Source organism: Phytopseudomonas flavescens (assembly GCF_900100535.1).
In the GTDB taxonomy this organism is placed as follows: Bacteria; Pseudomonadota; Gammaproteobacteria; order Pseudomonadales; family Pseudomonadaceae; genus Aquipseudomonas; species Aquipseudomonas flavescens.
The window spans coordinates 1-207,737 of sequence record NZ_FNDG01000009.1; the positions used below are offsets into that span (position 1 = coordinate 1).

Here is a 207,737-nt window from a genome sequence, read left to right on the forward strand (position 1 = left end):
ACAACTGGCACCGACCTCACGCCAGCCTAGGCTACCTACCACCCATCAGTCGCGCGCCACTTCCACTGAACAACGTACTGGGTTTACACATCTAGACGTTGAAGCGGAAGTGCATCACGTCGCCGTCCTTGACGATGTATTCCTTGCCCTCCAGGCGCCATTTGCCCGCTTCCTTGGCGCCGGCCTCGCCCTTGAACTGGATGAAGTCGTCATAGGCGACGACTTCGGCGCGGATGAAGCCTTTCTCGAAATCGGTATGGATCGCGGCAGCGGACTGCGGCGCGGTGGCTCCGACCTTGACGGTCCAGGCACGCACTTCCTTAACGCCGGCAGTGAAGTAGGTCTGCAGGTTGAGGAGCGAGTAACCGGCGCGGATCACGCGGTTCAGGCCGGGTTCGGTCATGCCCATGGTCTCGAGGAACATCTGCATTTCCTCAAGATCGTCCAGCTCGGCGATTTCCGCCTCGATCTTGTTGCACACCGGCACCACGATGGCGCCTTCGGCGTCGGCGATGGCCTGTACCACGTCGAGCAGCGGGTTGTCCTCGAAGCCGTCTTCGGCGACGTTGGCGATGTACATCACCGGCTTGGTGGTCAGCAGGTGGAAGGTCTTGGCCAGGCGTTTCTCGTCATCACCCAGGCTTTTCAGCAGGCTGCGGGCCGGCTTGGCCTCGATGAAGTGGGGGATGAGTTTTTCCAGCAGCGCTTTCTGCGCCACGGCTTCCTTGTCGCCGCCCTTGGCAGTGCGGGTGACGCGCTGCAGTTGCTTCTCGCAGCTGTCGAGGTCGGCCATGATCAGTTCGAGGTCGATGATCTCGATGTCGCGTTTGGGGTCGACGCTGTTGGCGACGTGGATGACGTTGTCGTCCTCGAAGCAACGCACCACGTGGGCGATGGCGTCGGTCTCGCGGATGTTGGCGAGGAACTTGTTGCCCAGGCCTTCACCCTTGGACGCCCCCGCGACCAGGCCGGCGATGTCGACGAACTCCATGGTGGTAGGCAGCACGCGTTCGGGCTTGACGATTTCCGCCAGCGCCTCGAGGCGTGGGTCGGGCATCGGTACGATGCCGCTGTTCGGCTCGATGGTGCAGAACGGGAAGTTCTCGGCCGCGATGCCGGATTTGGTGAGGGCATTGAACAGGGTGGACTTGCCGACGTTGGGTAGGCCGACGATGCCGCAGTTGAATCCCATGGTGTGTCCCTCGCGCCAACGGCGTTAGATAGAGGTTAAAGAGTGGCTTTCTGGCTGTGCAGCTTGCGCATCGCTACCGTCCAGTCACCGGCGAGCATTTCCGGGAGGACGTCGAGGGCGAAGCCGATGCTGGTATCCAGCAGTTCCTGCTCGCCACGCGGTGCGCGGCCCAGCACGAAGTTGGAAACCAGGCTGGCGTGCCCGGGGTGGCCGATGCCAAGCCGCAGGCGGTGGAAATTATTCTGGTTGCCGAGCTGCGCGATGATGTCACGCAGCCCGTTGTGCCCGCCGTGCCCGCCACCCTGTTTGAGTTTGGCGACGCCGGGGGGCATGTCGAGTTCGTCGTGGGCCACCAGGATTTCTTCGGGATTGATTTTGAAGAAATTCGCCAACGCCGCCACGGACTGGCCGCTGCGGTTCATGAAGGTGGTGGGGATGAGCAGGCGAACGTCGTGACCCTGATGGGCGAATTTGCCCACCAGGCCGAAATACTTGCGATCGACACTGAGGCTCACGCGCAGGCGCTCTGCCAGGTGTTCGACGAAAAGGGCCCCTGCATTATGCCGGGTCTGGTCGTATTCCGGGCCCGGGTTACCCAGGCCAACGATCAGTTGTACGGCAGTCATGCAGGAGCCCTTTCTTGAAGCGCAGCCACAGCGCAGCTGTGGACTCGCCAATTACTCGGCGGTGCTTTCGCCTTCGCCTTCACCTTCGCTGTCTTCTACACGAACGCGCGGCAGGTGGATGCTGGCAACCGGCAGATCGCTGCCGTGGGCCAGGGCAACCAGCTCAACGCCTTTCGGCAGCTTGATGTCCGACAGGTGAACGGTCTGATCCACTTCGACCTTGGCGATGTCGACTTCGAGGAATTCCGGCAGGTCTTTCGGCAGGCAGGAAACTTCGACTTCGTTCAGGGCGTGCAGGACTTCACCGCCGCCTTGCTTGACGCCAACCGAGGTGGCTTCGTTGATGAAGTGCAGCGGTACGTGCGCGGTCAGTTTCTGGCCAGCGATCACGCGGATGAAGTCGGCGTGCAGAACGAAGCCTTTGGACGGGTGACGTTGCAGGGCTTTGATCAGGACGTTTTCTTTCTTGCCATCGACGGTCAGGTTCAGCACGTGGCTGAATGCCGCTTCGTTTTCCAGCAGCTTGGCGAAATCCTTGGCAACCAGGCTGATGGACAGAGGGGCTTTCTCGCCACCGTAAACCACGGCAGGCACCAGGGCGGCGTTACGACGCAGGCGGCGGCTCGCACCTTTCCCCAGGTCGGAACGCGCTTCGGCATTCAGGGTAAATTCAGCAGTCATTTCACTTCTCCAGAATAACCAAACCGCCCGTTACGCTTGCGACCAGCGACGGGGCGGTTCAGTGGTATGCCTGGCCAAATGGCCAGGCGTCTTTTTACCAGCGGTATTCCGGGTTAGCGGAACATCGCGCTGATAGATTCTTCATTGCTGATGCGGCGTACCGCCTCAGCGACAACCGGCGCGATGTCCAGTTGGCGAATGCGCGAACAGGATTGCGCGGCAGCGGACAGCGGGATGGTGTTGGTCACCACCAGTTCGTCCAGTACCGAGTTCTCGATGTTCTCGATGGCACGGCCCGACAGCACCGGGTGAGTCGCATAGGCGAATACCTTGGCGGCGCCGTGTTCCTTAAGAGCCTTGGCCGCGTGGCACAGGGTGCCGGCGGTGTCGACCATGTCGTCGACCAGGATGCAGGTGCGGCCTTCCACGTCACCGATGATGTGCATCACTTCGGAGTGGTTGGCTTTCTCACGACGCTTGTCGATGATCGCCAGATCCACACCCAGGGACTTGGCCACGGCACGCGCACGTACCACGCCGCCGATATCCGGGGAGACGATCATCAGGTTGTCGAAACGCTGGTCTTCGATATCGTCCACCAGTACTGGCGAGCCGTAGATGTTATCGACCGGGATATCGAAGAAGCCTTGAATCTGATCCGCGTGCAGGTCGACGGTGAGGACACGGTCGATGCCGACTACGGTCAACATGTCGGCCACCACTTTGGCGCTGATTGCCACACGGGCGGAACGCGGACGGCGATCCTGGCGGGCATAGCCGAAGTAGGGGATGACAGCGGTGATTCGAGTGGCTGAGGAGCGGCGGAAGGCATCGGCCATCACCACCAGTTCCATCAGGTTGTCATTGGTTGGCGCGCACGTCGGCTGAATCAGGAAGACGTCCTTACCGCGGACGTTTTCGTTGATTTCGATCATGATTTCGCCGTCGGAGAACTTTCCGACAGAGGCATCGCCGAGGGGGATGTGCAACTGACGAACGATACGTCGCGCCAGATCGGGGTTGGCATTCCCCGTAAAGACCATCATCTTGGACACGCGCAGTACCTGTCGGCTGAGGGTAACCTGGATGAGTATAAAAATGGCAGGGGCGGCTGGATTCGAACCAACGCATGCCAGGATCAAAACCTGGTGCCTTACCGCTTGGCGACGCCCCTGTATCGTGTGTGACGCAATGCTGCTCGATTCGGTGTTACGAGCCACCCTTGGGTGGTTATGGCAGGGGCGGCTGGATTCGAACCAACGCATGCCAGGATCAAAACCTGGTGCCTTACCGCTTGGCGACGCCCCTGTAACGTATAACCGATGCTACGCATTCACTTCCCGGCCAGTTCCTGCAGCTTGCGGTGCAATATCGAGACATTGGCACCTTGCGCAACAAAACGTGGCAGTGTGGCTGGAAGTTGGCGGGCGACTTTATCAGCATCGTCCTTGTTTGGGAAGCTCCCAAACACACAAGCTCCAGTGCCGGTCAATCTTGTCGGAACGAATTTGTTCAGCAAGATCAGTGCGTTACGAACAGCTGGGTAACGCCTCTCGACGACCGGCAGGCAATCATTACGACCGCCCCCCTCAAGAAGGCTGCGAACTTTAATGGGCGGCGTATCGCGTGTCAACTCAGGGTCGGAGAAAACTTCTGCTGTACTGACAAGCACTTGCGGCACGGCAACGAGAAACCAGGGTTCCGGCAGCTGCACTGGCGTGAGTTTCTCGCCCACGCCTTCGGCGAAGGCCGCACGGCCGCGCACGAATACCGGTACGTCGGCGCCCAGGCTCAGGGCCAGGGCGGCCAGGCGATCTTCGCTCCAGCCCAGCTTCCAGAGGTGGGCGAGACCCAGCAGGGTGGTGGCGGCATCCGAACTGCCGCCACCGATGCCGCCGCCCATGGGCAGCCGTTTGTCCAGCCAGATATCCGCTCCCAGGCGCGTGCCGCTCTGTTCCTGCAACTGCCGCGCAGCCCGTACGATCAGGTTGCCGTCGTGGGGCACGCCTGCAATCTCGGTGTGCAGGCGAATAACGCCATCGTCGCGCAGGCTGAAGCCGAGCTGGTCACCGTGGTCGAGGAACTGGAACAGGGTCTGCAGCTCGTGATAACCGTCTTCACGGCGGCCGAGAATGTGCAGCATCAGGTTGAGCTTGGCCGGCGCCGGCAGGATCAGCTCGGCGTGTGCAGGAATGGCGTGGGTCGTCATTGGGCAATGGCTGGCGAGAGGGGGATGAGAGATTAGCGCAAGCTACGGTTGCGGCCAAATACCGCACCCAACCGTAGGAGCCGGCTTCATCGCGCGATACGGGAATGCATCGCGCGCTGATGGATGGGAAGGGTTACCGGCCGAGTTGACGCGGTTGCCAGTCCTTGATCACCAGGGTGACCTGGATGTCGTGACCTTCCAGACGCAGGCGCTCGGGCAGCCAGTAGCCGTTCTGCTCGGCATAGCGCGTGTAGCTCACTTCCCAGCCATCCTGGCTGAGCTGCGCCAGGCGGCTGTCACTGTCCAGGGTCAGGCGGCTCTTGCTGTCCGGGGCGGGCAAGCCACGGATCCACCAGAGCAGGTGGGAGACCGGCAGGTTCAGGCCGAGTTGCTGCTGCAGCAGTTCTTCCGGCGATCCTGCCTGGTAACGGCCCTGGTTGGCGACTTCCAGTTGGACGTCACCCGGCCGCCCGGTGAGGCGTGCCGCGCCGCGTCCGAGCGGGCCGGAAAGGCGAATGTCGGCGTAGTCCTGGCGCTGCAGCCAGAACAATGTGCCGCTGCCCGAGTCGCGTGGTGCACGGATGCCGACCTTGCCGTTGATCTGCCAGCCGTCCAGGGTGCCGATCTGCTGCTTGTGCGCCTGCCAGCGCGCCGGGTCGCCCTGACCCTGTTCCACGGCTTCGCGGGTGGACAGGCCGGAGCAGCCGGCGAGCAGGGTGACCAGGGCGAGTGCGAGTAGGGGGCGGAACTGCATCAAGGCCTCTCTGATCCGGTCAGGCGCAGCACGGTGCTGCGCAGGATTTCGCTGTCGGGCTGTTCCTTCAGTGCATCGCGCCAGATTTGCCTGGCCTCGCGCTGCTTGTTTCGAGCCCACAGCGCTTCGCCAAGGTGGGCGGCGACTTCGTGATCCGGGAAGCGCTCGAACGCCTGGCGCAGCAGTTTTTCCGCTTCGGCCAGGTTGCCCAGGCGGAAGTTGGCCCAGCCCAGGCTGTCGAGGATCGCCGGGTCCTCGGGGTTGAGGTCGTGAGCCTGCTGGATCAGTTCCAGGCCTTCCTGATGGCGATCCGTGCGGTCGACCAGGGTGTAGCCGAGGGCGTTGAGCGCCATGGCGTTGTCCGGCTCGCGGTCGAGGATGGTGCGCAGGTCCTGCTCCAGCTGCTTCAGGTCGTTACGCGGCTCGGCGAGCATGGCGCGGGTGTACAGCAGGTTGATATCGCCGGGGTACTGCGCGAGCGCTTGCTGGATCAGCGCCCAGGCCTTGGCCGGCTGGTTCTGCTTGGACAACGATTCGGCTTCGATCAGGTACAGCTGCAGCGCGTAGTCCGGCTGGTTGTCACGGGCCTCGGCCAGGTGCCTGGAGGCTTCGACACCGCGGCCGTTGGCGACCAGCAGGTCGGTCATGCGCACGCGGGCCGGTAGGTAATCGTTGCCGCCACCGACCATGGAGTAGGCGAGCAGGGCCTCATCCACTTCGCCCAGTGCTTCATGGGCGCGCCCCAGGTTGTATTGGGCCGGGTCGACATGGGCGTCGCGCTCGACCAGTTCCTGCAGGTAGACGATGGCTTCGCGCCAGGCCTCCGCCTCCAGGCAGACCAGCGCCAGGGAGAAGCGCAGGTCGTCATCTTCAGGAAATTGCTGCAGCAGCGCGGAGAATTCGCTGCGGGCTTCGTCCATGCGGCCCAGCTCGACCAACTGGCGGGCGTAGGTCAGGCGCAGACGCTTGTCGCCGGGTGTCTGCTCCATGCCCTTCTCGAGCAGTGGCAAAGCCTCTTCGCCACGCCCGAGGCTCTGCAGCAGGCGTGCGCGCAACAACAGTGGCGCCGCCTGGTCATGCTTGGCGTCGCTGTTTTCGAGCAATTTCAGCGCTTCTTCGGGACGGTCGTCTTGCTGCAGGAGCAGGGCCTTGCCGAACAGCAACTGTCCGTCGTTGGGGTATTTACCCAGCAGGCGGTCGAAACTCTGCAGCAGGCCGGCGCGGGTGTCCGGATCGGTGTCCGCCGCCGACAGGGCGAGGAAGTCGAAATGGGTGTTGCCCTGGCGCTGCAGTACCCGCTCCATGTAGGCCATGGATTCGTCGTAGCGACCGGCGCGTGCCAACTGCACGGCAGCTGCGCGCTGAGCGTCCACGTTGGCGGGCGCATTCCTGGCCCATACCAAGGATGTGTCCAACGCTTCCTCATCGGCCCCCAGGTATTCGGCGATCCGGAAGCCGCGCTCGGCAACACCGGGGTCCTGGGTCGAATTGGCCTGCTGCACGTAATTGCCCAAGGCGATATCGAAGCGGTTGCGCTGTCCTGCCAGCTCGGCGGTGAGCAGGGCCAGCAGGGTTTCCTGGCTGAACGAGCCGTACACCTGAGGCGCCTCGGCCGGTGCTTCGTTGCCCGCTTCTTCCACGGGCACGTTGCCGTCCGGAGTGGACGGCGCAAAAGACTGGCAACCACCCAAGAAGGCAAGGGCGGTCAGCAACGCGATGGGTCTATTCATAGAGAAAATGCGACTAACCTGCGGTTTTGGCCATCATGACACAAGCCATCGGGCAAGCCCATGGGCAGGCCGTGTGTCCTGGCGATGTGACCTTGGACTGTGGAACCCTGGCAGTGTTGCATCGGATGCTCGGTGCCCCAGCACGGCCGGGCATTGCCGTTGCAACCGCGACCATAGCGGGTGGGGAAGGGCGGATCATCGGCGGCTGTGTGGCGGTCGGGTGACGCCATGTGGACAAGGTGGCTGAGTAATTATCATTGCCTGCGATCAAGCCTCGCTATCGTGTCCATGCGGTGGGCAGTGGTTGTCCTGCCTCGAGCGAAGTAGGACAATTGCCGGCTTCCGCCACCTTGTCAGCGACGTGCATGGCCTTTATCGCCCTCGGTATCAACCACAAGACCGCTTCGGTGGATGTCCGCGAGCGCGTGGCTTTTACCCCGGAGCAACTGGTGGAGGCATTGCAACTGCTGTGCCGGCACACGCCAAGTCGAGAGGCGGCGATCCTGTCGACCTGCAACCGCAGCGAGCTGTACCTGGAGCAGGACGGCCCAGGTGTCGATGCGGTGCTTGGCTGGTTGGCCGATTATCACCATTTGAGCGTCGAAGAGCTGCGCGCCTGCGCTTATGTCCACGAAGACGATGCGGCAGTTCGTCACATGATGCGCGTGGCGTCCGGCCTCGATTCCATGGTGTTGGGCGAGCCGCAGATTCTCGGCCAGATGAAGTCCGCCTTCGCCGTCGCCCGAGAGGCCGGGACCCTGGGGCCGCTGCTCGGGCGCCTGTTCCAGGCCACGTTCAGCACTGCCAAGCAGGTGCGCACCGATACCGCCATCGGTGAGAACCCGGTGTCGGTGGCGTTCGCCGCCGTGAGCCTGGCCAAGCAGATCTTCGCCGACCTGCATCGCAGCCAGGCGCTGCTGATCGGCGCGGGGGAGACCATCAGCCTGGTCGCCCGTCACCTTCATGATCAAGGGATCAAGCGAATCGTCGTGGCCAATCGTACTCTCGAACGTGCCAGCAGCCTGGCCGAGCAGTTCGGCGCACACGCCGTGCTGCTTTCCGATATTCCCCAGGAGTTGGCGCACAGCGATATCGTCATCAGTTCCACGGCCAGCCAGTTGCCGATTCTTGGCAAGGGGGCGGTCGAAAGTGCCCTGAAGCAGCGCAAGCACAAGCCGATCTTCATGGTCGACATCGCGGTGCCGCGGGACATCGAACCCCAGGTCGGTGAGCTGGACGATGTCTACCTGTACACCGTCGACGATCTGCACGAAGTCATCGAAGAGAACCTCAAGAGTCGCCAGGGCGCTGCCCAGGCCGCCGAGGAACTGGTCGCCGTCGGCGCCGACGATTTCATGTTGCGCCTGCGCGAACTGGCCGCGGTGGATGTGCTGCGCGCCTACCGGCAGCAGGCCGAGCGCCTGCGTGACGATGAACTGGCCCGTGCCCAGCGCATGCTCGCCAATGGTGCCGCCGCCGAGGAAGTGCTGGCGCAATTGGCCCGGGGGCTGACCAACAAACTGCTGCACGCGCCCAGCGTGCAACTGAAAAAATTCTCCGCCGATGGGCGCGCCGACGCCCTTGGCGTGGCCCAGGAACTCTTCGCCCTCGAAGACGGCGCGTCGTCCGGCTTGGTCAAATAAATAGAAGGCATGCAATGAAAGCTTCGCTGATCAATAAACTCGACGTGTTGCAGGATCGTTTCGAAGAAGTCACGGCGCTGCTCGGCGATGCCGAAGTGATCGGCAACCAGAACCAGTTCCGCGCCTATTCCAGGGAATACGCCGAGATCGAACCGGTGATCGTAGCGTTCCGCGAGTTTCGCAGGGTGCAGGCCGACCTCGAGGGCGCCCAGGCGCTGCTCAAGGACAGCGATCCGGACATGCGTGAAATGGCCGAGGAGGAAGTCGATACCGCCAAGGCTCGCCTTCTCGAGCTGGAAGGCAGCCTGCAGCGCATGCTGCTGCCCAAGGATCCCAACGACGGCCGCAACGTGTTCCTCGAAGTGCGTGCCGGTACCGGTGGCGACGAGGCGGCGATCTTCTCCGGCGACCTGTTCCGCATGTACTCGCGCTACGCCGAGAAGCAGGGTTGGCGCATCGAGGTCCTGTCGGCCAACGAAGGCGAGCATGGCGGCTTCAAGGAAGTGATCGCCCGGGTCGAGGGCGACAATGTGTTCGCCAAGCTCAAGTTCGAATCCGGCGCGCACCGTGTGCAGCGCGTCCCGGAAACCGAGTCCCAGGGCCGCATCCATACCTCGGCCTGCACCGTGGCGGTGCTGCCCGAGCCGGACGAGCAGATGGCCATCGAGATCAACCCGGCCGATCTGCGCATCGACACCTACCGCTCTTCGGGGGCCGGTGGTCAGCACGTCAACACTACCGATTCGGCGATCCGCATCACCCACATTCCCACCGGTACCGTGGTCGAGTGCCAGGAAGAGCGTTCGCAGCACAAGAACCGCGCCAAGGCCATGGCCTGGCTGTCGGCCAAGCTCAAGGACCAGCAGGACGCCGCCGCCCACAAGGAAATTTCCGATACCCGCAAGCTGTTGGTCGGTTCCGGTGACCGATCCGAGCGCATCCGTACCTACAATTTCCCCCAGGGCCGAGTCACCGATCACCGCATCAACCTGACTCTGTATTCGCTGAACGACGTGATCGCCGGTGGCGTCGACGCGGTGATCGAACCGCTGCTCGCCGAATACCAGGCCGACCAGTTGGCCGCGCTGGGCGATTGAGCCCTGGCCGTGTTAAGGAAGGATGTCGTGGACGGTGCGTACGTGATCGATACATTTCCTGCAGGAGCCGGCTTGCCGGCGATCACCGTGCGAACGGTATCGCTGGCAAGCAAGCGTCCAAGAACGGCGGTGTGTCATGGCTTCCATTGAGTCTCTATTGAACGCCGTTGAACTGCCGGACTCGCCCAGCGCCCGGGTGGATGCCGAGCTGTTGCTGGCCCACGCCCTTGGCAAGCCGCGCAGCTACCTGCGCACCTGGGCGGATCGTGAGGTCGAGGACGACGCAGCGGCGCGATTCGCGGTCAGCCTGGTACGCCGACGTGACGGCGAGCCGGTGGCTTACATTCTCGGCCGGCAGGGCTTCTGGAGCCTGGATCTGGAGGTCGCGCCGCATACCCTGATCCCCCGTCCTGACACCGAATTGCTGGTGGAAACCACGCTGGCGCTATTGTCTGGCGGCCCGGCGCGAGTGCTCGACCTGGGTACCGGCACTGGTGCCATCGCCCTGGCCCTGGCCAGCGAGCGCCCGGCCTGGCAGGTGACTGGGGTCGATCGGGTCGACGCCGCGGTGTCCCTGGCTGAAAGCAATCGGGCGCGCCTGGGCCTGGACAACGCTGCCTTTTTTTCGAGCCACTGGTTCGAAGGGCTGAGCGGCGAGCGCTATGCCGTGATCGTCAGCAACCCGCCCTATATCGCCCGTGACGACCGTCATCTGGGCGAGGGCGATGTGCGTTTCGAACCGAGCAGCGCCTTGGTATCGGGCGTCGATGGGCTTGACGATATCCGTCTGCTCATCGAGCAGGCGCCGGCGCATCTGCTGGCTCCCGGCTGGTTGCTGCTCGAACATGGCTTCGATCAGGCCGAGGCCGTGCGTGCGTTGCTGAGCCAGCGCGGTTTCGTCGAGGTCCACAGCCGCCGCGACCTGGCCAATCATGAACGCATCAGCCTGGGGCGGTGGCCGCATGAATGAACAGTTGACTGACGAAGAATTGCTGCGCTACAGCCGGCAGATCCTCTTGGCGCAGATCGATATCGACGGCCAGCTGCGGCTCAAGGGCAGCCGCGTGCTGATCGTCGGTCTCGGAGGGCTCGGCTCCCCGGTGGCGCTGTACCTGGCGGCTGCCGGGGTCGGTGAGCTGCACCTGGCGGATTTCGACAGCGTCGAGCTGAGCAACCTGCAGCGGCAAATCGCCCACGATACCGCGAGCATCGGCCAGAGCAAGGTGGATTCGGCGCTGGCGCGGCTGGCGGCGATCAACCCCGGCATCCGGCTATGCGCCCACCGCCAGGCGCTGGATGCGGACTCCCTGGCCGCAGCGGTGACGGCGGTCGATCTGGTGCTCGACTGCTCGGACAATTTCGCCACCCGCGAGGCGGTCAACGCGGCCTGTGTCGACGCCCGCAGGCCGCTGGTCAGTGGCGCTGCGATCCGCCTGGAAGGGCAGTTGTCGGTGTTCGACCCGCGACGTGCCGACAGCCCCTGTTATCACTGCCTGTACGGCCATGGCAGCGAAGCCGAGCTGACCTGCAGTGAAGCCGGCGTGGCAGGCCCGCTGGTCGGCCTGGTCGGCAGCCTGCAGGCTCTCGAAGCCCTCAAGCTGCTGGCCGGTTTCGGTGAGCCGCTGGTGGGGCGGTTGCTGCTGATCGATGCCTTCGGCTCGCGCTTCCGCGAGCTGCGGGTCAAGCGCGATCCGGGGTGTACGGTCTGTGCGGGCAATGCCCATGCGTGAGGCACCGATTGGGGTGTTCGATTCCGGCGTCGGTGGACTCACTGTATTGCGCGAGATCCGTACCCTGCTGCCCCGCGAGTCGTTGCTGTATGTCGCCGATAGCGGTCATGTGCCCTACGGCGAGAAGAGCGCCGACTACATTCGCGAGCGCTGCCGGGCCATCGCCGGGTTCCTCCTCGCCCGTGGTGCCAAGGCGCTGGTGCTGGCCTGCAATACCGCCACCGTGGCCAGTGTGGCCGAGCTGCGCGGGCTTTATCCACAATTACCCATCGTGGCCATGGAGCCTGCGGTGAAACCGGCTGCCGCGGCGACCCGCTCTGGCGTGGTCGGTGTGCTGGCGACCACCGGTACCCTGAAAAGCGCGCGTTTCGCCGCGCTGCTCGACCAGTTCGCCAGCGATGTCCGGGTGGTCACCCAGCCGTGCCCGGGCTTGGTGGAGTTGATCGAAGCCGGCGACCTGGAGGATCCGCGACTGCATGAACGGCTGCGCGGCTATGTCGACCCGTTGCTCGCCGAGGGCTGCGATACGCTGATTCTCGGCTGTACCCACTATCCCTTTCTCAAGCCGTTGCTGAGCCGCTGGCTCGACCCCTCGATCAGCCTGATCGACACTGGCGCGGCGGTGGCCCGGCAATTGCAAAGGTTGCTCGGCGAACGCGGCTTGCTGGCCGTCGGGCCGCCAGCGCCTGAGCGCTTCTGGTGCAGCGGTGATCCATCCAGCATGCAGGGCATCATGCCGGTGCTGTGGGGCCATGCTGCCCAGGTCAGTCGTTTTCCCTGAGGCATGCACCGCGCCTGGTTTGCGGCGCCGCCATTGGCCAATGGCCAGTAAATTTTTCTAGAACGAATGGAACTTATCCAGCGTCTGTAACTATAGTTTTCCCGCGCCTCACTTAAAACAATCCGTGATCGCTATAAAAGGGTGTTTCCAATGAAGAAGCTGGTTGGCTTGGCCGCTGCAGTTGCGTTGTCCCTTGGCTCGGTAACAGCGGCTCAGGCCGCAGGTCTGACCTTTTCCGTGGGGCAGTCCGGTGACTCCACCATGGTCTACCGTCTCGGTGCTCAGTTCGATTTCAACAGCCGCTGGTTCGAAAGCAGTGTCGGCCACCTGGGGGGCTACTGGGATGCCGGCTACACCTACTGGGAAGGCGACGACACCGCCACCAACCATAGCGTGTCCTTCGCGCCGGTATTCGTTTACGAGTTCGCCGGACAGAACGTCAAACCCTACCTGGAAGCGGGTATCGGTGTGGCGGCGTTCTCCAACACCCAGCTCGAGTCCAACGACCTGGGCTCATCGTTCCAGTTCGAAGACCGCATCGGCGCCGGCCTGCGTTTCGCTGGTGGCCATGAAATCGGTATTCGTGCGATTCATTATTCCAATGCCGGTATCAAGAAGCCCAACGATGGCGTCGAATCTTATGCCGTGCATTATCGGTTGAATTTCTAAGCGGGTTTCTCGCACTACTTGAACCGGGCTTCGCACCCGGTTTCTTCGAGCCTGTTCACGATCTTTCGACGAGACTCCACGCGCAATGGCAGCAAAAAGGGGCGAAAGCGGCCATTTGTAGTGTGGACCGGGGCGCGTAGCCGACGCTTCACCTACGCGGCCCGACCCGTCCACCGCTCTGCGATCGCGATGGTGGATGAAAAGAGCGTCAGCTACGCGCCCCTATCCACCCTACGGCTGCTTCCGCCATTTGCCGCCGATCTGCAGGAATACGGGTTTCGGTTTGCCAAGTGCACAGGATCGTGAACACGCTCTTATGCCCGCAGCAAATTCACGGCCAGCTGGTTGAGGTGCTGTCAGCGGTAGATGCTGGAAATGCCGCGACGCTCTTCCAGGCACTCGGGGGCCCCCAGTTCGAATTCGCGGCAGATCAGCGGGCGCACCGAATAGATGGTGCAGCGCATGGTGTCCCGATCCAATGCCGCGCACCAGCCGTCGTCCAGCCGGCGCATCACCTCGCCGCCCCAGTCATCGTTGTCGATGAAGCGCCTTGGCACGCCGGTGTCGGTGATCAGCATGACTTCCAGTTGGCAACAGCAGGCCGCGCAGGTGCTGCAGCTGACTTCGCTGCTTTCCGTGATCTGCTGGTGGGGGATATGGTGGCTGGCGCTCATCGGCGCATTCTACGCCAGTTAGCGCCGCGCCGAGTGGCTGTCTGCGGCATACAGCCGGGCGAAGCCCTGCAGCACCGGCAATGCCACGGCCCAGATCAGGGCCAGCAGGAACAGGGTGGTGCCGTTGCCATGGGCAAAGTCCACCTGGTTGAGGGCGGCAGCCAGGTAATAATGCAGCGGCCCAGCACAGGCGCCCAGCAGGCTGGCCCGCCACCAGGGGCGTGCCGTCCAGGCCAGGCAGTGGCACAGGGTGCTGCCGAGCAGCAGCCAGGTGAGCGCCAGCCACACCGGAATCAGCTGGCGGGGTTCGCCGAAATCGAACAGGCCGAACTGCAGCAGGAAGCTGTCCACGGCGCTGCCGAACAGCAGCACGCTGGCCAGCAGTCTGCCCTCGCGCTGCCAACTGCCGATGTACAGCAGGTGCACCAGCATGATCGCGGCCACCAGCCACAACCAGGGGCCATCGCCGACCACACAGGCGAACCAGCCGATGACCAGCAACAGGGCGTTGAGCAGAGTTTTCGGCACCGGAGCGTCCGTTAGCAGCTGTGGCCCGTCGCCGATGGCGGCGGTAACCGTGCGGGAAAGCTGATGGTGCCCGTGCCGGAGGCTCTGCTGCAACTGCCCGGGGTGGTTTCACCGTTGGCCAGCGGCGTGGGCACCGCGGCGGGCTGGGGGTCAGGTCAGCTGGTTGGCCGATGGCAGGTTCTTGAACGCGTCCAGAGCGCGCTGGCGGCTGTCCTTGAGGTCGACGACGGGCAATGGGTAGTCCGATCCGCTGCCGAACAGGCTGCCCCGTCCCTTGTGGCCGGCATGCGGGTCATGTATCGCCTTGTCGCCGAGTGCACTCAGTTCCGGCAGCCAGTGACGGATGAAACGGCCTTGCGGATCGAAGCGCTGGGACTGGCTGACCGGGTTGAAGAGGCGGAAGTAAGGCACCGAATCGGTGCCGGTCGAGGCGCTCCACTGCCAGCCACCGTTATTGGCAGCCAGGTCTCCGTCGATCAGGTGGCGCATGAAGAATCGCTCGCCTTCGCGCCAGTCGATCAGCAGGTTCTTGCTCAGGAACATCGCCACCACCATGCGCAGGCGGTTGTGCATCCAGCCGGTTTCCAGCAGCTGACGTATCGCCGCGTCGATGATCGGGATGCCGGTACGCCCTTGCTGCCAGGCCTGCAGATCCTTGTTGGCGTTACGCCACGGCAGGGCTTCGGTTTCCGGGCGGAAGGCGCGGTGCATGGACACCCGTGGGTAACCGACCAGGATGTGGTTGTAGAATTCCCGCCAGATCAGCTCGTTGACCCAGGTGACGGCGCCCTGGTTGCCGCTCTCGAACTCGCCCTGATTGATGTTCAGCGCCGTGTGCAGGCACTGACGCGGCGATACCACGCCCGCCGCCAGGTAGGCGGACAGCTGGCTGGTGCCGGGGCACGCGGGGAAGTCACGGTTGTCGTGATAGTCCTCGATCCGTTCATCGGCGAAGCGCTGCAGCCGCTCGCGGGCGGCCTGTTCGCCGGCGGGCCAGGCGTCGCGTAGCGCCTGGCTCGGCGTTTCGAAGCCGGGAACGTTGCCGGGCACCTGGTCGGCGTCGATCTTCAGCCTGGCCTGCGCCTTTGGCAATGCCACCAGAGGCGGCAAGGCGCTGTGCAGGCGCTGGTAACAGACACCGCGGAACTGGCTGTAGACCTTGAAGTAGGTGTCCGTGCGGGTCAGCACGCTGCCGGGCTTGAACAGCAGGCGGTCCAGGTGGCGCTGGACGTCGATATCGAGGTTCGCCATGGCGGCGGCCACGTCGCGGTCGCGCCGGCTTTCATTGACCGCGTACTCCTCGTTGAAGTGCAGTGCCGTTGCGCCCAGCTCCCTGGCCAGCTTGCCGAGAACCTTGGGTGCCGCGTCCCATTCGACGGCTTGGCGAATCAGTAGCGGCACGTTGAGGCGCTGCAGTTGCACGCTCAGTTCAGCCAGGTTGCGCAGCCAGAAGTCCACCTTGCAGGGGGCATCGTCGTGCCGATGCCACTGGCCGGGGCTGAGCAGAAACACGGCGACCGTCGGCCCGGCCTGCATGGCGGCAGCCAGTGCGGTGTTATCGGTGATGCGCAGGTCGGTTCGAAACCACATCAGTTGCAACATGAGTCGTCCTATTCGAGCAAGTGGCGATCGGCGAGCGTTTGCAGCGCAGCGAGGGGGCCGGCGGTGAAAACGATGTCGGCGCCGCTGGCGGCATTGGCGGGCAGCGGCACGGTGCCTGACGGCTCATCGAAACCGACCAGCAGGCAGGGAATGCCATGGTCAGCGAGCCATTGCCGGGGCGAAGGCTCCTTGCCGGAGGTGTTTTCCGTCTCGCAGAACAGCAGCAGGGCGCGGGGTTGCCGGCGGGCGATGGCCAGCGGCAGTTCATTCGGTGGAATCGGCCCGTCGAAGGCATCTACCGGGCAGCCGGCAGTGCCGATCAGCCAGGCACACAGCCATAGCTGTGGTGACATTGGCAGTGGGCCCAGATTGATCAGCAGCAGGGGCTTACCGGTGTGCTGCCGGTTGTCATGGTAAACGCGGGCGCCAAGCTTGCTGCGTAACCAGCTGTACAGGAACAGCCGCTCGGTCGTCGCCCCTGGGCGTTGCGGCCAGCGCCTCTCCAGAGTGTCCAGCAGCGGCAGAAGCAGGTGCTGGCAGAGAATCTGCGGTGGGTAGAGTGCCAGTTCGGCATTGAAACGTTCGTCCAGTTGGCGCTCGTCGAGCAGGTGGATGGCGTGGCACAGGCGCTCGCGCTTTTCCTGCCATTGCGAGGACTGCTCGGCGGGCAGCGGCTGGTCGACGCGCAGCAGCCCCTTGACCTGGCCAACCGACACCCCGCGGTTGAGCCAGCCGAGCACCGCCTTGATGGTCTGTACGTGCTCCGCGGAATACAGGCGGTGGCCCTTGGCGGTGCGGTGCGGAACGATCAGGCCGTAACGCCGTTCCCAGGCGCGCAGGGTGACCGGGTTCACACCCGTCAGACTGGCCACCTCGCGGATCGGCAGGTAGCCGTCGACGAACGCTTCCCGGCCAGGGTCGGCGCCCCCTGTAGCATCCCTTGGCTGATTCATAGGGCATTGCGCAGGCTGAGGTTTTCCGGGTGCGGCTGCAGGTAGACCTGCTGCGCGATGTAGCTGTCGGGGTGCTGGCGGAAGTGGTGTTTGAGCAGCGTCAGTGGTACCACCAGGGGCACGATACCGTGCCGGTATTGGCCGATGAGCTGCTGCATTTCCTGTTTTTCTGCAGAACTCAGGGAGCCTTTCAGGTAGCCGATCAGGTGCTGCAGCACGTTGGCGTGGGTACCGCGAGTGGCGCAGCGTTTCAGGGCCGTCATCAGTTCGCCGAAATAGTGTTCGGCCAGGTCGTGCAAGTCGCGTCCGGAAAGGTCGCCGAGCAAGCGGCCGAGGCGCTTGTAGCGCAGTGGATCGGTGGCCATCAGCAGGTATTTATGGCGGGCATGGAACTCGATCAGCTTGCCGCGGCTCAGGCCCGACTGGCACAGCGCCTGCCACTGCGCATAGGTGAACACTCGGGTCAGGAAGTTTTCACGCAGCACCGGGTCGTTGAGCCGGCCATCTTCCTCGATCGGCAGATTCGGGTGGCGCTGGCACAGCACGCTGGTGTAGAGACCGCGACCTTTCGGCTCGCTGGGGTGGCCGTTGTCCTGGTAGACCTTGACGCGCTCCAGGCCGCAGGACGGCGACTGCTGCATGACGATGTAGCCGCTGATGGGGGGCAGCTCGGCCGCCACCTGCTCGCCGTAGGCGGTCAAGGCCTCGGTGTGATCCTGCCCGGGGTGCACCGTGCCGACGGCCCGCGGTGCCGCCGGATCGCCGACCAGGCGGATCGGCTCGCGAGGCGTGCCCAGTCCGATGGCGACCTCGGGGCAGAAGGGCACGAATTCGAAATGGTCGCTCAACTGATCCAGGCACAGTCGCGAGGCCTTGTGCCCGCCGTTGTAGCGCACTTCGGCGCCGAGCAGGCAGGCGCTGACGCCGAGCGTGGGTTTCTGCTGATGGAGCGGGCTGGCTGGCATGGCGCACCTTCGATGATGTTCTTGTACAAGAATTTATTTTTGTACAAGTTTCATCTCATCTTAAGCGCGATCTTGTACAAGTCAAATGCTCTGTACAGCATCCGGCCGCAGGCCGGATGACCTGCAGCGTTTCACTGCCAGCCCATCTTCCAGTTTTCGGCATTCTGCAGAGCGCGCCAGTCGATGCGCTGGGCACGCTTGCTGAGTACCGCTTGCAGCTCCACTTCCAGTACCGTGCCTTCTTCGTCGCAGAACAGTTCGGTGACGATAAAGTGCTTTTCGCGGTTCTGCGGCGTGGCTGCCGTCCACTTGGACAACAGCAGCTTGCGCGGGGTGAGGCGATGCTTGGCGGTGTTCACTGGTTGTGCGCGATCAGTTTACGGGCTGCTTCCTGGCCGCTGAGCCAGGCGCCTTCGACCCGACCGGACAGGCACCAGTCGCCGCAGGCATACAAGCCCAGGTCGGCATCGGCGAGCGCCCCCAGTTGATGGGCCGCCGTCGGCCGCGCGTACAACCAGCGGTGGGCCATGCTGAACACCGGTGCCGGTACGGCGCAGCCGATCATTTCCGCGAAGGCGCCATGCAGTTGCTCGATCACCTGCTCCTTGGACAGGTCCAGATGCTGGCGGCTCCAGCGGCTACTGGCGTGCAGGATCCAGGTGTCCAGCGTGGCATCGCGGCCCGGTTTGCTGCGGTTGCGCGCCGTCCAGTCGAGTACCTCGTCCTGCACGAAACAGCCCTCGAGTGGCGTCTTCAGGGGGGCTTCGAAGGCCAGTGCCACGCCCCAGGTCGGCTCCATGCTCACGCCTGCGACCGTGCCGGCGAGCTTGGGCGCCGCTGCCAGCAGCGCGCTGGCCTGGGGAGCGGGCGTGGCGACGATGACATGGCTGAACGGCCCGTGGCTTTCGCCATCCGCATCGAGCAGGTGCCAATACTGTTCGCCGCGAAACACCTCGGCGATACGGCAGGAAAACCGTACAGGCAAGGCGCCGAGCATGGCGCGGGTGATGGCGCTCATTCGTGGTTTGCCAACCCAGCGTACTTGTTCGTCGGCCGATGGGCTGAGTGTACCGTTGGCATAGTGGTAGAGACTGGGCGTCCATTCTTCGACCCAGCCGCGGGCCTGCCACTGCTGCACGGCCGCGGCGAAGCGCCGGTCGCGGGCGGTGAAGTACTGCGCGCCAAGATCCAGGGCGCCGGCTTCGCTACGCTTGCTGGCCATGCGGCCGCCGCTGCCGCGGCTCTTGTCGAACAATTGCACCGGGTAACCCGCGGCATGCAGGGCTTCGGCCGCGGACAGGCCGGCGATACCGGTGCCGATGATGGCGATGGGGGGTGTAGGGGTCATGTCTACCTCACGTGCTGTCGGGCTGTCGCAACGGCATGGCGACAGCCCGCTTGTTCCCAGGCTACGCCTTGGACATATCTCATACAATGTACAATTGATGTATAAGCTTATGTCCCTGTTGGCCAGTGCCTGCAGCCAGGGCATCTATCCTTGAGAATAGGCGCGGGCGCCAATAGTTTCCCCGTTTCTGTCGGCAGCTTGCCTCGCCGAGGTCGAAGGCCTGTCAGCGACCTGCCCGCCACGTGGAAATCCGCAGCACCCATAGCGAGGAACCTGCCATGCATATCCTGATCACCGGCGGTACCGGCCTGATTGGCCGCAGGCTTTGTCATCACTGGGCCGAGCAGGGGCACCAACTGACGGTGTGGAGTCGTCGCCCGGCGCGTGTCGCAGCGCTCTGTGGTACTCGCGTCCGGGGTATCGGGCGCCTGGAGGATCTGGGTGACGCTCCGCTGGATGCCGTGGTCAACCTGGCCGGCGCTCCTGTCGCCGACCGTCCCTGGAGCAAGGCCCGCAAGCAACTGCTGTGGGAAAGCCGCATCCAGCTGACCGAGCGCCTGCTGGCCTGGCTGCAAACCCGTGAGCAGAAACCGGCGGTGCTGTTGTCGGGCTCGGCGGTGGGCTGGTATGGCGACAGTGGCGAACACGTCGTCGACGAGCAGGCACCGCCTGGCGCGGATTTCGCCGCGCAATTGTGCGTGGCCTGGGAAGACACCGCACAGCAGGCCGAGGCCCTGGGAATTCGCGTGATCCTGGTGCGTACCGGGCTGGTGCTGGCGAAGGAGGGCGGCATGCTCAAGCGCATGCTGACTCCATTCCGCCTCGGGCTGGGCGGCCGCATCGGCGGCGGACGCCAGTGGATGCCGTGGATTCATATCGCCGACCAAATCGCCCTGATTGATTTTCTCTTGCAGCAGGAGCAGGCGCGCGGTCCCTATAATGCCTGCTCGCCGCACCCGGTGCGCAACGGCGAATTCGCCCACGAGCTCGGCCATGCCGTGCACCGGCCCGCCATATTGCCGCTACCGGCCTTTGCGTTGCGCGCCGGCCTGGGCGAAATGTCGTTGCTGCTGCTGGGCGGACAGCATGCCCTGCCGGTGAGGGCGCAGGAGGCCGGCTTCGAATTCCGTTTCACTCATCTGGACGTGGCTCTGGTGGATTTGCTGAGCCTTCATTAACAGGATGACATTGCATGACCAATCACGCCTTACTGCTGGTCAATCTCGGCTCCCCGGCCTCTACCGACGTCGCGGACGTCAGGAGTTATCTCAACCAGTTCCTGATGGATCCCTATGTGGTCGATCTGCCCTGGCCGCTGAGGCGCCTGCTGGTGTCGCTGATTCTGATCCGCCGCCCGGCGCAGTCGGCCCATGCCTACGCGTCGATCTGGTGGCCGGAGGGCTCGCCGCTGATCGTGCTCAGCAAGCGTTTGCAGGAGGCGATGAAAAGCCAATGGACCCAGGGGCCGGTGGAACTGGCCATGCGCTACGGCGAGCCCTCGCTGGAAAGCGTGCTGACCCGTCTCGCCAGCCAGGGCATCGAGCAGGTCACCCTGGCGCCGCTGTATCCGCAGTTTGCCGACAGCACCACCACCACCGTTATCGAAGAAGCCAGGCGAGTGGTGCGTGAGTGCAAGCTGCCGATCCGTTTCGCCATCCTGCAGCCGTTCTTCGACGACCCCGACTACCTCGACGCCCTGGCCGAAAGCGCGCGCCCATACCTGCATGAGGATTTCGATCACCTGCTGTTGAGCTTCCACGGGTTGCCGGAGCGACACATTCGCAAGCTGGTAAAGGGCCTCGACCCGAAGCACGACCTGCGCCGCCCTGACAGCGTGGGGGTCAGCGACGCGGTGCTGGCGCGCTGTTACCGCAGCCAGTGCCAGCGCACCGCCGAGGCATTCGCCGCGCGCGTGGGTTTGCGGCCCGAGCAGTGGTCGGTGTCGTTCCAGTCGCGGCTGGGCAAGGACAAGTGGATCGAGCCCTATACCGAAGCGCGCCTCGACGAGCTGGCTGCGCGAGGTGTGAAGAAACTGCTGGTGATGTGCCCGGCCTTCGTTGCCGACTGCATCGAGACCCTGGAAGAGATCGGTGATCGCGGCCGTGAGCAGTTCGTCGAGGCGGGGGGCGAGAGCCTGCAACTGATCCCTTGCCTGAACGACGACCCGGGCTGGGCGGCGGCGCTCAAGAGGCTTTGCGAGCGGGCGCCGCAGAGCGTGGGGTAAGACCGCGCGCCCGGCTGCTGGAGCCGGGCACGATGGTTTTGATCGCTTAAATGTCCGGTGCGTCGTCCGCGCTCTTCTTCTTCCAGCCGTCGTTGCCCGGCAGGATCAGGTTCAGGGCGATGGCGACGATGGCGCACAGGGCGATGCCCTTGAGGCCGAAGTCGTCCGGGCCGTCGCCGGTGCCGATCAGCACGCCGCCGATACCGAACACCAGGGTCACCGAGACGATCACCAGGTTGCGTGCCTCGCTGAGGTCGACGCCATGGCGGATCAGGGTGTTCATGCCCACGGCGGCGATGGAGCCGAACAGCAGGCAGAGAATACCGCCCATCACCGGTACCGGAATGCTCTGCAGGATGGCGCCGAACTTGCCGATGAAGGCCAGGGTGATGGCGAAGATCGCCGCCCAGGTCATGATCTTCGGGTTGTAGGCCTTGGTCAGCATTACCGCGCCGGTGACTTCCGCGTAGGTGGTGTTGGGCGGGCCGCCGAACAGGCCGGCTGCCGAGGTGGCCAGGCCGTCACCGAGCAGGGTGCGGTGCAGGCCCGGTTTCTTCAGATAGTTCTTGCCGGTGACGCTGCCCACGGCGATCACGCCGCCGATGTGCTCGATGGCCGGCGCCAGGGCTACCGGCACGATGAACAGGATCGCCTGCCAGTTGAAGGCCGGCGCAGTGAACGCCGGCACTGCCAACCAAGGGGCGCTGGCCACGTGGCCGAGGTCGAGGGCGCCGAAGTAGAGCGATAGCGCGAAGCCCACCAGGATGCCGGAAATGATCGGCACCAGGCGGAAGATGCCGCGACCGAATACGGCGACGATCAGGGTGGTGAGCAGGGTTGGCATGGAGATCCACATCGCCGTGCTGTAAGGCAGCAGTACGCTGCCGTCACCGGCTTTGCCCATGGCCATGTTGGCGGCGATCGGTGCCATGGCCAGGCCGATGGAAATGATCACCGGGCCGATCACCACCGGCGGCAGCAGGCGGTCGATGAAGCCGGTGCCCTTGATCTTCACGGCCAGGCCGAGAAAGGTGTAGACGAAACCCGCCGCGACCACGCCGCCCATGGTTTCCGCCAGGCCGAACTGGCCCTTGGCGAGGATGATCGGGGTGATGAACGCGAAGCTCGACGCCAGGAATACCGGAACCTGGCGACCGGTGACGATCTGGAACAGCAGGGTGCCCAGGCCGGCGGTGAACAGCGCCACGTTGGGGTCGAGGCCGGTGATCAGCGGCATCAGCACCAGGGCGCCGAAGGCCACGAAGAGCATCTGCGCGCCGGACAGCACCTGACGCCACAACGGATCGTTGAATTCGTCGTGCATCGATCAGGCGTCCTTCTGCTTGGTGCCGAAGATCTTGTCGCCGGCATCACCCAGCCCGGGGATGATGTAGCCGTGCTCGTTGAGACGCTGGTCGATGGAGGCGGTGTAGATCTTCACGTCCGGGTGGGCTTCGTTGACCGCCTCGATGCCCTCGGGGGCGGCGACCAGCACCATGGCGCGGATTTCCTTGCAGCCGGCCTTCTTCAGCAGGTCGATGGTGGCGACCATCGAGGCGCCGGTGGCCAGCATCGGGTCGATGATCATCGCCAGGCGCTCGTTGATTTCCGGCACCAGCTTCTCCAGGTAGGTGTGCGCCTGCAGGGTTTCCTCGTTACGTGCCACGCCGACGGCACTGACCTTGGCTCCCGGGATCAGGCTGAGCACGCCGTCGAGCATGCCGATGCCGGCCCGCAGGATCGGCACCACGGTGATCTTCTTGCCGGAAATCTTCTCGACCTGCACGGGACCTGCCCAGCCCGCGATTTCGTAGTTTTCCAGCGGCAGATCCTTGGTCGCCTCGTAAGTGAGCAGAGCGCCCACTTCCTGGGCCAGTTCACGGAAATTCTTGGTACTGATATCCGCGCGGCGCATGAGACCGATCTTGTGGCGAATCAGCGGATGGCGGATTTCGAGGACTGGCATTGCGGGGTCTCCGGCAAAAATGGGCAAAAAACACGCTAGATTAAAGCATTGCGCCAGGGGATGGGCGCTGTGCAGGTGGAACTTTTTCCGGCCGCCCTCGCAGGCCACCGCCCAGGCGGTACCAAGCAGGGTTCGCGACGATAGGGGATCCGGCAGCAACCGGCATGCCATTGGTCGAGGACGTTGCCTGATGCTTGCGCGGCAGTCGTCGGATGCGTAACGTTGCCGCCTTTTTCCGAACCGGTAATCAGCTTGTGCGCCGGGGCCAGCCATACAATGCGAGCGGCGTTCGGCAGAAGCAGAGCTGCACCTGAACGTCGCCGCCAACGAGGACCCGCTATGCCCGCCGATCTCGCCCATATTCGCCAGGTAATGGCCGAAGCCGACTGCCTGTACAGCAACGCTGAGGTGGAAGCCGCCATCGAGCGCGTCGCCATCGCCATCAACGCCGATCTGGCCGAGCGCAACCCGGTGGTGTTCTGCGTGATGAATGGCGGGCTGATCTTCTCCGGCAAGTTGCTGACCAGGCTGAATTTCCCGCTGGAGGCGTCTTACCTGCATGCCAGCCGCTACCGCAACCAGACCAGCGGCGGCGAGCTGTTCTGGAAGGCCAAACCCGAAGTCTCCTTCATCGACCGTGATGTGCTGATCATCGACGACATCCTCGACGAGGGGCACACTCTGGGGGCGATCATCGATTTCTGTCACCACGCTGGCGCCAGGGCGGTGCACACCGCCGTGCTGGTCGACAAGGACCACGACCGCAAGGCGCGCCCCGATCTCAAGGCCGACTACGTGGGCCTGACGTGCGTCGACCGCTACGTCTTCGGCTATGGCATGGACTACAAGGGCTACTGGCGTAATGCACCGGGGATCTATGCGGTGAAGGGACTCTAAGCAGGCTGTGTGAAAACTACTACGCTCGGTCATGCGGCGTTAAAAACCGGCTGGAATGCCAGCCCAGTCAAAATGCTCATTTACAACGCGTAAACTGCGCTTTTGACTTACTTCGTTCGCCCTGCGGGCCAGCCTTCGGCTGTTACTCCGCTGCGCTACGTTTCGCCGGTTTGCGGGGGCGCCCAGCCCTTGCCTGACCTTCGCTCGCTACGTTTTCACACGGCCTGTAAGCCCCCGCTTATTCGCTGGAGCCTGATCGCCAGCTCTCGCAGATCGCCCGGGCACGGGGCAGATCCCGGGCATAGCTGAGGCAGCCATGGGCATTCTGCAGGCCGGCACGGCGCAGCTTCAGGCGCAGCGACGGTGAGGCGCCGCTGACGATCAGGGAAATACCGTGTTTGCGGTACTCCAGCACGACGCTGTGCAGCGCCGCGAGCGCCGTCATGTCGAGCATCGGCACGGCGCTGAGGTCGAGAATCACCACCTGAATATGCGGGTCGAGGCGGCGCAGGGCGCCGAGCGTGCGCTCTGCGGCGCCGAAGAACAACGGGCCGCGAATGGCCAGCGCCTGCACGTGCTCAGGCAGGTCATTGAGGGCCTGGTGGCTGTGCCGTGGCAGGCTGTGGGTGTCGGTCAGTTCACTCATGCGCTTGATGAACAGCCCGGCGGCCAGCAACAGGCCGACGCCCACCGCCAGCACCATGTCGAACAGTACCGTGAGCAGCAGGCAGGTCAGCAGCACCAGCACATCGCTGCGGGGGGCGATGCGCAGGGTGTGCGCCACATGGTGGGCTTCGCTCATGTTCCAGGCGACGATCAGCAGCAGGGCGGCCAGGGCGGCCATCGGCAGGTAGCTGAACAGCGGCGCGAGAAACAGGATGGCGGCCAGTACCACGGCGGCGTGGATGACGGCCGCCAGCGGCGAACGCGCTCCGGCCCTGACGTTGGCCGCGCTGCGGGCGATGGCGGCGGTCGCGGTGATACCGCCGAACAGGGGCGCGACCAGGTTGCCGAGGCCCTGGCCGAGCAACTCGGCGTTGGGGTCGTGCTTGCTGCCGGTCATGCCATCGGCGACCACGGCGCAGAGCAGCGATTCGATGGCTCCGAGCATGGCGATGGCGAAGGCCGGGGCCAGCAACTGGCGAATCAACTCGAAGGACAGGTGCAGGGGGTGGCCATCGGCGCCAGGCAATTGCCAGGGCCAGGCGAAGGTCGGCAGAAAGGGTGGGATGCCAGGGTAACTGACGCCCTCGACGCTGTAGCTGAAACGCTCCCCCAGCGTCGCCACCGGTAGGCCGACCCGTTCCAGCAGCAGACCCAGCAGCGCGCCGATCGCCAGCGCCGCCAGGTGCCCGGGAACGCGCGGTACCAGTCGTGGCCACAGCAGCAGGACGCCAAGACAGACCAGCGCCACCAGGCTGTCGCCCGGGCGGATGCCGGGCAGGGCCTGGAACAGCGCCTGCAACTGCTCCACGTAGTGGCCTGGCGGCCCGGCCAGTTGCAGACCGAGCAGGTCCTTGACCTGCAGGGTGGCGATGACGATACCGATACCCGCGGTGAAACCGAGGGTAACCGGGTAGGGAACGAATTCGATCAGGCGACCGGCCTTGAGCAGCCCCAGAGCGATCAGTATCAACCCGGCCAGCATGGTGCACAGCAGCAGGCCACCGATACCGAACTGCTGGGTGATCGGCAGCAGAATCACCACGAAGGCGGCGGTGGGGCCGGAGATATTGAAGCGCGAGCCGCCGCACAGGGCGATCAGCGGGGCAGCGACCAGTACGGTGTAGAGCCCCTGTTGCGGCGCCACGCCGACGGCGATCGCCAGGGCCATGGCCAGGGGGATGGCGATGATACCCACGGTGAGGCCGGCGCCCAGGTCGCCACGCAGGCTGGCCCAGGAATAATCGTGCAGGCTCTGGCGACAAGCGGCGAACAGGGTGGGCATCGTGGCGTTTCCTAGGCTCTGTTGACGTTGCGCCGCCAGTATAGGAGCGGGCAGCGCAAACCGGTACTGGCTTGCAGGCAGTCGGCCCGGGCGCAGCGATGCCTGGTTCACGCCTGTGCTCTCGGGAGAGCGGCAGGCCCGAGGCGATTGGCCTGGCAGGCCGGCGAGCTGCGTTGAGCGCTTGCCACGCCGGGGTTACACTGCCGCCCCCGTGTGGTCTGGTTTGCTGGAGTGAGCGATGCGTAAAGACAAGAAGCAGGTGATTGGCGATGAGGTGAGCGACGAGCAGATCAAGCTGTTTCTCGCGGTGGAACCGGCGGATGCCACACCGCCCTCGCTGCACAAACTGGTCAAGGCCTACCGCGGCCTGCGTGACCACGACTTCGAGCGTTTCGTCGGCTTCTTCGTCGAAGCCGGCTACGACCTGAATGCCAAGGATGCCGACGGCAATGACTTCGTCGCCCTGATCAGGGATCAGCGTCAGTCCGAGCCTTACATCCAGGCGATCGAAGCCGCACGCGGCTGATCGCATCCGGGTGACGGTGTCCTGCCGTCGCCCGTTCCGATCGACTGGCGGCTAATCGCCGCGTTTGCTGTCGATCCTGTTCAGGCGGTTGCCCTCGAAACGCAGAAAGTAGTTCATGCCGTTGCGCGGGCCGTAATTCCATTCCTCTATCTGCACTTCATGGGTGAAGCCGTAGCTGTCGGTCTGGTCCTTGTAACCGATGAACGCACGGTTGTTCGGTTCGCCGCATTTGGACTGGACTTCGGCGGTGCTGTCGCCGGTGCTCGCCAGCGCGCTGCCGCAGCGCCAGGTCGAGGCGTTGGCGATGCCGGCCAGCAGCATCAGCAGGGTGCAGGAGATCAGTGTCTTTATCATCGTCATTGCCGGCGTTTGCGCTCGATGCGCGTCAGCCGGTTGCCCTCGAAGGTCAGGATGGTGAACATGCCGTTGCTGGGCTCGTAGGCCCATTCCTCGACGTTCGTTTCACGTCGGTTGTAGGCGCCGAGCGTGTAGCCGACCGGATCGCGGAAGGCAGGCTCGCCACATTTGTGCATCACTTCGAAGGTCCGGTCACCAAGGTTCACCAGCTTGCTGCCGCAGCGCAGGGTATCGGCCTGGCTCAGTAGCGGGGTGGCGCATAGCGCCAGCATCAGACCCAGTCGTTTCATGTCGTCACTCGCTGCCCAGGTGTAGGGGGGTGGCCACCCGGCCATCGCTGGCAGCGTCGCCGATGCTGACGTCGAGCAGGTAGATGCGTGCGTCCGCCAGCTTGCCGCTATCGACCAGATAGGCCTTGATCGCTGCGGCACGGTCCTGGGCCAGCTGGCGCAATAGGCCCCGGCTGTCGCTCCAGGACTCCAGTACGGCATCGCGCAGGCGCAAGGTACGCTCGTCACTGTCGAGCTCGGCCCACTCGGCTGGCGGCTGCTGTTTCAGGCGTGCGCGGTAGATGCCCTCCAGCAGTGGCGCCTTCTCGCCGTCGGGGACTACCAGTAGCTCGGCGCTGGCCGGTACCTGATCACCGCGGCGCTGCATGATGCGATACAGATAATCCTGATACTCGCGCTCCAGGCGCTGCGCAGCCATCAACGGGCCGTCGCTGCTCTGTGCGCTGGCGCCTTCGACTTCCAGGCGCAGGGTCGGACGCTCCTGCAGGGCCCTGGCGAGCACGTCCAGCGACTGTTTCGCCTGGCTGTCCAGCTCGTCGCTGCCGGCGGCGAAGACCACCGTGCTCAGGTCCATGTCGGCGCCGCCACTGACCAGCCCGCCGATGAACTTGAACGGCGCCTGGGCGGCGCGCAGCACCAGGTTGCGCAGGGTCTGCCAGACGATCGGCATGACGCTGAACTGCGGGTTGTTGAGATCACCCTGCAGTGGCAATTCGATGGAAATCCGCCCCTGGGTGTCCTTGAGCAGGGCTACCGCCAGGCGGATCGGCAGGTTCACCGCATCCGGGCTGTCGACCTTCTCACCGAGCTGCAGTTGCTCGACCAGTACCTTGTTCTCGGCGTTCAGCTTGCCGTCATTGATGCGGTAGTGCAGGTCCAGATTCAGGCGGCCCTTGCGGATGCGGTAGCCGGCGAATTTGCCGGAGTAGGGCGTCAGGGTGGTCAGTTCGACCTGCTTGAACTGGGTGGCGATATCCAGGCTCTGCATCGGGTCGAAAGGCGTCAGGCTGCCTTTGATGCTGACGGGGGCGTAGCGGTCGACCTTGCCGCTGATATCCACGGGCGCCGGTTTGCTGCTGGTGCTGTCGAGGGTGCCGATGCGGCCATTGAGCTGCTGCACGGCGGTGGCGAAATTGGGCCTGAGGCTGAAGTCGGCGAAGTTGGCCGAGCCGTCCTTCAGGCTGACCTCGCCGATACGGATCGCCATCGGCTTCTCGGCGGCGGCCGAGGACTGCGCCTGGGCGGCATTGCCGGCGGGCTGCTTGATGATCAGGTCATTGACGTTGGTGGTCAGGTCTTCGTTGATGATGAAGCGTGCATAGGGCTGCTCCAGATCGACCCGTGCGATGTCCAGGCGCTCGCCATGGCGATAGTCGACGCCGCCCAGGTCCAGTTGCTTCCAGCGCAGCAGGTCGCGGCCCTTGAGGGTGTCGAGAGTGTGCAACTGGGTGATCTGGGCGGTGCCCTGAACACGCAGAGCCAGAGGTTCGGTTGCCGTGAGCTCGACGCCAAGATCGCTGCTCAGCAGGCCGCTGCGCAGTTCCAGGTGCACGAAGGGGCTGATGTAGGCCTGTGCCACACGCAGGTCGATATTGCGGGTGGCGACCTTCAGGTTGGCGGTGGTCGGGCTCAGTTGCACCTGGCCCTCGGCCTGCAGCTTGCCCTGTTTGCCGACCCCGGTATCGAGCTTGAGCGCGAAGGGCGAGGTGCCGAGGCTGTCGAAGTTCTGCATGTCCAGATCGAGCGGGCCCAGCTCCACGGCGACTGCTTCGTTCGGCACACGGTCGACGAGGTGCGCGTGGTAGTCGCGCAGTTGCACGTCCTTGACCTGCACCTGCCAGGGCTTGGCGGGTTGCTTGGCGGCTGGCTGTGCCTCGTTGCCGGCAGTGGCAGTGGCAGTGGCTTCGGGCTTCGGTGCATCTGCCACAGGCGCCGGCGTGGCGGCTTGCTGCGGTTTGCCGGCCAGAAGTTTCTGCCAGTCGAGTTCGCCATCGGCCTCGCGGGCCGCCCAGGCTTCCAGTTTCTGCCCGCGTACCTTGCCGATCACCACCTGCTGCTTGGCCAGGTCCAGAGAGGTTTCGCTGACTTCGAGGGAATCCAGTTTCACCAGCGGCTTGCCGTCCGGCGCCTGCATGGCGAATGGCGCTACCTTGATGCGAGCGTCGCTGAGCAGCAGCTCGGTGCCGTCACGCAGGTTCAACCGGTAGTCGGTGGACAGGCTCACGACGCCTTTCTCCAGTACCAGCGGAACGGCGTCACGCACGTAGGGCCAGAACGCCTTCATCGGCTCGTCGGTGATCTTCAGGGTGCCGCTTGAGCTGATCGGGCTCAGGCTCAGCTCGCCGCTCCAGTCGATACGGCCGCCAGCCGGGCCGGTGGCCACCAGGGTCATCTCGGCGTTGTCATCGGGCAGGGTGCTGAGGTTGCGCAGCTCGAGATTGAGGTCATCGTAATGGATGTCGATCGGCTCCTGCGGACGCAGGTCCTGGAAGTGCAGATTGCCGCCCAGCAGTTCGATGCGGTCGATGCGCAGGGGGAACGGCTCGCTGGCTTCTTCCGGCTGTTTCTCGCTGGCCGGCAGCTCGAACAGTTGCGCCAGGTTGAGGGTGCCATCCCTGTCGAAACGCACTTCGGTGTGAGGCTTGACCAGCTTGACGTCGGCCAGGTGCAGGGCGCCGCTCCACAGACTGTCCAACTGCAGGTTCACGGCCAGGTGCTCGAAAGCGACCTGTTCCTTGCCGGGCGCCCCCAGGTGCAGCCCCCAGAGGTCCAGCTCGAGGGTAAAGGGATTGAGCTGTAGCCGATCCAGCCGTGCAGGCTCGGTCGCGTAGTGCTCCAACTGCTGATTGGCGATGCGCAGGGCGATGCCGGGCAGGATGAGGAAACCGATCAGGCTGTACAGGCCAATGGCAATCAGCAGAGCGGTGGCGGCGCGTCGCAATCCTTTGTGCATGGTCTTGCTTCATCTTCCTGGCGAGAGTGCCTTGGATTATGGCATGAGCCCTGGGTTCCGCGGCACGCCGCGCGGGCTCAAAAATGCAGGACGAGGGTTTTCAGCGGCGGGTTGCCATCGGTGGAGGGGAAGTCCGCGGCGGGTAGCAGTTGTTCATGCTCGCGCACCGGGCGCCCCAGTTTGCTGGCGCAGCGCAGCACCTGCTCGCGCCAATCGGCCATCGGCACTTTCGCCAGATTGTTGCAGCACACCAGGCTGCCATGCTCGGCAGTGGCGAGAATCGCCGGTTTCAGCAGGCTCTGGTAATCGCGCAGCAGGTCGACCGTGCCGAAGGCGCTCTTGGCCCAGGCTGGCGGGTCGAGAAACACCAGATCGAACGGGCGCTGCTCGAGGCGTGGGTAACTCGGCAGCTTCTGGCCGCGGCGCGCGGCGATGGGCAAGCCGGCCCACTGGCGGATCGCCGGGAAGTAGTCCGACTGGACGAACTGCATGGCCGGCAACTGCGGGTTGAGCGCGCCATTTTCGCGACCGACCGCGAGGTTGCCCTCGGCGAAGTCGAGATTGACCACTTCCCGTGCGCCGCCCGCCGCGGCATTGAGGCCGACACCGCAGGTGTAGGCGAACAGGTTGAGCACGCTTTTCCCGGCGCTGTGGCGCTGAATCCAGCCACGGGCATTGCGCAGGTCGAGGAACAGCAGCGGATCCTGGCCCGCATGGCGGCCTCGCACGCGGTAATCGAGGCCCCATTCCCGACCCACCTGATCGGCCAGGGCTTCGTCGCTGGCGCTGTAGACGGGGTCGCTGCGATCGACACGGGAGTTACCGCCGGAACGGTCGTTGTAGACCAGCAGCGTGTGCAGCCCGAGGGTTTCATTGACCTGCTCGTGCAGCGCCAGCAATTGGTCGCGGGTCAGCGTCTGGTGAAAGCTCTGCACCATCAACTGCTGGCCATAACGGTCGACGGTCAGGCCGCCGGCGCCCTCCTGGCTGCCGTGGAACAGGCGATAGCAATCGGTCTGCTGTGCGTGCAGCTCGGCGATCAGGGCGTGGCGATTGGCAAGCGCGGTGCGCACTGCCTGGTCGAGAGACGGCATGTGCGGCGACTCTGTGAATGGGAAAGTGCGCAGTTTATCACCCTCGATAGGGCGGCAGGCCCATGCGTATCCGCGACTTGTGCAGCGAGCCGCTGCGTACCGCCCAGCGGATGATCGGTGCGATGGCATGCACGCCGCTGCGAGTCAGGCGGCTGCGCAGCGGTGTCATGCGCTGGTCGAGCATGCTCTGCGCCCAGCCCGGTAACAGGTCGATACCGGCTTGCAGGAACAGCTGGCCAACGGGGGCTGCCAGCCTGCTGGGTGCCGGTGCGCTGAGCAGGATACGCAGGATCTCCCGGGAGCGCTCGTCGCACAGTAACTGGCCACGCATGCGCTCGAGATAGTCCGCTATCTGTGCGCGGTTGCGTGGTACCTCGCAGGCGCCCAGGCGCTCGGCGACCAGGGCGATTTCTGCGTAGTAGCGATCCTGATCGGCTTCGCTCATGCGTGGATTCAGGTAGCGCAGGTGCGCCTGCAGGAAGCTGTACACCTCGGCCACATGCACCCAGGTGAGCAGATGCGGGTCACTGGCGGCATAGGGGCGGCCGTCCGGCGCGGTACCGACCACGTGCAAATGAATGCGTTTGACCTTGTCGATCAGCCAGTCGGCGTCGTCGCGGCTGGCGAAGGTGGTGCCGGAAACAAACTGGCCGGTGCGGCGCAGGCGACCCAGCAGGTCCTGGCGAAAATTGGAATGATCCCAGACGCCAGACAGGGCGAGGGGATGCAGGGCCTGCAGCAGCAGGGCGCTGACTCCGCCAATGAGCATGCTGGTGAAGTCGCCATGGATACGCCAGCACACCGATTCCGGGCCGAACAGGCCGGGGTCGCCCTTGGGATTCTCGAAGTCGATCTGCCCCAGCGCGATGCCGCTGAGGCTGAGTACCTGGCTTTCTATACGACGGCGGATGACTTCCATGGCGCGAGGTTAATGTGCCCCGTTGCGTGCCACAAGTCAGCGGACGGCTTGAGATCGTCCCAGGGAGCCTGCGTCAGGTGTTGAGCCGCTCGGCCACCAGGCTGTCGACCACGGCCGGGTCGGCCAGGGTCGAGGTATCGCCCAGGCTGTCCAGTTCGTTGCAGGCGATCTTGCGCAGGATGCGGCGCATGATCTTGCCGGAGCGGGTCTTCGGCAGGCCCGGCGCCCACTGGATCAGCTCCGGTTTGGCGAAGCTGCCGATTTCCTTGCCGACCAGGCTGAGCAGCTCCTGCTTCAAGGCCTCGCTCGGCTCGATGCCGTTCATGGTGGTGACGAAGGCGTAGATGCCCTGGCCCTTGACGTCATGGGGGTAGCCGACCACAGCCGCTTCGGCCACGGCGTCGTGCAGCACCAGCGCGCTTTCCACCTCGGCGGTGCCGATACGGTGGCCGGAGACGTTGATCACGTCGTCGATACGCCCGGTGATCCACCAGTAACCGTCCTCGTCGCGGCGTGCGCCGTCGCCACTGAAGTAGTAACCGGGGTAGGCGGTGAAGTAGGTCTCGAGCATGCGCTGGTGATCGCCGTAGATGCTACGAATCTGGCTTGGCCAACTGGCCTTGATGGCCAGTACGCCGGCACCGGGTCCGTCGATTTCCTTGCCTTGCTCGTCCAGCAGCACCGGTTGCACGCCGAAGAATGGGCGGGTCGCCGAGCCAGGCTTTAGGTCGGTGGCGCCGGGCAGTGGGGTGATCATGATGGCGCCGGTCTCGGTCTGCCACCAGGTGTCGACGATGGGGCAGCGCTGTTCACCGACCACGTTGAAGTACCACTCCCAGGCTTCCGGGTTGATCGGCTCGCCGACGCTGCCGAGCAGGCGCAGACTGCTGCGCGAGGTTTTCTTCACCGGTGCTTCGCCTTCGCGCATCAGCGCGCGCAGAGCCGTCGGCGCGGTGTAGAAAATGTTCACCTGGTGCTTGTCGATCACCTGCCAGAACCGCGAGGTGTCGGGGTGGTTGGGCACGCCCTCGAAGATCAGGCTGGTGGCGCCATTGGCCAGCGGGCCGTAGACGATGTAGCTGTGCCCGGTGACCCAGCCGACATCCGCGGTGCACCAGTAGATGTCGCCATCGTGATAGTCGAACACGTACTTGTGGGTCATCGCCGCCTGCAGCAGGTAGCCGGCGCTGCTGTGCAGCACGCCCTTGGGTTTGCCGGTGCTGCCGGAGGTGTAGAGGATGAACAGCGGGTCTTCGGCGTCCATGGGCTCGGCGGGGCAGTCGGCGGCCACCTGCTGCACGGCCTCGTGGTACCAGCGATCGCGCTTTTCGTCCCACTCGACCGGGTTGTGGGTGCGCTCGACCACCAGCACGGTGGACACCTTGGGGCAGTTCTTCAGGGCCTTGTCGACATTGCCCTTGAGGGGGATGAACTTGCCGCCGCGCACGGCCTCGTCGGCGGTGATCACGGTGCGGCAGTCGGCATCGAGGATTCTGTCGCGCAGGGCATCCGGCGAGAAGCCGCCGAACACCACGGAGTGCACGGCGCCGATACGGGTGCAGGCGAGCATCGCGTAGGCCGCCTGCGCAATCATCGGCATGTAGATGCACACGCGGTCGCCTTTCTTCACGCCGCATTGCCTGAGCACGTTGGCCAGGCGGCAGACCTGCTCGTGCAGTTGCCGGTAGGTGATGCTGGCTGCTTCCCCGGGGTCGTCGCCTTCCCAGATCAGCGCCACCTGATCGCCACGTTCGGCCAGGTGACGGTCGATGCAGTTGTAGCTGATGTTCAGCCGCCCGCCGGAAAACCAGCGAATGTCGCCGTTGCCCAGGCTGCCGCTGAACACCTCATCCCAGGGTTCGAACCAGTCGAGAAAGGTTTTGGCCTGCTCGCCCCAGAACGTCCGGGGATCGTCGACCGACTGGCGGTAGAGGCGCTGGTAGGCGGCCTCGTCGAGGTGGGCACGCTGGCGTGTTTCGTCGCTGACGGGGTGGCGGCTGATCGTGAACATGGCGGATTACCCTTGTTGTTATAGGAGCTGAGCAGGGCACGTCTACAAACGCCCTCGGCTTTGGCTTGCGGCGTCGTTCCACTTCCTGCAGCGATACCGCCGTGCCTCGTCATCGCTGCGTCGAGGGCCGCTCCGTGGGCGAGTCCAGGCCAGGTGCCTCCCTCGAACCGCTCCTGTGCAGCACCTGAAGGGCACCTCTAGAAACTACCTGCGTTGTCATCGCAACGTTAAAAACAGGCTCGAATGCGAGTCCAATCATGCTCATTTACAACTGGTAAACTCCGCTTTCTCGCCTGTTTTTGCCTCGCGCTGACTGCCTCGCCTACGTTGTTAGAGGTGCCCTGAAGTCGCAGGCTTTTGACTCACTCGCTTCGCCGTGCCGGCCCGCTTTCGGCTGTTACTGCGCGGCGCGAGGTTCCGCCTGTCTTGCGGGGCGCCATCGGCCGTGTGTCGATGGCCTCGCCCGGGCAGGGAGAGACTCGACAGACCTAAGGTTAGCAGCCTGGTTTTGTTGGTCGAATCGGACGGGCAGCAGGAGTGTTGCAACCTATCGCGGGCGCTGGCCGCGATGGGTTGCGCCCGCCGGCGTCAACCGCGATGGCGGCCACGGAAGTAGTTGATCAACCCCTGGGTGGAGCCGTCTTCGGCATGGCTTTGCTCGCTGCCGACCATGCGCGAATAGACACCCTTGCCCAACTCCTTGCCGAGTTCCACGCCCCACTGGTCGAAGGCGTTGATGCCCCAGATGGCGCTCTGGGCGAAGACCTTGTGCTCGTACAGGGCCACCAGCGCGCCGAGGCGGCGGGGGCTGATGCGCTCCAGCACCAGGGTGTTGCTCGGACGGTTGCCGGGGATCACCTTGTGCGGTGCCAGGCGCTGCACCTCGTCCTCGTCCATGCCCTTGGCGCGCAGTTCATCCTCGGCTTCCTCGCGGGACTTGCCGAGCATCAGCGCCTGGCTCTGCGACAGGCAGTTGGCGTACAGCCACTGGTGGTGGTCGGCGACCGGGTTGTAGCTGACCACCGGAACGATGAAGTCCGCCGGGATCAGCTGGGTGCCCTGGTGCAGCAGCTGGTGATAGGCGTGCTGGCCATTACAGCCCACGCCGCCCCAGATCACTGGGCCGGTCGCGCCGCTGACCGGGCTACCGTCCTGGCGCACGCTCTTGCCGTTGGACTCCATGTCGAGTTGCTGCAGGTGCCGGGTGATGTTGCGCAGGTAATGGTCGTACGGCAGGATCGCCTGGCTCTGGGCGTCCCAGAAATTGCCGTACCAGATACCCAGCAAGGCCAGCAGGACCGGCATGTTCTGCTCGAAGGGCGCGGTCTTGAAGTGCACATCCATGCTGTAGGCCCCGGCCAGCAGCTCCTTGAAGTTGGACATGCCGATGGACAGGGCGATCGGCAGGCCGATGGCCGACCACAGCGAGTAACGCCCACCGACCCAGTCCCACATCGGGAAGATGTTCTCTTCGCGGATACCGAACGCCACCGCGGCTTCGCGGTTGCTCGACACGGCGATGAAATGACGATACAGCTCGGCCTCGGAGCCGCCCTGAGCCAGGTACCAGCCGCGAGCGGCCTGGGCGTTCTTGAGGGTTTCCAGAGTGCCGAAGGACTTCGACGAAACGATGAACAGGGTGGTTTCGGCCTGCAGCTTGGCCGACAGCTCGTGGAATTCGCTGCCGTCGATATTGGCCAGGTAGTGGCAGCGCACGCCGCGCTGGGCGAAGGGCAGCAGCGCCTCGGAAACCAGTTGCGGGCCGAGGAACGAGCCGCCGATGCCGATGTTCACCACATCGGTGATGGGTTTTTCGGTGTAACCGCGCCACAGGCCGTTGTGGATGCGCCCGACCAGCTCGGTCATCTGCTGCAGTACCCGCTGCACCTGGGGCATCACGTCGACGCCGTCGACCAGCACCTTGTCGCCGAGCGGCCGGCGCAGTGCGGTATGCAGCGCCGGGCGACCCTCCGAGGCATTGAGCTTCTCGCCGTCGAACATGGCGCGGATCGACTGCTCCAGACCGGCTTCGCGGGCCAGCGCCATCAACAGCGAGAGGGTCTCGTCACTGGCCAGGTTCTTCGAATAGTCGAGAAACAGGCCGCAACTGCTCAGGGAAAACTGCTCGAAACGCTGCGGGTTGCCAGCGAAGGCGTCGCGCATGCTGAAGTGCTGCATGGCCTGGCGATGCTGCTGCAACGCCTGCCAGGTCGGGAGGGCGAGAACATCGAGCGGCTGTTGGTAATATGCCATGGGGCTTCCTTGTTGGGGCATCGGGTTGGGCAGACTTCAGCGAGGGTGGTACCTACCAAAAAGCCCGGATGATTGTCCGGGCTTTCGAGTGTATCCGGGTTTTCAGGCCCGGTGGAGGTGGCCGTCAGTAGCCCTGATCGAGGGTGAAGCTCAGGTTGTCGATCAGCCGGGTATCACCCAGATAGGCGGCCACCAGCACGACCAGCTCGCGGTCGCCCGGGCTGAGCTGGCGCAGGTCCTGCGCCTCGCGTACTTCCAGGTAGTCGGCGCGCAGGCCGGCATCGGCATGCTGGCGCTGCGCCTGGGCGATCAGGGCTGGCAGGTCGCGTTCGCCAGCCTGGATGGCCTGGGCGATGTGTTGCAGCGAGCGGTAGAGGACGGTGGCGGTCTCGCGCTGCTCATCGCTCAGGTAACCGTTGCGCGACGACAGGGCCAGGCCGCTCTCGGTGCGCACGGTGGGTTCGCCGATGATCTGGATCGGCATGTTGAGGTCGCGCACCAGGGTGCGGATCACCGCCAGTTGCTGGAAGTCCTTCTGGCCGAAAACCGCCAGATCGGGCTGCACCATGTTGAACAGTTTGGTGACCACGGTGGCGACGCCCTCGAAGTGGCCAGGGCGGCTGGCACCGCAAAGCCCCTCGGACACGCCCGGCACGCTGATGCGGGTCTGCTCGCCCATGCCGCCGGGGTACATCTCGAGGGCGTCCGGGTGGAACAGCAGATGGCAGCCAGCGTCGACCAGGCGCTGCTGGTCGGCCTGGAGGGTGCGCGGGTACTTGTCGAGATCCTCGGAGGGCCCGAACTGCATCGGGTTGACGAAGATGCTGGCAACCACGAAGTCGCTACGTTGCGCGGCCTTTTCCACCAGTGCGGCGTGGCCGGCGTGCAGGTTGCCCATGGTCGGCACCAGGCCGATCTGCTTGCCTTCGGCACGGGCCTGGGCAACCGCAGTGCGCAGCTCGCGCACGGTCTTCACGGTGTTCATGCGGAGAATCCGTGTTCGGCGGCCGGGAAGCTGACGTCCTTCACGGCCTTCACATAGGCCGCGATGGCGTCTTCGATACTGGCCTGGCCGTCCATGAAGTTCTTCACGAACTTGGCCATGCGGCCCGTCAGGGACACCCCGAGCATGTCGTGCAGCACCAGCACCTGGCCGTCGGTCTGTGGACCGGCGCCAATGCCGATGACCGGTATCTTCACGGTGCGGCTGATCTCGCCCGCCAGGTCGACCGGCACGCACTCGAGCAGCAGCATCGCCGCACCGGCCTGCTCCAGGGCGATGGCGTCGGCGACCATCTGCCGGGCCTGTGCCTCCTGACGGCCCTGCACCTTGTAGCCGCCGAGAATATTCACGGTTTGCGGGGTCAGGCCCATGTGTGCGCACACCGGCACGCCACGTTCAGCCAGGCGTGTGATGGATTCGGCCAGCCAGGCGGTGCCTTCGATCTTGACCATATGCGCACCCGCCTGCATCAAGGCGCCGGCATTTTGCAGGGCTTGATCCACGGTGGCGTATGCCATGAAGGGCAGGTCGGCTACGATCAGCGCACCGCGGTTGCCACGTTTGACGCTGGCCGTGTGGTAGGCCATGTCGTTGACGCTGACCGGCAGCGTACTGTCATGTCCCTGCAGCACCATTCCAAGGGAGTCCCCGATCAGCAGCACTTCCACGCCTGCCAGCGAGCTGACCTTGGCGAAGGTGGCGTCGTAGCAGGTCAGCATGGTGATCTTTTCGCCCTTCTGCTTGAGCGCTTGCAGGGTGGTCAGGGTTACATCAGGCATGAACGTATCCTCACTCGGAACCTGTGCGGGCCTGTTGAATTCAGGCTCTCGTGGAGCAGGTTCTTGCTGGCATTCAAGAGGCAACCAGGCCGCCTCGATTCGGCCTGTCTGGCGGCCCTTCTTGCCCCGGCACGGGGCAATGGGTGGCTATAGTCCCGATGGCGAGGGGGCAAGTCAATCGAATGTGTTACCGCGTTGTTACGTCGTTACCGCCAGCGGCATAACCACCCGCTTCAGGGCGTCAGGCGTTCCAGGCCCTCGAAGGGGCAGGCCGCCAGCAGCGCGCCGAGGGAGCGGCCATCGGGCAATTCCAGGCCGGCAGCGATTTCCGCCAGTGGGTAGAGCACGAAGGCCCGGGCGTGCATGTGGTAATGCGGGACGCGCAGTCGTGGCTCGTCGATCAGGCGCTCGCCGAACAGCAGGATATCCAGGTCGAGCGTACGCGGGCCCCAGCGTGCGTGACGTTCGCGGCCCTGACCCTGTTCGATGGCCTGCAGCGCATCGAGCAGCTGCAACGGCTGCAGAGCGGTCTCCAGGGCCGCCACGGCATTGGTGTAGCGCGGCTGGCCGGGCAGCAGCGAATCGCTGACATAGAAGGAGGAAACTGCCGCGAGGCGGGTGCCTGGCAGTTGCTCGAGCGCGGCGAGCGCCTGGCGCAACTGTTCGGCGGGTTCGGCGAGGTTGCTGCCCAGGCCGATATGGACACGTTCCATGCTTACTCGGCTGCGCCGCCGCCCTGAGGGCTACGCTTGCGCTTGCCGCCGCCACTGCGGCGACGCTTGCGGGGAGCGCCAGGTGCGTCGTCCTTGCTGGACAGGTTGCGGATCATCACCCGCCGGTCGCTGTCGCTGGCGTCCTGATAATCCGTCCACCAGTCGCCGAGGCCGTCGGTTTCCTCGCCAGCGCTCTCGCGCAGCAGCAGGAAGTCGTAACCGGCGCGGAAGCGAGGGTTGTCCAGCAGCAGGTCGGCGCGCTTGCCGCTGCGACGGGGCAGGCGCTCCTGCATGTCCCAGATTTCGCGGATCGGCAGAGTGAAACGCTTGGGCACGGCGATGCGCTGGCACTGTTCGGCGATCAGTTCGTGAGCCGCTTCCTGCATGGCCGGGATCGCCGGCATGCCACGTTCCTGGAGGCGGATTACCCGCGCCGGCAGGGCTGGCCAGAGTAGGGCGGCGAACAGGAAGGCGGGCGTCACCGGCTTGCCCTGATGGATGCGCAGGTCGGTGCTGTCCAGGGCGTTGCGGATCAGCGTGTCGGTGTACTCCGGGTTCTGTCTCAGCGCCGCAGCACTGGCCGGGAACAGTTGGCCGAACAGGCCGTAGTCCACCAGCAGGTCATAGGTGTAGATGGCGTAGCCGCTGAGAAACAGCTTGAGCACTTCGTCGAACAGGCGAGCGGCGGGAATGCCCGCCAGCAGAGGGGCCAGGTCGAAGATGGGGTCGGCACTGTGCTTCTCGATGTCGAAGTCCAGCTTGGCGGCGAAGCGCACGGCACGCAGCATGCGCACCGGATCCTCCTGATAACGCTGCGTGGGGTTGCCGATCAGCCGCACCAGGTTGTTGCGGATGTCGTGCATGCCATTGGCGTAGTCGAGAATCCGCTCGGATACCGGATCGTAGTACAGCGCATTGATGGTGAAGTCGCGCCGCTGGGCGTCGTCTTCCAGTGTCCCGTAGACGTTGTCGCGCAGGATGCGGCCACTCTCGTTGCGCGAGGACTGGTTACTGTCTTCTTCCTCTTCACCTTGCGGGTGGTTGGCGCGGAAGGTCGCGGTTTCGATAATCTCGCGGCCGAAGTGCACATGGACCAGCTTGAAGCGGCGGCCGATCACCCGGGCGTTACGGAATTCGCCCCTGACCTGTTCCGGGGTGGCGCTGGTGGCGACGTCGAAGTCCTTGGGTTCGATGCCCAGCAGCAGATCACGCACGCAGCCACCGACCAGATAGGCCTCGTAGCCTGCGTTCTGCAGACGCTCTACCACGCTGATAGCGTAGCGGCTGATCTGTCCGCGCTGGATCGGGTGCTGGTTGTTGTTCAGCACGTGCGGCGTGCTGTGAGGCTGGTGAGCGCGGCGCAGCGGCGAACGGAAGGACTTGAACAGCTTTTTCAGCATGGAGGGCACTGTATGACGAAATGAACGGCCAGAATAATGTAAAGGCGCAGAAATAGCGCGAATTCTAGCATTGAGTCGGGGATGGGTGTAAGCGGGGGCTGGAAGGGCAGGCCGAGGCACGAGTTACAGGGGGAGCCGAAGCTCCCCCACAAATGTTGCAACACGTTTTTCTTGTTATACGGGCTTGTTGCTCTTATTCGATCACCCGTTCCGGGTTCCATGTCGTCCGGAAAACCTCCCGTCATCGGGAGCAAGAGCAAACGGATTACTTTGGATGCTGACGCGACCTCGGGTCTTCGACCCAACCAGAACCGGTACCGCCTATCGACAGTTTTATTGTTCTCTATCTGGTTACGGGGCAAGGCCCCATGAGGAAATCCTCTCCAAAAGAATCAGTTAGCTGCGTCTCCTGCCGTCTTGTTCTTATTGTGCTGGAGTCGTCTCGTCTTATTTTTATTGTCGTGGGCCATGCTTGTTATTGTTGTTGTGCAAGAGATAAAGCATGCGTCGTGCCAGTTTTAATTTTTCCTTTTAAAACATGGGGTTGGTTTTTTGTGCTTTTGCCGAGGCAAAAAAAGCCGGGATTCCGTTACCGTAAACCCCGGCATTGTTACGTCCTTTCGTGGTGCCGGTAACACCCGTGCTAGAGCCTCTGCACGGTTACCGGGCGGGTCATTCGCTGGCCACGCTGGATTTGCGTCGTGGAATGCCCAGCCGCTGGCGACGTTCCCACAGGCACTTGCGGCTGATTCCCAGCTTGCGGGCCAGTTCGGTCTCGGTCATGTGATCCTGGTGCTCGAGCACGAAGTGCTGGAAATAGTCTTCCAGCGACAGGTCCTCGCTGGGGTCCTGGCTGGTGGTGTTGACCGATGCACTGTGGGGCAACAGCCCAATGAAGGCATCGTTGCCGAGCTCTTCGAGTTCGATGTCGATACCCAGCAGGTCAGCGTTGATGGTGCTGCCGTCGCAGAGAATTACCGAGCGCTCGATGGCGTTCTCCAGTTCCCGCACGTTACCCGGCCAGCTGTAATGGTGGATGGCCTGCTCCGCGTCCGGGCCGAAATGCAGGTCGGTGCGCCCCATGCGGGTGGACTGGCGCAGCAGGAAGGCGCGGGCGATTTCCAGCACGTCGCTGCCGCGCTCGCGCAATGGCGGCAGTTTCAAGGCGATGACGTGCAGCCGGTAATAGAGGTCTTCGCGGAACTGGCCAGTTTTCGACAGGGTTTTCAGGTCGCGGTGAGTCGCCGCGATCAGGCGTACGTCGACCTTCTGCGACTGTACCGAGCCAACCCGGCGGATCTCGCCTTCCTGCAGCACCCGCAGTAGGCGGGCCTGGGCTTCCAGCGGCAGTTCGCCGATTTCATCGAGGAACAGGGTGCCACCGTCGGCGGCTTCCACCAGGCCGGCGCGGCTGGCGCTGGCGCCGGTGAACGCGCCTTTTTCATGGCCGAACAGTTCGGACTCGATCAACGTTTCCGGGATCGCTGCGCAGTTGACCGAAATCAGCGGTGCCTTGGCGCGTTTCGACAGGTTGTGCAGGGCGCGAGCGACCAGCTCCTTGCCGGTACCGGACTCGCCCTGCACCAGTACATTGGAGTCGGTAGGGGCAACCTTTCGGATCTTGCTGTACAGCTCCAGCATGGCAGGACTGGAGCCGATGATGCCGATTTCGCTCTGGGTGCCCTTGTCGGCCTTTTCCGCTGCGCGTGCAGTGGCCGGTGCGCCGCCTGGCTGGCCTTGCGTCGCCTGGCGGTCACGCAGGATGCGCGCCACGGCTTGCAGCATCTCGTCATGATCGAAGGGCTTGGCGATGTAATCCACGGCGCCCATTTTCATCGAGTCGACCGCCGAGCGCAGGCTCGCATAGCTGGTCATGATCAGCACCGGAGCGCCCTGGGCCAGTTTGATCAGCTCGGTACCCGGTGCGCCTGGCAGGCGCAGGTCACTGACCACCAGATCGAACCCCGGAATGTCGAAGCGCTCCTGAGCTTCCTGCACCGAACCGGCCTCGCTGACCTGGTACTGGTTGCGTTCGAGCAGGCGACGCAGGGCGGAGCGGATGATGGTTTCATCTTCGACGATCAGGATATGAGGCATTTAATCGAATTCTCTCGACGTTCTCGGAACCTGCTTCCACGGTGCCTGCGGCCAAGCCGGGCCACGGTGCAGCCGGGAGTGCGGTTCTCTGGTGTTTAGGTTGCCAGTGGCAGTGCCTCGATATGCCGCGGCAGCGTTACCCTGATGCGGGTGCCACGTCGCTGCTCGGGGTCGATCGGGCTGTCGATTGTTATCTGGCCATAATGCTCTTCCACGATGGAATAGACCAGCGCGAGGCCGAGTCCGGTTCCCTTGCCGGGATCCTTGGTGGTGAAGAACGGCTCGAACAGCCGATCCATCACGCCTTTGGGAATCCCGCTGCCTTCATCCTCTACGATCAGGTCGACGGTGTGCTCCGACGCTTCGCTGCGCACGCGGATGGCACCCCCGGCCGGCGAGGCGTCACGGGCATTGCTCAGCAGGTTGATCAGTACCTGGGCCAGGCGCTGGGCATCGCCGTCCGCCCAGTGTTCCGGTTTGCACAGGTTGTAGAATTGCACGTCCACGCTGCGTCGGTTAAGCGCCAGCAGACCGATGGCTTCCTGGGCGATTTCAGCCAGGCACACCGGTTCGTCCGCCCGTTGATGGTTACCGGAATGGGCGAAGTTCATCAGCGAGTGGACGATGCGCGTGACCCGCCTGGTCTGTTCGAGGATCTGCCCGCTGATCTCGGTCAGCTCGGCATCGCCTTCACGTTCTTCGCGCAGGTTCTGCGCCAGGCAGTCGATGCCGGTGATCGGGTTGCCGATTTCGTGGGCCACCCCGGCGGCCAGGCGGCCGATACTGGCCAGGCGCTCGGAGTGCACCAGTTTGTCTTCGAGCATCTGGGTTTCGGTCAGGTCCTCGACCAGCAGGACCAGGCCGCTGTTGCCGGGAGCCAGCGGTTCGTCGATGGCCGCCTTGTGCAGGTTGAGCCAGCGGGTCTGGCCGTCGAGGGCGAGACGCTGCTTGTGCAGGTGCTCGTCGGGGGTTTCGATGAAGCGTTGCAGCAGGCCGCGCCAGGGCTCGGCAAGGGTCGACAGGCGTGAGCCGACGATGCGCTGTGCGGGGATTTCGGTGAGCTCTTCCATGGCCCTGTTCCACATCAGGATCTCGTGATCCTTGGCCAGGGAGCAGACACCCATGGGCAGTTCCTGCAGGGTCTGGCGATGATAGCGGCGCAGGGCGTCGAGTTCGGCGGCGAGGCCGGTGAGGCGCGAGTGGTAATCCTCCAGGCGACTCTCGATGAAGTGGATATCCTCGGTCACGTAGCTTTCGCTGCCGGACTTGTAAGGCAGGAAGGATTCGACGATGTCCTGGGCCACGCTCGGGCCCATCAGCCCCGACAGGTTGGCTTCCAGGCGGTCGCGCAGGCGGCGCAGCGCATAGGGGCGGCTCTCGTCGAACGGCAGGTGCAGGTCGCGCAGCGCCTGCTCGACCTCACGCTGCGCGGTCTTGGCACCCAGCGGCTTGGCCAGCTGGGTGGCGAACTCCTGGGGCGACAGCGCCAGCAGTTCACGGCGCTGTGGGCGACGCACGTTATCCACGGCGCAGGCTTCTGCCGCGCTGTCCTCTTCCGGGCTCGAGTTGGTGAACACCGAAACCAGGGTGAACACCAGCACGTTGGTCGCCAGCGAGGCAATGGCCGCCAGGTGCCAACTGCTGTCATCCAGCACGTAGACCAGATCCAGAACCGGCACGTAGAGGCCGGGCAGGGTGCCCAGCAGCGGCATCAGCATGCTGACCGCCCACACGCCGATACCGGCCAGCAGGCCGGCGATGAAGCCGCGGCGATTGGCGGTCGGCCAGTACAGCACCGAGAGCACGCCGGGCAGGAACTGCAGGGTGGCGACGAAGGACACGATGCCCAGGTTGGCCAGGTCCTGCTGCGCGTCGAGCAGGTTATAGAAAGCGTAACTGGCGAAGATGATGGCGACGATCAGGGCGCGGCGCGTCCATTTCAGCCAGCGGTAGATGTTGCCTTCGGCCGGTGGCTGGTAGAGCGGCAGCACCACGTGGTTGAGCAGCATGCCCGACAGCGCCAGGGTGGTGACGATGATCAGCCCGCTGGAGGCGGACAGGCCGCCGATGTAGGCGATCAGCGCCAGGGTCGGGCTGTCCACGGCGATACCCAGGCCGAGGGTGAAGTATTCCGGGCTGGTGGTCGAGCCGAGGCGCAGGCTGGCCCAGAGAATCAGTGGCACGGCCAGGCTCATCAGCAGCAGGAACAGCGGCAGACCCCAGCTGGCACTGACCAGTGCGCGTGGGTTGAGGTTCTCGGTGAAGGTCATGTGGTACATGTGCGGCATGACGATGGCCGAAGCGAAGAACACCAGCAGAAGGGTGCGCCACGGCCCTTCCTGCAGCGGCGTGTGCAGACTGGCCAGGGCCGCCTGGTTGAGCACCAGCCACTGTTCCAGCTCACGCGGGCCATCGAATACCGCGTACAGCGCATAGAGGCCGATGGCGCCCATGGCCAGCAGCTTGACCACCGACTCGAAGGCGATGGCGAACACCAGCCCCTCGTGCTTTTCCCGGGTGGCCAGGTGGCGGGCGCCGAACAGGATGGTGACTAGGATGAACAGCACGCAGAAGGCCAGCGCGACCTGTGGCTGCACCGGCTGGCGGGTGAGGATGCCGATGGCGTCGGTGACCGCCTGGATCTGCAGGGCCAGCAGCGGCAGCACGGCGACCAGCATGCACAGGGTGCTCAGCGCACCGGCCCAGGTGCTGCGAAAGCGAAAGGCGAACAGATCGGCCAGGGACGACAACTGATAGGTGCGGGTGATGCGCAGGATCGGGTAGAGCAGCACCGGTGCGAGCAGGAACGCCCCGGTCACGCCCAGGTAGCTGGCCAGGAAACCGTAGCCGTACTGGTAGGCCAGGCCGACGGTGCCATAGAAGGCCCAGGCACTGGCGTATACGCCCAGCGACAGGGTATAGGTCAGCGGGTGACGAATCAGCCGGCGCGGAATCAGGCCGCGATCGGCGCACCAGGCGACGCTGAATAACACGAACAGGTAGGCGGCGCTGACCGCCATCAACCCGCTGAGACTAAAGCTCGTTGGCATCACGTTGGCTCTGCGGGGAGAGGGGAATAGCGGTCAGCGGGCAGCCCACCAGCCTGTCGTCGTTGATCTGCCCTGGGCTGGCGCTGCGGATGAAGGCAGGCGTGCTCACTGGCATGTCAAAGTTCGTCCGCATCGCGCTGGCTCTGCAGGATGAAGGTCACGACGATGAGGATCAGCCACAGCATGTAGGGCCGGTACCAGGCGCCGTCGGGGTCGATCCACCAGTCCATGATGGCGGGCGAGAACAGGTAGATGCCCACTACCAGGATCAGAACCAATCGATAGATATACATGCCGCTTCTCGCTACTGGGTGTGCCGATGGTAACGGAAGCGCACTGCACTGGCTAAGGTGCTGTTATGGTGCGTGGTGTTCGGCGTGGGGCGTGGCGTGCCCCATGTCAGGGCCATGTGTTCGCCCCGCCGTTCGCCGCGCCGCCACAGGCATACGCTGGCACAAGTCTTGCGCCGTTATGTCCATCGCCCAGGCTTCCAGGAGGCCCGCCGTGTCGATTCATGTCGCGTTGCACCACGTTACCCATTACCGCTACGACCGTGCCATCAATCTGGGGCCACAGATCATCCGCCTGCGCCCGGCTCCCCACAGTCGCACGCGGATCCTCTCCTATTCGCTGAGCGTCGAGCCGGGCGAGCACTTCATCAACTGGCAGCAGGACCCCCAGGGCAACTACCTGGCGCGCCTGGTGTTCCCGGAAAAAACCCGCGAGTTGCGCGTCGAAGTCGACCTGGTCGCCGAGATGGCGGTATTCAACCCGTTCGACTTCTTCCTCGAGCCCTATGCCGAGCAGATCCCCCTGACCTACACCGCAGGCGAGCAGCGCGAGCTGGCGCCCTATCTGGTCAAGCTGCCCGGCGAGGCGCGCTTCAACGACTACCTGGCGAACATCGACCGTACGCCAAAGGCCAGCGTGGATTTCCTGGTCGCCCTGAATCAGCGTCTGGCCGCCGATATCGATTACCTGATCCGCATGGAGCCGGGCGTGCAGACGCCCGAGCAGACCCTGGCCAATGCCTCGGGCTCGTGCCGTGATTCATCCTGGCTGCTGGTCCAGCTGTTCCGTCACCTGGGCCTGGCCGCACGTTTCGTGTCCGGCTACCTGATCCAGCTCAGTGCCGACGTCAAATCCCTGGACGGCCCGTCGGGGACCGAGGTGGATTTCACCGACCTGCACGCCTGGTGCGAGGTGTACCTGCCAGGTGCCGGCTGGATCGGCCTCGACCCCACCAGCGGGCTGTTCGCCGGCGAGGGCCACATTCCCCTGGCCTGCAGCCCGGAGCCATCGTCGGCAGCGCCGATCAGTGGGGCGGTGGATGACTGCGAAAGCGAGTTCAGCCATGAGATGCGCGTGGAGCGTATCTGGGAAGCGCCGCGGGTCACCAAGCCTTACAGCGACAACCAGTGGCGTGACATCGTCGACCTGGGCCGCCGCGTCGACGAAGACCTGCAGGCCGCCGACGTGCGCCTGACCATGGGCGGCGAACCGACGTTCGTCGCCCTCGATTACCCGGATGACGCCGAATGGAACACCGCGGCCTTGGGGCCGAACAAACGCCGACTGGCCACGGACCTGTTCCTGCGCCTGCGCGAGCATTACGCGCCCGCCGCCCTGGTGCATTTCGGGCAGGGCAAGTGGTACCCGGGCGAGCAGTTGCCGCGCTGGTCGCTGAATGCCTTCTGGCGCCGTGACGGCCAGCCGGTCTGGCACAACGCCGAGCTGCTGGCCGACGAAGGGCGCGACTATGGCGCCGATGCAGACACGGCCGCGCGCTTTCTCGCCCACCTGGCCGAGCGCCTGGGTGTCGACGCTGCCCACAGCTTCCCTGCTTTCGAAGACGGCCTCTACTACCTGTGGCGTGAGGGGCGTTTGCCCGACAACGTCTCCCCCGAAGATGCCCGCCTGGCCGACCCGCTGGAGCGCGAGCGCCTGCGCCGGGTATTCGAGCAGGGCTTCGACCGGGTCATCGGTCATGTCCTGCCGCTGGCCCGCGACAGCCGACGCGCGGGCTGGCGCAGTGGTTCCTGGTACCTGCGCGATGAGTATTGCCGCCTGGTACCCGGGGATTCGGCCCTGGGCTATCGCCTGCCGCTGGATTCGCTGCCCTGGGTGAAAGCCGAGGAATACCCGTACGTGACCCCTGCGGATCCGTCTCAGGTGTTCGCGCCGCTGCCCGGCGCCGCCGAGCTGCAGCACCAGGCGCGCGGCGTATGGAATGGCAGCCGCGGCAACGCGCCAGGCAAACCCAAGCGCGGTCAGTCGGCAGCCGATGTGGTGCGCACGGCCTTGTGTGCCGAGCCCCGCGATGGCCGGTTGTACCTGTTCATGCCGCCGTTGAGCGACCTCGAGGACTACCTGGAGCTGGTTGCCGCGATCGAGGAGACCGCCGCCGAGCTGGATTGCCCGGTGCTGCTCGAAGGCTATGAGCCGCCGAATGACCCGCGGCTGCAATTCTTCCGGGTGACCCCGGATCCTGGCGTGATCGAGGTGAACATTCACCCGGCGGCCAGTTGGGACGAACTGGTCGAGCGCACCGAGTTCCTCTACGAGCAGGCGCGTCAGTGCCGCCTGAGCAGCGAGAAGTTCATGATCGACGGCCGCCACACCGGAACCGGGGGTGGCAACCACTTCGTCCTCGGTGGCGCCACGCCGGCGGATTCGCCCTTCCTGCGCCGCCCCGACCTGCTGCGCAGCCTGATCAGCTACTGGCACAACCACCCGTCGCTTTCCTATCTGTTCTCCGGGTTGTTCATCGGCCCGACCTCTCAGGCGCCGCGGGTCGACGAAGCCCGTAACGACGCGCTCTACGAGCTGGAAATCGCCTTCGCGCAGATGCCCGAGCCCGGTCGCGAGTGCCCGCCCTGGCTGGTCGACCGCCTGCTGCGCAACCTGTTGGTCGATGTCACCGGCAATACCCACCGTGCCGAGTTCTGCATCGACAAGCTGTATTCCCCGGATTCGGCCTCCGGTCGCCTGGGCCTGCTCGAGTTGCGCGCCTTCGAGATGCCACCCCATGCGCAGATGAGTCTGGCCCAGCAACTGTTGCTGCGGGCGCTGATCGCGCGGTTCTGGAAGGAGCCCTATCGGCCTGCGCGTCTGGTGCGCTGGGGCACCGAACTGCACGACCGGTTTTTGCTGTCGCACTTCGTCGAGCAGGATTTCGCCGATGTGCTGCAGGAGCTGACCACCTTCGGTTATCGCCTGCGTGCCGACTGGTTCGCCGCGCATTTCGAATTTCGCTTCCCCAAGGCCGGCGACTTCAACGTCAGGGGCATCGATCTGGAACTGCGTCAGGCGCTGGAGCCTTGGCACGTGCTCGGCGAGGAGGGCGCGGTGGGCGGTACGGTGCGTTATGTCGACTCGTCCCTCGAACGGATGCAGGTCAAGGTCAATGGCCTGACCCCGGATCGTTACGTGCTGACCTGCAATGGCGTGCCGGTGCCCTTGCACGCCACCGGCAGAGCCGGCGAGTTCGTTGCCGGGGTGCGCTTCCGTGCCTGGCAGCCCGCAGCCTGCCTGCAACCGACCATCGGCGTGCATGCGCCGTTGATCTTCGACCTGGTGGACACCTGGATGAACCGCTCCATCGGTGGATGCCAGTATCATGTCGCCCATCCGGGCGGGCGCAACTATGACAGCCTGCCGGTGAACGCCTATGAGGCGGAAAGCCGACGCCTGGCTCGCTTCTTCCGCCTGGGCCACAGCCCGGGGAAACGCGCGGCGCTGGCACCGAGCCGCAACCATGAGCTGCCGATGACCCTGGACCTGCGCCGCCTCTGACGGCGCGGGTTATGCTCTTATTGCAATCCCACGACAAGATATCACCGAGACATCGATGGCTGACCTGCTCGCCGATTATCCGCCCAACGATGGGGGCTACGATGAACTGCTCGACGCCAGCGGGCAGGTTCGCCCGCACTGGCGCAGGCTGCTGGCCCACCTGCAACGCAGCCGCCCTGCGCAGTTGCAGCAGCGCCAGGCCATGCTGACCCGACAGATCCAGGAAAACGGCGTTACCTATAACGTCTACGCCGATCCCGATGGCGCGGACCGACCCTGGGAACTGGATCTGCTGCCCAACCTGATTCCTGCCGCCGAGTGGCAGACCATCGCCGCCGGGGTGGCGCAGCGTGCCGTGCTGCTCGACAGGGTGCTGGCCGATCTCTACGGCCCGCAGCAGTTGCTGGCCGACGGCCTGCTGCCGCCGGAACTGGTCTTCGGCCACGAGAATTTCCTCTGGCCGTGCCAGGGGCTGCAGCCACCGGGCGGCACCTTCCTGCATGTGTACGCCGTGGACCTGGCCCGTGCCCCCGATGGCCGCTGGTGGGTGACGGCGGATCGTACCCAGGCGCCTTCCGGTGCCGGTTATGCACTGGAAAACCGGCAGATCGTTTCCCGTGCCTTCCCGGAGCTGTACCGTGACCTCGGCGTGCAATACCTGTCGGGGTTCTTCCGTACCCTGCAGGACACCCTGGCGCGCCAGGCCCCGGCCGATGGCGAAACGCCGCTGGTGGTGGTGCTGACCCCCGGGCGTTTCAACGAGAGCTACTTCGAACACCTCTACCTGGCACGCCAGCTGGGCTATCCACTGGTCGAAGGCAGCGACCTGACCGTGCGCGACGCCACCCTCTATCTCAAGACCCTCGCCGGGTTGCGCCGCGTGCATGCGGTGCTGCGCCGTCTCGACGATGACTTCTGCGACCCCCTGGAGCTGCGTACCGACTCCGCGCTGGGTGTGCCCGGCCTGCTGGAGGCGGTGCGTCAGGGGCGGGTACTGGTGGCCAACGCGCTGGGCAGCGGAGTGCTCGAGGCGCCTGGGCTACCGGGCTTCCTGCCGGCGATCAGCGAGAAGCTGCTGGGTGAGCCGTTGCTGCTGCCGAGCGTCGCCAGTTGGTGGTGCGGCGAGGCACCGGTACTGGAGCAAGCCCTGGAAAAACTGCCGGAGCTGCTGATCCGTCCGAGTTTTCCCTCGCAGAGTTTCACCCCGGTGTTCGGCCATGACCTGGATGCCGCGCAGCGTGCCGAACTGGCCGCACGCCTGCGTCTGCGCCCCTATGCCTACGTCGCCCAGGCGCTGGCACAATTGTCCCAGGCGCCGGTCTGGCACGCGGAAGAGGGCACGCTGCAGCCCCGAGCCATCGGCATGCGCGTGTTCGCCGTGGCCAGTGCCGAGGGTTATCGGGTGATGGCGGGCGGCCTGACCCGGGTGGCCGCGGAAGCGGATGCCGAAGTGGTGTCCATGCAGCGTGGGGGGGCCAGCAAGGACACCTGGGTGCTCGGCGAGCGCCACGGACCGGGTGAACCCTGGCAGGGCATGCGCCCGCTGGGCGCCGCCGATCTGGTGCGCAGCGACCCCTACCTGCCGTCGCGGGTGGTAGAAAACCTGTTCTGGTTCGGCCGCTACAGCGAGCGCTGCGAAGACAGCGCGCGGCTGTTGCGCATCATGCTCGGTCGTTACGTCGATGACGATGACGATCCACAGGCCCTGGACGCTGCGCTGGACCTGGGCGAAAGCCTCGGCCTGCTGCCAGATGAGGAGCACGGCGCACTGGATGCCCGGCTGCTGGAGGCGGTGCTCGGTGCCGAATGGCCGGCCAGCCTGCGCACCAACCTGCAACGTCTGCAATGGACCGCGGGCAGCGTGCGCGGCAAGCTGTCCCAGGCCAACTGGCAGGCGCTGGTAGAGCTGCAGCGTGACGCGCAGAACCTGGAGGCCCGTGGCGGCGATTTCGGCCAGTTGCTGGACTTCCTCAACCGCCTGCTGATGTCCCTGGCGGCGCTCTCCGGTTTCGCCCTGGACGACATGACCCGTGACGACGGCTGGCGCTTTCTGATGATCGGCCGCTGCATCGAGCGCCTGCAGTTCCTCTGCGACAGCGTCGGCGGCTTCCTGCGCGGCAGCGCGCCCGACGATCAGTCGGCGCTGCAATGGCTGCTGGAGCTGGGTAACAGCAGCATCACCTACCGCACCCGCTACATGGCGTCGGCACAGCTGATTCCGGTACTCGACCTGCTCCTGCTCGATGAGCAGAACCCCCATGCGGTGCTGTTCCAGGTGCGTACATTGCTGCGCTCGCTGGACAGCCTGGCCGAGCGCTTCCACTTGCCCGAGGCGCCGGCGCTGGCGCAGCTCGAGCGGCAGTTGAGCGCTGTCGATCTGCGCAGCCTGGAAAACCCGTTGTTCGGTGCCCGCGGTATTCGCGCGGTACTCGATGGCCTGGCCGACCTGCTCGAGGCCATCGGCCAGGCGTCCGGCAAGGCGTCGGACCAGCTGGCCCTGCGCTTTTTCGTGCACGTTGCCGCCAGCCAGGGGACCCGCTCGTCATGAGTGCACGTTATCAGGTGCTGCACGACACCCATTATCGCTACGCCTCGCCGGTGTCCCTGGCCCAGCAACTGGCCCACCTTTGGCCACGCGACTGCCCCTGGCAACGCTGTGAAGAGCGCCATCTGCAGATCACACCGCAGCCCTGCCTGCGTCACGACAGCCTCGATGTATTCGGCAATCCGCTGACCCGCCTGGTCTTCGAGCGCCCCCACGACGCCCTGAAGGTCTGTGCCAGGCTGAACGTCGAGGTGCTGCCACGGGCTTACCTCGATCTGCAGGATTCGCCATCCTGGGAGTCCGCCCGCGAAGCCCTGGGCTACCACGGTCGGTCCTGGGAGCCAGCACTGCTGGATGCCACGCGCTACCGTTTTCAGTCACCCTATGTGCGCCTGAAGCGCGCCTTCAGCCTGTTCGCCGACGATTGCTTCCTGCCCGAGCAGCCGCTGCTGCTCTCGGTGCGCGCGCTGATGCAGAAGATCTTCGACGAGTTCACCTTCGACGCCGAAGCCACCCAGGTGGCGACGCCGCTGCTCAAGGTGCTCGAGGAGCGCCGCGGGGTCTGTCAGGACTTCGCCCACCTGATGCTCGCCTGCCTGCGTTCCCGGGGCCTGGCGGCGCGCTACGTCAGCGGCTACCTGCTCACCCAGCCGCCTCCCGGCCAGCCGCGGCTGATCGGTGCCGATGCCTCGCATGCCTGGGTGTCGGTGTATTGCCCGCGCAACGGCTGGGTGGACTTCGACCCGACCAACAACATCCTGCCGGCGCTGGAGCACATCACCCTGGCCTGGGGCCGGGACTTTTCCGATGTTTCCCCGTTGCGCGGGGTGATTCTCGGTGGGGGTGACCACGATCCCGAGGTGCAGGTGACGGTGATGCCCATCGAGACGGCATGAACAATGCGGAAGGCGTGGTATCAGCCGACTATCACGCGTATCACGGCAATCAGCTGGAAGGCGCAGAAGAAACCCAGGGCGACGCGCATCGGCTTCGACAGGTTGCTGCCCAGGCTTTCCCGCAATGGCTGGAGCATGAAGCGGGGCGTCAGTGCCAGGCCAACCACCAGCGACACCACGGCGAACATCGAAAAGAACTCGCTGCTCATGGGTGGTACGCCGGTCGTGAAGCCATACAGCAGGCAACCGACGGCCACGGCGAAGAAAGCCCCTGAAATCAGGCGCTCCTTGGCTGTCCAGGAGGAAAAATTCACAGGCATGTGCTCCACAGGCGAAATCGATGGGGCGCAGTATAAGGAATGGTGCGTGTCCAGGGCAGCCGCCAGAAACAAACAACTGTCACCTGCAGCCTGCGATTGAGCCCAGCGAAACCCGGGGCATGATCTGCCGGGCATCGCTGCGCTCCATCCGCGCAGCCAGAATGGCTGTTACAGCACGCCGGCCTTTTTCCAGGCCAGGTAGCGGTTGACCAGCTCGGGGCCGAGTTCGCCCGGCCGGGCGTCGAGCACCGGGACGTTGTGGGCGGCCAGGCGCTCGTGCAGGGTGTTGCGGGCGTTGAGGTAGTCCACGGCGCCGCAGTAGTTCAAGGCCGACTCGTAGTCATGCACCTGGGTATGCCGCAGGCTGTCGAGCACTTCCTCGCGCAGGCTGGCGATCAGCACCCGGTGCCTGCGCTCCAGGCGTTTCACCGCCCCCAGCAACTCCTCGTCATCTTCGTCGCGCAGGTTGCTGATCAGCACCACCAGGGCCCGCCTGCCCTGGCGGCCGAGCAGGCTATCGGCTGCGGCGGCGTAGTCGGCCGGGCGCTGGGTGCTCTGCAGGTCGTAGACGGCGTTGAGTAGCACATTGACCTGAGCCTGGCCCTTGACCGGCGCCAGGTAGCGGTTTTGCTCGCCGGCGAAGGTCATCAGGCCCACCGCATCGCCCTGGCGCAGGGCCACGTAGCCGAGCAGCAGGCTGGCGTTGAGCGCATGGTCGAAATGCGACAGCTCGCCGTCCTGGCTGCGCATGCGGCGGCCGCAGTCGATCAGAAACAGGATCTGCTGGTCACGTTCGTCCTGATACTCACGGGCGATGGGCGTGCGCTTGCGCGCCGTGGCCTTCCAGTCGATCTGGCGCAGCGTGTCGCCATCGCGGAATTCGCGCAGTTGATGAAATTCCTGGCCGAGGCCGCGCCGCTGCTGCTGGCGCACGCCCAACTGGGCGACCCAGTCGTCCACGGCCATCAGTTGCGCGCCGTACAGGCGGGCGAAATCCGGGTAGACGCGCGCTTCGTCGCGCACGTCCAGGCGGCGCCGCGCCTGCCACAGATGCAACGGGCTGGGCAGGCTGACCTCGCAGCGCGCAAAGACGAAATGACCCCGCAGCAACGGACGCACCCGGTAGCTGAAGGTGGTCTGTTCGCCCGGGCGCAGCTCGACCCGCTGCGGCAGATGCTCGACAGCCATGTCCTGGGGGACATGGTCGAATACCTGGACGTGCAGGGCACGCGGGTAGGTGTGATGGACGGTCAGTCGCACGTCGCTCCAGCGACCCAGCGGCAGGTTGCCCGGCAGGTGCCGCTGTACACGTGGCGATGCTCGGCGGTGCAGGCGCAGGGCGTCGATCAGTGCGGCGCCCGTGAGCACCAGCAAGGCGCCCCACCACAGCGCGAGGAGACGCCCCGGCACGGCAACGGACAGGGCATCCAGCGCGCCGAGCACGATGGCGATCGCCAGCAGCCCGGCCAGCAGGCTCAGCAGCAGGGAGGAAGGCTTCATGCCGGGCTATCCAGGATCGAAGCGTTCATAGACGGGGCGCGTGAACCTGATCGAGCAATTGCAGCAGAACCTGATCGATGGACAGCCCCTCGATATCCAGCTCCGGCGACAGGCGCACGCGATGGTGCAACACGGCCAGGGCGCAGCCCTTGATGTCATCGGGCAGCACGAAGTCGCCGCCACGCAGCAGGGCACGGGCGCGCCCACCGCGCACCAGCGCGATGGACGCGCGGGGCCCGGCGCCGATGGCCAGGCCCGGCCAGCTGCGGGTCGCACGGGCGAGGCGCACGGCGTAATCGAGCACCTGCTCGTCCAGCGGCAGATCGCCGGCGATCCTCTGCATGATCAGTACGTCCTTGGCTTGCAGCAGTGTGCGCAAGGGCGTGACCTCGAGCATGTCGGCCTTGGTCGAGCGGGTCACCTGACGGACCATGCTGAGCTCTTCGTCCTGCTCGGGATAATCCATGTGCAGCTTGAGCATGAAACGGTCGAGTTCGGCTTCCGGCAGCGGGTAGGTGCCTTCCTGTTCGATGGGGTTCTGGGTGGCCAGCACCATGAACGGCAGCGGCACCGCCAGCGCGCGGCCTTCCAGGGTCACCTGGCGCTCCTGCATGACTTCCAGCAGGGCTGCCTGGGTCTTGGCCGGGGCGCGGTTGATCTCGTCGGCGAGCAGCAGGTTGGTGAAGATCGGCCCCTTGCGCAGCTTGAACTGTTCGCTCTGCAGGTCGTACACGGCATGGCCGGTGATGTCGCTGGGCATCAGGTCGGGCGTGAACTGGATACGTGCGAACTCGCCGCCGAAGCAGCGGGCCAGGGCGCGCACCAGCAGGGTCTTGCCCAGGCCGGGCACGCCTTCGAGCAGCACATGGCCACCGGCGATCAGCGCGGTGAGCACATCATCGATCACCGCCGTCTGGCCGATCACCGCCTTCTGTAGCTCCAGGCGCAGGGCCTGGGCCAACTGGCTGGCACGCTGGCGCTGCTGGGCGATATTGCTGGTGGCCGGCACGGCGGCCGTATCGGCCGCTTCGCTGGTCGGACTGCTCGGCTGATCGGGCGTGTATTCGCTCATAGGGCATTCCTGAGTGTTTGCAGGTGGGCGACCTGGCGGGTGAAGTCGCTGGCGGAAAGGCGTTGCTTGCTCAGCGGGCGCATGGCCTGGCTGATGGCCGTAGACGGTTGGCGGCTGAGGCGGCCGAGTATCTGCCACTGATCGGCGACGCCCAGGCGCTCGAAGCCGGGGTGACGGCGACGGGCGCGGCGCAGTATGTCCTGCTGCAGGTTGTCCAGCAGGCGCTGCTGGCCAGCATGGCGGAGCAGGAAGTCGGCTGCACCGCGCAGGTGTTCCTGCAATTGCCGGCGGCTCGCCGGTTGCGCTTGCAACAGCGGGCCGCGACGCTGGCCGGCGTGCCAGAGGCCCAGTAGCAGCAGGAGGCCGAGGGCCAGCAGGGCCGGAGCGAAGTGGCGTTGCAGGAGGGTCAGCAGGTTGTCGCGGTCGGCGTTGTAGACCAGGGTGACGGCACTGTCCTGGGTGAGGTACCAGAGCAGCCAGGCGTTGTCGTAATCGGCCAGGTTGGCGTTCTGCCAGATCCAGGCGTCGGTGACGATGCTGATCAGCCCATCGCCGCGGTAGATCTGCAGCAGGTGCGTGGCTTCGCCGCTGTTGGCCCAGACATGGGCCAGGTTATTGGCGTCGTAGAGGTGGAAATCGGTATCGAAATCGACATAGGCCGGCGCCTGCTCGTTCTCCAGGTACAGTTTGGTCAGCTGCGGATAGGCATCCGTCGGTTTTTCTCCGCTTTGCTCGCTGGCTGGCTCCGGGGTTTCTTCGTCGGCAGCGCTGTCCGCTTCTTCCTCGTCTTCGTCGAGTTTCTCGACCGGGTATTGCTGCACGCCCAGGGCATCGAGCAGCAGGTCGCCGCTCTGGCCTTTTTCCTCATCCCACATGCGCTCGGCGATGAACAGCAGGTGACCACCCTGTGCCGCCCATTGCAGCAGGCGCTGGCTTTGGCGTGGCGTCAGGTTGCTGCGGTTACCGAGCAACACCAGGGTATGGCCACGGCTGGGCAATGTGGCCAGGCCGGCGAGATTGTCGGCACGCGCCACCTCCAGGCCCTGTTTGCGCAGGAAATGCTCGGCGGCCATATAGGGGTTGGCGCGTGCCTGTGGTGAGGGGCCGTGGCTCACTTCCTCCTGGTAGGGCTCGGCACGGCCCAGTAAATAGCTGCCGAGCAGGCCTAGGCCCAGTACCAGCAAAGCACCGATGACGAAACGTGCGGTGCGATTCATGGCCGGCCACCGTGTTCGATCAGGCGTCGCCAGTCATTGCACAGCGCGGCGCGCGCCTCCGCCGGTGGTGGGCGGTGGCCATAGGCTAGGTTCTGCCAGTGACGGGTCAGGGTCTGGCTGAAGTTGCTGAGTTCCGGGTCGTCGAGGCCGTCGACCAGGGGCAGCACTTCAGCTTCGGTATGGGAACTCTTGAGTGGCAACCTGTGGTCATGAAGCAGGCGGCTGAGCAGGGCGCGGTAGAGCAGGCCGAGGGCCGCCCGTGGGTCGTCCTGCCAGAGCCGTTCGGCGCTGCCGGCGACATCGTCCGGCAGGCTCTGTGGCTGCACTTCCAGGCCGAACAGCTGGTCCGGCAACCGATCCGTTTCCGGGGGGCGCAGCCGTACTCGCCCTGCGAAGGCGCTCAGCCATTCGCGGTAGCGCCACAGCACCAGGCCGATGATGCCGATCAGCAACGCCCACAGCAGGGCTTCGAAGAACAGCGCGATGCCTTTCAGTGCGCTCCAGTTCTCGAACATCTCCAGCAGGTTTTCCAGCGCCTTGCGGGTGTCCTGCGAGGACGCCTGTTCATCGGCCTGGTCGTCGTCGCCAAAGCGCCAGCGGGTGACCGTCTCGCGGTTCTCGAAGGGCGGCTGGTCGAGGATCGTCAGCACCGATTGGCGGGAGGCTTCGCTGCTCAGCGGTTGCGCAAGCAGCCGTGCCGCCTGGGGGCCATTGGGGTCTTCGGTGGGCAGTGGGCAGGCGTGCGGCGTGTCTGCCAGCGCAGGCGTCGGCACCTGCGCCAGCAGCAGCCCGCAGCCCATCAGCAGCGCATAGGCAACACCGGTCAGGCGCTGGCGCAGGCGGCGGAAGGCCAGTTCGATATCCCAGCCCTCCAGCGCGGTGCGGCGGTTCAGGTACAGGCTGAAGCCGCAGGCGACGTAGATCGGTTCCCAGACAATCAGCAGCAGCACGTAGGCCAGGTTGGAGAGGTGCTCCAGCCAGAACCACTCACTGGTATCGGCATTGATCAGGCTCTGCCAGTCCCATTCGGTGGACACCTGGGTGGGGATCAGCAGGTAGCCCAGGCTGCCCAGCCCTATCCACAAGGCCATTTCGAGGTGCACGCCAACCAGGGTCAGCCAGGTCGCGGCACCGGCATCGCGTTGCGCCAGCACGTTGAGTCGCTGCGCCCGCGCCTTGCCCTTGAGGCCTTCGAGCTGCAGCACCGGGAGGTCGAAGCTGCGAGTCGGGCTGAAGCGTCGCCAGGTGAGGCTGGCCAGCAACTGCGGCTTGAGCAGGCCGGGCAACGCCTTGAGCGCCTGCTTGAAGGTCGGCGTATCGGCAAACAGCGCGCGGGACAGGATGTACAGCGGTAGCCGTTCGAAAGCCGGCTTCAACCACCAGAAAACCAATAAGGCCCAACTGGGGTACTGCCACAGCAGCGCACAGAGCAGGGCAAAGACCGGCAGGGTGACGGCCGCCCAACTGGCCATCAGCAGGCCGCGGTGGCGGCCGGCCATGAGCACGCCGAGATCGACGGCTTCCCAGGGTGTGCGTGGGCGGATCGCCACGCTGGCGTCAGTCAGGCGCATGTCGTCCCCTGCCGGCCAGGCACAGGTAAGCCAGGACCAGCGTCCAGAGCCCGGCGCCCACCCAGTATTTGCTATGGGGCGTGGTGAAGGTCATGGATGACCAGTAGGCCTCGATGAAGGCTGCGATCAGCAGGAACAGGGCCGCCCCGCCCAGCAGCCGTACTGCGCGCGTGGCGGCCAGACGCAGTGCTTCGCCACGGCGCAGGCGCCCGGGAGCCAGCAGTGCCCAGCCGAGCTTGAGGCCCGCGGCGCCGGCCAGGGCGATGGCGGTCAGCTCGAAGGCGCCATGACCGATCACGAACGACCAGAAGGTTTCGCCGTAGCCCAGTTGCGTCAGGTAACCGGCCACGGCGCCGATCAGCAGTCCGTTGAACAGCAGGAAGAACAGGCTGCCGACGCCGAACAGCAGACCGCTGGCGAAGGTCTGAAAGGCGATGCCGATGTTGTTCATGATGTAGTAACCGAACATCATCCAGTCATCGCCGGAGTCGCGCTCGCCGAAGCGTCCCAGACGCGAGGTATCAGGGTCGTACATGCTCTCCATCTCGCTGACCCGGCCGGGGTCCATGAGGCTGTAGATGAGGTCGGGAAACAGGTAGACGAGGGTGCCCATGACGGCCAGGCTGCCGAAAAACAGCAGGCTGGCGATCATTACCAGGCGCCATTCCTCACGCACCAGGCGCGGAAAACCGGCCAGCACGAAGCCGATCAGTTGCGGGCCTATGGCGCTGCGATGACGATAGAACTGTTGATGGCCCCGCAACGCCAGTTGCTGCAGCTCATCGATCAGGTGGTTGCTGTAGCCGCGCTCCCTGGCCAGGGCGAGATGCTGGCACAGGCGGCGGTAGTCGGCAGCGAAGGTACGGCTTTTCTCCCCATCGGCTTTGCCTGCCTCCAGTCGACCAAGCTGCTCGCTGAAGGCCTGCCACTGTGGCTGGTGCCTGGATTCGAAAAGACTCTGCTTCATGTCGGCCCCAGCAGGCTGCGGGCGATGCCGTTGATTCTGCCTTCCGCCTGTTCGGCATTCACCTGCAGGGGCTCGGCGAGGATGGCCGCCAGCTCGGCGCGCCGCGCGGTCGACAGGCCTTCGCCGCGCTCGGCGAAAGCCAGTATGGCGCGCTGCTCGGCGAAATCGAGAGGGAAGGGTGCAGGCGTTGCGTCGGCCTCCGGCAGGTTGGGGCGCTTGACGGGCTGATCGCGATAGACCACCAGAGTACCTGCGGCAATGTCGCCAAGGCGCTTGAAGGCGCGATTGCTCAGGCAACTGATGATGCCCAGGGTGTAGGCGAAAGGCAGCAGGTCGACGACGCGCAGCAGGTTGCGCGTCAGGGAGGCCGGCCAGCCGATCGGCGTGCCATCGTCATGCACCACCCGCAGGCCGAGTAATTGCTTGCCCGGCGAGCGGCCCTGGTTGAGTACTTCGAACAGCACCATGTACCACCAGGTCACCAGGAACAGCACGAGGGTGGCGATGCCCATGCCGAGCTGGCCGAACAGGCCGAACGTCAGGTAGACGGCCGCGAGCATCGTGCCGCGGATCAGCAGGTCGATGGTGAAAGCCAGCGCGCGTGGTACCAGGCCTGCAGGGCGCAAGGCCAGGTCGATGCCTTCCGGAGTCTCTACCTGATAGCGCGTGTCCAGCACCGTGTGCTGTTGTCGAAGGGCCGGGGGAGGGGAGGAAGGCGGCATCGTCACGTCATATGAGCAAAGCCCGATGCTAGCCAGCAGCGAGGCAGGAAGCAACCTGGCCGCGAGACCGCGGCCAGGTGAGGAGGCGCCTAGGGTGCGACGGGCAGCACGCCGAAGATGGTGCGATACAGCACGCCGATGGACATGACGAACAGCGGTATGGTCCAGATCAGGCCGATGAACAGCGGAATGGCGCTGATGGCGAGGATCAGGCCAAGCAGCAGGAACAGGCCGAACACCTTGAACCAGTGCTGCGTGATGGCCTTGCGCGATGCTTCCATGGCTTGCCAGGGCGACAGGCCACGCTCGACCACCAGGGGGATGGCCAGCATGTAGGCCACCGCGAGGTAGAGGCCCGGAATCACCAGCAGGATCATGCCCAAGTAGATGAACAGCATCATCAGCAGGGCGATGACCAGCAACGGTACGATGCGCCCGAAATGGCTGAAGATTTCATTGAAGCCATAGGGTTGCCCAGCGGCACGGCGAATGCCGACCATGTTCAGGCCGGCAATGAACGGGTAGGACACTGCGGAGGCGAGGATGGTCGTCACCATCTGCGCGATGATGATCAGCGCAATGTTGTCGCTTAACACCGTGAAGATGCCGAGTACGGCACCGATGATGAACGTGGCGACGAACATCACCACGTAGAAGGCCAGGAAGCCGCCGATGATGATGCCCTTGGTGCCCTTGGTCAGCTGCCAGGCTTCGCTGATCAGCGCGCCAATGCTGAAATCATAGCCGCGGCTGAGCGCCTGTTCGATGCTCGGCGTCTGCGCGTCACCGGGAGTTTGCTGCAGTTCGCTGGTGGGAACGGCGTAGGGGTTTGTGGAGAGCGTGTCACTCATGGTTCATCCTTGGCGAGCGCAAGTAAGATTGTTTCGTAATGTTAAAGGTGTGGCGTCAACTGGACAAGGGCCTGCCCCCTGCATTCGCTCGGCGTGTGCGGCCGATCAACCTTTGCAAGGCGTGTCGCCGTTTGTGATCGGCGACTGACAGACCCTAAACTGGGTCACCCATTGCCCACAGGAGCCCCCCGTGTCTTCGAGCCTGTTCTGGTACGACTACGAAACCACCGGCATCGATCCGCGCCGCGATCGACCCTTGCAGGTTGCGGGCATCCGCACCGACGAGCAGCTCAACGAAATCGAAGCGCCGGTCAATCTCTACTGCCGGCCCAGTGACGACATCCTGCCACACCCGGCTGCCTGCCTGATTACCGGTATCGGTCCCGAGCGGCTGGCTCGCGAAGGGGTGAGCGAAGCCGAATTCATGACGCGCGTGCATGCCGAACTGGCCCGCCCCGGCACCTGTGGCGTGGGCTACAACAGTCTGCGTTTCGATGACGAGGTGACGCGCTACAGCCTGTATCGCAACTTCTTCGATCCCTATGCACGAGAATGGCAGGGCGGCAACAGCCGTTGGGATCTCATCGACATGCTGCGAACCGCCTATGCACTGCGCCCGGAGGGGATCGAGTGGCCGCAGGATGAGACGGGCGTCAGCCTCAAGCTGGAGCGGCTGACCGCTGCCAACGGCATCGAGCATGGCCAGGCGCACGACGCGTTGTCCGACGTGCGTGCGACCATCGCCCTGGCGCGCCTGATGCGCCAGCGTCAGCCGAAGCTCTACGACTACCTCTATGAGCTGCGTGGCAAGCAGCGGGTGCTCGACCAGATACGCCTGTTGCAGCCCATGGTGCATGTCTCCGGGCGCTTCTCGGGGGCGCGTCACTATCTTGGCATCGTGCTGCCACTGGCCTGGCACCCTCGTAATCGCAACGCACTGATCGTCTGCGACCTGCATCTCGATGCCACGCCGTTGCTGGACGAAGAGGGCGCAGCACTGCGTCGCCGCCTTTACAGCCGACGTGACCAACTGGCCGAGGGTGAACTGCCAGTGCCGCTCAAGCTCATCCATATCAACCGTTGTCCGGTGGTTGCACCCTTGAGTGTGCTGCGCCCGGAAGACTGCCAGCGGCTGCAACTGGACAAAGCCGATTACTCGTCTCGTGCACAGCGCCTGATCGACGGTCAGCCGCAGTGGCAGGACAAATTGCCACAGGTATACGAAGAGGACAGTTTTGCCGCTGTCAGTGACCCGGAACAACAGCTATATGACGGTTTTATCGGCGATCGTGACCGCCGACTGTGCGAGCAGGTACGCACCAGCGAGCCACAGCAGTTGGCCACGCAGCGCTGGCCATTCGATGATCAACGGCTACCCGAACTGCTGTTTCGTTATCGCGCTCGCAACTTTCCAGGCACCCTGAATGCTGAAGAGCAGGCGCGCTGGGAAACGTTGTGTCGGCAACGCCTCAGTCTGCCCGAATGGGGGGCGCCCAATACATTGGCAAGTTTCGAGGCGGACATGGCGCAATACCTGACTACCGCGACAGATACTCAACGGGCGATACTGAGGGCATGGAGCGCTCATGCGCAGCAGTTGCGCGAGCGCTACGCGCTGTAAGTCAATTGGCCATCAGTGCGATATAACGAGCGCGCTGGCGGAGGAGTTGCTGCTGGCTGCAACAGGCCGAGTTGGTTTTTCGATGCGGGTGATCGGGATATAACAGCGCCCATAAAAAACGCCAGCGATGCTGGCGTTCTTCATGGCCTCACAGCCCCGACCTGGTATCAGCCGAGCAGGGTCGCCCAACCCTCGACGACGTCGGCGCCCCACTTGGCTTTCCACTCTTTCAGCGTCTTGTGATTGCCACCTTTGGTTTCGATGACTTCGCCGGTATTCGGATTCTTGTACTGCTTAACTTTGCGTGCACGCTTGCTGCCAATCGGTGCCGCCTTGGCATTGCGCTGAGCCTTGCTGGCTTTGGCATCCGGATCCAGAAGCGCGATGATGTCGCGCAGCGATTTCTGGTATTCGCCCATCAGGGTGCGCAGCTTGCCTTCGAACTCCAGTTCTTTCTTCAGTTTGTCATCTTGCGACAGATTCTTCAGGCGCTCCTGCAGTTCTTTGATGTTTTCTTCGAGGGTACGGTATTCGGTGATCAAGGACATGTGTTTACCTTTAATGCAGGGAGTGGTGACCAAGTGTTGCTTATGGTAGACACCGGTTAATTATAAGTAAACCGGTTTGTAGTGAAGAGACGTTCATGTTGAAAAGAAGTTGCAAGCGCTAACAGCAAAAGACCGTGTTATTGGCATTTGAAAACATACGGAATCAATCTGCTCCCGCCCGCGGGTGAGCCGCTTGTTAGCTGGCGTTTGCGGTATTGCATCGCGCTTTTCCGGTGAGCGGACGCCGGTCGCTCAGTCCGGCTACTGCAGTTTTTCGTTAGTCTGGCTAAAATGCGCGCCTTCGCTATTTCTCTGGAGTTGTTCATGCGCACTTTTCGGCTGGTCATTGCCTGCCCTGACCGTACCGGCATCGTGGCCAAGGTCAGTAACTTTCTGGCCACCTACAATGGCTGGATCACCGAGGCCAGCCACCATTCGGACACGCAGAGTGGCTGGTTTTTCATGCGCCATGAAATCCGTGCCGATTCGCTGCCCTTCGACCTGGATGGTTTCAATCAGGCGTTTTCGCCCATCGCCCGGGAATTCTCCATGGAGTGGCGGATCACCGATTCGGCACAGAAGAAACGCGTGGTACTGATGGCCAGCCGTGAGTCCCACTGCCTGGCAGACCTGCTGCACCGCTGGCACAGCAATGAACTCGATTGCGATATCCCCTGCGTGATCTCCAACCATGATGACCTGCGCAGCATGGTCGAATGGCACGGCATTGCGTTCATCCACGTGCCGGTGGACGCGCAGAACAAGCAACCGGCCTTCGACGAGGTCTCGCGCCTAGTCGCGGAGCATCGTGCCGATGCCATCGTGCTGGCCCGCTACATGCAGATCCTGCCGCCCAAGTTGTGCCAGGACTATGCCCAGCGCGTGATCAACATCCACCACAGCTTCCTGCCGTCCTTCGTCGGGGCCAAGCCTTACCATCAGGCCTCGCTGCGAGGCGTCAAGCTGATCGGCGCCACGTCCCACTACGTGACCGAGGAGCTGGATGCCGGCCCGATCATCGAACAGGACGTGGTGCGTGTCAGCCACCGCGAGAGCATCGAAGAAATGGTGCGCCTCGGCAAGGACGTGGAAAAGATGGTGTTGTCCCGCGGTCTGCGCTATCACTTGGAAGACCGGGTCTTGGTGCACAACAACAAGACCGTTGTGTTCGACTGATCCAGTCGACCCGATGCTCGAATAAGGGAGCCCGCGCTCATGCTCAAGTCCGTCAAAGTGCGTGATTACATGACCCGTCACGTGGTCACCTTCCAGGCCGACACCGACCTGTTCACGGCCATCAACAGATTGCTTGAACAGCGTATTTCCGGCGCGCCGGTGGTCGACGACCACGAGCGCCTGGTCGGCCTGCTGTCGGAGGGCGACTGCCTGCGCGGCATTCTTCAGGGGGCCTATTACGAGTCGACCGGCGGCACTATCGGCTCCTACATGACCACCAACGTCGAGACCACCTCACCGGAAGCCGACATCATCGAGGTGGCCGAGCGTTTCCTGAAGGGGCGGCGCCGACGTTTCCCGGTCGTCGAGGGGGGCAAGCTGGTCGGTCAGATCAGCCGCCACGATGTGCTGCTGGCGATGAAGGAGTTCGCCCAGCATGAACAGGGCCATCCCAGGGGCTGATCCCGATGAGTGACGATGAAGCCCACGCACCCGGCACGGCAACACCCCCTCCCACCGTGGGAGAGGGGTGCGTGCGGCGTTACGACCCGCAGGCGTTGAGCGAAGAGGATGGCGCCGAGTTCACGGGCGCCGAGGCGTTGTGGCAGCGCCTGCAGCGTGAGCGCGACGCTACGCCGGACAGGTAGCGGGTCGAATATCCACCAGGAAGGGTGCCAATGGCGCCCTTTCTGGTTTTCTGCGCGATCAGATACGGAAGCTGCCGACCAGATGGGTCAGACGAGCCGCCTGTTGCTCCAGGTCCGCGCAGGCCCGCAGGGTGGCCTGGAGGTTTTCCAGGCCTTCCTGATTGAGGGTGTTGATTTCCGTGATGTCCATGTTCAACGCCTCGATCACCGAGGTCTGCTCTTCGGTGGCGGTCGCCACCGACTGGTTCATGCCATCGATCTCGCCGATGCGCACGGTGACGCTGCCCAGGCGGTCGCCGGCCTGGTTGGCGACCGCCACGCTTTGCTCGCTGTAATGCTGGCTCTCGGTCATGGTGGTGACCGACTCCCGGGAGCCGACCTGCAGCTCTTCGATCATCTTCTCGATTTCCTGCGCCGACTCCTGGGTGCGGTGGGCGAGGTTGCGCACCTCGTCGGCGACCACGGCGAAGCCCCGCCCCGCCTCACCGGCGCGGGCGGCTTCGATGGCGGCGTTGAGGGCGAGCAGGTTGGTCTGCTGGGAGATGCTCTTGATCACCTCGAGGATCTGCCCGATGTCCACGGTCTTGCCGTTGAGCATCTCGATCTTGGCGCGGGCGTCGATTACCTTGCTCGACAGCTCGGTCATGGATTTGATCGCCTGCTGCACCACCTTGCCGCCATCCTCGGCTTGCAGGCGCGCGTCCGAGGCCTGATTGGAAGCGTCCGCGGCATTGCGGGCGATTTCCTGAGCGGCGGCGCCGAGCTGGTTGATCGCTGCGGCGACGCTGTTGGTACGGCTGGCCTGTTCGTCCGAGTTGACGATGGACGAGTTGGACGCGTTGACCACCAGCTTGGCGACCTCGTTGACCTGGGCAGTGGCCGAGGACACCTCGCGAATGGACGCGTGGATACGTTCGACGAAACGATTGAACGAATTGGCCAGGGCGCCGAATTCGTCGTTGGACTGGATGGCCAGGCGTTTGGTCAGGTCGCCTTCACCACGGGCGATGTCTTCCATGGCCTTGCCCATGGTGGTCAGCGGCCGCATCAGGACGCGGATCAGCACGCCGAGCAGGGCGATGATCAGTGCCACGGCAACCAGCGTGGCGATGGCCGCGGACAGGCGGAATTCATTCAGCTCGGCGTAGGCCAGGTTCTTGTCGATGGAGAGCCCCACGTACCACTGCACATCGGGCAGGCCCTTGACCGGGGCGAAGGTCAGCAGCCGATCCTGGCCATCCTGCTCGACCTCGGTCAGTTTGCTGTCGAGGCCGATGCTGGTGTTGGGATAGAGGTCGCGCAGGTTCTTCATTACCAGGTCGGCTTGGTGATGAACCAGTACGGTACCGTCCTTGCTGACCAGGAAGGCGTAACCCAGATCACCGAGCTCGATGGCGTTGATGATCTTGACCAACGTATCCAGGCTGACATCGCCGCCGGCAATGCCGAACGGCTTGCCGTCTGCGCCACGCACCGGTGCGATTGGCGAGATCACCAGCGAGTTGGTGATCTGGTCGACATAGGGGGCGGTGAGAATCGTGCGGTTGGCCTTGGCGGTGTCCTGGTACCAGGGGCGTGTGCGTGGGTCGTAGCCGGCCGCCATCTGCGTGGGCGGGCTGGACAGGAAGCGCCCGTTGTCCTGCAGGCCGATATAGGTGGAGAGAAAGGCGTTCTTGTACACGGGGCGGGAAATGACGTCCTGCAGGTTGCCGGCGGCGATCGCCAGCTCCAGGTTCTGCGCCAGGCTCTCGACCAGCAGGATGCGCCCCGACAACCAGCTTTCGATATTGCCTGCCGCGGCATCGCTGGCCTGGCTCAGGTTGCTCTGAAGCGTCTCCTCGATACTGTTACGCTGGCGGCTGTCGTTGTAGAGGCTGAACAGGGCGAAGGCGACCGTGACCACCAGGGTGGCGGCCAGCAGGATCTTGTGGCTGAACTGCAGGTTTCTCGTCATGGCATCTTGCGTCCGGAGGTGTCTGGAATCAGTCTTTGCGAGGCGGCCGAAAACGGCGCGCAACGGCTTGGAAGGGTGTACGGCGCTGCGACCTGTTTCGGCAGCAGCCTGGCAAAGCTTTAGGGTTCGTAGAGGCTTGCGCCCGACTGCGCCGCGACGTTCGGCGGCTTGCATGAGCCCGCGAGAAACGCGTGAGCGCGGCAAAACCGGCCCGGCCAGTGGTGGCGCGGCAGTCCCAACAGATCCTATTACAAGGAGATGGCATTATGCCTGTGAGTGCACAAATCGTTCTGGGCGCTGGCGACGCTGGCCAGGCAGTGGGCCAGTCATTGCATCTTGCCAACCGCCATGGCCTCATCGCGGGGGCCACCGGAACCGGCAAGACCGTGACGCTGCAGCGCCTGATCGAGAGCTTCAGCGAGGCCGGCGTGGCGGTCTTCGCCGCCGATGTGAAGGGAGATCTGTGTGGCCTGGGCGCCGCCGGCGCGCCTCAGGGCAAGGTTGCCGAGCGCATCGCCAGCATGCCCTGGCTGGCGCACAGCCCGACAGCCTATCCGCTCAGCCTGTGGGATGTGTATGGGCAAAGCGGCCATCCGCTGCGCACTACCCTGAGCGAAATGGGCCCGCTTCTGCTCGGTGCGCTGCTGGAACTCACCGACAGCCAGCAGGCGGCGCTGTATGCCGCGTTCAAGGTGGCCGACCGCGAAGGCCTGCTGCTGCTCGACCTGAAGGATCTCAAGGCCCTGCTGACCCATCTGAAGGAGCAGCCGCAGGTGCTGGGGGCCGACAGCGCACTGTTCACCAATGCCTCAGCCCAGGCCCTGTTACGGCGCCTGGCCAGCCTCGAACAGCAGGGCGGTGAGGCGCTGTTCGGCGAGCCGGCGCTGCAACTCGCAGACATCCTGCAGCCGGATCGTGATGGCCGCGGGCGCATTCACCTGCTCGATGCCAGCCGCCTGGTGCACGAAGCGCCAAAGGTCTATGCGACCTTTCTGCTCTGGCTGCTGGCAGAACTCTTCGAGCAACTACCCGAGCGCGGGGATGCGGATAAACCAATCCTGGCGCTGTTTTTCGACGAGGCCCATCTGCTTTTCGCCGGCACGCCAAAGGCCCTGCAGGCGCGGCTGGAGCAGGTGGTGCGGCTGATCCGTTCGAAGGGCGTGGGCGTGTATTTCGTCACCCAGTCGCCGGGGGATCTGCCGGACGCTGTCCTGGCGCAGCTCGGCCTGCGTATCCAGCACGGCTTGCGGGCCTTCACCACCCGGGAGCAGAAGGCGCTGCGGGCGGTGGCCGATGGCTTCCGGCCCAACCCGGCGTTCGATTGCCTGGCGGTGCTGACCGAGCTGGGGATCGGCGAAGCCCTGGTGGGCACCCTGGAAGACAAGGGCACGCCGGCGATGGTGCAGCGTGTTGCCATCGCCCCGCCGCAATCGCGTATCGGGCCGTTGCAAGCAGGTGAGCGCGATGGCCTGATTCGCCAATCGCCGCTGGCCGGTCGCTACGACAAGGCGTTCGACCGGGAGTCGGCCTACGAGATCCTCACCGCGCGAGCGACCCAGGCGAGCGAGCACGTGCAAGCGGGCGAGGCACCACCTTCCACGGTCAGCGTGGCCGGCGAGTTCCTCGGCGGGTTGGCCGGGCAGGCAATGAAAAGCGCCATGCGCCAGGTCGCCAATCAACTCGGTCGGCAACTGGTTCGCGGTGTGCTGGGGTCTTTGCTGGGCGGCAAGCCCACGTCGAAACGACGCTGAACACTGCACCGTCGGCGGCGTGCCAGTGCGTGCCCGCCGGCATCGGCCAGTTGGTCAGGCGCTTTCGATTCTGGCTTCTTCCTTGCTGGACAAGTCCTTCTCGATCTTCTCGATTTCTTTATCGAATGCCTGATCGAGCAGGCTGGCTCGCTTGCGCCACGGCTTGCGCTCCGGATCCGGTTGGGCGGCGTAAGTGATGACCTCTCCGCCGTATACATCCTTGTAACGCTGCGCCTGGCGCTCGAGTTCGTCGCGCAGTTCGTCTTTCGTCACGATAGTACCCATGGTTTTTGATAGGAGGCGGGCGACAACGTAAGACCAGGCGGTCTCACTGATACGGTCGCCACGTCGGTTCGAAGCGTTTACTCCCGGCAAAGTTCCGGCAACTGACGTCCAGTGCAGCTGGAAATCCCCGAGGGTGGCGGCCGATTATCGTCAAAGTACACCGAAAGTCCAGCACCGTTACCGGATGTTGCGATCCGCGCTGAACGCGCGGTACTGCAGGCTGAACGCCAGGCTGTGGCTCTCTCCCCTGTGTAGCAGCACTAGCCCGGGCTTGCCTGGCATATGGTGGGCATCCACCGGGTGGCTGACCGGCTCGAAGCAGAAGAAGGGCAAGCGCTCAGGGCAGAACAACAGGTACAGGTCACTGCCTTCGGCGCTGATCTCGAGGCTGTAGCCGGCGTCGGGCTGGAGGATCCGCGCCTGGCCGTTCCAGTCCGTGAAGGCGTTGTCGGTGTGCTGCACCGGAAGATCACGCTCTTGGTTGAAGTCCCAGTGCTCGGGCAGTTCGCTCAGTTGCGTTGGCAGGCTGTTCGCGTCGCAATTCCAGACCTGCCCCGCACTGGCTTGCAGGCGGGTAGCCGGCGTGCGTGGGAAGTACGGATGCAGGCCCAGGCCATGCCACACCGGGGTGTCGGCCATGTGGGTGACCTGCAGGCGAATGTCCAGGCGCCCATCGTGCAGGCGAATCCGCTGCTCTGCGACATAGGCGAAGGGGGTCTGGCTGTCGAGGCGTAGCAGGGCCGAATCGTCGCTGTGCTCGATCACCTGCCAGGCCTGCTGCCAGGCGCTGCCATGGATCGGCAGCGCCGAGTTGTCGGCATTGGCCGCCAGCGCGAGCCAGCCTTGCGGGTTGTCGAAGCCGCCACCGGTGATGCGGTTCGACCAGGGGGCCAGGGGGTAGCAGCCGAGCCTACGGGCACTGCCGGCCTGCAAGGCTTGCTGGTCTGCATGACGCAGCAAGGGTTGGCCACTGTCCTTGATCGTCCAGTTGGCGATGCTGCCGCCGGTTTGTGGCGCCAAGGTCAGGCGGGTGAGGCGATCCTGCAGGTGCAAGGTGTCGAGCGGCATGGTGGGGTACCTGTGCAGTTAAGCAGTCATGTGCCGGAGATAAACGAACCACGTGTCATCATACAACTGCCTGATATATGATGCAGTTCGGCCACCCAGACGATAACGATTGCTATGGAAAATCAGAACACGCCGCCACGTGCTCGCCGCAAGCACCGCAGCCTGGCCCAGGAGCTGGTCGCAGAGCTGTCTCAGCGCATTCGCGATGGGCTGATCAAGCGTGGCGACAAGTTGCCGACCGAGTCGGCGATCATGGAAGAGCAGGGCGTCAGCCGCACCGTGGTGCGTGAAGCGCTGTCGCGGTTGCAGGCTTCCGGCCTGGTGGAAACCCGCCATGGCATCGGCACCTTCGTTCTGGACACGCCCAACCCCGGCGGCTTTCGCATCGACCCGGCGACCATCGTCACCCTGCGTGAAGTGCTGGCCGTGCTCGAGCTGCGCATCAGCCTGGAAGTCGAGTCGGCTGGCCTGGCTGCGCAACGACGGACGCCCGAACAGCTGGCGTCGATGCGCCAGGCTCTGGATGCGCTGAACGAAGGCGCGGCCCACGAAAGCGATGCGGTGTCGTCCGATTTCCAGTTTCACCTGCAGGTCGCCAACGCCACCGGCAATCGCTACTTCAGCGATATCATGAGCCATCTGGGTACCAGCATCATTCCGCGCACGCGGCTGAACTCGGCGCGTATCGCCCATGACGACCATGCCCACTACATGGCGCGCCTGGAGCGCGAGCACGAGCAGATCTTCGAGGCCATCGCCCGCCAGGACTCCGACGCCGCACGTGCCGCCATGCGCCTGCACCTGACCAACAGCCGCGAGCGGCTGCGTCAGGCCCACGAGGCCGCTGAAGTGGTCGTCAAGCAGGCCTGAGCCCTGCAAGGCAGAAACGGGCGGGCGATCCGGCCCGTTTCCAACGCCGCAGTGCCGACGCGCAGCTGATCGTATATGGATGCTCAGGCATCCTTGCGATAGGTCAGCAGAACGATCCCCGCCAGCACGATCGCCCCGCCGATCATCTGCATACCGCTCAAGACCTGATCCAGCAGCAGCCAGCCGAACAGCAGGGTGGCGATGGGCTCCATGTTCATCACCGGTGCGTTCTTGGCCATGTTCAGGCGCGGCACGCTGACGAACAGCATGCAGAAGGCGATGCCGTAAAGCAGCACCAGGGCGCCCAGCGCTATCCAGCCGGTCTCGTTGCCCGGCAGGTTCATGCCGCCAGGGATCAGGTCGGCGCTGCCCGCCAGCGCCATGCTGCTGAACACGATCATCAGCGTCAGCATGCTGCGCACCGAGCCGCGCAGGCTCGACAGCTTGTGGTCGGTGATCCACAGCGCGCAGGCGAATACGCAGGCGGCGAGGAACGACACGCTGACTCCGACCACCCATTCCGGGCCGGCCGGCTCGCTGGCGCTCAGGCGTGCGGGAAGATCCAGGGCGAACACCAGACCAAGCAGGATCAGGCCCATGAGCATCACCGTGCGGCGCGTCGGTGCCGAGCCGCCCAGCGCCCAGGTGAGCAGGGCGAGCAGGATCGGAAAGGTATTGCCGACCAGCAACGCGAGCGCCACCGGAATGCGCGCCACGGCCGAGTACAGGCAGATGCTCTGGGTGGCGATCAGCAGGCCCAGCAGCAGTTGCCAGCGCCAGGCACCCGGTGGCATCTGCAGCGCCTGGCGTTGCCAGAGGACGATGCCCAGCAGCACCAGCATGGTGACACCGGAGCGGCACAGGATCGCCAGCAGCAGGCCGGTGTGGTTGTCGAAAGCGATGCGCGCGGCGATGTGGTTGCCGGCGAAGGAGCACGCCAGCAGGGCCAGCAACAGCACGGCGATATGGCGGGGAAACAGGGCAGGGGACGTCATGTCAGCAATTTCCGTATCGTGTTCAGCCTGGAGCGCCTGACGGTTTGGTGGCCGTTCTCGCCGCGCTAAAAAAAACGGCGGGTCGCGTATGCACGCGACCCGCCGCGGGTGTATCGGTATCAGAGTACGACGCTAGGCAGCCACAGCGAAATGGCCGGGATGTAGGTCACGGCCATCAGCACCATGAACAGTGCAGCGTAGAACGGCAGCAGTGCCTTGACGGTGTTTTCGATGGTGACCTTGCCGATCGCCGCGCCAACGAACAGCACCGCACCCACCGGTGGCGTTATCAGCCCGATACCCAGGTTGACCAGCATGATCATGCCGAAGTGCACCGGGTCGACACCGATCGACAGCACCACCGGCAACAGGATCGGGGTGAGGATCAGGATCAGCGGCGCCATGTCCATCACCGTGCCCAGGGCCAGCAACATGAAGTTGATGCACATCAGAATCACGTAGCGGTTGTCGGAGATGGTCATGAACGCGGAGGTGATCTTCGACGGGATCTGCATCAGCGTCATGATGTAGCCGAAGCTGGCGGCGAAGGCGATCAGGATCATCACGATGGAGATGGTACGTACCGTGCGATGCATCAGCTTGGGCAGGTCACGCCACTTGTAGTCGCGGTAGATGAACAGGGTGACGAAGAACGCCCACAGCACCGCGATGGCCGCCGACTCGGTGGCGGTGAAGATGCCGGAGATGATGCCGCCGAGGATGATCACCATGGTGAACAGGCCCCAGATGGCATCCATGCAGATCTTCAGTGCCTGCTTGAGCGGGATGACGTCGCCTTTCGGGTAGTTGCGCTTCTTGGCGAAGAACATGCACAGACCCATCATCACGGCGCTGAGCAGCAGACCCGGGCCGATGCCGGCGATGAACAGCGAGGCGATGGAGACGGTGCCGCCAGCGGCCAGCGAGTAGATCACCGAGTTGTGGCTCGGCGGCGTCAGCAGCGCCTGTACCGAGCCACTCACCGTTACGGCGGTGGCGTACTCGCGGGGGTAACCGTTGCGCTCCATCTCCGGGATCATCACCGAGCCGACCGAAGCGGTATCCGCCAGGGCCGAGCCGGAGATGGCGCCGAAAAAGGTCGAGGCCATGATGTTGACCAGCGACAGGCCGCCTCGCACGAAACCTACCAGTACGCCAGCGAAAGCCACCAGGCGTCGGGACATGCCGCCTTCCGCCATGATCGCACCGGCGAGTACGAAGAACGGAATGGCCAGCAGGGAGAACTTGCTGATGCCGCCGGTGACGGAAATCATCACCGCGTGCAGCGGGATGTCGATCCACCAGGCGCCGATCAGCGCGGACAGACCCAGGGCGTAGGCCACCGGCATACGCAGCAGGATCAACAGGACGAAACTGCCAAGCAGGATGAGCGCGTCCATTTACACGGCCTCCTTGCTGTCTTCGACCTGCTCGTAGTCGCTCACGCGTCGGCCACTCTGATTGCCGAACAGCAGCCTTTCGAGGATGAACACCAGGGTCACCAAGCCACCGATTGGAATAGGGGAGTAGGCGATGCCCACGCGCACCGAGGTCAGCGAGGCGAGGAACTGGTTCCAGGTCGCCATGCACAGCTTGACGCCCCAGACGAGCATGAACAGGCACACCGTGGCCATCAGCAGTTCCACCAGCAGAGTGATTGCGCCATGCCAGGCGCTCGGCAGGCGATCGGTCAGGGAGGTCACGGCCATGTGCGCCCCGGCGCGATAACTGGCCGCAGCGCCGACGAAGGTGAACAGTGCCATCAGCAAAATGGCCACGGGCTCTGGCCAACTGGAGCCGGCACCGAGTACGTAGCGGGCGAAGATGCCCCAGGGAATGATCAGGGCCATCACCAGGATGGACAGCCCCGCCACCCAGATGCAGGTCATGTACAGGGCGTCACAGGCGCGCAGGAATGTATTCTTCATGAGGCTTCACCACAGCGCGGCGGCGCAGGACGCACCGCCACGGCATTCGTCGGAGTGATCGGTTTACTTGACGGCTTCGATGCGTTCGATCAGCTCGGCGTAAGGGGCGCCATATTTCTCGCGGACCGGGGCTGTGGCGTCATAGAAGGGCTTGGTGTCGACCTCGATGAACTCGACGCCGGCCGCTTTCAGTTTCTCGACGCTGGCTGCGCTCTTGGCGTCCCACAGCTTGCGCTCTTCGAGCTGCGCCTCCCTGGCGAACTTCTTGACCAGCTCCTGCTGCTCCGGGGTCAGTTTCTCCCAGGCGGTCTTGGACATCATCAACGGCTCCGGGAGGATCAGGTGATGGGTCTGGGTGTAGTACTTGGCCGACTGAAAGTGGTTGTGCTCGAGCAGGGTGGGCGGGTTGTTCTCGGCACCATCGATCACGCCGGTCTGCAGGGCGCTGAAGATTTCACCGGTGTCCATGGCGATGCCGTTGGCACCCATGGCGTTGAGGGTGTCGATGAACAGCGGGTTGCCGATCACGCGGATCTTCATGCCCTTGAGGTCTTCGATCCTGCGAACCGGCTTCTTGGTGTAGATGCTGCGGCTGCCGCCATCCATCCACGCCAGGCCGACCATGTTGAATTCGGAAGCGGTGATCTTGTCGAGGATCTCCTGGCCGATCTCGCCGTCGATGACCTTGCGCATGTGGTCGACGTCGCGGAACACGAACGGCATGTTGAACACGTTGGTATCCGGTACCACCGGGCCCACCGAGCCAAGGCTCACACGAGTCACTTGCACCGCGCCGATCTGGGTCTGTTCGATCACTTCCTTTTCCGAACCCAGGACGCCGCCGGCGAACATGCGGTACTTGATTTCGCCGTTGGTGGCTTCCTCGAGTTTCTTGCCGAGGTTTTCCATGGCCACCACGGTCGGGTAACCGGCGGGATGGATTTCAGCCATCTTCAGGGTGGTCGCGGCCTGGGCCAGGCTCGACAGGCCGATGGCCAGCGGGAGTGCGGCGATGAGCAACGTGCGCGTGAGGTTCATGTGAAACTCCATATTGTTTTTGTTGGTGTGCTGCGTGATGAAGCGCCAGAGGCCGGTAGAGCAGGGATTCCCCGGAGGGTGGTGATCAGGGCTGCAACGGTGTTTCTTCGAGGCCACCGACGCCTGGCTGCAGGGCGAAAACGCCACCGGCCAGAGGTTGATCGTCCAGGTTGCCGCCCGGGCGAATCGAGGTGACGTACAGGGTGTCCAGGTTGGCGCCGCCGAAGGCGCACATGGTCGGCTTCTTCACCGGCACGTGCAGTGAGCGATCGAGGCGACCGGCTGGGGTGAAGCGATGGATCAGGCCGGCATCGTTACCGCAGATCCAGTAGCAGCCTTCTGCATCCACGGCAGCGCCATCGGGGCGGCCGGGGTAGTCGTTCATGTCGACGAACAGGCGTCGGTTGTGCGGCGTGCCGCTGTCGATGTCGTAATCGAACGCCCAGATGAGCTGCGCCGAAGGGTGCGAGTCGGACAGGTAGAGGGTGCGGCCATCCGGGCTGAAGCCCAGGCCGTTGGGTACGATCAGGTCATCGAGCAGCACAGGGAGAGCGCTCTGGCCGGCGCCATCATAGCGGTACAGCGCGCCGACATTGGCGCCAGCGGCCATGTCCATGAGCATGCTGCCCGCCCAGAACCGCCCCTGGCGGTCACAGCGGCCGTCGTTGAAACGCATGCCCTCGCGGGCATGGCTGACGTCGACCAGGCGTTCACCGTGCAGTCGACCATCGTCACCGGCCGTCAGTTGGAAGATGCCGCTCTGCATGCCGGCGATCCAGCTGCCATCCGTGCGTCGGGCGATGCAGGCGAGCATCTCGTCCGCCTCCCAGCTGTGCGTGCTGGCATCGGCCAGGTTCCAGCGGTACAGGCGCTTGTTGGGGATGTCGACCCAGTAAAGGGCCTGATCCTGCACGCTCCACACCGGGCTTTCACCCGTGGCGTTGCGTGCATCGAAAATCAGTTCGGCTTGCTTGGACATGTTCGACTTCTTGTTATTGTTATCGAGGGTGCGAGGTGTCAGTCGTCGCCGAACGGGCCGGCTGCCGTGAAGGCGCCGCCGTGATAGAGCGCATTCGGGTCGTCTGCCGCCACCGGCGGCTGGGCCTCGATCTTGTCGCGGAATCTTTCCGAGCTGTCCCTGGGCGCGTAGCCCAGGTGGGCGGCCTTGCTGTTGTCCCACCAGACGACCTTGTTGGCCGAGGCGCCGTACACGACCGTGTGGCCGACATTCGGCGTGGTCAGGCCACGCTCGATCAGTTGCACCAGGTCGTCGTAGCTCAGCCAGGTGCTCATCATGCGGCGGTTCAACGGCTCGGTGAACGAGGAGCCGATACGAATGCTGACGGTCTCGATACCGTAGCGGTCGAAATAGAAGCTGGCCATGTCCTCGCCGTAGGACTTCGACAGGCCGTAGTAACCATCCGGACGGCGCGCAGCGTTGGCGTCGATGATGTCGGTCTGTTTGTGGAAGCCGATGACATGGTTGGAGCTGGCGAATATCACCCGTTTGACGCCGTGGCGACGCGCCGCTTCATAGATGTGGAACACGCCGCTGATGTTCGGGCCGAGGATTTCCTCGAACGGACGTTCCACCGACACCCCGCCGAAGTGCAGGATCGCATCGACACCTTCGACCAACTGATGCACCGCCTGCTTGTCGGCCAGGTCGCAGACCTGAATCTCGATGTGCTCACCTTCGGCCGGGGCCATGGCGGCGATGTCCGAGAGGCGCAGGATCTTGGTGAGGGGCTGCAGGCGTTCGCGCAGCACCTTGCCCAGTCCGCCTGCCGCGCCAGTGAGCAGCAGGCGGTTGAAGAAGGGTTGAGCGTTGGAAGTCGTAGTCATGGGCGGGAGGCCTGTTCTCTGTTTGTTGTTATGTAGAGATCGTCATCTGTTGTCGTATGACATGTCGGGATTATCGACATCCCGTGAATCGTTTGTCAACGCGCCCCCAGGGAGGCTTGTCGCCTCTTACCGGGGTTCCACTGGATTGCGCCATCCGGCTGCGACAGGTGCGCTTCCGTCCATCGGCGATGATTGGTGGCGACCGCCGGTCGCGGCGTGCTTCGCCAGCCTGGGATCTGTTGGCGTTTCAGCGCGGCCGTGCGTGAAACGTCAACAGGCTCTGGGTAGACAAGGCGCCGTTCAGGCAGGAAGCGTGGGCAGGTGGTAAGTCGGGCGAAAAAAGATGGCATTCGATATAGTTGTACGATAACGTATCTCTTGCGGCCGAGGCTGCTCCACTCCCATAAGCGCTATAGGTGTCCGAATGAGCCCACAAGAATTAAAATCCGTCCTTTCCTCCGGTCTGCTGTCTTTCCCGCTGACCGATTTCGATAGCCAAGGCGAATTCAATCCGCAGGGGTACGTCCGGCGCCTCGAGTGGCTGGCCCCATACGGCGCCAAGGCGTTGTTCGCGGCGGGTGGCACCGGTGAGTTCTTCTCCCTGGCCGCCGACGAATACTCGTCCGTCATCAAGACCGCCGTCGACACCTGTGCAGGCAGCGTGCCGATTCTCGCCGGTGTGGGCGGTTCCACCCGTCAGGCCATCCAGTATGCACAGGAAGCCGAACGCCTGGGCGCCAAGGGCCTGCTGCTGCTGCCGCACTACCTGACCGAAGCCTCGCAGGAGGGCGTTGCCGCCCATGTCGAGCAAGTCTGCAAGTCGGTGAAGATCGGCGTCGTGGTATACAACCGCAACGTCTGCCGCCTGACCGCGCCGCTGCTGGAACAACTGGCCGAGCGTTGTCCGAACCTGATCGGCTACAAGGACGGCCTGGGTGACATCGAGCTGATGGTTTCGATCCGCCGTCGCCTCGGCGACCGCTTCAGCTACCTGGGCGGGCTGCCGACCGCCGAGGTGTATGCCGCCGCCTATAAGGCGCTGGGCGTACCGGTCTACTCGTCGGCGGTGTTCAACTTCATCCCGAAAACCGCGATGGACTTCTACCACGCCATCGCCCGTGAAGATCACGCCACCGTCGGCAAGATCATCGACGACTTCTTCCTGCCCTACCTGGACATCCGGAACCGTAAAGCCGGCTACGCCGTGAGCATCGTCAAGGCCGGGGCGAAGATTTCCGGTTACGACGCCGGTCCGGTGCGTGCACCGCTGACCGATCTGCTGCCGGAAGAGTATGAAAAACTGGCTGCACTGATCGACGCCCAGGGCGCGCAATAAGCAGATCGCCTCTGCAACCACTCAGAAAGCCCGGGCCCATGCCCGGGTTTTCTGCATTCGGCAGAGCAGCCCGCGATTGCCACGGTGTCTCTAGTTACCTTCCGATCCGCTGGTTAAGATGCGGCTTCTCTCGCACAACCCCGCGGCCCCCCATGGTAAAGAAGTCCTCTCGCTCTTCATCCTCTCCTGCCCCGGCGAACAAGGGCGCGAGCGTTACCCTGGTCGATGTGGCCAAGGTCGCCGGCGTTTCGCCGATCACCGTATCGCGCGCGCTTCACCGGCCCGAGGTGGTCAGCGAGGATGCGCGCAAGAAAGTGCTGGAGGCGGTGCGGGTGACCGGCTACGTGCCGAACATGCTGGCTGGCGGTCTGGCATCGAACAAGAGCCGGTTGATCGCCATCTTCGTACCGACCATCGCTCACTCGATCTTCGCCGAGACCGTGCAGTCGCTGATGGATCACCTGACTGCCGCCGGCTACCAGACCATGATCGGCCTCACCGGCTATTCCGCCGAGCAGGAAGAGCGTCTGCTCGGCGCGGTACTGGGCCGGCGTCCCGACGGCATCGTGCTGACCGGCACGCTGCACACCGAGGAGAGTCGGCTGCGCTTGCAGGCCGCGGGCATTCCCGTGGTCGAGGCCTGGGATCTGGGGGCGTCGCCCATCGACATGCAGGTGGGTTTCTCCCATGAAAAGGTCGGCCAGGCGATCGCCTGTCACCTGCATGCCAAGGGCTATCGGCGTTTCGCCATCGTTTCGGTCGACGACTCCCGTGCCCTCAAGCGTGGCAGCAGCGTGATCGCCCAGCTCAAGACGCTGGGCGTCGATGAGGTACCGATGGCGGTGCTCACCGCGCCGGCCACCCTGCAAAGCGGAAGGGAAGGGCTGCGCCAGCTACTTGCCGAAGGGCATGAGCCGCAGGTAATCGTCTGCAGTTCGGACACCGTGGCCCAAGGCATCCTGGCGGAGGCGGCGAGCAGGGGCATCGACGTTCCCGGTCAGCTGGCCGTCATGGGTTTTGGGGACCTGTCCAGCGCCGCCCATCTTCACCCGGCGCTGTCGACGGTGAACGTCGATGGCGGGCGTATGGGCAAGCAGGTCGCCAGCGCGCTGCTGCAGCGTTTTCGCGATGCTGGCGAACAGGTTCCCGTGCGCCTGGATACCGGTTTCACCCTGGTCGATCGAGCCACCACCTGACCTCTCATCAGACAACTGACAACAGAGCGATAAAGTGCTTGAATGATTGCGCAATCATAGTAAAGTCATCGTTGTAGCGAACTGCGTGGCGCCATGTTCACTGCCGGATTGATTGCGCAATCATCGATTGCCGGTCCCCGAGCCAGGTGCCGTCAGCCAATAAGGATAATAAAACCGTGAAAAACAGTATCCGCACGTCCTCTTCATGCCCCATCGCGGGCAGCTTCGGCATTTCCCTGTCTGCGCCCGGCTTCCCGAGACCCAGTCCAGGCATCGTGTTCGCTGCCATCACTGGCTAGCGGCTGAGGCCAGCCTACAGTTCGAGCTTTTTCTGACCCCGCCCCGGGCGTCAGGCACGTGCGCGTGCCTGCGGTAACCATTTCAGCCATAAAAATAACATTCGAGGTGATCGCTCCATGGGAGACACGAAGAAAACCCACGTCCGCTACCTGATACTGCTGATGCTGTTTCTGGTAACCACGATCAACTACGCCGACCGCGCCACCATCTCCATCGCCGGCTCCAGCATGCAGAAGGATCTGGGCATCGATGCGGTGACCCTTGGCTACATCTTCTCCGCGTTCGGCTGGGCCTACGTGATCGGGCAGATTCCGGGCGGCTGGCTGCTCGACCGCTTCGGCTCGAAACGTGTATATGCCGCCGGCATCTTCATCTGGTCGTTGTTCACCCTGCTGCAGGGTTTCGTCGGCATGATGCCGGTTGCCTGGGCCGTGGTGACCCTGTTCGTGCTGCGCTTCATGGTCGGTTTCGCCGAAGCGCCTTCGTTCCCGGGCAACGCGCGCATCGTCGCCGCCTGGTTCCCCACGGCGGAGCGCGGTACGGCGTCGGCGATCTTCAACTCGGCGCAGTATTTCGCCACCGCGCTGTTCGCGCCGCTGATGGGCTGGATCGTCTACACCTACGGCTGGGAGCACGTGTTCGTGGTCATGGGCGTGCTGGGTATCCTCTTCGCCGGGCTGTGGATGAAAACCATCTACAACCCCAAGGAGCACCCGCGAGCCAGTGCCGCCGAGGTCGAGCACATCGCCGGCAACGGTGGCCTGGTCGATATGGATCAGGCGAAAAGCGGCGGCGGGCCGAAGTGGAATTACATCGCCCAGTTGCTCACCAACCGCATGATGATCGGCGTCTACCTGGGCCAGTATTGCATCAACGCCATCACCTACTTCTTCCTCACCTGGTTCCCGGTGTACCTGGTGCAGGAGCGCGGCATGACCATCCTCAAGGCCGGTTTCATCGCCTCCCTGCCGGCGATCATGGGCTTCATCGGTGGTGTGCTGGGCGGGGTGATTTCCGACTGGCTGCTGCGTCGTGGCCACAGCCTGACCCTGGCGCGCAAGCTGCCCATCGTCTGCGGCCTGATGCTGTCGACCAGCATGGTGTTGTGCAATTACGTGTCGGCCGAGTGGATGGTCGTCGGCTTCATGACCCTGGCCTTCTTCGGCAAAGGCCTTGGCGCCCTCGGCTGGGCCGTGGTCTCGGATACCTCGCCGAAGCAGATCGCCGGCCTGTCCGGTGGCCTGTTCAACACCTTCGGCAACATCGCGTCGATCACCACTCCGATCGTCATCGGCTACATCATCAGCGCCACCGGGTCGTTCAAGTGGGCGCTGGTGTATGTCGGTGCCAACGCCCTGGTCGCGGTGTTCAGTTACCTGTTCATCGTCGGTCGCATCCAGCGCGTGGTGCTCAAGGATGAACACGGCCAGGCGATCAACGACCAGGCTTCGCCTGCTCCGGCGGCCTGAGTCGCTGCATGGCTTCGCCTCGCGCCGGCAGGCGAAGCCATGAACGTGTCTCTACAACAAGAAAAGGAATAGCCCGATGGATCTCATTCAACATCAGGACTCCCCGCGATATATCCGCCTGCACCCCGACGACAACGTCGGCGTCGTGGTCAATGAACAGGGGGTGGCGGCCGGTGGCCGTTTCGCCGATGGCCTGGAGGCCCTGGAGGGCATACCGCAGAGCCACAAGGTGTCGCTGCTGGCGATTCCCGAAGGTGGCGACGTGGTGCGTTACGGTGAAGTGATCGGCTATGCCCTGCAGCCCATCGCGGCCGGCAGCTGGGTCACCGAGGCGGTGCTGCGCATGCCCGATCCGCCAGCGCTGGACAACCTGCCCGGGGCTACCATCAAGGCCCCCGTGCCAGCGCCGCTGGACGGCTATACGTTCGAGGGCTTCCGCAACCCGGACGGCACCGTCGGCACGCGCAACATCCTCGGCGTGACCACCACCGTGCAGTGCGTGGTGGGCGTGCTCGACCACTGCGTCGACCGCGTGCGCAAGGAGATCCTGCCCCACTACCCCAACGTCGACGACGTGGTGGCGCTGTCGCACAGCTATGGCTGTGGTGTGGCGATCAACGCGCCGGACGCCGTGGTGCCCATCCGCACCCTCTACAACATCAGCCGCAATCCCAACCTCGGTGGCCAGGCACTGGTGATCAGCCTGGGTTGCGAGAAGCTGCAGGCCAACCAGTTGATGGATGGCGACCCATTGACCAACGGCATGGAAGAGGAGGAGTGGCTGTTCCGTCTGCAGGACTCCAGCACCGGCTTCGTCGGCATGGTCGAAGAAATCATGGCGATGATCGAGACGCGCCTGAAGGTGCTCGATCAGCGCCGCCGGCAGACCGTACCGGCCTCCGAGCTGGTGGTGGGCATGCAGTGTGGCGGTAGCGATGCCTTCTCCGGCATCACCGCCAACCCGGCCCTTGGCGTGGCCTCGGATCTGCTGGTACGCGCTGGCGCCACCGTGATGTTCTCGGAAAATACCGAAGTGCGTGACGGCATCCACCTGCTCACCCCGCGGGCAGCGACCCCGGAAATCGCCGATGCGTTGATCCATGAGATGGACTGGTACGACCGTTACCTGGAACGCGGCATGGCCGACCGCAGCGCCAACACCACGCCAGGCAACAAGAAGGGCGGCCTCAACAACATCGTCGAGAAGGCCATGGGCTCCATCGCCAAGTCCGGCACCAGCCCGATTGCCGGGGTCGTCTCCCCGGGCGAGCGGATTCGCGGCAAGGGCCTGTGGTTCTGCGCCACCCCGGCCAGCGACTTCATCTGCGGCACGCTGCAACTGGCGGCCGGCATGAACCTGCATATCTTCACCACCGGTCGCGGCACGCCCTACGGCCTGTCCATGGTGCCGGTGATCAAGGTGGCCACCCGTACGCAACTGGCGGAGCGCTGGCCGGATCTGATCGATGTCGATGCCGGGCAGATCACCTCGGGGCGCATGACCCTCGATGAGATGGGCTGGCACATTTTCCAGCTCTATCTGGATGTCGCCAGTGGCAGGAAGCAGACCTGGGCGGAAAAGCATCGCCTGCACAACGACCTCGTTCTCTTCAACCCCGCTCCAGTGACCTGATCGATTACCGGACAGAGATGCCTGCCTCGGTGCTTCCCTGAGCGTCGTGGCAGGTATCATCGGTTCTTTGATCGCCATTACAGGAGAGCTGCATGAGTCGCCCCAACGTGCTTCAGGTCGGTCGCTTCCCGAATCGTTTCAACGAGCGCCTGCAGCGCGACTACCCGCTGACCCGCCTCTGGGAACAGCCCAAGGATTATCTCGCCGAGCACGGTGCCGATATCGACATCGTGGTCACCTCGGCCCGTTACGGTTGCTCGGCCGAGCAACTGGCACAGATGCCCAACCTGCGGGCCATCTGCAGTTTCGGCGTCGGGTACGATTCGATCGCCGTCGATGAGGCGAAAGCGCGGGGCATTCCGATCAGCACCACGCCGGATGTGCTCAACGAATGCGTCGCCGACACCGCCATCGGCCTGCTCATCGACACCGCCCGGCAGTTCTGCGCTTCCGATCAGCATGTGCGTCAGGGCAAATGGCTCAAGGGCCAGTACCCGCTGACCCGCAAGGTCAGTGGCAAGAAGCTGGGCATCGTCGGCTTCGGGCGGATCGGCAAGGACATCGCCAAGCGCGCTGCCGGTTTCGACATGAAGATCCGCTACCACAATCGTCGTCCCGATCCGACCACTGACTATGGCTACGAGGCCGATCTCAAAGCGCTGGCAGCTTGGGCGGATTTTCTGGTGCTGGCCTGTCCGGGGGGCGCGTCGACCCACCACCTGATCGATGCCGCGGTGCTCGAAGCGCTTGGGCCTCAAGGTATCGTCGTGAATATCGCCCGCGGCAGCGTGATCGATGAGCAGGCGCTGGTCGCTGCACTGCAGGCAGGGACCTTGGGCGGTGCAGGATTGGACGTGTTCGAGGATGAGCCGCGGGTGCCCGAAGCCTTGTTCGGGATGCCCAACGTGGTGCTGTTACCCCACGTCGGCAGTGCCACCGAGGAAACCCGGCTGGCCATGGAGAACCTGGTGTTCGATAATCTCGATGCCTTTATCGAGCGCGGTGAGCTGATCACTGCGCTCTGACCGAATAGGCGGGTCGCCTCGGCGGCCTCGCTTATACGCGCCGGGCCACAAGCCTGACCGCGGTTCTAACCCTGAGCGTCACCCGGTGCGCCACAAGTGCACCGGTTTTCAGATCACCGTGGTCTCGCGCTGGGCAATGAACTCCATCATCTTCTGATTGCCATCGAGAATATCGGTGCAGATCGCCTGACGCGCCGCCGCTCCGTCGCCTTTTTGCAATGCACGCAGCACTTCCCAATGATGCTCGATGGCCATGCGCTCGTTGAAGTCGCCGTAGGCCAGGGCAATCAGTGGACCGGTACGCATCCACAGGCTATCGAGCACATCGCGCAGCAGCGGCATGCCGGCAATATCGGCCAAGGCAAAATGAAAAGCCTGATTGAGCTTCAGCGCGGCGACCCGTTCGCCGCTGTGCACGGCTTGCAGGTTATCGCGAATGTTGTCTTCCAGCATCTGCAACTGCTCGGCCGTCACCTTGCCAGCTGCGGTTTCCGCTGCCAGGCCTTCCAGCGCCAGACGGATACTGCGGATCTCGGCGTACTGTTCCTGGCTCAGTACCGGCACGCGGATATCTCGCGGCGTTCTGAGAACCAGGGCCTTTTCCTTGGCCAGTTGCAGAATGGCGTCGCGCACCGGGGTAACGCTGGTCCCCAGCTGTTCGGCCAGATCGCGTATGCGCAGCCGGTCGTCCGGCTGGAAGCGGCCGGTGATCAGTGCCTCGCGCAGCAGTGCATAAACGCCACTGCCGAGGTAGGCGTGGCTGAGGCCTTCGATGGGGTACTTCATGGGTTTCTCGTGTGCAGCGGGTCGCAGGCGGATTCTACTCCGGCCGCCTCACACGTGCTGCCCGCCATTGACGTGAATCTCCGCACCGTTGACGTAGCCCGCCCCCGAGGTACACAGAAAATATACCAGCGACGCCACTTCTTCGGGTTTGCCCAGGCGGTGCATGGGAATGTCGCGTTCGACGATCAGCTCGGTGCCCGAGGACAGGATCGAGGTATCGATCTCACCGGGCGCGATGGCATTGACCCGCACGCCATGGGAGCCGAACTCATGGGCCATCTCGCGAGTCAGGGCGGCAAGGGCGGCCTTGGATGCCGCGTAGGCCGAGCCCGCGAAAGGGTGCACCCGTGAACCGGCGATGGAGGTGACGTTGATGATGCTGCCCTTGGCTGCCTTCAGCTCTTCGAACAGGCCGCGGGCGAGCAGGGCGGTGGAGAACAGGTTGACGTTGAACACCTGGATCCAGGTCGCGTAGTCGCTGGTCAGCACGCCGAGGCGCTGGCCTTCGTCGCCCTTGGGCGATACGCCGGCATTGTTGACCAGCGCATCCAGGCGCCCGCCAAGCTTTTCGCGGATCAGCGGCAGGCTCTCTTCCAGGTGCTCGATGTCTTCCAGATCCAGATGGATATGGTTGAGCTTGCCTTCCGCCCACGGGCATTCAGCCACCCAGTCATGCCGCGAGGCGGTGAACACCCGCCAACCGGCCGCGTTGAAATGCTTCACCGTGGCATGACCGATGCCGCGGCTGGCGCCGGTCAGCAGCAGCGTTTTCTGATCGCTCATTGCGTATCTCCCGGAATAGAAAGCGTGCTCAGGCACAACTGCCTGGATGGATCATGGCTCAATTAAAATATGATGCATCATATTTTTTGTAATGCTTTAATGACTTTGCCGTGTAAGCCAATAACGATAACCAGATGGCCTGATTAACCCTGTCAGCCCTACAGCGACAGGCTCTCGCTTTAGGGTCTGTTGTCATTTCAGCACTGCCGCGCCGGAGCCCGTTTTGCCGCGAGGCAAGGCACGAGCCGCGAAGTTTGGCTGGCCAAATGAGCCGGCGAGAAACGCAGTATCGCGGCAAAACGGGCCCGGCCCTTTGGGTTGCGCGGGAAATCTCGCCATGCGTCGTTGGAGGACTTGAAAAGGGAATGCCATTCCCTGCGTCCTCCGCCTCGCCCGGCGAGATTTCTCGCGGCAACGCGGCTTGTGCTGAAACGGCAACAGACCCTAGTGGTTCTTGTAGGTAAAGCATCGGTGTTTCTTCCTTGAAGCTGCCCTTACCCATCCAGAGCCTGAAGAGGCCCTGCCAGGAGCACCCCTCAATGTTCAAGAAAACCGCATTACTGATCGCCATCACCTGCAGCGCCGCGACCGTGCAAGCGGCCGAAAAGCTTGCCGTGGTCTCCTTCGGCGGTGACAACAAGGTGGTACAGGAAAAAGCCTTCTACAAACCTTTCGAAGCGCGCGAGAACGTGCGCATCGAGGCGTCCGAGTACAACGGTGAGATGGCCAAGATCAAGGTCATGGCCGATACCGGTCAGGTCACCTGGGATGTCGTAGAAGTGGAGACCCCGGAATTGATCCGTGGTTGCAGTGAAGGGCTGTTCGAGCCGCTGGACTGGGCGAGCATCGGCAAGCGTGAAGACTTCATCCCGGAGGCGATAAGCGAATGTGGCGCCGGTATCTTCATCTGGTCGACGGTGCTGACCTACGACAGCAGCAAGCTCAAGGGCACGCCGGCCGGCTGGGCGGATTTCTGGGACGTGAAGACATTCCCCGGCAAGCGTGGCCTGCGCCGTGGCGCCAAGTTCACCCTTGAATTCGCCTTGCTCGCCGACGGCGTGGCGCAGGCGGATCTCTACAAGGTGCTGGGGACCGACGAAGGCGTCGAGCGGGCGTTCCGCAAGCTCGATCAGATCAAGTCGAACATCCAGTGGTGGGAAGCCGGTGCACAGCCGCTGCAATGGCTGGCTGCGGGGGACGTGGTGATGACCTCGGCCTACAACGGTCGGGTTACCACAGCGCAGAAGGAAGGCCGTGATTTCGTCATGCAATGGAACGGCAGCCTCTATGATCTGGACCACTGGGCGATCGTCAAAGGCAGCAAGAACAAGGCGCTGGCCGAGACATTCATCGCCATGGCCAGCACCCCGGAACTGCAGAAGGTCTACGCCGAGGGGATTCCCTACGGCCCGACCAATACCCATACCATCGAGCTGATCGATCCGGCGATCCAGGGCAGCCTGCCGACGGCACCGCAGAACCTGAAGAATGCACGGGCCATGGATATCGAGTTCTGGATCGACCATGGCGAGGATCTGGAGCAGCGCTTCAACGCCTGGGCCAGCAAGTAAACGCGCGCTGCCCGGCCGCCTTCATGCCGCCGGGCAGCGCCACTAACCAGTCAATTGCGGAGTGTATGGATGTGTCGCTGAATACCCTGGTTGTGCATGATCCCTTGTTGCAGGCGCAACCGGCCCGGGTCGGCCCGGTACGGGCCGGCGCCATCGCCAGCGAGTGCTTTGGCGTATCGGGCGCCGTTCGGCCGTTGGCCGGCGAGCGCGACCTGAATTTCCAGCTGTCCTGTACGGACGGCTCCTCCTACCTGCTGAAAATTTCCCATCCCCTGGAGAACCCTCAGGTGGTGGACTTCCAGAATCAGGCCTTGCTGCATATCCAGCGGGCCGATCCCGAACTTCCCGTGCAGCGGGTGTATGCCGCGCGCGACGGGCGTTATCAGGCCAGGGTCGATGTAGAGGGGCAGCAGATGCTGGTGCGTCTGTTCTCCTTCGTCGATGGCTTGCCGCTGCATCAGGTCGAGCAGCGCAGTTCCGCGCTTCGCCATAATCTGGGCGAGGCGATGGCGCGGCTCGACCGCGCGCTGAGCGACTTTCACCATCCTGCCTCCGGCCACGAGCTGCTGTGGGACATGCAGCAGGCGGCGCGGTTGCGACCCTTGCTGCTGCATATCGATGACGGTGAACTGCGTGATCGGGTGACGCAGGCGCTGGATGCCTTCGCAAGCCATGCACAGCCGCGTTACCCGCAACTGCGGGCGCAGGTCATCCATAACGACCTCAACCCGCACAATGTCATCGTCGACCCCCGGCATCCGGAGCGATTGCTCAACATCCTCGACTTCGGCGATATGGTGCACGCGCCGCTGATCAACGAAGTAGGCGTGGCAGCCGCCTATCAACTGGGCCACGAGGGTGACGTGCTGGCGCCGGCGCTGACCTTCATCGCGGCCTATCACCGCCTCAATCCGTTGCGCGATGCCGAGCTGGACATTCTTGCCGAACTGATCGCCACGCGGCTGGTGATGACCATCAGCATCACCGCCTGGCGGGCCAGTCTGCACCCGGAAAATCGTGACTACATCCTGCGCAACGTGCGCCAGGCGAGTGCCAGCCTGCGTGGCTTGGCGGCCATCCCCAGCGATATGGCGCGGGAGCGAATTCATCAGGCCTGTCGGGGAGCGCTGCAGCCATGAGCATGATCAACGGATTCAGCGCCGCCGATGCGGCGCGTTTGAGTGAAAAAGAAAGAAACCTGATCGAACGCCGTGAGCGGCTGCTTGGCCCTGCCTATCGGCTGTTCTACGAACGCCCGCTGCACACGGTGCGCGGGGAGGGCGTATGGCTGTACGACGAAGCCGGGCGTGCCTATCTGGATGCCTACAACAATGTCGCTTCCATCGGCCATTGTCACCCGCGGGTGGTGCAGGCCATCGCCGAGCAGGCGGCGCGCCTGAATACCCACACCCGCTATCTGCAGGAAGGCATTCTCGATTACGCCGAGAACCTGCTGGCGACCTTTCCCGCTGCCCTGCAGCAGGTGATGTTCACCTGCACCGGCAGCGAAGCCAACGACCTGGCCCTGCGCATCGCCCGCCACTACACAGGCGGTACTGGCGTGATCATCACCCGGTTCGCCTACCACGGCGTTACCGGCGATATCTCCTCTCTGTCGCCGTCGCTCGGCGCGAGCATCCAACTGCCCGCCCATGCACGCACCGTGCGTGCGCCGGACGCCTATCGCCTGGGCGCCGAGCAGGCGGGCAAGCGCTTCGCCGAAGACGTGCGAGCCGCCATCGCCGATCTGCGCGCCAATGGCATCAAGCCGGCAGCGCTACTGATCGACGGCATCTTTGCCAGCGATGGGATATTTCCAGGCCCCCAGGGCTGCATCAGCGAAGCGGTGGCCATCGCCCAGGCCGAGGGGCTGCTGTATATCGCCGACGAAGTGCAGTGCGGTTTTGCCCGTACCGGCGATTGCATGTGGGGGTTCCAGCGGCACGCCGTGCAACCGGATCTGGTCAGCCTGGGCAAGCCGATGGGCAATGGACAGCCGATTGCCGGGGTGGTGGTGCGTCCCGAGGTGCTCGAACCGTTCGGGCGCAGCATGCGCTACTTCAATACCTTCGGCGGCAACCCGGTGTCCTGCGCCGCCGGCCAGGCCGTGCTGGATGTGATCCAGGACGAGGGGCTGCAGCAGCGTTCGGCGCAGGTCGGCGGCTACCTGCTCGACGAGCTCGGCAAGCTGGGTGAGCGCCACGAATTGATCGGCGATGTGCGCGGCGCCGGGATGTTCCTTGGTGTCGAGCTGGTGAGCGACCGGGCAAGCAAGGCCGCGGCAGCGGAGCAAACGCGGCGTGTGGTCAATGGCATGCGAGAGCGTGGTGTGCTGATCAGCGCGGCCGGGCCGCTGGAGAACATCCTGAAGATTCGCCCGCTGCTGGCCTTCGAGAAGCCGCATGCCGACCTGTTGGTGTCTGCGCTGGACGAGGCCTTGCAGGCGCTGGGCTAATCGAAGAACTCCACGGGCACCTTGTCCGTCAGCCATACGCCGTTATCCGCCTGGAAGAACTTGAAGCCCTGCTGGTGCATGCGCAGGGCTTCGACTTTCAGTAGCACTGGCGTGCCGTAGCGTTTTCCCACGTCCATGGCCGTCGTTGTATCCGCGGACAGGTGCACGTGATGGCGAGCCCCGGGGATCAGGCCCTCGCGTTCGATGGCGGGCAGGAAACGTGTGGCAGTGCCGTGGTAGAGCCACTCGGGGGGCTGCTTCTCGGTGTGCTGAAGCTGCACCTCGGCAGTGGAGTGCCCTTGTACGGCGCGAATCCGCAAACCGTCCTCGGAAATACCGAAGCGTTTCTTGTCGCTGCTGCTGACCACTGCGTGGATCAGTTGCAGATCCAGGGTACGGCCTTCCCGGGCTGCACCTGCTATCAGCAGATCGATGCTGGCCCAGCCTTGGTTGTCCAGTTGCAGGCCGATTGCCTGAGGTTCGTGCCGGAGTACGAAACTGAGAAATTTGCTGGTGTCGTTCAGTTGTCTGTTCGTCATGTCATTCATGGCCGTATGGGGTTTTCAGCCTGCTAACCCTGAGGCGCCGTGCACCGCTTCGCCGATCAGGACTGGCCTGCGATCAGGCGCCCGGTTTGCTGTCCAGCGCCTTGCAACTGGCCGCGTAGTTTTGCCGGCAGGCGCTCTGGAACAGGCGGCGGGCCTGGTTCGGGTCACGTTCGACACCCTGGATGCCGCGCATGTAGAGGTTGCCGAGTATGTGCTGGGCCATGGGGTTACCGCTGCTGGCGGACTGGTTCAAGTACTGGAGCATGGCCTGTGGGTTGGCGAACTCCGGGTTGTCGCGCCCAGTGTAGAGGTAGGCAAGGCTCACGGCGGCTTGCGCATGACCACGATCCGCCGCCTGCTTCCACCAGTATTCGGCCTGCTTGAGGTCCTTTTGCGGCTTACCGACGAAGTAGAAGCTGCCGAGCTTGAACTGGCTGTCGAGGTCGCCACGCTGCGCCAGGCTGCTCAGGTGTTGGAAATCATCGCCGCCGGCCTGCTGTGCGGGTGTCGTGGTGGTGGCAGGGCCTTGGCTGGCAGGTGCCTTGGCAGCCTCTTCACGGCTGGCGCAGCCGGCGATCAGCAGCATGCCGCATACCAGCAAGAGGGAAGTACTGAAGTGTGAACGTCGGGTCATGTCTAGGCTCCTGGGCAACCGCGGGCTGGACCTCATGACCGGTTCTGGGCATGCAGCCGCGGATGCGTCGATTGTTGTGGGGGGTTCGACCCGGCTGCGGCCCAAGCGTTCGTTCAGCGCGTGAAAAGCTGTCGACGATGCCAATTCGCTTGGTGTTGTGAAATTAATGCTGTATTTTTCATGAAAAATAATCCATCAATTTCATATGCATGCCGACGGCCACCCGGATGAGCGCGTTCTCCGCGGGCAGCCGCTGGCTGCTCCATCGGCTAATCGACAAGCCGCGCTTTCCCGGCAGCTCTTGGCTGGCCGTACCGCTCAACGCGGGGGCGATGTCGACCACCGGTTACGCGACAGTACCTGAAGGAACAGTGCCATGGACATGCAGGAAGAAATCGACGGGCTGGCGATCCTGATTCGCGACTTGCGCAAGCACAAGAACCTGACGCTCGGCGAGCTGTCCACGCGCATCGGCCGTTCGGTGGGTTTCCTCTCCCAGGTCGAGCGGGGGCTGTCACGGCCGACCGTGGCGGATCTGACCGCCATCAGTGAGACCCTGGGCGTGCCGACCACCTATTTCTACAGTCTCGACAAGCCGCGGATAGTGCCGTGGGTCACCCGGCCCGGCGAACGTCGCACGCTCTATTACGCCAGCGGCATCACCGACGTGCTGGTCTCACCACGCGTGTCGGCTGGATTTGCCATGCTGGAAAGCCATCTGGCGCCCGGTGCCAGCAGTGGTGATGGGCATCTGGACGACAGTTCGGAGCAGGGTGGATTCGTGCTCGAAGGGCAATTGAGCATCTGGCTGGACGATCAGCCAGATCCCGTCACCCTGGGCCCCAATGACAGCTTCCAGTTGCCATCCCATAGTCAATTTCGCTACGCCAACCTCACCGATCAGCCCGCACGGGTACTCTGGGTGTTCCGCTGAGCGGACACAGGATCCTCGCCATGACCACCGATAACCTGCTCGACGAAGTCCGCGCCTTCCGCGCCGCTCACCCTGACGTTCGCTATGTGGACCTGATCTGCCTGGACATTCCCGGGCATTTCTATGGCAAGCGCTATCCCATCGATATGCTGGAGAAGGTTGCCGCCGGCAGCCTGCTCAAGCTGCCGCAGAACTGCGTGCTGCTCGGCGCCCAGGGTGGCCTGCACGCGATCGGCGATTATTGCTTCAACGATGGCGACCCCGACGCCACCCGCCGGCTGATTCCCGGCACGCTCAAACCGGTGCGCTGGGAAAGCCAGCCCCTGGGGCAGATGCTGATCAGCTCCGACGGCACCGAGTCGCCCATCGAGTTCGAGCCCCGGGAGGTCTTGTCGCGAGTGCTGCGGCGGCTGGCGGCCAAGGGTATCCGTCCGGTCGTCGCCTTCGAACTGGAGTTCTACCTGTTCGACCGTGCCCTCAAGGACGGCCTGCCCCAGTACCCTCGCGACCCGTTGTGCGGTGATGAGGACGATCAGCCGAACCTGCATATCGAACGGCTATCACGGTTTTCCACGGTACTGCACGAGATCGTCGAAGCGGCCGAGGAGCAGGGCATCGATGCCAACGTGATCACGGCGGAGATCGGCCCGGGGCAGTTCGAGATCAACTTCGGCCATTGTGACGATGGCCTGCAGGCCGCCGACTGGGCTGCCCTGTTCGGCCGGATCACCCGTGGCGTGGCGCTGCGCAACGGGCATCGGGCCAGCTTCATGAGCAAGCCCTACCTCGATGCGCCGGGCAGCGGCATGCATGTGCACGTCAGCCTGTATGACGAGCAGGGCGACAACCTGCTGGCTGTCGACGGGCAACGGCCGCTTCGCCATGCGGTGGCCGGCTGCCTGGAATGGTTGCCGCACTGCATGCCGATCTTCGCCGCTCATCACAATGCCTACCGTCGCTACGGCTCGCGGGTGAATGCCGCGAGCCGTGCCAGTTGGGGTTACGAAGACCGTGATGCCTGCCTGCGCATTCCTGATTCGGATGCCCGCAACCTGCGTATCGAACACCGACTGGCCGGTGCCGATGCCAACCCCTACCTGGTGCTGGCGGCGATTCTGGCCGCCATGGAGCAGGGGTTGGAGCAGCGCCAGGAGCCCATCGCGCCGCTCAACGAAAACCGCCAGAGCGGTATCGACTTCCCCATGGACATGCTGTCGGCGGTGGCGGCCATGCGTCAGCATCCGGCGGTCAACGCTGGGTTGGGTGAGGAGTTCGTGATGGTCTACTGCGAGAATAAACGCCAGGATCACCTGGCCTTCATGGACAGCATCAGCGCTCGCGAGTATCGCTGGTTCCTTTGAGCCCCCGCAGGCCACGAGCCCAGGCCAGGGCACTGCCGTGGCAGTACCCGCCCGAGGCTTGCAGCTTGACGCTCGGTGGCTGCCGTTAGCGGAACAGCGACCAGCTCACCGCATAGTCGTTGAAGCCAAGGCCCCAGAGCGCGACGGTGAGCGCCAGGATCAGCTCCAGCACCAGCACGCCGATCGCCAGGGTGCCGCCGGAGATGGTCAGGCCTTCATTGAGCGGGATGCGCAGGAACGCCGGCATGCCGATATACAGCAGGCGCGCGCTGTAGGCCAGGGCGATGAGGCCGACCACCAGCAGCAACCAGGCCTTCGGGTAGAGCAGCGCGATACCGGCAATGAACAGCGGCGTGGCCACGTAACCGGCAAAGACGATGCAGCGGCGGCGGCTCGGACGGCTGGCGAACGAGTCGGACATCCAGTGAATCACGTTGCCCATGATGGCGACGCCGATCAGCATCAGGATGTAGAACACGATTCCCAGCGCAGCTGCCGTGGGCACTGCCACCTTGTAGGCTTCGCCGCCCAGGTGCCAGCCGATCTGGGTGGTGCCGATGAACGCGCTGATCACGGGAATGAGTGCCATCAGCAGAACGTGGTGGGCATACAGGCGCGTGATGCTTTCCTTTTCCCGGTCGATGTTGCGCCACTCTCGGCCCGGGTGGGCCAGCAGCCCCCAAATGTGATTGATCATGACGCTTCTCCTCTGGCTCCGGCATACCTGCCGGCATGAGATATCCGAGAACTGATCAGCCTGCATCGTGCGGCAACCGCAACTCAATTCAGCCCTCACAAGGTATGAGTGACGTTCACCGTAATAGGTTTGACCAGAAATTCGCGGATCGCCACCGCCGATCTCGCCGGGCGTCGTGGTCATTGCGTCTGATGCCATGGCTACGGGGCCTCAAGGGGATCCTGCGCAGCGGCGCGGGTCCTGGCGGGACTGCCTTTCAGCCTCTGGGGCAGCAGGATCCAACATGCCCGGCGGGTGTCGTTCCGTCGCCCAGGGTGAACGCCGCGACCCTCTGCAGCCGTGCCTGCCGTTGCCGGCGCGGCTCGCCAAGTTGGCGTCGATACAGGTCAGGCGGTTGAAAGGCAGGCTGGTAACGGGGTATGTCCGTTGCTGGCGGCAGGCTCGCAGGTGTTTGTCTGCGAAGCCCATGCCGGCGGGATTTACAGGCCGGCAGGGCATGGCAGGGCGATACCCCTAGTTTCTCTGTGTGCTTTTTAGCCCCTGCCCCGGGCAGGGCAAAAATGCTATGTTCCGCACCCTCTTCGGCGGGGATAGCTCATGAGCGACGACAAGGCACGCAATCCATCCACGGAACAGCAGGACACAGGCAAGCGCGGCGGGTGTCTGTGGCTGACCCTGCTCGGTCTGGCCTTTATCGTACTGGTCTTCGGCATCATCATTTATGCCATCACCCGCGAGCAGACCGCCGATATTCAAGCCAACGAGCAGGCGGCCATCCAGGCGTGCTGGGTCAAGGCCAGGGATCCCGCCGCCACGCCGACCTCGCGTTCCTTCGCCACCGATAGCTGCAAGGAAATGGAAAAGCAGTTTCGGATCAAGTACGGCCGCGAGCCCAACTAGATGAGCCAGAATCAGGCGGCTCCGTCCAAACGCTTTCTGCTGATCATGTGCCTGCTGGCGCTGGCCATCGTGCTGGCGATCGGGGCGTGGGTATGGGGACGCTTTGGCGTTGCCTACCTGCGCCCCTTCGGCGATCAGGAGCAGCAGGCGGTGTTCTTTCAGGGTGGCGGGCTCAAGCTGCCCGCCGAGCTCGCCGGGCCCGGCAAGATCCGCGTGGTGCATTTCTGGGATCCCCAGTGCCCTTGCCACAAGGAGACCGACGCCCACCTCAACTACCTGATCAGCCTCTACCGGTTCTCCGGGGTCGAGTTCTACAGCGTGCAGAAGCCAGGGAGCAAGGGTGAAATGCTGCCGTTCCTGCGTGGCAAGCTCACGCCGCTGGCGTCGCTGCAGGGCATGGAGTCGATTCCGGCCAGCCCGGCCATCGCCATCTGGGACCAGCAGGGGCGCCTGGCCTACGCCGGCCCCTACAGCGAGGGGCTGGTGTGCAACTCCTCGAACAGTTTCGTAGAACCGATCCTCGATGCGCTTTCAGCGAACCGCCGCGTCTCGGCAGCCAATACCATGGCGGTCGGCTGCTACTGCGATTGGCAGCCCGCGGGCGAATCCTGATTTGATCCATTCCCTGGCTTTTTAAAGGGGTATTGTTATGCGACATATTGCCGCGCAATTCTGGGGATATGAGCCACTATTATCAGTCGCAACTCATGCATTTGTTCGCAGCCCGCCAATGGCCGATGGTTTTGGCTCACGCTGCAGGTACGGCCGCATGGGGCTTTGCGCGTTGAGCGAGAGAACACCGGGCGCAGGGTTGCGGCCGGTGGTGCAGGGCCGGGGCAGGGCGGGGCTCGCTACACACCCTGACTTTTTGTAGGTCCATCGTCGTTATGCGGTTGGTTTTTTTAGCTGCGTAACCGAAAATGTCGCCCCCTCCGTTTAGTAGTTTCGACGCTGAAACGATTTCGGTGCGCTCCTGCACCGTTTTCCTGGCATGCCCAGCCGTGTTGGGTATCAGGCTGAACAGAACGCTATGTGGGATATCACTTTGCTGAAGGTCGTGAAATGAGAGAAGAGAAGTACCACCGCTTGTTCCGCACGCTTCTGACGATTGTCGTGGCCGTCTCCCTGAGTGGCTGCGACTGGGTTCTTTTCGATTCGAAAGGCCAGATCGGCATCGAGCAGCGCAACCTCATCATTACCGCCACCCTGCTGATGCTGATCGTGGTGGTTCCCGTGATTTTCATGACCATTCTGTTCGCCTGGCGCTACCGCTCCTCGAACAAGGACGCGACCTATGCGCCCGAATGGGCTCATTCGCACAAGATCGAGGCCATCGTCTGGGGTGTTCCTTGCGTGATCATTGCCGTACTGGCGGTCATCACCTGGAAAACCACCCATTCGCTCGACCCTTACAAGCCGATCGAGTCCGAGGTCAAGCCGCTGACCGTCGAAGTGGTCTCGATGGACTGGAAATGGCTGTTCATCTACCCGGAGCAGGGCATCGCGACGGTCAATGAGCTGTACATCCCGGCCAATACGCCGATCAGCTTCCAGATCACTTCGCAGTCGGTGATGAACACCTTCTTCATCCCGCAACTGGGCGGCATGGTCTATGCGATGGGGGGCATGCGCACCCAATTGCACCTGATCGCCAACGAGCCAGGCGAGTTCTTCGGCGTTTCGGGCAATTACAGCGGTCATGGTTTCTCGGGCATGAAGTTCAAGACCCATGCAACCAGCAACGAAGAGTTCGAGCAGTGGGTGACCAAGGTCAAACAATCGTCGAACACGCTGGACTTCAACGGCAGCTACCAGTTGCTGTCCAAGGCGAGTGAAAACAACCCAGTCGAGTACTTCAACGCTCAGCCTGGTCTGTTCCGGCAGATCCTTGGCCAGTACATCGATTACAAGAGCAACCCTGTGAGCGAAGCCGCGCACGATTCAGGTGCGGAGGAATAAACGATGTTCGGAAAGCTGACGCTAGATGCAATACCCCTGCACGAGCCCATCCTGGTAGTCACGATGATTGCCGTGGTCCTGGGTGGTCTCGGCGTGTTCGCCGCGCTGACCTACTTCAAGAAGTGGGGTTACCTGTGGCATGAATGGCTGACCTCGGTCGACCACAAGAAAATCGGCGTGATGTACATTCTCGTCGCCCTGGTCATGCTGCTGCGCGGTTTCGCCGATGCCATCATGATGCGTACCCAGTTGGCCGTGGCCACTGGCGGCTCGGAAGGCTATCTGCCTCCTCACCACTACGATCAGATCTTCACCGCCCACGGTACGATCATGATCTTCTTCGTGGCCATGCCACTGGTGGTGGGCCTGATGAACATCGTCACGCCGCTGCAGATCGGTGCGCGCGACGTGGCCTTCCCGTTCCTCAACTCGCTGAGCTTCTGGCTGTTCGTGGTCGGTGTGCTGCTGACCAACATCTCGCTGTTCGTCGGCGAGTTCGCCATGACCGGCTGGGTCGCGTATCCGCCCTTGTCAGGGATCGAGTACAGTCCGGGAGTCGGGGTCGACTACTACATATGGGCCTTGCAGATATCCGGTATCGGTACGCTGCTGACCGGTGTCAACTTCTTCGTCACCATCATCAAGATGCGTGCCCCGGGCATGACCCTGATGAAGATGCCGATCTTCACCTGGACCATCCTCTGCGCCAACATCATCATCCTCGGTGCCTTCCCGATCCTCACCGCCGTGCTCGGCATGCTGACCCTGGATCGTTACCTGGATTTCCACTTCTTCACCAATGAAGCCGGTGGCAACCCGATGATGTACGTCAACCTCCTGTGGGCCTGGGGCCACCCTGAGGTGTACATCCTGATCCTGCCGGCCTTCGGTGTGTTCTCCGAAGTGACCTCGGTGTTCGCCCGCAAGCGTCTGTTCGGTTATGCCTCGATGGTCTGGGCCACCGTGGCGATCACCGTCCTGTCGTTCGTGGTCTGGCTGCACCACTTCTTCACCATGGGTTCTGGCGCCAGCGTCAACGCCTTCTTCGGTATCGCGACGATGATCATCGCCATCCCGACCGGCGTGAAGATCTTCACCTGGCTGTTCACCATGTACCGCGGCCGTCTGGAATTCAGCTCGCCGATCCTCTGGACCCTGGGTTTCATCATCACCTTCTCCATCGGTGGTATGACCGGTGTGCTGCTGGCGGTACCGGGTGCCGACTTCCTGCTGCACAACAGCCTGTTCCTGATCGCCCACTTCCATAACGTGATCATCGGTGGTGCGGTATTCGGCTACATGGCCGGCCTCACCTTCTGGTTCCCGAAAGCGTTCGGCTTCAAGCTGCACGAAGGCTGGGGCAAGGCGTCGTTCTGGTTCTGGCTGGTCGGCTTCTACCTGGCCTTCATGCCACTGTACGTGCTGGGCTTCATGGGCATGACCCGTCGCCTGAACAGCACCACCAACCCCGAGTGGGAGCCGTGGCTGCACGTGGCCGTGGTCGGCGCTGTGCTGATCGGCATCGGTATCCTCTGCACCCTGATCCAGTTCGCCGTATCGATCATCAAGCGCAAGGAACTGGCCGACGTGACTGGCGACCCATGGGATGCACGCACCCTGGAGTGGTCGACTTCGTCGCCGCCACCGTTCTACAACTTCGCGGTAACCCCGCGTGGTGATCGCATCGACGAGTTCCACGAGCAGAAGCGTGACGGTCTGCCGGCTGCGCCAACCAAGTACTCGCCGATCCACATGCCGAAGAACACCGGCGTTGGCCTGATCATGTCCATTGGCGCGCTGGCCTTCGGTTTCGCCCTGATCTGGCACATCTGGTGGCTGGCTGCATTGAGCTTCGTCGGCACCTTCGCCGTCCTGATTCGCAACAGCTACAACCAGGACGTCGACTACTACGTGCAGCCCGATGAGATCGAACGGATCGAAAAGGCACACATTCAAGCAAAGGCTAATCAGGCGTAAACCATGTCCAGTGAAGTGATCAGCAACCATGCTGCTCATGCCGATGAGCATGAGCACGAACATCACCACGACGCGGGTGAAATGAAGGTCTTCGGGTTCTGGATCTACCTGATGACCGACTGCATCCTGTTCGCGAGTATCTTCGCGGGCTACGCGGTGCTCAGCACCGCGTACGCCGGCGGTCCCACTCCGAAGGATCTGATCGACCTGAAACTCGTTCTGGTCGAGACATTCGCCCTGCTGTTCTCCAGCATCACCTACGGCATGGCCATGCTGGCCATGTACCGTGGCGACAAGGGCAAGGTGCTTGCCTGGCTGGCGGCCACCTTCCTGTTCGGTCTGGTGTTCATCTCCATCGAACTCTATGAGTTCCATCACCTGATCCACGAAGGCGCCGCTCCTCAGGTCAGTGCCTACTGGTCCGCGTTCTTCACCCTGGTCGGTACCCACGGCCTGCACGTCAGTGCTGGCCTGCTGTGGATGGCGGTGATGATGCACCAGGTCGCCAGCCGCGGCCTGACACCGGTTACCCAGACCCGCCTGAGCTGCCTCAGCCTGTTCTGGCACTTCCTCGACGTGGTGTGGATCTGCGTGTTCACCGTTGTCTACCTGATGGGGGCTCTGTAATGGCTCATGATCACCACTCTGCCGCAGGCGCGAGCCATGGCAGCACCAAGGATTACGTCGTCGGCTTCGTGCTGTCGATAATCCTCACTGTGATTCCGTTCGCGATCGTGATGAACCCGGTCATGTCGAAAGCGGCCACGCTGTTCACCGTCGTCGCGTTCGCGGTGGTGCAGATCTACGTACACCTGGTGTACTTCCTGCACATGAACACTTCGTCCGAGCAGCGCTGGAACACGGTTGCCTTCGTGTTCACCATCCTGATCACCATCATCGTCGTAGCGCTCTCGATCTGGATCATCTGGAGCATGCACTACTACATGATGGCCAACTAAAAGAGAGCAGCCTGATGTTCAAGCAATACCTGCTCCTGACCAAGCCGGGCATCGTCTTCGGAAACATGATTTCCGTCGCCGGTGGTTTTTTCCTGGCTTCCAAGGGGGATATCGACCTGGTGCTGTTCCTGGCAACAGCGCTCGGCGTCGCTCTGGTGATTGCTTCCGGTTGCGTGTTCAACAACTACATCGATAGGGACATCGATGAAAAGATGGAGCGGACCAAGAACAGGGTGCTGGTAAAAGGCCTGGTTCCGCCGACTCATGCCATCGTCTACGCCTGCATCCTCGGGATCGCAGGCGTTGCCTTGCTCTATAAAGCCACTAACCTGCTTGCTGTCGCCTTGGTCCTCATGGGCTTCGTCGTCTACGTCGGGCTCTACAGCCTGTACCTCAAGCGGAATTCGGTTTATGGAACCCTGGTTGGCAGTCTGTCGGGCGCCGCTCCACCCGTTGTGGGCTATTGCGCTGTAAGCAACGAGTTCGATGTGGGGGCAGCGATTCTGCTGCTGATCTTCAGCCTCTGGCAGATGCCCCATTCGTACGCGATCGCCATTTTTCGTTTCAACGACTACCAGGCCGCCAACATCCCGGTGCTGCCGGTGATCAAGGGCGTTCCCGCTGCCAAGCGCAGTATCGTCCTGTACATCGCCGCGTTCCTGGTCGCCACCCTGATGTTGACCATCAGTGGTTATGCCGGCTACAGCTACTTCGTGGTGGCAGCGGTCAGCGGCGCCTATTGGCTGTGGATGGGCGTGTCGGGCTACAAGGCCGTCGACGACAAGGTCTGGGCACGCAAGCTGTTCGTGTTCTCGATCGTCACCATCACCGCGTTGAGCGTGATGATGTCGGTGGATTTCCAGGCGACGCCGAGCCAGATGCTGATGACTTCGGTCAACCATTTGTGTGGCGCGGATAATGTCAGTGGTTTCTGCGCGGCGTTCGCCGCGCGTTAGCCCCTCGGCTTGTGAACCGACGGGCCCCGCCATCGCTGATGGCGGGGCCCGTTTTCGTTCAAGGCTGTTAAGGTGTCTGGCATCAAGGTTTCAGCTATCTGGAGAGATGAGCATGGGTGAGCAGGATCCTTTCATCAAAGGCCTCAAGGAGCGTCTGCCCGACGACCTCAGGGACTCGTTCAGTGCCGAGCAGCTCGATGCGCTGCAGGTCGCCTTCGGGGCGCGTCAGTGGGGGCGCCATAGCCTGGATCTGCGCGGCACGCTCAAGCTGTGGCACTGGCGTTATTACTTCGTGCTGCTGGCAGGGCGGAACAAGCGCGATCTCAGCCGGGCCCAGCAGGAGCTGTCGCTGACCGCCAGGGCGGTAGGTGTCAGCGTATTCCTGCTGATGTCGCTGGCGCTGGGCCTGCTGTTTCTCTATCTGCTCAAGTCGGCCCTGGGCATCAACCTGTTTTCCGGATTTTCCCTGGGCCTCTGGGACTGGTTCAAGAAAGCCTGAACAGCAGCGCCTTCAGCCCACCTTGCGGATCCGTATCGGGGAATTCAGCCGGGTTCTGCAGGCGCTTTTCGAAGTGCAGGCGGGGAGCCTCAGCCTTCATGCCGGTGATCAGGAAGTCGCTGCCGATGTTGGGGTCGTTGATACAGGCCAGTACCCGACCTCTGGCGCTGAGCAGTTCGGGCAGCTTGCGCAGGATCTTCTGGTAGTCGCGGGTCAGGGCGAAGCTGCCTTTCTGGAAGGACGGCGGGTCGATGATGATCAGGTCGTAGGGGCCGTGGCGCTTCACCTTGCCCCATGACTTGAACAGCTCGTGGCCGAGAAAACTGACCCGGCTCAGGTCGTGGCCGTTGAGGCGATGATTGTCGCGGCCCCGGCTCAGGGCGGCCTTGGCCATGTCCAGATTGACGACGTGCTCGGCGCCGCCGGCCAGAGCCGCGATGGAGAACCCGCAGGTATAGGCGAACAGGTTGAGTACCCGCTGGCCTCGGGCATGTTCACGTACCCAGCGCCGGCCCAGGCGCATGTCGAGAAACAGCCCGGTGTTCTGCTTGCGGCCCAGGCCGAGCAGGAAGCGCAGGCCGTCTTCCTCGATGGTCCAGGCGTCGGGCCGTTCACCCACCAGGCACTGCATCGGGCTGTCGGGCTGGTAGCGATGCTGCAGCAGCAGGCTATGGGCCTGGCTACCCTGCCATTCGGCGGACCGGCTCAGTTGCAACAGCATCGCCTGCAACGCCGCGAGTTCGTCTGCCGGTGGCTCCCTGAACAGGCACACCAGCACGATGCCTTGCAGCCAGTCTACGGTGATGTATTCGAGCCCTGCCCAGCAGCGACCCCGCCCATGGAACAGGCGACGAGTTTGCCTGGGTGCCTCACTCAGGGCGCGCTCGAGATGCTGATGAAGGAAAGCGAGGTTGGCCGGGGTCATGGGGCACTGTCGTCTGCCGGGCGCGGCAGTTTAAAGCAAAGCGGCAGATCGCTCATGCTGCAGTGTCTCGTCGAGCCCGAAAAAAGCCCGTCACGAGGACGGGCTGAAATCGGACACTGGATGAGAGGTGACGCGTTACAGGATCGACAGCGGGTAGTTGATGATCAGGCGGTTCTCGTCGAACTCGTTGCTGCTGTAGTCGCGACGGATGCTGGAGTTGCGCCAGCGCAGGCTGAGGTTCTTGAAGGTGCCGTTCTGGACCACGTAGGCCAGCTCGGTTTCACGGCCCCATTCCTTGCCGTCGTCGATGGCGCCGACATGCACGTTGCTACCGCTGATGTAGCGGTTCATCAGGGTCAGGCCAGGAATGCCCGCGCCGGCGAAGTTGAAGTCATGCCGCAACTGCCAGGATTTCTCCTTGGCGTTGTCGTAGCTGGAATTGTAGCTGTCGTTGGCCAGGGTGCCGCCGCTGGTGCCCGAGACGCGCATCCAGCCGGTGTCGCCGCTGACCTTCTGCAGGCCGACGTAGACGGTGTTGCTGCCGTATTTGGCGGAGAACAGGCCGGAGTAGACCTTGTTGTCCAGCTTGCCGGCGCGAGCCGAGCCATCGTCTTCGCCCTGGAAGTAGCCGAGATTGGCGCCCAGGGTCCAGTCGCCGATCGGCTGGCTGTGGGTCAGCTGCAGGTACTGCTGCTCGTAGACGTCCTTGAGCTCGGCGCCCCACAGGCCGATCAGCGTGCGCTTGTCGTTGAAGGTGTATTCGCCGCCGACGAAGTTGAAGCGGTCAGACGCGGCTCCGGCGTAGATCAGATCTTCCATGCTGGCGTTGTTGCGCTCGCTGTTCTGGCGGAACTGGCCGCCATACAGGGTCAGGCCGGCGATCTCGTTGGAGGTGACCTGGCCACCGCGCAGGGTCTGTGGCAGGGAACGACCATCGTCGGCGCGCAGGATCGGCAGCACCGGCATCCATTCGCCGACCTTCAGCTCTGTCTTGGAGATCCTGGCTTTGGCAGCCAGGGCCAGGCGACCGTAGTCATCCGCCGGGCGGCCATCGTCATGGCGCGGCAGCAGGCCGGTGCCGTAGGTGCCGCCACCGCCGTCGAGCTTGACCGAGAGCATGCCCAGGGCATCGACACCGAAGCCGACCACGCCAGGGGTGTAACCGGAGCGCGCATCGAGGATGAAGCTCTGCGTCCACTCTTCGGCCTTGCTCTGGGCATTGGCCGGGTTGGTGAAGTTACGGTTGATGTAGAAGTTGCGCAGGTTCAGGGAAACCTTGGCGTCGTCGACGAAACCTTCGGCCTGGGCTGCGAAGGGCAGGGCGAGGGCCATGCTGCCTGCGCCGATGAGACCCAGCGAGATGATCTTGCATGCTGTCATTGTTGTTGTGCTCCCGTTTTTTGAACAGACCATCCTCTGCCAATCACCGATCGACATGCCGTGAGGAAGGTATGGATAGCCCCGTGCAGGGCGACAGACCTGCGTGCAGACACACAGGACTCTGCTTCAGGCCCTAGCCGTCGACGGATAGGTGGCGCGCAAGCGTAGAGATGAGTTCGACAGATTGGGCAAGGCAGCCCAGGGCCAGTTGGCGTGGCGCGGATAAGGTGAAGGCGACAGTCTTCATGGTGCGACCTTTTTTGTTTTTATTAGGTTCTGTTGTCATACAACATTGCCACTGATTATCTGCAGCTCTGAATCGGCTTGTCAACGCACGCCGATGAAACCTTCCGCCAGGCCAGCCCCCGGTGTCGGTTCATGACTCGATAATGCGGTTAAATATCCGTTAATCCTGGTCATAAGTATCGAATCGACAGATTGCTGGATATCCCTCTTGGGGGGCGATTATACGAACTTGGCCATAGGCCAGGTAATAAGAAATGTTGTGTGATAACGTATGACGATATTTATCGGTGCAGGAAATCCCATGCCGCATTGTCTTGTCGAGGGCTCGCGCTCACTGGAAAAAACGCTCGGTGGCGGCGAGCTGGTCGCGCTGCTGCATGACGCCGCCATGGGCACCGGATTGTTCAGGGAGGGTGAGGTGAAGGTGCGTCTGAGCCTCTACGACCACTACAGTGTCGGCGGCAGTCAGGGCGATTTCCTGCATGTGATCTTCTACCTGCTGGCCGGCCGCACGGACGAGCAGAAGAAAGCCCTGTCGATGGCCATCGTGCGTACCCTGGTGGAGCGCCTGCCGGAGGTCGAGAGCATTTCGGTGGATGTGCGGGACATGCGCCGTGAAGCCTTCAGCAACCGGCGCAGCTACCTGGACGCAGGCTGAGCGGGCAGGCGGGCGGCAGAGATTGCCGCCCGGCAGGTGATCAGCCCCGGTAGTAGCGCTGCGCCACGAATGGGGTCCTGGCGACTTTCATGGCGACGCGCTTGCCGCGTACCAGCGCCCATACATCGCTGTCCACGGCGACGTGGCTGCTCTGTACGTAGCCCATGGCCAGCGGCGCTCCCAGGCTCGGCCCGAAGCCACCGCTGCACACCTGACCGATGGTTTCTCCCTCGGCATTCACCAGTTCTGCACCTTCACGTACCGGCGTGCGTTCCTGGGGTAGCAGGCCGACACGTTTGCGGGCGACGCCTTCCCGCTGCTGCGCGAAGATCCGCTCGGCACCCGGGAAGCCGCCTGGGCGAATGCCATCGGCCCGTCGCGCCTTGGAGATCGCCCAGAGCAGGCTCGCCTCGATCGGCGTGGTGTCGGTGCTCATGTCGTGGCCATACAGGCACAGGCCGGCCTCCAGGCGCAGCGAGTCACGGGCGCCCAGGCCGATCGCCTGCACTTCGGGCTCGGCCAGCAGGCTGCGCGCCAGGGCTTCGGCGTGGGCGGCGGGCACGGAGATTTCGTAGCCATCCTCACCGGTGTAGCCCGAGCGGCTGACGTAGCAATCGACGCCGAGCAGGCGTACCGCCGCGAACTGCATAAAGGTCATCTTCGCGACTTCAGGTGCCAGGCGGGTGAGTACGTCGACTGCCTTGGGGCCCTGCAGGGCGAGCAGGGCGCGCTCGAAGCGCGATTCGATCTGGCACTGGTTGGCGATGTGCTGCTGCAGGTGCATCAGGTCCTGATGCTTGCAGGCCGCGTTGACCACCAGAAACAGCGTGTCGTCGCCCAGGTTGGCGACCATCAGGTCGTCGAGGATGCCGCCGTTGGCGTCGGTGAACATGGCGTAGCGCTGCATGCCCACCGGCAGGTCGACGATATCCACCGGTACCAGGCTCTCCAGCGCCTTGGCGGCGCCGGCGCCGCGCAGGATGATCTGGCCCATGTGCGAGACGTCGAACAGCCCGGCGGCTTCGCGGGTGTGCAGGTGTTCCTTCATCACGCCGAGCGGATAGTGCACCGGCATCTCGTAGCCAGCGAATGGCACCATGCGTGCGCCCAATTCCAGGTGCAGCGCGTGGAGGGGCGTTTTCGCCAGAATTTCAGAGCTCATTGCGCTCTCCTGTGTAGGTCGTGAGCGGCCCGCAATCGCGTGCGGGCATAAGGGGGGCTGCCGAAGCGTTCGGCAGCCCGGCGCGATCAGGCGTCCTGATAAGCCTCGATGGGTGGGCAGGCACAGACCAGATTGCGGTCGCCGAACACGTTGTCGACCCGGCCTACCGGCGGCCAGTATTTGCCGTCGATCAGGTTGCGGGTCGGGAAGACCGCCTGCTCGCGGCTGTACGGATGCGTCCACTCACCCACCAGTTCGGCGGCGGTGTGCGGGGCATTCTTCAGCGGGTTGTCGTCGACATTCAGCTCGCCGCGTTCGACCGCACGAATTTCCTCGCGAATGGCGATCATGGCGTCGCAGAAGCGATCCAGCTCTTGCTTGGACTCGCTTTCGGTCGGCTCGATCATCAGCGTGCCAGCCACCGGAAAGGACATCGTGGGGGCATGGAAGCCAAAGTCGATCAGGCGCTTGGCCACGTCGTCGACACTGATGCCGCTGCTGTCCTTGAGCGGTCGCAGATCGAGGATGCACTCGTGGGCCACCAGGCCGCCTTCACCGCTGTACAGCACCGGGTAGTGCTCTTCCAGGCGACGGGCGATGTAGTTGGCATTGAGGATCGCCATCTGCGACGCCAGGCGCAGGCCGGTGCCGCCCATCATGCGGATGTACATCCAGGTGATCGGCAGGATGCTGGCGCTGCCGAATGGCGCGGCACTGACCGCGCCTTCCTTGCGCTGCATGTGGGCGTGACCGGGGAGGAAAGGCGCCAGGTGGGATTTCACGCCGATCGGGCCGACGCCCGGGCCGCCGCCGCCATGGGGAATGCAGAAGGTCTTGTGCAGGTTGAGGTGGGAGACGTCGCCGCCGAACTTGCCGGGTGCACAGAGGCCGACCATGGCGTTCATGTTGGCGCCGTCGATGTACACCTGGCCGCCGTTGTCGTGAACGATGGCGCAGATCTCGCGAATGCCTTCCTCGAACACCCCGTGGGTCGACGGGTAGGTGATCATGATCGCTGCAAGCTGATCGCGGTGCTGCTCGGCCTTGGCGCGCAGATCGGCGATGTCGACGTTGCCGCGGGTGTCGCAGGCGGTGACGACCACGCGCATGCCGGCCATGTGGGCGGTGGCCGGGTTGGTGCCGTGGGCCGATTGCGGGATCAGGCAGATGTCGCGCTTGTCGTCGCCGCGGCTGTGGTGGTAGGCGCGGATCGCCAGCAGGCCGGCGTATTCACCCTGGGAGCCAGCATTGGGCTGCAGCGACACGGCGTCGTAACCGGTGGCAGCGCAGAGCATGGCTTCCAGCTCGTCGGTCAGTTGCCGGTAGCCGGCGCTCTGCTCGACGGGCGCGAAGGGGTGCAGGTTGCCGAACTCCGCCCAGGTGACGGGAATCATCTCGCTGGCCGCGTTGAGCTTCATGGTGCAGGAGCCCAGTGGGATCATGCTGCGGTCCAGGGCCAGGTCCTTGTCGGCGAGCTTGCGCAGGTAGCGCATCAGCTCGGTTTCCGAGTGGTAGCGATTGAATACCGGGTGCTCGAGGATCGCCGACTGACGCCGTTGCCCGGCCGGCAGCGCGCTGTCGGCAGCGTTGGCCAGGGCCGCGAAATCCGGCAGGGGCTTGCCATCGGCGAACAGGATCCAGAGTTGCTCGATATCCGCCTGAGTGGTGGTTTCGTCGAACGACAGGCCGATACGCCCGGCGTCCACTTCGCGCAGGTTGATGCCGGCTGCACGGGCTTTCTGGTGCAGTGCCGCGGTCCGCTCGCCACTTTGCAGGGTGAGGGTGTCGAAGAACGCCTGTTGTTCGATCTGCAGACCGAGCGCCTGCAGGCCGCGGGCGAAGATCAGCGCCAGCTGGTGGACGCGCTGGGCGATCCGGGTGAGCCCCAGGGGGCCGTGGTAGACGGCGTACATGGCGGCGATATTGGCCAGCAGCACCTGGGCGGTGCAGATGTTGCTGGTGGCCTTCTCGCGACGGATATGCTGTTCGCGGGTCTGCATGGCCAGGCGCAGGGCCGGGTTGCCGAAGCGATCCACCGAAAGGCCGACCAGGCGGCCCGGCATGTCGCGCTTGAATGCGTCACGGGTGGCGAAATAGGCGGCATGCGGGCCACCGAAACCCAGTGGCACGCCAAACCGTTGCGCGCTGCCCAGCGCCACGTCGGCACCGAACTCGCCAGGCGCCTGCAGCAGGGTCAGGGCCAGCAGATCGGCTGCCACGGCCACCAGGGCGTTGGCGCCGTGGAAACGCTCGACCACGTCGCGGTAATCGAAGATGTCGCCATTGCTCGTCGGGTATTGCAGCAGAGCGCCGAAGAAGGCGCTGGCGTCGTCGATGGCGGCCTCGTCACCGACCACCACTTCTATGCCCAGCGGCTCGGCGCGGGTACGCAGCACGTCGAGAGTCTGCGGGTGGCAGTGCTGAGAGGCGAAGAAGGCGTTGGCGGCCTTGTTCTTCGACAGCCGCTTGCAGAAGGTCATGGCTTCGGCGGCGGCGGTGCCTTCGTCGAGCAACGAGGCGTTGGCGATAGGCAGGCCGGTGAGATCGCTGATCAGGGTCTGGAAGTTCAGCAGCGACTCCAGGCGGCCCTGGGAAATCTCTGGCTGATAAGGCGTGTAGGCGGTGTACCAGGCCGGATTTTCCAGCAGGTTGCGCAGGATCGGCGAGGGCGTGTGAGTGCCGTAGTAACCCTGGCCGATATAGTTGCGAAACAGCTGGTTCCTGGCGGCGATGGCCTTGATGGCGGCCAGCGCATCGGCTTCGCTCTGGCCGTCGCCAGCAGGCAGCACGCTGGTGCCCTTGATGCTGCCCGGAATGACGCTGGCGGTCAGTGCGTCGAGGTCGCTGAAACCGAGGGTTTCGAGCATGGCAGCGGTATCTTGGTCGCGTGGGCCGATGTGGCGTGCGATGAATTCGTTGCGAGTGGTCAGGTCGGTCATGGTGTTCTCTCAGGCGTCGGCTTTGGCGTTGAGCAGGCGCTCGTAGGCGTCCTGATCGAGCAGGCCGGCCAGCGCCTCGGCGTTGCCTGGGCGGAAGCGGAAGAACCAGCCCTGTCCCAGCGGTTCGGCGTTGACCAGCTCGGGGCTGGCCTCGAGTTCGGCATTCACTTCGACCACTTCGCCGTCGAGCGGCATGCCGATGTTGCTCGCTGCCTTCACCGATTCCAGCACGGCCACTTCTTCACCGGCGGTGTAGGCCTGCAGGTCGGGCAACTGTACGAATACCACGTCACCCAGTGCGTCCTGAGCGTAGGCGGTGATACCCACGGTGACCAGCCCGTCAGCCTCCTGACGCAGCCATTCGTGCTCGACGGTGAAACGCAATTCGCTCATGAGGACTCCTTGGTGGTTTTGCTGCCCATCTGTGTGGGCGCGGCTCGTTGAACAAGCCATTAGCAAGCTCGGTGCCAGTTTAATTTTTACTTATAAATCATGGACTTGAAGGATTTCTGTAAATGGCTTCTGCTTGACCGTATCTATTTCGATACAAATTTTCCCGCCGTTCAGGGCGAGGCCATGCAGAGGCTGCGCATGTCGCACCTGGCACACTGTGTGTCGGATTGAATACGGTGTATTGAGATCGATACATGCTGCGGCGTTTAGAGGGACCGCAGCAAGTCAGTGCAGCGCGCTGCGAGTACCCAACCGGCGCAGGCGATCACTGAGGCGCAGGTGCAGCGCAGGGTCGTTGCACAGCAGCAGCGCGCGCTGGATATCGAAGCGCTCTGCCTGCGGGCAGTCGAGTCGCTGATAGAGGTCGGCCCTGGCCAGGTGATCGCCGACGTTGGGAGGCGTTAACTGCAAGCAACGTTCGGCGTCTTTCAGGGCAGACAGGTAATCTTCTTCCTGCACATGCAGATGGCGCAGGTTGCGCGACAGGCGCACGATCATGTCGCGGGCATCGCAGGCCAGCATGTGCTCGGCGCTCAATTGGGCCTGCGGAACCATGTGGCGCAGCAGCAGCTCACGGCAGTCGCGGGTGTACAGTCGCCGCCCGCCACAAGGGTCGAGCAGGTGGTCTGCACCGGGAACCCGCAACAGGAAGTAGCCTGGGAAATTGACGCCCTGCAGGGGGATCTCAAGGCGTCTTGCCAACTCCAGGGCGATCAGCGCGATGCTAAGGGGCTGGCCGCGACGACGCTGCAGCACCTTGTGCAGCAGTGCGGCCTGCGGCCGTACCGGGTTGTCGTCGTCTTCATGGAAGTGCAGGTCGTTGAGGCTGCGCAACAACGGCTGCGCGAGTTCCTGCGGCGGCAGGTTGGGGAGGCCGGCATCGACCTGGTGCTTCAGGCCACCGAGTTCGTCTACCACTTGCCTGGGCTGCAGGGTCACGTCGTGTTCGGCAGCAACCCACAGGGCCGCTTCGAAGAGCGCCGGCTGCTCGGCGTTCAGGCAGGCAAGGCAGTGGTCACGTGCGCTCATGGTCACCTCCCGTGGGTGACCTCTGTTTTAACCGTGCGCGCGCCTGACGTCTAGAGCTGAAGGCCGAGGATATGTAGCCGGCGATCTGTCCGCCGCCGTCCGGTGATCATTGCGCCTGGGCTTCGCTACCTAGCTCGCCGAGGGCATCGGGCTGATTCTTGAAGGCCTTGGCGAACACATCGCGGTTTCTGGCCATGTAGATGCCCAGCTCTTCGCCCTGTTCCTCGCTGAGGGACGGTACCGCCTTCTGCAGTACATCGCTGAGCAGTTCTGCCAGCTCCAGCATCTTGTCGTGACGGTCGGCTTCGGCTTTATCCATGAATAAACGCTCCGGATCGCGACTGCTGCGGTACACCACTTCGACGGCCATTCATCACCTCTACGCCTTCACGCTAATGGTTGAAAAAATACTGTTCATGCATACAGTTTCGGCAAGCATAGTGAACCTTGCTGCATTTGAACAGGGTAAACATGATTCCCGGTATGCGCGGCATCTTGTCACGCGCCGCAGGTTGTCGCATCCGTGCCTTTTCGGCGACAGCGGGCTTCTCTGTGCCACGGCAGTCGCTCCGGGCCAGCTTCGCTGGTCTCGTTCCTGCATGGAGATGTCACGCGGACGTGTCATGATGACCGCGTTGCCGGCTGCATCAATCGTCAGAGGGGAAGGGTATGAAGTGGGTAGATAACAGCCGCAAACAGATGCACAAGGGGGCCAATTCGATTGGCAACCTGTTCGTCGAGAGTTTCCATTACCTGGGCCTGTTCGTGATTGGCGGGGCGACTGCCTGGGCCTCCGTCGCAGCCTTTCTGGGCATGCTGGAGAAGGGCAGTGCCAGCGTGGACGACATTCTGCTGCTGTTCATCTACCTGGAGTTGGGGGCGATGGTCGGTATCTATTTCAAGACCAACCACCTGCCCATCCGTTTTCTTTTGTACATCGCCATCACGGCGCTGACCCGTTACCTGATCGGCGATGTGTCCCACCACAAGGCACCGGATATCGGCCTGCTGTACCTGTGTGGCGGTATCTTCCTGCTGGCGCTGTCGGTGCTGGCGGTACGCTTCGCCTCGTACCGGTTCCCGTCCAGCAAGGCCATCGATTCGACCGGTGAAGTGGTTGGCGACAACTATTCGGAGAAGTGATCGAGCGGCTCAGTCACCCAGCGGGGCGAACAGCGCCTGCAGGTCGTCCTCGCTGAGTTGCCATTGCGCCTGGCTGCCGCCTTCTTCCAGCAGGCCGCGGGCCAGGCTGGCCTTGGCCTGCTGCAGCTGCTGGATCTTCTCTTCGACGCTGCCCCGGGCGATCAGCTTGTAGACGAACACCGGCTTGTGCTGGCCGATCCGGTAGGCGCGGTCGCTGGCCTGCGCCTCCGCTGCGGGGTTCCACCAGGGGTCGAAGTGGATCACCGTGTCGGCGGCGGTGAGGTTGAGGCCGGAGCCGCCGGCTTTGAGGCTGATCAGGAAAACCGGATACTGCCCTGCCTGGAACTGCTGTACCGGCGTACGGCGATCACGGGTGCTGCCGGTGAGCTTGGCGTAGGCGATACCGCGGGCCTGCAACTCGACCTCGATCAGTGCCAGCATCGAGGTGAACTGAGAGAACAACAGTACCCGACGGCCTTCGCCGATCAGCGCTACGAGCATCTCCAGCAGGCTGCCGAGCTTGCCGGAGTCGCTGCTGCTCAGTTCTTCCGGGGCTTCGCCCAGCAGGCGCAGGTCGCAGCACACCTGGCGCAGGCGCAGCAAGGCTTCGAGGATCAGGATCTGGCTGCGGGCCAGGCCCTGACGGGTGATTTCCTCACGCACCTTGCGGTCCATGGCCAGGCGCAGAATCTCGTAACGGTCGCGCTGGGCCGGGGTCAGTTCCACCCACTGGGTGATCTCTGTCTTCGGTGGCAGCTCGCGGGCCACCTGTTCCTTCTTGCGACGCAGCACGAAGGGTTTGATGCGCCCACGCAGATGCGCCAGACGCTGCTCGTTGCCATGCTTCTCGATGGGCGTACGGTAGTCGCGGGTGAAGCGCTTGCTGTCGCCGAGCCAGCCCGGCATCAGGAAATTGAACAGCGACCAGAGTTCGCCCAGGTGGTTTTCCAGCGGCGTACCGCTCAGGCACAGGCGCTGTTGCGCATTGATCTGGCCCGCGGCGAGAGCCGCCTTGCTGCGCGGGTTCTTGATGCTCTGGGCTTCGTCGAGAATCAGCAGGTGGAAGCGCTGCGCGGTCAGTGTCTTCAGGTCGCGTGGCAGCAGGGCATAGGTGGTGAGCACGATGTCGTGATCGGCGATCAGCTTGAACAGGCTGCGCCGCTTGCCACCGTGCAAGGCCAGGACCCTGAGGCTCGGCGCGAAGCGGGCGGCTTCATCCTGCCAGTTGGGAATCAGGCTGGTGGGCATGACGATCAGAGCCGGTTGCAGCAGGCGGCCGTTCTGTTTCTCCAGGAGGATGTGCGCCAGGGTCTGCAGGGTCTTGCCCAGGCCCATGTCGTCGGCCAGCACGCCGCCGACCTCCAGTTCGGCCAAGGCCTGCATCCAGCCCAGCCCCTGCAACTGATAGGGACGCAGTTGCGCCTCCAGGCCGAGCGGAGCGCTGACGGTCTGCTGCGTGGTGTGCTGCAGGCGTCGCGCGAAATCGCGGAGATCGGCACCACCTCGCCAGTTCAGGGCCGGGCCCTGTTGCAGGGCGTCGAGGCGCGTCGCATCGGCGCGTGACAGGCGCACCCGGGTGCCGATGTCTTCGCCATCACCGATGAACAGTTCGCCGAGCGCCGCCAGCAGGGGCTTGAGCCGTGCATAGGGCAGCGCCACGCGGCGCTGGCTGTGGGGCAGGCTGACCAGCAACAGTTCTCCGTCCTGGCGCTGCGCCAGAGCTTCGCCGGAGAGCAGCCAGGGGCTGCGGCGAATGGCCAGGAGCAGAACCGGTAGCAGGCTGATGCGCTGGCCCTCCACCTCGATGCCCAGTTCCAGGTCGAACCAGCCCTGACCGGGCGCCTCGTCGACATCGGCATACCAGTCGTCGATCTGTGCCAGGTTGTAGTGAAAGTCGGGCTGCACTTCGACCCGCCAGCCCTCTTCGCGCAGGGCCGGTACCTGCTGCTGCATGAAGGCCAGCCAGGCTGCGTCTCCCAGCAGTTCGAAGTGCTCGCCGGGGTGCTGGGCGAGCGCCTCGCTCTGTCGCAGGGCGGTACGCAGGCCGGTTTCTTCCAGGCGCTGGCGCAGCTCGTTTTCGCGGGCCGCATCGCGCACGATGCGCAGCTGCCGGGTGGGCCCGAGGCGATAGAGCAAGTCCTTGGCCGGCTTGCCCGCTGCGCTGTGGCCCTGATAGTCGAAGGCCAGGGCGGCGCGGTGCTGGGTCTGTTCCAGCATGCGCCCCTTGCGCGCGTCGAAGTGCACGCGCACGTGGCTGCCGAGGGTCAGCACCGGTATCGGCGGCACATCGTCGATGCGGGTTTCTTCCATGGCTTTTTCGACGACGATCAGTGAGCCGAGGTCTTCGCCGGCGCGCTGGCGGGCTTCCAGGGTGAGCAGGGCGGCGACTACGTGCTTGCAGTTGAAGCCGACCGGGCAGCTGCAATGGCCGGTTACCGACCAGCCTTGGCCATAGGGGTGCAGGGTGATGCGCTGCTGGTACGGCCGCTCGCCATTGCCCTGGCAACTGGCGAGCAGGCTGTGGTCCTTGAGGCTGAGCAGGCGGCTGAGGCCGCGGCTGGCGTAGTCCTGGCCGCGGCGCAGTGCGCCGTCATCGAAATCGCCGCGCCAGTCGGCCTGCTGCAGGTGCAGGATGTCTGGCATCAGGCGAGCGCTCCGGGGGCAAAGGCAGGGTTCGGCATGGCAGGATGAATGCGGTGGCAAGCCGCCGATGGTCTCACAGGCGGAGCGGGATTGGCAGCACCCGTACGGCTGATGCGCCCGTGCCGGGGCGGCTCACTTGTCTTCGGTCTTGATCGCACCGCGAATGTTCATGGCGGCCAGGCACAGTTGTAACGCGATCAGGGCGTAGGCATGGCTGTAGAGGCCCCAGACGATCCACAGCAGATTGCTGGCCATGAACACCCAGAAACCCAGGTTGCGGCGCTGGCGCTGTTTCGAGGCGACCAGCCAGGCGGCGGCGACGGTAACCAGCATGGCTGGCCATTGCAGCCAGTCGATGTATTCCATGAATGCGCTCGTTTATCAGCAAGGACTTGAGGTGCGACCCGGCTGGTAGAGGTCTGTTCGACCTTTCAGACCGGTTGGCTCTCGCGTTGGGCCTTGTCGGCGTACATCTCGGCGTCGGCCATGCGTAGCAGGTCGCTGGCGGTTTCACCGTCCTGGGGAGCGATGGCGATGCCGATGCTGATGCCGATATGCAGCGTTTGCTGGTTGAAGGTGATCGGCTCGCTGAGCGTTTCCTCGATGCGTTGCCCGAGGCGAATCGCCGCTGCACGATCGAGGCCTGGCAATAGGGCGGCGAACTCGTCGCCCCCCAGGCGCGCCGGCATGTCGATGCGTCGCAGCAGGCCGCGCAGGCGTTTGGCACTGACCTTGAGCACTTCGTCGCCAGCCGCGTGGCCGTAGCGGTCGTTGATCTGCTTGAAGTGATCGAGGTCGATCATCATCAGCGCGAACGGTGTGCTGCGCCCCTTGCTGCTGAGTGCGTTGGCCACGCTGTGGTCGAAGAGACGACGATTCGGCAGGTCGGTCAGGGCATCGAAATGAGCCAGGGTGTTCAATGGGCGCAGCAGGTGGCGGCAGATCAACAGCACGACCAGGGCCGACAGCACCAGGCTGGCCAGCAGCAGGTAGCGCTGGAAGGTCTCGATACGCTCATAGACAGCCATGGTATGGTTCAACGACCTGCCCATGATCAGCAAGACCTCGCTGGCGCCCTGGGCGTTGAGGTTGGCGAGCGACACCGAACGCATCAGGTACTCGTTGCCTTCGTCCTGCAGCGTCCAGGCCGCGCCATCGACCAGCGCGGCCGGGTTGCCCAGCAAACGGTCGAAGCTGCTGTCGAGGGTGTCGCCATGCAACTGCCAGGCGCCATTCTCGCCACGCGACATGATCACGAACTCGGTATCGGTGACCTGCTTGAGGTCGTTGGCGAAGTCGTCGTCGATCGCGAAGCCCAGGGTGAGTTCGGCCTGCGGCGTGGGCATGTTCACCACGCTGTGGATCAGTTGGTAGAGCACGCCGCTCTGGCTGCGCAGCATGGCGATGGGCAGTTGCCCATCGGCGCTGCCGGACTGCGTAGCAGCCTTGAGCAGGGGAACGATGTCGGCCTGTTGCAGCTCGCTGGGCACGCTGGCGATCAACTGCCGATCGAGGGTGTTGAGCACGGCGATATCGGCCTGCAGGCGGCTGCCGTGATTCTGCAGCATGGATTCGATGGTCGCCCGCTCACCGATGGCGATGGCTTCCTTGAGACCGTAGTCGGACGCCAGCACGGCGGCGCCCTGGGTGAGCTGCCGTTGATGCAGTTCTAACAGTTGCTCGACCACTTGGGCGGTGGTGCCCAGCTCGCTATTGATGGTTTCCTCGACGATGCTGCGGTTGGTACGCACACTGACCAGGTAGACCACCATCTGCACCGTCAACAGCGCAGCCAGTAGTGCCAGAATGATGCGTCGCTCCTGGGTCTTGATGTGCTGGCTGGTTCTCATCGAATGTCCGGTCGGGATGATGTGGTATCGAGTGTAGAGCAGCGATTTCCCTGCAAGTGCCCTGCGCTCAGGGCATCCGCTTGAAGATTCGTTCGGAGAACAGCATCTGGGCGAGCAGCGGATAGCTCAGGTAGTGCAGTGCGAAAATCACCACACCCATCGGGCTGGGTTCGTCCTGCAGGGTCATCATGCCCAGCAGGCCGGCATACAGCAGCGCCAGCATGCCGCCATACAGCCACACCAGGCGGCGCCGTTCCCCGCGGCTCGGCGGGCGGCGCTGTGTCCAGGCGAACAGCAGGGCCATCAGCGCCGCCACGCTGGCGGCGATCACCAGTGTGGCCAGCACGCCGCCGAGTTTCACGAAGCTGCGCAGCAGCAGGTTGAGCAGGACGGCTGCGACCACGCCGATCACGGCGTAGCGGGTCATGGCGACGGAAGCATGGGATGGAGGCATGGCGGCACGGCTCGGTGCAAAGGATGAAACCTGAGTCTCGTCGCTGGAGCCGGGTTCTACAAGGCGCGATCCAGGCCGAAGCGGCGGCTCAGCAGGCGATCGAGCAGCGCGCCGGGCAGTAGGGCGGCGAGCAGCGGCAGTGCGCGGCTGCCATTGCCGATGCGGAGCACCCGTGGCCGCTTGCCGCCGTTTACGGCGGCGAACACATTGCGAGCGACGTGGCTGGCAGGGGTCGGATTGTCCTGGGAAGCCATGGCGCGGGCACGGATGCCGTCACGCATGGGCCACCAGGGCGAGTGCTCGCCGATCAGCTGCTCGGCCTGACGGCTGGCCTGGGTGCCGAAGCTCGACTCGATGGCGCCGGGCTGCACCTCCAGCACGCCGACGCCGAAAGGCGCCAGCTCCAGGCGCAGGGCATCGCTGAGGGCGTGCACGGCAGCCTTGGAGGCGCAGTAGGCGCCTGCGAACGGGGTGACCAGCACGGCAGAGACACTGCCGATGTTCACCACCAGCCCCTTGTTGCGGCGCAGTAGCGGGAACAGCGCCCGGGTCACGCTGACGATGGCGAACACATTGGTTTCGAACTGTCGGCGCAGCGCCGTGGCACCGCCATCGATCAGCGGGCCCATGGCGCCATAGCCGGCGTTGTTGATCAGCACGTCCAGGCCACCGATGCGTTCCTCCAGGGTGGTGGCCAGTCGCTCGACTGCAGCGTCGTCGTCCACGTCCAGTTGCACGGCGTTGAAGCCCGCCTCGCTCAGGCGCGCCACGTCTTCCTGTTTGCGGGCGCTGGCCCAGACCTGGTAGCCCTGCTGCGCAAAGGTGTCGGCCAGTGCGCGGCCGATGCCACTGGAGCAGCCGGTGATCAGCACCGTGGGATGGCTCATGGGGAATCCTTGTGCTTGTCGTTGTGTGGATCGTTCACCTGTTTTCAGCGACTGAACGTACCTTGCAGCTGTTCGGCACGAAACTCCAGGGTGCTGGCGCGGTAGCCGCTCCGCAGGGGGGGCAGGGGCAGGCAGGTTTGCCAGTCGGCACCCGGCAGCAATTCACCGGGGCCGCTGTAGCGTGGCGTTTCGTAGAGCCGCTGTGCCAGGTTGACGCTGTCGCCTGGGCGGTAGGCGGCTACCTGCCAGCGCAGCTCCAGCAGGGCGGCTTCGCTGCCGTTGTGCAGGTGCAGGCTCAACGGGCGATCGGCCGGGCAGCTTTGCGGCGCATGACTCAGGCGCAGCTCGAGGCGAGCCAGGAGACGATTCTCCCGGCTTTCCTGCCACAGCACCCAGCTCGAGACCATCCCCAGGCCGACCAGCGCGGCGAGGGAAATGGGCAGGGCCTTGGCCGGATAGCGGATCAGCAGGATGAACCAACTGAGCACCAGAATCGCGCCGACAATCATCGCGGGACCTTGAACGTCGAATGTGGGGCAATCCTACACAAGCCCGGCTGCCTCGGCACGCCTGCAGGGTTGGAGGATGTTTCCACTAGGGTCTGTGCCCGTTTCAGCGCGGCCGTGCGTGAAACGGGAACAGACCCTGTCACTGCGGGGCGTGATCGCGCAGGAACACCAGCTTGTCGGCGCTGGAGTCCTTGGCCGAAAAGCGGTAACCCTGGTCGTCGAAGTCCTTGAGGTCCTTCGGATCCTTCAGGCGCTCCCTGATCACGTGGCGGGCCATCAGGCCACGGGCCTTCTTGGCATAGAAGCTGATGATCTTGTACTGGCCGTTCTTCAGGTCCTTGAATTCGGTGTCGATGATGCGCGCCTTGAGCACCTTGCGCTTGACCGCGCCAAAGTACTCGTTGGAGGCCAGGTTGAGCAGCACGTCGTCGCCCTGGGCCTGCAGCGCCTGGTTCAGCCACTCGCTGATGCGCTCGCCCCAGAAGGCGTAGAGGTCCTTGCCGCGGGCATTGGCCAGCTTGGTGCCCATCTCCAGGCGGTAGGGCATCATCAGATCCAGCGGGCGCAGCAGGCCGTACAGGCCGGAAAGCATGCGCAGGTGCTGTTGGGCGAAGTCGAAATCCGCATCCGTGAAGCGTTGCGCATCCAGGCCGGTGTACACGTCGCCCTTGAACGCCAACAGTGCCTGCTTGGCGTTCCGTGTATCGAAGGCCGGCGTCCAGCTGCCGAAGCGTGCGGCATTGAGGCCGGCGAGCTTGTCCGACAGGTGCATCAGCTCGGCGATCTGTGCGGGGGAGAAGTCGCGCAACTGGGCGACCAGTTCCTGGGCGTGGTCGAGGAATTCGGGTTGGGTGAAGCGTGACGTCACCGGCGCGGTGTCGTAATCCAGGGTCTTGGCGGGTGAAATCACCATCAGCATAGGTCGTCTCCTTCAGCGGAGCGTCGATTCTAGCCGATTCGGCACCATCAGCAGCGCTGCGTCCGGAAACGCTTCGGCGCTGCGCCACGGGGGCGTCCGACTCCGGACTTTAGCGGCGGGCTGGGCGGTCGCCAAGGGTCATTCGTCTAACCGAAAAATAAACTTCAAAAATCTGAAAAGATCGTTTTCCTGTCACATTTTTTGGAGTATCAACGAACTGTGGCCTGCCGCGAGTCGATCATGATGATCCGTCGCTGCAGGCAACGCCTTGAAAGACCGCCGAACCCTGCAGACAGGTGGCGGCCCCCGGCCCTCATCCGTTTGCACCTCTCCGCCCGGGCGGGGAGTCGGTGGCCCTGTGTGGCGGAGCGCCGTCCTGGCATTCCGTCGCTGGATCCGACAAGAGGTGACGAGTATGGATGACCACGGACGCATCAAGCCCACCGCCCCAACCTTGTACGCCCTCGACACCAATGTCCTGATTCACGACCCCAACGCGCTGCTCAATTTCGAGGAGCACCACGTCGCCATTCCGATGACCGTGCTGGAGGAACTCGACAAGCTGAAAACCGGCAAGCAGGGAGTGGCCGCCGAATGCCGGCAGGCGATTCGTCTGATCGACAAGATCCTCGACGGCGCCAGCCCCGAGGAAGTCGAGCACGGCGTACCGATCCAGCGTGGCAAGGGCGAACCGCGTGGCTTCCTGTCGATTCTCATGAGCAAGAGTGCGGCGCCTGTCACCTGGTTGCCGGAAGACCTCAACGACAACAAGATCATCAACCAACTGGTCGAACTGAAGTCACGCCGGCCGGGCACCTCGGTGGTGCTGGTGACCAAGGACATCAACATGCGCCTGAAGGCGCGTGGTTGCGGCCTGGACTCCGAGGACTATCACACCGACCAGTTGGTCGACGACATCTCGCTGCTCTCCAAGGGCTATCACAACGTCGAGGGCGCCTTCTGGGACCGTGTCGCCAAGGTCGACACCCGGCAGGGCCATGGCCGTACCTGGCACCGCGTGCAGTTGAGCGAAGAGTTGCCGGGGGTCAACGTCAACGAGTTCATCATCGACGAGCAGGGCTTCGTCGGCTGGGTCAAGGAGGCCGAGGGCGGCGAACTGCTGATTCTCGACCTGCATCAGGAGCCGCTGCTGCACCAGGAGGCCTGGGGGCTCAAGCCGCGGGACATCTATCAGGCGCTGGCGCTCTATGCACTGCTCGACCCCGACATCCACCTGGTCAACCTGACCGGCGCCGCCGGTTCGGGCAAGACCATTCTGGCCCTGGCGGCGGCCATCGAGCAGACCATGGTCAGCAAGCGCTACCGACGCATCATCGCCACCCGATCGGTGCAGGGGCTGGATCAGGAGATCGGCTTCCTGCCCGGTACCGAGGCCGAGAAGATGGAGCCCTGGCTGGGTGCCATCACCGACAACCTCGAAGCCCTGCACATGGACGACGAGAACACCCATGGCAGCGTCGACTACATCCTGCAGAAGGTGCCCTTGCAGTTCAAATCCCTGAACTACATCCGTGGACGCAGCTTCCAGCAGAGCCTGATCCTAATCGACGAGTGCCAGAACCTCACCCCGCACCAGATGAAGACCATCATCACCCGCGCCGGCAGTGGCTCCAAGGTGATCTGCCTGGGCAACCTGGCGCAGATCGACACGCCCTATCTGTCGGCACCCAGTTCAGGCCTGACCTACCTCACCGAGCGGTTCAAGGGCTTCGAGCATGGTGTGCACATCACCCTGCAGGGCGTGCCACGCTCGATACTCGCCGAATACGCGGAAAGCCACATGTAACCGCCGTGGCGCACGCCCCGAGTCGTGGTGCGTGCGCTCAGACGGGCCAGAACGGTTGGCCGGGGCGCGGCAGGTTCTTGCGCTGCTGGATCTCCTGCAACTGGATATCCAGCTTGCGCTTGCCCGTCCAGGCCTCCAGGGTGCATAGCGAAGCCGGCAGCTGGTTTTCCACCAGCGCGAGCAGGTCGAGCGCCGGGACCGTGCGCAGGCGCAGATCGGCCAGGCGTGACGCCGCCAGCCCATGCAACTGCGCCAGGGACTTGCAGGTACTCAGCAGCAGGCCGTGCAGTTCGGGGGCACCCTCGAGGTCGAGCCGGCCCAGTTGTGCCTGATCTTCGACCCAGAGTGCCCGCAGGCCCGGGAAGTGCTCCAGCTGCAGGTCTTTGAGCCCGCGCACCCGTATGATTTCCAGCTCGCGCAGCCCCTGATGTCGCAATTCCGGCATGGCCTCTCGGCTGCCGAAGCTGACCGAGAGAAACACCAGGGCCGGCAGGTGATTGGCCACGTCCAGCGGCGTCCCGTGCGGTTGGCGATGCAGGTACAGGCGCTCGAGACCGGGATGCCCGGCCAGAGCCTGGAGATGGTGGCTCTGGGCGCTGAGCGCCAGAGTATGCAACTGCCCCAGGCCGGCCAGGGGCGCCAGATCCAGCACCGGGCCGCGATCCTGCGAGACCCGCAAGGTGCGCAGGCGGGCCAGGTTGGGCAGGGCCAGCAGGCCGGGAAAGTCGCCGTGCTCGACCTGCAGCGCGAACGCCTCGAGGTGCGCCAGGTTGCCCAGTGCCGCCTGCAGGCCATGGGTCTGGCGCAAGCAATCGAGGGTCAGCGAACGAACCTGTGGCAGGTGCTGAAGAACGCTGGCGTCGAAGCCTTCGCCTGGCTCGTGCGAGTAGAAACGCACCTCGAGCCGCTCCCCATGGCGTTCGCACAGGGTGTCGAGTCGGGCCAGCATGGCCCCGTCGTAGGCCGCGCGCCGGTCGAACTGAACGATGCGCCGGGCTGACGGTTGTTCGCTCAGCGGCTGTGCCAGATGCTCCTCTATCTCGGCGAGGGCAGGGTTGGTCAGGCGCGGGCTGGGCATGGTCGCATCTCGGTGGGGCGCGGGGCCGCCATGCTCTCACCTGTTGACTGCCGGCGCCACCTGCCGGTGGGTTTGCAGGGGCGGTCGCTGGGCCTACAATTCCCGCCTCAGTGAATTGGAGATTGCCCGTGCTGACCCATCTCGACTCCCAGGGGCGCGCCAACATGGTGGACGTCAGCGACAAGGCAGCGACCGTTCGCGAAGCCGTGGCCGAGGCGCGCGTGCGCATGCGTGCCGAGACCTTGCAGATGATCGTCGATGGCGAACACCCCAAGGGCGACGTCTTCGCCGTGGCGCGTATCGCCGGTATCCAGGCGGCGAAGAAAACCTCGGATCTGATTCCGCTGTGCCACCCGCTGATGCTGACCAGCGTCAAGGTCGAGCTGCAGGCCGACGGCGTTGACGCCGTGCTGATTCGCGCGCGCTGCAAACTCAGCGGCCAGACCGGGGTGGAAATGGAAGCGCTCACCGCTGCCAGCGTCGCCGCGCTGACCCTCTACGACATGTGCAAGGCCGTGGACCGCGGCATGCTCATCGAGCAGGTGCGCCTGCTGGAGAAGGTCGGCGGCAAGAGCGGCCACTTCCTGGCGGATGAGGACGCGCGATGATCAGCGTGCAGTACTTCGCCCGTTATCGCGAAACCCTCGGCCTGGACACCGAGCAGCTGCAACCCGGCTTTGCCACCCTTGATGAGCTGCGTCAGCACCTGCTGGCGCGCGGTGGGGTGTGGGAAGTGCTCGCCGAGCGCGGACTGATGTGCGCGCGCAATGAAGAGCTCTGCGCGCTGAGCGAACCGCTGACCGATGGCGATGCGGTGGCGTTCTTCCCCACGGTTACCGGAGGCTGAGATGGGCATTCGCGTACAGCAGGTGGTTTTCGATCCGGGGCTGGAGACCAATGCCGTGCATGCGGCCAATACCGGTGTCGGTGCGGTGGCCTGTTTCGTGGGCTACGTACGTGATTTCAACGATGGCCGCGACGTGGCGGGGATGTTTCTCGAGCATTTCCCCGGCATGACGGAAAAGGCCCTGGTCGGTATCGAAGCCCAGGCGCGCGCGCGCTGGCCGTTGCTGGGCGTCGAGGTGATTCACCGGGTCGGTCGGCTGGAGCCGGGCGAGCCGATCGTCTTCGTCGGCGTGGCCAGTGCCCACCGGCAGGCGGCATTCCAGGCCTGCGAGTTCATCATGGACTACCTGAAGACCCAGGCGCCGTTCTGGAAGAAAGAGGACACCGCCGACGGCCCGCGCTGGGTCGAAGGACGGGAGAGCGACCAGGCATCCGCGCGGCGCTGGCAGGCCGGTGGCTGATCGGGGTCGCCCGGGTTGGAAACGGCACGCCTCAGCCGAATTCGATGAACACCTTGAAGAACAGCGGCGCGAACATCGACAGTGCGCCCAGGCCGGTCAGCCAGATGCCCCATTCCTGTTCGCGATTGTTGAAGCCGATTCCCAGCAGCAGAAAACCGCTGATCAACAGCACGATCATGATATGAAACGCGTCCATGGCGATGCCTCCTCTGCAAGCGTTACGTGCCAGGAGCCGCGCCACTGCGAGTGTCGACGATGCAGCGACGGCATCCACCTTGAGCGTAGTCGAGCCGTGACCTTGTCGCGTTGATCCACGGCAATTCGCGGGATCAATAATAGGCCACCCTTGCGCGCTCCAGCGCCTTGCGCTGCCTGGCCGTTCGACGGCATCGGAACCTGTCAGCAGATCTGCTGCGCAGCAGCCCTGGCCGGTTGAAAGCACGCTGAAACGCCAACAGACCCTAAAGGGCTGCGGGTTCTCGGCGATTTTGTTCGCGGTCGGCGCCGGCCGCGATTAAAATCGCCGCCTGAATTCTCCTGCTACCCAAGGATCCTGTTATGCCCCGTATCGGAACCCCCCTGTCGCCCAGCGCGACCCGTGTGTTGCTGTGTGGCTCGGGTGAGCTCGGCAAGGAAGTGGTGATCGAGCTGCAACGCCTCGGTGTCGAAGTCATCGCCGTCGACCGTTACGCCAACGCGCCGGCCATGCAGGTGGCGCATCGCAGCCACGTGATCAGCATGCTCGATGGCGCAGCGTTGCGCGCGGTGATCGAGCTGGAGAAGCCGCATTACATCGTGCCGGAGATCGAGGCGATCGCCACCGCCACCCTGGTCGAGCTGGAGAACGAGGGCTACACGGTGATCCCCAGCGCCCGTGCCGCGCAGTTGACCATGAACCGCGAAGGCATCCGCCGCCTGGCTGCCGAAGAGCTGGGGGTGCCGACTTCGCCGTATCAGTTCGCCGACTCCCTCGAGGAGTTCCAGGCGGCGGTCAGCGCCATCGGTTTCCCCTGCGTGGTCAAGCCGATCATGAGTTCCTCGGGCAAGGGCCAGTCGGTGCTCAAGGGCGCCGATGACGTGCAGAAAGCCTGGGATTACGCCCAGGCTGGCGGCCGTGCCGGCAAGGGCCGGGTGATCGTCGAAGGGTTCATCGACTTCGATTACGAAATCACCCTGCTGACCGTGCGCCATGTCGGTGGGACCACCTTCTGTGCGCCAGTCGGTCACCGCCAGGAGAAGGGCGACTACCAGGAGTCATGGCAGCCCCAGGCGATGAGCCCGGCCGCACGTGCCGAGGCCGAGCGCATTGCCCTGGCCGTGACCGGTTCCCTCGGTGGCCGTGGCCTGTTCGGCGTCGAACTGTTCGTCAAAGGCGATCAGGTGTGGTTCTGCGAAATCTCCCCGCGCCCCCATGACACCGGCCTGGTCACCCTGATCTCCCAGGATCTGTCGGAGTTCGCCCTGCATGCCCGGGCCATTCTCGGCTTGCCGATTCCGGCGATCCGTCAGTTCGGCCCGTCGGCCTCGGCGGTGATTCTGGTCGAGGGCGAGTCGCAGCAGGTCAGCTTCGGCAACCTGGGCGGCGCACTCAGCGAGCCGGATACCGCGCTGCGCCTGTTCGGCAAGCCTGAAGTCAGTGGTCAGCGCCGCATGGGCGTTGCCCTGGCCCGTGACGAATCGCTGGAAGCTGCACGCGCCAAGGCGCTTCGGTCGGCGCAAGCGGTCAAGGTCGAGCTGTAAAAGCCAGGGCTGTTAGCGCGGCAGACGCAAGGTGGGCAGCGCTCTTTTGTCCACCATTGCGATCGTAAAGCAGTGCACGGGGCGGGCCGCGCAGGTAAAGCGTCGTCCAGCCTTCATCTGTGTGGGAGGCAGATGATGTGGGAGCGCGCCATGCGCGCGAAATCGCGGGCGTGGCCCGCTCCCACAATGGATCGCACAACGCCAGTCCACCACTTCGCGATCGCGATGGTGGATGAGAAGAGCGTCATCCACCCGACTATAGCCAGTGGTAGCACCGCTATCGCTGGCTGCTTCACCTCTGCTGGGCCTCCCAGGCCCTTACCTCGAGAACCCGGCTGCCGCTGGCCTTGAGGATTTCCAGGCGGTAGCGGCCGACCTGCAGGCACACGGCGCTGTCCGGGATGTTCTCCAGTATCTCGGTCACCAGGCCATTGACGGTCTTCGGCCCGTCCACCGGCAGGCTCCAGCCCAGGCTGCGGTTCACTTCGCGCAGGTAAGCGCTGCCCTTGATCGACCAGGTGCCGTCCCCCAGGGGGTGGAATTCGCTCGGGTGAGCGGTCTCCACGGTGCTCAGGTCACCGACGATCTCTTCCAGAATGTCTTCCACGGTGACGATGCCCATGGCTTCGCCGTATTCGTCGACGACGATGCCGGTGCGGTACTTGTGCTGCTGGAAGTTCACCAATTGGGTGGCCAGGGTCGTCCCTTCCGGTACGAAATAGGGCGCGTCACAGGCCAGCAGCAAGCTGCTTTCGTTCAGTTCGCCACGGCCTGCCAGGCGCCGCATGTGCAGGATGCCCTCGGTCTGGTTGAGGCTGTCGCGGTACACCGGCAGGCGGGTATGTGAGGCATTGCGGATCTGTTCGGCCAATGGCGTGGCGCTGTGCAGGTCGATGCCGGTGACTTCGTGGCGGGGGATCATGATGTCGTCGACGTTGACCCGGTCCAGCTCGAGCACGCCCAGCAGCATCGCGCGTCGTTCGCTGGGCAGTGGCAGGTCATCGGCCTGCAGCGCGCCGCGCAGCTCGTCGAGGCTGAGGTCATCGTGCTGCTCAGGCGCCGGCTTGCCGATCCTGCTGCGCAGTGCCTGGCCGATGCTCAGCAGCAGCTCGGTCAGCGGCGACAGCGCGGCGCTGACCAGCGTCAGCGGGCGGCTCGCCGGGTAGGCGAACAGCGGCGCCGGGAGGATGGCCAGCATGCGTCCGAGGGGATGGGCCAGCATCAGGACGGCCAGGGTCAGCAAGAACGGCGAAATGGCCAGGGTGGCGGGACCCCTCTGGCCCAGCGCAAGCAGGGTGGCGGCCACCGAGGCGGCCATGGTGCTGCAGATGGTGCCGATGCGCAGGGTCGCGGACAGGCGTTGTGGGCGATCCAGCAGGCGGACCAGCCGGGCGGCGGCCCGATGGCCCTGACGGGCACGCAGGCGCAGCCGATAGCGATTGAGGTTGAACAGCACGGTGCGCGAGCAGATGAAGAACGTCGCGCTGCCCAGTAACAGGAGTAGCAGGGCCAGTTGTGGCAGGGGGGAGGGCGTGTCCACGGTCAGATGTGAAGGATGAATTCGCGAACCAGCTTGCTACCGAAGAATGCCAGCATCAGTAGGCAGAAACCGGCCAGCGTCCAGCGGATCGCCTTGTGCCCGCGCCAGCCAAGCTGGTGGCGACCCCACAGCAGCACGGCGAATACCACCCAGGCGAAGCAGGACAGGATGGTCTTGTGCACCAGATGCTGGGTGAACAGGTTGTCGATGAAGATCGCCCCGGACAGCAGCGACAGCGACAGCAGGGCCCAGCCGCACCACAGGAAGCCGAACAGCAGGCTTTCCATGGTCTGCAACGGCGGGAAGTTGCGGATCAGGCCGGAGGGGTGCTTGTGCTTGAGCTGATGATCCTGGACCAGCAGCAGCAGCGACTGGAACATGGCGATGGTCAGCATGCCGTAGGCCACGATCGACAGCAGGATGTGGGCGAGGATGCCGGGGCCTTCCTCGATCGGCTGGGTGGTGCCGCTGGGCATGAACTGGGCGCACAGCACCGTCAGGCCGCCCAGCGGGAAGAGGAACAGCAGCAGGTTGTCCACCGGCATGCGTTGGCTGGCCAGCAGGATCAGCGCGATCACCGTGAAGGCGATCAGGCTGGCGGTGTTGAAGAAGTCCAGGGTCAGGCCTGCACTGTTGTGCATCTGCATGAACAGACTGCCGCCATGGAAAAGCAGGGCGATCACGCCAAGAAGCACCAGCACCGCTTTACTGGGTGTGCTGCGACGGGTCAGGTGCAGGCCTTGGTAGCTGGCGGCGCCAAAATAGCAGATGGCTGCGGCGAGGCTGGGCAACAGAGGGTGCATAGATCCTGAATGACAAGGCCTGAGAGGCGCTGAGTGTGGCACAAAAGGCCACAGGCAAGAAAGGCCGCAGGCGGTGCCGTGCTCAAGCCCGTTCTGCGACCCAGACCTTCGCAGGGTTCGTGACGCTGCAGCGGAAGAAGCGATGCTTCGCTTCTGCCTCGCAAGTGGGGGGCGTTGAACGCTTAACTGACCGGCATTGGCCGCATAGTGAAGCGCACAGCGTACCCGTTAAAGCCCGAGTTTACCGGGGACCTGGGGCGGGCGCGTCCTCTGCCTCCTGCCGACCGCCAAGGTACAAAGCGAGGAAGCTTTCGCAGCGCTGGAAGAAATCGAGGCGATTGATTTCCCTGACGAAACCATGACCTTCATCGGGGTAGAGCACATAGGTTACGGCCGTGCCGTTGTCACGCAAGGCCTGTACCATCTGTTCCGATTCACTTTGCCTTACCCTCGGGTCGTTGGCGCCTTGAGCAATCAACAGTGGGCTGCGGATAGCTGTCGCGCGGTGCAGCGGAGAGCGGTCGTGAAGGTGGCGGCGACCGGCCTCGGTGCGCGGGTCGCCGATAGCGCGGTATTGCATGGCGCGTGCCGCTTCCCAGTAGGCTGGAATGGCGGCCAGCAGGGTTTCCAGATTGGATGGCCCGAACAGGTCGATGCCGCATGCGTAGCGGCCAGGGAAACGGCTCAGCGCAGAGAGCACGGCGTAACCCCCATAGCTGCCACCGAAGATCGCCAGACGTTTCGGGTCGGCGATGCCGCGGTCGATGGCCCACTGCACGGCGTCTTCCAGGTCTTCGTCCATCTTGCCGCCCCATTCGCCATCGGCGGCGTTGATGAAGGCCTTGCCGAACCCCGTCGAGCCACGGAAGTTGACGCTCAGAACGCCGTAGCCGCGGTTGGCCAGCCACTGGTGCAAAGCATTGAAGCCGAAACCGTCTCGCGCCCAGGGACCGCCGTGAACCAGCAGCACGAAAGGCAGAGGCCAGCGGCTGCTCAGTTCACCGCTGTCGGCTTCGCCGGGTAGGGTCAGGTAACTGACCATTTGCAGACCGTCGCGGGCGTGAAGCACCGTGGGTTGCAGACGGGCCAGTTGCACCTTGGCCAACTGTGGACGTAACTCCAGCAGTACGGTCAGCGAACGCTCGTCGCGCCGGTAGAGCCATGCACTGCCGGGGGTGGTGTCCGACGATGCCTGGATGAGCCACAGGCGATCGTCCAGGCTGCGGCTACCCAAGAACCACTGGCCGTCGATCCGACTGTCGAGGTAGTCAAGGTCGGGGCGGATTCTCTCGTCGAGCACCTTCAGGCGATAGCGCTCGTAGGTCACACCGTAGGCGAGCGGTCGGTAGTCGCCCGGATCATTGAGGGTGTTACCGATATCGGCGCGTGGATCGCTCGCCAGCAGGGTCTCGTGGCCGCTGTGCCAATCTATGGCGAATAGAGCAGCGGTGTCGCGGCCCTGGCTGTCACGCCAGTACAGCGTTCGCCCGTCGGCGCTGAAGTGGCTGGGGCCGCTGTTGCGTGCATCGTCTGGCGACAACTGGCGCCACGCCTGCCATTGCTGTCGAGCGTCGCGGCGCAGGTAGTCCATGCCACCATCCTCGCGGCTGCGTGCGGCCAGTTGTACCTGGTAGTGATCGTCGAGCAGGAAGCCGAAGAACCCTGGGTTTTCCTCCAGCAAGGTCATGTTCCCGTGCGCCAGCGACACCAGATATAGATCCGGGAAGCGCGGGTCGCGCGCGTTCCAGGTGATCACCATTTCGCCCGGCCGTTCCCGGCTGATGCTTTGCAGCGTCGCGCGGGCTCCCTTGAGCGGTGGAGTGAGATCCCGGCATGCGCCGCTGGCAGCATCGACGGCGAGCAGGCGCCAGTTCTCGTCGCCCTGATGATCCTGGGAGAACAACAGCACGCCCGGCATGTGGCTCCAACTGAAACTCTGGATGCCGCGTTGCCTGTCGTAGGTCAACTGCCGGCTCCGCTCGGGCGCTTCCAGCGGTGCGGCGTGGATGTTCATCACGCCGGTGATGTTCTCCAGCCAGGCCAGCCATTGCCCGTCGGGGCTTATGGCCATGCCGGCGCGTGCTGGGTTGGCGAACAACTGGTGGCGGGGTATCAGCGGCGTACGGATGGTGCCCATCGCTGGAGTAATCGAATCGCTCATGCTGCGCTCGCCTTCGGGGCCGACTGGAGCTGCGCGGTCAGGCTCGCGCGCAGACGGCTGTTATGGGGCCGGCGAAGGATGGGGTAGCGTTCCATGAAGTCCTGGTTCAAACGCAACCAGGATGTATTGTCCCGCTCCCATTGGCTGCGCAGTTCGGCCAGGCGTTCATCGCTGAAACGCCCGTCCGGCTCTTTTTCTTCGCGCTGTTTGAACCAGGCATAGCGCAGGGATTCGACGGCCATATCCTCGGTCGACCAGCCCTGCTCGACCTGCAGGCTCCTGACCACCAGCAATGTGCCATGTAGCAACAGGGCCGTGACCCAGGCAGATCCGTTGTCGGGGTCCGGTATCGGGCTGGCGTTGGCAAGCAGTTGCAGGAAGGCATCCTGGGTAGCGCAATACGGGTCGCCTTTGCTGATGGCGTCGAGTGCCTCCTGGCGCAGGCTGTGCCACTGTTGCGTGCTGGCGCCGTCGCGGGCCAATTGCAACCAGCGTTGGCGCAGGTCGTCGAGCGCCGGCTTCTGCAGCAAGGCCTGCCAGGGAGTCTGCTCGTCGGCCAGCCAGTCCTGCAGCAAGGTTGGGGCTACGTGCTCGAGGCGGGTACCTGGCTGGATCGCGCCCACCACCTCGCGGATGTCCGCCTCCAGGCTGAGGCCGGCGAAATGCAGGGCGCAGCCCAGGGAGGGCGGCAAGCCGGCCAGCCGCTGGAACACCTCGATGTTGGCGCTGTGTACCAGGGCGGCGCTCACCGTGCCCTGGCCTTCGAACCAGTAAGGAAAACGCGATTCGACGATCTGCCCGGCGGCGGCGTGGCGCAGCAGTCGTTCGAACAGGAAGGCTTTCAGCTCGGCGTCGCCATAAAAGGCGCCGCCCAGGCGGTCGTCGACTTCACCGGCGCTGCTTTCGGGGGCTCGCTCCGGTGTGGCGACACCGTGTCGGGCCAGCCAGTCACGCATCTGGGCAAAGCTCATCACCCCGGTGCGACGCGCCAGTTCCTGCCCGTCGCGCATCAGAACCAGCAGGGGATACCCCTGGCGGCGAATCGATCGCCCAGTTCGGGGTAGGCCTCGATATCAATCTTGGCGACTTTCAGGCGATCCTCATAGTGTTCGGCCAGGCGCTCGAGGTGAGGCGATAAGGTTCGGCAAGGCGCACACCAGTGGGCCCAGAAGTCCAGCAGCACGAGGTTGCCGGATAAGGTCGTTTGCAGCGTATCGGGGGTCAGTTGACTCATCTGGGAGGTCATATGGTATCTCGTTGTATCGAATGGAGGAGCCCGCCGGACGGGGCGTCAGGAAGGAGGGGGGCGGCGACAACCTCAAGGGTGTGGTCGTGGAAGGCCTCCAAGGTTTCGCGGTGCGCGACGCTGATCAGCGTGATGCCGGGCAGTTGCGCTAGCAGGGCCTCGTACAAGGTTTGCTCGGTCGCTGCATCTAGGGCGCTGGTAGCTTCGTCGAGGAACAGGTAGTCGGGCTTGTGCAACAGTGCGCGGGCTACCGCGAGGCGTTGCTGCTCACCGCCGGACAGGTGCTGTTGCCAGTGGACGTTGGCGTCCAGCTGGTCGGCCAGCTCGGGCAGTTGCACAACCCGTAGCGCCACGCGGCAGGTTGCATCGTCGAATGAGTCGGCTGCGGCGGGGTAGCACAACGCTGCCTTGAGGCGGTCATGGGGGATGTAGCTGCGTTGCGGCAGGAACATCAGCTTTGCGTGCCGGGGCAGACGAACCGTGCCTTGGCCGTAGGGCCAGATGCCGGCGATCGCCCTGAGCAGTGTGCTCTTGCCCGCGCCGGAAGGGCCGCGGATCAGCCAGCGCTCTCCCGCGCCGATGCGCAGCGCCGGGATCGCCGAGATCACCTCGCCATCGGGTCGCTCGAGGCGCAGCGAGGTGGTGTCCAGACCGTCCTGTGGCGCCTCCAGCACCTCGAGGCTGCGCGTCGGCTGTTCGCTGCGATGGATCGCGGATGAAAGGTCGCGCAGGCGGTTGCCGACCGCCAGCCATTCGGCGAAACCCACATAGGCCTGGGTGAAGAATGACAGGCTTTGATAGACCGAGTTGAAAGCCCCGGTGATACGCGTTACGTCACCCAGGCTGATGGCCCCGGATAGGTAGCGCGGCAGCGCGCCCAGAGTCGGCAGGATGGAGCCGGTCTGCACGTAGATGTCGCGGGCCAGCATCATCTTGCAGGTGCGCACGATGATGTCGCGCCAGTTGCCCTTGACGTCGCTGAAGCTGTCCAGCAGCCGCTGGCATTCGCGCGGGCCCGCGTTGTAGAAGGCAATCTGCTCCGCATTTTCGCGCAGTTGCATGCCGCGGTAGCGGAAGTTCGCCTCCACGCTCTGACGGCGGTTGAACAGCCCGATCAGTTGCCGTCCTGCATAGTGCGAGACCAGCAGGCTGCCCAGAGCATAGGCGAAGGCCAGGTAGACCATGTAGCCGGTGATGGCGAAGTCCTGTCCGGCGACACTGAACTCCAGGGTGCCGGACAGGTGCCAGAGCACGACGCTGAAGGTGATAGTGGTGACCACCACCCGCACGGTTCCCAGTGACAGGGTCAGGGTGAGTTGGATGAAGGTTTCGATATCCTCGGCGATACGCTGGTCGGGGTTGTCGACCAGCCCGTCGCGCTCGATGGCATAGAAGGCTTGCCGTTGCGTCCAGGCCTCGATGAACCAGCGGGTCATCCAGCTGCGCCACTGGTAGCGCAGCATCTCGGAGATCAGGTAGGCCGAGAGCAGGGACACGCCGATCGCCAGCAGGCTCACGGCCAGCGAGGTCAGCAGCACTTGCCACAGTCCCTCCCATTCACGCTTGACCATGGCATCGACCACCTCGCCGTCGAGTTGGTTCGACCACACGGCGACGTAGACCGCGCTGAACATGAGCGCCAGTTGCGTGGCCAGGAGCAGCCAGCCCTTCCAGCTGTCACGCGAGACCCAGTAGGGAATGATCAGTTGCCAGGCGCTGGGGCGACGCGTGCCGGGAGGTAGAGAATGCATTCAGTTTCCACAACGCCTTGGGATGACGGGAAGCGCCGTCGAATGCGGCACCGCATGACCGCGACTCAAAGGCTCTTGTTCAAGGTCAGGGTGAGGGTTCGGCCATCCAGGATGGGGACGTAAATAGTGGAGCTGGAATAGCCGTACAGTTCGCGGTCGAAGAGGTTCTTCACGCCCAGCCGTGCGGACCAGTCGGGGGCGCTGTAGAACACCCCGGCATCCACCCGGGCAGCGCCCGGCAGGGTCTGCTCGTCATTGCTGGTGCCCAGGCGGGTTCCGCTGTACGCGCTGACGCCCAGGGACACGCCGAAGCCTTTCAGCGGTACCGACTGGAAGGCGTAGTTCGACCACAGATTGGCCTGGTGGCGCGGCTGTGCGGCCGGCAGATTGCTCGGGTCGCCGCGGTCTTTGGAGCTGGTGTAGGTGTAGCTGGCGATGACATCCAGGCCTGGCAGTAGACGGCCGGTCAGTTCGGTTTCGAAACCTTTCAGTTGTTGTGCCTGGCGCGGCTGGTAGCAGGCCCGCGCACCGTTGTATTCCAGGCGGTTGGACTGTTCCAGCTGGAATGCGGCAGTGGTCCAGGACAGGGCATTGTCACTGCTGTTGAGTTTGACGCCCACTTCCTTGTTGACGGTTTCCATGGGCGGAAAGCTGTTGCCGCCGGCGCAGTTCGCCACTGCGGGGAACTGTGGCAGGAACCCTTCGGAGTAGCTGGCGTACAGCGCTGCATTGGCCGTCAGGTTATAGACCAGACCGGCATTGTAGCTGGTGCTGTCAAGCGATTGGGCTGGCACTATACGGGTGCTGTTGAACTGCGGGTAATAGGTGCTGCTCTGATCCTGCTGGTATTCGCTGCGGCGCACGCCCAGCAGGATGCTCCAGTCATCGATGCTGATCAGATCCTGGGCAAACCAGGCTCTCTGTTCGCTCGAGCCGTCGTAGTCCGAGTAGTGCGTGCGGCTGTCGCGCGGCAATTTGGGAAAGTCGAATTGTCCTGGCGCATAGACCGGAACCGCGAGACTGTCACCGGAGTAGCTGGTCATGTCGTAGCTGGTCTGGCTGTGATTGAAGCCCGTGGACAATGTATGGGCGAACGATCCGGTTTCGAAGGTGAAGCGCAGGTAGATCGCCGGCCGTGGTACGCGAATCGGAGACATTGTTGGAGCTCGATATCGACATGATCATGTCGGCCGTGCTTCTCGGGAACTGTGTCAGGTACTGGCTGAGATCCTGGTGGCTGAGCGTGCGTTGCATCCGGCTGACCAGAGTCAGCCAGGGAGCGAAGGCGTGCTCGAGGCTGTAGAAGAAGGCTTCGCTACGAACCTCGATACCGTCGTCGACCCGGCCCAGGCGCATATCGGGTTCCGGCTGGATGCCGTCGAGGGCGAAGGTATAGCGGTTGGGCGGCAGGTATTGCTCGTCGTAGGAAAGCCCGACGTTGAAATCGGTAGCGTCGTCTTTCCAGCGCAGTTGGCCCATCAGGTAATCGCTTTCCCGGCCATTGAAACCGGCATCGTTATGATCGGCGTGGGCCTTGGCCGCAATCAGGCGAGCGCTCAGACGCTTGTCCTCGCTCAAGGCGCCACTGAGGTCGAGGGCGAGGCCTTTATCCTGGTGCGAACCATACTGCAGCGAGACATCGCGTACGGTCTCCGCGGTGGGTTTCTTCAGCACGATGTTGACGCCACCGCCCAGGGAGTCGCCGCCGGAAAGGATCGCCTGCGGCCCTTTGAGCACTTCGATGCGCTCCACGCCGGCGATATTGGTGCTGGTGGCTGAGGGATTGTTGATGCCATTGCTTAGCGTGCTGGTCTGGGAGAAACCGCGGATCGTGTAAGAAGGCAGACCCTGGGCGCTTTCCCGGGTGATGACCCCGGCGACGTTCTGCAGCACGTCCTGCACGCTCTGCGCCTGCTGCGTCTCGATTACCTTGGCGGTGATGACCGAGACCGCCTGGGGCACGTCGAGCAGGTCGGCGCCGCTGCGCGTGGACGTTTCCGAACGCGAGGCCTTGAAGCCGGTTTCCCCTTCGCCGCGGGCGGCAACCACCGTTAGCGCGCCCAGGCGTGGTTCGAATACCGCCAGTTCGCCGTTGGCCATGAGCTGCACATTCAGCGCGGAGGCGGCGATGGCCTGCCGCACGGCGTCCAGGGCGCTGAGGCTGCCATTCAGGGCCGGCGCCTGCAGATCCTGGACTTCACGCGTCTCGAAGCGTACCGCCGTGCCGGTGGCCCGGGCGATTTCCTTGAGGCTGCTGGCCAGTGGGCCGGCTGGGATGGACAGCGCATGGAGGCCAGGGGCGACCGCCTGATCGGCAGCCTGGGCTTGCGTACCGTGAGTGATCGCCGCAGCCAGAACCGTTAGTATCGTTTTGCTGCGGACATTGACCACACATCGCCGAATTGTACCGAACACTTCTAGCTCCTCCTGGTGGTGGCTCCAGTGATCCGGTTGCCTTTTCCGATGGTTAGTAGGGATTTTCTCGGCACAAGTATATTTAATTGTTCGGTACAATTTAAATATTCCATACAGAATTAATGAGCATAATCATATGCTTTAATTGCCAGTACAATTCAGCTAGCATCAGCCGAACAGTTAACGGTATAGGAGGGCCCCCATGAGCATCCGCCCCGGCGATGGCGAGCAGCCCGCGAGCTCCCTGATCGATCAGGTTTGCCAGGCCCTGATCGAGCGCATCCATGGTGGCGAGTTGTCGCTGGGCGCGCGCCTGCCGTCACTACGCAAGTACGCCGCCGAGCGTGGGGTCAGCGTCGACACCGTGCTGCGTGCCTACGACAAGCTGGTCGGGCTGGGCTATCTGGAGTCGCGCCGGGGTTCGGGTTTCTACGTGAAGCGCAGCAAGCCGCAGCGTCAGCAGAAGACCGACTGGGGCGGGATCAATAGTCTGGGCGAGCCCTGGAGTGCCTTGTTGACCCGTGAGGTGGCGCAATCCGAGAGCCCTGGGGACGGCTCCCTGTTACAGGCCTGGATGGACGAGGGCGCTCTGGGCGATGCCCTGCGTGGGATGCGCAAGCTGACGAGCGAGGATTTCGCCAACCACATCAGTCCGCGCGGTCATGCACCGTTGCGGCAGACCTTGCAGCGCAACCTGGCGAGAGTCGGCATCCATGCGCAAACCTCGCAGATCGTCACTACCAACGGCGCTACCGATGCCTTCCATCTAGCGGTCTGGGCGAATTTCTTTCCGCGCGACTACGTTATCGTCGAGGCGCCTGGTCACTTTCTGCATGTGCAGCGCCTGCTGGCCAGTGGTCTCGAAATACTCCGGGTGCCGCGCCTGGCTGACGGGCCGGATCTTGAGGTGTTGCGCGGGCTGTGCGAGAAGCACAGCCCGCGCGCCTTCGTCTGCAGTTCCCTGTTGCAGAATCCTACCTCCAGCAGCCTGTCGCCCTACAAGGCCCACCAGATCGTCAAGATAGCCGAGGAGTTCGACCTGCTGCTGATCGACGACGACACCTATGGCGACTTGCTGCCCTCGTCGGCCCTGGGCCACGTCGCACGCCTTGGGGCACTGGATCAGTTGCAGCGGGTGATCCACATCGGCAGCTTTTCCAAGACGCTGTCGCCGGGATTGCGCAGCGGCTACCTGGCCGCCAGCGCTCAGCAGGTCGAACGCATTCTGCTCTACAAGTCGGTCGGCGCCATCCACGGCCCGGTGCTGACCGAGTGGGCCGTCCATCAATTGTTGGCAACTCCTGCCTACCATGCGCACTGCGAGCGCCTGAAGGCTCGCCTGGATGAGGCGCGCGAACCGCTGGTGCAGCGCCTGCGGGCCTTGGGCTGCCGTTTGAAAAACCCTGGAGCCGGCATGTACCTTTGGGCGGAGCTAGGGGGTGATCGGGATGCTGATGGCATTGCTCGTGCCCTGGCTGCCAAGGGGCTGCAGATGGCGCCTGGCTCATTGTTCTGCAGGTTCCCACCTTTCGCCTCTCACCTGCGTTTCAATGTGTCCACGACCCAGGCGCGCCACCTGGAGCTGTTGGCCAGGTGTCTTGATGATCGTGCCGCGGGTTCTTGATCGAGGTTCGCAAAGCTTGGGTCGGGGCTGCCATCCTTGATCGCCCCCTTTTCGCCCGCTTTTTATTGGCTATGTTCCTGCTGGTTGTTGCATGCCCGGTGAAGCGGATTGTGCTAACAGCCCGTAACGGGCATGGTCTTTCTTGCAGGATGGCCATGGCGCGTTGCCCTGTGGTGTCGGCATTGTAGCGACTTCGCTATAATCCGCCGCCTGTCGCATGCCTGGCCTGGTCCGGGCCGCACTTCAAAGGAACGCGCATGTTCGAAAATCTAACAGATCGCCTCTCGCAGACCCTGCGTAGCGTCACTGGCAAGGCCAAGCTCACCGAAGACAATATCAAGGACACCCTGCGTGAAGTGCGCATGGCGCTGCTCGAGGCCGACGTGGCGCTGCCCGTGGTCAAGGACTTCGTCGGCCGGGTCAAGGACCGTGCGGTCGGCACCGAGGTGTCGAAGAGCCTCACCCCTGGCCAGGCCTTCGTGAAGATCGTGCGTTTGGAGCTGGAAAGCCTCATGGGTGCGGCCAACGAAGACCTCGACCTGAGTACCACGCCGCCAGCCGTCGTGCTGATGGCCGGTCTGCAGGGCGCGGGCAAGACCACTACCGTCGGCAAGCTGGCGCGCCTGCTCAAGGAGCGCAAGAAGAAAAGCGTGATGGTGGTGTCTGCGGACGTCTACCGGCCGGCGGCGATCAAGCAGCTGGAAACCCTGGCGGGTGACATCGGCGTGACATTCTTCCCGTCCGATATCACCCAGAAGCCGGTGGCCATCGCCGAAGCGGCGATCCGCGAGGCCAGGCTCAAGTACATCGATGTGGTGCTGGTGGATACCGCCGGTCGCCTGGCCATCGACGCCGAGATGATGGCCGAGATCCAGGCGCTGCACGCGGCGGTCAAGCCGGTGGAGACCCTGTTCGTGGTCGACGCCATGACCGGCCAGGACGCCGCCAACACCGCCAAGGCCTTCAACGACGCACTGCCCCTCACCGGTGTGGTGCTCACCAAGGTCGACGGCGATGCCCGTGGCGGTGCCGCACTGTCGGTCCGCGCGATCACCGGCAAGCCGATCAAGTTCATCGGTATGGGCGAGAAGAGCGAAGCGCTCGAGCCCTTCCACCCCGAGCGGATCGCCTCGCGCATCCTTGGCATGGGCGACGTGCTCAGCCTCATCGAGCAGGCCGAGCAGACCCTCGATCGCGACAAGGCCGAGAAGCTCACCAAGAAGCTCAAGAAGGGCAAGGGCTTCGATCTGGAAGATTTCCGTGACCAGCTCGTGCAGATGAAGAGCATGGGGGGGCTCGGCGGCCTGATGGACAAGCTGCCGCAGATGGGCGGCGTCAACCTGTCGCAGATGGGCGGTGCCCAGGGCGCAGCGGAGAAGCAGTTCAAGCAGATGGAGGCGATCATCAACTCCATGACGCCTGCCGAACGTCGCGATCCCGAGATCATCAGCGGTTCGCGCAAGCGCCGCATCGCCATCGGCTCCGGCACCCAGGTGCAGGACATCGGCCGCTTGATCAAGCAGCACAAGCAGATGCAGAAGATGATGAAGAAATTCAGCGCCAAGGGCGGCATGGCCAAGATGATGCGCGGCATGGGCAGCATGATGCCGGGCGGCGGTATGCCGAAGTTCTAGGGGCTGCAAGCCCCAGGCGTCGAGCCGCAGGAAAGCCGGGTCTCCGGCATTCTGCTTTTACTTGTGGCTTGTGGCTTGTGGCTTGCCGCTTTTGCTCATAGAATATGCGGCCTTTCGGGCCCAGGCCCATTTTTAAATGTGTGCCTCAAGTTAGCACCGACTATAGGAACGATGTTCAATGGTAACCATTCGTCTCGCTCGCGGCGGCTCCAAAAAGCGCCCTTTCTACCACCTGACCGTGACCAACAGCCGCAATGCGCGCGACGGTCGCTTCGTTGAGCGTATCGGTTTCTTCAACCCGATCGCTTCGGGTGCCGAAGTCAAGCTGTCCGTGAATCAAGAGCGCGCTACCTACTGGCTCGGCCAGGGCGCACAGCCGTCTGAGCGCGTTGCTCAGCTGCTGAAAGAAGCTGCCAAGGCTGCTGCCTAAGCACTTTATGAGCACGACGCCGGCTCCCGCCGAGGATCTGATGGTTCTTGGCAAGATTGTCTCGGTGCATGGCGTCAAGGGTGAGGTGAAGGTGTTTTCCTTTACCGATCCACTGGATAACGTGCTCGATTACCCTCGCTGGACGCTGCGGCGCGATGGCGAGGTGAAGCAGGTTGAACTGGCTGGTGGACGCTTGCAGGGCAAGGTTCTGGTCGCCAGGCTGAAAGGGCTCGATGATCGTGAAGTGGCGCGTACCTACGCCGGCTTCGAGATCTGCGTTCCCCGCAGCCTGCTGCCTGAGCTGGAAGACGGCGAGTTCTACTGGTATCAGCTGATAGGTCTGAAGGTCATCGATCAGGCGGGGCAGTTGCTCGGCAGGATCGATCATCTGTTCGAGACCGGTGCCAACGATGTGATGGTGGTCAAGCCGTGCATCGACAGCCTCGATGATCGTGAGCGCCTGTTGCCATATACGCAGCAGTGCGTGTTGTCGATCAGCCTCGAGGCTGGCGAGATGCGGGTCGACTGGGATGCGGACTTCTGACGCCATGCCGAGCCTGCGCGTCGATGTCATCACGCTGTTCCCGGAAATGTTCGCCGCCATCGGCGATTACGGCATTACCAGCCGTGCGGTGAGGCAGGAGCTGTTGCAGCTGACCTGCTGGAACCCACGCAGTTACACCATGGATCGTCATCACACCGTTGACGACCGCCCCTTCGGTGGTGGTCCAGGCATGGTGATGAAGATCAAGCCGCTCGAAGATGCCTTGGCCGATGCCAGGCAGGCCAGCGGCGGTCAGGCGAAGGTGATCTACCTTTCGCCGCAAGGCCGCCCGCTGACACAAGCGGCGGTACGCGAGCTGGCGAAGGAGGAGCGTTTGATCCTCATCGCCGGCCGCTACGAGGGCGTCGACGAGCGTTTCATCGAAACGCATGTCGACGAGGAATGGTCGATCGGCGACTACGTCCTGTCCGGCGGTGAGCTGCCGGCCATGGTGCTGATCGATGCGGTAACGCGCCTTTTGCCTGGTGCATTGGGTCATGCAGATTCGGCCGAGGAAGACTCCTTCACGGATGGCTTGCTCGACTGCCCGCATTACACCCGTCCGGAGGTGTATGCGGATAAACGTGTTCCTGAGGTGCTGCTTGGCGGCAACCATGAACACATCCGGCGCTGGCGTTTGCAGCAGTCCCTGGGACGCACCTGGGAACGCCGTGCCGATCTTCTGGATAGCCGCTCGCTTTCTGGAGAAGAGAACAAGCTGCTGGAGGAATACATCCGCCAGCGCGACGATAACTAAATATCGATGGCCGGCCTGACGGCCCGTCTTAGGAGCGCAGCATGACCAACAAGATCATTCAGCAACTCGAAGCTGAGCAGATGAGCAAAGAGATCCCGACCTTTGCCCCGGGCGACACCGTAATCGTCCAGGTAAAAGTGAAGGAAGGTGACCGTCAGCGTCTGCAGGCGTTCGAAGGTGTGGTAATCGCCAAGCGTAACCGCGGTCTGAACAGCGCCTTCACCGTGCGCAAGATCTCCAGCGGCGTAGGCGTTGAGCGTACTTTCCAGACTTACAGCCCGCTGGTCGACAGCCTGTCCGTCAAGCGTCGTGGTGACGTTCGCAAGGCCAAGCTGTACTACCTCCGCGACCTGTCCGGCAAGGCAGCACGCATCAAGGAGAAGCTGGCTTAAGCCACGCTTGCTCTCGAAAAAAAGCAGCCCTTGGCTGCTTTTTTCGTTTCTGGCGTTTGTTGAAGTGGCAGCAACGAGGCGCTAGCAGCCGTAGGGTGGATGACGCTCTTTTCATCCACCATCGCGATCTCAGAGCGGTGGACGGATGAAGCGTCGTCCACCCTACAAATGACTGCTTCCGCCTTGTAGAGGCCTTTCCTATTAGGTGCGATTTTCGTATCCAATATGCACACCAACGTTGTGAGCAGGTTCTGAGTGATGACCCCAAGAGAGCAGGAAATTCAACGGCGTACCGAGCTTTCCGAAACCCGTGTGGCCAAGGCGGTGTTTCCGCCGACCACCAATCATCACAACACCCTGTTTGGCGGCACGGCCATGGCGTGGATGGACGAGGTGTCGTTCATCGCCGCCACCCGCTTCTGCCGGCTGCCGCTGGTCACGGTGTCTTCCGACCGGATCGACTTCAGCCATCCGATTCCGGCCGGTACCATCGTCGAGCTGGTCGGGCGCGTCAGCGCGGTCGGCAACACCAGCATGAAGGTGCAGGTCGACGTGTTCGTCGAGGACATGTACGGCGCCCGTCGCGAGCTCGCCATCCGTGGTGCCTTCAGCTTCGTGGCGATGGGCGAGGATGGCAAGCCGGTGCCGGTGCTCCCGGATTTCTGATCGTGCGCGTGCCATCGGCACCGTCAAACCGTCGCTGTTCCAGAGGTAACCGATGTCCGCAGTCGACCATCCGCTGATCGAGCGTTTCATCGAGACGCTGTGGCTGGAGAAAGGCCTGTCCGTGCACACCCGCTCGGCCTACCGCAGCGACCTGGCGTTGCTCAACGGCTGGCTGCAGCGGCGTGGCGTCGAGTTGCCGTCGGTCGGTCGTGAGGTGCTGCTCGATCACCTGGCCTGGCGCATGAACGAGGGCTACAAGGCGCGTTCCACGGCGCGACTGATTTCCGGGATGCGCGGGTTTTATCGATTTCTGCTGCGCGAGGGGGTGATCGAAACCGATCCTACCCTGCAGGTGGACATGCCGCAGCTCGGTCGTCCCTTGCCCAAGTCGCTGTCCGAGGCGGATGTCGAGGCGCTGCTGGCGGCTCCCGACCTGGATGACCCCATCGGGTTGCGTGATCGCGCCATGCTCGAGGTGCTGTATGCCTGCGGGCTGCGGGTCAGCGAGCTGATCGGCCTGACCCTCGAGCAGGTCAATCTGCGCCAGGGCGTGCTGAGGGTGTTCGGCAAGGGCAGCAAGGAGCGCCTGGTGCCCATGGGCGAGGAGGCGATCGGCTGGGTCGAGCGTTATTGTCGCGAGGCACGGCCGATGCTGCTCGGCGGGCGACCGGGCGACGTGCTGTTTCCCAGCCTGCGTGGCGAGCAGATGACCCGGCAGACCTTTTGGCACCGCATCAAGCATCAGGCCAGGGTGGCCGGCATCGCCAAGTCGTTGTCGCCACATACCCTGCGGCATGCCTTCGCCACCCATCTGCTCAACCACGGTGCGGATTTGCGCGTAGTGCAGATGCTGCTCGGGCACAGTGATCTGTCCACCACGCAGATCTATACCCACGTGGCACGGGCTCGCTTGCAGGCCTTGCACGCGCAGCACCATCCGCGGGGATGAGGCGGCCGCGGCAGTTGGCGCTGTGCGTGCTGCCCTGCGGCCCGCCCCTGTGGTTGTGATAACCTTCGTCCTTTCCCCGTCACCCCGTCGCTCGATAGGAGTATTCATGCGTGTGACCCGCATTTTCGCGGCCATGGCCCTTGGTCTGGTCAGTACCCTTGGCCAGGCTGCCGATCCGGATCAGACGATCCGCAAGAACCTGCTGTCTATCCAGCCCGACCTGCCGATCGAAGCCATTGCCGAAAGCCCGATGCCCGGCGTCTACCAGGTGCAGCTCAAGGGCGGCCGCCAGCTGTATGCCAGCGCCGACGGGCAGTTCGTCATGCAGGGTTACCTGTTCCAGTTCAAGGACGGGCAGGCCATCAACCTGACCGAGGCTGAAGAGAGCCGCGCCATCGCCAAGCAGATCAACGCCATTCCCGCCAAGGACATGGTGGTGTTCGCGCCCAAACAGCCGAAAGCCCATATCACCGTGTTCACCGACACCGATTGTGGCTATTGCCAGAAGCTGCACAGTGAAGTGGCCGAGCTCAACAAGCAGGGTATCGAAGTGCGTTACCTGGCTTTCCCGCGGCAGGGGCTGGGCAGCAAGGGAGCCCGGGATCTGGCCAGCGTCTGGTGCTCGAAGGACCGCCAGGCAGCGATGAATCAGGCCAAGGCGCGGCAGTCGGTGGCCGAGGCCACCTGCGACAACCCGGTGGCCGAGCAGTACAAGCTCGGGCAGATGATCGGGGTCAATGGCACGCCGGCGATCATTCTGGAAAACGGCAAGATGATCCCCGGCTATCAGCCCGCCGCGCAGCTGGCGAAACTGGCGCTGGAAGCCAAGTAGCCGATTGACTATCCATTGGCCGCTTCGTAATGTGCGGCTCTTTTTCCACGGCCAGAGCCTGCTCTGGCCGTCTTATGCAGTGCAGCTGGGGAGTCAAGTGTGAAACCGGTCAAAGTAGGCATCTGTGGGCTGGGTACCGTCGGGGGCGGTACCGTCAATGTGCTCAAGCGCAACGCCGAAGAAATCGCGCGGCGTGCCGGGCGCGGCATCGAGGTGGCGCAGATCGCCACCCGTACACCGAAGCCCCAGTACCAGACGACCGGCGTGAGCATTACCGACGATGTCTTCGCGGTGGCCAGCAACCCAGAGATCGACATCGTCGTGGAGCTGATCGGCGGCTACAGTATCGCCCGTGAGCTGGTGCTCAAGGCCATCGACAGCGGCAAGCACGTGGTCACCGCCAACAAGGCGCTGATCGCCGTGCATGGCAACGAGATCTTTGCCCGCGCCCGCGAGAAGGGCGTGATCGTCGCCTTCGAAGCGGCGGTGGCCGGTGGCATCCCGGTCATCAAGGCGATTCGCGAAGGCCTGGCGGCCAACCGTATCAACTGGCTGGCGGGGATCATCAACGGTACCGGCAACTTCATTCTCAGTGAAATGCGCGAGAAGGGCCGCGCCTTTGAGGATGTATTGGCCGAGGCGCAGGCGCTGGGGTATGCCGAAGCCGATCCGACCTTCGATGTCGAGGGTATCGACGCGGCCCACAAGCTGACCATTCTGGCGTCCATCGCGTTCGGTATCCCGCTGCAGTTCGACAAGGCCTACACCGAAGGCATCACCAGGCTGACCACCGCCGACGTCAACTATGCCGAGGCGCTGGGCTACCGCATCAAGCACCTGGGCGTGGCACGCCGTACCGACGCCGGTATCGAGCTACGCGTGCATCCGACGCTGATTCCGGCCGACCGCCTGATCGCCAACGTCAATGGCGTGATGAACGCGGTGATGGTCAATGGCGACGCCGCGGGCAGCACGCTGTTCTACGGCGCTGGCGCTGGCATGGAGGCGACCGCCTCGGCGGTGGTGGCGGACCTGGTGGACGTGGTGCGTGCCCTGACCACCGATCCGACCAACCGCGTACCGCACCTGGCTTTCCAGCCGGATTCGCTGTCGGACCATCCGATCCTGCCGATCACGGATTGCGAAAGCGCCTATTACCTGCGCATACAGGCCAAGGATCGTCCTGGTGTACTCGCCCAGGTGGCGAGCATCCTGTCGGAGCGTGGCATCAACATCGAATCGATCATGCAGAAAGAAGTCGAAGAGCAGGATGGCCTGGTGCCGATGATCCTGGTCACTCATCGCGTTGCCGAGCAACGCATGAACGATGCCATTTCGGCACTTGAAGCGCTGACCGACGTGGTCGGCAGCGTCGTGCGCATCCGCGTCGAACAACTGAACTGAGGGCAGCCCAGGCTGCACGCGGCAGAGAAGGCCTCTGGTCCACTGCCGGCTTGATCAACCGAACTTGAACACCGCAGCAGGGGAGAAGCGACAGGCCGCGAGCAAAGGCACTTGTGCTTTTGCGTGGTGCTTGAAGCTTGAAGCTTGCCGCTCGAACCGAAGGTTTGCAGACAATGCGTTATATCAGCACTCGCGGCCAGGCACCGGCCCTGAATTTCGAAGATGTTCTGCTGGCCGGCCTGGCCACTGACGGCGGCCTCTACGTGCCGGAGAACCTGCCGCGCTTCACCCAGGAGGAAATCGCTTCCTGGGCGGGCCTGCCGTATCACGAGTTGGCGTTCCGGGTGATGCGCCCGTTCGTGGCGGGGAGCATCGCGGATGCGGATTTCAAGAAAATTCTCGAAGACACCTATGGGGTGTTCGAGCATGCCGCTGTCGCACCGCTGCGCCAGTTGAACGGCAACGAGTGGGTGCTCGAGCTGTTCCACGGCCCGACCCTGGCGTTCAAGGATTTCGCCTTGCAACTGCTCGGGCGCCTGCTCGACCACGTGTTGGCCAAGCGCAACGAGCGCGTGGTGATCATGGGCGCCACCTCTGGTGACACCGGTTCCGCGGCCATCGAGGGCTGCAAGGCCTGCGACAATGTCGACATCTTCATCATGCACCCGCACAACCGGGTGTCCGACGTGCAGCGTCGGCAGATGACCACCATCCTCGGCGATAACATCCACAATATCGCCATCGAGGGCAACTTCGACGATTGCCAGGAAATGGTCAAGGCCAGCTTCGCCGACCAGGGCTTCCTCAAGGGCACGCGCCTGGTGGCGGTCAACTCGATCAACTGGGCGCGGATCATGGCCCAGATCGTCTACTATTTTCACGCGGCCCTGCAGCTCGGTGGCCCGGCGCGTTCGGTGGCCTTCTCGGTGCCGACCGGCAACTTCGGCGATATCTTCGCCGGCTACCTGGCGCGCAACATGGGCTTGCCGATCAGCCAATTGATCGTCGCCACCAACCGCAACGACATCCTGCATCGCTTCATGAGCGGCAACGGCTATGCCAAGGGCGATCTGTACCCGACGCTGTCGCCGTCGATGGACATCATGGTGTCGTCGAACTTCGAGCGCTTGCTGTTCGACCTGCACGGTCGCAACGGCCCGTCGATCGCCGCGTTGATGGCCGAGTTCCGCCAGACCGGCGGGTTCACCGTCGAGGACGACCGCTGGACCGAGGCCCGCAAGCTGTTCGATTCGCTTGCCGTTAGCGACGAGCAGACTTGCGCGACCATTGCCGAGGTGTACGCCGCCACTGGCGAACTGCTCGATCCGCACACCGCCATCGGCGTGCATGCCGGCCGCGAATGCCGACGCAGCCTGTCGGTGCCGATGGTGGTGCTGGGTACCGCGCATCCGGTCAAGTTCCCGGAAGCCATCGAAAGGTCCGCGGTGGAGCTGTCGCCGGCGCTGCCGGCGCACCTGGCCGATCTGTTCGAGCGCGACGAGCGCTGTACCGTACTGGCCAACGACCTGAAGGCAGTGCAGGCATTCGTGGCTGCCCACGGTAATCGCGGCAAGCCGCTTTAAGCGATAACGCTGCAAGGCGAAAGGCCGGCCACCTGGTGGTGCCGGCCTTTCGTGTTTTCAGGGGCGTGTCGACTGACTGCTGTGGGAGCGGGCGATGCCCACGATTCGCGCGCATGGCGCGCTCCCACGAAAGCGGGGTCTGTAGCTTTCAGGTCGTAGGTTGGGCTTTAGCCCGCCAAGCCAAGGCCCGCTTTGCCTAATCGCCGCCAGACCCTACCGCCGATTGACGGCAGCAATCGGCGACTGCTGGCACAAGCGCTTGTCCAGCTGGCCGACGTAGGGGTTTGCCCAGCCCATGACGCACCCCATCAGCTGATTGCGCTGGCGCTCCCATTGCTGCGCCGGGTAGGTCTTGTTCCAGGCAGTGAACAGTTGGCGATTCTGTCTCGACAGCCTGAGTTTGTAGCGGTCGCTCATGTACAGGTAGGTGCGCGCGATCATGCCGCGTACCTCCTTGCGCGGCATCACCTTGCGGGCCTTGAAGTCGACCACCGTCGCGCAGGCGCCGTACTGGCTGGGTGCCTGGGGCAGCCAGCCGAAGTCGTAGTTGCTGCGATCGCCGTTGACCTCGCCGATCGCCGGTACCAGGTTGTGCAGGTCGGCTTCGGCGCGGCGAAACACGCTGTCGTTCTTGCTGCAGTTCTTGCGACCGCCATGCTGCCAGCACTGGCGCTGGTGGCCGATCTGCCAGGCTGGCACGATGTGTTCCCACTCGATCCGGGCGGCCCTGTTGGCATTCTTGCGCGGGGTGTAACCGCAGCTCTTCAGGTCGACGCGGTTGCCACTGAAACTGCAGCCGCAGTAGAACTCCACTGATTGACGCTCGTAGAGCTTCCAGCCGATTTTCTTGGCCTGGCTGAAGGTTTGCGGCGGTGCGGCGGAGATTGGCGTGGAGAGGATGAAGCAGAGCAGGGCGAGGAGGCTGCGGGACGACATGCGGCTTTCCGAAAAAGTGGCGAATCATACCGGTTCGCCGCCGGATGCCAAGGCTAGCCAATTGATGGCGCAGTGGTTGCGTCCTGGCTTTCGCGCAACTGCGAAAGGGTCGGCGGATTTTTCTTCGGGGAGTCGGTTTAATCGCCGGGATTTCTCCCGCACCATCCACTCCTCCGCATGATTCCCGCTCCGATCGACGTCCTGGAAATAATTACATGTGATGAATTGATGTGTCACATGTAATGTTCTAGTCTGCACGTCATGGAAAACAAATCGTCAGCTCATTACCAGCGTCTGTTTCGCCAGCGTCTGCGCGAACAGGGTCTGGTGAAAAAGGAAGTCTGGATACTGCCCGAGCATGCCCAGCGGCTCTCGGCGGTCGAACGGAAACTGCGCCAGCCCCAGTCGGAGCTGGCTTCAATGGAGGAGGGGCCGAGCATGCCTCAGGTTTGGACTGCACAAACGTTGTTCGATGCGCTGTCAGGGGCAGAGCCGTTTGCTGATGGCCGCGCTGCCATCGAGCTGATTCAGGGTGCCGATGCCAGTTTGCACGTGACCATGAAGGATTATGGCGACCTGCCGCTGTTCATCGCAGTATTCGGTGATCAGATCATCGTCGAGGCGCTGCTCTGGCCCGCCAGTGACGTGCGCGATACTGCCGCTTTCAACGAGGAAGTGCTGCGTAGCCACAAGCTCTTCCCGCTCTCCAGCGTCGGCCTGGAAACCCTGCCCGACGGGCAGGCCTGCTACACCATGTTCGGTGCGTTGAGTGCCTCGTCGATCCTGCCCAACGTGGTGCTGGAGATCGAAACCCTGGCAGACAACGTCATCAAGGCGACCGAAGCCTACGAAGACTTCCTCAAGGCCAGTGCATAAGGAGAAACGCTGATGAACGTCTGGAGCAAATTGCTGACGGCGCTGCGTGGCGGTGCCAACGAATTGGGTGAGACGCTGGTCGATGGGCAGGCGTTGCGCATTCTCGATCAGGAAATCCGCGACGCCGATATCGAGCTGCGCAAATCCAAGGAAGCCCTGGCCGAGATCATGGCCAAGCAGAAGCTGGCCGCCGAGCGTGCCGGTAAATCGGCAGCCAAGGTCACCGAGTACGAGCAGTACGCGCTCAAGGCCCTGGAAGCAGGCAATGAGACGCTGGCCGGCGAAGTGGCCGGCAAGATCGCCAACCTGGAAATCGAACTGGCCAGCGATCGTGAACAGGCTGATGGCTATGCCGCCAGCGTGGCGCAGTTGCGCAAGGCGGTGACTCAGGCCGAAGCCAACATCAAACGCCTGAAACAGCAGGTGGACACGGTCAAGGCGACCGAAAGCGTGCAGAAGGCACAGATGGCCGTGGCTCAGCGCTACGGTGGTTCCCAGGCCAAGCTGCACACCGCGGTCGAGTCGCTGGAGCGCATCAAGCAGCAGCAGGCCGAACGTGCCGCCAGGATGGAAGCCGCGGCCGAGCTGGCCGAAGCGTCCAACCCGGATGACTCGCTGGATGCCAAGCTGCGTGCGGCGGGTATCGTCGCCGACAAGACCAGTGCCGACAGCGTGCTGGCGCGTCTCAAGGACAAGGCCAAGCCCTGATTCATCGGGCCAGCCACGACAGGTGGCTGTGGTACGTCATGAATGGTGGAGCCAACAGGCTCTGCCATGTTTTTCAGGGATAGGAAATCATGGAAATCTTCCTGCAGGTCTCGCTGGCTTTCCCTACCGTCATCTTCAGCTTCCTGCTGTGTCTGGCGGTGGTGTACTGGGTCATCGTCGCGTTTGGCCTGATCGAGATCGACGTGCTCGACGTCGAAGCCGACTCCGCACTGGAAGGCCCGGCTGCGGCACTCCTGTCCAAGCTCAAGCTGCGTGACGTACCGCTCACCCTGGTGCTGACCCTGCTGTTCTTCTTCGCCTGGTTCATCAGCTACTTCGTCGACCTCTGGGGGCTTGGCCTGTTGCCACTGGAGTGGCTGCGCTACCCCCTGGGCGCGCTGGTGGCAGTGGCCGCGTTGTTTCTTGCCGTGCCGCCGACGCGCCTGCTGTGCGCGCCGCTGCGCCCGCTGTTCCTCAAACTGGAAGTGACCAGCAGCAAGAGCGTGCTCGGTCAGACCGCCGTGGTGCGCAGTGGCCGGGTGACCGCCAGCCATGGCGAGGCCATGCTCGAAGACGGTGGTGCCGGGCTCATCCTGCGGGTTCGGGCCGACGAGCAGCTGGGCTTCAAGCGTGGCGACCGTGTCGTGTTACTGGAATACCTGGAAGCGCAGCATGCTTACCGGGTGATTACTGAAGAAGAGTTCCGGGGTATCTGAGAACCTGATCAAAGTCTGCTGCGCGTCGGCCCTGCGGCGTTGAAAACAAGCTCGGAATGCTCATTTACAACTCGTAAACTCCGCGTCCTCGCTTGTTTTCGCCTTGCAGGTCTCTAGCTCGCGAGACTTTGGTTCAGGTTCTTAACTGGATCCATCCGCCTCAAAGGAGATTGAGCGCAATGTATAACCTTCCACCGTCGTTGATTCCCGTGCTGGTCGGAGTCGGCCTGGTCGCCCTGCTGATCGTCGGGCTGCTGGCCTTGTTCAAGGCCTTCTACATCAAGGTTCCCCAGGGCACCGCGCTGATCGTCAACGACATGTCGTCGACGCCCAAGGTGCACTTCACCGGAGCGCTGGTCTACCCGGTCATCCACCTCAAGGAGTTCATGAAGATCTCCCTGATCACCCTGGAAGTCGACCGCCGCGCCAAGGACGGGCTGATCTGTCGCGACAACATGCGCGCGGACATCACCGTGGCGTTCTACCTGCGCGTCAACGAGACCCAGGAAGACGTGCTCAAGGTCGCCAAGGCCATCGGCGTCGAGCGTGCCTCCGATCGCGCGGCGGTGAACGAGCTGTTCAACGCCAAGTTCTCCGAAGCCCTGAAAACCGTCGGCAAGCAGTTCGACTTCGTCCAGCTGTTCGAGAACCGTCAGGAATTCCGTGACCGCATCGTCGAAGTGATCGGCAACGACCTCAATGGTTACGTGCTCGAAGACGTGGCCATCGATTACCTGGAGCAGACCGCCAAGAGCTCCCTGGACCCGAGCAACATTCTCGACGCCGAGGGTATCCGCAAGATCACCCAGCTGACCGCTGCGCAGAACGTCATCACCAATGACCTGGAGCGCAACGAAGAACTGGCGATCAAGAAGAAGAACGTCGAAACCCGCGAGGCGACGCTGGCCCTCGAGCGTCAGCAGGCCGATGCCGAAGCGCGCCAGAAACGCGAGATCGAAACCATCCAGGCCCGTGAGCAGGCGGAGACCCTCAAGGTCAAGGAAGAAGAGCGCCTGAAGGCCGAGCAGGCGCGCATCCAGACCCAGCAGGAGCTGGACATCCGCGCCGAGAACCATCAGCGCGAAGTGGAAGTGGCGCAGCAGAACCGCCAGCGTGCGGTGGTCATCGAGGTGGAGAAGGTGACCCGCGCCAAGGATCTGGAAGTGGTGGCCCGCGAGCGCGAAGTCGAACTGCAGCGCATCGAGAAGGAAAAGGCGCTGGAAGAAGAGCGCAAGAACATCGCCAGCGTGGTGCGCGAGCGGGTTGCGGTGGAGAAGACCGTTGCGCAGGAAGAGGAGCGCATCAAGGAAGTCCGTGAGGTTTCCGAAGCCGAGCGCATGAAGCAGGTCACCGTGATCACTGCCCAGGCCGAAGCCGAGCAGGAGCTGGTGCGCCAGGTCAAGCAGGCCGAAGCGGACGAAACCCGTTCCAAGCACAAGGCGGTGGAAATCAACAACCTCGCCCAGGCCGAGCTGGAGGCCGCTGCCAAGAGCGCCGAGGCGAAGAAGAAGCTCGCCGAGGGTATCGAAGCCGAGCGCGCCGCGCCGGGTCTGGCCGATGCGCGGGTGCGTGAAGTCACCGCTGCGGCCAAGGAGAAAGAAGGTCTCGCCGAGGCGCGTGTGCAGGCCGAACGTCTGATTGCCGAAGCCAAGGGCGAGCAGGAGAAGGGCCTGGCCCAGGCGCGTGTGACCGAAGCGCAGGCGGCAGCCAAGGAGAAGGACGGCCTGGCCGATGCCAAGGTGCTGGAAGAGAAGCTCGGCGCGCAGGCACGAGGCGAAGAGCAGCTCGGCGTGGCCAAGGCCAAGGCGACCCAGGACCTGGGCATGGCCGAGGCGCAGGTACTGCTGGAGCGTCTGAACGCCGAAGCGCAAGGCCTGGGCAAGAAGTTCGGTGCCCTCGACGCGCTCAGCGACAATGCCCGTCAGCACGAAGAGTTCCGCATGCAGCTGGAGAAGAGCTTCGAGGAAGCCATGGCCGCCATCGCGGCGAACAAGGAAATCGCCAAGGATCAGGCCGAGGTTCTGGCCACCGCGCTGGCCAAGGCGAAGATCGAGATCGTCGGCGGCGAAGGCGACTTCTTCAACTCGTTCGCCAAGTCGCTGTCGGTGGGCAAGGCCATCGAGGGTGTGGTCGGCAAGAGCCCGGTGGTGCAGGACGTGCTTGCCCGGCTGTTGCAGGGCCGCGTGCCGGAAGCCAAGCCCGTGCAGCCGGATACCGAGCAGGCGTGATGCACGATGCCTGGGGCGTCGCTGACGCCCCAGGCAACCAACCGCTTCGCGATGGCAGGAGCAGGCAAGCCTGCTCCTGCCACTGGTTGCAGATACAGCGTTCAATCACTCTACAAGGAATGTTGCATGTCAGAACCAAGAGATCATCTGGAAATGACCTTTCGTTCGATCCAGTGCTTTGCCGACGACGGCCGCCTGGATGCAGACGAACTGGGCTCGCTGCTGGCGATCGCCGAGCGCGACGGCGTGATCGATGACAATGAGATTCGTGTGCTGACGCGGATCATCGCCCGCATCAAGCCGGAAGAACTCGACCAGCCGATGCGCGACAGGCTCGCCGACATCGCCAGGAAGATCGGTGCCTGAGCACCGCTAGAAATCGCTTTTCGCGCCGCCCTCTCGCGGTAGGCGCGCTTTTGCTTGCAGACAGCGCAGATTCAGGAAAACCACGATGTCGGACGCCCAAGCCGAAAACACCCAGCAGGACATGCTCGACAAAGCCGTTGCCGAAGGCGGTGCCTATGAGGTGCTGCACAAGCGCCTGCAGGAGCAGGGGCTGCGCCTGCGGCAAAATACCGAGGCACTGAACGAGCAGCGTCTGCAAGAGTTCGGCAGCAGCCAGATGGAAGTGACCGGTCGGGTTCGCATCCGTACCGAGAACAACTGCATCGCCCGCGATATCGTCCAGGTCGGCGACTGGCTGCTGTTCGGCTACAACGTGTTCCTCGGCCTGAAGAAGGAAACCTCGGTCGCCGACGTGTTCTCGCTCTACCGGCTGGTGGAAGGGCCGGAGGGCTACGAGGCCGAGTCGATCGCCCTCGATGGCACCTTCCTGGCGCAGAGCGGCTTCGTCAACGACTTCAACGAGCTCTACACCTACTACAAGAACACCCGGCTGCTGCAGCTGGCGATCCGTGACGGCAAGCTGCTGGCCAGCTTCCAGATCGGCGAGCGCATCACCGACATTCGCGTGTTTCGCTGGTCACTGTCGCTCGACGGCAAGGATGTGCGCTACATCGACAACCGCGGCGAGCGCGATATCGCGCTGCCGGCGCCGTTCGATTTCGAATGGCAGAAAACCACCCGCGAGATGACCGTCAACGGGCGCTTTCCGCACCTGAACATCCTCGACACGGTATTCGTCGAGACCATCGGTGGCGACCTGACGATCAAGGTCGAGAACAACACCGAGAAGGGCGAGGGCATCTACCGCGAAGAGGTGGTGGACAAGACCCAGTCGCTGGACGATGCCCAGGTGGAGTTCGCTGCCCTGGGTAGCCTGATTCTGCTGAAGATCCTGCCGTACCGCGAGGAGCAGTGGCGCTACCTGGTGTTCAACCGGCTGACCCGCAAGGTCGAGCGCATCGATGCCATCGGCCTGGCCTGCGTGCAGCTACCCGAAGACCACGGCATCATCTTCCCCGGCGGTTATTACCTGCAGAACGGTGAACGCAAGACCTTCGAGCAGTCGATGGCCGGCATGCGCTTCAAGCGCTCGGTGCGTTCGCCCAATGGCGAAGACGTGCAGTACATCTTCTACCACCCGGGCGAAGGCCGGGCGGTATTGCTGACCTACAATCTGGTCACCCGGCAGTTGCAGAACCCGATCTTCGGCCACGGCTACGCGCGCCTGGAAGACGGGCGCATGGTGATCTTTTCCGCCGAGGGCAGCGAGCCGACGCGCATCCATCCCATGCAGATCTGGCAGACGCCATTCTGCAGCGAGGAGTATGCCGCCCGTCAGCCGGCACGCAGCGGTTTCTTCGGGCGAATCGGCAATGCCGAGCTGGTGCGCGGCGTCTCCGACCTGTTCAACCTCAGCCGCGAGATCGACAGCCGCGAAGTCTCGGTGCCGCGCTACACCCTGCTTTGTCAGAACACCCGGCGGCTGTTCGACGTCTATCACTGGCTCAGCGATCCGCAGTGCGCGGGCATGGCACCGTTGCTGCGCGAGATCGCGGCGACCGGCGAGCTGGTGCTCGACGAGTTCGAGAAGGTCGAGAGCATTCGCCAGCAGTCGGCCACGGCCATGGCCAGTGCGGAACATCGGCAGAAGGCGCTGCTCGAGAGCCTGCGCTCGGAGAGCTGGGACAAGGTCGAGCAGTACGTCGAGGCACTCAACGCCATCACCGCCCAGCGCGGCCAGTTGCTGACCATCCGCGATTATCGCTACATCGACGTGGCGCGTATCGACGCCATGGAGCAGGCGCTGCTCGAAGCCCGTGAGCAGACTGCCGCCGCCACTTCACGTTACCTGGCAGGTGATACCGCGCTACAGCCGTATCACGACAACCTGCAGGCACTCGATGCCCAGGCGCAGAAAGCCGAGACCGTGGCGCAACTGGCCGAACCCCTGGCAGGGCTGGGCGAGATGGCCGCCAATCTGGACATGCTCTCCGGGCTGATGGCTTCGCTGCAGATCGACGATGCCACCGAGCGGACCCGCATCGTCGACGCCATTTCCGAGGTGTACGCCAAGCTCAACCAGGCCAAGGCGCGAGCCGAGCAGCGCCGCAAGGGGCTTGGCTCGACGGAAACCGTGGCGCAGTTCGGCGCCCAGTTCAAGCTGTTCAGCCAGAGCATCACCAACGCCCTGGCGCTGGCCCAGGATCCCGAGCGCTGCGACGAGCAGTTGTCGCGGCTGCTGGTGCAACTCGAAGAACTGGAGAGTCAGTTCGGTGACCACGAGCAGTTTCTCGGCGACATCCTGGCCAAGCGCGAGGAACTGCTGGAAACCTTCGAGGCCCACAAGCAGACCCTGCTCGACGAGCGTCAGCGCAAGGCTCAGGCCTTGCTCGATGCCGCCCGGCGCATCCTCGACAGCCTGGGCCGCCGCACCGCGCGTTTCGACCAGGCCGAAGAACTGAATGCGTTCTTCGCCGCTGACCCGCTGATTCTCAAGCTGCGTGAACTGGCCGAACGCCTGCGCGAGCTCAAGGACAGCGTCAAGGCCGATGATGTCGAGGCGCGTCTGAAGGGCGCCCGGGACCAGGCCGTGCGTGCGCTGCGCGACAAGAGCGAACTGTTCGAAGAGGGCGGTGATGTCATCAAGCTGGGGCCGCGCCACCGCTTCGCCGTCAACACGCAGGAGCTGGACCTGACCCTGCTGCCCCGTGGCGACGGGCTGTTCCTGCACTTGACCGGCACCGATTTTCTCGAACCCCTGCACGACCGCGAGCTGGAGGCATTGCGCGATTACTGGCAGGTGGCGCTGGAGTCGGAATCGGCCGCGTTGTACCGCGGCGAGTTCCTCGCCGGTCTGGTGCTCGACGCCGCCGTGCGTAACGCCGAGGGGCTCAGCCTCGACCTGCTCAAGGCGCAGATGAGTCAGCCCGAGGAACTGATCAAGCGCATCCGCGAGTTCGCGGCACCGCGCTACAAGGAAGGCTACCAGAAGGGCATTCACGACCAGGACGCCATGGCCATCCTGCTCAGGTTGCTGGCGCTGCGCGAAGGCGCCGGGCTGTTGACCTACACGCCTCTGGCCCGTGGTTTCGCATTGTTCTTCTGGAACCGCTGGCGCGAAGACATCGACGCCGCCCACTGGGCCGAGCGCGCCCATACCTGCGCCAACATCCGCAAGCTGTTCGGTCGCGATGAAGGCCTGGTGCAGTTGCGTGCCGAAGTGCTGGCGGCGATGCAGGGGTTCCTGGCACGCCACCCGATGCCGCTCGAGGCGGCGCCGTTGCGCGAGGCTGCCGAGTATCTGGTCGAGGAGCTGGCTGCCGAGCGCGTGGAGTTCGTGGTCAGCAAGTACGCCCGCGATCTGCTCGACGGCCTGCGCCAGCACCTGCAGAGCGCACACATGTGGGACGGCTACCTGCAAGCCCAGGAGCGCCTGCGCGCAAGGCCCGATCAGCGCTGGGCGCTGGCGGAGAACTGGTTGCATGCCTATTGCGCCGAACAGAGCGCGGCCTCCCAGGCCTATGTAGCCGAGGCCGTGGCCCTCGGCCTGATCGATGCCGAGCTGCCGGTTCGTGTCACCGAGGCGGATCTGCAGGTGCGGGTCGATGGCCTGCTCGGCGAGCATCCAGGGATCGAGCAGGGCACCCTGGCGTTCGCGCTGGACGATTTCTTCCAGCGTCTGCGTCACCACCGCGAGACCTTCCTGCCGGCTCTGCAGCGTTATCAGGCGTTGCGTCAGGAGGTGGTCAATCGCGAGCGCGATGCGTTGCGCCTGAGCGAGTTCAAGCCACGACCGCTGTCCTCCTTCGTGCGCAACAAGCTGATCAACGATGTGTACCTGGGTGTCATCGGCGACAACCTGGCCAAGCAGATGGGCACTGCCGGTGAAAGCAAGCGCACCGACCTGATGGGCCTGCTGATGCTCATCTCGCCGCCTGGCTACGGCAAGACCACCCTGATGGAGTACGTGGCTCACCGTCTCGGTCTGATCTTCATGAAGATCAACGGCCCGGCCCTCGGCCATGAGGTGCGTTCCATCGACCCGGCTCAGGCTCCCGACGCCACCTCCCGCCAGGAGCTGGAGAAGCTCAACCTGGCGCTGGAAATGGGCAACAACGTGATGCTCTACGTCGACGACATCCAGCACACCCACCCGGAATTCCTGCAGAAATTCATCTCGCTGTGCGACGGTACCCGGCGCATCGAGGGCGTGTGGAAGGGCCGCACCAAGACCTACGACATGCGCGGCAAGAAGTTCTGCGTGGTGATGTCGGGCAACCCCTATACCGAGTCCGGCGACGTCTTCAAGATCCCTGACATGCTGGCCAACCGAGCGGATATCTACAACCTGGGCGATACCCTGGGCGGCATGGAAGAGGCTTTCGCGCTCAGCTACATCGAGAACGGCCTGACGTCCAATCCGGTGCTGGCGCCGCTGGCCACCCGCGATATGGCCGATGTCTATCGCTTCGTCGCCAAGGCCGAGGGCAAGCCGTTCTCCAGCAACGAACTGAGCCACGGTTACAGCGGCGCCGAGGTCAACGAGATCGTCTCCACCCTGCAGCGCCTGATGCAGGTGCGCGACGTGGTGCTCAAGGTCAATCAGCAGTACATCGCCAGTGCTGCCCAGGCCAACGAGTACCGCACCGAGCCCTCGTTCAAGCTGCAGGGCAGCTACCGCAACATGAACAAGATGGCCGAGAAGATCTCCTCGGTGATGAACGACGCCGAGCTGCTGCAACTGATCGCCGATCACTACCAGGGCGAATCGCAGCTGCTGACCACCGGCGCCGAGGAAAACCTGCTCAAGCTCGCCGAGCTGCGTGGCAACCAGACGCCCGAACAGCTCGAGCGCTGGGCGCAGATCAAGCGCGACTTCATGCGCAACAAGGCCATGGGCGGCAGCGACTCCGACATCGGCGGGCGTGTGGTGGCGCAGCTCAGCGATCTGGTCGAGGGGGTGCGTGGCCTGGCTCGCCGCGAGCAGGCTGCACCCGCGCCTGCCGCCGTGCCCTGGCAGGAGCTGCTGGCTGGCCTGGAACGCTTGCGCGAAGTACAGCCGAAGGTGGAGGTGGCCGTACAGGCGCCGCCGCAACCCGGTATCCAGGCGCTGCTCGAACGCCTCGCCGATGGCCTGCAAGACGGTGTGGTGCCGTTGATCAATGCCATGGACAAGAAGATCGACATCGACCTGGGGACCCACAAGCGTATGGGCGACATGGCCCAGCAACTGCGTGAGATCGCCCGGATGATGGGCCAGGGCGGCGACACGCCGTGACGCTCTGGCTGTTGCCGCGGCTCAAGTTGTTGTTCGGTATCGCCGCATTGATGGTCGTGCTGCAACTGGTCAACAGCCTGGATGGCTACAGCCTGAACCGCTGGGGGCTGATTCCGCGTGTGCTGGAAGCGCTCCCCGGCGTGCTTCTGGCGCCCTGGCTGCACGGCAGTTGGTTGCACCTGTTGGGCAATCTCAGCGGCTTTCTGGTATTGGGCGCGCTGGCCCTGCTGGAGTCGCGCAGCGAGTTCGCCCGTGCCAGCCTGTTCATCATCGTCGCCAGTGGTCTGCTGGTCTGGCTGTTCGGCCGCCCGGGCATTCATGTCGGCTCCAGTGGCTGGCTGTTCGGGCTGTGGGGGCTGCTGCTGGGGCGCGCCTGGTTCCGGCGCAGCTTCGCGGATTTGCTGCTGGCGGCCCTGGCCCTGGTGCTCTACGGCGGCTTCTTCTTCGGCCTGCTGCCGCAGCAGGGCGTGTCGTTCGAATATCACCTGGCCGGCGCATTGTGCGGCGGTCTTTACGCTTCATGGCAGCGTGGCGGGCAAAAGCGCCGCACCCGAAAGCGAACTCGACAGGGTTAAAAGATGGATTTCGATCGCCTCGATCAACACCTGCGTGACAGCCTCGCGGACCTCAAGCTCAGCAACGATGAGCGAGACGAACTGCGCGAACTGGGCAACGACCTGACGCCTGATCAGGTGCGCTACCTGCGCAACCGCGCCTTCTCCCTGGTGCGCGAGTTGGTCGGCAACCCCGAGGACGCCATGCCGGCCCTGAAATGGCTGGAGCAGGTGATCAAGACCCTGGAGGTGCGCTGCTCGCCGGTCGGTGGTCACGCCAGTGCGCATTTCAGCCCAGGGGAAAGTTGCCGTCGGCGCATTCGCGACCTATGCCAACAGGCCCGGGAGTCGGTGGATGTGTGCGTCTACAGCATTTCCGATGACCAGCTCAGTGACGAGCTGATCGCCGTGCATCGCCGTGGCGTGGCCGTACGAATCATCAGTGACAGTGAAAAGCGCTTCGACGTGGGCAGCGATATCCCGCGACTGATCGATCAGGGCGTGCCGCTGCGCATCGATGACAGCCCCTTCCACATGCACCATAAGTTCGCCCTGTTCGACCGCCGCCTGCTGCTCAATGGCAGTTTCAACTGGACGCGCAGCGCGAGCACCAGCAACGAAGAAAACCTGCTGGTGACCGACGACCCCTATCTGGTCGCCGAATATGCACGGGAGTTCGACAGGCTGTGGACGCGCTACCGCCCCGGTTGAGCGGCGGCGCAGAGCGGCTTTGCGAAATCAGCGACGCAACGCTGGCAGAAGCGTCTGCCAGCTGGCTGGCAGGTGTCGGCGCAGGGCGCTGGTCATCGCCTCACGGCGTTTCTGGTAGAGCAGACCCAGGCCGATGACGCCCAGGCCGATCAGGCTGACCACCACCGGGAACAGCAGCGAATCCTCGAATACGTCGTGGGCCAGATAGCCGAGATAACCCGCCACGCCCAGGGCGCCGAAGACCATGAACAGCGGGCGGCGCAGCAGCACGGCGAAACTGATCAGGCCCAGATTGATCAGGCAATAGAGCAACTTGCCCAACTCGCTGCCGCTGTCCTGCAGGCTCAGGCCGCACCAGAATGCGGTGAGGCCCGCCAGGTAACCCCAGAAGGCGAAATCCTGTTTGCTGCGGCCGTCCACCAGCAGGCTGACGAGCAGAATCAGCAGGCCGAACCAGAGCGAAACGTCACGGCGTTGCTCCCAGGTGATGTACTCGTCATGAAACAGTTCGCTGAGATCCATCGACATGAACCAGAGGGCCACGGCGATCAGCATGACGATGAACGGGAAGGGCATCACGCGCAGCACCAGCAGGCCGACCACGATGGTGGCCACTTCCATGAACAGCCAACCGCCTTGCACGTAGCGGTAGTAGTCGGCGTAGTCGGTTTGCGTGTCACCCATGGGCCACAGGCCGAACACGCGCTGTGCGGCGAATACCACCAGCGGCACGAGGCTCACTGCCACCGCCGCGAGCAAACCGCCGGGTATCGGCTGGCCGCGTTGCCACAGGCTGCGGCCACCGAGGAAGAACAGCAGCAGGTAGGCAGCGCTGATCAGCAGCAGCGCGGTATCACCGATGCTCATCCAGGCTTCGGTCATCAGCCAGCCCATGGCGCCGATGATCAGCAGGGCGCCGAAGTAATAGGCCACATGAGAGAGCTGAAAGCTGGGTCGGCCGTCGGGCTGCTGCTGGAGAAACTCCAGCAGCGCCTGATCCTGGCCAGGCTGCAGGACGCCGGCCTGCACGGCGCGGCTCAGGTCGCCGCTGTCGATCTGGAGTGGCATGAACGAATCCCTGTATTGACGTGAGGCACCAGCGGGCCGCTGCGGCGCGCTGCGTGACGCGATGACGCTGGGGGCGGCAGGCCGGCCTGGCGGGCCGGCTGCCGAATGGCATGCACAGGCGTTGCCGTCACTGTTTGCGCTGAACCGGCTTGAGCAGTACTTCCGGCGGCATCTCGCACTGGATCTTGCGGCCGATCAGCTCCTCGATCGGCGGCAGGGCGAAGGCATCGTCCTCACCGGCGAAGCTGATCGAGGTGCCGCTGCTGCCAGCGCGGCCGGTACGACCGATGCGGTGCACGTAGTCGTCCGGGTCTTCCGGCAGGGTGAAGTTGATCACGTGGCTGATGGCATCGACATGGATGCCGCGGCCGGCCACATCGGTGGCCACCAGTACGCGAATGCTGCCCTCACGGAAACCTTCCAGCACCTTGATGCGTTTGTGCTGCGGCACGTCGCCGGACATCTGCGCGGCGCTGATGCCGTCGCGGGTCAGGCGTTCCTCGATGCGCCGAACTTCATCCTTGCGGTTGGCGAAGACCATCACGCGGATCCAGTCGTTCTGGGCGATCAGGTTGTAGAGCAGCTTGTACTTGTCTGCCGAGGCCACGGCGTAGACGTGCTGCTCGACGGTATCGCTGGCGACGTTTTCCGGCTCGATCTCGACGATGGCCGGGTCGGTGGTCCACTGTTTGGCGAGGTTCATCACGTCTTCGGTGAAGGTGGCGGAGAACAGCAGCGTCTGGCGTTCGCCCTTCATCGGGGTCTGGCGGATGATCTGGCGGACCTGAGGGATGAAGCCCATGTCGAGCATGCGGTCGGCCTCGTCGAGCACCATGACCTCGACCATGTCCAGGTGGACCTCACCGCGTTGGTTGAAGTCCAGCAGGCGGCCCGGGGTGGCGACCAGGATGTCGCAGAAGCGTGATTCGAGCAGCTTGAGCTGTTTGTCGAAGTCCATGCCGCCGACGAAGCTCATGACGTTCAGGTCGCTGTACTTGGTCAGCTCGGCAGCGTCCTTGGCGATCTGTACCACCAGCTCGCGGGTTGGCGCGATGATCAGTGCCCGCGGCTCGCCCATGTAGCGGTCTTTCGGCGGCGGGGTCTGTTGCAGCTGGGTGATGATGGAGATCAGGAAGGCAGCGGTCTTGCCCGTACCGGTCTGCGCACGGCCGATGGCGTCGCGACCCTTGAGGGTGTAGCCCAGCACGCCGGCCTGGATCGGCGTGCAGTAGGGGAAGCCCAGGTCGTGGATGGCATGCATCAGCTCCGGGGACAGCTTGAAGTCGTGGAAACGGGTCTTGCCGGGGGCTGGCTCGACCTTGAAGTCTTCGAGTTTCCAGGTGTCGACGGGCTTGGGCGCGCGTTCGCGGCGAGGTTTCGCGGGTTTGCTGTGGGGCTTCTGGGCAACGGGAGCCGACGCTTTCGGTGGCCGTGGCTGGCGTTCCTCGCGAGCGGGGCTGGCGGGTGGCGGGGCGGGCTCGGGGGTCGGGGAGACTGAGCTGTGTGGCTCATTTTCGGCTTTGCCGAATATTTTTTTGAGTGCGTTGAGCACGGTCATCTCGTCGGTTGGTTAAGGAATGAACGACGGCCAGTGTAAAGCAAGACGCGTGCAGGGCGAAGTACTCCGCCGACATGGGCGTACAGGGCCCGTCTAGCGGCTGGCGGGCATGGCGCGGGGCTTGTTCATCGTCGAGGCGATCGCTACACGCGTTCAGTCACAGAGGCGGTTACGGCCTCCATCCTTGGCCCTGTACAGGGCCTGATCGGCACGGGCCATCAGGCTGGTCAGGCTGTCTTTGGGCAGCATCTGGGTCAGGCCGAGGGAAATGGTCACCCCGGGCTGGGCACCCAGTGGCGAATAGAAGGCAGTGACGTGTTCCAGGCTTTCGCGCAGACGTTCGGCGATGTCGGCGGCCTGTTTCAGGTTCAGCTCGGGCAGCAGCACGACGAACTCCTCGCCACCGAAGCGGATCAGGCTGTCACGGGTACGCAATTGCCGGCGCAGGGTATGCGCCACCATGCACAAGGCATAGTCACCGGCCAGGTGGCCGTGCTGGTCGTTGTATTCCTTGAAGTGGTCGACATCGAGCATCAGCAGGCTCAGTGGCTGGCAACTGAACAGGCAGCGGGAGCGTTCACGGTCGAAGACATGCTCCAGCCAGCGCCGGTTGAAGGCCCCGGTCAGCTTGTCGACATTGGCGTTCTGCTCGCTGTCGATCAGTTGCCGGTTGCCCTGGCGGACCCGGCTGCAGAGTACCTCCAGCAGGTTCTGCATCATTTGCGGTGATTGCTGGAACAGCGTGGTCAGGGCATCACGGTGCAGGCGTAGCACGCTGCTCGGCTCGGTGGCCACCACATAGGCGCTGGGATGCTCGTTGTCGATGAAGCTGACTTCGCCCGCGTAGTCACCAGGGCGCAGGGTGGTCACCGGCTGGTTGTCCATGGAGCCCAGATAAACCTTGAGGCTTCCATTGACTACTATATAGAGGTACTGGTTGCGATCGAATGGCGACAGCAGCACTTCGCCGGTGTCCAGGTCGCAGGGCAGAAACGAGTCGAGCAGCTGCGTCAGGCTGCCCAGTGCGACATTGTTGAACAGGCGCAGATGACGAATCTGTTGAGGATCGGTCTGCCAGTGGGCTGCCTTCATGGCATCAGCATCCTTGCTCGAAAACGATCAACGAGTGGCACCGCTACCGCTCCCTGGGTCAACGACCTCATTCATGGTGATGGACGGGTCTCATTGGCGTGACAGTATCCGTCGGCCCGAAGACTGACAATCCTCTTGCCGACGACGACGACGGGCGGCATCGGCAATGTGATCTCGATCACGCGAATCAGGCGTTACAGACGGGCTGCCAGCCAGTTGCCGATATCGCGGATTTGCTCCGGTAACACTTCGTGGCCCATGGCGTATTCCTGCCATGTCACGTTGACCTCATGCCGCTGCAGCCAGTCATGGGCAGCGCGGCCCATCGGCGGTAACACCACGCCGTCCTGATTGCCGTGCAGGCAGTACACCGGTATTGCGCGTTGCAGGTCGCTCAGGTGCACCGGGTCGGCAAAGGTCGGGGCATAGGTGGACAGCGCCAGAACACCCCCCAGTGGCCCTTGCCAGCGCAGGAAGGCGGTGTGCAGCACCACCGCGCCGCCCTGGGAAAACCCGGCGAGGAAAATCCGCCCCGGATCGATGCCTTCGTTGCGCTGCGCCTCGATCAGATCGATCACCTGCTGTGCCGATTGTTCGAGCTGCTCGCGATCGATCGCCCTGGCCGGGCTCATGGCGAGAATGTCGTACCAGCTCGGCATCGAGTATCCACCATTGATGGTGACTGGACGGGTAGGCGCCTGGGGCAGGACGAAACGTGTGCTGTTCAATGATTTCTGCAGGGCTTGAGCCACTGGCTGGAAGTCGAAGCGGTCTGCCCCCAGACCGTGCAGCCAGATGACACAGGCATCGGCGGGAAGTGGGGACTGCAGTACCAGAGTGGTGTCCATGGGTTGCTCCATTGTGGGGCTTTCGCTCTAAAGTGGTGCGATGTGCGTTTTCAGCACTACGCTAATCCGTGAACAAGATGTCGCAAGATTACAAGTTTCACCCTTGACCTCCCCGTGGCAGGGGCAAAATCGAAGGATGGTATGGGCTTTGCTATCAAAGCTGTGGACTGATGTCGTTGGCCCCGTACGGTAACACCGCCCGGGGTTGCGGAGCAGACGGGGAAGCCGATTTGATGGGGTTTCCAAAAGGTTCGCCGGGCGCTGCATGCCCCGCGATTTGCAAATTCGCTATCCGTCTCAGGCCCGCTCACCCGCGGGCTGGCGCGAGCGTCGATGACCCCCCTTCGAATGGGTCGCTACACTTGTGCCGAGGTCTGAACGCCGGTCGACGCTGCTGCTGCCAACAGCGTCGGTATGCCCCAAAAAGGTACGGCGATCCGACTGAGACTCCAACACAACAAAAGCAACCGGAGAATATTCAATGAAGATGGTCAAAACCACCCTGGCGATGTTGACCACCGCCGCCGTTCTGGGCGCCGCGGGCATGGCTCACGCCGGCGCCACCCTGGATGCCGTGAAGAAGAAAGGTTTCGTACAGTGCGGTGTCAGTGATGGCCTGCCTGGCTTCTCGGTGCCGGATGAGAAAGGCAACTATCAGGGCATCGACGTCGACATTTGTCGCGGTGTCGCCGCAGCAGTGTTCGGTGACGCGACCAAGGTCAAATACAGCCCGCTGACCGCCAAGGAGCGTTTCACCGCGATCCAGTCCGGTGAAGTCGACGTGCTGTCGCGCAACACTACCTGGACCAGCTCCCGTGATGGCGGCATGGGCCTGGTGTTCACCGGTGTGACCTACTACGACGGCATCGGCTTTTTGGTCAACAAGAAGCTCGGCGTCGCCAGCGCCAAGGAACTGGATGGCGCGACCATCTGTATCCAGGCAGGTACCACCACCGAGCTGAACGTCTCCGACTACTTCCGCTCGAACGGCCTGAAATACACCCCGATCACCTTCGACACCTCCGACGAGAGCGCCAAGTCCCTGGAAGCCGGGCGTTGCGACGTGCTGACCTCCGACCAGTCGCAGTTGTACGCACAGCGCATCAAGCTGGGCGCGCCGGATGACTGGGTAGTACTGCCGGAAGTGATCTCCAAGGAGCCGCTGGGCCCGCTGGTTCGTCGTGGCGACGAAGACTGGATGGCTATCGTCAAGTGGACGCTGTTCGCCATGCTCAACGCCGAGGAACTGGGTGTCGACTCCAAGAACGTCGAAGCCCTGGCCAAGGAAACCAAGAACCCTGACGTCGCCCGTATGCTCGGTGCCGACGGTGAGTACGGCAAGGATCTGAAGCTGCCCAAGGACTGGGTCGTGCAGATCGTCAAGCAGGTCGGTAACTACGGCGAAGTCTTCGAGCGCAACATCGGCAAAGGCAGTGAGTTGAAAATCGAGCGTGGCCTGAACGCTCTGTGGAACAAAGGTGGTCTGCACTACGCGCCTCCCGTGCGTTGATTGACCTGTCGCCCGGCAGCCGGCTGCCGGGCGATTTTCGTTCCGCTATACCTGGGGCATTCCCATGCAGAAAAACATCGGCGCACCGCAGGGGTTCTCCCTCAGCGATCCACGTGTGCGCGCCTGGCTATTCCAGATCATCACCGTTGTGGCCGTGGTCGCGATGGGATGGTTCCTGTTCAGCAACACACAGACCAACCTGCAGCACCGGGGTATCACCTCCGGCTTCGACTTCCTCGAGCGCAGTGCCGGCTTCGGCATCGCCCAACACTTGATCAGCTACACCGAAGCGGACAGCTATGCTCGCGTGTTCGTCATCGGCCTGCTCAACACCCTGCTGGTGTCGTTCATCGGCATCGTGCTGGCCACTTTCCTCGGTTTCATCATCGGTATCGCGCGGCTGTCGCCAAACTGGATGATCAGCAAGCTGGCGACCGTCTATATCGAAGTGTTCCGCAACATCCCGCCGTTGCTGCAGATTCTCTTCTGGTACTTCGCCGTGCTGCTGCCGCTGCCCGGGCCGCGTGCCAGCATCAACGTCGGCGACAGTTTCTTCCTCAGCAACCGCGGCCTGAACATGCCGGCTGCCGAGGCCACAGGGGCCTTCTGGCCGTTCGTGGCCGGCCTGCTTGTGACCCTCGTCGCCATCGTGCTGATGACCCGCTGGGCCAACAAGCGCTTCGAAGCCACCGGCGTGCCGTTCCACAAGTTCTGGGCGGGCCTGGGCCTGGCGATCGCCATCCCCGCGCTGTTCGCGCTGGTCTTCGGCAGCCCGCTGCACTGGTCTGTACCGGAGCTCAAGGGCTTCAACTTCGTCGGCGGCTGGGTGATGATCCCCGAGTTGCTGGCGCTGACCATCGCGTTGACCGTCTACACCGCGGCCTTTATCGCCGAGAACGTGCGCTCCGGGATCAACTCGGTCAGCCACGGGCAGACCGAAGCGGCTCGTTCCCTGGGGCTGCGCCCGGGCCCGACCCTGCGCAAGGTGATCATTCCCCAGGCCATGCGCGTGATCATTCCACCGCTGACCAGCCAATACCTGAACCTGGCGAAGAATTCTTCCCTGGCCGCCGGTATCGGCTACCCGGACATGGTCTCGCTGTTCGCCGGTACGGTGCTCAACCAGACCGGCCAGGCCATCGAGGTGATTGCCATCACCATGAGCGTGTACCTGGCGATCAGTATCAGCATTTCCCTGCTGATGAACTGGTACAACAAGCGCATCGCGCTGATCGAGCGGTGAGGACCTAGCGCAATGAGCACGACCCATATCTTCAAGCCGGATCAGCCGCCACCCAGCGCCAGCGTTGGCGTGGTCGCCTGGATGCGCAGCAATCTGTTCTCCAGCTGGCTCAATACCCTGCTGACCTTCTTCGCCATCTACCTCGTCTGGCTGATGGTACCGCCGCTGCTCAAGTGGGCGTTCATCGACGCCAACTGGGTGGGCACCACTCGCGCCGATTGCACCCAGTCAGGCGCCTGCTGGGTGTTCATCCAGGCGCGCTTCAGCCAGTTCATGTACGGCTTCTACCCCAGTGAACTGCGCTGGCGCGTGGACCTGACCGCCGTACTGGCGATCATCGGCGCAGCACCGCTGTTCATTTCCCGCTTTCCGCGCAAGGCCATCTATGGCATCGGCTTCCTGGTGATCTACCCGGTGGTTGCCTGGTGCCTGCTGCATGGTGGTGTGTTCGGCCTGGAAAACGTACCGACCAGCCGTTGGGGCGGCCTGATGCTGACCCTGGTGATCGCCGCGGTGGGGATCGCCGGCGCATTGCCGCTGGGCATTCTGCTGGCCCTGGGGCGCCGCTCCAACATGCCGGCGGTGCGGGTGGTCTGCGTGACCTTCATCGAGTTCTGGCGTGGCGTTCCGCTGATCACCGTACTGTTCATGTCTTCGGTGATGCTGCCGCTGTTCCTGCCCGAGGGCATGAGCTTCGACAAGCTGATGCGGGCGCTGATCGGGGTGATCCTGTTCCAGTCGGCCTACATCGCCGAAGTGGTGCGTGGTGGTCTCCAGGCGATTCCCAAGGGGCAATACGAAGCGGCCGGCGCCATGGGCCTGGGCTACTGGCGGATGATGGGCCTGGTGATCCTGCCGCAAGCGCTCAAGCTGGTGATTCCGGGCATCGTCAACACTTTCATCGCCCTGTTCAAGGACACCAGCCTGGTGATCATCATCGGCCTGTTCGACCTGCTCAACAGCGTCAAGCAGGCGGCCGCCGACCCGGCGTGGCTGGGCATGGCGACCGAGGGCTATGTGTTCGCTGGCCTGATTTTCTGGATTTTCTGTTTCGGCATGTCCCGCTACTCCCTCCATCTGGAGCGGAAGCTCGATACCGGCCACAAGCGTTAGGAGTCACTTAGATGAGCGAAGCAAACAAGCAACCCAGCGCCGAGCCGATCATTCAGTTGCAGGGCGTGAACAAGTGGTACGGCCAGTTCCACGTCCTCAAGGACATCAACCTGGACGTGCGCCAGGGCGAGCGTATCGTGCTGTGCGGCCCGTCGGGCTCGGGCAAGTCCACCACCATCCGCTGCATCAACCGTCTGGAGGAACACCAGGCCGGTCGCATCGTGGTCGATGGCACCGAACTGACCCGGGACCTCAAGGACATCGAGACCGTGCGCCGCGAAGTGGGCATGGTGTTCCAGCACTTCAACCTGTTCCCGCACCTCACCGTGCTGCAGAACTGCACGCTGGCGCCGATGTGGGTGCGCAAGATGCCCAGGCGCAAGGCGGAAGAAATCGCCATGCACTTCCTCGAGCGTGTGCGTATTCCGGAGCAGGCCCACAAGTTTCCGGGGCAACTGTCCGGCGGCCAGCAGCAGCGTGTGGCCATTGCCCGTGCCCTGTGCATGAAGCCGAAGATCATGCTGTTCGATGAGCCGACCTCGGCACTTGACCCGGAAATGGTCAAGGAAGTACTCGACACCATGATAGGCCTGGCCCAGGACGGCATGACCATGCTCTGTGTGACCCACGAAATGGGCTTCGCCCGCACCGTGGCGGATCGGGTGATCTTCATGGACAAGGGCGAGATCGTCGAACAGGCCGAGCCCAACGCCTTCTTCGACAATCCGCAGAACGAACGGACCAAGCTGTTCCTCGGGCAGATCCTGCACTGAGAACGAACTTACCATCTGCTGCGCGTCGGCCCTGCGCGTTAAAAACAGGCTGGATCACCAGCCCGGTCGGAAAGCCGCTTGCGGCTAACGCACTGTAGTGCGGTCCCGGAGGGGCGAGCGAAGCGAGTTATGCTCATGTACAAAAGTACACTCGCATGCGAGCCCGGTCCGCTTGCTCGCCTGTTTTTGCGGGGCCGCCTAGGCCTTGCAGGACTCTAGCTTGCTAGATCGAAAGTATTGGAAGGGAGCCTCAGCAGGGCTCCCTTTTTCGTTGTGATGAAGGCGTATCAATGGCCGATATGCCCTATCGTCGGCTCGGCGTTTTGCGGCGATACTCTGCGCATCGCCCAGGAGCTCAGCCATGTCCCACCCGAATGCCGATGTGATCACTCGTTTCTACCAGGCCTTCCAGCAGCTGGATGCCGAGCGCATGGTGGGTTGCTATGCGCCTGGTGTCAGCTTCAGTGACCCGGCATTCGGCACCCTGACCGGTGACGATGCTGCAGACATGTGGCGCATGCTGACCACCCGTGCCAAGAACTTCTCCCTGACCTTCAGCGATGTGCAGGCCGATGCCAATGGTGGTAGCGCCAACTGGGTGGCCACTTACCTGTTCAGCCAGACCGGCCGCACCGTGGTGAACCGCATCCAGGCGTCGTTCGTGATTCGTGATGGATTGATCGTCGAACACCGTGATCAGTTCGATATGTGGCGCTGGTCCGCTCAGGCGCTGGGTTTTCAGGGCCTGCTCATCGGCTGGACGCCGCTGCTGAAAAACACCGTGCGCAGGCAGGCCAGGAACGCTCTGCGGCAGTTCCAGGCCGCCCGTGCGTCAGCCGGGCAGCAAGGTGTAGAGGCGCACAGGTGAACGGAGTGGTAGGCTTCCCGGTCTCAATCTTCATCGATGAATGGCCCGGTGCATGTAAAGAGGCCGTTCGTTGCGTGAAAGTCCGTCTACCAGAGTATTTCGATCATGAGTGTTATGTCGCTATCACCCAGTAAAGCCAAGGCATGGAGCGTGCACGCGGTAACCGCCAGTGGGGTCATCCTCGGCATGCTGGCCTTGTTGGCCCTGATCGAGGGGAGGGCGCAAAGCTGCCTGCTGTGGTTGGGGTTGGCGCTTCTGGTTGACGGCTTGGACGGCACCCTGGCGCGCAAGTACGACGTCAAGGTGGTGCTGCCGCATTTCGACGGCTCGACCCTCGACCTGGTGATCGACTACCTCACCTACGTATTCATCCCGGCGATCTTCGTCTACCGCTTCATCCCGCTGCCCGAGTACACGCTGCTGCTCTCCGTGGGCGTCATCCTGCTGTCGTCGCTGTTCTGCTTCTGCAACGTCAACATGAAGAGCAAGGACAACTACTTCGTCGGCTTCCCGGCGGCGTGGAACGTGGTGGTGGTGTACCTCTACCTGCTCGACTTCGAGCCTTGGGTGACCTTCCTGGTCATCATGGTGCTGGCCGGCCTGACGCTGACCCGCATGAAGTTCCTGCACCCGTTCCGGGTCAGACAGTTCATGCCGTTGAACATCGCGGTGACCATGGTCTGGATGTTCGCTTGTGCGCTGCTGATCCTGCAGTTCCCGAACCAGCCGCTGTGGTTGCTGGCGCTGTGGGGCCTGTCTTCGGCGTACTTCGTCGGCATGTGCGTATGGCGCTCTGCCCGCGAATGGTTCGCCTGATCGCCGGCAATGAGCGTTACGCCGGACAAAATCTGGTTCGTCTATCTGGTGCGTGCCGCCAATGGCGCGCTCTATTGCGGCATCAGTGACGATCCACTGCGCCGTTTCGCCCAGCATCAGAGCGGCAAGGGCGCCCGCTTCTTCTTTTCCAGCCCGGCAGTGGCCCTGGTCTACAGCGAAAGCTGTATCGGCAAGGGCGATGCCCTGCGCCGCGAGCGGGCGATCAAACGGCTGGGCAAGGGCGCCAAGGAAACGCTGGTGGCCACTGGGAGCCTCATGCATGTCCTTGATGAGCACTCATCAGCCCCAGTGGGTTCTGCCTAAGCTGAGTTAAGCTGCAGGCCTCATCCGTTTCCGGAGGTCTCCAATGTCTGAGCTGATTCTGCACCATTACCCCACGTCGCCCTTCGCTGAAAAGGCACGTCTGTTGCTGGGTTTCAAAGACCTGGCCTGGCGCTCGGTGCAGATCCCGCCGGTAATGCCCAAGCCGGATCTCACTGCGCTTACCGGCGGCTACCGCAAGACGCCGGTTCTGCAGATCGGTGCCGACATCTACTGCGACACCGCGTTGATCGCCCGCCGCCTGGAAGCGCATCAGCCACAGCCGGCACTGTTGCCGCACTCCCAGGCGTTCGCTATCGCCGCCTTCGCCCAGTGGGCCGACTCGGTGGTGTTCCAGCACGCGGTCAGCCTGGTGTTCCAGCCCGAATCCATCGCCGTGCGCTTCGCCAAGGCGCCTCCCGAGTTCGTTCAGGCCTTCGTCGCCGACCGTGCCAAACTGTTCGCCGGTGGCCAGGCCAGCCGTTTGCCCGCCGAACAGGCCAGGCACCAGTGGCCGGCGTTCATGGCGCGCCTGCAGGCCCAGCTGGAGGCGGGCGGTGGTGAGTTCCTGTTCGGTGAGGCGAGCCTGGCCGATATCGCCATGGCCCACCCGCTGTGGTTCCTGCGTGCGACGCCGGTGACCTCGCCCCTGGTCGATGGCTATCCGGCCGTCTCGGCCTGGCTGGAGCGGGTGCTGGCGCGAGGGCATGGTACATCGCAGTCGTTGAGCAGCGAGGAGGCCATCACGGTGGCCCACGAGGCCACCCCGGCGCCTCTGCCGACTGAGGCATTCAGCGACCCCAACGGTTTCGCCAACGGCCAGGCCGTGGCGATCTCCGCCATCGACTACGGCGTGGATGCGGTGGAAGGCGAGCTGTTGTTCGCCGGGGTGGAAGAGCTGATCGTGCGCCGCGAGGATCCCCGGGCCGGGGTCGTGCACGTGCACTTCCCGCGGCTCGGCTTTGCTATCGAGGCGCGCTGAGGCTCGACTCAGTCCGTAGGGTGGGGCGGGGCGCGTAGCTGACGCTCTTTTCATCCACCTTTGCGGCCGCGATGGTGGTGGATGAGGCGTCACCCTACGAACTAACGCTGATCCGGCAGCAGGAAGTTGCCCGGCCCGGCGTTTTCCAGGGTCGGCACTTCGGCTTCGTCCTTGAGGTCGACGCCCGACAGCTGGCGGCGGCAGGCCTCGCGCATCAGGTACATCAGGCGAAAGGTCGCCATACCGTAGCTGAGGCCTTCCAGGCGCACGTTGGAGATGCAGTTGCGGTAGGCGTCGTTGAGGCCGACCCGTGGCGCATAGGTGAAGTACAGGCCCAGGCTGTCCGGGGAACTGAGGCCCGGGCGTTCGCCGATGAGGATCACCGTCATCTTCGCTCCCAGCCGTTCGCCCACCTCGTCCGCCACCGCGACCCGGCCCTGCTCCACCAGGGTGATCGGCGCCAGCATCCAGCCTTCCTCGTTGATCTGCTCCAGCAGTTTTTCCAGGAACGGCAGGCTGTGGCGGTGCACCGCCAGTGACGACAGCCCATCGGCGATGACGATGGCCAGGTCATAACCACGGCCCTTTTGCGCAGCATATTCATCCAGCGCGCGGGCGGACTCTTCGTCGAGGCGTCGGCCGAGATCCGGACGCTGCAGGTAGGTATGCCGATCGGTCGCAGCGCTTCGCGCCAGCAGGGTATCGAGCCCACGGCCCTGCAGCTCCTCGCGCAGCCCCTCATGGTCAAACGGCAGGTGCACGGCGTCGCGGGCCTGGGCATGGGCGAACTGGAAATCCAGCTGCGCGGCGGTCGGCAGGCTGGTGCCCGCCCGGCCCAGGGCGATACGGGCCGGGGTCAGTTGCCGCAGCTGCTGCCAGGGATTTTCGGTGGTAGGGGATTGGTCTGCCATGCTGCCCTCTCAAGCCAACTGCGCCAGGGCCTGGCGAAACGCCGGCGGCAACTCGTCGCCCATGCGCAGTCGGCCGCCCTGCTGCTGGAAGATGCCCATGCGTGCCAGCCACTGTTCGAACTCCGGGGCGGCGTGCAGGCCCAGTACCTTGCGGGCGTAAAGCGCATCATGGAACGAGGTGGTCTGGTAGTTGAGCATCACGTCGTCGGAACCGGGAATGCCCATGATGAAGTTGATGCCGGCGGTGCCGAGCAGGGTCAGCAGTATGTCCATATCGTCCTGGTCGGCTTCGGCATGGTTGGTGTAGCAGATGTCGCAGCCCATGGGCACGCCGAGCAGCTTGCCGCAGAAGTGGTCCTCCAGGCCGGCACGGATGATCTGCTTGCCGTTGTACAGGTACTCGGGGCCGATGAAGCCGACCACAGTGTTGACCAGGAAGGGATTGAAGTGCCGGGCCACCGCGTAGGCGCGAGTCTCGCAGGTCTGCTGGTCGACGTCGTGGTTGGCGTTGGCCGACAGGGCGCTGCCCTGGCCGGTCTCGAAGTACATCAGGTTGTTGCCCAGGGTGCCGCGCTTGAGGCTCAAGCCGGCCTCGTAACCTTCCTGCAGCACCTTGAGGGTGACCCCGAAGCTGGCGTTGGCCGCCTCGGTGCCGGCGATCGACTGGAACACCAGGTCCAGCGGCGCACCGCGCTCGATGGCGGCGATGGAACTGGTGACGTGGGTCAGCACGCAGGACTGGGTAGGGATCTCGTAGCGCTGGATGATCGCATCGAGCATCTCCAGCAGGGCACGGATCGAACTCGCGCTGTCGGTGGCCGGGTTGATGCCGATCATTGCATCGCCATTGCCGTAGAGCAGGCCGTCGAGAATGCTGGCGGCGATACCGGCCGGATCGTCGGTGGGATGATTGGGCTGCAAGCGGGTGGACATTCGCCCGCGCAGCCCCATGGTGTTGCGAAAGCGGGTGACCACGCGGGTCTTCTGGGCCACCAGCACCAGATCCTGCACACGCATGATCTTCGACACGGCGGCAGCCATCTCCGCTGTCAGCCCCGGCGCCAGGGCGCTCAGGCTGGCTTCGTCGGCAGCCTCACCGAGCAGCCAGTCGCGCAGCCCGCCGACCGTCAGGTGGCTGACCGGAGCGAAGGCCGCCGCATCGTGGGTGTCGATGATCAGCCGGGTGACCTCGTCCTTTTCGTAGGGAATCAGCGCTTCCTGCAGAAAATGCTTGAGCGGCACGTTGGCCAGAGCCATCTGCGCCGCGGCGCGTTCCGCGTCGCTCTGCGCGGCGATCTCGGCCAGGTAATCGCCAGAACGCGCCGGGCTGGCCTTGGCCATCAGCTCGCGCAGGCTGTCGAAGTGCCAGGTCATGTTGCCGATGGTATGGGTGAAGCTAGCCATATATCCATTCTCCTGTCGTAGCCGCCACAGCGGCCACTCGGGGCCAATCAGCGCAGGGAGCGTTCGGCGGCCTGGATGGCGGCGAACTCTTCCTCCGGCGTGCCGGATACCAGGTGGTGACGGCTGTACAAGGCGAAGTAGGCGATGAACAGAGCGTAGATGATGGCCGCGCCGATCACGACCCGTGGGTCGACCAGGAAACCGGCGACCAATGCCACCGCTGCCAGCACCAACGCGACCGACGAGGTCAGCACGCCACCGGGGGTACGGTACGGGCGTGGCATGTCCGGGCGGCGCACGCGCAGGGTGATATGTGCGGCCATCATCAGTACATAGGACAGCGTCGCGCCGAATACCGCCACCAGAATCAGCAGATCACCCTGGCCGCTCAGCGACAGACCGAAGCCGATGATGCCCGGCACGATCAGCGCCATCACCGGGGCCTTGTTGCGGTTGGTCAGCGACAAGCCGCGGGGCAGGTAACCGGCGCGCGACAGGGCGAAGATCTGCCGCGAATAGGCGTAGATGATCGAGAAGAAGCTGGCGATCAGACCCGCAAGGCCTACCAGGTTGACGAACTGGCTCATCCAGGTGGAGCCGCCATAGACCTTGACCAGCGATTCCACCAGCGGGTTGCCCGAGGCGATCAGCGACTGAGCACCGGCGGCGCCGGGGCCGACCAGCAGGATCAGCCCGGCGAAGGCCAGCAGCACCAGCATCGCACCGATCAGGCCGCGGGGCAGGTCGCGCTTGGGGTCCTTGGTTTCTTCGGCAGCCAGCGGCACGCCTTCGACCGCCAGGAAGAACCAGATCGCGTAGGGCAGCGCCGCCCAGATGCCCAGGTAGCCGAATGGCAGGAAGGCACTGGCGCCAGTGGCTTCGGTAGCCGGAATATCGAACAGATTGGCGACCTGAAAGTGCGGCACCATGGCCACGATGTACACGCCCAGCGCGATAGCCGCCACGGCGGTGATCGCGAACATCAGCTTCAGCGCCTCACCGGCACCGAGGATGTGGATGCCGATGAACACCACGTAGAACACCAGGTAGATGATCCAGCCACCGACGCCGAACAGCGACTCGCAGTAGGCGCCGATGAAACAGGCGATGGCGGCGGGGGCGATGGCATACTCGATGAGGATCGCGGTACCGGTGAGGAAGCCGCCCCAAGGCCCGAAGGCGGTGCGGGTGAACCCATAGCCGCCGCCGGCGGTGGGAATCATCGACGACAGTTCGGCCAGCGAGAAGCACATGCACAGGTACATGGTCGCCATCAGCAGGGTGGCGATGAACATGCCGCCCCAGCCGCCCTGGGCCAGGCCGAAGTTCCAGCCGGCGTAGTCGCCGGAAATCACGTAGGCGACGCCGAGGCCGATCAGCAGGATCCAGCCGGCAGCGCCTTGCTTCAATTGCCGGCTGGCGAAGTACTCGGCGCCAACGGCTTCGGTTTCCACTCCGCCTGGCAGGGCGGTGGTGGTGTGCGTCTGTTTGGACATGGGCAGGACTCCTTTAAGGCCGCGCTGCCCGGCAGCACGGCGTCACGGTATGGGGCAATGGCAGGTCAGAAGCACCCCTGCGGGCGGGTGGTGCTGCGGGTCAGTGGCCCGGTGTCCAGGCTGAGCGGCTTGGCAGGGATCATGGGCATCACTCCGCAAACGGCGATTGTTGTAGTGATGAGCGCGCCATCATCATGAGCCGGTTTCATGGCCGCGACTTGACCCAGCGCGTGGACGGCTGTCGCCCAAGGTCAAGTTTTCCGTGCGCCACGGGCAGGTGTCGCGTGCGGTCAAACCGGGCTGCGTCGTTTCGGTGCAGGTGTTTCCATATGACTCGTTTTGGGGCAATGGGCGCGCATTGCCCCCCGCTTGCGGACGGAAAATCCTGTAATGACAAGCGCTTGGCTATGTCGCGGCGCCCGGCGTGGTTCTTGCTTCGTGAAACGAATTGTCACGAAGGAGCGCCGGATGACCTCCCTTATCGCCCCGCCGGCCACCCTGTCGATGATGGCCGGCTCACCAAGCAACGCTGGCGTGCTGGCGGCGGCCGCCAATGGTCTATGCGGTTTCATCGAGAAACACGGCGGTGACGCGGACCGCATCCTCGGCATGTCCGGCATCGACCCGGAGTGCCTGCGCCACCCGACCCTGAGCCTGGCCCTGCCCAATTACTGCCAGGTCCTGGAGGAGGCATCGCGCCAGTCCGGCTGCGACAACTTCGGCCTGTACTACGGCCAGCAGTTCAAGCCCCAGGCGCTCGGGCTGCTGGGCTACATCGGCCTGTGCTCGGCCACGCTCGAGCAGGCGCTGATCAATTTCGCCCAGGCGTTTCCGCTGCATCAGCGCGACAGCCTGATCCGCCTGGTGGACGAGGGCGACTGTTACCGTTTCGACTACCAGGTACGCCATGGCGCCATCCTCTGTCGGCGCCAGGATGCCGAACTGACCCTGGGCATGGCTCTCAACCTGATCCGCCATGTGCTGGGCAGCCACTGGGCGCCGCGTGCGGTGCACTTCGAGCACCCGCGCCCGGAGCACTGGCACGAGCACTGCAAAGTCTTCGATGCGCCGGTGTATTTCGAGCGGCCATTCAACTCGCTGGTCATTCCCAAGCGCGGCCTGGATCGCGCCATGCCGCAGAACGACCCGGTACTGCTGCTGGTCATGCAGGACTCGCTCAGCCGCCTCAGCAACCAGAGCGCATGCGGCCAGCGTGATCTGGCCGACGACGTGCGCGAACAGATCCGCCAGCAACTGCTGAGCGGTGAACCCGTGCTGGAACTCGTCGCCGAACAGCTGGCCATGAGCAGTTGGTCACTGCAACGGCGCCTGCGCGACCAGGGCCTGACCTTTTCCGGCATGGTCGACAAACTGCGCTGCGAGCTGGCGATCCATTACCTGCGCCAGCACCAGTTGCCCATCTCCAACCTGGCACCGTTGCTCGGCTACTCGGAAGTCAGCGCCTTCTCCCGAGCGTTCCGCCGCTGGTTCGGCGTCAGCCCACGGCAGTGGCGGCATGACAGCGATGGCGTCGGGGCGCGCGCGCACTGAGCGACCTGGCTGCGTGTGGCCCTTCAACTGCCATTGTGCATAAGAGCTGGCTTGGTTGTGGCCGCCAGTGGCCAGAAGGCCAGTACGCAAGCCCCTCTATGTTATCCATTACAAGCGGTGCATCTAAACTGGCTCACGCCTAGGGCTGAGAAAAGAAGCCCTCGTCCCCTCAAGTCTGAAACTCGACAGGTTAAATGTCGGCAGCGAGTCTTGACTGAGGTGCACGGTTCGGTCGACTTTGCATAGGGTTGCTGATCGCTTTTTCGAGCGGTCGGTATCAACGCCCTTATCTCGTCTCGCATGGAGCCTGCGTATGAATATCGATTTTAGACGCGGCGAATGGCTGAATCGTCCCGCCACCTCAGCGGTTTCGGAACACAGCCTGACGATGACAACCGATCCAAAAACGGATTTCTGGCGCGAGACCCATTATGGCTTTACCCGCGACACGGGGCACTTTTTAGGCATTGCCAGCGCAGACGGTTTCACGGCGACAATCCGCATCCAGGGCGAATTCCGCTCCTTGTACGACCAGGCAGGGCTGATGGTGCGTCTCGACGAGAAGCGTTGGGTAAAGACCGGGGTGGAGTACACCGACGGGGAAGCGTTTCTAAGCACCGTCGTCACCGATGGGAAATCGGATTGGTCGGTCTCACAGCCCTTCAAGGCGTTGGAAGACTTCTATATCCGCGTCACCCTTTCAAATGGCGCGATGCGTATCCAGGCGTCCCGCGACGGCAGCTTCTGGCCACTGCTGCGGCTGGCCCCATTCCCGGTTGCCGATACCTACCAGGTTGGCCCCACGGCCTGTACCCCGAAACGAAGCGGGCTTGTCATCCGCTTCTCGGAATTTGCAATTGACCCGGCTATCACCAAAGACCTTCATGACCTGACGTGATGGTGCGATGGCTCGGTGTGGATACCACGACCGTTATGCACATAGAAGGGGGAAAGATTAATCTATTGGGATCACTGTCCGCTCCTAGCTGGTAGCTGCCTATAGCCAACGTTCGCTGCCGGCCAGAAGCCGACATATGAAGAGCATCAGTGTGAGCTGCCAGACTTGGCGCTCCAGCGCGGCGGGCAATGTCATGGGCCACGGTTTACAGTGAGGCGTCTCGGGGCCGGAGACGCCATGCGGTGTCCAGATTGCCACAGTCTTTCAGAGGCGGTACAGACTGCCGAAGTCAGCGCCATCCATCGGCGTGCTGTCCGTGCAGCCCGTCATCGGCAAACCCTGTGACCATCCTGTCGCCAAGGCCTGCACGTCACGCAAGGGATCGGACGCCTTGGCGCGTTCATTGCGAATGCGGCAGGTTTCAGGATCAGTGGCAAACAGACCTCGAGCGAAGACTCGACCCTGCTCGGCCAGCTTGGCGGTCTTCGGCCCGCGGATCTCCGCGAAGCGCTGCAAGGCTTCATCAAGGCCGTTCGTTCCTTCCAGGCATCTAGCAAGGTGCCAAGCGTCTTCCAACGCCTGACAAGCGCCCTGGCCCGATGTCGGCAACGGCGCGTGCGCCGCATCTCCCACAAGCAGCACATTAGCCCGGCTCCACGCGTGCAGCGGCTCCAAGTCGTGCACGGCAATCATTCGGATGGCGTGCGTCGGCGTCGCCTGGATGATACGGGCGATAGGCTCCGGCCATCCCGCGAACAGATCCTCGATCTCCTTGCGCATATCGGCTGCGGGCGTCGGCCCTGACAATGGCCGCGCCTGCGCCGCTGCCCAGTAGACCAACTCCGGCCGGACCGGCACGCAACCGAAGCGATTGCCCGAACCCCAATAGTCCTGAATCGCTATATCGCTCACCAACGCACTTTCCCCCTGCGCCACACCTATCCAGTTCACAAATCCCTGATAAACCGGCGTGTTATCCCCCGCAACGAACTCGCGTGCCACCGACCCCATACGGCCATCGGCGCCGATAAGCAGATCTGGACGGATACTCACCCCGTTCTGGAAGCGCGCCACCGCTTTGCCATTAGCCTCCAGATCTATCCCCACCGCCCGATGCCCGAACTCCACCGGGATTCCGCTCTGTGCCGCATGCTTCAGCAGCACGGCCTGCAAGTCCCTCCGCAAAATGGTATGAGTCGGATATCCCATTGTCTCGTCCAGCAGCGCGATATCTATGCCCCCCAACGAATTGCCCGCAGCGTCCTGGCGGCGCACTACCACTGGCCGGCCACCCGCTGCCGCGATGTCTTGGAGGAGGTCCAGTTCCTCCAGCACAAAGCCAGCGTTGGGCCAAAGCGTCACGCCAGCCCCCATGGTCGCTGGCCCCGCCCGGCGCTCATATACCCGGGGACTGTGTCCCCGCTTGCGCAAGGCAAGCGCCACGCTCAACCCCGCAATTCCGCCGCCAAGTATTCCGATTTCCACGCTGGATCTCCTATTCAATCCGCCCCAACGCGCCATCGGCGACAACCCATCGGACGAGACAGCATCTTAGATTCCGTCAATGGGGAGAACTATTATGTAAAAATGGGCGACTTTAATACCTTAATCGGGATAATCATGCGCAATGCCCTCGACCTGAACACCGTCCGTGTATACGTGGCGGTCGTCGATGCACAAAGCTTTGCCGGCGCGGCGCGCCTGCTGTCCCTGCCATCCTCTAACGTCAGCCGCCACGTCGCCTCGCTGGAACGCAGATTGGGCGTTCGCTTGCTGGAGCGAAGTACTCGCCACCTGCGCATGACTGAAGCCGGCAGACTTCTCTACGAACGTGCAAAACCTTTGCTCGACTCCTTGCTCTCCACTGAGGAAGAACTTGGCGCGGTGCAGCATGAACTGCGGGGGCCCTTAAGGATGTGCATGCCAGGCGAAGCGCCAAGGCTACTGGCCCCTATCCTGGCCGAATTCTGTAGCCTCCATCCCGGCGTCGAATTGGAGTGCGACACACGCCTGACCGGTTTAGAAGCGCTCCGGGAAGACGTGGACCTCTCCATCGTCTTCCATCGTGGGCGCCAGGATGACAGCACCATCATCACCCGCGAACTCGCTACGCTACCCAGCATTGTGGTCGCGGCTCCCGCTCTGTTAGCCAAAACGGGAACTCCGCGACAAGTGCGCGAACTAGAGTCCTTGCCGTGCATTACTACACTGAGCGCATTGAAGGGCCAGCCCTGGCTGTTTCTCGACGGCACAGGCGAAATCGTGAAGGTGTCTGTGCGTAGTCGCTATCGTGTCAACAGCGGAGAGCTTGCGTTGGCGGGCGCGCGGCAAGGCATCGGTTTCGCGATAGTGGCAGCCTATCCATGCCAGGAAGATCTTGCCGCGGGCCGATTGCGGGAAGTGTCGCTGGACCTTCGCGCTGCGCCGCTGCAATTGCTTGGCGCGTACAGCCACCGCCATTCCGTGACCGCGCGGGTTCGGGCGTTGCTGGAATTTATACAGCTGCGGTTGGAACGAGTTGGGAGCGGCTCAAGATGAAAGTCGTAATGAGGGCAGCGTCCGAACGGCCGAGGTCCTACCCCGGGTCGTTTTCTGCCTTTCCTGTATGACTGCAATTGGCCGTCAACGGACGTAGTCGAAAGTCCGCTTCTGGCCGATAGCTGTCTCACAGGAGGAGCCACTACGCTTGGAAGAATCTATCGGGCCGGCATGGGTAAAGGAAACTTGATGCCATGCCATCAATAATTTCCTCGCTGGCAAGGCGCCCGACTACCGCGGCCAAAGTAATTCCAGGGTGCATTGCGCAAACATAGACGCCGACCATTTGAGGTAGATAACCGATAATAGGGATACCATCGGCTGGTATGGGCCTGAGTCCGACACAAGCCCGTTCCGGAACTATTGAAACAACCCCATGGAGTTCGTTCCGGATTGTCTTGGCAGTTCGAAGTGCTATTGCTAACGGCTGATTATCCATGGCTTCGTCCAGGTAATCTTCTGCCGCCAGCAACGCGCCATCCGAGCTTTGCCTCACTTCCATTTCTGGACTGGAGATCAGTGTGTGCACGAGGTCGGGTTGTGACTTGTAGCGGATGAAAATGGCAGGCGAGGCCTTTATTGGTAGCGTCACCTCAAGCATGTCTGTCAGCTTCGTAATACCTGTCCCGGCTGCCAATACGACTATATCGGCGTCAATGCTGCCTATTGTTGTTTCAACCCCGGACACCTTTGCATTCTGGGTTATAAAACCGAGCACTCGCGTCTGAGTGAGAATCTTCGCCCCATATGCCTCGGCACCCGTGATTAACGCATGCGTAACTGCCACTGCGTCGAGTGCCCCTTCTTCCGCTACAAATAAGGCAGACTCAGGAGGATTCTTAAGATTTGGCTCAAGGTCGAGAATCTTCGATCGAGAGACCAAGTTTTCCGATGCCTGCTTACCCGAAGCCGACAGCGTCGCATTCGACATCTCGCTGTATGACAAGGCGCCTGTCCATCGTATCTCCAGACCAGGCAGCTGCGTTTCGAGTCGGCGGTAATCTTTGATCGCAGAACCGCGCAGGCGCGCAATTGGGTCAGGTTCGGGGGGTGTGGTATTGATCCAAGCGAATGAACTTCCTGTCACTCCCGACGCTATGCTTTCCGCCTCGACCAAGGTGACATTCGCACCTTTACCAGCCAGGTGATACGCAAGTGACGCGCCTACGATGCCTGCACCAATGACAACGACTCGTTTGCCCTGAGCATTTCCCAATATCAACCTCCGTTTTGTCGACGTGCCGATGGCACAACAGCTGGATGCTTTTCAGATGTCCGCTATTTGGCCGATTGCAGCCGTCAGAAAAGATGAGCCGGGTTGACAATCATTTTGCTTGCGCGCGTCTCAAATCACCAGACAATCGGCTTATTGTCCCAAGCCCAGAAGCTCCCGCTGTCGTCCGCTCCATGGGCGCCTATCATCTCGATGATGCGATCCGCCGAGAACGCCGGCTCGAACAGTTGCCCTTCGGGCACCTTCGCCTGGAATGGCTCAGACAGCTGCGTGTCTGTCGTGCCGGGGTGTATCGCCAGGACGGTTGAGGCCGGGTTCAGGCGTTTCAGTTCGATGCTGGCCGTATGCAGCAGCTGGTTGAGCGCCGCTTTGCTGGCCCGGTAGCTGTACCAGCCGCCCAGGCGGTTATCGCCAATGGAGCCGACCCTTGCGGAGAGCGCTGCGAAGGTCGCGGGCTGTTTGCGCAGTAACGGGAGCAGATGCTTGAGCAGCAGGATCGGCGCGAGGGTATTGGTCGCGAAGCTCGCCTGCAGGCTTGCCAGGGTCAGTTGCGACAGACTCTTTTCCGCCTTTGCACCGTCCTGGTGAAGGATGCCCAGGGTGCTGATGACGAGGTGCAGGTGGTCGCATTCTCCACGCACTTCACTTACCAGTGCTTCGAGGGATTGCTCATTGCGCCCGTCGCAGTCGACCCGCTTCAGGCGTTTGCCGTATTGCGCGGCCAGTTTGGCCAGCTCGGCAGAGGTGCTGGCTTGCCGGGCCACGGCCCATAGCTGGGTCACATCATCGCGAGCCAGCAATGCGGTGCACAGGGCCAGGCCGATACCTCGGCTGGCGCCGGCTATGAGTACGCGCGCATCACTGTCCAGTTCGGGTATCAAACGCATGACGCACCTTGAGAGGCATGGCCTAAGTGCCTGTTATGACTGCAGGGCAGGGGATGACGTTCAGGTGGGCGGCGCAGCACTTCGCGGTAACCACCTGCGGCCTGATCGCAAGCCGCGAAAGCTGCCCGGGTGGCTCAATAAGCCGCCAGAATCCCCTGCGGGTTGTAGCCGTGGATCACCGTGCCGTTGACCTTGAGCACTGGCACGCCGCGGCCGCCAAGGGCTTCGTAGGCGCGACGGGCTTCGGGGGATTTTTCGATGTCCAGTTCGGTGTAGGCGATACCGCGTTCACCGAGGAATTCGCGGGTCTTGGCACAGTAGCCGCACCAGCTGGTGGCGTAGAGGATGACGTCACCCTGGCCGGCCACCTGCTGCGGCTTGCCCAGCAGCATCGGCTCGAGGCGATCCCAGTGTTGCCAGGCGGCGAGCACCGCGAGAATCAGCAAAATCCGTTTCATGAGGGGCGTCTCGGCAGGGTGGCCCTAGCGTTATCGCTCAATCCTTGCGGCGTTTCAACTGGTCGGTCAGCTGGGTCGGCAGGTTGCGAATGGTCAGGGTGCCCGAGGCCTCGTCGTAGTCGATCTTCGAGCCCAGCAGGTGGGCCTCGAAGCTGATCGACAGGCCTTCGGCGCGGCCGGTGAAGCGGCGGAACTGGCTCAGCGTGCGCTTGTCGGCAGGGATCTCCGGCGACAGGCCGTAGTCCTTGTTGCGGATATGCTCGTAGAACGCTTTGGGCCGCTCTTCGTCGATCAGCCCGGAGAGTTCTTCCAGGGTCATCGGCTCGCCCATCTTGGCCTGGCTGGTGGCGTAGTCGACCAGGGTGTCGGTCTTGGCCCGTGCCTGCTCTTCGGGCAGGTCTTCGCTCTCGACGAAGTCGCTGAAGGCCTTGAGCAGGGTGCGTGTCTCGCTGGGCGAGTCGACGCCTTCCTGGCAGCCGATGAAGTCGCGGAAGTACTCCGAGACCTTCTTGCCGTTCTTGCCTTTGATGAAGGAGATGTACTGCTTCGACTGCTTGTTGTTGCGCCACTCGCTGATGTTGATTCGCGCCGCCAGGTGCAGCTGGCCCAGATCCAGGTGCTTGGCCGGGGTCACGTCCAGGGCGTCGTTCACGGCGACACCTTCGCTGTGGTGCAGCAGGGCGATGGCCAGGTAGTCGGTCATGCCTTGCTGATAATGGGCGAACAGTACGTGACCACCGGTGGACAGGTTGGACTCTTCCATCAGCTTCTGCAGATGCTCCACGGCCTGACGGCTGAACGGCGCAAATTCCTGGCCTTCATCGAGGTAGGTTTTCAACCAGCCACTGAAGGGGTAGGCGCCGGATTCCTCATGAAAGAAGCCCCAGGCTTTGCCCTGTTTGGCGTTATAGCTCTCGTTGAGGTCGGCGAGCATGTTCTCGATGGCCTTGGAGGCGCCCAGTTCGCTGTCGCGGGCGTGCAGCACGGCAGGGCTGCCGTCGGGTTTCTTGTCGATCAGGTGGACGATACAGTGGCGGATCGGCATGGGAAATCTCTTCGGGCGTGACGCAAAAGGGCCGCTGAAAGCGGCCAGGGCTGTGAGAGAGTCTACCCGACTGTTGGCGGTTTGGTCGCCGGTCGCTCGGTCAGCCAGGGGCAACGGCGTTGCGCCGGACCTGGCGCCTGTGGTCGAGCAATGTCAGCAACCCCAGCAGGCCGATGGCATATAGCGCATCGACGCCGAGCATCAGCAAAATGCCCAGGCAAAGCAGGGCACTGATGCCGGCCAGCCAGCGCCATAGTCCCTCGAGCAGTACCCAGCCGGCGGCCATGCTGAGCAGGTAGATGACGATGAAGTTGCCGTTGGCATAGCGGATCAGTTGATCCAGCGACAGCGACAGGCACCAGATCACCGTGGTGCTCAGTGCGCAGCTGACCACTACCAGCAGCAGTGCCCTGGCAGGCACGCCATTGGCGTTGCGGACGGCCAGCGGGCGCGGCAGCTTGCCTTCGTCGGCCAGGCTCCAGATCAGCCGCGCGAAGCCCTGGATATACACGTTCATGGAGGCGAAACAGGCCAGGTAGCCGATACTCGCGCTGAGCCAGCGGGCTTGGTCGCCCAGCAGCAGGTCGAGCATGCGGGGCAGCGAGGCCGCGTCGGTGCGCGCATCGCCGTAGGCGTGAAAGCTCAGCACCGCCACCGAACAGGCCCAGTACACCAGGCCGGCGAGCACCACGCCGAGCAGCAGGGCCAGGGGAAAGTCGCGTTGCGGGTTCCTGAACTCCTCGCCCAGGTGCGTGAAGGCCTCGATGCCCACGAAGCACCAGAACATCACGCCCAGGGCCACCGGCAGCAATTGCCAGTTGCCCGCCAGGGGCGGCAGCAGCGGTCGATCGGCGTGGGGCAGGTCGCCTTTGAACCAGATCAGTGCGATGGTGGCGACGATGGCCAGGGCGATGACGATCTGCACACTGCCGGAGGTGCGTGCCGGGCGCTGGCCGAGCAACAGGATGATGCCCAGCGTCAGCAGTTGAATGGCCAGAACCGCCAGGTCGTTGAGTGCGAACAGCGCGTGCCAGAAACCGCTGGCGATGTTCAGCGCCGCCGGCAAGCCTACGGGTAAAACGGCCAGGAACAGAAACGCGCTCAAGCGCTCCATGCGCTCGCCGAATGCACGACCGATCAGGTGCGGTGCACCGCCAGCATGGGGGTAACTGCGGCCGAGCTGGGCGAAGGTGAAGGCCATTGGCAGAACCAGCGCGATCAGCAGCAGCCAGGCCCACAGTGAGATGTCCCCGGCGGCAGTGGCGGCCAGTGCCGGGATCACGAACACCCCGGTGCCCAGCAGCGAGGTGCAGAGCAGAGCGACGCCCTGCAGCAGCCCCAATTCCTTGTTCAATCGACTCATGTTGTATGCTCTCGCTCGTCCTGACGTGACGGCAACTGCCCGGTGCGGTGCGCTGCTGTGCCAGGACGCCATGGTAAGGCCGCGCTGCTTCGGTGGCTGCTGGCGAAGCGTCGGAGGGTACCGACGAAACGGCGGGAATGCCCGCCACCTTGTATGTGCAGATGGACGCAGAGAGCCTCGTGGACAAGTTCGATCAACGCATCATCGCTTTGCTGCGCGCCGATGCGCGCCTGACCGTCACCGAGGTCGCCCGGCAGGTCAATCTGTCACGCTCCGCGGTGAGCGAGCGCATCCGCCAGCTGGAGGCGTCCGGGGTCATTCAGGGCTATCACGCGCGTATCGCCGAGCCCACCACCATTGCGGTGCGGGCCTACCTGGAACTGTTCTACACCGGCGGGCGCTGCGAGCATTACGTCGAACGCATGCGTGCATTCCCGGAAGTCCGCCGCTGCTCGGGCATCAGCGGCGAGACCGACATGCTGCTGTATCTCGAGGCGCCGTCCATGGAGCGGCTGGCTGAAGTACGTGGCGAAATCGAGAACTTTCCCGGGGTCTTCAAGGTGAAGACCCATGTGCTGGTCAAGGACTGGCTGATGTAAGGTTGGTACCCTTTTCGTAGGGCGAATCACGCTTTAACTGCGTGATGTGACGATTCATCAGGCTGTCCAACGCCGTCACCGGTGGTCGACGTTGATGGTGGATGGGAAGAGCGCCATCCGCCCTACGCGGAGTCCGCAAGAACTATGCTTCAGTCTGCCTGTCAGCCAATCGCTAGGTCATCATGGAAACTGAGTTTTCTACCACTATCTGGGAGTGGTATGCAGACGATGAGTATAAGAAATTACTCTCTTTTTGCGAGCTATGCTCCGGCCTGGAGTTCCTCGCCATGGAACCGGAGGCGCAAAGCTCATCCACTCCATCCTGCCCCGGCTGCGAAGTGTGGTATGAGAAAATGCTATGCATCCAGCAATTCGTGGACGATTTTGGTCGTGCATTACCTGCAAGCAGCAACACTCAGCTGAAGCTCTTGTTCGAGTTGTGCGAAAATCTTAGCGACGAAGCCTATCATTGCAATGACCAATTCATGTTTCACCATAAGGAGTGGGAGTGCGTGAGGCACGCTTCTCGAGTCGCATTAGATGGTCTTGGCTGGAGCAAGCTGAAAGCCTACATTCCAGAGTTCGAAGGGCGCAGTCGAAATGTACTTTACGGGGTTGCGTATACGAAAACCTAGCAACTGCTCCAAATCCGTTCGCTGGGGCGACGTGTCGCCACCCCTTGGGTCAATCGCCAGGCCGCACAGGGGGCTCGATATTCACCGTGAGGCCGATGTCCACCCTTCGACAGCCGCTGCTTCTAAGGCATGCGACGATTCAGGCGAATTGAATACCCGTGGCGATCGCCTTGCAGTCAAAGAACTGTCCGACTCCGTATTGTCCGCAACCGCCGCATGCGAGTTCGATGACCAGACGTTATATGCACAAGATGGCAACGGCATGGCTTTTCCTGTGGCCATTCCTTGCTATGTACGGTTAAGGTTCCGAGCGCGCAGGCTTATCTGCGCTTGGCGATCTGCAGCGCTTTGTAAAGCACGTCGCCAGCACAATGGATGCTCGTTTTGCAGTGTCACTCCAGTATGGAGCAGCGTTGTACTGGAAAAACGACGATGGCTTGCATGCCGTCCAACGCGTGGTTCAAAGCGCTCGCTTCGCTCACTGGCACGGGCTCACGCTCGCCCCTTAAACAAGCGTTAGTGCTTATGATCGATCACGAAAAACTCCAGGTGTTGGTTCGGCAACTGTACGCCACGGTCGCTGAACTGGAAGCAATGTTCCCCAGTAGGCATTTCACCCCGGATGGCCATATGGTCGGCAGCCTTGGGGAGTGTCTGGTCGCGGATGCGTATGCGCTTGAACTTAAAGCCGCATCGAATAAAGGCTATGACGCCGTCACCAAAGACGGTGTGCAGGTTGAGATCAAGGCAACCCAATCAAACTCCGTGGCGTTTCGGAGTCTGCCGCAGCATACGATCATCATCAGGGTATTTCCCGACGGAAAATTCGAGGAAATCTACAATGGTCCCGGAGCTCTTGTTTGGCAACAGTTCGAAGGTAAACGAATACCTGGCAACGGCCAGTTTCAGGTGTCTCTCAGGAAACTCCGACAGCTCAACCAATCAATCGCGGATGCCGATCGCGTGCCGAGAGCCATTCGATAATTGCTTCAAAGCCGTTCGTGTCACTCACGCGAGGCGTGCTGAACCCACCTTCTAAAAGATTTTGCCTCTCGGGAGTTCACTATGTACTACCTGATCGTGAAGTACCTTGTCACCGCGGGTATCGTGGTGCTTGTCTCGGAGCTGGCAAAGCGCAGTGACAAGCTCGGTGGGTTCGTTGCGGCCATGCCATTGGTCACAGTGTTGACACTCATATGGCTGTACGTCGAAAACCAACCGTCGGCAAGGATAGAGAATCACGCGTGGTATACGTTTTGGTATGTCATCCCAACGCTGCCGATGTTTTTGATTTTTCCCGTGCTACTTCCACGCATTGGGTTCTGGTCTGCGTTGTTTGCTTGTAGCTTAATCACGATCGGGTGTTTCGGTTTTTTGGCGTTTATCGTGCGCCGTTTTGGAATCGAACTTCTGTGAGTGGTGTTATGAACGGTTAAAGCCTTTTCGCCTCGCTCGCATGGGCGAGCTGAGGCCTGGCTCTCGATCGAGTACGTAGGGGGACCACTCTCCTGCGAGGCCCACCCGGTCCACCAAACCATTCAATATCGTATCGATAGCTGATCACCTGCTCGCCGCTGATGGTGGATGAGAAAAGCGTCATCCACCCTACGTATCCCGTTACCCGGCACGGATGTAACACACCGCTTTGATCGTTCCTCACGCTCTGCGTGGGAATGCACTGAGGGACGCTCCAGTGGGCGAGGGGGAAGCGGGCGTGGAGTGCCCTGACCTGTGTTCCCACGCTGGAGCGTGGAGGCCCTCAATGCGCTACCGCCGAATCATAAGCCGTTACCAGAAACTCCCAATCCTCCTCAGGCATCGCCCCGCGATGGCGTTTGAGCTGTCGCATATCGTGGCGGGATGCATCCGTTTCGCGCCAGCGTCGGCGGCTTTTTTCCAGGTCGAGCAGGGCGATCTCGGCGTGAAGTGCGCTTCCCTGGATATCGCTGACCTTGACGAAGATATGCTTGGGATAACAGCAGCCATGTTGCCAGCGGCCTTGGTGCATGCGCTTCAGGGTGCTGGCCAATGCCATCAGCATGCTTGTCGACTGCGCGCTGCTTCGCTGCACGGCGTACCACTGATCGAGGCTGACGAAGCCCGGCAGGACCTGGGTGATCAGCAGCGCCTGCCATTGCCCCTGTTGCTTTCTGGCCGAGCCGTAGACCAGTTTGGGCACGGTAATACCGAGCCGAGCGAATGCCTGATAGGCGATCAGCTCACGTACGATGGTCGGGCGGCCCAGCGGATGGCGCAGGCTGCGATACAGATGGCCGGTCTGGCGCTTGCTATACAGCGCCTGGTAAGACGGGTTGCGTGGTTGCAGCAATTGCACGCCGCTTTCTCCCTCGCGACGCTGGTTGAGGGGCTCCACCCAGGCGCCGCTGCATTGCCACCAGCGCTCGAAGGTGGAACTGGCGGTAACAGTCGATTGATAGCCGATGACCGTCGCCATTACAGCACCTCACGCTTGCGCAGCACGTAGGTGCGCCACATGGCGTAACCGGGCAGGAAGTCGCGGTGGCCGAGGATCTGGAAACCGGCTTTGAGAAACTCGAATTCGATTTCGTCGCGGCGCACCACGAAGCGATTCTCGCCACCGCCACGGCGCTGTTCCAGGCGGCGCCGACGCCAGGCCTTGTAGTTGCCGTCGACCCACAACGACACGATCACGGTGTCCCGGGTGACGCGATGAAATTCGCTCAGCGCCGCCAGCCGATGTTCCGCTGACTGGAGGTGGTGCAGCAGACGAATGCAGAACACGCAGTCCACCGAGTTGTCGCCCAGGGCGATGTCGAACGCCGAGGTCTTGAAGGCTTTTACCCGGGCGAGCACCTCGGCTGGTTGAGCGGCGAGGGCGGTGCTGAGCATGTCAGCGGAATTGTCGGCGGCCAGGATCACCCGGTTCGGGTGTTCGGCGAGCATCGGCCAGAAACGGCCCGCACCGCAGGGCAGGTCCAGCACCAGGTTGGGATCGCCAGCCAGGCGCAGGGCGCTACGGCCTACCTGAAGATCGCGCCAGTGGGAAAGCCGACGGGCCAGCCCGTCCTGGTGTTTGTTGAGGTAACCCTGAGCATGGTTCTGGTCGTACTTGCCGGAGAAGGCGAGCTCGATGGATCTGGGCTTGGACATGGCGAGGCACCTTGGTGGTAGTGCCTCGATCTTATGCAGCGGCTTCTGATGAAGCCGTTAAGCAGACGTGAAAAAAATGTCAGGACGGCGCCTCGAACGACACCTGAAAACAGCTCCCGGTGACGGGCAGGCTGTGCACCGAGATCTGCCAGCCCTGGTGCGCGCAAATCCGCTTGACCAGTGACAGGCCCAGGCCGAGGCCCTCGCCCCGGGCCTGCTCGCCGCGCACGAAGGGGTCGAAGATCTGTTCGTGCTGCTGCTGCGGAATGCCGACGCCGCTGTCCTCGACCCGAAAGCCGCCGGGCTGCAGGGTCAGCTTCACGAAGCCGGTTTCGGTGTAGTGCAGGGCGTTGCGCAGCAGGTTGGCCATCACCGTACGCAGCAAGGTGGGGTTGTAGACATCATCGTCCTGTGCAACCACCTCCATGCGGAAATCCAGACCTTTCTCGCGCATCAGCGGAGCCCATACGTCGAGCTGTTCATCGGTGATCTGGCGCAGGCTGGCGCTGCCGGCGAACAGGCTCTCGTTGCCTTTGACCCGGGCCAGTTGCAGGAAGGTCTGCACCAGATCCTGCATCTCCGCGCTGGCTCTTTCGATGCGTTCCACCTGCTTGCGTTGCGCGGGTTCCAGCACCACCTGGGAGAGCAGCTCGCAGGAGCTGGCAATGACCATCAGGGGCGTGCGCAGCTCATGGCTGACGTCACTGGTGAACAGGCGCTCGCGCTCCAGCGACTGGCGCAAGCGTCCCAGGGTGCTGTCGAAGGCGGCCGCCAGTTGGCCGACTTCGTCGTCCGGGTACTCCGGTGCCAGGGCTGGCGCCAGCGGCAGCAGCTGGTCGCGATGGCGTACCTGATTGGCCAGCTTGCTCACCGGGCGCATCACCCGCTCGGACATGAACCAGCCCAGTGCCAGGGCGCCGAGTACGGAAAGCAGAAAGCCGGCGAGCACCACGTTGAACAGCACCTGCTCGCGTTTTTCGAACTCGCTCTGTTCCTGCACCAGCAGGTAACGCTCGCCGCCGATGATCTGGGTGAAGATATAGAAGGCCCGCTCGCCCTCGAACTGTTCGCTGAAGCCTTCCGGCAGGTCTGCATAGCGGCTGGGGATCGCGTACTGCGGGTAGTTCGAGGCATAGAAGCGGGTGCGCGAGTCCAGGCGCGGTTCCTGTCCGCTCTGCAGATCCTGCTGCACCACCACGCCCAGTTCGAGGGCGAGCTCTTCGGAAACCAGGTGTTCTTCGATCAGGTGAACGATGGCCACGATGCTCAGGGAGAAGATCCCGCTGACCAGAATGGTCATGGTCACGAAGGCGATGAGAATGCGCCGTCGGAACGGTTGTCTAGTTGCCATCGCGATTCGCTGCCAGGCGGTAGCCCACGCCATGCAGGGTGTGCAGCAGCGCGGTGCCGAAGGGCTTGTCGATGGCCTGGCGCAGCTGGTGGATGTGGCTGCGCAGGCTGTCGCTGTCGGGGCAGTCATCACCCCACAGCGCTTCCTCCAGTGCCTCGCGACGGACTACCGCGGGCGAGCGTTGCATCAGCACCGCCAGCAGTTTCATGCCCAGCGGGTTGAGCTTGATGAGCGTACCGGAGCGGCTCACGGTCAGCGTGTCCAGGTCGTAGGTGAGGTCGGCGACTTCCAGCAGGCGCCGGCGATTGCCCTGGGAGCGCCGCAGGATGGCTTCGATACGGGCGACCAGCTCGGACAGTGCGAAGGGTTTGACCAGGTAGTCGTCGGCGCCCGCACTCAGCCCCTGCAGGCGGTCTTCCAGGGCGTCACGGGCGGTGAGCATGAGGATCGGAATGCTGCTGCGCGCCTCTTCGCGCAAGCGGCGGCACAACTGGTAGCCGTCCAGGCCGGGCAGCATGATGTCCAGCACGATCAGGTCGTAATGGCCCTGGGTCGCCAGGTGCAGGCCGGACAGACCGTCCTGGGCGCAATCGGCCGTGTAGCCCTTGAGCTGCAGGTAATCCAGGATATTGGCGAGGATGTCGCGGTTGTCTTCGATCACCAGAATGCGCATGCAACGTTCTCTTCACAGGGATTGACGCTTTTTTCACGAGGCATTGACGAAGCCCTCACGGGGCGAACGCAAGACTGTCGCTCGTTCATCCAGCCAGGATCATACGATGCCACAGCTTCGCTACGCCTCACCACGCTTGTCGTTCGTCTGCTGTATGACGGCGATTCTATTTTGCATACCGCTTGGTTCTGCCCTAAGTGCCGTACGAACGGAAAGCCCCGGTGCCACGCAGCCGCTCTGGGCGACCCCTGTGGACAAGACCTTCAACCTCTATCGCATGCAGCCCTATCTCTATCGCAGTGCCTTGCCGAGCGCCGCGCAGCGAGGGGAGTTGCAGAAGTTGAAGATCGCCACGGTGATCAACTTCTACCAGCGCAGCGATGCCGACTGGCTGAGCGATGCGAGCATTCGCCAGGTTCATCAGCCGTTGCATGCCGACCGTATCGACGACGCCGATGTGCTGCAGGCGCTGCGCAGCATTCGCCTCGCCCAGGCCCGGGGGCCGGTGCTGATTCACTGCAAGCACGGGCAGAACCGCACCGGGATGATCGCGGCCATGTACCGCATCGTCTATCAGGGCTGGAGCAGGCAGCAGGCCATCGACGAGATGCGCGAGGGAGGCTTCGGCGGCAGAAAGCGCTTCGAGGATGCCGAGGATTATTTGCAGCAGGTCGATCTGCCGCGTTTTCGCGCGGCCCTGGACAGCGGTGCCTGCAGCACCAGCCCCTGGGCCTACTGCGCCCTCAAGGAAAAACTGCTCGATGCCTTCAACGGCTGAGGATCCTGCCATGATCGATATACGCCGACTGTCCTTGGCGCTGCTGCTCGTGTTGCCGTTGAGCGCCTGCCAGAGCACCCGGGACTCCATGCTTGCCCAGGGGTACTCGGCGGCCTTCGCCACTGGCTACGAGGATGGCTGCATCAGCGGTAACAGTGCCGCCAAGGCACTCGGTGCGTTTCGCAAGAACGTGCCGGTCTATCTTCAGGATACCCAGTACGCAACCGGCTGGGACGACGGCTTCCGCCAGTGCCAGGCCAGTGCCAACGCGGAAATCGAACGGCGCCTGCAGCCCGACAGCGACGAGGATCGCGCGTGGCGCCGGCAGGTGGATCAGGACATGGCCAGGGCACTTGGCCTGATCCGACCTTACAGGCTCAATCGCAATGCGAGGGCGCAGAGGGTGATCAGCAGCACTGGCAGTGTCAGCACCAGACCCACCTTGAAGTAGTAGCCCCAGGTGATTCGCACGCCCTTGCCTTGCAGAACGTGCAGCCAGAGCAGCGTAGCCAGGCTGCCGATGGGGGTGATCTTCGGGCCCAGGTCGCAGCCAATGATATTGGCGTAGATCATTGCCTCACGGATCAGCCCGCTCGCATCACTGGCGTGAATCGACAGTGCGCCGATCAGCACGCTGGGCATGTTGTTCATCACCGAGGACAGCCCGGCGGCGAGCAGCCCGGTACCCAGCGTCGCGCCCCACAGGCCGTGCCCGGCGAGGCCATCGAGCACCCGGCTGAGCAGATCGGTCAGCCCGGCGTTCTTCAGGCCATACACCACCAGGTACATGCCCAGCGAGAAGATCACCACCTGCCAGGGGGCTTCGCGCAACACGCGACGGGTGGAAATCACCTTGCTGCGCGCGGCGATGCTGCCCAGCAGTGCGGCGCACAGCGCGGCCACCGCGCTGATGGGGACGCCCAGTGGCTCGAGGGCGAACAGGCCAACCAGCAGCAGCCCCAGTACCCACCAGCCCATGGCGAATGTGGCAGGGTCACGGATGACGGTCTTCGGTGCCGGCAGTGCCTCGGGCGCGTAGCGGGCTGGAATGTCGCGGCGATAGAAGAGGTAGAGCACCAGCAGGGAGGCGGCGACGCTGGCCAGGTTGACGGGCATCATCACCGCGGCGTATTCGGCGAAGCCGAGCTTGAAGTAATCCACCGAGACGATGTTCACCAGGTTCGACACCACCAGCGGCAAGCTGGCGGTATCGGCGATGAAACCGGCTGCCATCACGAAGGCGAGGGTGGTCGCGGCGGAGAAGCCAAGCGCCACCAGCATCGACATCACGATCGGAGTCAGGATCAGTGCCGCGCCATCGTTGGCGAACAGCGCGGACACCACTGCGCCGAGCAGCACGCTGAAGGCGAACAGGCGCGGGCCGCTGCCACCGGCCCGGCGTGCCACGTGCAGGGCGGCCCAGGCGAAGAAGCCGGCCTCGTCCAGCAGCAGGCTGATGATGATGATCGCGATGAAGGTCGCGGTGGCGTTCCAGACGATGCTCCAGACGGTGGGGATGTCCTGCAGCGCCACGGCGCCCACCGCCAGCGCCAGCAGGGCGCCGAGGCTGGCGCTCCAGCCGACCCCCAGCCCCCTGGGCTGCCAGATGACCAGTACCAGGGTGAACAGAAAGACCGCGGAGGCGATCAGCATGCCGGGCTCGGCCGGCCGGCCGGCGAGTGAAGCGTGGCGCGGGCGCGGCAATCGAGAGAGTCGGTGGGGGTAATCATCATGGTTCCGTTGGCAGGCATGCCGACTATACGAGTGGATGTGAGCAAATCAAACCAGCGCGGAGATCGTCAGCCTTCTTTGAACAGTCATCAGCGCAGGGCACAGTGACGGCTAGAAGGGCAGCGCGTGAAAAGAGCGATGCGCGATCCAATACCTGCATTGGATACTCGTGATGCCTGTCGCTCTCATGCCGTACCGAGAAATCCGCATGCTCCGCACCGCAAGCGATCGCCATCCGTGGTCCATCTTTCTGATTTTCCTGCGCCTAGGGCTGACATCTTTCGGAGGCCCGGTCGCTCATCTCGGCTACTTTCGTGAAGAGTTCGTCAGCCGCCGACGCTGGTTGAGCGAGGCCCGTTATGTGGAGCTCATCGCGCTCTGCCAGTTCCTGCCGGGCGCCGCCAGCAGCCAGGTCGGCATGGCGATCGGCTTGTCCCAGGCCGGCTACCGCGGTGCGCTGGCCGCCTGGGTAGGCTTCACCCTGCCGTCGGCCGCGCTGCTGGTGCTGTTGGCGCAGGGGCTTTGCGTTCAGGGCGAGGCCATGGCGGCCGGGGCACTGCATGGTTTGAAGATCGTTGCCGCCGCCGTCGTCGCTCAGGCGGTGTGGGGCATGATGCGCACGCTCTGTCCGGACACGCCGCGGCGGGTGCTGATGGTGATCGCCGCCTGCACGGCATTGTCGGTGCCGGGTGCAGGGGGGCAGCTTGCGGTGATCCTGCTTGCCGGGCTGGCCGGCTGGCTGTTGCTCAAGCCTGCTGGCCGGAACGGGGAGGATGCGCTGGCTATCGACATCAGCCCGCAGGCTGGCATCGTCTGGCTGGCTTTGTTCGTCGCCTTGCTGCTTGGCTTGCCTGCGCTGGCGCACCTGCTGGAGAGTCACACGCTGAGCCTGCTGGACGCCTTCTACCGAACCGGCTCGCTGGTATTCGGCGGTGGGCACGTGATGCTGCCCTTGCTGCAGGCCGAGGTGGTGGCCACCGGCTGGATCGACCAGGATCTGTTCCTCGCTGGTTATGGCGCTACTCAGGCCGTGCCCGGCCCCCTGTTCACCTTCGCGGCTTTTCTCGGCAGCGCCATGCAGGGCTGGAGTGGCGGCCTGCTGTGTCTGCTGGCGATCTTCGCGCCTTCGTTCTTGCTGCTGGTCGGCGTACTGCCGTTCTGGGCTCGGCTGCGCAGCCGCCCGCGGGTGCAGGCGGCGATGCTTGGCGTCAATGCGGGCGTGGTCGGTCTGCTGTTGGCCACGCTGTACCAACCAGTCGGCACCAGTGCCATCTTCAGCCTTCTGGATTTTGCCCTGGCGGCCGTCGCACTGAGCGCCCTGATGCTCGGCAGGCTTGCGCCCTGGCTGGTGGTGTTGGCTGGCGCGCTTGTCGGCTGGCTAGTACTGTAACGACGACTTCCGCCCAAAGAGATGCAGCAATGGCTTTCGACTGGCATGGCGGCACCATTACCCGCGATACGCCCATTGGCGATGATTATCGAAGTACCCAGAAAGTGCGTCGTTTCATGTGTGAACAGTGCGGAGCCGCCTTCCGTTTCGACCGGCCGTTCATGGCCTGGATTCGCAGCGGGGCGCCACGCACCATGGGGGAGGTGGTGGACGAGTGGAAGCGTCTTAACGGCTAAACCGGGGCGAACGCCTTGCGGTAAGACGCAGCGCAGGCTCCGTTAGCGCTTCAAGCGCCGCCGTTCTGCAGGCGCTGCACCAACTCAGGCAGTTCACTCATGCGCCCGATCAGATGCTGGACACCCAGCTGGCGCAGGGTTTCGCCGTGTTCCGGGGGGATATGGCTGGCACCCAGGAAGCCGACTACCTGCATACCCGCCGTCAGCGCGGCAGTCGCGCCGGTGACGCTGTCTTCGACGACCAGGCAGTTACGTGGATCGACGCCAGCGCTTTGTGCTGCCAGCAGGTAGAGATCCGGAGCGGGTTTGGGGCGCTCGACCTGATCGGCGCTGAAGGCGCCACGGTTGACTCGCTCGACCAGCTCGCAGCGTTGCAGAGCGAAGGCCACCGAGTCGCCATAGCTGTTGGAGGCCACTGCCAGCGGTAGATCGATCTTCAGCAGGGCATCACGCACGCCTTCGATCGGCTGCACTTCAGCGCGTATCAGCCCCTTGATGCGGGTGCGGTGCTCTTCCAGAAAACCGTCGGGCAGGCGTTTGCCGAAGTGCGCCTCGACCCGGGCCAGAATGTCACGGCTCTGCAGTCCGAAGGTGCCGGCCAGTACCACGTCCAGCTCATGGGCCGGATAGTGTTCGGCCAGTGCCGCGTGCAGGTGACGCTCGGCGATGATCTCGCTGTCGATCAGTACGCCGTCGCAGTCACAGATCAGCAGTTCGATGGGCGGTTTCGGCTGCATGCGTGGGGTTCCCCTCGGCAAAGAACCCCTGTTTAGCATATTCCGCTTGGCTGATGTTCATGAGTCCGGCTATCGCCCCGCTCAACCTCGGCTATTGCTGCCTGCGGTCGAGCGTGCGGTGGGGGGAGGGGTCAGCTTCGAGCCGGCTGTGTGGCGGGGCGCTGCAACAGCAATAGCGGCAGCCCGGCGCCCAGAACCACCAGGCCAAGCAACGCGCCGGCACCCGCATACAGTGCGCTCGAGAAGAACAGCGCCAGGCAGCTGCCGGCGAACAACACCGGCGTCAGCGGATACAGCGGCACGCTGAACGGCCGCGTACTGTTCGGTTGCAGACGGCGCAGGCGCAGGAGCGACAGGGCGGTCAGGCACATGAACAGCCAGAACACCGGTGCGGTATAGGCCATCATGCTCTGCACGCCGTTCTCGCTCAACGCACCGAACAGCAACAGCGGCAGCGTGATCAGGCACTGCACCAGCAGGGCTCGTACCGGCGTTGTCGCGCGGTCGTTCCAGGCGCCGAGCGTCGACAGTTGGGGCACGTCCCGCCCCAGCGCGTAATACACCCGTGAACCGGTAAGGATGGTGGCGTTCAGCGTGCTGATAGCGGTGATGCAGATCAGCACGCTGAGCAGTACACCACCCCAGGGGCCGGCGACGATGGTCATCAGGTCAGCGCCGATGGCGGTCGACTGGCGCAGGCCCTCGAGGCCGAAGATGTTGATGAACACCAGATTGGCCAGCAGGTACATGGCGGTCACCACCAGCGTGCCGAACAGCAGCACGCGGCTCATGTTGCGTGCCGGGTTGCGCAATTCGCCGGAGAGATAGGCCGCCTCGTTCCAGCCACCGTAGGTGAGCAGCACGAAGACCATGCCCATGCCGAGCATGCCGGCCAGGTTGCCGCTGGCGTGTGTTTCTACGGCAGGCACGGCCGCAACCGGCTCGGCCAGCAGCAGACCGGCGAGTATCACGGTGACCAGCGTCACCAGGGTGATGCCGGTGAACAGCACCTGCAGGCGCTTGGATTCATGGGTGCCGAGGATATTCAGCGCGGTCAGTGCCAGTACCACCAGGGTGGCGTGCCAGGCGCTGCCATAGTCGCCCAGCGGTAGCAGGCGCTGGGCGTAATCGCCATAGATGAACGCCACCACGGCGATTGCGCCGGTCTGGATCACCGTACCTCTGGCCCAGGCGAACAGCAGGCTGACCTGCCGACCCCAGGCCAGATTGAGGTAGTGGTATTCACCGCCGCGATCTGGATAGCTGGCGCCGAGTTCGGCATAGCACAGCGCGCCGACCAGCATCACCAGACCGCCGGCCAGCCACAGGCCGATATACACGAAGGCATTGTCGGCGTGCTGGGCCACCAGCGGTGGGAAGCCGAAGATGCCGACGCCGATCACCACGCCGACCAGCATGGCGACGCCGTCGATGACCGACAGGCCGGGTTGTCGTGCCGCTGTGCGTGCGTTCATGGCTTAGCTCCGTCGTGCGCTCCAGCCGGTCACCGCGCCTTCGGCGGAAATCGGTTCGATGCGATCACCCTCGACCTGGCCGACGTACAGCTTGCCGTCGACCTCGAAGCGCAGCTCGGTGCCATTCAGGCGCCCGCGCAGGTTTTCCTGGTGCTGGGTGGTGCCGCTGATCTCCTGGAAGCGCTGCTGCAGGTCGACATGGAAGGTCTCGCCTTCGCTCTCGATCTGCCAGTTGCCAGCGATCTTGGCTGGCACCACCCACAGGTAGATGCGTGCACCTTCGACGATATCGCTGCGATCCGGCTCCCAGTCCTCCATGCTGAAGGCGTGGGAAACCACACGGGTGCCGGGCTGCAGGGTGTCGAGGATCACCGGGCGCAGGCGCATGTTGACGGTCGACAGCAGGTACAGGGTCAGCACGTCGGCGTCGGCGAAGTCTTTCTCGAACAGGTCGCCCTGCTCGAATACCACCTTGTCGGCGACACCGGCTTGCTGCGCGTTGGCTTCGGCCTCTTCGATGCGCTGCGGGTTCAGGTCGATACCGTAGGCAGCCTTGGCGCCCCGATCCTTCACTGCCGAGATGGCGATGCGGCCATCACCCGAGCCGAGATCCACCACGTAGTCGTCCGGGCCGACGTTGGCCATCTCCAGCATGCGCGCCACCACCGGTTCCGGAGTGGGCACGTAGGGCACGTCGAGGGCGATCGTCTGGGCGTGGGTGGAAGCGCTGTGCAGCAGGCCGAACAGGGCCAGCGCAGTGGCGCACAGGGAGAGGGGGCGGGCGGACGCGGTGTTCATCGGCGGATACTCCTCAGCGGGATCGGTATGGGAGGTGAACGATTTTCCGACCGAAGCCTTTGCACCAGGGTTCGACCCGCGAAACGGAGCATGCCGGCAGATTCGCCGAAAATTCCCCCTCAACGCAGGTAGCACGGCGGCTTTGGCGAGTGTTACCTGATGTGAAACCATTGCCTTGGCGGCGTCGAAAAGGCATGGTGGCCGGGTTTTTCAGTCACTGGATCGGGCCGTTCATGCGCCTTCTGCACACCTCCGACTGGCACCTGGGCCAGCACTTCATGGGCAAGACGCGCCAGGCCGAGCACCAGGCGTTCTGCACCTGGCTGATCGAGCAGGTGCGCGAGCACCGGGTACAGGTGGTGCTGGTCGCCGGGGATATCTTCGACACCGGTTCCCCGCCCAGTTATGCCCGTGAGCAGTACAACCATTTCGTCGTGGCCTTGCGTGACACCGGCTGCCAACTGGTGGTGCTCGGCGGCAACCACGATTCCGTGGCGATGCTGGGTGAGAGCCGTACCCTGCTGGCACAGTTGGGCACCCGGGTGATCCCTGGCGTCGGCGTACAACTGCAGGATCAGTTGCTGGTGCTCGCTGACGCCGATGGCCAACCGGCGGCGCTGCTCTGCGCCATCCCCTTCATCCGCCCGCGTGACGTGCTGCGCAGCGAGGCGGGGCAGAGCGCGGCGGACAAGCAGCTGTCGCTGCAACAGGCCATCCATGCTCATTATCAGGCCCTGTTCGAACTGGCCCTGGCGCGACGTGCCGAGCTGGGCGTCGCTTTGCCGATCATCGCCACCGGCCACTTGACCACCGTTGGTGCCAGTGCCAGCGAATCGGTGCGGGAAATCTACGTCGGTGCGCTGGAAGCCTTTCCGACGTCGTCGTTTCCAGCGGCCGATTACATCGCGCTCGGGCACATTCACCGTCCGCAGAAGGTCGGCGGCCTCGAGCATATCCGCTACAGCGGCTCGCCGATCCCGCTGAGCTTCGACGAGGCGCGCCAGCAGAAGGAGGTGCTGCTGGTGGAAGTGGACGAGGGTGGTCTGCACGGCGTGCGCGCCTTGCCCGTACCGCGTTTCCAGGCCCTGCAATCGCTACGCGGCAGCCTGAAGACACTGCCCGCCTTGCTCGCCGAGGCCGCCCTCGAGGGCAGCCCGCAACAGCCGGTGTGGCTGGAGGTGCAGGTCGAGGGCGACGACTACCTCAGCGATCTGCAGGTGCGCATCGCCGCGTTATGCGAAGGCTTGCCGTTGGAGGTGCTGCGTATTCGTCGTGCCCGCGGCACGGCGGTGGCCAGCCTGCACGGTGAGCAGAGCACCCTCGATGAGCTGACGCCTGAGCAGGTGTTCGAGCAGCGCGTACGGCAGGAGACGCTGGACGAGCAGGCCGTGCAGCGCCTCGAGAAACTCTACCGCGGCGTTCTGGACAGTCTTCGCCGCGAGGATTGAGGGGCTCATCGGCAGAGTCGGACAACGCCACCCGGGGCGTCCCCTGGGGTGGCGTTTTGCATGGGGTCACGGGCATGCCAGCTAGATGCGGAATTGCCCCAGCAGGCGATTGAGCTGCTCGGCCAACTGCTTGAGGTGCTGACTGGCGGTACTCGATTGCTCGGCCGACTCGGCGGCACTCTGGGCCAGGGCGGCGGTGTCGCTGACGTTCTGGTTGATGTCCTCGACCACTTGAGACTGTTCCAGGGTGGCGCTGGCGATGGAGGCGTTGAGCCCGGTCAGTGTGCGCAGTGATTGAGCGATCTGCGCCAGGCTCTCATCGGCCTGGCGGGCCTGGATCACCGTCAGTTGCGACGCCCGGCTGCTGTCGCCTATGGCTTTCACCGCGGCCTCCGAGTCGCCCTGCAGGCGTTCGATCATGCCCTGGATTTCCGCGGTGGATTTCTGCGTACGCTGGGCCAGCAGGCGCACTTCGTCGGCCACCACGGCAAACCCGCGACCCTGCTCGCCGGCTCGCGCGGCTTCGATGGCGGCGTTGAGCGCCAGCAGGTTGGTCTGCTCGGCGATCGAGCGGATAACCTCCAGCACGCCGCCGATCTGCGTGCTTTGCGTGGCCAGCGACTGGATCACGGTTGTGGCCTTGTCGATGGTGTCGGACAACTGATCGATCTGCTTCAGGCTGGCGTCGATATTGCTCCGGCCCTGTTCGGCCTGGCTCTCGGCGGCATGCACTTCGCTGGAGGCGTGTTCGGCATTCTTGGCCACGTCCTGGACGCCGTAGGTCACTTCGTTGACCGCGGTCGCGACCTGCTCCATCTGCTGCGCCTGCTGCTGGCTGTGCTGTTGGGCGGCGCTGGCAGTATCCCCGAGCGACCGCGCGGCCTGATCCAGAGAGCCTGCGGAGTCGAGCAACTGGCGGATCACCTGGCGCATCTTGCCGGTGAAGGCGTTGAAATGCCCGGCCAAAGCGGCCAGTTCGTCGCGTCCCTGGTCGTCCAGGGCCTGGGTCAGGTCGCCTTCGCCGCTGGCGATGTTGGCCATCGCCGCTACCGCCTGCCGCAAGGGCCGGGCGATACTGCGCGAAATCATCACCACCAGGGCGATCAGCAGCAGGGTGGCGGGTACGCCGATGGCCATGGTGCGCAGGGCCTGTGATTGGAACTCGGCCTGCACGTCATCGACGTAGACGCCGGAGCCGATGATCCAGTCCCAGGGCTGAAACAGCGAAACATAGGACACCTTTTTCGCCGGTTCGGTGCTGCCTGGTTTGGGCCAACGGTAGTTGATGGCGCCGGCACCCTGTTTCTGGGTGACGGCGAGCATGTCCTGGAACAGCGCATTGCCGTCCGAATCCCTGAAGTCGGAGAGGTTTTGCCCCTCCAGCGACGGGTCGGTCGGGTGCATGACCATGGTCATTGATCCAGAAATACTCCTCACCGGCGTAGCGCAATCCGCGCATTGCCGCTATCGCCTTCCCCTGTGCCTGTTCGCGGCTCAGGCTGCCGTTGCTCTCCAGGTCATGGTAATGGGTGACCAGGCTGACTACCGTCTCTACCAGGTGCTGGGTCTTTTCCGATTTCGCGGCATACAGGCCGGTGTTGATCTGGCTGAGCATAGAGGTGCCGAGCAGCACCAGCATCAGAAGCGGCAACACCATGATGAGCCACAGACGGCGGTTGATCGGCAAGCGACGTAAGCTGTTCATGGGTGCACCCCTGAGAGTTTTGATTATTGCAGTCGGCAACGCGGAATAGCTGTCTCTTGTCTGATATCACCTTGACATCAGTGGGTAAATGGAAACTAACCAGCCGGGTAGATTTCTTTCTCATCAAAACCTGCCCCGTCCTGCTTTTATGGGTTTCGTGATGCCGACGAGTGTTTGCAGGGCGGGGGGAGTCGAGGTCAGACTCCCGAGGCGATACCGATGCTCGGCTGCCTGCTGCCGAGCGGGACGGGGCGGGACGGGACGGGACGGGGAAGCGAATCGCAGTATCATGGGGCATGCCTGCCCCTCGGCCTCGCTGGCCGCTGTCGCGGCACAGTTGGCCCCTTGCAGGTGGCGCCCAGGGCCCGTGGATACCTGCTCAGCAGGCTTTATGGAATGGCATGAGGGGGAGCAGCAACCGTCAGCCAGTGCCAGCCAAGCGGTTCCCAGGTGCAGCGTCTGAGCGGATAGCCCATTGAGGGACGCGCCGGAGCAGGCCGAGATGCCGACCGGCTGGGCTCAGGAGTCTGGCGTGCCTGCGCACCAGACTCCCCGGGAATCATTCAGGCCGCAGTTCGAGCAGGCGGCCGCCGCTACCGTCCTCCAGCAGCCACAGGCTGCCGTCGGGGCCTTGTTCGACATCGCGAATGCGTGCCCCCATGGCGTAGCGCTCCACTTCGCGGGCGTTGTCGCCATCGAACGCCACGCGCACCAGTGCTTGCGAGGACAGCCCGCCGATCAGGCCGGCGCCGTCCCAGTCCGGGAAGCGCTGGCCCTGATAGATGACAAAGCCGGCGGGAGAGATGACCGGGGTCCAACTGATCTTCGGCGCCTCGAACTCGGGGCGGGTGGCGTGATCCGGGATCGGCCTGCCGTCGTAGTGATCGCCATCGGATACCTCCGGATAGCCGTAGTTTGCGCCGCGCTTGATCAGGTTCAGTTCGTCGCCGCCGGCCGGGCCCATCTCGTGTACCCAGAGCTTGTCGTTGGCGTCAAAGGCGATGCCGAGCATGTTGCGGTGGCCCAGTGACCAGACCTGGGCAGCAACATCGCCCTGATCGGCGAAGGGGTTGTCGCCAGGCAGGCTGCCGTCGTCGTTCAGGCGCACGAGCTTGCCCAGGTTGGCCTTCATGTCCTGGGCCGGGGTGAATTTCTGCCGCTCGCTGGAGGTGATCCACAGTTTGCCGTCCGGGCCGAAGGCCAGGCGATGACCATAGTGGCCGCTGCCACTGACCTTGGGCGTCTGCTGCCAGATCACGCTCAGCTCGGTCAGCGCACCGCTGCCATCGTCGTTGAGCTGCAGCTTGGCGCGGGCCACTGCGGCGCCGCGGGTATCGCCATCACCGGCCTCGGCGTAGCTGATGTAGACCCAGCCGTTATTGGCGAAATCCGGGTGCAGGATCACGTCACCGAAGCCGCCCTGGCCGCCATAGGCGACTTCCGGCACACCGGCGATATCGTGGGTCGCGCCGCTCTTCGGGTCGACATGCTTGAGCGCGCCGCGCTTTTCGGTGACCAGCAAAGTGCCGTCGGGCAGGAAAGTCATGGCCCAGGGCTCGTCGAGGGTGGCGCGGGGTTCGCTGGTGAACGGCCATTGCGCCTGGGGCAGGGCGTCTGCAGCCTGGGCGCTGAGGGTGGCGAGACTGAGCGTGATGCCTGCGAGCAGATAAGGAATGGAACGGGCCATGGCGAATCTCTCTCCTTGTGAACGGATCTCACACGTTACCCGCGCCTTGCAGGGGTAGCCGGGCGTATTTGTTACGACGCACGTCAGCGCCGCTCCGTTCAAACCAAAAGCCCCGGCTCTGCGCATGAAGCGCATAGCCGGGGTCCTGAGACCGCCGGGTTTCAGCGAGCGGGTATCAGAGCGCTGCCTGCGGGCTGCGGCCCAGCACGCGCTGATATTCCTCCCTGGCCTCCTGCTCGGAGAACTCACCCGACCACTTCGACACCACCACGGTGGCGACGCTGTTGCCGATGGTGTTGCAGGTGGCGATGGCCATCGACATGAAGCGGTACACGCCGAACAGCAGTGCCAGGCCTTCGAGCGGCAGCGAGCCGATCGCCGTCACCGTGGCCGCGAACACCACGAAGCTGCCCCCGGAGACCGCTGCGGCGCCTTTCGAGGTCACCAGCATGATGGCGAGAATCCCCAGTTGCTGCTCCCAGCTCAGCGGTACGCCATAGGCGTTGGCGATGAACAGCACGCACAGCGACATGTAGATCGACGTACCGTCCAGGTTGAAGGCATAGCCGGTGGGCAGCACCAGGCCGACGCTCTGCTTGGAGCAGCCGAACTTCTCGAGTTTCTGCAGCAGGCGTGGCAGGGCACTTTCCGAGGAGGCGGTACCGATGACGATGAAGATCTCGTCCTTGATGTACTTGAGGAAGCGCCACAGGCTGAAGCCGCAGACGCGGCAGATGGTGCCCAGCACCACGAAGATGAAGAAGAACACCGCTGCGTAGAACATCAGCACCAGATTGGCCAGCGACATCAGCACCGCGGTGCCATTGCTGCCTACCGCGTAGGCCACCGAGCCGAAGGCGCCCAGCGGGGCCAGTTTCATGATCAGGTTGATGAACTCGAAGAAACACTCGGAAACGCGGTTCAGACCGTCCTCGATCACTTCACGTTTCTCGGCCTTGAGTGCCAGCAGGGCGAAACCGAACAGTACCGAGATCACCAGCACCTGCAGCAACTGGCCACCGGCGAAGGCGCCGACGAAGTTGTCGGGGAAGATGCCGTAGATGAAGTCCAGGGTCGATTGCGGGGCGTGCCCCTTGGCGACCGCCGCCGCGGCAGCCGCCGAGGTGGCACCGCTGGGGTGGGCATCGTGCATGCCGGAACCGATCTCGATCAGGTTGCCCCAGAGCAGGCCGATGGCCAGTGCCAGGGTGGATACCACCTCGAAGTAGATCAGCGCGCGTATGCCCACTTTGCCCACGCGCTTGATGTCGCCCGCCGAGGCGATGCCGTGCACCACGGTGAAGAACACCAGCGGCGCCACGGCGGTCTTGATCAGCTTGAGGAAGATGTCGCCGAGGATCTTGAACTTGGCCGCGAGCTCGGGGGCGATGAAGCCGAAGGCGATACCGAGCAGCATGGCCGCGATGACCTGGAAGGTCAGGTCGCGGTAAAACGGTTTTTTGCCTGTGGATGACATGTCGGAATTCTCAATTGTTGTCTTTATGGTCTTGAGAGGTTTGGGCCCGTCGCCAGGCCCGGGACGGCGATCAGCGGGCGACGCGCCCCTGGCGCTGCAGGGCGCGGTCGACCATGGGCCCGGCCAGGCCGAGGTAGTTGGCGGGATCGGTCAGGCGTTGCAGTTCGGCGCGGGGCAGGTGGTCGGCGACTTCGGGATCGCGCAGCAGGGCGTCGAGCAGGCTGACGTTCTCGTCGTTGGCCACGCGGCAGGCGGCGTAGACCACGTCATGGGCGACCTGGCGACCGAGCTCCGGTGCCAGCCCCATCATCACCGCCTCGGCGACGATCAGGCCGCGGGTCATGTCCAGGTTCTGACGCATGCGCTCGGTGCGCACGTCCAGCCCGGCGAGCATGAACTTGGCCTGGCCCAGTGAGGCCGCACTGAGGGCGAAGGCTTCGGGAATGGCGATCCACTCGGCCTGCCAGGGGCCGGTGGAGCGCTCGAAGTCCTGGATCATCGCATCGAGCATCAGCCCGGCCTGCTGGCGCACGCCCTTGGCGGCGGCGTACATCAGCTCGCAGGAAATCGGATTGCGCTTCTGCGGCATGGTGCTGCTGGCGCCGCGGCCCTTGACGAAGGGTTCGTAGGCCTCGCCCAGCTCGCTGGTCATCATCATCATGACGTCCAGGGCCACCTTGCCCAGGGAGCCGGTTACCAGCCCGAGGAAGTTGAGGGTCTCGGCCAGGCCGTCGCGGGCGACGTGCCAGGTGGCCTGCGGCACGCCCAGCCCCAGTTCCGCCATCAGCGCTTCCTGCACCTCCAGGCCCTTGTCACCCAGCGACGCCAGGGTACCGGCAGCCCCGGCGAACTGGCCGATCTCGACCCGCGGGCGCAGCTCCACCAGGCGCTCGGCATGGCGGTCGAACATGCTCAGCCAGACCGCGCACTTGTAGCCGAAGGTGATCGGCAGGGCGTGCTGCAAGTGGGTGCGGCCTGCCATTGGCGTGTCGCGGTAGCGCTGCGCCAGGTCGGCGAGCAGGCCCCGTACGGCCTGGATGTCACGCTCGACGATGGCCAGGGCGGCACGCACCTGCAGAACCACGGCGGTGTCCATGATGTCCTGGGTGGTGGCGCCCCAGTGCAGGTAGCGACCGGCGTCACCACAGGTCTTCGACAACTGCTCGACCAGCGGCAGTATCGGGTAGCCGACGATTTCCGTTTCGTGCTGCATCAGCGCCAGGTCGAGGGATTCATAGCTGGCCTTGGCGGCGATGACCTCGGCGGCCTCGGCAGGGATCACGCCGCAGCGGGCTTCGGCGCGGGCGAGTGCGACCTCTACTTCGATATAGCGCTCGATCAGCGCTTTGTCGGAAAACACCTTGCGCATTTCGGCGGTGCCGAACATGTCGCGGAACAGGGCGGAGTCGAAGACGGTGGTGGACATGGGAAAGGATCCTGGCTGTTATTATTGATCGGACATAATTTATATGTACGGACATAATAAATACGCCTGCGCTGATACACTGTCAACCGCAACGGATCGGGAGCAGGTGAACGGTGAATCAGGCGCTTTATGCGGTGGTGGCAAGGGATCTGACGGAAAGCATCGCCAACGGGCGCTACCCGGTGGGTTCTCTGCTGCCCACGGAACTGGAGCTGTGCGAGATCTACGGGGTCAGCCGGCATACGGTGCGGGCAGCCATCGCCCAACTGCTCAATCAGGGCCTGGTCTCGCGCCGCAAGCGCGTTGGCACCCGGGTCGAATCGGCCTCACCCAGCGGCGGCTACTCGCAATCGCTGGCGTCGGTGGCCGACCTGGTGCACCTGGCGGAAACCCAGATCCGCAGCATCCAGCGTGTGAATCATTTCGTCGCCGATATCGCCGAAGCCAAGCGCCTCGGTCTGCAACCCGGCGGCCGCTACTTCTGCGTGTCGAGCATCCGCATCGAGGAAGGCCAGAGCCATGCGCCGCTGTGCTGGACCGACGTATACGCCGAGCAATGCTACGAAGCGGCCATCGAATTGGCCCGTGAGCACCCGGACGAACTGATTGCGGCGCTGATCGAAAAACGCTATGGGCGGCATATCGAGATTGTCGACCAGCAGGTCAAGGCCGTGCTGCTCGATGCCGAGCTGGCGGGCAGCCTGAATGCCGAAGTCGGTGCGCCGGGGCTGAAGATCGTCCGCCACTACCGCGACGAACGGGGCGAACTGGCGGTGGTCTCGGAAACCGTGCACCCCGCTGATCGCTTCACCCTGGTCATGCAGATGAAGCGGGAAAAGCCTCAAACCTGATGGTGGCTGCAATCACTCTGTTTATCCGTGGCTGCAGGGATTCTGCCTTGTTTCGTTTCACTGCTCGCGCTATCTGCATTCTGTTGGCATTTATGCTGACGACCTTTCTGTCACTTTGATGCAAAGCTCCTATCGCATCGACACATTGCTCGGCTCGGGATACGAGGATGGGCTTCTGGGCCATTATCCGGACAAGGCTGCGCACTGATATTTGCGTGCCGCCGAAGACGGCGATCCGCTTGCTCAATACCGACGTGGGCTCATGCTTCTGAGGGGCAGTGGAATCGAGGCTGATCCTGCGGCGGGGCTGAAGTGGATCCGCTGTTCGGCCGAGGGTGGCTACCGCATTGACCGAGTTGGCTGAGAAAGGGGCATACGCCGATCCGCTCAAGCAAATGATCCAGTTCGTTGCCCAGCGTGTGGTGGAATTCGATGTCGAAGGCCTATGCGGTTTCGGCTTCGATGTCAAAAGCCCTGACCGGGTAAACAGCCACAACGGCTATGCGGCGTGGCACGGGGCAAAACAGTGAAAAGCACATAAGCCGATCCTGGCAATGCCAATCCCAGAGACCTGACGAAGTGTCAGTCCACCGCCGAACGTCCCAATCAGCTATGGGGCGCGGATTTCACGTTCGTTTCAACCTGGTAGGGTTGTGCCTATGTGGCGTTCATCGTGGATGTCTACTCGCGGTTCATCGTTGGCTGGGGTGTCAGTCGGCACATGAGCGCGGAGTTTGTTCTGGATGCGCTCGAACAGGCGCTTTACGCTCGTCGGTCTGAACTTCACTGGCTGATTCATCACAGTGACAGGGGATAACAATACCTGTCGATTCACTACAGCGAAGGCTTGGGTGAAGCAGGTATCGAGCCGTCGGTTGGCCATATCGGTGACAACTACGGCAACGCACTGACATTGACTATCAATGGCCTCTACAAAGCCGAGTTGACCCACAAGCGAGGACCATGGGAAAGCATAGAAAGCCTGGAGTGGGAAACGCTGAAGTGGGTCACATGGTTCAACCGTCAGCGGCTGTTGGAGCCGATAGGCAAAAGGCCGCCAGGGGAGTTCGAGGCACTATACGAACAGAATCAGGCAGCCATATCGGTGGCTGCCTGACTCGAACACAATAGCCTCCGCGACATCCAGGGCGGTTCAATTGAACGAGCGGCGGCCGCTGAACGGGAGGTTCAGAGCCGATATCTCATGTACGGCCCATTCAGGCGATTCAACGCCGCAGTGAGCACTGAATTAGAGCAGTTCAGGTTACAGACCGCGGGAATATTCGGCTCATTGCTCTGTACTCGAGATATCGGATGTGAGTACGGCCACTCAAAATCGGTAATGAGTGGTGGGATTCACGGACGGATATCCACACGTAATGAGTGTTTTTTCGTGGGCAGACTTTGCCTATAGTGATAGGTCGAAAGCTTCTCATCTGCGCGGATCTATGTTGAACCAGGGTGTTGGCCATAGGTTTGGATGGCAAATTGTAGTATGAGACCGGTACACCTAAGAAGGAATGGAAATGGAATGAAGTTCACAATCTTAGCAGTAATGCTACTGGTGTCCAGTTTAAAGTCTCAGGCCTCCAGTAATGCGACCTGCCACACTTCCAGCGACGGTTCAATGTTCTTCCGCTGGAACAGCCTGATATTGAAGCTGTGGCCTGATGAATTGTCTGAAGAGCAGTTCAACACCGTGAGCTCTGAAGAGTTCGGGTGCATAAATAAACCGATAGAAAATTATCGTTTCTCGCCAAGGTCTGACTTCTGGTTTCCAAATTTCAAAAACAAGGTGCAGATGATCGAATTTTTCGATAAATCGACCAGCCAGAACGACCCGGCGAATGACGTGCAAGGCATCAAGAAAAGAATATTCGACAGACAGTGCTCATCTCAAAACGCGCAAATAAGAAAGTTATTTGGGGAGGCTATTGAAATTTGCGACTTGAGGAATAACGGATCCATCCACAGTCGACGCTATAAATTCGATTCCTACCAATCACAGGGGCGGGCACACGAAGTTTATTGCCGAACATCAAGCAGCGGAACAGAAAGCTGTGAAGTTCAGTACAGAATAATGCCGAGCCTGATAGTCAGGTATGAATTTTACAGCAATAATGTTGCCTTTGAGAACTATGTGAATCTAGATAGAGATCTACGGCGGCAGTTCTCGAACAGGGTCGTAACAGGAAGGCAGTCTGAATAGGTTGAATCGCCCCGGCTTTCCTAGACACTTTCCAAGCTCTGGAAATAGCGCTTTTCAAAATCCACTGGCGATAGCTGCATAGCGCTGCTGTGCCGGCGTTTAGGGTTATAAAACATCTCGATGTAATCGAACACATCAGCGCGTGCTTCTTCACGAGTGCCGTAGGTTTTCCGCCTGATGCGTTCGCGCTTCAGCAGTTGGAAAAAGCTCTCTGCCACGGCGTTGTCGTGACAGTTACCGCGCCGGCTCATGCTACTGATTAGGTTGTTGGCCTTGAGGAAACTTTGCCAGTCCAGGCTGCTGAACTGGCTGCCCTGGTCTGAGTGGA

At 63.4% G+C, this 207,737-nt stretch carries 190 protein-coding genes, 2 tRNA genes and 4 pseudogenes; 88 read left to right on the top strand and 108 right to left on the bottom strand.

The genetic code is table 11. From position 1 onward, the window contains the following. Positions 1-91: 91 nt before the first annotated feature. The 9 genes from ychF to BLR94_RS13160 all read right to left on the bottom strand — a co-directional run bounded on the left by ychF (position 92) and on the right by BLR94_RS13160 (position 7,192). A complete protein-coding gene (ychF, locus tag BLR94_RS13120; RefSeq protein ID WP_084306205.1) occupies positions 92-1,192 on the bottom strand; it encodes a redox-regulated ATPase YchF in 1,101 nt (366 codons plus the stop codon). Between the two features lie 35 nt (positions 1,193-1,227). Next, complete coding sequence (gene pth / locus BLR94_RS13125; protein WP_084306206.1) at positions 1,228-1,818, bottom strand: aminoacyl-tRNA hydrolase; 591 nt, start codon at positions 1,816-1,818, stop codon at positions 1,228-1,230. 51 nt (positions 1,819-1,869) lie between these two features. Beyond that, positions 1,870-2,499, bottom strand: coding sequence for a 50S ribosomal protein L25/general stress protein Ctc (locus BLR94_RS13130; protein WP_084306207.1), 630 nt, complete (start codon positions 2,497-2,499; stop codon positions 1,870-1,872). 113 nt (positions 2,500-2,612) lie between these two features. Beyond that, positions 2,613-3,554, bottom strand: a complete 942-nt coding sequence (locus BLR94_RS13135; protein ID WP_042556284.1) for a ribose-phosphate pyrophosphokinase — start codon at positions 3,552-3,554, stop codon at positions 2,613-2,615. Between the two features lie 44 nt (positions 3,555-3,598). Next, positions 3,599-3,673 (bottom strand) — tRNA-Gln (locus BLR94_RS13140). A 59-nt stretch (positions 3,674-3,732) separates the two neighbouring features. Further along, positions 3,733-3,807 (bottom strand) — tRNA-Gln (locus tag BLR94_RS13145). A 25-nt stretch (positions 3,808-3,832) separates the two neighbouring features. Next, positions 3,833-4,708, bottom strand: a complete 876-nt coding sequence (ispE, locus tag BLR94_RS13150) for a 4-(cytidine 5'-diphospho)-2-C-methyl-D-erythritol kinase (RefSeq protein ID WP_084306208.1) — start codon at positions 4,706-4,708, stop codon at positions 3,833-3,835. Positions 4,709-4,841: 133 nt separating this feature from the next. After that, positions 4,842-5,462, bottom strand: coding sequence for a lipoprotein insertase outer membrane protein LolB (gene lolB, locus BLR94_RS13155; protein WP_084306209.1), 621 nt, complete (start codon positions 5,460-5,462; stop codon positions 4,842-4,844). Continuing rightward, complete coding sequence (locus BLR94_RS13160; protein ID WP_084306210.1) at positions 5,462-7,192, bottom strand: tetratricopeptide repeat protein; 1,731 nt, start codon at positions 7,190-7,192, stop codon at positions 5,462-5,464. Before BLR94_RS13160 ends, lolB begins: the two co-directional genes overlap by 1 nt. 365 nt (positions 7,193-7,557) lie before the next feature. On the opposite strand from BLR94_RS13160, the gene hemA reads away from it, so the two are divergent. The 6 genes from hemA to BLR94_RS13190 all read left to right on the top strand — a co-directional run bounded on the left by hemA (position 7,558) and on the right by BLR94_RS13190 (position 13,112). Next, positions 7,558-8,835 carry a glutamyl-tRNA reductase gene (hemA, locus tag BLR94_RS13165; protein ID WP_084306211.1) on the top strand — a complete coding sequence of 426 codons (1,278 nt, stop codon included), beginning with the start codon at positions 7,558-7,560 and terminating at the stop codon, positions 8,833-8,835. A gap of 14 nt (positions 8,836-8,849) precedes the next feature. Continuing rightward, on the top strand, positions 8,850-9,932 hold the full coding sequence (gene prfA, locus BLR94_RS13170) for a peptide chain release factor 1 (protein WP_084306212.1): 1,083 nt from the start codon (positions 8,850-8,852) through the stop codon (positions 9,930-9,932). A gap of 136 nt (positions 9,933-10,068) precedes the next feature. Continuing rightward, complete coding sequence (prmC, locus tag BLR94_RS13175) at positions 10,069-10,902, top strand: peptide chain release factor N(5)-glutamine methyltransferase (RefSeq protein WP_084306213.1); 834 nt, start codon at positions 10,069-10,071, stop codon at positions 10,900-10,902. Beyond that, the gene (locus BLR94_RS13180) at positions 10,895-11,662 is read left to right on the top strand and encodes a molybdopterin-synthase adenylyltransferase MoeB (RefSeq protein ID WP_084306214.1); all 768 of its coding nucleotides are present in this window, start codon (positions 10,895-10,897) and stop codon (positions 11,660-11,662) included. Before prmC ends, BLR94_RS13180 begins: the two co-directional genes overlap by 8 nt. Beyond that, a complete protein-coding gene (gene murI, locus BLR94_RS13185) occupies positions 11,649-12,443 on the top strand; it encodes a glutamate racemase (protein ID WP_084306215.1) in 795 nt (264 codons plus the stop codon). Before BLR94_RS13180 ends, murI begins: the two co-directional genes overlap by 14 nt. Positions 12,444-12,593: 150 nt before the next feature. Next, the gene (locus BLR94_RS13190) at positions 12,594-13,112 is read left to right on the top strand and encodes an acyloxyacyl hydrolase (RefSeq protein ID WP_084306216.1); all 519 of its coding nucleotides are present in this window, start codon (positions 12,594-12,596) and stop codon (positions 13,110-13,112) included. Positions 13,113-13,468: 356 nt separating this feature from the next. Here BLR94_RS13190 and BLR94_RS13195 read toward each other — a convergent pair whose 3' ends face one another. The 7 genes from BLR94_RS13195 to BLR94_RS13225 form a co-directional block, all read right to left on the bottom strand. After that, the gene (locus BLR94_RS13195) at positions 13,469-13,786 is read right to left on the bottom strand and encodes a YkgJ family cysteine cluster protein (protein WP_084306217.1); all 318 of its coding nucleotides are present in this window, start codon (positions 13,784-13,786) and stop codon (positions 13,469-13,471) included. Between the two features lie 18 nt (positions 13,787-13,804). Then, positions 13,805-14,314 carry a DUF2878 domain-containing protein gene (locus BLR94_RS13200; RefSeq protein ID WP_084306218.1) on the bottom strand — a complete coding sequence of 170 codons (510 nt, stop codon included), beginning with the start codon at positions 14,312-14,314 and terminating at the stop codon, positions 13,805-13,807. 150 nt (positions 14,315-14,464) lie between these two features. Further along, positions 14,465-15,913 (bottom strand): deoxyribodipyrimidine photo-lyase, encoded by a 1,449-nt coding sequence (gene phrB, locus BLR94_RS13205; RefSeq protein WP_167359758.1) that lies wholly within the window; start codon positions 15,911-15,913, stop codon positions 14,465-14,467. A gap of 11 nt (positions 15,914-15,924) precedes the next feature. After that, entirely contained in the window at positions 15,925-16,869 is a 945-nt protein-coding gene (locus tag BLR94_RS13210) for a MerR family transcriptional regulator (protein ID WP_084306220.1), read from the bottom strand. Next, positions 16,866-17,834, bottom strand: a complete 969-nt coding sequence (locus BLR94_RS13215; RefSeq protein ID WP_084306221.1) for a YbgA family protein — start codon at positions 17,832-17,834, stop codon at positions 16,866-16,868. The genes BLR94_RS13210 and BLR94_RS13215 overlap by 4 nt, the downstream gene beginning before the upstream one ends. A gap of 131 nt (positions 17,835-17,965) precedes the next feature. Continuing rightward, positions 17,966-18,193 carry a TIGR02450 family Trp-rich protein gene (locus tag BLR94_RS13220; protein ID WP_084306222.1) on the bottom strand — a complete coding sequence of 76 codons (228 nt, stop codon included), beginning with the start codon at positions 18,191-18,193 and terminating at the stop codon, positions 17,966-17,968. Beyond that, positions 18,190-19,182 (bottom strand): NAD(P)/FAD-dependent oxidoreductase, encoded by a 993-nt coding sequence (locus BLR94_RS13225; protein WP_084306223.1) that lies wholly within the window; start codon positions 19,180-19,182, stop codon positions 18,190-18,192. Before BLR94_RS13225 ends, BLR94_RS13220 begins: the two co-directional genes overlap by 4 nt. A 278-nt stretch (positions 19,183-19,460) precedes the next feature. On the opposite strand from BLR94_RS13225, the gene BLR94_RS13230 reads away from it, so the two are divergent. Continuing rightward, positions 19,461-20,360: a TIGR01777 family oxidoreductase gene (locus tag BLR94_RS13230; RefSeq protein WP_084306224.1), complete on the top strand. Its 900-nt coding sequence runs from the start codon at positions 19,461-19,463 to the stop codon at positions 20,358-20,360. Positions 20,361-20,374: 14 nt separating this feature from the next. Then, positions 20,375-21,406, top strand: coding sequence for a ferrochelatase (gene hemH, locus BLR94_RS13235; RefSeq protein WP_084306225.1), 1,032 nt, complete (start codon positions 20,375-20,377; stop codon positions 21,404-21,406). A 46-nt stretch (positions 21,407-21,452) separates the two neighbouring features. Here the strand turns inward: hemH and BLR94_RS13240 are convergent, their stop codons facing one another. Beyond that, positions 21,453-22,730, bottom strand: coding sequence for a uracil-xanthine permease family protein (locus BLR94_RS13240; RefSeq protein ID WP_084306226.1), 1,278 nt, complete (start codon positions 22,728-22,730; stop codon positions 21,453-21,455). Between the two features lie 3 nt (positions 22,731-22,733). Continuing rightward, positions 22,734-23,372, bottom strand: a complete 639-nt coding sequence (gene upp, locus BLR94_RS13245; RefSeq protein WP_084306227.1) for a uracil phosphoribosyltransferase — start codon at positions 23,370-23,372, stop codon at positions 22,734-22,736. Positions 23,373-23,711: 339 nt separating this feature from the next. Between upp and BLR94_RS13250 the strand changes: the two genes are divergently transcribed. Beyond that, positions 23,712-24,269, top strand: a complete 558-nt coding sequence (locus tag BLR94_RS13250) for a hypoxanthine-guanine phosphoribosyltransferase (protein ID WP_084306228.1) — start codon at positions 23,712-23,714, stop codon at positions 24,267-24,269. A 238-nt stretch (positions 24,270-24,507) separates the two neighbouring features. Here BLR94_RS13250 and dauA read toward each other — a convergent pair whose 3' ends face one another. Beyond that, positions 24,508-26,217 (bottom strand): C4-dicarboxylic acid transporter DauA, encoded by a 1,710-nt coding sequence (gene dauA / locus BLR94_RS13255; protein ID WP_084306229.1) that lies wholly within the window; start codon positions 26,215-26,217, stop codon positions 24,508-24,510. A gap of 238 nt (positions 26,218-26,455) precedes the next feature. Between dauA and BLR94_RS13260 the strand changes: the two genes are divergently transcribed. Then, positions 26,456-26,743, top strand: a complete 288-nt coding sequence (locus tag BLR94_RS13260) for a PA4642 family protein (protein ID WP_084306230.1) — start codon at positions 26,456-26,458, stop codon at positions 26,741-26,743. Between the two features lie 51 nt (positions 26,744-26,794). On the opposite strand, the gene BLR94_RS13265 is transcribed toward BLR94_RS13260, so the two are convergent. The 15 genes from BLR94_RS13265 to BLR94_RS13330 form a co-directional block, all read right to left on the bottom strand. Continuing rightward, positions 26,795-27,097: a DUF2845 domain-containing protein gene (locus tag BLR94_RS13265; RefSeq protein WP_420492686.1), complete on the bottom strand. Its 303-nt coding sequence runs from the start codon at positions 27,095-27,097 to the stop codon at positions 26,795-26,797. A 2-nt stretch (positions 27,098-27,099) separates the two neighbouring features. Then, positions 27,100-27,390 carry a DUF2845 domain-containing protein gene (locus tag BLR94_RS13270; RefSeq protein ID WP_084306232.1) on the bottom strand — a complete coding sequence of 97 codons (291 nt, stop codon included), beginning with the start codon at positions 27,388-27,390 and terminating at the stop codon, positions 27,100-27,102. A 4-nt stretch (positions 27,391-27,394) separates the two neighbouring features. After that, positions 27,395-30,343, bottom strand: coding sequence for a DUF748 domain-containing protein (locus BLR94_RS13275; RefSeq protein ID WP_084306233.1), 2,949 nt, complete (start codon positions 30,341-30,343; stop codon positions 27,395-27,397). A 77-nt stretch (positions 30,344-30,420) separates the two neighbouring features. Next, positions 30,421-31,437 carry a class I SAM-dependent rRNA methyltransferase gene (locus tag BLR94_RS13280; protein WP_084306234.1) on the bottom strand — a complete coding sequence of 339 codons (1,017 nt, stop codon included), beginning with the start codon at positions 31,435-31,437 and terminating at the stop codon, positions 30,421-30,423. Between the two features lie 37 nt (positions 31,438-31,474). Beyond that, complete coding sequence (locus BLR94_RS13285; RefSeq protein ID WP_084306235.1) at positions 31,475-32,356, bottom strand: oxygenase MpaB family protein; 882 nt, start codon at positions 32,354-32,356, stop codon at positions 31,475-31,477. Between the two features lie 73 nt (positions 32,357-32,429). Further along, entirely contained in the window at positions 32,430-34,367 is a 1,938-nt protein-coding gene (gene acs, locus BLR94_RS13290) for an acetate--CoA ligase (RefSeq protein ID WP_084306236.1), read from the bottom strand. Between the two features lie 588 nt (positions 34,368-34,955). Next, the gene (gene pgi / locus BLR94_RS13295; protein ID WP_084306237.1) at positions 34,956-36,620 is read right to left on the bottom strand and encodes a glucose-6-phosphate isomerase; all 1,665 of its coding nucleotides are present in this window, start codon (positions 36,618-36,620) and stop codon (positions 34,956-34,958) included. A 124-nt stretch (positions 36,621-36,744) separates the two neighbouring features. Next, positions 36,745-37,605, bottom strand: coding sequence for a pantoate--beta-alanine ligase (gene panC, locus BLR94_RS13300; RefSeq protein WP_084306238.1), 861 nt, complete (start codon positions 37,603-37,605; stop codon positions 36,745-36,747). Beyond that, the gene (gene panB, locus BLR94_RS13305; RefSeq protein WP_084306239.1) at positions 37,602-38,402 is read right to left on the bottom strand and encodes a 3-methyl-2-oxobutanoate hydroxymethyltransferase; all 801 of its coding nucleotides are present in this window, start codon (positions 38,400-38,402) and stop codon (positions 37,602-37,604) included. Before panB ends, panC begins: the two co-directional genes overlap by 4 nt. Before the next feature lie 233 nt (positions 38,403-38,635). After that, positions 38,636-39,115: a 2-amino-4-hydroxy-6-hydroxymethyldihydropteridine diphosphokinase gene (folK, locus tag BLR94_RS13310; RefSeq protein ID WP_084306240.1), complete on the bottom strand. Its 480-nt coding sequence runs from the start codon at positions 39,113-39,115 to the stop codon at positions 38,636-38,638. Positions 39,116-39,117: 2 nt separating this feature from the next. Then, positions 39,118-40,515 (bottom strand): polynucleotide adenylyltransferase PcnB, encoded by a 1,398-nt coding sequence (locus BLR94_RS13315; protein ID WP_084306241.1) that lies wholly within the window; start codon positions 40,513-40,515, stop codon positions 39,118-39,120. 672 nt (positions 40,516-41,187) lie between these two features. Then, on the bottom strand, positions 41,188-42,612 hold the full coding sequence (locus BLR94_RS13320) for a sigma-54-dependent transcriptional regulator (protein ID WP_084306242.1): 1,425 nt from the start codon (positions 42,610-42,612) through the stop codon (positions 41,188-41,190). Between the two features lie 95 nt (positions 42,613-42,707). After that, complete coding sequence (locus BLR94_RS13325; protein ID WP_084306243.1) at positions 42,708-45,662, bottom strand: sensor histidine kinase; 2,955 nt, start codon at positions 45,660-45,662, stop codon at positions 42,708-42,710. Beyond that, on the bottom strand, positions 45,646-45,777 hold the full coding sequence (locus BLR94_RS28180) for a hypothetical protein (protein WP_279615859.1): 132 nt from the start codon (positions 45,775-45,777) through the stop codon (positions 45,646-45,648). Before BLR94_RS28180 ends, BLR94_RS13325 begins: the two co-directional genes overlap by 17 nt. Before the next feature lies 1 nt (position 45,778). Further along, positions 45,779-45,955, bottom strand: coding sequence for a hypothetical protein (locus BLR94_RS13330; RefSeq protein ID WP_090423710.1), 177 nt, complete (start codon positions 45,953-45,955; stop codon positions 45,779-45,781). Between the two features lie 211 nt (positions 45,956-46,166). On the opposite strand from BLR94_RS13330, the gene BLR94_RS13335 reads away from it, so the two are divergent. The 3 genes from BLR94_RS13335 to BLR94_RS13345 are packed head-to-tail and all read left to right on the top strand — an operon-like array spanning position 46,167 to position 52,898. Further along, positions 46,167-49,457, top strand: a complete 3,291-nt coding sequence (locus tag BLR94_RS13335) for a transglutaminase family protein (protein ID WP_084306244.1) — start codon at positions 46,167-46,169, stop codon at positions 49,455-49,457. A 55-nt stretch (positions 49,458-49,512) separates the two neighbouring features. After that, positions 49,513-52,005 (top strand): circularly permuted type 2 ATP-grasp protein, encoded by a 2,493-nt coding sequence (locus BLR94_RS13340; RefSeq protein ID WP_084306245.1) that lies wholly within the window; start codon positions 49,513-49,515, stop codon positions 52,003-52,005. After that, positions 52,002-52,898: a transglutaminase family protein gene (locus BLR94_RS13345; protein ID WP_084306246.1), complete on the top strand. Its 897-nt coding sequence runs from the start codon at positions 52,002-52,004 to the stop codon at positions 52,896-52,898. Before BLR94_RS13340 ends, BLR94_RS13345 begins: the two co-directional genes overlap by 4 nt. Positions 52,899-52,918: 20 nt before the next feature. Here BLR94_RS13345 and BLR94_RS13350 read toward each other — a convergent pair whose 3' ends face one another. From BLR94_RS13350 to BLR94_RS13385, 8 genes are all read right to left on the bottom strand, one after another. After that, positions 52,919-53,212, bottom strand: coding sequence for a hypothetical protein (locus BLR94_RS13350; RefSeq protein WP_139207448.1), 294 nt, complete (start codon positions 53,210-53,212; stop codon positions 52,919-52,921). Positions 53,213-53,386: 174 nt separating this feature from the next. After that, positions 53,387-54,718, bottom strand: a complete 1,332-nt coding sequence (locus tag BLR94_RS13355) for a DUF58 domain-containing protein (protein WP_084306248.1) — start codon at positions 54,716-54,718, stop codon at positions 53,387-53,389. A 25-nt stretch (positions 54,719-54,743) separates the two neighbouring features. Next, positions 54,744-55,790, bottom strand: a complete 1,047-nt coding sequence (locus BLR94_RS13360) for an AAA family ATPase (protein ID WP_084306249.1) — start codon at positions 55,788-55,790, stop codon at positions 54,744-54,746. Next, positions 55,787-57,007, bottom strand: coding sequence for a DUF4350 domain-containing protein (locus BLR94_RS13365; protein WP_084306250.1), 1,221 nt, complete (start codon positions 57,005-57,007; stop codon positions 55,787-55,789). Before BLR94_RS13365 ends, BLR94_RS13360 begins: the two co-directional genes overlap by 4 nt. Beyond that, positions 57,004-58,578 carry a DUF4129 domain-containing protein gene (locus tag BLR94_RS13370; RefSeq protein ID WP_084306251.1) on the bottom strand — a complete coding sequence of 525 codons (1,575 nt, stop codon included), beginning with the start codon at positions 58,576-58,578 and terminating at the stop codon, positions 57,004-57,006. The genes BLR94_RS13365 and BLR94_RS13370 overlap by 4 nt, the downstream gene beginning before the upstream one ends. Continuing rightward, positions 58,565-59,545 (bottom strand): stage II sporulation protein M, encoded by a 981-nt coding sequence (locus BLR94_RS13375; RefSeq protein WP_084306252.1) that lies wholly within the window; start codon positions 59,543-59,545, stop codon positions 58,565-58,567. The genes BLR94_RS13370 and BLR94_RS13375 overlap by 14 nt, the downstream gene beginning before the upstream one ends. After that, positions 59,542-60,267, bottom strand: a complete 726-nt coding sequence (locus BLR94_RS13380; RefSeq protein ID WP_084306253.1) for an RDD family protein — start codon at positions 60,265-60,267, stop codon at positions 59,542-59,544. The genes BLR94_RS13375 and BLR94_RS13380 overlap by 4 nt, the downstream gene beginning before the upstream one ends. Before the next feature lie 89 nt (positions 60,268-60,356). Beyond that, on the bottom strand, positions 60,357-61,118 hold the full coding sequence (locus BLR94_RS13385; RefSeq protein ID WP_084306254.1) for a DUF2189 domain-containing protein: 762 nt from the start codon (positions 61,116-61,118) through the stop codon (positions 60,357-60,359). Positions 61,119-61,308: 190 nt separating this feature from the next. Between BLR94_RS13385 and sbcB the strand changes: the two genes are divergently transcribed. Further along, positions 61,309-62,739 (top strand): exodeoxyribonuclease I, encoded by a 1,431-nt coding sequence (gene sbcB, locus BLR94_RS13390; protein WP_084306255.1) that lies wholly within the window; start codon positions 61,309-61,311, stop codon positions 62,737-62,739. Between the two features lie 167 nt (positions 62,740-62,906). Here sbcB and mvaT read toward each other — a convergent pair whose 3' ends face one another. Beyond that, positions 62,907-63,287, bottom strand: a complete 381-nt coding sequence (gene mvaT / locus BLR94_RS13395; protein ID WP_084306256.1) for a histone-like nucleoid-structuring protein MvaT — start codon at positions 63,285-63,287, stop codon at positions 62,907-62,909. A 324-nt stretch (positions 63,288-63,611) separates the two neighbouring features. Here mvaT and purU point away from each other — a divergent pair, with 324 nt between their 5' ends. Genes purU through BLR94_RS13410 form a run of 3 tightly spaced genes read left to right on the top strand, consistent with a single transcriptional unit; the run spans position 63,612 to position 65,110 of the window. Continuing rightward, the gene (gene purU / locus BLR94_RS13400) at positions 63,612-64,463 is read left to right on the top strand and encodes a formyltetrahydrofolate deformylase (protein ID WP_084306257.1); all 852 of its coding nucleotides are present in this window, start codon (positions 63,612-63,614) and stop codon (positions 64,461-64,463) included. A 39-nt stretch (positions 64,464-64,502) separates the two neighbouring features. Then, positions 64,503-64,925, top strand: coding sequence for a CBS domain-containing protein (locus BLR94_RS13405; protein ID WP_084306258.1), 423 nt, complete (start codon positions 64,503-64,505; stop codon positions 64,923-64,925). A 5-nt stretch (positions 64,926-64,930) separates the two neighbouring features. Beyond that, on the top strand, positions 64,931-65,110 hold the full coding sequence (locus BLR94_RS13410) for a hypothetical protein (RefSeq protein ID WP_084306259.1): 180 nt from the start codon (positions 64,931-64,933) through the stop codon (positions 65,108-65,110). Between the two features lie 58 nt (positions 65,111-65,168). Here BLR94_RS13410 and BLR94_RS13415 read toward each other — a convergent pair whose 3' ends face one another. Continuing rightward, complete coding sequence (locus BLR94_RS13415; protein ID WP_084306260.1) at positions 65,169-67,064, bottom strand: methyl-accepting chemotaxis protein; 1,896 nt, start codon at positions 67,062-67,064, stop codon at positions 65,169-65,171. Positions 67,065-67,330: 266 nt separating this feature from the next. Here BLR94_RS13415 and BLR94_RS13420 point away from each other — a divergent pair, with 266 nt between their 5' ends. Further along, entirely contained in the window at positions 67,331-68,815 is a 1,485-nt protein-coding gene (locus tag BLR94_RS13420) for a helicase HerA-like domain-containing protein (RefSeq protein ID WP_084306261.1), read from the top strand. Positions 68,816-68,869: 54 nt separating this feature from the next. Here the strand turns inward: BLR94_RS13420 and BLR94_RS13425 are convergent, their stop codons facing one another. Beyond that, the gene (locus BLR94_RS13425; RefSeq protein WP_084306382.1) at positions 68,870-69,088 is read right to left on the bottom strand and encodes a hypothetical protein; all 219 of its coding nucleotides are present in this window, start codon (positions 69,086-69,088) and stop codon (positions 68,870-68,872) included. 189 nt (positions 69,089-69,277) lie between these two features. Beyond that, positions 69,278-70,168 carry an aldose 1-epimerase gene (locus tag BLR94_RS13430; RefSeq protein ID WP_084306262.1) on the bottom strand — a complete coding sequence of 297 codons (891 nt, stop codon included), beginning with the start codon at positions 70,166-70,168 and terminating at the stop codon, positions 69,278-69,280. Between the two features lie 114 nt (positions 70,169-70,282). Between BLR94_RS13430 and BLR94_RS13435 the strand changes: the two genes are divergently transcribed. Next, positions 70,283-71,038: a FadR/GntR family transcriptional regulator gene (locus BLR94_RS13435; protein WP_084306263.1), complete on the top strand. Its 756-nt coding sequence runs from the start codon at positions 70,283-70,285 to the stop codon at positions 71,036-71,038. An 83-nt stretch (positions 71,039-71,121) separates the two neighbouring features. Here BLR94_RS13435 and BLR94_RS13440 read toward each other — a convergent pair whose 3' ends face one another. The 6 genes from BLR94_RS13440 to BLR94_RS13465 all read right to left on the bottom strand — a co-directional run bounded on the left by BLR94_RS13440 (position 71,122) and on the right by BLR94_RS13465 (position 76,844). Further along, positions 71,122-72,033 (bottom strand): EamA family transporter, encoded by a 912-nt coding sequence (locus BLR94_RS13440; RefSeq protein ID WP_084306264.1) that lies wholly within the window; start codon positions 72,031-72,033, stop codon positions 71,122-71,124. Positions 72,034-72,152: 119 nt separating this feature from the next. Further along, entirely contained in the window at positions 72,153-73,433 is a 1,281-nt protein-coding gene (locus tag BLR94_RS13445) for a TRAP transporter large permease (RefSeq protein ID WP_084306265.1), read from the bottom strand. After that, the gene (locus BLR94_RS13450) at positions 73,434-73,961 is read right to left on the bottom strand and encodes a TRAP transporter small permease (protein WP_084306266.1); all 528 of its coding nucleotides are present in this window, start codon (positions 73,959-73,961) and stop codon (positions 73,434-73,436) included. 63 nt (positions 73,962-74,024) lie between these two features. Beyond that, the gene (locus tag BLR94_RS13455) at positions 74,025-74,999 is read right to left on the bottom strand and encodes a TRAP transporter substrate-binding protein (protein WP_084306267.1); all 975 of its coding nucleotides are present in this window, start codon (positions 74,997-74,999) and stop codon (positions 74,025-74,027) included. 85 nt (positions 75,000-75,084) lie between these two features. Further along, entirely contained in the window at positions 75,085-75,978 is an 894-nt protein-coding gene (locus tag BLR94_RS13460; RefSeq protein ID WP_084306268.1) for an SMP-30/gluconolactonase/LRE family protein, read from the bottom strand. 38 nt (positions 75,979-76,016) lie between these two features. Beyond that, complete coding sequence (locus BLR94_RS13465; RefSeq protein WP_084306269.1) at positions 76,017-76,844, bottom strand: NAD-dependent epimerase/dehydratase family protein; 828 nt, start codon at positions 76,842-76,844, stop codon at positions 76,017-76,019. Between the two features lie 424 nt (positions 76,845-77,268). Between BLR94_RS13465 and kdgD the strand changes: the two genes are divergently transcribed. From kdgD to BLR94_RS13495, 5 genes are all read left to right on the top strand, one after another. Continuing rightward, positions 77,269-78,180 (top strand): 5-dehydro-4-deoxyglucarate dehydratase, encoded by a 912-nt coding sequence (kdgD, locus tag BLR94_RS13470; protein WP_084306270.1) that lies wholly within the window; start codon positions 77,269-77,271, stop codon positions 78,178-78,180. A 152-nt stretch (positions 78,181-78,332) separates the two neighbouring features. Next, a complete protein-coding gene (locus tag BLR94_RS13475) occupies positions 78,333-79,376 on the top strand; it encodes a LacI family DNA-binding transcriptional regulator (RefSeq protein ID WP_084306271.1) in 1,044 nt (347 codons plus the stop codon). 416 nt (positions 79,377-79,792) lie between these two features. Next, entirely contained in the window at positions 79,793-81,145 is a 1,353-nt protein-coding gene (locus BLR94_RS13485) for an MFS transporter (protein WP_084306273.1), read from the top strand. 76 nt (positions 81,146-81,221) lie between these two features. Continuing rightward, positions 81,222-82,778 (top strand): galactarate dehydratase, encoded by a 1,557-nt coding sequence (garD, locus tag BLR94_RS13490; protein WP_084306274.1) that lies wholly within the window; start codon positions 81,222-81,224, stop codon positions 82,776-82,778. A gap of 92 nt (positions 82,779-82,870) precedes the next feature. After that, positions 82,871-83,803, top strand: coding sequence for a 2-hydroxyacid dehydrogenase (locus BLR94_RS13495; RefSeq protein WP_084306275.1), 933 nt, complete (start codon positions 82,871-82,873; stop codon positions 83,801-83,803). A gap of 108 nt (positions 83,804-83,911) precedes the next feature. Here BLR94_RS13495 and BLR94_RS13500 read toward each other — a convergent pair whose 3' ends face one another. After that, the gene (locus BLR94_RS13500; RefSeq protein WP_084306276.1) at positions 83,912-84,589 is read right to left on the bottom strand and encodes a GntR family transcriptional regulator; all 678 of its coding nucleotides are present in this window, start codon (positions 84,587-84,589) and stop codon (positions 83,912-83,914) included. 48 nt (positions 84,590-84,637) lie between these two features. Then, positions 84,638-85,372, bottom strand: a complete 735-nt coding sequence (locus BLR94_RS13505; protein WP_084306277.1) for an SDR family NAD(P)-dependent oxidoreductase — start codon at positions 85,370-85,372, stop codon at positions 84,638-84,640. 539 nt (positions 85,373-85,911) lie between these two features. Between BLR94_RS13505 and BLR94_RS13515 the strand changes: the two genes are divergently transcribed. From BLR94_RS13515 to BLR94_RS13525, 3 genes are all read left to right on the top strand, one after another. Beyond that, the gene (locus BLR94_RS13515; RefSeq protein WP_084306278.1) at positions 85,912-86,943 is read left to right on the top strand and encodes an ABC transporter substrate-binding protein; all 1,032 of its coding nucleotides are present in this window, start codon (positions 85,912-85,914) and stop codon (positions 86,941-86,943) included. Between the two features lie 71 nt (positions 86,944-87,014). After that, positions 87,015-88,082, top strand: a complete 1,068-nt coding sequence (locus tag BLR94_RS13520; protein ID WP_084306383.1) for a phosphotransferase — start codon at positions 87,015-87,017, stop codon at positions 88,080-88,082. Continuing rightward, complete coding sequence (locus BLR94_RS13525) at positions 88,079-89,398, top strand: aspartate aminotransferase family protein (RefSeq protein ID WP_084306279.1); 1,320 nt, start codon at positions 88,079-88,081, stop codon at positions 89,396-89,398. Before BLR94_RS13520 ends, BLR94_RS13525 begins: the two co-directional genes overlap by 4 nt. Here the strand turns inward: BLR94_RS13525 and BLR94_RS13530 are convergent. Then, on the bottom strand, positions 89,395-89,937 hold the full coding sequence (locus BLR94_RS13530; protein WP_084306280.1) for an RNA 2'-phosphotransferase: 543 nt from the start codon (positions 89,935-89,937) through the stop codon (positions 89,395-89,397). The genes BLR94_RS13525 and BLR94_RS13530 overlap by 4 nt on opposite strands. Positions 89,938-90,019: 82 nt before the next feature. Then, positions 90,020-90,580: a tetratricopeptide repeat protein gene (locus tag BLR94_RS13535; protein WP_084306281.1), complete on the bottom strand. Its 561-nt coding sequence runs from the start codon at positions 90,578-90,580 to the stop codon at positions 90,020-90,022. A gap of 376 nt (positions 90,581-90,956) precedes the next feature. Here BLR94_RS13535 and BLR94_RS13540 point away from each other — a divergent pair, with 376 nt between their 5' ends. Continuing rightward, entirely contained in the window at positions 90,957-91,514 is a 558-nt protein-coding gene (locus BLR94_RS13540; RefSeq protein ID WP_084306282.1) for a helix-turn-helix domain-containing protein, read from the top strand. A gap of 20 nt (positions 91,515-91,534) precedes the next feature. After that, positions 91,535-92,875: a glutamine synthetase family protein gene (locus tag BLR94_RS13545; RefSeq protein ID WP_084306283.1), complete on the top strand. Its 1,341-nt coding sequence runs from the start codon at positions 91,535-91,537 to the stop codon at positions 92,873-92,875. Between the two features lie 85 nt (positions 92,876-92,960). Here the strand turns inward: BLR94_RS13545 and BLR94_RS13550 are convergent, their stop codons facing one another. Continuing rightward, entirely contained in the window at positions 92,961-93,572 is a 612-nt protein-coding gene (locus BLR94_RS13550; RefSeq protein WP_084306284.1) for a Yip1 family protein, read from the bottom strand. A 597-nt stretch (positions 93,573-94,169) separates the two neighbouring features. Between BLR94_RS13550 and BLR94_RS13555 the strand changes: the two genes are divergently transcribed. The 8 genes from BLR94_RS13555 to BLR94_RS13590 all read left to right on the top strand — a co-directional run bounded on the left by BLR94_RS13555 (position 94,170) and on the right by BLR94_RS13590 (position 100,822). Next, positions 94,170-94,472 (top strand): hypothetical protein, encoded by a 303-nt coding sequence (locus BLR94_RS13555; RefSeq protein ID WP_084306285.1) that lies wholly within the window; start codon positions 94,170-94,172, stop codon positions 94,470-94,472. Beyond that, on the top strand, positions 94,473-95,084 hold the full coding sequence (locus BLR94_RS13560; RefSeq protein ID WP_084306286.1) for a DUF6436 domain-containing protein: 612 nt from the start codon (positions 94,473-94,475) through the stop codon (positions 95,082-95,084). A gap of 450 nt (positions 95,085-95,534) precedes the next feature. Beyond that, a complete protein-coding gene (gene cyoA, locus BLR94_RS13565; RefSeq protein WP_084306287.1) occupies positions 95,535-96,431 on the top strand; it encodes a ubiquinol oxidase subunit II in 897 nt (298 codons plus the stop codon). 3 nt (positions 96,432-96,434) lie between these two features. Further along, a complete protein-coding gene (gene cyoB, locus BLR94_RS13570; RefSeq protein ID WP_084306288.1) occupies positions 96,435-98,408 on the top strand; it encodes a cytochrome o ubiquinol oxidase subunit I in 1,974 nt (657 codons plus the stop codon). Between the two features lie 3 nt (positions 98,409-98,411). After that, on the top strand, positions 98,412-99,035 hold the full coding sequence (gene cyoC / locus BLR94_RS13575) for a cytochrome o ubiquinol oxidase subunit III (protein ID WP_084306289.1): 624 nt from the start codon (positions 98,412-98,414) through the stop codon (positions 99,033-99,035). Then, positions 99,035-99,367, top strand: coding sequence for a cytochrome o ubiquinol oxidase subunit IV (locus tag BLR94_RS13580; RefSeq protein ID WP_084306290.1), 333 nt, complete (start codon positions 99,035-99,037; stop codon positions 99,365-99,367). The genes cyoC and BLR94_RS13580 overlap by 1 nt, the downstream gene beginning before the upstream one ends. Positions 99,368-99,378: 11 nt before the next feature. Next, positions 99,379-100,323 (top strand): heme o synthase, encoded by a 945-nt coding sequence (cyoE, locus tag BLR94_RS13585; RefSeq protein WP_208601349.1) that lies wholly within the window; start codon positions 99,379-99,381, stop codon positions 100,321-100,323. Between the two features lie 112 nt (positions 100,324-100,435). Beyond that, positions 100,436-100,822: a 3-phosphoshikimate 1-carboxyvinyltransferase gene (locus tag BLR94_RS13590; RefSeq protein ID WP_420492687.1), complete on the top strand. Its 387-nt coding sequence runs from the start codon at positions 100,436-100,438 to the stop codon at positions 100,820-100,822. Here the strand turns inward: BLR94_RS13590 and BLR94_RS13595 are convergent. Continuing rightward, positions 100,809-101,747, bottom strand: a complete 939-nt coding sequence (locus tag BLR94_RS13595; protein ID WP_084306293.1) for a class I SAM-dependent methyltransferase — start codon at positions 101,745-101,747, stop codon at positions 100,809-100,811. The two genes, BLR94_RS13590 and BLR94_RS13595, sit on opposite strands and share 14 nt — an antisense overlap. Positions 101,748-101,882: 135 nt before the next feature. After that, positions 101,883-103,079, bottom strand: a complete 1,197-nt coding sequence (locus BLR94_RS13600; RefSeq protein WP_420492689.1) for an OprD family porin — start codon at positions 103,077-103,079, stop codon at positions 101,883-101,885. 595 nt (positions 103,080-103,674) lie between these two features. Between BLR94_RS13600 and BLR94_RS13605 the strand changes: the two genes are divergently transcribed. Beyond that, positions 103,675-104,031: a 5-carboxymethyl-2-hydroxymuconate Delta-isomerase gene (locus BLR94_RS13605; protein ID WP_084306295.1), complete on the top strand. Its 357-nt coding sequence runs from the start codon at positions 103,675-103,677 to the stop codon at positions 104,029-104,031. Positions 104,032-104,071: 40 nt separating this feature from the next. On the opposite strand, the gene gcvT is transcribed toward BLR94_RS13605, so the two are convergent. The 5 genes from gcvT to BLR94_RS13630 form a co-directional block, all read right to left on the bottom strand. Then, positions 104,072-105,193, bottom strand: coding sequence for a glycine cleavage system aminomethyltransferase GcvT (gcvT, locus tag BLR94_RS13610; protein WP_084306296.1), 1,122 nt, complete (start codon positions 105,191-105,193; stop codon positions 104,072-104,074). Between the two features lie 86 nt (positions 105,194-105,279). Continuing rightward, positions 105,280-108,132, bottom strand: coding sequence for an aminomethyl-transferring glycine dehydrogenase (gene gcvP, locus BLR94_RS13615; RefSeq protein ID WP_084306297.1), 2,853 nt, complete (start codon positions 108,130-108,132; stop codon positions 105,280-105,282). A 9-nt stretch (positions 108,133-108,141) separates the two neighbouring features. Further along, complete coding sequence (gcvH, locus tag BLR94_RS13620) at positions 108,142-108,525, bottom strand: glycine cleavage system protein GcvH (protein WP_084306298.1); 384 nt, start codon at positions 108,523-108,525, stop codon at positions 108,142-108,144. 285 nt (positions 108,526-108,810) lie between these two features. Next, positions 108,811-109,614: a SirB1 family protein gene (locus tag BLR94_RS13625; RefSeq protein WP_084306299.1), complete on the bottom strand. Its 804-nt coding sequence runs from the start codon at positions 109,612-109,614 to the stop codon at positions 108,811-108,813. 106 nt (positions 109,615-109,720) lie between these two features. Continuing rightward, positions 109,721-109,984: a YebG family protein gene (locus BLR94_RS13630; RefSeq protein WP_084306300.1), complete on the bottom strand. Its 264-nt coding sequence runs from the start codon at positions 109,982-109,984 to the stop codon at positions 109,721-109,723. Between the two features lie 299 nt (positions 109,985-110,283). Between BLR94_RS13630 and BLR94_RS13635 the strand changes: the two genes are divergently transcribed. Continuing rightward, on the top strand, positions 110,284-110,757 hold the full coding sequence (locus BLR94_RS13635) for a phosphate-starvation-inducible protein PsiE (protein ID WP_084306301.1): 474 nt from the start codon (positions 110,284-110,286) through the stop codon (positions 110,755-110,757). 9 nt (positions 110,758-110,766) lie between these two features. On the opposite strand, the gene BLR94_RS13640 is transcribed toward BLR94_RS13635, so the two are convergent. The 7 genes from BLR94_RS13640 to yaaA all read right to left on the bottom strand — a co-directional run bounded on the left by BLR94_RS13640 (position 110,767) and on the right by yaaA (position 118,019). Beyond that, on the bottom strand, positions 110,767-113,400 hold the full coding sequence (locus BLR94_RS13640) for a DEAD/DEAH box helicase (RefSeq protein WP_084306302.1): 2,634 nt from the start codon (positions 113,398-113,400) through the stop codon (positions 110,767-110,769). A 132-nt stretch (positions 113,401-113,532) separates the two neighbouring features. Further along, positions 113,533-113,766 carry a YgjV family protein gene (locus tag BLR94_RS13645; protein WP_084306303.1) on the bottom strand — a complete coding sequence of 78 codons (234 nt, stop codon included), beginning with the start codon at positions 113,764-113,766 and terminating at the stop codon, positions 113,533-113,535. Between the two features lie 65 nt (positions 113,767-113,831). Continuing rightward, the gene (locus BLR94_RS13650; protein WP_084306304.1) at positions 113,832-115,250 is read right to left on the bottom strand and encodes a GGDEF domain-containing protein; all 1,419 of its coding nucleotides are present in this window, start codon (positions 115,248-115,250) and stop codon (positions 113,832-113,834) included. Between the two features lie 67 nt (positions 115,251-115,317). Beyond that, on the bottom strand, positions 115,318-115,704 hold the full coding sequence (locus BLR94_RS13655) for a hypothetical protein (RefSeq protein WP_084306305.1): 387 nt from the start codon (positions 115,702-115,704) through the stop codon (positions 115,318-115,320). 56 nt (positions 115,705-115,760) lie between these two features. Further along, positions 115,761-116,591, bottom strand: a complete 831-nt coding sequence (locus BLR94_RS13660; RefSeq protein WP_084306306.1) for an SDR family oxidoreductase — start codon at positions 116,589-116,591, stop codon at positions 115,761-115,763. 44 nt (positions 116,592-116,635) lie between these two features. Continuing rightward, a complete protein-coding gene (locus tag BLR94_RS13665) occupies positions 116,636-117,100 on the bottom strand; it encodes a multidrug transporter (protein ID WP_084306307.1) in 465 nt (154 codons plus the stop codon). A gap of 139 nt (positions 117,101-117,239) precedes the next feature. Continuing rightward, positions 117,240-118,019: a peroxide stress protein YaaA gene (yaaA, locus tag BLR94_RS13670; protein WP_084306308.1), complete on the bottom strand. Its 780-nt coding sequence runs from the start codon at positions 118,017-118,019 to the stop codon at positions 117,240-117,242. A 415-nt stretch (positions 118,020-118,434) separates the two neighbouring features. Between yaaA and BLR94_RS13675 the strand changes: the two genes are divergently transcribed. Next, a complete protein-coding gene (locus BLR94_RS13675) occupies positions 118,435-119,826 on the top strand; it encodes a PhoH family protein (protein WP_084306309.1) in 1,392 nt (463 codons plus the stop codon). A gap of 37 nt (positions 119,827-119,863) precedes the next feature. On the opposite strand, the gene BLR94_RS13680 is transcribed toward BLR94_RS13675, so the two are convergent. After that, positions 119,864-120,904: a hypothetical protein gene (locus BLR94_RS13680; RefSeq protein WP_084306310.1), complete on the bottom strand. Its 1,041-nt coding sequence runs from the start codon at positions 120,902-120,904 to the stop codon at positions 119,864-119,866. 128 nt (positions 120,905-121,032) lie between these two features. Here BLR94_RS13680 and moaC point away from each other — a divergent pair, with 128 nt between their 5' ends. From moaC to moaE, 3 genes are read left to right on the top strand one after another with little or no spacing between them, the layout of a single operon-like run. Further along, positions 121,033-121,512: a cyclic pyranopterin monophosphate synthase MoaC gene (gene moaC / locus BLR94_RS13685; protein WP_084306311.1), complete on the top strand. Its 480-nt coding sequence runs from the start codon at positions 121,033-121,035 to the stop codon at positions 121,510-121,512. Continuing rightward, positions 121,509-121,751: a MoaD/ThiS family protein gene (locus tag BLR94_RS13690; RefSeq protein WP_084306312.1), complete on the top strand. Its 243-nt coding sequence runs from the start codon at positions 121,509-121,511 to the stop codon at positions 121,749-121,751. Before moaC ends, BLR94_RS13690 begins: the two co-directional genes overlap by 4 nt. A 1-nt stretch (position 121,752) precedes the next feature. After that, the gene (gene moaE, locus BLR94_RS13695) at positions 121,753-122,211 is read left to right on the top strand and encodes a molybdopterin synthase catalytic subunit MoaE (protein ID WP_084306313.1); all 459 of its coding nucleotides are present in this window, start codon (positions 121,753-121,755) and stop codon (positions 122,209-122,211) included. 31 nt (positions 122,212-122,242) lie between these two features. On the opposite strand, the gene BLR94_RS27520 is transcribed toward moaE, so the two are convergent. Further along, positions 122,243-122,407, bottom strand: coding sequence for a hypothetical protein (locus tag BLR94_RS27520; protein WP_013790147.1), 165 nt, complete (start codon positions 122,405-122,407; stop codon positions 122,243-122,245). A 362-nt stretch (positions 122,408-122,769) separates the two neighbouring features. Here BLR94_RS27520 and purT point away from each other — a divergent pair, with 362 nt between their 5' ends. Further along, complete coding sequence (gene purT, locus BLR94_RS13700) at positions 122,770-123,951, top strand: formate-dependent phosphoribosylglycinamide formyltransferase (protein WP_084306314.1); 1,182 nt, start codon at positions 122,770-122,772, stop codon at positions 123,949-123,951. 292 nt (positions 123,952-124,243) lie between these two features. Here purT and BLR94_RS13705 read toward each other — a convergent pair whose 3' ends face one another. The 8 genes from BLR94_RS13705 to BLR94_RS13740 all read right to left on the bottom strand — a co-directional run bounded on the left by BLR94_RS13705 (position 124,244) and on the right by BLR94_RS13740 (position 133,867). Next, positions 124,244-125,491, bottom strand: a complete 1,248-nt coding sequence (locus tag BLR94_RS13705) for an HlyC/CorC family transporter (RefSeq protein WP_084306315.1) — start codon at positions 125,489-125,491, stop codon at positions 124,244-124,246. 2 nt (positions 125,492-125,493) lie between these two features. Continuing rightward, complete coding sequence (locus tag BLR94_RS13710; protein ID WP_084306316.1) at positions 125,494-126,294, bottom strand: cytochrome C assembly family protein; 801 nt, start codon at positions 126,292-126,294, stop codon at positions 125,494-125,496. Positions 126,295-126,535: 241 nt separating this feature from the next. Continuing rightward, entirely contained in the window at positions 126,536-128,455 is a 1,920-nt protein-coding gene (locus tag BLR94_RS13715) for a S9 family peptidase (protein ID WP_208601347.1), read from the bottom strand. Continuing rightward, on the bottom strand, positions 128,452-129,465 hold the full coding sequence (locus BLR94_RS13720) for a hypothetical protein (protein ID WP_084306318.1): 1,014 nt from the start codon (positions 129,463-129,465) through the stop codon (positions 128,452-128,454). Before BLR94_RS13720 ends, BLR94_RS13715 begins: the two co-directional genes overlap by 4 nt. After that, positions 129,465-129,701 (bottom strand): thioredoxin family protein, encoded by a 237-nt coding sequence (locus BLR94_RS13725; RefSeq protein WP_084306319.1) that lies wholly within the window; start codon positions 129,699-129,701, stop codon positions 129,465-129,467. Before BLR94_RS13725 ends, BLR94_RS13720 begins: the two co-directional genes overlap by 1 nt. Next, the gene (locus BLR94_RS13730) at positions 129,698-131,452 is read right to left on the bottom strand and encodes an ABC transporter ATP-binding protein/permease (protein WP_084306320.1); all 1,755 of its coding nucleotides are present in this window, start codon (positions 131,450-131,452) and stop codon (positions 129,698-129,700) included. Before BLR94_RS13730 ends, BLR94_RS13725 begins: the two co-directional genes overlap by 4 nt. Before the next feature lie 65 nt (positions 131,453-131,517). Then, entirely contained in the window at positions 131,518-132,495 is a 978-nt protein-coding gene (locus BLR94_RS13735; RefSeq protein WP_167359753.1) for a TonB-dependent siderophore receptor, read from the bottom strand. Next, the gene (locus BLR94_RS13740) at positions 132,476-133,867 is read right to left on the bottom strand and encodes a TonB-dependent siderophore receptor (protein ID WP_139207450.1); all 1,392 of its coding nucleotides are present in this window, start codon (positions 133,865-133,867) and stop codon (positions 132,476-132,478) included. The genes BLR94_RS13735 and BLR94_RS13740 overlap by 20 nt, the downstream gene beginning before the upstream one ends. Positions 133,868-134,069: 202 nt before the next feature. Between BLR94_RS13740 and BLR94_RS13745 the strand changes: the two genes are divergently transcribed. The 11 genes from BLR94_RS13745 (at position 134,070) to thrC (ending at position 144,682) form a co-directional block, all read left to right on the top strand. Beyond that, complete coding sequence (locus BLR94_RS13745; RefSeq protein ID WP_084306323.1) at positions 134,070-135,491, top strand: aminotransferase-like domain-containing protein; 1,422 nt, start codon at positions 134,070-134,072, stop codon at positions 135,489-135,491. A 257-nt stretch (positions 135,492-135,748) separates the two neighbouring features. Next, the gene (gene ffh / locus BLR94_RS13750; protein ID WP_084306324.1) at positions 135,749-137,125 is read left to right on the top strand and encodes a signal recognition particle protein; all 1,377 of its coding nucleotides are present in this window, start codon (positions 135,749-135,751) and stop codon (positions 137,123-137,125) included. A 178-nt stretch (positions 137,126-137,303) separates the two neighbouring features. After that, on the top strand, positions 137,304-137,555 hold the full coding sequence (rpsP, locus tag BLR94_RS13755) for a 30S ribosomal protein S16 (protein WP_084306325.1): 252 nt from the start codon (positions 137,304-137,306) through the stop codon (positions 137,553-137,555). A 7-nt stretch (positions 137,556-137,562) separates the two neighbouring features. After that, on the top strand, positions 137,563-138,099 hold the full coding sequence (rimM, locus tag BLR94_RS13760) for a ribosome maturation factor RimM (RefSeq protein WP_084306326.1): 537 nt from the start codon (positions 137,563-137,565) through the stop codon (positions 138,097-138,099). Between the two features lie 4 nt (positions 138,100-138,103). After that, positions 138,104-138,856, top strand: coding sequence for a tRNA (guanosine(37)-N1)-methyltransferase TrmD (trmD, locus tag BLR94_RS13765; RefSeq protein ID WP_084306327.1), 753 nt, complete (start codon positions 138,104-138,106; stop codon positions 138,854-138,856). A gap of 41 nt (positions 138,857-138,897) precedes the next feature. Then, positions 138,898-139,248: a 50S ribosomal protein L19 gene (gene rplS / locus BLR94_RS13770; protein ID WP_042555422.1), complete on the top strand. Its 351-nt coding sequence runs from the start codon at positions 138,898-138,900 to the stop codon at positions 139,246-139,248. 258 nt (positions 139,249-139,506) lie between these two features. Continuing rightward, positions 139,507-139,914, top strand: a complete 408-nt coding sequence (locus BLR94_RS13775) for an acyl-CoA thioesterase (RefSeq protein ID WP_084306328.1) — start codon at positions 139,507-139,509, stop codon at positions 139,912-139,914. A gap of 52 nt (positions 139,915-139,966) precedes the next feature. Beyond that, positions 139,967-140,863, top strand: coding sequence for a site-specific tyrosine recombinase XerD (gene xerD, locus BLR94_RS13780; protein ID WP_084306329.1), 897 nt, complete (start codon positions 139,967-139,969; stop codon positions 140,861-140,863). A 106-nt stretch (positions 140,864-140,969) separates the two neighbouring features. Continuing rightward, positions 140,970-141,695: a DsbC family protein gene (locus tag BLR94_RS13785; protein WP_084306330.1), complete on the top strand. Its 726-nt coding sequence runs from the start codon at positions 140,970-140,972 to the stop codon at positions 141,693-141,695. 99 nt (positions 141,696-141,794) lie between these two features. Further along, positions 141,795-143,099 carry a homoserine dehydrogenase gene (locus BLR94_RS13790; RefSeq protein ID WP_084306331.1) on the top strand — a complete coding sequence of 435 codons (1,305 nt, stop codon included), beginning with the start codon at positions 141,795-141,797 and terminating at the stop codon, positions 143,097-143,099. 173 nt (positions 143,100-143,272) lie between these two features. After that, entirely contained in the window at positions 143,273-144,682 is a 1,410-nt protein-coding gene (gene thrC / locus BLR94_RS13795; RefSeq protein ID WP_084306332.1) for a threonine synthase, read from the top strand. Between the two features lie 213 nt (positions 144,683-144,895). Here thrC and BLR94_RS13800 read toward each other — a convergent pair whose 3' ends face one another. Beyond that, on the bottom strand, positions 144,896-145,618 hold the full coding sequence (locus BLR94_RS13800; RefSeq protein WP_084306333.1) for an endonuclease: 723 nt from the start codon (positions 145,616-145,618) through the stop codon (positions 144,896-144,898). Positions 145,619-145,879: 261 nt separating this feature from the next. On the opposite strand from BLR94_RS13800, the gene bacA reads away from it, so the two are divergent. From bacA to BLR94_RS13840, 8 genes are all read left to right on the top strand, one after another. Continuing rightward, complete coding sequence (gene bacA, locus BLR94_RS13805; protein ID WP_084306334.1) at positions 145,880-146,494, top strand: biofilm formation regulator BacA; 615 nt, start codon at positions 145,880-145,882, stop codon at positions 146,492-146,494. Between the two features lie 12 nt (positions 146,495-146,506). Beyond that, complete coding sequence (locus BLR94_RS13810; protein WP_084306335.1) at positions 146,507-147,202, top strand: PspA/IM30 family protein; 696 nt, start codon at positions 146,507-146,509, stop codon at positions 147,200-147,202. A gap of 89 nt (positions 147,203-147,291) precedes the next feature. Then, the gene (locus BLR94_RS13815; RefSeq protein ID WP_084306336.1) at positions 147,292-147,918 is read left to right on the top strand and encodes an OB-fold-containig protein; all 627 of its coding nucleotides are present in this window, start codon (positions 147,292-147,294) and stop codon (positions 147,916-147,918) included. A gap of 179 nt (positions 147,919-148,097) precedes the next feature. After that, positions 148,098-150,146, top strand: a complete 2,049-nt coding sequence (locus tag BLR94_RS13820; RefSeq protein ID WP_084306337.1) for a flotillin family protein — start codon at positions 148,098-148,100, stop codon at positions 150,144-150,146. A 126-nt stretch (positions 150,147-150,272) separates the two neighbouring features. Beyond that, positions 150,273-150,512, top strand: coding sequence for a hypothetical protein (locus tag BLR94_RS13825; RefSeq protein ID WP_084306338.1), 240 nt, complete (start codon positions 150,273-150,275; stop codon positions 150,510-150,512). Positions 150,513-150,597: 85 nt separating this feature from the next. Continuing rightward, the gene (locus tag BLR94_RS13830) at positions 150,598-155,829 is read left to right on the top strand and encodes a DNA repair ATPase (RefSeq protein ID WP_084306339.1); all 5,232 of its coding nucleotides are present in this window, start codon (positions 150,598-150,600) and stop codon (positions 155,827-155,829) included. After that, the gene (locus BLR94_RS13835; protein WP_167359755.1) at positions 155,826-156,404 is read left to right on the top strand and encodes a rhomboid family intramembrane serine protease; all 579 of its coding nucleotides are present in this window, start codon (positions 155,826-155,828) and stop codon (positions 156,402-156,404) included. Before BLR94_RS13830 ends, BLR94_RS13835 begins: the two co-directional genes overlap by 4 nt. A gap of 3 nt (positions 156,405-156,407) precedes the next feature. Next, complete coding sequence (locus BLR94_RS13840; RefSeq protein WP_084306340.1) at positions 156,408-157,094, top strand: phospholipase D-like domain-containing protein; 687 nt, start codon at positions 156,408-156,410, stop codon at positions 157,092-157,094. Positions 157,095-157,121: 27 nt separating this feature from the next. Here BLR94_RS13840 and BLR94_RS13845 read toward each other — a convergent pair whose 3' ends face one another. The 4 genes from BLR94_RS13845 to BLR94_RS13860 all read right to left on the bottom strand — a co-directional run bounded on the left by BLR94_RS13845 (position 157,122) and on the right by BLR94_RS13860 (position 161,660). Further along, complete coding sequence (locus BLR94_RS13845; protein WP_084306341.1) at positions 157,122-158,162, bottom strand: DUF2157 domain-containing protein; 1,041 nt, start codon at positions 158,160-158,162, stop codon at positions 157,122-157,124. Between the two features lie 127 nt (positions 158,163-158,289). Beyond that, on the bottom strand, positions 158,290-159,714 hold the full coding sequence (gene rhlB, locus BLR94_RS13850; RefSeq protein WP_084306385.1) for an ATP-dependent RNA helicase RhlB: 1,425 nt from the start codon (positions 159,712-159,714) through the stop codon (positions 158,290-158,292). A gap of 159 nt (positions 159,715-159,873) precedes the next feature. Then, positions 159,874-160,812: a GGDEF domain-containing protein gene (locus BLR94_RS13855; RefSeq protein WP_084306342.1), complete on the bottom strand. Its 939-nt coding sequence runs from the start codon at positions 160,810-160,812 to the stop codon at positions 159,874-159,876. Between the two features lie 194 nt (positions 160,813-161,006). Further along, complete coding sequence (locus tag BLR94_RS13860; RefSeq protein ID WP_084306343.1) at positions 161,007-161,660, bottom strand: alpha/beta hydrolase; 654 nt, start codon at positions 161,658-161,660, stop codon at positions 161,007-161,009. 481 nt (positions 161,661-162,141) lie between these two features. Between BLR94_RS13860 and BLR94_RS13865 the strand changes: the two genes are divergently transcribed. The 8 genes from BLR94_RS13865 (at position 162,142) to BLR94_RS13900 (ending at position 169,286) form a co-directional block, all read left to right on the top strand. Next, positions 162,142-163,170, top strand: coding sequence for an amino acid ABC transporter substrate-binding protein (locus tag BLR94_RS13865; RefSeq protein WP_084306344.1), 1,029 nt, complete (start codon positions 162,142-162,144; stop codon positions 163,168-163,170). 64 nt (positions 163,171-163,234) lie between these two features. Continuing rightward, positions 163,235-164,413: an amino acid ABC transporter permease gene (locus BLR94_RS13870; RefSeq protein ID WP_084306345.1), complete on the top strand. Its 1,179-nt coding sequence runs from the start codon at positions 163,235-163,237 to the stop codon at positions 164,411-164,413. Positions 164,414-164,425: 12 nt separating this feature from the next. Further along, positions 164,426-165,526 (top strand): amino acid ABC transporter permease, encoded by a 1,101-nt coding sequence (locus BLR94_RS13875; protein WP_084306346.1) that lies wholly within the window; start codon positions 164,426-164,428, stop codon positions 165,524-165,526. An 11-nt stretch (positions 165,527-165,537) separates the two neighbouring features. Then, positions 165,538-166,299, top strand: a complete 762-nt coding sequence (locus BLR94_RS13880) for an amino acid ABC transporter ATP-binding protein (RefSeq protein ID WP_084306347.1) — start codon at positions 165,538-165,540, stop codon at positions 166,297-166,299. A gap of 361 nt (positions 166,300-166,660) precedes the next feature. Then, entirely contained in the window at positions 166,661-167,167 is a 507-nt protein-coding gene (locus BLR94_RS13885) for a nuclear transport factor 2 family protein (protein WP_084306348.1), read from the top strand. A 105-nt stretch (positions 167,168-167,272) separates the two neighbouring features. Then, a complete protein-coding gene (gene pcsA, locus BLR94_RS13890) occupies positions 167,273-167,983 on the top strand; it encodes a phosphatidylcholine synthase (RefSeq protein ID WP_084306349.1) in 711 nt (236 codons plus the stop codon). 9 nt (positions 167,984-167,992) lie between these two features. Next, positions 167,993-168,307: a GIY-YIG nuclease family protein gene (locus BLR94_RS13895; protein ID WP_084306350.1), complete on the top strand. Its 315-nt coding sequence runs from the start codon at positions 167,993-167,995 to the stop codon at positions 168,305-168,307. Positions 168,308-168,350: 43 nt separating this feature from the next. Then, complete coding sequence (locus tag BLR94_RS13900) at positions 168,351-169,286, top strand: glutathione S-transferase family protein (protein WP_084306351.1); 936 nt, start codon at positions 168,351-168,353, stop codon at positions 169,284-169,286. Between the two features lie 101 nt (positions 169,287-169,387). Here BLR94_RS13900 and eutC read toward each other — a convergent pair whose 3' ends face one another. From eutC to eat, 3 genes are read right to left on the bottom strand one after another with little or no spacing between them, the layout of a single operon-like run. Then, complete coding sequence (gene eutC / locus BLR94_RS13905; protein ID WP_084306352.1) at positions 169,388-170,197, bottom strand: ethanolamine ammonia-lyase subunit EutC; 810 nt, start codon at positions 170,195-170,197, stop codon at positions 169,388-169,390. A gap of 9 nt (positions 170,198-170,206) precedes the next feature. Next, positions 170,207-171,601, bottom strand: a complete 1,395-nt coding sequence (locus BLR94_RS13910) for an ethanolamine ammonia-lyase subunit EutB (protein WP_084306353.1) — start codon at positions 171,599-171,601, stop codon at positions 170,207-170,209. 47 nt (positions 171,602-171,648) lie between these two features. Next, the gene (eat, locus tag BLR94_RS13915; RefSeq protein ID WP_084306354.1) at positions 171,649-173,097 is read right to left on the bottom strand and encodes an ethanolamine permease; all 1,449 of its coding nucleotides are present in this window, start codon (positions 173,095-173,097) and stop codon (positions 171,649-171,651) included. A 468-nt stretch (positions 173,098-173,565) separates the two neighbouring features. Between eat and qhpR the strand changes: the two genes are divergently transcribed. Further along, positions 173,566-174,648 (top strand): AraC-like transcriptional regulator QhpR, encoded by a 1,083-nt coding sequence (qhpR, locus tag BLR94_RS13920; RefSeq protein ID WP_084306355.1) that lies wholly within the window; start codon positions 173,566-173,568, stop codon positions 174,646-174,648. 313 nt (positions 174,649-174,961) lie between these two features. Beyond that, positions 174,962-175,546 carry a DUF1349 domain-containing protein gene (locus BLR94_RS13925; RefSeq protein ID WP_084306356.1) on the top strand — a complete coding sequence of 195 codons (585 nt, stop codon included), beginning with the start codon at positions 174,962-174,964 and terminating at the stop codon, positions 175,544-175,546. A 264-nt stretch (positions 175,547-175,810) separates the two neighbouring features. Here BLR94_RS13925 and BLR94_RS13930 read toward each other — a convergent pair whose 3' ends face one another. Further along, positions 175,811-177,031: an FAD-dependent monooxygenase gene (locus BLR94_RS13930; RefSeq protein WP_084306357.1), complete on the bottom strand. Its 1,221-nt coding sequence runs from the start codon at positions 177,029-177,031 to the stop codon at positions 175,811-175,813. Between the two features lie 135 nt (positions 177,032-177,166). Between BLR94_RS13930 and BLR94_RS13935 the strand changes: the two genes are divergently transcribed. Then, positions 177,167-178,084, top strand: coding sequence for a LysR family transcriptional regulator (locus tag BLR94_RS13935; protein WP_084306386.1), 918 nt, complete (start codon positions 177,167-177,169; stop codon positions 178,082-178,084). 142 nt (positions 178,085-178,226) lie between these two features. On the opposite strand, the gene BLR94_RS13940 is transcribed toward BLR94_RS13935, so the two are convergent. The 5 genes from BLR94_RS13940 to yjeH all read right to left on the bottom strand — a co-directional run bounded on the left by BLR94_RS13940 (position 178,227) and on the right by yjeH (position 183,071). Next, a complete protein-coding gene (locus BLR94_RS13940) occupies positions 178,227-179,300 on the bottom strand; it encodes an NAD(P)/FAD-dependent oxidoreductase (protein ID WP_084306358.1) in 1,074 nt (357 codons plus the stop codon). Between the two features lie 134 nt (positions 179,301-179,434). Beyond that, positions 179,435-180,205: an SDR family NAD(P)-dependent oxidoreductase gene (locus BLR94_RS13945; protein WP_084306359.1), complete on the bottom strand. Its 771-nt coding sequence runs from the start codon at positions 180,203-180,205 to the stop codon at positions 179,435-179,437. 134 nt (positions 180,206-180,339) lie between these two features. Then, complete coding sequence (locus BLR94_RS13950) at positions 180,340-180,663, bottom strand: glutaredoxin family protein (RefSeq protein ID WP_084306360.1); 324 nt, start codon at positions 180,661-180,663, stop codon at positions 180,340-180,342. Positions 180,664-180,700: 37 nt separating this feature from the next. After that, positions 180,701-181,708, bottom strand: a complete 1,008-nt coding sequence (gene yejK / locus BLR94_RS13955) for a nucleoid-associated protein YejK (RefSeq protein WP_084306361.1) — start codon at positions 181,706-181,708, stop codon at positions 180,701-180,703. Between the two features lie 100 nt (positions 181,709-181,808). Continuing rightward, positions 181,809-183,071, bottom strand: a complete 1,263-nt coding sequence (yjeH, locus tag BLR94_RS13960; RefSeq protein ID WP_084306362.1) for an L-methionine/branched-chain amino acid transporter — start codon at positions 183,069-183,071, stop codon at positions 181,809-181,811. Positions 183,072-183,250: 179 nt separating this feature from the next. Here yjeH and BLR94_RS13965 point away from each other — a divergent pair, with 179 nt between their 5' ends. From BLR94_RS13965 to BLR94_RS13980, 4 genes are all read left to right on the top strand, one after another. Beyond that, a complete protein-coding gene (locus BLR94_RS13965) occupies positions 183,251-183,670 on the top strand; it encodes an Lrp/AsnC family transcriptional regulator (protein ID WP_084306387.1) in 420 nt (139 codons plus the stop codon). A gap of 182 nt (positions 183,671-183,852) precedes the next feature. Next, positions 183,853-184,305 carry a hypothetical protein gene (locus BLR94_RS13970; protein ID WP_084306363.1) on the top strand — a complete coding sequence of 151 codons (453 nt, stop codon included), beginning with the start codon at positions 183,853-183,855 and terminating at the stop codon, positions 184,303-184,305. 441 nt (positions 184,306-184,746) lie between these two features. Next, positions 184,747-185,289: a DUF6998 domain-containing protein gene (locus BLR94_RS13975; RefSeq protein ID WP_208601348.1), complete on the top strand. Its 543-nt coding sequence runs from the start codon at positions 184,747-184,749 to the stop codon at positions 185,287-185,289. An 81-nt stretch (positions 185,290-185,370) separates the two neighbouring features. Next, a complete protein-coding gene (locus tag BLR94_RS13980) occupies positions 185,371-185,721 on the top strand; it encodes a DUF3147 family protein (protein ID WP_084306364.1) in 351 nt (116 codons plus the stop codon). 343 nt (positions 185,722-186,064) lie between these two features. Here the strand turns inward: BLR94_RS13980 and BLR94_RS13985 are convergent, their stop codons facing one another. The 4 genes from BLR94_RS13985 to BLR94_RS14000 form a co-directional block, all read right to left on the bottom strand. Further along, positions 186,065-186,760, bottom strand: a complete 696-nt coding sequence (locus tag BLR94_RS13985) for a lipopolysaccharide kinase InaA family protein (protein ID WP_084306365.1) — start codon at positions 186,758-186,760, stop codon at positions 186,065-186,067. Further along, positions 186,760-187,437, bottom strand: a complete 678-nt coding sequence (locus BLR94_RS13990) for a class I SAM-dependent methyltransferase (protein WP_084306366.1) — start codon at positions 187,435-187,437, stop codon at positions 186,760-186,762. The genes BLR94_RS13985 and BLR94_RS13990 overlap by 1 nt, the downstream gene beginning before the upstream one ends. 79 nt (positions 187,438-187,516) lie before the next feature. Beyond that, positions 187,517-188,788 carry a sensor histidine kinase gene (locus tag BLR94_RS13995; RefSeq protein ID WP_084306367.1) on the bottom strand — a complete coding sequence of 424 codons (1,272 nt, stop codon included), beginning with the start codon at positions 188,786-188,788 and terminating at the stop codon, positions 187,517-187,519. Continuing rightward, positions 188,778-189,461: a response regulator transcription factor gene (locus BLR94_RS14000; RefSeq protein WP_084306368.1), complete on the bottom strand. Its 684-nt coding sequence runs from the start codon at positions 189,459-189,461 to the stop codon at positions 188,778-188,780. The genes BLR94_RS13995 and BLR94_RS14000 overlap by 11 nt, the downstream gene beginning before the upstream one ends. A 250-nt stretch (positions 189,462-189,711) precedes the next feature. Here BLR94_RS14000 and BLR94_RS14005 point away from each other — a divergent pair, with 250 nt between their 5' ends. Continuing rightward, positions 189,712-190,239, top strand: a complete 528-nt coding sequence (locus BLR94_RS14005; RefSeq protein WP_244158171.1) for a dual specificity protein phosphatase family protein — start codon at positions 189,712-189,714, stop codon at positions 190,237-190,239. Positions 190,240-190,258: 19 nt separating this feature from the next. Continuing rightward, positions 190,259-190,621 (top strand): annotated as a pseudogene (locus BLR94_RS14010) (hypothetical protein); the annotation flags it as partial. Here BLR94_RS14010 and BLR94_RS14015 read toward each other — a convergent pair. After that, positions 190,609-191,892: an arsenic transporter gene (locus BLR94_RS14015; protein ID WP_084306369.1), complete on the bottom strand. Its 1,284-nt coding sequence runs from the start codon at positions 191,890-191,892 to the stop codon at positions 190,609-190,611. The pseudogene BLR94_RS14010 and the gene BLR94_RS14015 sit on opposite strands and share 13 nt — an antisense overlap. A 286-nt stretch (positions 191,893-192,178) precedes the next feature. Here BLR94_RS14015 and chrA point away from each other — a divergent pair, with 286 nt between their 5' ends. Continuing rightward, positions 192,179-193,360, top strand: a complete 1,182-nt coding sequence (chrA, locus tag BLR94_RS14020; protein WP_090423712.1) for a chromate efflux transporter — start codon at positions 192,179-192,181, stop codon at positions 193,358-193,360. A gap of 29 nt (positions 193,361-193,389) precedes the next feature. Next, positions 193,390-193,596, top strand: coding sequence for a DUF6434 domain-containing protein (locus BLR94_RS14025; RefSeq protein WP_084306370.1), 207 nt, complete (start codon positions 193,390-193,392; stop codon positions 193,594-193,596). A gap of 50 nt (positions 193,597-193,646) precedes the next feature. Here the strand turns inward: BLR94_RS14025 and BLR94_RS14030 are convergent, their stop codons facing one another. From BLR94_RS14030 to BLR94_RS14040, 3 genes are all read right to left on the bottom strand, one after another. Continuing rightward, positions 193,647-194,333, bottom strand: a complete 687-nt coding sequence (locus BLR94_RS14030) for an HAD family hydrolase (protein ID WP_084306371.1) — start codon at positions 194,331-194,333, stop codon at positions 193,647-193,649. 131 nt (positions 194,334-194,464) lie between these two features. Next, positions 194,465-195,808 carry an APC family permease gene (locus BLR94_RS14035; RefSeq protein ID WP_084306372.1) on the bottom strand — a complete coding sequence of 448 codons (1,344 nt, stop codon included), beginning with the start codon at positions 195,806-195,808 and terminating at the stop codon, positions 194,465-194,467. A gap of 3 nt (positions 195,809-195,811) precedes the next feature. Next, positions 195,812-196,606 (bottom strand): methyltransferase domain-containing protein, encoded by a 795-nt coding sequence (locus tag BLR94_RS14040; RefSeq protein ID WP_084306373.1) that lies wholly within the window; start codon positions 196,604-196,606, stop codon positions 195,812-195,814. Between the two features lie 233 nt (positions 196,607-196,839). Here BLR94_RS14040 and sbcD point away from each other — a divergent pair, with 233 nt between their 5' ends. After that, positions 196,840-198,054 carry an exonuclease subunit SbcD gene (gene sbcD, locus BLR94_RS14045; RefSeq protein WP_084306391.1) on the top strand — a complete coding sequence of 405 codons (1,215 nt, stop codon included), beginning with the start codon at positions 196,840-196,842 and terminating at the stop codon, positions 198,052-198,054. An 81-nt stretch (positions 198,055-198,135) separates the two neighbouring features. On the opposite strand, the pseudogene BLR94_RS14050 reads toward sbcD, so the two are convergent. The 4 genes and pseudogenes from BLR94_RS14050 to BLR94_RS14065 form a co-directional block, all read right to left on the bottom strand. Further along, a pseudogene (locus tag BLR94_RS14050) lies at positions 198,136-199,759 on the bottom strand (methyl-accepting chemotaxis protein). A gap of 559 nt (positions 199,760-200,318) precedes the next feature. Next, the gene (locus BLR94_RS14055; RefSeq protein ID WP_084306374.1) at positions 200,319-201,446 is read right to left on the bottom strand and encodes a PQQ-dependent sugar dehydrogenase; all 1,128 of its coding nucleotides are present in this window, start codon (positions 201,444-201,446) and stop codon (positions 200,319-200,321) included. Between the two features lie 175 nt (positions 201,447-201,621). Further along, positions 201,622-202,923, bottom strand: coding sequence for a C4-dicarboxylate transporter DctA (gene dctA, locus BLR94_RS14060; protein ID WP_084306375.1), 1,302 nt, complete (start codon positions 202,921-202,923; stop codon positions 201,622-201,624). Positions 202,924-202,993: 70 nt separating this feature from the next. Continuing rightward, the gene (locus tag BLR94_RS14065; protein WP_084306376.1) at positions 202,994-204,349 is read right to left on the bottom strand and encodes a class-II fumarase/aspartase family protein; all 1,356 of its coding nucleotides are present in this window, start codon (positions 204,347-204,349) and stop codon (positions 202,994-202,996) included. A 113-nt stretch (positions 204,350-204,462) separates the two neighbouring features. Here BLR94_RS14065 and BLR94_RS14070 point away from each other — a divergent pair, with 113 nt between their 5' ends. The 5 genes and pseudogenes from BLR94_RS14070 to BLR94_RS14090 all read left to right on the top strand — a co-directional run bounded on the left by BLR94_RS14070 (position 204,463) and on the right by BLR94_RS14090 (position 207,409). Beyond that, positions 204,463-205,200 (top strand): GntR family transcriptional regulator, encoded by a 738-nt coding sequence (locus BLR94_RS14070; protein ID WP_084306377.1) that lies wholly within the window; start codon positions 204,463-204,465, stop codon positions 205,198-205,200. A gap of 211 nt (positions 205,201-205,411) precedes the next feature. Then, complete coding sequence (locus BLR94_RS28300) at positions 205,412-205,564, top strand: hypothetical protein (RefSeq protein WP_420492688.1); 153 nt, start codon at positions 205,412-205,414, stop codon at positions 205,562-205,564. Next, positions 205,536-205,703: pseudogene (locus tag BLR94_RS14075) on the top strand (IS256 family transposase); the annotation flags it as partial. The gene BLR94_RS28300 and the pseudogene BLR94_RS14075, both read left to right, overlap by 29 nt. Continuing rightward, positions 205,694-206,317 (top strand): annotated as a pseudogene (locus tag BLR94_RS27960) (IS3 family transposase); the annotation flags it as partial. The pseudogenes BLR94_RS14075 and BLR94_RS27960, both read left to right, overlap by 10 nt. 414 nt (positions 206,318-206,731) lie before the next feature. After that, positions 206,732-207,409, top strand: a complete 678-nt coding sequence (locus BLR94_RS14090; RefSeq protein WP_084306381.1) for a hypothetical protein — start codon at positions 206,732-206,734, stop codon at positions 207,407-207,409. A 20-nt stretch (positions 207,410-207,429) separates the two neighbouring features. Here BLR94_RS14090 and BLR94_RS14095 read toward each other — a convergent pair. Then, positions 207,430-207,737, bottom strand: a 308-nt coding sequence (locus BLR94_RS14095; RefSeq protein WP_139207451.1) for an IS3 family transposase, incomplete at its 5' end; no start/stop codon positions are given.

Excerpts from the sequence above, each read along its gene's own strand:
- ychF (WP_084306205.1), bottom strand. The coding sequence starts at position 1,192 with ATGGGATTCAACTGCGGCATCGTCGGCCTACCCAACGTCGGCAAGTCC.
- pth (WP_084306206.1), bottom strand. The coding sequence starts at position 1,818 with ATGACTGCCGTACAACTGATCGTTGGCCTGGGTAACCCGGGCCCGGAA.
- BLR94_RS13130 (WP_084306207.1), bottom strand. The coding sequence starts at position 2,499 with ATGACTGCTGAATTTACCCTGAATGCCGAAGCGCGTTCCGACCTGGGG.
- ispE (WP_084306208.1), bottom strand. The coding sequence starts at position 4,708 with ATGACGACCCACGCCATTCCTGCACACGCCGAGCTGATCCTGCCGGCG.
- lolB (WP_084306209.1), bottom strand. The coding sequence starts at position 5,462 with ATGCAGTTCCGCCCCCTACTCGCACTCGCCCTGGTCACCCTGCTCGCC.
- BLR94_RS13160 (WP_084306210.1), bottom strand. The coding sequence starts at position 7,192 with ATGAATAGACCCATCGCGTTGCTGACCGCCCTTGCCTTCTTGGGTGGT.
- hemA (WP_084306211.1), top strand. The coding sequence starts at position 7,558 with ATGGCCTTTATCGCCCTCGGTATCAACCACAAGACCGCTTCGGTGGAT.
- prfA (WP_084306212.1), top strand. The coding sequence starts at position 8,850 with ATGAAAGCTTCGCTGATCAATAAACTCGACGTGTTGCAGGATCGTTTC.
- prmC (WP_084306213.1), top strand. The coding sequence starts at position 10,069 with ATGGCTTCCATTGAGTCTCTATTGAACGCCGTTGAACTGCCGGACTCG.
- BLR94_RS13180 (WP_084306214.1), top strand. The coding sequence starts at position 10,895 with ATGAATGAACAGTTGACTGACGAAGAATTGCTGCGCTACAGCCGGCAG.
- murI (WP_084306215.1), top strand. The coding sequence starts at position 11,649 with ATGCCCATGCGTGAGGCACCGATTGGGGTGTTCGATTCCGGCGTCGGT.
- BLR94_RS13190 (WP_084306216.1), top strand. The coding sequence starts at position 12,594 with ATGAAGAAGCTGGTTGGCTTGGCCGCTGCAGTTGCGTTGTCCCTTGGC.
- BLR94_RS13195 (WP_084306217.1), bottom strand. The coding sequence starts at position 13,786 with ATGAGCGCCAGCCACCATATCCCCCACCAGCAGATCACGGAAAGCAGC.
- BLR94_RS13210 (WP_084306220.1), bottom strand. The coding sequence starts at position 16,869 with ATGAATCAGCCAAGGGATGCTACAGGGGGCGCCGACCCTGGCCGGGAA.
- BLR94_RS13215 (WP_084306221.1), bottom strand. The coding sequence starts at position 17,834 with ATGCCAGCCAGCCCGCTCCATCAGCAGAAACCCACGCTCGGCGTCAGC.
- BLR94_RS13225 (WP_084306223.1), bottom strand. The coding sequence starts at position 19,182 with ATGACCCCTACACCCCCCATCGCCATCATCGGCACCGGTATCGCCGGC.
- BLR94_RS13230 (WP_084306224.1), top strand. The coding sequence starts at position 19,461 with ATGCATATCCTGATCACCGGCGGTACCGGCCTGATTGGCCGCAGGCTT.
- hemH (WP_084306225.1), top strand. The coding sequence starts at position 20,375 with ATGACCAATCACGCCTTACTGCTGGTCAATCTCGGCTCCCCGGCCTCT.
- BLR94_RS13240 (WP_084306226.1), bottom strand. The coding sequence starts at position 22,730 with ATGCACGACGAATTCAACGATCCGTTGTGGCGTCAGGTGCTGTCCGGC.
- upp (WP_084306227.1), bottom strand. The coding sequence starts at position 23,372 with ATGCCAGTCCTCGAAATCCGCCATCCGCTGATTCGCCACAAGATCGGT.
- BLR94_RS13250 (WP_084306228.1), top strand. The coding sequence starts at position 23,712 with ATGCCCGCCGATCTCGCCCATATTCGCCAGGTAATGGCCGAAGCCGAC.
- dauA (WP_084306229.1), bottom strand. The coding sequence starts at position 26,217 with ATGCCCACCCTGTTCGCCGCTTGTCGCCAGAGCCTGCACGATTATTCC.
- BLR94_RS13260 (WP_084306230.1), top strand. The coding sequence starts at position 26,456 with ATGCGTAAAGACAAGAAGCAGGTGATTGGCGATGAGGTGAGCGACGAG.
- BLR94_RS13265 (WP_420492686.1), bottom strand. The coding sequence starts at position 27,097 with ATGATAAAGACACTGATCTCCTGCACCCTGCTGATGCTGCTGGCCGGC.
- BLR94_RS13270 (WP_084306232.1), bottom strand. The coding sequence starts at position 27,390 with ATGAAACGACTGGGTCTGATGCTGGCGCTATGCGCCACCCCGCTACTG.
- BLR94_RS13275 (WP_084306233.1), bottom strand. The coding sequence starts at position 30,343 with ATGCACAAAGGATTGCGACGCGCCGCCACCGCTCTGCTGATTGCCATT.
- BLR94_RS13280 (WP_084306234.1), bottom strand. The coding sequence starts at position 31,437 with ATGCCGTCTCTCGACCAGGCAGTGCGCACCGCGCTTGCCAATCGCCAC.
- BLR94_RS13285 (WP_084306235.1), bottom strand. The coding sequence starts at position 32,356 with ATGGAAGTCATCCGCCGTCGTATAGAAAGCCAGGTACTCAGCCTCAGC.
- acs (WP_084306236.1), bottom strand. The coding sequence starts at position 34,367 with ATGTTCACGATCAGCCGCCACCCCGTCAGCGACGAAACACGCCAGCGT.
- pgi (WP_084306237.1), bottom strand. The coding sequence starts at position 36,620 with ATGGCATATTACCAACAGCCGCTCGATGTTCTCGCCCTCCCGACCTGG.
- panC (WP_084306238.1), bottom strand. The coding sequence starts at position 37,605 with ATGAACACCGTGAAGACCGTGCGCGAGCTGCGCACTGCGGTTGCCCAG.
- panB (WP_084306239.1), bottom strand. The coding sequence starts at position 38,402 with ATGCCTGATGTAACCCTGACCACCCTGCAAGCGCTCAAGCAGAAGGGC.
- folK (WP_084306240.1), bottom strand. The coding sequence starts at position 39,115 with ATGGAACGTGTCCATATCGGCCTGGGCAGCAACCTCGCCGAACCCGCC.
- BLR94_RS13315 (WP_084306241.1), bottom strand. The coding sequence starts at position 40,515 with ATGCTGAAAAAGCTGTTCAAGTCCTTCCGTTCGCCGCTGCGCCGCGCT.
- BLR94_RS13320 (WP_084306242.1), bottom strand. The coding sequence starts at position 42,612 with ATGCCTCATATCCTGATCGTCGAAGATGAAACCATCATCCGCTCCGCC.
- BLR94_RS13325 (WP_084306243.1), bottom strand. The coding sequence starts at position 45,662 with ATGCCAACGAGCTTTAGTCTCAGCGGGTTGATGGCGGTCAGCGCCGCC.
- BLR94_RS28180 (WP_279615859.1), bottom strand. The coding sequence starts at position 45,777 with ATGCCAGTGAGCACGCCTGCCTTCATCCGCAGCGCCAGCCCAGGGCAG.
- BLR94_RS13330 (WP_090423710.1), bottom strand. The coding sequence starts at position 45,955 with ATGTATATCTATCGATTGGTTCTGATCCTGGTAGTGGGCATCTACCTG.
- BLR94_RS13340 (WP_084306245.1), top strand. The coding sequence starts at position 49,513 with ATGGCTGACCTGCTCGCCGATTATCCGCCCAACGATGGGGGCTACGAT.
- BLR94_RS13345 (WP_084306246.1), top strand. The coding sequence starts at position 52,002 with ATGAGTGCACGTTATCAGGTGCTGCACGACACCCATTATCGCTACGCC.
- BLR94_RS13355 (WP_084306248.1), bottom strand. The coding sequence starts at position 54,718 with ATGAAGCCTTCCTCCCTGCTGCTGAGCCTGCTGGCCGGGCTGCTGGCG.
- BLR94_RS13360 (WP_084306249.1), bottom strand. The coding sequence starts at position 55,790 with ATGAGCGAATACACGCCCGATCAGCCGAGCAGTCCGACCAGCGAAGCG.
- BLR94_RS13365 (WP_084306250.1), bottom strand. The coding sequence starts at position 57,007 with ATGAATCGCACCGCACGTTTCGTCATCGGTGCTTTGCTGGTACTGGGC.
- BLR94_RS13370 (WP_084306251.1), bottom strand. The coding sequence starts at position 58,578 with ATGCGCCTGACTGACGCCAGCGTGGCGATCCGCCCACGCACACCCTGG.
- BLR94_RS13375 (WP_084306252.1), bottom strand. The coding sequence starts at position 59,545 with ATGAAGCAGAGTCTTTTCGAATCCAGGCACCAGCCACAGTGGCAGGCC.
- BLR94_RS13380 (WP_084306253.1), bottom strand. The coding sequence starts at position 60,267 with ATGCCGCCTTCCTCCCCTCCCCCGGCCCTTCGACAACAGCACACGGTG.
- BLR94_RS13385 (WP_084306254.1), bottom strand. The coding sequence starts at position 61,118 with ATGAGTGACACGCTCTCCACAAACCCCTACGCCGTTCCCACCAGCGAA.
- mvaT (WP_084306256.1), bottom strand. The coding sequence starts at position 63,287 with ATGTCCTTGATCACCGAATACCGTACCCTCGAAGAAAACATCAAAGAA.
- purU (WP_084306257.1), top strand. The coding sequence starts at position 63,612 with ATGCGCACTTTTCGGCTGGTCATTGCCTGCCCTGACCGTACCGGCATC.
- BLR94_RS13405 (WP_084306258.1), top strand. The coding sequence starts at position 64,503 with ATGCTCAAGTCCGTCAAAGTGCGTGATTACATGACCCGTCACGTGGTC.
- BLR94_RS13410 (WP_084306259.1), top strand. The coding sequence starts at position 64,931 with ATGAGTGACGATGAAGCCCACGCACCCGGCACGGCAACACCCCCTCCC.
- BLR94_RS13415 (WP_084306260.1), bottom strand. The coding sequence starts at position 67,064 with ATGACGAGAAACCTGCAGTTCAGCCACAAGATCCTGCTGGCCGCCACC.
- BLR94_RS13420 (WP_084306261.1), top strand. The coding sequence starts at position 67,331 with ATGCCTGTGAGTGCACAAATCGTTCTGGGCGCTGGCGACGCTGGCCAG.
- BLR94_RS13430 (WP_084306262.1), bottom strand. The coding sequence starts at position 70,168 with ATGCCGCTCGACACCTTGCACCTGCAGGATCGCCTCACCCGCCTGACC.
- BLR94_RS13435 (WP_084306263.1), top strand. The coding sequence starts at position 70,283 with ATGGAAAATCAGAACACGCCGCCACGTGCTCGCCGCAAGCACCGCAGC.
- BLR94_RS13440 (WP_084306264.1), bottom strand. The coding sequence starts at position 72,033 with ATGACGTCCCCTGCCCTGTTTCCCCGCCATATCGCCGTGCTGTTGCTG.
- BLR94_RS13445 (WP_084306265.1), bottom strand. The coding sequence starts at position 73,433 with ATGGACGCGCTCATCCTGCTTGGCAGTTTCGTCCTGTTGATCCTGCTG.
- BLR94_RS13450 (WP_084306266.1), bottom strand. The coding sequence starts at position 73,961 with ATGAAGAATACATTCCTGCGCGCCTGTGACGCCCTGTACATGACCTGC.
- BLR94_RS13455 (WP_084306267.1), bottom strand. The coding sequence starts at position 74,999 with ATGAACCTCACGCGCACGTTGCTCATCGCCGCACTCCCGCTGGCCATC.
- BLR94_RS13460 (WP_084306268.1), bottom strand. The coding sequence starts at position 75,978 with ATGTCCAAGCAAGCCGAACTGATTTTCGATGCACGCAACGCCACGGGT.
- BLR94_RS13465 (WP_084306269.1), bottom strand. The coding sequence starts at position 76,844 with ATGACTACGACTTCCAACGCTCAACCCTTCTTCAACCGCCTGCTGCTC.
- kdgD (WP_084306270.1), top strand. The coding sequence starts at position 77,269 with ATGAGCCCACAAGAATTAAAATCCGTCCTTTCCTCCGGTCTGCTGTCT.
- BLR94_RS13475 (WP_084306271.1), top strand. The coding sequence starts at position 78,333 with ATGGTAAAGAAGTCCTCTCGCTCTTCATCCTCTCCTGCCCCGGCGAAC.
- BLR94_RS13485 (WP_084306273.1), top strand. The coding sequence starts at position 79,793 with ATGGGAGACACGAAGAAAACCCACGTCCGCTACCTGATACTGCTGATG.
- garD (WP_084306274.1), top strand. The coding sequence starts at position 81,222 with ATGGATCTCATTCAACATCAGGACTCCCCGCGATATATCCGCCTGCAC.
- BLR94_RS13495 (WP_084306275.1), top strand. The coding sequence starts at position 82,871 with ATGAGTCGCCCCAACGTGCTTCAGGTCGGTCGCTTCCCGAATCGTTTC.
- BLR94_RS13500 (WP_084306276.1), bottom strand. The coding sequence starts at position 84,589 with ATGAAGTACCCCATCGAAGGCCTCAGCCACGCCTACCTCGGCAGTGGC.
- BLR94_RS13505 (WP_084306277.1), bottom strand. The coding sequence starts at position 85,372 with ATGAGCGATCAGAAAACGCTGCTGCTGACCGGCGCCAGCCGCGGCATC.
- BLR94_RS13515 (WP_084306278.1), top strand. The coding sequence starts at position 85,912 with ATGTTCAAGAAAACCGCATTACTGATCGCCATCACCTGCAGCGCCGCG.
- BLR94_RS13525 (WP_084306279.1), top strand. The coding sequence starts at position 88,079 with ATGAGCATGATCAACGGATTCAGCGCCGCCGATGCGGCGCGTTTGAGT.
- BLR94_RS13530 (WP_084306280.1), bottom strand. The coding sequence starts at position 89,937 with ATGACGAACAGACAACTGAACGACACCAGCAAATTTCTCAGTTTCGTA.
- BLR94_RS13535 (WP_084306281.1), bottom strand. The coding sequence starts at position 90,580 with ATGACCCGACGTTCACACTTCAGTACTTCCCTCTTGCTGGTATGCGGC.
- BLR94_RS13540 (WP_084306282.1), top strand. The coding sequence starts at position 90,957 with ATGGACATGCAGGAAGAAATCGACGGGCTGGCGATCCTGATTCGCGAC.
- BLR94_RS13545 (WP_084306283.1), top strand. The coding sequence starts at position 91,535 with ATGACCACCGATAACCTGCTCGACGAAGTCCGCGCCTTCCGCGCCGCT.
- BLR94_RS13550 (WP_084306284.1), bottom strand. The coding sequence starts at position 93,572 with ATGATCAATCACATTTGGGGGCTGCTGGCCCACCCGGGCCGAGAGTGG.
- BLR94_RS13555 (WP_084306285.1), top strand. The coding sequence starts at position 94,170 with ATGAGCGACGACAAGGCACGCAATCCATCCACGGAACAGCAGGACACA.
- BLR94_RS13560 (WP_084306286.1), top strand. The coding sequence starts at position 94,473 with ATGAGCCAGAATCAGGCGGCTCCGTCCAAACGCTTTCTGCTGATCATG.
- cyoA (WP_084306287.1), top strand. The coding sequence starts at position 95,535 with ATGAGAGAAGAGAAGTACCACCGCTTGTTCCGCACGCTTCTGACGATT.
- cyoB (WP_084306288.1), top strand. The coding sequence starts at position 96,435 with ATGTTCGGAAAGCTGACGCTAGATGCAATACCCCTGCACGAGCCCATC.
- cyoC (WP_084306289.1), top strand. The coding sequence starts at position 98,412 with ATGTCCAGTGAAGTGATCAGCAACCATGCTGCTCATGCCGATGAGCAT.
- BLR94_RS13580 (WP_084306290.1), top strand. The coding sequence starts at position 99,035 with ATGGCTCATGATCACCACTCTGCCGCAGGCGCGAGCCATGGCAGCACC.
- BLR94_RS13590 (WP_420492687.1), top strand. The coding sequence starts at position 100,436 with ATGGGTGAGCAGGATCCTTTCATCAAAGGCCTCAAGGAGCGTCTGCCC.
- BLR94_RS13595 (WP_084306293.1), bottom strand. The coding sequence starts at position 101,747 with ATGACCCCGGCCAACCTCGCTTTCCTTCATCAGCATCTCGAGCGCGCC.
- BLR94_RS13600 (WP_420492689.1), bottom strand. The coding sequence starts at position 103,079 with ATGGCCCTCGCCCTGCCCTTCGCAGCCCAGGCCGAAGGTTTCGTCGAC.
- BLR94_RS13605 (WP_084306295.1), top strand. The coding sequence starts at position 103,675 with ATGCCGCATTGTCTTGTCGAGGGCTCGCGCTCACTGGAAAAAACGCTC.
- gcvT (WP_084306296.1), bottom strand. The coding sequence starts at position 105,193 with ATGAGCTCTGAAATTCTGGCGAAAACGCCCCTCCACGCGCTGCACCTG.
- gcvP (WP_084306297.1), bottom strand. The coding sequence starts at position 108,132 with ATGACCGACCTGACCACTCGCAACGAATTCATCGCACGCCACATCGGC.
- gcvH (WP_084306298.1), bottom strand. The coding sequence starts at position 108,525 with ATGAGCGAATTGCGTTTCACCGTCGAGCACGAATGGCTGCGTCAGGAG.
- BLR94_RS13625 (WP_084306299.1), bottom strand. The coding sequence starts at position 109,614 with ATGAGCGCACGTGACCACTGCCTTGCCTGCCTGAACGCCGAGCAGCCG.
- BLR94_RS13630 (WP_084306300.1), bottom strand. The coding sequence starts at position 109,984 with ATGGCCGTCGAAGTGGTGTACCGCAGCAGTCGCGATCCGGAGCGTTTA.
- BLR94_RS13635 (WP_084306301.1), top strand. The coding sequence starts at position 110,284 with ATGAAGTGGGTAGATAACAGCCGCAAACAGATGCACAAGGGGGCCAAT.
- BLR94_RS13640 (WP_084306302.1), bottom strand. The coding sequence starts at position 113,400 with ATGCCAGACATCCTGCACCTGCAGCAGGCCGACTGGCGCGGCGATTTC.
- BLR94_RS13645 (WP_084306303.1), bottom strand. The coding sequence starts at position 113,766 with ATGGAATACATCGACTGGCTGCAATGGCCAGCCATGCTGGTTACCGTC.
- BLR94_RS13650 (WP_084306304.1), bottom strand. The coding sequence starts at position 115,250 with ATGAGAACCAGCCAGCACATCAAGACCCAGGAGCGACGCATCATTCTG.
- BLR94_RS13655 (WP_084306305.1), bottom strand. The coding sequence starts at position 115,704 with ATGCCTCCATCCCATGCTTCCGTCGCCATGACCCGCTACGCCGTGATC.
- BLR94_RS13660 (WP_084306306.1), bottom strand. The coding sequence starts at position 116,591 with ATGAGCCATCCCACGGTGCTGATCACCGGCTGCTCCAGTGGCATCGGC.
- BLR94_RS13665 (WP_084306307.1), bottom strand. The coding sequence starts at position 117,100 with ATGATTGTCGGCGCGATTCTGGTGCTCAGTTGGTTCATCCTGCTGATC.
- yaaA (WP_084306308.1), bottom strand. The coding sequence starts at position 118,019 with ATGCTGATGGTGATTTCACCCGCCAAGACCCTGGATTACGACACCGCG.
- BLR94_RS13675 (WP_084306309.1), top strand. The coding sequence starts at position 118,435 with ATGGATGACCACGGACGCATCAAGCCCACCGCCCCAACCTTGTACGCC.
- BLR94_RS13680 (WP_084306310.1), bottom strand. The coding sequence starts at position 120,904 with ATGCCCAGCCCGCGCCTGACCAACCCTGCCCTCGCCGAGATAGAGGAG.
- BLR94_RS13690 (WP_084306312.1), top strand. The coding sequence starts at position 121,509 with ATGATCAGCGTGCAGTACTTCGCCCGTTATCGCGAAACCCTCGGCCTG.
- moaE (WP_084306313.1), top strand. The coding sequence starts at position 121,753 with ATGGGCATTCGCGTACAGCAGGTGGTTTTCGATCCGGGGCTGGAGACC.
- BLR94_RS27520 (WP_013790147.1), bottom strand. The coding sequence starts at position 122,407 with ATGGACGCGTTTCATATCATGATCGTGCTGTTGATCAGCGGTTTTCTG.
- purT (WP_084306314.1), top strand. The coding sequence starts at position 122,770 with ATGCCCCGTATCGGAACCCCCCTGTCGCCCAGCGCGACCCGTGTGTTG.
- BLR94_RS13710 (WP_084306316.1), bottom strand. The coding sequence starts at position 126,294 with ATGCACCCTCTGTTGCCCAGCCTCGCCGCAGCCATCTGCTATTTTGGC.
- BLR94_RS13715 (WP_208601347.1), bottom strand. The coding sequence starts at position 128,455 with ATGAGCGATTCGATTACTCCAGCGATGGGCACCATCCGTACGCCGCTG.
- BLR94_RS13720 (WP_084306318.1), bottom strand. The coding sequence starts at position 129,465 with ATGCGCGACGGGCAGGAACTGGCGCGTCGCACCGGGGTGATGAGCTTT.
- BLR94_RS13725 (WP_084306319.1), bottom strand. The coding sequence starts at position 129,701 with ATGACCTCCCAGATGAGTCAACTGACCCCCGATACGCTGCAAACGACC.
- BLR94_RS13730 (WP_084306320.1), bottom strand. The coding sequence starts at position 131,452 with ATGCATTCTCTACCTCCCGGCACGCGTCGCCCCAGCGCCTGGCAACTG.
- BLR94_RS13735 (WP_167359753.1), bottom strand. The coding sequence starts at position 132,495 with ATGACCAGCTACTCCGGTGACAGTCTCGCGGTTCCGGTCTATGCGCCA.
- BLR94_RS13745 (WP_084306323.1), top strand. The coding sequence starts at position 134,070 with ATGAGCATCCGCCCCGGCGATGGCGAGCAGCCCGCGAGCTCCCTGATC.
- ffh (WP_084306324.1), top strand. The coding sequence starts at position 135,749 with ATGTTCGAAAATCTAACAGATCGCCTCTCGCAGACCCTGCGTAGCGTC.
- rpsP (WP_084306325.1), top strand. The coding sequence starts at position 137,304 with ATGGTAACCATTCGTCTCGCTCGCGGCGGCTCCAAAAAGCGCCCTTTC.
- rimM (WP_084306326.1), top strand. The coding sequence starts at position 137,563 with ATGAGCACGACGCCGGCTCCCGCCGAGGATCTGATGGTTCTTGGCAAG.
- trmD (WP_084306327.1), top strand. The coding sequence starts at position 138,104 with ATGCCGAGCCTGCGCGTCGATGTCATCACGCTGTTCCCGGAAATGTTC.
- rplS (WP_042555422.1), top strand. The coding sequence starts at position 138,898 with ATGACCAACAAGATCATTCAGCAACTCGAAGCTGAGCAGATGAGCAAA.
- BLR94_RS13775 (WP_084306328.1), top strand. The coding sequence starts at position 139,507 with ATGACCCCAAGAGAGCAGGAAATTCAACGGCGTACCGAGCTTTCCGAA.
- xerD (WP_084306329.1), top strand. The coding sequence starts at position 139,967 with ATGTCCGCAGTCGACCATCCGCTGATCGAGCGTTTCATCGAGACGCTG.
- BLR94_RS13785 (WP_084306330.1), top strand. The coding sequence starts at position 140,970 with ATGCGTGTGACCCGCATTTTCGCGGCCATGGCCCTTGGTCTGGTCAGT.
- thrC (WP_084306332.1), top strand. The coding sequence starts at position 143,273 with ATGCGTTATATCAGCACTCGCGGCCAGGCACCGGCCCTGAATTTCGAA.
- BLR94_RS13800 (WP_084306333.1), bottom strand. The coding sequence starts at position 145,618 with ATGTCGTCCCGCAGCCTCCTCGCCCTGCTCTGCTTCATCCTCTCCACG.
- bacA (WP_084306334.1), top strand. The coding sequence starts at position 145,880 with ATGGAAAACAAATCGTCAGCTCATTACCAGCGTCTGTTTCGCCAGCGT.
- BLR94_RS13810 (WP_084306335.1), top strand. The coding sequence starts at position 146,507 with ATGAACGTCTGGAGCAAATTGCTGACGGCGCTGCGTGGCGGTGCCAAC.
- BLR94_RS13815 (WP_084306336.1), top strand. The coding sequence starts at position 147,292 with ATGGAAATCTTCCTGCAGGTCTCGCTGGCTTTCCCTACCGTCATCTTC.
- BLR94_RS13820 (WP_084306337.1), top strand. The coding sequence starts at position 148,098 with ATGTATAACCTTCCACCGTCGTTGATTCCCGTGCTGGTCGGAGTCGGC.
- BLR94_RS13825 (WP_084306338.1), top strand. The coding sequence starts at position 150,273 with ATGTCAGAACCAAGAGATCATCTGGAAATGACCTTTCGTTCGATCCAG.
- BLR94_RS13830 (WP_084306339.1), top strand. The coding sequence starts at position 150,598 with ATGTCGGACGCCCAAGCCGAAAACACCCAGCAGGACATGCTCGACAAA.
- BLR94_RS13840 (WP_084306340.1), top strand. The coding sequence starts at position 156,408 with ATGGATTTCGATCGCCTCGATCAACACCTGCGTGACAGCCTCGCGGAC.
- BLR94_RS13845 (WP_084306341.1), bottom strand. The coding sequence starts at position 158,162 with ATGCCACTCCAGATCGACAGCGGCGACCTGAGCCGCGCCGTGCAGGCC.
- BLR94_RS13855 (WP_084306342.1), bottom strand. The coding sequence starts at position 160,812 with ATGAAGGCAGCCCACTGGCAGACCGATCCTCAACAGATTCGTCATCTG.
- BLR94_RS13860 (WP_084306343.1), bottom strand. The coding sequence starts at position 161,660 with ATGGACACCACTCTGGTACTGCAGTCCCCACTTCCCGCCGATGCCTGT.
- BLR94_RS13865 (WP_084306344.1), top strand. The coding sequence starts at position 162,142 with ATGAAGATGGTCAAAACCACCCTGGCGATGTTGACCACCGCCGCCGTT.
- BLR94_RS13870 (WP_084306345.1), top strand. The coding sequence starts at position 163,235 with ATGCAGAAAAACATCGGCGCACCGCAGGGGTTCTCCCTCAGCGATCCA.
- BLR94_RS13875 (WP_084306346.1), top strand. The coding sequence starts at position 164,426 with ATGAGCACGACCCATATCTTCAAGCCGGATCAGCCGCCACCCAGCGCC.
- BLR94_RS13880 (WP_084306347.1), top strand. The coding sequence starts at position 165,538 with ATGAGCGAAGCAAACAAGCAACCCAGCGCCGAGCCGATCATTCAGTTG.
- BLR94_RS13885 (WP_084306348.1), top strand. The coding sequence starts at position 166,661 with ATGTCCCACCCGAATGCCGATGTGATCACTCGTTTCTACCAGGCCTTC.
- pcsA (WP_084306349.1), top strand. The coding sequence starts at position 167,273 with ATGAGTGTTATGTCGCTATCACCCAGTAAAGCCAAGGCATGGAGCGTG.
- BLR94_RS13895 (WP_084306350.1), top strand. The coding sequence starts at position 167,993 with ATGAGCGTTACGCCGGACAAAATCTGGTTCGTCTATCTGGTGCGTGCC.
- BLR94_RS13900 (WP_084306351.1), top strand. The coding sequence starts at position 168,351 with ATGTCTGAGCTGATTCTGCACCATTACCCCACGTCGCCCTTCGCTGAA.
- eutC (WP_084306352.1), bottom strand. The coding sequence starts at position 170,197 with ATGGCAGACCAATCCCCTACCACCGAAAATCCCTGGCAGCAGCTGCGG.
- BLR94_RS13910 (WP_084306353.1), bottom strand. The coding sequence starts at position 171,601 with ATGGCTAGCTTCACCCATACCATCGGCAACATGACCTGGCACTTCGAC.
- eat (WP_084306354.1), bottom strand. The coding sequence starts at position 173,097 with ATGTCCAAACAGACGCACACCACCACCGCCCTGCCAGGCGGAGTGGAA.
- qhpR (WP_084306355.1), top strand. The coding sequence starts at position 173,566 with ATGACCTCCCTTATCGCCCCGCCGGCCACCCTGTCGATGATGGCCGGC.
- BLR94_RS13925 (WP_084306356.1), top strand. The coding sequence starts at position 174,962 with ATGAATATCGATTTTAGACGCGGCGAATGGCTGAATCGTCCCGCCACC.
- BLR94_RS13935 (WP_084306386.1), top strand. The coding sequence starts at position 177,167 with ATGCGCAATGCCCTCGACCTGAACACCGTCCGTGTATACGTGGCGGTC.
- BLR94_RS13945 (WP_084306359.1), bottom strand. The coding sequence starts at position 180,205 with ATGCGTTTGATACCCGAACTGGACAGTGATGCGCGCGTACTCATAGCC.
- BLR94_RS13950 (WP_084306360.1), bottom strand. The coding sequence starts at position 180,663 with ATGAAACGGATTTTGCTGATTCTCGCGGTGCTCGCCGCCTGGCAACAC.
- yejK (WP_084306361.1), bottom strand. The coding sequence starts at position 181,708 with ATGCCGATCCGCCACTGTATCGTCCACCTGATCGACAAGAAACCCGAC.
- yjeH (WP_084306362.1), bottom strand. The coding sequence starts at position 183,071 with ATGAGTCGATTGAACAAGGAATTGGGGCTGCTGCAGGGCGTCGCTCTG.
- BLR94_RS13970 (WP_084306363.1), top strand. The coding sequence starts at position 183,853 with ATGGAAACTGAGTTTTCTACCACTATCTGGGAGTGGTATGCAGACGAT.
- BLR94_RS13975 (WP_208601348.1), top strand. The coding sequence starts at position 184,747 with ATGCCGTCCAACGCGTGGTTCAAAGCGCTCGCTTCGCTCACTGGCACG.
- BLR94_RS13980 (WP_084306364.1), top strand. The coding sequence starts at position 185,371 with ATGTACTACCTGATCGTGAAGTACCTTGTCACCGCGGGTATCGTGGTG.
- BLR94_RS13985 (WP_084306365.1), bottom strand. The coding sequence starts at position 186,760 with ATGGCGACGGTCATCGGCTATCAATCGACTGTTACCGCCAGTTCCACC.
- BLR94_RS13990 (WP_084306366.1), bottom strand. The coding sequence starts at position 187,437 with ATGTCCAAGCCCAGATCCATCGAGCTCGCCTTCTCCGGCAAGTACGAC.
- BLR94_RS13995 (WP_084306367.1), bottom strand. The coding sequence starts at position 188,788 with ATGGCAACTAGACAACCGTTCCGACGGCGCATTCTCATCGCCTTCGTG.
- BLR94_RS14000 (WP_084306368.1), bottom strand. The coding sequence starts at position 189,461 with ATGCGCATTCTGGTGATCGAAGACAACCGCGACATCCTCGCCAATATC.
- BLR94_RS14015 (WP_084306369.1), bottom strand. The coding sequence starts at position 191,892 with ATGCTGATCGCCTCCGCGGTCTTTCTGTTCACCCTGGTACTGGTCATC.
- chrA (WP_090423712.1), top strand. The coding sequence starts at position 192,179 with ATGCTCCGCACCGCAAGCGATCGCCATCCGTGGTCCATCTTTCTGATT.
- BLR94_RS14025 (WP_084306370.1), top strand. The coding sequence starts at position 193,390 with ATGGCTTTCGACTGGCATGGCGGCACCATTACCCGCGATACGCCCATT.
- BLR94_RS14030 (WP_084306371.1), bottom strand. The coding sequence starts at position 194,333 with ATGCAGCCGAAACCGCCCATCGAACTGCTGATCTGTGACTGCGACGGC.
- BLR94_RS14035 (WP_084306372.1), bottom strand. The coding sequence starts at position 195,808 with ATGAACGCACGCACAGCGGCACGACAACCCGGCCTGTCGGTCATCGAC.
- BLR94_RS14040 (WP_084306373.1), bottom strand. The coding sequence starts at position 196,606 with ATGAACACCGCGTCCGCCCGCCCCCTCTCCCTGTGCGCCACTGCGCTG.
- sbcD (WP_084306391.1), top strand. The coding sequence starts at position 196,840 with ATGCGCCTTCTGCACACCTCCGACTGGCACCTGGGCCAGCACTTCATG.
- BLR94_RS14055 (WP_084306374.1), bottom strand. The coding sequence starts at position 201,446 with ATGGCCCGTTCCATTCCTTATCTGCTCGCAGGCATCACGCTCAGTCTC.
- dctA (WP_084306375.1), bottom strand. The coding sequence starts at position 202,923 with ATGTCATCCACAGGCAAAAAACCGTTTTACCGCGACCTGACCTTCCAG.
- BLR94_RS14065 (WP_084306376.1), bottom strand. The coding sequence starts at position 204,349 with ATGTCCACCACCGTCTTCGACTCCGCCCTGTTCCGCGACATGTTCGGC.
- BLR94_RS14090 (WP_084306381.1), top strand. The coding sequence starts at position 206,732 with ATGAAGTTCACAATCTTAGCAGTAATGCTACTGGTGTCCAGTTTAAAG.